The sequence below is a fragment of the Mycobacterium simiae genome (assembly GCF_010727605.1).
Taxonomy (GTDB): domain Bacteria; phylum Actinomycetota; class Actinomycetes; order Mycobacteriales; family Mycobacteriaceae; genus Mycobacterium; species Mycobacterium simiae.
This window is the reverse complement of sequence record NZ_AP022568.1, coordinates 742,080-972,765: the sequence shown is the minus strand read 5'-3', so window position 1 is coordinate 972,765 and position 230,686 is coordinate 742,080. Positions and strand designations below refer to the sequence as shown.

Annotated in this window: 190 protein-coding genes, 2 tRNA genes and 8 pseudogenes (2 of these 200 only partly in view); 126 read left to right on the top strand and 74 right to left on the bottom strand. The window is 67.8% G+C overall.

From position 1 onward, the window contains the following. Positions 1 to 352, bottom strand: partial view of a LysR substrate-binding domain-containing protein gene (locus tag G6N33_RS04400; RefSeq protein ID WP_044510534.1) — the 5' portion only. 548 nt of this gene lie to the left of the window's left edge; 352 of the gene's 900 nt are visible here — the first part of the coding sequence; it begins with the start codon at positions 350 to 352; its stop codon lies beyond the left edge, outside the window. 105 nt (positions 353 to 457) lie between these two features. On the opposite strand from G6N33_RS04400, the gene G6N33_RS04395 reads away from it, so the two are divergent. The 4 genes from G6N33_RS04395 to G6N33_RS04380 all read left to right on the top strand — a co-directional run bounded on the left by G6N33_RS04395 (position 458) and on the right by G6N33_RS04380 (position 3,971). Continuing rightward, positions 458 to 1,507 (top strand): YeiH family protein, encoded by a 1,050-nt coding sequence (locus G6N33_RS04395; RefSeq protein WP_044510537.1) that lies wholly within the window; start codon positions 458 to 460, stop codon positions 1,505 to 1,507. Between the two features lie 169 nt (positions 1,508 to 1,676). After that, complete coding sequence (gene nrdF, locus G6N33_RS04390) at positions 1,677 to 2,651, top strand: class 1b ribonucleoside-diphosphate reductase subunit beta (RefSeq protein ID WP_101528612.1); 975 nt, start codon at positions 1,677 to 1,679, stop codon at positions 2,649 to 2,651. Positions 2,652 to 2,713: 62 nt separating this feature from the next. After that, positions 2,714 to 3,202: a hypothetical protein gene (locus G6N33_RS04385; RefSeq protein ID WP_155945956.1), complete on the top strand. Its 489-nt coding sequence runs from the start codon at positions 2,714 to 2,716 to the stop codon at positions 3,200 to 3,202. 343 nt (positions 3,203 to 3,545) lie between these two features. Then, positions 3,546 to 3,971 (top strand): DUF3349 domain-containing protein, encoded by a 426-nt coding sequence (locus G6N33_RS04380; protein WP_044510542.1) that lies wholly within the window; start codon positions 3,546 to 3,548, stop codon positions 3,969 to 3,971. On the opposite strand, the gene G6N33_RS04375 is transcribed toward G6N33_RS04380, so the two are convergent. Together G6N33_RS04375 and G6N33_RS04370 are read right to left on the bottom strand one after the other, a co-directional pair. Next, the gene (locus G6N33_RS04375) at positions 3,960 to 5,000 is read right to left on the bottom strand and encodes an NAD(P)-dependent alcohol dehydrogenase (protein ID WP_044510544.1); all 1,041 of its coding nucleotides are present in this window, start codon (positions 4,998 to 5,000) and stop codon (positions 3,960 to 3,962) included. The genes G6N33_RS04380 and G6N33_RS04375 overlap by 12 nt on opposite strands. 77 nt (positions 5,001 to 5,077) lie before the next feature. After that, complete coding sequence (locus G6N33_RS04370; RefSeq protein ID WP_101528617.1) at positions 5,078 to 6,148, bottom strand: iron-siderophore ABC transporter substrate-binding protein; 1,071 nt, start codon at positions 6,146 to 6,148, stop codon at positions 5,078 to 5,080. 212 nt (positions 6,149 to 6,360) lie between these two features. On the opposite strand from G6N33_RS04370, the gene ctaD reads away from it, so the two are divergent. From ctaD to G6N33_RS04345, 5 genes and pseudogenes are all read left to right on the top strand, one after another. Further along, positions 6,361 to 8,106, top strand: a complete 1,746-nt coding sequence (gene ctaD, locus G6N33_RS04365; protein ID WP_044513074.1) for an aa3-type cytochrome oxidase subunit I — start codon at positions 6,361 to 6,363, stop codon at positions 8,104 to 8,106. Positions 8,107 to 8,128: 22 nt separating this feature from the next. Then, positions 8,129 to 9,358, top strand: a complete 1,230-nt coding sequence (gene serB, locus G6N33_RS04360) for a phosphoserine phosphatase SerB (protein ID WP_044510546.1) — start codon at positions 8,129 to 8,131, stop codon at positions 9,356 to 9,358. Between the two features lie 30 nt (positions 9,359 to 9,388). Then, positions 9,389 to 10,276, top strand: coding sequence for an ABC transporter ATP-binding protein (locus G6N33_RS04355; RefSeq protein ID WP_101528611.1), 888 nt, complete (start codon positions 9,389 to 9,391; stop codon positions 10,274 to 10,276). Next, a complete protein-coding gene (locus G6N33_RS04350) occupies positions 10,273 to 11,085 on the top strand; it encodes an NUDIX hydrolase (protein ID WP_044510550.1) in 813 nt (270 codons plus the stop codon). Before G6N33_RS04355 ends, G6N33_RS04350 begins: the two co-directional genes overlap by 4 nt. Then, a pseudogene (locus G6N33_RS04345) lies at positions 11,082 to 11,738 on the top strand (enoyl-CoA hydratase); the annotation flags it as partial. The gene G6N33_RS04350 and the pseudogene G6N33_RS04345, both read left to right, overlap by 4 nt. 28 nt (positions 11,739 to 11,766) lie before the next feature. Here G6N33_RS04345 and G6N33_RS04340 read toward each other — a convergent pair. The 3 genes from G6N33_RS04340 to G6N33_RS04330 are packed head-to-tail and all read right to left on the bottom strand — an operon-like array spanning position 11,767 to position 13,646. After that, positions 11,767 to 12,276, bottom strand: a complete 510-nt coding sequence (locus G6N33_RS04340) for a barstar family protein (RefSeq protein WP_049919234.1) — start codon at positions 12,274 to 12,276, stop codon at positions 11,767 to 11,769. 2 nt (positions 12,277 to 12,278) lie between these two features. Next, positions 12,279 to 13,343 carry a ribonuclease domain-containing protein gene (locus G6N33_RS27825; protein ID WP_332107466.1) on the bottom strand — a complete coding sequence of 355 codons (1,065 nt, stop codon included), beginning with the start codon at positions 13,341 to 13,343 and terminating at the stop codon, positions 12,279 to 12,281. A 3-nt stretch (positions 13,344 to 13,346) separates the two neighbouring features. Beyond that, complete coding sequence (locus G6N33_RS04330; RefSeq protein WP_049919237.1) at positions 13,347 to 13,646, bottom strand: hypothetical protein; 300 nt, start codon at positions 13,644 to 13,646, stop codon at positions 13,347 to 13,349. Between the two features lie 81 nt (positions 13,647 to 13,727). Between G6N33_RS04330 and G6N33_RS04325 the strand changes: the two genes are divergently transcribed. The 3 genes from G6N33_RS04325 (at position 13,728) to G6N33_RS04315 (ending at position 16,646) form a co-directional block, all read left to right on the top strand. Continuing rightward, positions 13,728 to 14,690: a class I SAM-dependent methyltransferase gene (locus G6N33_RS04325; protein WP_044510552.1), complete on the top strand. Its 963-nt coding sequence runs from the start codon at positions 13,728 to 13,730 to the stop codon at positions 14,688 to 14,690. Then, a complete protein-coding gene (locus G6N33_RS04320; RefSeq protein ID WP_231382710.1) occupies positions 14,684 to 15,892 on the top strand; it encodes a class I SAM-dependent methyltransferase in 1,209 nt (402 codons plus the stop codon). The genes G6N33_RS04325 and G6N33_RS04320 overlap by 7 nt, the downstream gene beginning before the upstream one ends. 70 nt (positions 15,893 to 15,962) lie before the next feature. After that, positions 15,963 to 16,646 carry an esterase gene (locus tag G6N33_RS04315; RefSeq protein WP_044510556.1) on the top strand — a complete coding sequence of 228 codons (684 nt, stop codon included), beginning with the start codon at positions 15,963 to 15,965 and terminating at the stop codon, positions 16,644 to 16,646. A 13-nt stretch (positions 16,647 to 16,659) separates the two neighbouring features. Here G6N33_RS04315 and G6N33_RS04310 read toward each other — a convergent pair whose 3' ends face one another. After that, positions 16,660 to 17,937: an outer membrane protein assembly factor BamB family protein gene (locus G6N33_RS04310; protein WP_101528610.1), complete on the bottom strand. Its 1,278-nt coding sequence runs from the start codon at positions 17,935 to 17,937 to the stop codon at positions 16,660 to 16,662. A gap of 181 nt (positions 17,938 to 18,118) precedes the next feature. Here G6N33_RS04310 and G6N33_RS04305 point away from each other — a divergent pair, with 181 nt between their 5' ends. Continuing rightward, positions 18,119 to 18,856: an acyltransferase gene (locus tag G6N33_RS04305; protein ID WP_044510561.1), complete on the top strand. Its 738-nt coding sequence runs from the start codon at positions 18,119 to 18,121 to the stop codon at positions 18,854 to 18,856. Here G6N33_RS04305 and G6N33_RS04300 read toward each other — a convergent pair. The 4 genes from G6N33_RS04300 to G6N33_RS04285 form a co-directional block, all read right to left on the bottom strand. Beyond that, positions 18,853 to 19,407 (bottom strand): anti-apoptotic protein, encoded by a 555-nt coding sequence (locus tag G6N33_RS04300; RefSeq protein ID WP_044510563.1) that lies wholly within the window; start codon positions 19,405 to 19,407, stop codon positions 18,853 to 18,855. The genes G6N33_RS04305 and G6N33_RS04300 overlap by 4 nt on opposite strands. Before the next feature lie 111 nt (positions 19,408 to 19,518). Beyond that, positions 19,519 to 20,847 (bottom strand): cryptochrome/photolyase family protein, encoded by a 1,329-nt coding sequence (locus G6N33_RS04295; RefSeq protein WP_044510565.1) that lies wholly within the window; start codon positions 20,845 to 20,847, stop codon positions 19,519 to 19,521. Next, positions 20,847 to 21,335: a TspO/MBR family protein gene (locus G6N33_RS04290; protein ID WP_044510567.1), complete on the bottom strand. Its 489-nt coding sequence runs from the start codon at positions 21,333 to 21,335 to the stop codon at positions 20,847 to 20,849. The genes G6N33_RS04295 and G6N33_RS04290 overlap by 1 nt, the downstream gene beginning before the upstream one ends. After that, entirely contained in the window at positions 21,332 to 23,437 is a 2,106-nt protein-coding gene (locus tag G6N33_RS04285; RefSeq protein WP_101528609.1) for an MMPL family transporter, read from the bottom strand. The genes G6N33_RS04290 and G6N33_RS04285 overlap by 4 nt, the downstream gene beginning before the upstream one ends. 189 nt (positions 23,438 to 23,626) lie before the next feature. Between G6N33_RS04285 and fni the strand changes: the two genes are divergently transcribed. Further along, positions 23,627 to 24,688 carry a type 2 isopentenyl-diphosphate Delta-isomerase gene (fni, locus tag G6N33_RS04280; RefSeq protein ID WP_101528608.1) on the top strand — a complete coding sequence of 354 codons (1,062 nt, stop codon included), beginning with the start codon at positions 23,627 to 23,629 and terminating at the stop codon, positions 24,686 to 24,688. 21 nt (positions 24,689 to 24,709) lie between these two features. Here fni and G6N33_RS04275 read toward each other — a convergent pair whose 3' ends face one another. From G6N33_RS04275 to G6N33_RS04235, 9 genes are read right to left on the bottom strand one after another with little or no spacing between them, the layout of a single operon-like run. After that, positions 24,710 to 25,270 carry a MarR family winged helix-turn-helix transcriptional regulator gene (locus G6N33_RS04275; RefSeq protein ID WP_044510569.1) on the bottom strand — a complete coding sequence of 187 codons (561 nt, stop codon included), beginning with the start codon at positions 25,268 to 25,270 and terminating at the stop codon, positions 24,710 to 24,712. A gap of 52 nt (positions 25,271 to 25,322) precedes the next feature. Then, positions 25,323 to 26,339 (bottom strand): DUF5914 domain-containing protein, encoded by a 1,017-nt coding sequence (locus tag G6N33_RS04270; RefSeq protein ID WP_044510570.1) that lies wholly within the window; start codon positions 26,337 to 26,339, stop codon positions 25,323 to 25,325. Continuing rightward, positions 26,336 to 27,868, bottom strand: a complete 1,533-nt coding sequence (locus G6N33_RS04265) for an FAD-dependent oxidoreductase (protein ID WP_163771464.1) — start codon at positions 27,866 to 27,868, stop codon at positions 26,336 to 26,338. Before G6N33_RS04265 ends, G6N33_RS04270 begins: the two co-directional genes overlap by 4 nt. Further along, positions 27,865 to 28,587, bottom strand: coding sequence for a class I SAM-dependent methyltransferase (locus tag G6N33_RS04260; RefSeq protein ID WP_101528584.1), 723 nt, complete (start codon positions 28,585 to 28,587; stop codon positions 27,865 to 27,867). The genes G6N33_RS04265 and G6N33_RS04260 overlap by 4 nt, the downstream gene beginning before the upstream one ends. Further along, positions 28,574 to 28,885, bottom strand: a complete 312-nt coding sequence (locus G6N33_RS04255; protein WP_044510571.1) for a lycopene cyclase domain-containing protein — start codon at positions 28,883 to 28,885, stop codon at positions 28,574 to 28,576. The genes G6N33_RS04260 and G6N33_RS04255 overlap by 14 nt, the downstream gene beginning before the upstream one ends. After that, complete coding sequence (locus G6N33_RS04250) at positions 28,882 to 29,205, bottom strand: lycopene cyclase domain-containing protein (RefSeq protein ID WP_044510572.1); 324 nt, start codon at positions 29,203 to 29,205, stop codon at positions 28,882 to 28,884. The genes G6N33_RS04255 and G6N33_RS04250 overlap by 4 nt, the downstream gene beginning before the upstream one ends. Further along, positions 29,202 to 30,155: a phytoene/squalene synthase family protein gene (locus G6N33_RS04245; RefSeq protein WP_044510574.1), complete on the bottom strand. Its 954-nt coding sequence runs from the start codon at positions 30,153 to 30,155 to the stop codon at positions 29,202 to 29,204. The genes G6N33_RS04250 and G6N33_RS04245 overlap by 4 nt, the downstream gene beginning before the upstream one ends. Further along, positions 30,152 to 31,675: a phytoene desaturase family protein gene (crtI, locus tag G6N33_RS04240; protein ID WP_101528589.1), complete on the bottom strand. Its 1,524-nt coding sequence runs from the start codon at positions 31,673 to 31,675 to the stop codon at positions 30,152 to 30,154. Before crtI ends, G6N33_RS04245 begins: the two co-directional genes overlap by 4 nt. Continuing rightward, entirely contained in the window at positions 31,672 to 32,763 is a 1,092-nt protein-coding gene (locus G6N33_RS04235) for a polyprenyl synthetase family protein (protein WP_044510576.1), read from the bottom strand. The genes crtI and G6N33_RS04235 overlap by 4 nt, the downstream gene beginning before the upstream one ends. Positions 32,764 to 33,089: 326 nt before the next feature. On the opposite strand from G6N33_RS04235, the gene G6N33_RS04230 reads away from it, so the two are divergent. Next, positions 33,090 to 33,785, top strand: coding sequence for a hypothetical protein (locus tag G6N33_RS04230; RefSeq protein ID WP_044510578.1), 696 nt, complete (start codon positions 33,090 to 33,092; stop codon positions 33,783 to 33,785). Here the strand turns inward: G6N33_RS04230 and G6N33_RS04225 are convergent. From G6N33_RS04225 to G6N33_RS04210, 4 genes are read right to left on the bottom strand one after another with little or no spacing between them, the layout of a single operon-like run. Further along, positions 33,782 to 35,137, bottom strand: coding sequence for a TIGR01777 family oxidoreductase (locus G6N33_RS04225; protein ID WP_101528585.1), 1,356 nt, complete (start codon positions 35,135 to 35,137; stop codon positions 33,782 to 33,784). The genes G6N33_RS04230 and G6N33_RS04225 overlap by 4 nt on opposite strands. Positions 35,138 to 35,190: 53 nt before the next feature. Further along, positions 35,191 to 36,435, bottom strand: coding sequence for a glycosyltransferase family 4 protein (locus G6N33_RS04220; RefSeq protein ID WP_101528586.1), 1,245 nt, complete (start codon positions 36,433 to 36,435; stop codon positions 35,191 to 35,193). Continuing rightward, positions 36,432 to 38,015: a 1,4-alpha-glucan branching protein domain-containing protein gene (locus tag G6N33_RS04215; protein ID WP_101528587.1), complete on the bottom strand. Its 1,584-nt coding sequence runs from the start codon at positions 38,013 to 38,015 to the stop codon at positions 36,432 to 36,434. The genes G6N33_RS04220 and G6N33_RS04215 overlap by 4 nt, the downstream gene beginning before the upstream one ends. After that, on the bottom strand, positions 38,012 to 38,833 hold the full coding sequence (locus G6N33_RS04210) for a class I SAM-dependent methyltransferase (RefSeq protein WP_044510584.1): 822 nt from the start codon (positions 38,831 to 38,833) through the stop codon (positions 38,012 to 38,014). Before G6N33_RS04210 ends, G6N33_RS04215 begins: the two co-directional genes overlap by 4 nt. A gap of 228 nt (positions 38,834 to 39,061) precedes the next feature. Between G6N33_RS04210 and G6N33_RS04205 the strand changes: the two genes are divergently transcribed. From G6N33_RS04205 to G6N33_RS04175, 7 genes are all read left to right on the top strand, one after another. Next, on the top strand, positions 39,062 to 39,853 hold the full coding sequence (locus G6N33_RS04205) for an electron transfer flavoprotein subunit beta/FixA family protein (protein ID WP_044510586.1): 792 nt from the start codon (positions 39,062 to 39,064) through the stop codon (positions 39,851 to 39,853). Positions 39,854 to 39,889: 36 nt separating this feature from the next. Beyond that, positions 39,890 to 40,846 (top strand): electron transfer flavoprotein subunit alpha/FixB family protein, encoded by a 957-nt coding sequence (locus G6N33_RS04200; RefSeq protein WP_044510588.1) that lies wholly within the window; start codon positions 39,890 to 39,892, stop codon positions 40,844 to 40,846. Positions 40,847 to 41,007: 161 nt separating this feature from the next. Further along, positions 41,008 to 41,877, top strand: coding sequence for a GNAT family N-acetyltransferase (locus G6N33_RS04195; RefSeq protein ID WP_044510590.1), 870 nt, complete (start codon positions 41,008 to 41,010; stop codon positions 41,875 to 41,877). Further along, on the top strand, positions 41,874 to 42,713 hold the full coding sequence (locus tag G6N33_RS04190; RefSeq protein ID WP_044510591.1) for a lysophospholipid acyltransferase family protein: 840 nt from the start codon (positions 41,874 to 41,876) through the stop codon (positions 42,711 to 42,713). Before G6N33_RS04195 ends, G6N33_RS04190 begins: the two co-directional genes overlap by 4 nt. Positions 42,714 to 42,776: 63 nt before the next feature. Continuing rightward, a complete protein-coding gene (locus tag G6N33_RS04185; protein ID WP_044510593.1) occupies positions 42,777 to 43,955 on the top strand; it encodes a cysteine desulfurase family protein in 1,179 nt (392 codons plus the stop codon). Then, positions 43,952 to 45,028, top strand: coding sequence for a tRNA 2-thiouridine(34) synthase MnmA (gene mnmA / locus G6N33_RS04180; protein ID WP_081662226.1), 1,077 nt, complete (start codon positions 43,952 to 43,954; stop codon positions 45,026 to 45,028). Before G6N33_RS04185 ends, mnmA begins: the two co-directional genes overlap by 4 nt. Before the next feature lie 109 nt (positions 45,029 to 45,137). Continuing rightward, a complete protein-coding gene (locus G6N33_RS04175; protein WP_155945957.1) occupies positions 45,138 to 45,413 on the top strand; it encodes a DUF4190 domain-containing protein in 276 nt (91 codons plus the stop codon). 32 nt (positions 45,414 to 45,445) lie between these two features. Here G6N33_RS04175 and G6N33_RS04170 read toward each other — a convergent pair whose 3' ends face one another. Then, positions 45,446 to 46,054 (bottom strand): sensor domain-containing protein, encoded by a 609-nt coding sequence (locus tag G6N33_RS04170; RefSeq protein WP_044510596.1) that lies wholly within the window; start codon positions 46,052 to 46,054, stop codon positions 45,446 to 45,448. A gap of 135 nt (positions 46,055 to 46,189) precedes the next feature. Between G6N33_RS04170 and G6N33_RS04165 the strand changes: the two genes are divergently transcribed. The 5 genes from G6N33_RS04165 (at position 46,190) to G6N33_RS04145 (ending at position 53,533) form a co-directional block, all read left to right on the top strand. Beyond that, complete coding sequence (locus tag G6N33_RS04165) at positions 46,190 to 47,218, top strand: uroporphyrinogen decarboxylase/cobalamine-independent methonine synthase family protein (protein WP_044510597.1); 1,029 nt, start codon at positions 46,190 to 46,192, stop codon at positions 47,216 to 47,218. 75 nt (positions 47,219 to 47,293) lie between these two features. Further along, positions 47,294 to 49,378 (top strand): NAD-dependent DNA ligase LigA, encoded by a 2,085-nt coding sequence (gene ligA / locus G6N33_RS04160; protein WP_044510599.1) that lies wholly within the window; start codon positions 47,294 to 47,296, stop codon positions 49,376 to 49,378. Positions 49,379 to 49,414: 36 nt separating this feature from the next. Beyond that, positions 49,415 to 50,023, top strand: a complete 609-nt coding sequence (locus tag G6N33_RS04155; RefSeq protein WP_101528588.1) for a TetR/AcrR family transcriptional regulator — start codon at positions 49,415 to 49,417, stop codon at positions 50,021 to 50,023. Positions 50,024 to 50,195: 172 nt separating this feature from the next. Beyond that, positions 50,196 to 50,627: an MmpS family transport accessory protein gene (locus G6N33_RS04150; RefSeq protein WP_179962662.1), complete on the top strand. Its 432-nt coding sequence runs from the start codon at positions 50,196 to 50,198 to the stop codon at positions 50,625 to 50,627. Next, positions 50,624 to 53,533, top strand: a complete 2,910-nt coding sequence (locus G6N33_RS04145) for an MMPL/RND family transporter (RefSeq protein ID WP_044510602.1) — start codon at positions 50,624 to 50,626, stop codon at positions 53,531 to 53,533. The genes G6N33_RS04150 and G6N33_RS04145 overlap by 4 nt, the downstream gene beginning before the upstream one ends. A 35-nt stretch (positions 53,534 to 53,568) precedes the next feature. On the opposite strand, the gene G6N33_RS04140 is transcribed toward G6N33_RS04145, so the two are convergent. Then, positions 53,569 to 54,225 (bottom strand): ACT domain-containing protein, encoded by a 657-nt coding sequence (locus G6N33_RS04140; RefSeq protein ID WP_044510604.1) that lies wholly within the window; start codon positions 54,223 to 54,225, stop codon positions 53,569 to 53,571. A 60-nt stretch (positions 54,226 to 54,285) separates the two neighbouring features. Between G6N33_RS04140 and gatC the strand changes: the two genes are divergently transcribed. From gatC to gatB, 5 genes are all read left to right on the top strand, one after another. Next, positions 54,286 to 54,585: an Asp-tRNA(Asn)/Glu-tRNA(Gln) amidotransferase subunit GatC gene (gatC, locus tag G6N33_RS04135; protein WP_044510606.1), complete on the top strand. Its 300-nt coding sequence runs from the start codon at positions 54,286 to 54,288 to the stop codon at positions 54,583 to 54,585. After that, complete coding sequence (gene gatA, locus G6N33_RS04130) at positions 54,582 to 56,069, top strand: Asp-tRNA(Asn)/Glu-tRNA(Gln) amidotransferase subunit GatA (RefSeq protein WP_044510608.1); 1,488 nt, start codon at positions 54,582 to 54,584, stop codon at positions 56,067 to 56,069. The genes gatC and gatA overlap by 4 nt, the downstream gene beginning before the upstream one ends. Before the next feature lie 45 nt (positions 56,070 to 56,114). Further along, a complete protein-coding gene (locus G6N33_RS04125; protein ID WP_044510610.1) occupies positions 56,115 to 57,146 on the top strand; it encodes an ATP-dependent 6-phosphofructokinase in 1,032 nt (343 codons plus the stop codon). 121 nt (positions 57,147 to 57,267) lie between these two features. Next, positions 57,268 to 58,404 (top strand): MinD/ParA family ATP-binding protein, encoded by a 1,137-nt coding sequence (locus G6N33_RS04120; protein ID WP_081662227.1) that lies wholly within the window; start codon positions 57,268 to 57,270, stop codon positions 58,402 to 58,404. Positions 58,405 to 58,459: 55 nt separating this feature from the next. Continuing rightward, complete coding sequence (gene gatB / locus G6N33_RS04115) at positions 58,460 to 59,971, top strand: Asp-tRNA(Asn)/Glu-tRNA(Gln) amidotransferase subunit GatB (protein ID WP_044510611.1); 1,512 nt, start codon at positions 58,460 to 58,462, stop codon at positions 59,969 to 59,971. 32 nt (positions 59,972 to 60,003) lie between these two features. Here gatB and G6N33_RS04110 read toward each other — a convergent pair whose 3' ends face one another. Beyond that, the gene (locus tag G6N33_RS04110; protein ID WP_044510613.1) at positions 60,004 to 61,125 is read right to left on the bottom strand and encodes a PQQ-dependent sugar dehydrogenase; all 1,122 of its coding nucleotides are present in this window, start codon (positions 61,123 to 61,125) and stop codon (positions 60,004 to 60,006) included. Positions 61,126 to 61,342: 217 nt separating this feature from the next. Here G6N33_RS04110 and G6N33_RS04105 point away from each other — a divergent pair, with 217 nt between their 5' ends. Then, positions 61,343 to 62,209, top strand: coding sequence for a DoxX family protein (locus G6N33_RS04105; protein ID WP_044513095.1), 867 nt, complete (start codon positions 61,343 to 61,345; stop codon positions 62,207 to 62,209). A gap of 6 nt (positions 62,210 to 62,215) precedes the next feature. Here G6N33_RS04105 and G6N33_RS04100 read toward each other — a convergent pair whose 3' ends face one another. Continuing rightward, positions 62,216 to 62,554 (bottom strand): PH domain-containing protein, encoded by a 339-nt coding sequence (locus tag G6N33_RS04100; protein WP_044510615.1) that lies wholly within the window; start codon positions 62,552 to 62,554, stop codon positions 62,216 to 62,218. A 347-nt stretch (positions 62,555 to 62,901) separates the two neighbouring features. Here G6N33_RS04100 and G6N33_RS04095 point away from each other — a divergent pair, with 347 nt between their 5' ends. The 3 genes from G6N33_RS04095 to ilvC all read left to right on the top strand — a co-directional run bounded on the left by G6N33_RS04095 (position 62,902) and on the right by ilvC (position 66,374). Further along, a complete protein-coding gene (locus tag G6N33_RS04095) occupies positions 62,902 to 64,782 on the top strand; it encodes an acetolactate synthase large subunit (RefSeq protein WP_232069463.1) in 1,881 nt (626 codons plus the stop codon). Next, on the top strand, positions 64,782 to 65,288 hold the full coding sequence (gene ilvN / locus G6N33_RS04090) for an acetolactate synthase small subunit (protein WP_044510618.1): 507 nt from the start codon (positions 64,782 to 64,784) through the stop codon (positions 65,286 to 65,288). Before G6N33_RS04095 ends, ilvN begins: the two co-directional genes overlap by 1 nt. Before the next feature lie 84 nt (positions 65,289 to 65,372). Beyond that, positions 65,373 to 66,374 carry a ketol-acid reductoisomerase gene (gene ilvC / locus G6N33_RS04085; RefSeq protein WP_044510620.1) on the top strand — a complete coding sequence of 334 codons (1,002 nt, stop codon included), beginning with the start codon at positions 65,373 to 65,375 and terminating at the stop codon, positions 66,372 to 66,374. Positions 66,375 to 66,474: 100 nt separating this feature from the next. Here the strand turns inward: ilvC and wrbA are convergent, their stop codons facing one another. Continuing rightward, positions 66,475 to 67,074 (bottom strand): NAD(P)H:quinone oxidoreductase, encoded by a 600-nt coding sequence (wrbA, locus tag G6N33_RS04080; protein ID WP_044510622.1) that lies wholly within the window; start codon positions 67,072 to 67,074, stop codon positions 66,475 to 66,477. Then, a complete protein-coding gene (locus G6N33_RS04075) occupies positions 67,071 to 68,534 on the bottom strand; it encodes a phytoene desaturase family protein (RefSeq protein WP_044510623.1) in 1,464 nt (487 codons plus the stop codon). The genes wrbA and G6N33_RS04075 overlap by 4 nt, the downstream gene beginning before the upstream one ends. A gap of 41 nt (positions 68,535 to 68,575) precedes the next feature. On the opposite strand from G6N33_RS04075, the gene serA reads away from it, so the two are divergent. Together serA and G6N33_RS04065 are read left to right on the top strand one after the other, a co-directional pair. Beyond that, the gene (gene serA / locus G6N33_RS04070) at positions 68,576 to 70,162 is read left to right on the top strand and encodes a phosphoglycerate dehydrogenase (RefSeq protein WP_044510625.1); all 1,587 of its coding nucleotides are present in this window, start codon (positions 68,576 to 68,578) and stop codon (positions 70,160 to 70,162) included. Further along, a complete protein-coding gene (locus tag G6N33_RS04065; protein WP_044510626.1) occupies positions 70,159 to 71,169 on the top strand; it encodes a 3-isopropylmalate dehydrogenase in 1,011 nt (336 codons plus the stop codon). Before serA ends, G6N33_RS04065 begins: the two co-directional genes overlap by 4 nt. Here G6N33_RS04065 and G6N33_RS04060 read toward each other — a convergent pair. After that, on the bottom strand, positions 71,069 to 72,373 hold the full coding sequence (locus G6N33_RS04060; protein ID WP_044510628.1) for an MFS transporter: 1,305 nt from the start codon (positions 72,371 to 72,373) through the stop codon (positions 71,069 to 71,071). The two genes, G6N33_RS04065 and G6N33_RS04060, sit on opposite strands and share 101 nt — an antisense overlap. 546 nt (positions 72,374 to 72,919) lie before the next feature. Between G6N33_RS04060 and G6N33_RS04055 the strand changes: the two genes are divergently transcribed. From G6N33_RS04055 to G6N33_RS04040, 4 genes are all read left to right on the top strand, one after another. Further along, positions 72,920 to 73,729, top strand: coding sequence for a fumarylacetoacetate hydrolase family protein (locus tag G6N33_RS04055; protein WP_044510629.1), 810 nt, complete (start codon positions 72,920 to 72,922; stop codon positions 73,727 to 73,729). 62 nt (positions 73,730 to 73,791) lie between these two features. After that, positions 73,792 to 75,198, top strand: coding sequence for a glutamate--tRNA ligase (gltX, locus tag G6N33_RS04050; RefSeq protein ID WP_044510631.1), 1,407 nt, complete (start codon positions 73,792 to 73,794; stop codon positions 75,196 to 75,198). Between the two features lie 149 nt (positions 75,199 to 75,347). After that, positions 75,348 to 75,422 (top strand) — tRNA-Gln (locus tag G6N33_RS04045). A 102-nt stretch (positions 75,423 to 75,524) separates the two neighbouring features. Beyond that, positions 75,525 to 75,597 (top strand) — tRNA-Glu (locus G6N33_RS04040). A 17-nt stretch (positions 75,598 to 75,614) separates the two neighbouring features. Here the strand turns inward: G6N33_RS04040 and G6N33_RS04035 are convergent. Both G6N33_RS04035 and G6N33_RS04030 read right to left on the bottom strand, forming a co-directional pair. Further along, positions 75,615 to 76,127: a pyridoxamine 5'-phosphate oxidase family protein gene (locus G6N33_RS04035; protein WP_044510632.1), complete on the bottom strand. Its 513-nt coding sequence runs from the start codon at positions 76,125 to 76,127 to the stop codon at positions 75,615 to 75,617. An 85-nt stretch (positions 76,128 to 76,212) separates the two neighbouring features. Next, a complete protein-coding gene (locus tag G6N33_RS04030; protein WP_044510634.1) occupies positions 76,213 to 76,914 on the bottom strand; it encodes an IclR family transcriptional regulator in 702 nt (233 codons plus the stop codon). A gap of 95 nt (positions 76,915 to 77,009) precedes the next feature. Between G6N33_RS04030 and leuC the strand changes: the two genes are divergently transcribed. From leuC to G6N33_RS04015, 3 genes are all read left to right on the top strand, one after another. Next, positions 77,010 to 78,446, top strand: a complete 1,437-nt coding sequence (leuC, locus tag G6N33_RS04025; RefSeq protein WP_044513096.1) for a 3-isopropylmalate dehydratase large subunit — start codon at positions 77,010 to 77,012, stop codon at positions 78,444 to 78,446. Positions 78,447 to 78,466: 20 nt separating this feature from the next. After that, positions 78,467 to 79,063: a 3-isopropylmalate dehydratase small subunit gene (gene leuD, locus G6N33_RS04020; RefSeq protein ID WP_044510635.1), complete on the top strand. Its 597-nt coding sequence runs from the start codon at positions 78,467 to 78,469 to the stop codon at positions 79,061 to 79,063. A 214-nt stretch (positions 79,064 to 79,277) separates the two neighbouring features. Then, on the top strand, positions 79,278 to 79,907 hold the full coding sequence (locus G6N33_RS04015) for an HU family DNA-binding protein (protein ID WP_101528677.1): 630 nt from the start codon (positions 79,278 to 79,280) through the stop codon (positions 79,905 to 79,907). Between the two features lie 61 nt (positions 79,908 to 79,968). On the opposite strand, the gene mutT1 is transcribed toward G6N33_RS04015, so the two are convergent. From mutT1 to cofC, 3 genes are all read right to left on the bottom strand, one after another. Next, a complete protein-coding gene (gene mutT1, locus G6N33_RS04010; RefSeq protein WP_044513098.1) occupies positions 79,969 to 80,916 on the bottom strand; it encodes an 8-oxo-(d)GTP phosphatase MutT1 in 948 nt (315 codons plus the stop codon). 81 nt (positions 80,917 to 80,997) lie between these two features. Then, positions 80,998 to 83,184: an RNA degradosome polyphosphate kinase gene (locus G6N33_RS04005; protein WP_408632762.1), complete on the bottom strand. Its 2,187-nt coding sequence runs from the start codon at positions 83,182 to 83,184 to the stop codon at positions 80,998 to 81,000. Between the two features lie 89 nt (positions 83,185 to 83,273). After that, positions 83,274 to 83,924, bottom strand: coding sequence for a 2-phospho-L-lactate guanylyltransferase (gene cofC / locus G6N33_RS04000; RefSeq protein ID WP_044510639.1), 651 nt, complete (start codon positions 83,922 to 83,924; stop codon positions 83,274 to 83,276). 168 nt (positions 83,925 to 84,092) lie between these two features. Between cofC and G6N33_RS03995 the strand changes: the two genes are divergently transcribed. Further along, positions 84,093 to 85,136 carry an NAD(P)H-dependent glycerol-3-phosphate dehydrogenase gene (locus G6N33_RS03995; protein WP_044510641.1) on the top strand — a complete coding sequence of 348 codons (1,044 nt, stop codon included), beginning with the start codon at positions 84,093 to 84,095 and terminating at the stop codon, positions 85,134 to 85,136. A 127-nt stretch (positions 85,137 to 85,263) separates the two neighbouring features. After that, a complete protein-coding gene (locus tag G6N33_RS03990; RefSeq protein ID WP_231382599.1) occupies positions 85,264 to 86,370 on the top strand; it encodes a D-alanine--D-alanine ligase family protein in 1,107 nt (368 codons plus the stop codon). On the opposite strand, the gene G6N33_RS03985 is transcribed toward G6N33_RS03990, so the two are convergent. Beyond that, a complete protein-coding gene (locus tag G6N33_RS03985; RefSeq protein WP_101528678.1) occupies positions 86,367 to 86,957 on the bottom strand; it encodes a DUF3515 domain-containing protein in 591 nt (196 codons plus the stop codon). The two genes, G6N33_RS03990 and G6N33_RS03985, sit on opposite strands and share 4 nt — an antisense overlap. Before the next feature lie 210 nt (positions 86,958 to 87,167). On the opposite strand from G6N33_RS03985, the gene G6N33_RS03980 reads away from it, so the two are divergent. Further along, complete coding sequence (locus tag G6N33_RS03980; RefSeq protein ID WP_044513100.1) at positions 87,168 to 88,136, top strand: thiamine-phosphate kinase; 969 nt, start codon at positions 87,168 to 87,170, stop codon at positions 88,134 to 88,136. A 39-nt stretch (positions 88,137 to 88,175) separates the two neighbouring features. After that, positions 88,176 to 88,859 carry a uracil-DNA glycosylase gene (locus tag G6N33_RS03975; RefSeq protein ID WP_044510647.1) on the top strand — a complete coding sequence of 228 codons (684 nt, stop codon included), beginning with the start codon at positions 88,176 to 88,178 and terminating at the stop codon, positions 88,857 to 88,859. Between the two features lie 252 nt (positions 88,860 to 89,111). On the opposite strand, the gene G6N33_RS03970 is transcribed toward G6N33_RS03975, so the two are convergent. Then, positions 89,112 to 89,555 (bottom strand): nuclear transport factor 2 family protein, encoded by a 444-nt coding sequence (locus G6N33_RS03970; protein WP_044510649.1) that lies wholly within the window; start codon positions 89,553 to 89,555, stop codon positions 89,112 to 89,114. 97 nt (positions 89,556 to 89,652) lie between these two features. Here G6N33_RS03970 and G6N33_RS27960 point away from each other — a divergent pair. Together G6N33_RS27960 and G6N33_RS03960 are read left to right on the top strand one after the other, a co-directional pair. Next, a pseudogene (locus tag G6N33_RS27960) lies at positions 89,653 to 89,805 on the top strand (SDR family NAD(P)-dependent oxidoreductase); the annotation flags it as partial. Between the two features lie 11 nt (positions 89,806 to 89,816). Beyond that, entirely contained in the window at positions 89,817 to 90,638 is an 822-nt protein-coding gene (locus G6N33_RS03960; RefSeq protein ID WP_044510650.1) for a mycofactocin-coupled SDR family oxidoreductase, read from the top strand. 18 nt (positions 90,639 to 90,656) lie between these two features. Here the strand turns inward: G6N33_RS03960 and rpmB are convergent, their stop codons facing one another. Next, on the bottom strand, positions 90,657 to 90,851 hold the full coding sequence (gene rpmB, locus G6N33_RS03955; RefSeq protein WP_044510652.1) for a 50S ribosomal protein L28: 195 nt from the start codon (positions 90,849 to 90,851) through the stop codon (positions 90,657 to 90,659). Between the two features lie 215 nt (positions 90,852 to 91,066). On the opposite strand from rpmB, the gene G6N33_RS03950 reads away from it, so the two are divergent. Genes G6N33_RS03950 through G6N33_RS03940 form a run of 3 tightly spaced genes read left to right on the top strand, consistent with a single transcriptional unit; the run spans position 91,067 to position 95,728 of the window. Beyond that, the gene (locus G6N33_RS03950) at positions 91,067 to 92,749 is read left to right on the top strand and encodes a DAK2 domain-containing protein (protein WP_101528679.1); all 1,683 of its coding nucleotides are present in this window, start codon (positions 91,067 to 91,069) and stop codon (positions 92,747 to 92,749) included. 2 nt (positions 92,750 to 92,751) lie between these two features. After that, positions 92,752 to 94,971, top strand: a complete 2,220-nt coding sequence (gene recG / locus G6N33_RS03945) for an ATP-dependent DNA helicase RecG (protein ID WP_044510655.1) — start codon at positions 92,752 to 92,754, stop codon at positions 94,969 to 94,971. A gap of 46 nt (positions 94,972 to 95,017) precedes the next feature. Next, positions 95,018 to 95,728, top strand: coding sequence for an HNH endonuclease family protein (locus G6N33_RS03940; protein ID WP_044510657.1), 711 nt, complete (start codon positions 95,018 to 95,020; stop codon positions 95,726 to 95,728). 75 nt (positions 95,729 to 95,803) lie between these two features. Here G6N33_RS03940 and G6N33_RS03935 read toward each other — a convergent pair. From G6N33_RS03935 to G6N33_RS03920, 3 genes and pseudogenes are all read right to left on the bottom strand, one after another. Further along, positions 95,804 to 97,047, bottom strand: a pseudogene (locus G6N33_RS03935) (HNH endonuclease signature motif containing protein). A 94-nt stretch (positions 97,048 to 97,141) separates the two neighbouring features. After that, positions 97,142 to 97,987: an aldo/keto reductase gene (locus tag G6N33_RS03930; protein WP_179962698.1), complete on the bottom strand. Its 846-nt coding sequence runs from the start codon at positions 97,985 to 97,987 to the stop codon at positions 97,142 to 97,144. Positions 97,988 to 97,993: 6 nt separating this feature from the next. Further along, positions 97,994 to 98,875: an aldo/keto reductase gene (locus tag G6N33_RS03920; RefSeq protein WP_081662230.1), complete on the bottom strand. Its 882-nt coding sequence runs from the start codon at positions 98,873 to 98,875 to the stop codon at positions 97,994 to 97,996. On the opposite strand from G6N33_RS03920, the gene G6N33_RS03915 reads away from it, so the two are divergent. The 7 genes from G6N33_RS03915 to G6N33_RS03885 all read left to right on the top strand — a co-directional run bounded on the left by G6N33_RS03915 (position 98,874) and on the right by G6N33_RS03885 (position 107,325). Further along, positions 98,874 to 99,992, top strand: a complete 1,119-nt coding sequence (locus tag G6N33_RS03915) for an alpha/beta hydrolase (protein ID WP_101528590.1) — start codon at positions 98,874 to 98,876, stop codon at positions 99,990 to 99,992. The genes G6N33_RS03920 and G6N33_RS03915 overlap by 2 nt on opposite strands. A 98-nt stretch (positions 99,993 to 100,090) precedes the next feature. Next, positions 100,091 to 100,858, top strand: coding sequence for a DsbA family protein (locus G6N33_RS03910; protein ID WP_044510662.1), 768 nt, complete (start codon positions 100,091 to 100,093; stop codon positions 100,856 to 100,858). 8 nt (positions 100,859 to 100,866) lie between these two features. Beyond that, a complete protein-coding gene (locus G6N33_RS03905) occupies positions 100,867 to 101,496 on the top strand; it encodes a vitamin K epoxide reductase family protein (RefSeq protein WP_044510664.1) in 630 nt (209 codons plus the stop codon). A 10-nt stretch (positions 101,497 to 101,506) separates the two neighbouring features. Continuing rightward, positions 101,507 to 104,902, top strand: a complete 3,396-nt coding sequence (locus G6N33_RS03900; protein WP_044510665.1) for a pyruvate carboxylase — start codon at positions 101,507 to 101,509, stop codon at positions 104,900 to 104,902. A 13-nt stretch (positions 104,903 to 104,915) separates the two neighbouring features. After that, positions 104,916 to 105,488 (top strand): 16S rRNA (guanine(966)-N(2))-methyltransferase RsmD, encoded by a 573-nt coding sequence (gene rsmD, locus G6N33_RS03895; protein WP_044510671.1) that lies wholly within the window; start codon positions 104,916 to 104,918, stop codon positions 105,486 to 105,488. A gap of 6 nt (positions 105,489 to 105,494) precedes the next feature. Then, a complete protein-coding gene (gene coaD, locus G6N33_RS03890) occupies positions 105,495 to 105,977 on the top strand; it encodes a pantetheine-phosphate adenylyltransferase (RefSeq protein ID WP_044510673.1) in 483 nt (160 codons plus the stop codon). Positions 105,978 to 106,095: 118 nt separating this feature from the next. After that, positions 106,096 to 107,325, top strand: coding sequence for a saccharopine dehydrogenase family protein (locus G6N33_RS03885; protein WP_044513104.1), 1,230 nt, complete (start codon positions 106,096 to 106,098; stop codon positions 107,323 to 107,325). Here G6N33_RS03885 and G6N33_RS03880 read toward each other — a convergent pair. Further along, on the bottom strand, positions 107,322 to 107,996 hold the full coding sequence (locus G6N33_RS03880) for a flavodoxin family protein (protein ID WP_044510675.1): 675 nt from the start codon (positions 107,994 to 107,996) through the stop codon (positions 107,322 to 107,324). The two genes, G6N33_RS03885 and G6N33_RS03880, sit on opposite strands and share 4 nt — an antisense overlap. Before the next feature lie 225 nt (positions 107,997 to 108,221). Between G6N33_RS03880 and G6N33_RS03875 the strand changes: the two genes are divergently transcribed. Genes G6N33_RS03875 through G6N33_RS03855 form a run of 5 tightly spaced genes read left to right on the top strand, consistent with a single transcriptional unit; the run spans position 108,222 to position 112,261 of the window. Beyond that, on the top strand, positions 108,222 to 109,136 hold the full coding sequence (locus tag G6N33_RS03875; protein ID WP_231382600.1) for a metal ABC transporter solute-binding protein, Zn/Mn family: 915 nt from the start codon (positions 108,222 to 108,224) through the stop codon (positions 109,134 to 109,136). Beyond that, positions 109,137 to 110,018: a metal ABC transporter ATP-binding protein gene (locus G6N33_RS03870; protein ID WP_081662232.1), complete on the top strand. Its 882-nt coding sequence runs from the start codon at positions 109,137 to 109,139 to the stop codon at positions 110,016 to 110,018. Further along, the gene (locus G6N33_RS03865; RefSeq protein WP_044510678.1) at positions 110,015 to 110,932 is read left to right on the top strand and encodes a metal ABC transporter permease; all 918 of its coding nucleotides are present in this window, start codon (positions 110,015 to 110,017) and stop codon (positions 110,930 to 110,932) included. Before G6N33_RS03870 ends, G6N33_RS03865 begins: the two co-directional genes overlap by 4 nt. Next, positions 110,929 to 111,939 carry a metal ABC transporter permease gene (locus tag G6N33_RS03860; protein WP_081662233.1) on the top strand — a complete coding sequence of 337 codons (1,011 nt, stop codon included), beginning with the start codon at positions 110,929 to 110,931 and terminating at the stop codon, positions 111,937 to 111,939. The genes G6N33_RS03865 and G6N33_RS03860 overlap by 4 nt, the downstream gene beginning before the upstream one ends. After that, a complete protein-coding gene (locus G6N33_RS03855; protein WP_044510680.1) occupies positions 111,881 to 112,261 on the top strand; it encodes a Fur family transcriptional regulator in 381 nt (126 codons plus the stop codon). Before G6N33_RS03860 ends, G6N33_RS03855 begins: the two co-directional genes overlap by 59 nt. A gap of 5 nt (positions 112,262 to 112,266) precedes the next feature. On the opposite strand, the gene G6N33_RS03850 is transcribed toward G6N33_RS03855, so the two are convergent. Then, positions 112,267 to 113,385, bottom strand: coding sequence for a permease (locus G6N33_RS03850; protein ID WP_044513108.1), 1,119 nt, complete (start codon positions 113,383 to 113,385; stop codon positions 112,267 to 112,269). A gap of 329 nt (positions 113,386 to 113,714) precedes the next feature. Here G6N33_RS03850 and pks2 point away from each other — a divergent pair, with 329 nt between their 5' ends. Continuing rightward, positions 113,715 to 120,014 (top strand): sulfolipid-1 biosynthesis phthioceranic/hydroxyphthioceranic acid synthase, encoded by a 6,300-nt coding sequence (gene pks2 / locus G6N33_RS03845; protein WP_101528591.1) that lies wholly within the window; start codon positions 113,715 to 113,717, stop codon positions 120,012 to 120,014. Between the two features lie 31 nt (positions 120,015 to 120,045). On the opposite strand, the gene G6N33_RS03840 is transcribed toward pks2, so the two are convergent. After that, positions 120,046 to 122,373: a transketolase-like TK C-terminal-containing protein gene (locus tag G6N33_RS03840; protein WP_044513109.1), complete on the bottom strand. Its 2,328-nt coding sequence runs from the start codon at positions 122,371 to 122,373 to the stop codon at positions 120,046 to 120,048. A 143-nt stretch (positions 122,374 to 122,516) separates the two neighbouring features. Between G6N33_RS03840 and G6N33_RS03835 the strand changes: the two genes are divergently transcribed. Further along, entirely contained in the window at positions 122,517 to 122,990 is a 474-nt protein-coding gene (locus tag G6N33_RS03835; protein ID WP_044513111.1) for an Lrp/AsnC family transcriptional regulator, read from the top strand. 29 nt (positions 122,991 to 123,019) lie between these two features. Here G6N33_RS03835 and G6N33_RS03830 read toward each other — a convergent pair whose 3' ends face one another. The 11 genes and pseudogenes from G6N33_RS03830 to G6N33_RS03780 form a co-directional block, all read right to left on the bottom strand. Continuing rightward, positions 123,020 to 124,282 carry a phthiocerol/phthiodiolone dimycocerosyl transferase family protein gene (locus tag G6N33_RS03830; RefSeq protein WP_101528592.1) on the bottom strand — a complete coding sequence of 421 codons (1,263 nt, stop codon included), beginning with the start codon at positions 124,280 to 124,282 and terminating at the stop codon, positions 123,020 to 123,022. A 17-nt stretch (positions 124,283 to 124,299) separates the two neighbouring features. Continuing rightward, positions 124,300 to 125,124, bottom strand: a complete 825-nt coding sequence (locus G6N33_RS03825) for an ABC transporter permease (RefSeq protein WP_044510685.1) — start codon at positions 125,122 to 125,124, stop codon at positions 124,300 to 124,302. Continuing rightward, positions 125,121 to 125,936 carry an ABC transporter permease gene (locus G6N33_RS03820; protein ID WP_044510687.1) on the bottom strand — a complete coding sequence of 272 codons (816 nt, stop codon included), beginning with the start codon at positions 125,934 to 125,936 and terminating at the stop codon, positions 125,121 to 125,123. The genes G6N33_RS03825 and G6N33_RS03820 overlap by 4 nt, the downstream gene beginning before the upstream one ends. Continuing rightward, on the bottom strand, positions 125,933 to 126,934 hold the full coding sequence (locus G6N33_RS03815; protein WP_044510688.1) for an ATP-binding cassette domain-containing protein: 1,002 nt from the start codon (positions 126,932 to 126,934) through the stop codon (positions 125,933 to 125,935). The genes G6N33_RS03820 and G6N33_RS03815 overlap by 4 nt, the downstream gene beginning before the upstream one ends. 4 nt (positions 126,935 to 126,938) lie before the next feature. Beyond that, on the bottom strand, positions 126,939 to 131,390 hold the full coding sequence (locus G6N33_RS03810) for a type I polyketide synthase (RefSeq protein WP_101528593.1): 4,452 nt from the start codon (positions 131,388 to 131,390) through the stop codon (positions 126,939 to 126,941). A 2-nt stretch (positions 131,391 to 131,392) separates the two neighbouring features. Next, entirely contained in the window at positions 131,393 to 136,819 is a 5,427-nt protein-coding gene (locus G6N33_RS03805) for a type I polyketide synthase (protein ID WP_101528594.1), read from the bottom strand. After that, a complete protein-coding gene (locus G6N33_RS03800) occupies positions 136,820 to 143,329 on the bottom strand; it encodes a type I polyketide synthase (protein WP_163771462.1) in 6,510 nt (2,169 codons plus the stop codon). After that, a pseudogene (locus tag G6N33_RS03795) lies at positions 143,326 to 147,852 on the bottom strand (type I polyketide synthase). Before G6N33_RS03795 ends, G6N33_RS03800 begins: the two are co-directional and overlap by 4 nt. Continuing rightward, the gene (locus G6N33_RS03790; protein WP_163771460.1) at positions 147,852 to 152,657 is read right to left on the bottom strand and encodes a type I polyketide synthase; all 4,806 of its coding nucleotides are present in this window, start codon (positions 152,655 to 152,657) and stop codon (positions 147,852 to 147,854) included. The pseudogene G6N33_RS03795 and the gene G6N33_RS03790 overlap by 1 nt, the downstream one beginning before the upstream one ends. Continuing rightward, entirely contained in the window at positions 152,654 to 154,405 is a 1,752-nt protein-coding gene (gene fadD26, locus G6N33_RS03785; protein ID WP_044510707.1) for a long-chain-fatty-acid--AMP ligase FAAL26/FadD26, read from the bottom strand. Before fadD26 ends, G6N33_RS03790 begins: the two co-directional genes overlap by 4 nt. Positions 154,406 to 155,067: 662 nt before the next feature. Next, the gene (locus G6N33_RS03780; RefSeq protein ID WP_044510710.1) at positions 155,068 to 155,811 is read right to left on the bottom strand and encodes a thioesterase II family protein; all 744 of its coding nucleotides are present in this window, start codon (positions 155,809 to 155,811) and stop codon (positions 155,068 to 155,070) included. 219 nt (positions 155,812 to 156,030) lie between these two features. Here G6N33_RS03780 and sepIVA point away from each other — a divergent pair, with 219 nt between their 5' ends. From sepIVA to G6N33_RS03710, 14 genes are all read left to right on the top strand, one after another. Next, positions 156,031 to 156,768, top strand: coding sequence for a cell division protein SepIVA (gene sepIVA, locus G6N33_RS03775; RefSeq protein ID WP_044510712.1), 738 nt, complete (start codon positions 156,031 to 156,033; stop codon positions 156,766 to 156,768). 125 nt (positions 156,769 to 156,893) lie between these two features. Next, entirely contained in the window at positions 156,894 to 157,490 is a 597-nt protein-coding gene (locus G6N33_RS03770) for a YceD family protein (RefSeq protein ID WP_179962661.1), read from the top strand. Beyond that, positions 157,487 to 158,200, top strand: a complete 714-nt coding sequence (gene rnc / locus G6N33_RS03765; protein ID WP_044510713.1) for a ribonuclease III — start codon at positions 157,487 to 157,489, stop codon at positions 158,198 to 158,200. Before G6N33_RS03770 ends, rnc begins: the two co-directional genes overlap by 4 nt. Before the next feature lie 3 nt (positions 158,201 to 158,203). Next, positions 158,204 to 159,064 (top strand): DNA-formamidopyrimidine glycosylase, encoded by an 861-nt coding sequence (gene mutM, locus G6N33_RS03760; RefSeq protein ID WP_044510715.1) that lies wholly within the window; start codon positions 158,204 to 158,206, stop codon positions 159,062 to 159,064. 145 nt (positions 159,065 to 159,209) lie between these two features. Next, complete coding sequence (locus G6N33_RS03755; protein ID WP_049919244.1) at positions 159,210 to 159,446, top strand: FeoA family protein; 237 nt, start codon at positions 159,210 to 159,212, stop codon at positions 159,444 to 159,446. After that, complete coding sequence (feoB, locus tag G6N33_RS03750; RefSeq protein ID WP_101528331.1) at positions 159,443 to 161,356, top strand: ferrous iron transporter B; 1,914 nt, start codon at positions 159,443 to 159,445, stop codon at positions 161,354 to 161,356. The genes G6N33_RS03755 and feoB overlap by 4 nt, the downstream gene beginning before the upstream one ends. Beyond that, entirely contained in the window at positions 161,353 to 161,925 is a 573-nt protein-coding gene (locus tag G6N33_RS03745) for a NifU family protein (protein WP_044510718.1), read from the top strand. Before feoB ends, G6N33_RS03745 begins: the two co-directional genes overlap by 4 nt. Before the next feature lie 151 nt (positions 161,926 to 162,076). Further along, positions 162,077 to 162,502, top strand: a complete 426-nt coding sequence (locus G6N33_RS03740) for an OsmC family protein (RefSeq protein WP_044510719.1) — start codon at positions 162,077 to 162,079, stop codon at positions 162,500 to 162,502. After that, positions 162,489 to 162,782, top strand: a complete 294-nt coding sequence (locus tag G6N33_RS03735; RefSeq protein WP_044513118.1) for an acylphosphatase — start codon at positions 162,489 to 162,491, stop codon at positions 162,780 to 162,782. The genes G6N33_RS03740 and G6N33_RS03735 overlap by 14 nt, the downstream gene beginning before the upstream one ends. A gap of 141 nt (positions 162,783 to 162,923) precedes the next feature. Beyond that, positions 162,924 to 166,523: a chromosome segregation protein SMC gene (smc, locus tag G6N33_RS03730; protein ID WP_101528330.1), complete on the top strand. Its 3,600-nt coding sequence runs from the start codon at positions 162,924 to 162,926 to the stop codon at positions 166,521 to 166,523. An 81-nt stretch (positions 166,524 to 166,604) separates the two neighbouring features. Next, a complete protein-coding gene (gene ftsY / locus G6N33_RS03725; protein ID WP_044510725.1) occupies positions 166,605 to 167,972 on the top strand; it encodes a signal recognition particle-docking protein FtsY in 1,368 nt (455 codons plus the stop codon). Positions 167,973 to 168,130: 158 nt separating this feature from the next. Further along, the gene (locus tag G6N33_RS03720; protein ID WP_101528329.1) at positions 168,131 to 169,543 is read left to right on the top strand and encodes an ammonium transporter; all 1,413 of its coding nucleotides are present in this window, start codon (positions 168,131 to 168,133) and stop codon (positions 169,541 to 169,543) included. Beyond that, positions 169,540 to 169,878, top strand: coding sequence for a nitrogen regulatory protein P-II (glnB, locus tag G6N33_RS03715; protein ID WP_044510728.1), 339 nt, complete (start codon positions 169,540 to 169,542; stop codon positions 169,876 to 169,878). Before G6N33_RS03720 ends, glnB begins: the two co-directional genes overlap by 4 nt. A 45-nt stretch (positions 169,879 to 169,923) precedes the next feature. Then, on the top strand, positions 169,924 to 172,383 hold the full coding sequence (locus tag G6N33_RS03710; RefSeq protein ID WP_101528328.1) for a [protein-PII] uridylyltransferase: 2,460 nt from the start codon (positions 169,924 to 169,926) through the stop codon (positions 172,381 to 172,383). A gap of 7 nt (positions 172,384 to 172,390) precedes the next feature. Here G6N33_RS03710 and G6N33_RS03705 read toward each other — a convergent pair whose 3' ends face one another. Together G6N33_RS03705 and G6N33_RS03700 are read right to left on the bottom strand one after the other, a co-directional pair. Continuing rightward, positions 172,391 to 174,118, bottom strand: coding sequence for a DEAD/DEAH box helicase (locus tag G6N33_RS03705; protein WP_044513120.1), 1,728 nt, complete (start codon positions 174,116 to 174,118; stop codon positions 172,391 to 172,393). A gap of 180 nt (positions 174,119 to 174,298) precedes the next feature. Further along, entirely contained in the window at positions 174,299 to 175,105 is an 807-nt protein-coding gene (locus G6N33_RS03700; protein WP_044510730.1) for an alpha/beta hydrolase, read from the bottom strand. Positions 175,106 to 175,276: 171 nt separating this feature from the next. Between G6N33_RS03700 and ffh the strand changes: the two genes are divergently transcribed. From ffh to G6N33_RS03675, 5 genes are all read left to right on the top strand, one after another. Beyond that, entirely contained in the window at positions 175,277 to 176,842 is a 1,566-nt protein-coding gene (ffh, locus tag G6N33_RS03695; RefSeq protein WP_101528327.1) for a signal recognition particle protein, read from the top strand. Between the two features lie 13 nt (positions 176,843 to 176,855). After that, positions 176,856 to 177,926, top strand: coding sequence for an amidohydrolase family protein (locus G6N33_RS03690; protein ID WP_101528338.1), 1,071 nt, complete (start codon positions 176,856 to 176,858; stop codon positions 177,924 to 177,926). Positions 177,927 to 177,980: 54 nt separating this feature from the next. Continuing rightward, positions 177,981 to 179,705, top strand: a complete 1,725-nt coding sequence (locus G6N33_RS03685; RefSeq protein WP_044510733.1) for a serine/threonine-protein kinase — start codon at positions 177,981 to 177,983, stop codon at positions 179,703 to 179,705. 66 nt (positions 179,706 to 179,771) lie between these two features. Further along, positions 179,772 to 181,595 carry an N-acyl-D-amino-acid deacylase family protein gene (locus tag G6N33_RS03680; protein ID WP_044510735.1) on the top strand — a complete coding sequence of 608 codons (1,824 nt, stop codon included), beginning with the start codon at positions 179,772 to 179,774 and terminating at the stop codon, positions 181,593 to 181,595. A 9-nt stretch (positions 181,596 to 181,604) separates the two neighbouring features. Then, positions 181,605 to 182,207: a TetR/AcrR family transcriptional regulator gene (locus G6N33_RS03675; protein ID WP_044510737.1), complete on the top strand. Its 603-nt coding sequence runs from the start codon at positions 181,605 to 181,607 to the stop codon at positions 182,205 to 182,207. A 9-nt stretch (positions 182,208 to 182,216) separates the two neighbouring features. Here G6N33_RS03675 and G6N33_RS03670 read toward each other — a convergent pair whose 3' ends face one another. From G6N33_RS03670 to G6N33_RS03655, 4 genes and pseudogenes are all read right to left on the bottom strand, one after another. After that, the gene (locus tag G6N33_RS03670) at positions 182,217 to 183,101 is read right to left on the bottom strand and encodes a D-alanyl-D-alanine carboxypeptidase family protein (RefSeq protein ID WP_044510738.1); all 885 of its coding nucleotides are present in this window, start codon (positions 183,099 to 183,101) and stop codon (positions 182,217 to 182,219) included. Positions 183,102 to 183,272: 171 nt separating this feature from the next. Further along, positions 183,273 to 183,920: a helix-turn-helix domain-containing protein gene (locus G6N33_RS03665; protein WP_044510740.1), complete on the bottom strand. Its 648-nt coding sequence runs from the start codon at positions 183,918 to 183,920 to the stop codon at positions 183,273 to 183,275. An 11-nt stretch (positions 183,921 to 183,931) separates the two neighbouring features. Continuing rightward, a pseudogene (locus G6N33_RS03660) lies at positions 183,932 to 184,139 on the bottom strand (FAD-dependent oxidoreductase); the annotation flags it as partial. A gap of 69 nt (positions 184,140 to 184,208) precedes the next feature. Then, positions 184,209 to 185,462 (bottom strand): ammonium transporter, encoded by a 1,254-nt coding sequence (locus G6N33_RS03655; protein ID WP_044510743.1) that lies wholly within the window; start codon positions 185,460 to 185,462, stop codon positions 184,209 to 184,211. Between the two features lie 1,048 nt (positions 185,463 to 186,510). Here G6N33_RS03655 and G6N33_RS03650 point away from each other — a divergent pair. From G6N33_RS03650 to trmD, 10 genes are all read left to right on the top strand, one after another. Continuing rightward, positions 186,511 to 187,392, top strand: coding sequence for a fumarylacetoacetate hydrolase family protein (locus G6N33_RS03650; RefSeq protein WP_044513121.1), 882 nt, complete (start codon positions 186,511 to 186,513; stop codon positions 187,390 to 187,392). A 6-nt stretch (positions 187,393 to 187,398) separates the two neighbouring features. After that, positions 187,399 to 188,100: a GntR family transcriptional regulator gene (locus tag G6N33_RS03645; RefSeq protein WP_163771458.1), complete on the top strand. Its 702-nt coding sequence runs from the start codon at positions 187,399 to 187,401 to the stop codon at positions 188,098 to 188,100. A 23-nt stretch (positions 188,101 to 188,123) separates the two neighbouring features. Beyond that, positions 188,124 to 188,516, top strand: a complete 393-nt coding sequence (locus G6N33_RS03640) for a RidA family protein (RefSeq protein ID WP_044510744.1) — start codon at positions 188,124 to 188,126, stop codon at positions 188,514 to 188,516. Next, the gene (locus tag G6N33_RS27955) at positions 188,513 to 188,797 is read left to right on the top strand and encodes an alpha/beta fold hydrolase (protein WP_044510745.1); all 285 of its coding nucleotides are present in this window, start codon (positions 188,513 to 188,515) and stop codon (positions 188,795 to 188,797) included. The genes G6N33_RS03640 and G6N33_RS27955 overlap by 4 nt, the downstream gene beginning before the upstream one ends. Beyond that, positions 188,791 to 189,135, top strand: a complete 345-nt coding sequence (locus tag G6N33_RS03635; RefSeq protein ID WP_044510747.1) for a sugar ABC transporter substrate-binding protein — start codon at positions 188,791 to 188,793, stop codon at positions 189,133 to 189,135. Before G6N33_RS27955 ends, G6N33_RS03635 begins: the two co-directional genes overlap by 7 nt. Positions 189,136 to 189,276: 141 nt before the next feature. After that, a complete protein-coding gene (locus tag G6N33_RS03630; RefSeq protein WP_044510748.1) occupies positions 189,277 to 189,708 on the top strand; it encodes a nuclear transport factor 2 family protein in 432 nt (143 codons plus the stop codon). A 184-nt stretch (positions 189,709 to 189,892) separates the two neighbouring features. Then, positions 189,893 to 190,396 (top strand): 30S ribosomal protein S16, encoded by a 504-nt coding sequence (gene rpsP / locus G6N33_RS03625; RefSeq protein ID WP_044510750.1) that lies wholly within the window; start codon positions 189,893 to 189,895, stop codon positions 190,394 to 190,396. Between the two features lie 8 nt (positions 190,397 to 190,404). Beyond that, complete coding sequence (locus G6N33_RS03620) at positions 190,405 to 190,647, top strand: RNA-binding protein (protein ID WP_036354608.1); 243 nt, start codon at positions 190,405 to 190,407, stop codon at positions 190,645 to 190,647. Positions 190,648 to 190,660: 13 nt separating this feature from the next. After that, positions 190,661 to 191,194 (top strand): ribosome maturation factor RimM, encoded by a 534-nt coding sequence (gene rimM / locus G6N33_RS03615; RefSeq protein WP_044510751.1) that lies wholly within the window; start codon positions 190,661 to 190,663, stop codon positions 191,192 to 191,194. A 17-nt stretch (positions 191,195 to 191,211) separates the two neighbouring features. After that, entirely contained in the window at positions 191,212 to 191,913 is a 702-nt protein-coding gene (trmD, locus tag G6N33_RS03610) for a tRNA (guanosine(37)-N1)-methyltransferase TrmD (RefSeq protein ID WP_044510753.1), read from the top strand. Positions 191,914 to 191,920: 7 nt separating this feature from the next. Here trmD and G6N33_RS03605 read toward each other — a convergent pair whose 3' ends face one another. Next, positions 191,921 to 192,865 (bottom strand): serine hydrolase, encoded by a 945-nt coding sequence (locus tag G6N33_RS03605; protein ID WP_044510754.1) that lies wholly within the window; start codon positions 192,863 to 192,865, stop codon positions 191,921 to 191,923. 348 nt (positions 192,866 to 193,213) lie between these two features. Between G6N33_RS03605 and rplS the strand changes: the two genes are divergently transcribed. The 4 genes from rplS to G6N33_RS03585 all read left to right on the top strand — a co-directional run bounded on the left by rplS (position 193,214) and on the right by G6N33_RS03585 (position 195,703). Next, a complete protein-coding gene (gene rplS, locus G6N33_RS03600; RefSeq protein ID WP_044510756.1) occupies positions 193,214 to 193,555 on the top strand; it encodes a 50S ribosomal protein L19 in 342 nt (113 codons plus the stop codon). Between the two features lie 90 nt (positions 193,556 to 193,645). Continuing rightward, positions 193,646 to 194,554 carry a signal peptidase I gene (gene lepB, locus G6N33_RS03595; RefSeq protein WP_044510758.1) on the top strand — a complete coding sequence of 303 codons (909 nt, stop codon included), beginning with the start codon at positions 193,646 to 193,648 and terminating at the stop codon, positions 194,552 to 194,554. A 2-nt stretch (positions 194,555 to 194,556) separates the two neighbouring features. After that, positions 194,557 to 195,288 carry a ribonuclease HII gene (locus G6N33_RS03590; RefSeq protein ID WP_044510759.1) on the top strand — a complete coding sequence of 244 codons (732 nt, stop codon included), beginning with the start codon at positions 194,557 to 194,559 and terminating at the stop codon, positions 195,286 to 195,288. Between the two features lie 109 nt (positions 195,289 to 195,397). Further along, positions 195,398 to 195,703: a DUF2469 domain-containing protein gene (locus G6N33_RS03585; protein ID WP_007171389.1), complete on the top strand. Its 306-nt coding sequence runs from the start codon at positions 195,398 to 195,400 to the stop codon at positions 195,701 to 195,703. On the opposite strand, the gene G6N33_RS03580 is transcribed toward G6N33_RS03585, so the two are convergent. Further along, positions 195,692 to 196,453 (bottom strand): GAF and ANTAR domain-containing protein, encoded by a 762-nt coding sequence (locus G6N33_RS03580; protein WP_044510763.1) that lies wholly within the window; start codon positions 196,451 to 196,453, stop codon positions 195,692 to 195,694. The two genes, G6N33_RS03585 and G6N33_RS03580, sit on opposite strands and share 12 nt — an antisense overlap. Before the next feature lie 201 nt (positions 196,454 to 196,654). Here G6N33_RS03580 and G6N33_RS03575 point away from each other — a divergent pair, with 201 nt between their 5' ends. The 5 genes and pseudogenes from G6N33_RS03575 to G6N33_RS03555 all read left to right on the top strand — a co-directional run bounded on the left by G6N33_RS03575 (position 196,655) and on the right by G6N33_RS03555 (position 201,863). Beyond that, a complete protein-coding gene (locus tag G6N33_RS03575) occupies positions 196,655 to 197,635 on the top strand; it encodes an NAD-dependent epimerase/dehydratase family protein (protein WP_044510764.1) in 981 nt (326 codons plus the stop codon). Positions 197,636 to 197,673: 38 nt separating this feature from the next. Next, a complete protein-coding gene (gene fdhD, locus G6N33_RS03570) occupies positions 197,674 to 198,495 on the top strand; it encodes a formate dehydrogenase accessory sulfurtransferase FdhD (RefSeq protein WP_044510766.1) in 822 nt (273 codons plus the stop codon). Positions 198,496 to 198,636: 141 nt separating this feature from the next. Then, the gene (locus tag G6N33_RS03565; protein ID WP_044510767.1) at positions 198,637 to 199,014 is read left to right on the top strand and encodes a YraN family protein; all 378 of its coding nucleotides are present in this window, start codon (positions 198,637 to 198,639) and stop codon (positions 199,012 to 199,014) included. Continuing rightward, positions 199,014 to 200,438, top strand: a pseudogene (locus tag G6N33_RS03560) (YifB family Mg chelatase-like AAA ATPase); the annotation flags it as partial. The gene G6N33_RS03565 and the pseudogene G6N33_RS03560, both read left to right, overlap by 1 nt. Before the next feature lie 33 nt (positions 200,439 to 200,471). Beyond that, positions 200,472 to 201,863 carry a recombinase family protein gene (locus G6N33_RS03555; RefSeq protein ID WP_049919250.1) on the top strand — a complete coding sequence of 464 codons (1,392 nt, stop codon included), beginning with the start codon at positions 200,472 to 200,474 and terminating at the stop codon, positions 201,861 to 201,863. A 693-nt stretch (positions 201,864 to 202,556) separates the two neighbouring features. Here the strand turns inward: G6N33_RS03555 and G6N33_RS03550 are convergent. After that, a complete protein-coding gene (locus tag G6N33_RS03550; RefSeq protein ID WP_163771417.1) occupies positions 202,557 to 202,751 on the bottom strand; it encodes a hypothetical protein in 195 nt (64 codons plus the stop codon). Here G6N33_RS03550 and G6N33_RS27820 point away from each other — a divergent pair. The 9 genes from G6N33_RS27820 to G6N33_RS03510 all read left to right on the top strand — a co-directional run bounded on the left by G6N33_RS27820 (position 202,685) and on the right by G6N33_RS03510 (position 212,535). Next, positions 202,685 to 203,098 (top strand): DUF2742 domain-containing protein, encoded by a 414-nt coding sequence (locus G6N33_RS27820; RefSeq protein ID WP_081662240.1) that lies wholly within the window; start codon positions 202,685 to 202,687, stop codon positions 203,096 to 203,098. The two genes, G6N33_RS03550 and G6N33_RS27820, sit on opposite strands and share 67 nt — an antisense overlap. Then, entirely contained in the window at positions 203,095 to 203,703 is a 609-nt protein-coding gene (locus G6N33_RS03540) for a hypothetical protein (RefSeq protein ID WP_049919252.1), read from the top strand. Before G6N33_RS27820 ends, G6N33_RS03540 begins: the two co-directional genes overlap by 4 nt. Further along, a complete protein-coding gene (locus tag G6N33_RS28095; RefSeq protein WP_044510770.1) occupies positions 203,700 to 203,885 on the top strand; it encodes a zinc finger domain-containing protein in 186 nt (61 codons plus the stop codon). The genes G6N33_RS03540 and G6N33_RS28095 overlap by 4 nt, the downstream gene beginning before the upstream one ends. Beyond that, positions 203,882 to 204,154 carry a hypothetical protein gene (locus tag G6N33_RS03535; protein WP_044510772.1) on the top strand — a complete coding sequence of 91 codons (273 nt, stop codon included), beginning with the start codon at positions 203,882 to 203,884 and terminating at the stop codon, positions 204,152 to 204,154. Before G6N33_RS28095 ends, G6N33_RS03535 begins: the two co-directional genes overlap by 4 nt. Positions 204,155 to 204,353: 199 nt before the next feature. After that, positions 204,354 to 204,701 carry a phage terminase small subunit P27 family gene (locus tag G6N33_RS27160; protein ID WP_049919254.1) on the top strand — a complete coding sequence of 116 codons (348 nt, stop codon included), beginning with the start codon at positions 204,354 to 204,356 and terminating at the stop codon, positions 204,699 to 204,701. Between the two features lie 507 nt (positions 204,702 to 205,208). Beyond that, positions 205,209 to 206,420 carry a phage major capsid protein gene (locus G6N33_RS03525; RefSeq protein ID WP_231382604.1) on the top strand — a complete coding sequence of 404 codons (1,212 nt, stop codon included), beginning with the start codon at positions 205,209 to 205,211 and terminating at the stop codon, positions 206,418 to 206,420. Positions 206,421 to 206,531: 111 nt separating this feature from the next. Further along, positions 206,532 to 211,697 (top strand): phage tail tape measure protein, encoded by a 5,166-nt coding sequence (locus G6N33_RS27715; RefSeq protein WP_101528326.1) that lies wholly within the window; start codon positions 206,532 to 206,534, stop codon positions 211,695 to 211,697. Beyond that, positions 211,694 to 212,029 carry a hypothetical protein gene (locus tag G6N33_RS03515; protein WP_044510777.1) on the top strand — a complete coding sequence of 112 codons (336 nt, stop codon included), beginning with the start codon at positions 211,694 to 211,696 and terminating at the stop codon, positions 212,027 to 212,029. The genes G6N33_RS27715 and G6N33_RS03515 overlap by 4 nt, the downstream gene beginning before the upstream one ends. 47 nt (positions 212,030 to 212,076) lie before the next feature. Next, positions 212,077 to 212,535, top strand: coding sequence for a hypothetical protein (locus tag G6N33_RS03510; RefSeq protein WP_044510778.1), 459 nt, complete (start codon positions 212,077 to 212,079; stop codon positions 212,533 to 212,535). Between the two features lie 319 nt (positions 212,536 to 212,854). Here G6N33_RS03510 and G6N33_RS27335 read toward each other — a convergent pair whose 3' ends face one another. The 5 genes from G6N33_RS27335 to G6N33_RS03485 form a co-directional block, all read right to left on the bottom strand. After that, positions 212,855 to 213,628, bottom strand: coding sequence for a DUF2188 domain-containing protein (locus G6N33_RS27335; protein WP_332107473.1), 774 nt, complete (start codon positions 213,626 to 213,628; stop codon positions 212,855 to 212,857). Continuing rightward, positions 213,625 to 213,876, bottom strand: a complete 252-nt coding sequence (locus G6N33_RS27330; protein WP_044510779.1) for a hypothetical protein — start codon at positions 213,874 to 213,876, stop codon at positions 213,625 to 213,627. The genes G6N33_RS27335 and G6N33_RS27330 overlap by 4 nt, the downstream gene beginning before the upstream one ends. A gap of 199 nt (positions 213,877 to 214,075) precedes the next feature. Then, the gene (locus G6N33_RS27950; protein WP_408632783.1) at positions 214,076 to 215,152 is read right to left on the bottom strand and encodes a DUF4189 domain-containing protein; all 1,077 of its coding nucleotides are present in this window, start codon (positions 215,150 to 215,152) and stop codon (positions 214,076 to 214,078) included. A 109-nt stretch (positions 215,153 to 215,261) separates the two neighbouring features. Further along, positions 215,262 to 216,164, bottom strand: a complete 903-nt coding sequence (locus tag G6N33_RS03490) for a tyrosine-type recombinase/integrase (RefSeq protein WP_231382605.1) — start codon at positions 216,162 to 216,164, stop codon at positions 215,262 to 215,264. Next, positions 216,161 to 216,436, bottom strand: a complete 276-nt coding sequence (locus G6N33_RS03485) for a hypothetical protein (protein ID WP_049919258.1) — start codon at positions 216,434 to 216,436, stop codon at positions 216,161 to 216,163. Before G6N33_RS03485 ends, G6N33_RS03490 begins: the two co-directional genes overlap by 4 nt. A 37-nt stretch (positions 216,437 to 216,473) precedes the next feature. Between G6N33_RS03485 and G6N33_RS03480 the strand changes: the two are divergent. Then, positions 216,474 to 216,578: pseudogene (locus tag G6N33_RS03480) on the top strand (hypothetical protein); the annotation flags it as partial. A gap of 8 nt (positions 216,579 to 216,586) precedes the next feature. Next, positions 216,587 to 217,732 carry a DNA-processing protein DprA gene (gene dprA, locus G6N33_RS03475; protein ID WP_101528334.1) on the top strand — a complete coding sequence of 382 codons (1,146 nt, stop codon included), beginning with the start codon at positions 216,587 to 216,589 and terminating at the stop codon, positions 217,730 to 217,732. Here dprA and G6N33_RS03470 read toward each other — a convergent pair. Continuing rightward, complete coding sequence (locus G6N33_RS03470) at positions 217,725 to 218,639, bottom strand: hydroxymethylglutaryl-CoA lyase (protein WP_101528324.1); 915 nt, start codon at positions 218,637 to 218,639, stop codon at positions 217,725 to 217,727. The genes dprA and G6N33_RS03470 overlap by 8 nt on opposite strands. Continuing rightward, positions 218,636 to 219,892, bottom strand: a complete 1,257-nt coding sequence (locus G6N33_RS03465) for a CaiB/BaiF CoA transferase family protein (RefSeq protein ID WP_044510783.1) — start codon at positions 219,890 to 219,892, stop codon at positions 218,636 to 218,638. Before G6N33_RS03465 ends, G6N33_RS03470 begins: the two co-directional genes overlap by 4 nt. A 145-nt stretch (positions 219,893 to 220,037) precedes the next feature. Here G6N33_RS03465 and G6N33_RS03460 point away from each other — a divergent pair, with 145 nt between their 5' ends. The 4 genes from G6N33_RS03460 to G6N33_RS03445 all read left to right on the top strand — a co-directional run bounded on the left by G6N33_RS03460 (position 220,038) and on the right by G6N33_RS03445 (position 224,105). Continuing rightward, on the top strand, positions 220,038 to 221,420 hold the full coding sequence (locus G6N33_RS03460; RefSeq protein WP_197912993.1) for an MFS transporter: 1,383 nt from the start codon (positions 220,038 to 220,040) through the stop codon (positions 221,418 to 221,420). 16 nt (positions 221,421 to 221,436) lie between these two features. Beyond that, positions 221,437 to 222,525 carry a PPE family protein gene (locus G6N33_RS03455; RefSeq protein WP_049919259.1) on the top strand — a complete coding sequence of 363 codons (1,089 nt, stop codon included), beginning with the start codon at positions 221,437 to 221,439 and terminating at the stop codon, positions 222,523 to 222,525. Positions 222,526 to 222,598: 73 nt separating this feature from the next. Then, a complete protein-coding gene (locus G6N33_RS03450; protein ID WP_044510784.1) occupies positions 222,599 to 222,898 on the top strand; it encodes a PE family protein in 300 nt (99 codons plus the stop codon). Between the two features lie 10 nt (positions 222,899 to 222,908). Beyond that, entirely contained in the window at positions 222,909 to 224,105 is a 1,197-nt protein-coding gene (locus G6N33_RS03445) for a PPE family protein (protein ID WP_044510786.1), read from the top strand. A 19-nt stretch (positions 224,106 to 224,124) separates the two neighbouring features. Here G6N33_RS03445 and G6N33_RS03440 read toward each other — a convergent pair whose 3' ends face one another. Then, positions 224,125 to 224,940: an IclR family transcriptional regulator gene (locus tag G6N33_RS03440; protein WP_081662241.1), complete on the bottom strand. Its 816-nt coding sequence runs from the start codon at positions 224,938 to 224,940 to the stop codon at positions 224,125 to 224,127. Positions 224,941 to 225,062: 122 nt separating this feature from the next. Between G6N33_RS03440 and G6N33_RS03435 the strand changes: the two genes are divergently transcribed. The 3 genes from G6N33_RS03435 to G6N33_RS03425 are packed head-to-tail and all read left to right on the top strand — an operon-like array spanning position 225,063 to position 228,045. Beyond that, positions 225,063 to 225,932, top strand: a complete 870-nt coding sequence (locus tag G6N33_RS03435; RefSeq protein ID WP_101528323.1) for a siderophore-interacting protein — start codon at positions 225,063 to 225,065, stop codon at positions 225,930 to 225,932. A 23-nt stretch (positions 225,933 to 225,955) separates the two neighbouring features. After that, entirely contained in the window at positions 225,956 to 227,116 is a 1,161-nt protein-coding gene (locus G6N33_RS03430; protein WP_101528322.1) for a lactate 2-monooxygenase, read from the top strand. A gap of 32 nt (positions 227,117 to 227,148) precedes the next feature. Continuing rightward, positions 227,149 to 228,045 carry a tyrosine recombinase XerC gene (locus G6N33_RS03425; protein WP_101528321.1) on the top strand — a complete coding sequence of 299 codons (897 nt, stop codon included), beginning with the start codon at positions 227,149 to 227,151 and terminating at the stop codon, positions 228,043 to 228,045. Positions 228,046 to 228,270: 225 nt separating this feature from the next. On the opposite strand, the pseudogene G6N33_RS03420 reads toward G6N33_RS03425, so the two are convergent. Then, positions 228,271 to 228,687, bottom strand: a pseudogene (locus tag G6N33_RS03420) (M23 family metallopeptidase); the annotation flags it as partial. Between the two features lie 410 nt (positions 228,688 to 229,097). Here G6N33_RS03420 and rpsB point away from each other — a divergent pair. Both rpsB and tsf read left to right on the top strand, forming a co-directional pair. Then, entirely contained in the window at positions 229,098 to 229,964 is an 867-nt protein-coding gene (gene rpsB, locus G6N33_RS03415) for a 30S ribosomal protein S2 (RefSeq protein WP_044513147.1), read from the top strand. A gap of 10 nt (positions 229,965 to 229,974) precedes the next feature. After that, positions 229,975 to 230,686, top strand: the 5' portion of a protein-coding gene (gene tsf / locus G6N33_RS03410) for a translation elongation factor Ts (RefSeq protein WP_044510794.1). It continues 113 nt past the right edge of the window; the window shows 712 of its 825 coding nt (coding positions 1-712); the start codon lies at positions 229,975 to 229,977; the stop codon falls past the right edge of the window.

Genomic DNA, 230,686 nt, shown 5'->3' with positions numbered 1-230,686 from the left:
ATCTGGCCAGCCACACCGGCATCAGGTGTTCGGCGACGGTGATGCTGGCCGTAACGGTCAACTGTGCGCCGTGTTCGGCCCGCAGCCCGTCGGCGACCATCAGTAGCTTGTCGATGTCGACCAGAATCTGGCGCGCCCAATGCGCCAGCACCGTGCCTTGCGCCGTCAGCGTCGAGCCGTTGGGGCTGCGGTCGACGAGTGGCAGTGCGAAGCGGCGTTCCAGTCCCCTGATGGCCCGGCTGGCATTCGGCTGCGACATCTGGACCGAACGTGCAGCGGCGCTGAGACTTCCGTGATCGTCGACACCGACGAGTAGTTTGAGCGATTCAAAAGGTGGTAGCCGCAGCGACATACCCGAACTATATGACCGGCCTCCCCGTTGGGTATGCACTTTTGATATGACCGGATACCGATTTGGTGGCTACCGTTGCCCCTGGTCGTGGCCCAACGTTGAGGAATGATCAGTTCACTGGGCCAGCAACAGGTGCGCGAGGCGACGGCCACATCGTCGCGGGGGCAGCTCAACCCGGTAGCGGTCGGTCCCGGCGTTGCCCTGTGCGCGCTCGCGACCGCGGGCGCGTTGGCGATCAATCACTGGTTGCCCACGGTGAGTCCACTGTTGATCGCGATCGTGCTCGGAGCAGTGGCAGCCAACGTCGCATCATTGCCGCGGTGGCTGCGACCCGGACTGCAGTTCTCCGCGAAACGACTACTGCGCATCGGGGTCGCGATGCTGGGCCTGCAGCTGGTGCTGGGCGACATCCTGCGCCTGGGCTACGGCGTCATCATCGTCGTCGTGTCCATCGTGGCTCTGGGCATCACCGGCACCATGTTCGCGGGCAAGTTGCTGGGGATGACCTGGACCCAGCGACTGTTGATCGCATGCGGATTCTCAATCTGCGGGGCCGCGGCGGTGGCGGCCGTCGACGGGGTGATCCAGGCCGAGGACGACGAAGACGTCCCCACCGCTGTTGCGTTGGTGGTGATCTGCGGAACGCTGATGATTCCGCTCCTGCCCGCATTCGCGCAGGCGCTACGACTGTCCGACCTCGCTGCCGGCGCCTGGGCGGGCGGGTCGATTCACGAAGTCGCCCAGGTGATTGCTGCGGCCGCCACGATGGGAGGCGGCGCGCTGGGAGTGGCTGTCGTGGTGAAGTTGGCGCGGGTGCTGATGCTTGCGCCCGTGATGGCGGTGCTCAGCGTTCGGCAGCGCAGGATCGCCGGGACCGGAACGGACATCAAGCGTCCGCCCCTGGTGCCGCTATTCGTGCTGGCTTTCATGGTCTGCGTCGCCCTGCGTTCGGCCGACGTCGTTCCTCCACACCTGCTGCAGTACGCCAAGGTCTTTCAGGTCGCCCTACTCACCGCGGCGATGTTCGCGCTCGGCACCGGCGTGCATGCGTCAGTGCTTAAGAAGGTGGGCCCCCGCCCGTTCGTGTTGGCCGTCGTGTCCACCGTGTGGATCGCGACCGTCGCCCTGACCGGGGTCATGCTCGCGTCCCACTAACGAGCGGGAACCGGCGGACCGGCGAACGGTGGGACAATCGACTGACGACACCACCCCGCCACGACACGCAAACACAACTTCTGGTGTTGCCACGGGTTGTCGGATACCAGGGGTAGTGTCTGGAGGCTGAAGCCAATGCAGGCAAATCGGCAGGTGAAGTGGGGTTCTGGTGACCGAGAACATGAAGCTGATCGACCGTGCTTCGGCGATCAACTGGAACCGGCTGCAAGACGACAAGGACGCCGAGGTGTGGGACCGGCTGACCGGTAACTTCTGGTTGCCGGAAAAGGTGCCGGTGTCCAACGACATCCCGTCGTGGGGCACGCTGACCGCCAACGAGAAGCAGCTCACGATGCGCGTCTTCACCGGGCTGACGCTGCTGGACACCATCCAGGGCACGGTCGGTGCGGTCAGCCTGATTCCCGACGCACTGACGCCGCACGAGCAGGCCGTCTACACCAACATCGCGTTCATGGAGTCGGTGCACGCCAAGAGCTACAGCTCGATTTTCTCCACGCTGTGCTCGACCGCCGAGATCGACGACGCGTTCCGCTGGTCGGAGGAGAACCCCAACCTGCAGCGCAAGGCCGAGATCGTCATGGAGTACTACCGGGGCGACGAGCCGCTCAAGCGCAAGGTGGCCTCCACGCTGCTGGAGAGCTTCCTGTTTTACTCGGGTTTCTACCTGCCGATGTACTGGTCGAGCCGGGCCAAGCTGACCAACACCGCCGACATGATCCGGCTGATCATCCGCGACGAGGCCGTGCACGGGTACTACATCGGCTACAAATTCCAGCGCGGCCTGGCGATGGTCGACGAGGCCAAGCGTGCCGAACTCAAGGACTACACCTACGAGTTGCTCTTCGAGCTCTACGACAACGAGGTCGAGTACACCCAGGACCTCTACGACGAGGTTGGGCTGACCGAGGATGTCAAAAAGTTCTTGCGCTACAACGCAAACAAGGCGCTGATGAACCTGGGCTACGAGGCGTTGTTCCCGCGCGACGAGACCGACGTCAACCCCGCGATCCTCTCGGCGCTGTCGCCCAACGCCGACGAGAACCACGACTTCTTCTCCGGTTCGGGGTCGTCGTACGTGATCGGCAAGGCCGTCGTCACCGAAGACGAGGACTGGAACTTCTAACGCCGCCGCGGTCCATCCTCGCCGGCGCGACGTGCCCCCGCGCGGCGGGCAAGATGGGCGGGGTGAGCAATGAGGACCCGGTCGATGCGGCGGACTTCCGTCGCGCGTTGGCACTTATCCAGCACGGCGAGCGCGGCGACGAAGCGGGCATGCGCGTCATCGTCCACGACGAGGTCATTCCCGCGGACCGTCTCGCCCAGCTGATCCGCGCCACGGTGTCGATCCTGTGGCAGCTGGTGGCGCAGCTGTGCGAGCCGTACGAGATCGCTGAAATCGGTGACACGCTGATCTCGGCGTCCGGCGCCGACGAGCTGTATCTGGATCGCGACAACCGGCTGGTGGCCCGGATGGCGATGGCGCAGCATTCGGGAGATGCCAGCGTCGAGTACGAGGTACTCCGCGACGCGGCCGCGGCACCCGACGGTTTAATACGGCTCGCCCTTACCGCGGCCGGTGTCGTCTCGGCGATGCTGCCGCAGCTGCGCACCGACCCCGGCCGGAAACTGCTCAACAACCTGGCGATGCAGGCGCTTCGCGAGGAAAACAGCTAATCCACGCGATCAAGTGATGCTGCACAGGCCGCCGGGCGTGCAGTCGATGGTGCATCCCGCGGCGGTGGCGGCCGCGCACGCGAGCACCAGGGTGACGATGAGTTTGCTCAGGAGACCAGACATGACCACTCCGTTCTTCCGGCGCAGGCCCGGGCCGTTTTGGGCCTGCTCATCGTAAGTCGGCGAGCAGCAAACCGGACCGGTTTAGCCGGGATGGTCGGTCGCGGGCCCGCGCCCGGGACACACCCCGGTTTCGGGTACCAGATGTGGAGGTCGTAAACGGCGCATGAATAGTGGCCATCCCCCGACACGCGGGCCGCGCCGCGGCCGTGAGACTAGGGGAGTGTCCGAACAACACTCGCCCAAGCGCGCCAAATTTCTTCGGTCGGTAATTCGCTGGCTCGACGTCGGCTATCCCCAAGGGGTGCCCGGCCCGGACCAGGTCGCACTGTTCGCCCTGCTGCGCAGCACGCCGCTGACCCAGGATCAACTCGAAGAGGTCGCCCACAAGATCGCGGTCAACGAGTCGCAGCCCGGGGCTGACGGGGTGGTCAGCCGCGATGAGATCGCCGAATTCATCACCAAAGTGACCCGCCACGACCCCGGTCGGGAGAACATTCAGCGGGTGGCCGCCACGCTGGCCGCCGCCGGCTGGCCGCTGGCCGGCATCGACGTCAGCGAGGTGATCCCCGGGGACGAACACGGCGAGGCGGCCGAAGAGATTGCCTGCCGCCGCGACGACGTACCCGAGGGTGCGTCACAGGGTTGAGATGTCGATGACGAAGCGGTACCGCACGTCGCTGGCGAGCACCCGCTCGTACGCCTCGTTGATGTAATCCGCCGCGACGACCTCGATTTCGGGGGCCACGTCCTGCTCGGCGCAGAAGTCGAGCACCTCCTGGGTCTCGGCGATGCTGCCGATGTTCGAGCCGGACAGGCTGCGCCGCATCACCGCCAGCGGGAACGCGGCGAGCTGCATGGGGTGCTCCGGGATACCCAATTCGACGAGCGTGCCGTCGACGTCGAGCAGGTTCACGTAATCGTCGAGCGGCAGGTTCGCCGACACCGTGTTCAGGATCAGGTCGAAGCTGCCACGCAACGTGCGGAAGGTGTCGCGGTCTGAGGTCGCGTAATAGTGCTTGGCGCCCAGCCGCAGCCCGTCTTCCATCTTCTTTAGCGACTGGGACAGCACGGTGACCTCGGCGCCCAGCGCCGCGCCGAGCTTGACGCCCATGTGGCCCAGGCCGCCCAGCCCGATGATCGCCAGGCGGGTGTCCTTGCCGGCCTTCCAATGGCGCAGCGGGGAGTAGAGCGTGACACCCGCGCACAGCAGCGGCGCGGCCTTGTCCAGCGGCAGGGCATCCGGGATGCGCAGTACGTAGTTCTCGTCGACGACAATCGCCTCGCTGTAGCCGCCATGGGTTGGCTGGCCGTATTTGTCGACGGAGTTGTAGGTGAATGTCGCGCCCCGTTGGCAGTACTGACCGTTGCCGGCCTTACAGCTGCTGCACTCACGGCACGAATCAACAAAGCAGCCCACCCCCACGCGGTCGCCCACCTGGTATTTGGTCACTTCCGGGCCGACCTCGCTGACCACCCCGGCGATCTCGTGGCCGACGACCAACGGGTAGTTGGGCTGGCCCCACTCGGCCTTGACGGTGTGGATGTCGGAGTGGCAGATCCCCGCGAACTGGATGTCGATGACGACGTCGTGCGGGCCGGGCTCGCGGCGCTCAATGGTCCCTTTGGTCAGCGGTTCGGTCGCTGACGTCGCGATGTAGGCGGAAACGGTGCTCATTACGATCCCTTTTCGGTGCGGTGCGTCTCAGAAAAGCTTAGCTAAGGTAATGGCTTCGGGCCAATCGGCCGGATCCGTCAATTGATCGGCGCGTTCACCAGGCGCAGGTCATCGACGATGCCGCGGGCGGCGACGACGCCCTCACCGGTCTGCCATACCTCGTCGTTGACGATATAAACCCGGTTGTCCCGATTGGCGGAGAGCTTGCGCCACGGCGCACTGTCCAGCACCGTCGCGGCCCGGTCCGCCGCGGCCTTGGTGGCACATGACATGTAGACCACATCGGCGTCAGCCGCCGAGAAATCCGCTTTGGCCAGGTCGGCGTCGGTGGCGCCGACCTCGATGTAGGGCTTGTCGGTGAAACGCTGGGCGGCCGGCCGGTCCACGCCCACCGCGCCGAGCACACTGGCGGGGAAGTTGTTGGCGCCGTAGATGCGCAGGCTGTTGACGGTCAGCTGGACGATCGACGCCTGGAAGTGCGCGGCGTCATGGCGAGCGCCGATCTGTTCGGCGCGCTGCCGGAAGGCGCCGATCAACCCGTCGACGGCTCCGGTGCGGGCGGTCGCGGCCCCGACGACGCGCATGTTGTCTTCCCAGCCGGCGCCCGGTGCGGCCGTGAACACCGTCGGCGCGATCGCCGCCAGCTTCGCGTACATATGCGGCGTCAGCGCGACCGAGCCCAGGATCAGGTCCGGGTGGGCGGCGGCGATCCCGTGCAGGTCGGGATTATCACGGTTGCCGACGCCGGGCAGTGCGTGCACCGCGTTGCCCAGATACGCCGGCTGACTGGACGAGCCGGTCGGCAAGGCCGCGGCGACCACGCGCGATTGCAGACCCAGCGCGCACAGCGCATCCAGCTGATCCCCGGAAAGCACCACGATTCGCTGGGCTTCGGCAGGCACCTGAACCGTCTCCGGTGTGACGCCGGCGGCGTTGTGCGCCTGCCGGGTCGCCGGACCGGTGTCGGCCGGGGCCGGGTCGTGGGCGCACGACTCGTCGGGCTTGCGGTCGTTACCCAGCACCCCGGCACCCGCGATCTGGGTGGTAGGCGTGACCAACGAGGAGGTGGTCCCGGACTGCTTGGACCCGCACGCACCGCACACCAGTACCGCCGCGACGGCGACGGCGACGATTAGCCGACTCTTGATGGGTCCCGATCCGGGCCGCGCAGCGGGCTGGCGACCGACGAATAGCACCCGTCGACGCTAACATCCGGGCAGCTGAGAACCGTTCCGCGAACGCAGCTCGAAGGCCGCGAACAGCCATTTACGACAGTTTGTAGGACCAGCCCTGTCGCCGGCCTGGTCGGGGGCTAAGATTTGGAGGAACCCCTGTCTGGGACGGATGTTTGGAGGAGCTGTTGACAGCCGAAGCGCCCCCATTGGGAGAACTAGAGGCCATTCGGCCATACCCGGCCCGGACCGGTCCCAAAGGGAACCTGATCTACAAACTGATCACGACCACCGATCACAAGCTGATCGGCATCATGTACTGCGTCACCTGCTTCGTCTTTTTCTTCATCGGCGGGTTGCTGGCGCTGTTGATGCGTACCGAGTTGGCGGCACCCGGCCTGCAGTTCCTGTCGAATGAACAGTTCAACCAACTGTTCACCATGCACGGCACCATCATGCTGCTGTTCTACGCCACGCCGATCGTGTTCGGTTTCGCAAACCTGGTGCTGCCCTTGCAGATTGGCGCACCCGACGTCGCTTTCCCGCGTCTCAACGCATTCTCGTTCTGGCTGTTCCTATTCGGTGCGACGATCGGTATGGCCGGTTTCATCACGCCGGGCGGTGCCGCCGACTTCGGTTGGACCGCATACACCCCGCTGACCGACGCGATCCACTCACCAGGCGCCGGCGGCGACCTGTGGATCATGGGCCTGGCCGTCGCTGGTCTGGGCACCATCCTGGGCGCGGTCAACATGATCACCACCGTGGTCTGCATGCGCGCACCGGGCATGACGATGTTCCGGATGCCGATCTTCACCTGGAACATCCTGGTGACCTCGATCCTGGTGCTGATCGCCTTCCCGCTGCTGACCGCGGCGCTGTTCGGCCTGGCCGCCGACCGCCACCTGGGAGCCCACATCTACGACGCGGCCAACGGTGGAGTGCTGTTGTGGCAGCACCTGTTCTGGTTCTTCGGGCACCCCGAGGTCTACATCATCGCGCTGCCGTTCTTCGGGATCGTCACCGAAATCTTCCCGGTCTTCTCCCGCAAGCCGATCTTCGGCTACACCACGCTGGTCTACGCCACGCTGTCGATCGCCGCGTTGTCGGTCGCGGTGTGGGCACACCACATGTTCGCCACCGGTGCCGTGCTGCTGCCCTTCTTCTCGTTCATGACATACCTGATCGCGGTACCGACCGGCATCAAGTTCTTCAACTGGATCGGCACGATGTGGAAGGGCCAGCTGACGTTCGAGACTCCGATGCTGTTCTCGGTCGGGTTCTTGATCACGTTCCTGCTGGGCGGCCTGACCGGTGTGCTGCTGGCCAGCCCGCCGCTGGACTTCCACGTCACCGACAGCTACTTCGTCGTCGCCCACTTCCACTACGTGCTGTTCGGCACCATCGTGTTCGCCACCTATGCCGGCATCTACTTCTGGTTCCCGAAGATGACCGGACGGCTGCTCGATGAGCGGCTGGGCAAGCTGCACTTCTGGCTGACCTTCATCGGTTTCCACACCACGTTCTTGGTGCAGCACTGGCTGGGCGACGAAGGCATGCCGCGCCGCTACGCCGACTACCTGCCCACCGACGGGTTCCAGGGGCTCAACCTCGTCTCGACGATCGGCGCATTCATCCTGGGTGCCTCGATGTTCCCCTTCGTATGGAACGTCTTCAAGAGCTGGCGCTATGGCGAGGTCGTCACCGTCGACGACCCGTGGGGCTACGGCAACTCGCTGGAGTGGGCGACCAGTTGCCCGCCGCCGCGGCACAATTTCACCGAGCTGCCCCGCATCCGGTCGGAGCGCCCGGCCTTTGAGCTGCACTACCCGCACATGGTCGAACGGATGCGTGCCGAATCGCACGTCGGCCGGGCCCACGGTCACGAAGGCCACGACGTGACCCGGCTCGACGACGTCGACGTCCGCAGCTAATGGCCCGTCGCGGCAATCGCGTGTGAGCACACCACCCAAGGTGTCGGTGCTGATCACCGTCACCGGCGTGGATCAACCCGGTGTGACCTCGGCGCTCTTCGACGCGCTGTCCGGCCACGGCATCGACCTGCTGAACGTTGAGCAGGTCGTCATCCGGGGTCGGCTGACCCTGGGCGTGTTGCTGTGCTGTCCGCCGGATGTCGCCGAAAGCATCGTGCAGGGCGACGACGTCCAGGACGCCATCCATGGATTGGGCCTCGACGTCACCATCGAACGCAGCGACGCCACGCCGGTCATCCGGGAGCCGTCCACGCACACCATCTTCGTGCTGGGCCGGCCGATCACCGCCGGTGCGTTCGGTGCGGTCGCCCGGGAAGTGGCCGAGCTCGGCGTCAACATCGACCTGATCCGCGGTGTGTCCGACTACCCGGTCACCGGGCTGGAGCTGCGAGTCTCGGTGCCACCGGGAGTCGAGGCGCAACTGCGCACCGCCCTGAACAAGGTGTCCTCCGGGCAGGGCGTCGACGTCGCGGTCGAGGACTACAGCCTGGAACGTCGGGCCAAGCGGCTGATCGTGTTCGACGTCGATTCCACGCTGGTCCAGGGCGAGGTCATCGAGATGCTGGCCGCCAGGGCCGGCGCCGAGGGCAAGGTCGCCGCGATCACCGAGGCCGCGATGCGCGGCGAGCTGGATTTCGCGGAATCGCTCGTACAGCGGGTGGCCACCCTGGCTGGCCTGCCCGCCACGGTCATCGACGAGGTCGCCGATCAACTCGAGCTGATGCCCGGCGCCCGGACCACGCTGCGTACCCTGCGGCGGCTCGGCTATCACTGCGGCGTGGTGTCCGGCGGGTTCCGGCGCATCATCGAACCGCTGGCCGAAGAACTGATGCTGGATTTCGTCGCCGCCAACGAGCTCGAGGTCGTCGACGGCAAGCTCACCGGCCGGGTGCTCGGCCAGATCATTGACCGGCCCGGTAAGGCCAAGGCGCTGCGCGACTTCGCTCAGCAGGTCGGGGTGCCGATGGCGCAGACCGTCGCGGTCGGCGACGGCGCCAACGACATCGACATGCTTTCGGCGGCCGGACTCGGCGTGGCGTTCAACGCCAAGCCGGCGTTGCGTGCGGTCGCCGACGCGTCGTTGAGCAGCCCGTACCTGGACACCGTGCTGTTTCTGCTGGGCGTGACCCGCGGCGAAATCGAGGCGGCCGATGCCGTCGACGGCGAGGTGCGTCGCCCCGAGATTCCCTGACATTCCCCCCGATTGGGTGGTTCGCACGGCATGCGGCACGATGGTCGGGTGCCCGAAACCGGCCCCGAAACAGACTCTGTAACAGACGAGCCCGTGGCCGATCCCGATCTTCTGATCGACTTCCGAAACGTCTCGCTGCGCCGCGGCGGTAACGTCCTGGTCGGTCCGTTGGATTGGGCGGTCGAACTCGACGAGCGGTGGGTGATCCTCGGCCCCAACGGCGCGGGAAAAACGTCGCTGCTGCGGATCGCCGCGGCCGGCGAGCATCCGTCCAGCGGCGTCGCATTCGTGCTCGCCGAACGGCTGGGCCGGGTCGATGTGTCTGAGTTGCGGGCCCGGATTGGGCTCAGCTCCTCATCGCTGGCGCAACGCATCCCGAGCGACGAGATTGTTCGCGACCTGGTCGTATCGGCCGGCTACTCGGTGCTGGGCCGGTGGCGGGAGCGCTACGAGGACGTCGACTACCGACGCGCGCTCGACATGCTGGAAAGCCTGGGTGCCGAACACCTGGCCGACCGCACCTACGGCACGCTGTCGGAGGGGGAGCGCAAACGGGTGCTGATCGCCCGCGCGCTGATGACCGATCCAGAACTGCTGCTGCTCGACGAACCCGCCGCGGGCCTGGATTTGGGCGGCCGCGAGGAGTTGGTGGCGCGGCTGGCCGACCTGGCCGCCGACCCCGACGCGCCGGCCCTGGTGCTGGTCACCCATCACGTCGAAGAGGTTCCGCCCGGCTTCAGCCACTGCATGCTGCTGTCGGAGGGGCAGGTCGTGGCGGCCGGATTGCTGTCCGACGTGCTCACCTCGGAGAACCTGTCCGACGCGTTTGGACAGCAGATCGCCCTGGAGGTGATCGACGGGCGGTACTTCGCACGGCGTGTCCGTCCTCGCGCGGCGCACCGCAGGAGGGCGGAATGACCACCCCAGCACCCCTGCCGACCCGCCCGGCGGCGACCGTGATGTTGGTCCGCGACGCGCCCGGCGGGTTGAAGGTCTTCCTGATGCGACGCCACTCGAAAATGGAGTTCGCCCCGGGCGTGATCGTCTTCCCCGGTGGCGGTGTTGACGACCGCGACCGCAACGCCGATATCGCGTGGGCCGGTCCGTCCCCACAATGGTGGGCACAGCGATTCGGTGTCGACCCCGAGCTGGCCGCGGCGCTGGTGTGCGCGGCGGCCCGGGAGACCTTCGAGGAGTCGGGCGTGCTGTTCGCCGGCCCGGCCGACGGCTCGGACAGCATCGTCGGCGACCCGTCGGTCTACGCCGATGCTCGTCACGCGCTGGACGAGCGAACGTTGTCGTTCGCGGACTTCCTGCGTACCGAAAACCTGGTGCTGCGCTCAGACCTATTGCGGCCGTGGGCTAATTGGGTCACACCGGAAGCCGAGCGCACCCGTCGCTACGACACTTACTTCTTCGTCGGGGCCCTGCCCCAGGGTCAGCGAGCCGACGGCCAGAACACCGAATCCGACCATGCCGGCTGGTCGACGCCCCAGGCCGCGATCGACGACTTCGAGGCGGGACGCTGCTTTTTGCTGCCGCCGACCTGGACCCAGCTGGACTCGCTGGCCGGGCACACCGTCACCGAAGTACTGGCCGTCGAACGCCAAATCGTCACGGTGCAACCACATTTGGAGATCCAAGGGGACAACTGGATCTTCGAGTTCTTCGACTCCGACCGCTACCACCAGGCCCGCGAAAAGGGCGGCATGGGGTGGCGGCATTGAGTGAGTTCGTCCATGTCGTGGTCAGTGACGGCTCGCAGGACGCCGGCCTGGCCGTGCTGCTGGTGTCGCGGCCGCCGACCAACGCGATGACCCGCCAGGTCTACCGCGAAATCACCGCGGCAGCAGATGAATTGGGCCAACGCGGCGACGTGGCCGCGGTGATCCTGTTCGGCGGCCACGAGATCTTCTCCGCCGGAGACGACCTGCCCGAGCTGGAGACACTCAGCGCCGCCGAGGCCGACTTCGCGGATCGGGTGCGCGCCCAGGCCGTCGACGCCGTCGCGGCCATCCCGAAGCCGACCGTCGCGGCAGTGACCGGCTACGCCTTGGGTGCTGGGCTGACGCTGGCGTTGGCCGCCGACTGGCGGATCAGCGGCGACAACGTGAAGTTCGGGGCGACCGAGATCCTCTCCGGCCGGGTGCCCGGTGACATCGCGCGCTTGACCCGTGCGGTCGGGGAGAGCAAGGCCAAGGAACTCGTGTTCAGCGGGCGCTTCGTCGACGCCGAGGAGGCCCTGCAGCTGGGCCTCATCGACGAGATGGTGGCCCCCGACGACGTGTATGACGCCGCCGCGGCCTGGGCGCGGCGCTTCCTGGACGGCCCGCGCGAAGCGCTGGCTGCCGCCAAGGCCGGCATCAATGCGGTGTTCGAGGCGGGCACTTAAACTCCGGGCAAAATGCTCATGCCTCCACGTCTGCGACCTCCACGCCGGCCGAAGTCCAGCGTTCCCGGACTCCTCGAAGTTGATCTGTTGGTGCGGAGAGCAATAAGCCGAAGGCCGCTGGCGGATTGAGTTCGTCACGGTAGTAATTGCGGTAAAACGACATTTTGTTGGCGAACCAAGAGAAAATCTCGGGCTCGTCGACCAGTAAGAGATGGGAACGGGCGACCTCGGTCAGATACGCGTGAGCAGGGGGCTTCTCAAGCGTTTTATTGGTTAGGTTGTCGAGATCTCGCATCAAATCATCAAACGCCGCGTAATTGTGGCCGAACCAGGGCGGAAAATCCCAAACCAGAGCGAAGGCGCTGAAGAGGGCATTCAGTGTCTTTGCGTTCGACCCATCGACGGTACGAAACTCGACCCCGGCTGGAGGCGACAGTGGTGACCGAGTTTCCTGACGTACAGCGATGCACGGGCCGCCGTCGATCGCCTGCTGTAGAAACTGGTCGAGGTTCACGGTGTGTGCCATCACTATCGCATCCTGTGAAATGTTCCGTAATGATCCTTGGTATACCAAGCCGAGCCGTCGCTTCCGGTAATGATGCGTTCCTCGTCCCGGTCCCCGCCCCATACCTTGGGATTGACGTCCCACTCCCGGTACGTAATCGGTTTGCCAGATGCATCTGTGGTTGGCAGAAGCGGGGGTCGGCCAGGAGGTGGCGTGTTCTCAAAAGCGCTTCCTCCCTTCGTGCCTGGCGCTTTCGCAGACCCGGGCCATTTGCCGGCATCGATCTGTTCCAATGTGTCTCGCACATTTTTCGGTATCTCGCCTCCATCCTTGCCCACCCGCGGTGGCTCAGCGCCTCCGGTGGCGCCTTTGCCGGCCGCGCCAGCACCGCCTTTCCCGCCGATCGGACCGCCGCCGCCCTGGACCGTTCCGGTTTTTGGATCGAACTGGGTTTGACCCGGCTGGACTGGCTCGAATGGCCCGTGCGCGGGCTGATCGGTGTAGGGATCCCAAGGATGGTCCAGCTTGAAACCGGCGCCGAGCGCCCGAGCCATGGGAGGTGTTTCCGGGAAAGTAACGCCGTTTAGAGGTGCGCTGGCCACGGTGATCTTGGCGGCGAGCGCCGCGTCATGGGCGACCAATTGCGCGGCGCGTTGCTGAATCTCGGCGGCATAGACCTGCGCCTGGGCCGCAGCCGTCACACCGGCTCGCGGTGGTGTTACCGAAAGGTCCTCGCCCACAACGTATCCGGCGTCACTCGCTTCTTCGACCGCGTCGAGCACACTGCGTTTGGCGGCATCGAGAGTCTCAGCTCCTCGGCGCGCTATCGCCGAAGATTCGTGCAGCACATCAGCCAGTCCCCGCACCTGCACCAGATCGGCGAAGGCTCTTTCCTGTGCCGCCTCGGCCCCGACGCCCTCCCACACCGTTCCGCCCGGCGACACGGTAACCCGATGAATAGAGGTGAAGGAGGACTCCCAACGTTCGGCAGTGGCTTTCCAGTCAGTGGCCGCACCTTCTAAATGAGCGACATCCCAGGCTTGGATCTCCGAGAGGGACGGCAATCCCACGCCACCGAGCCCTGCCACCAGTTACACCTGGGGAACGGAGTCACCGATGGCTGCGGCTTGCTGCGCGCCATTGGCGTCCGTCAGTGCGAACTCGGCGCCCGCCGCAGCCGATGTGACTGCGCTTGCCTGCGCTCGTCGGGCTAGGGCGGCGATGGCTCCACCGAGAGCCGCGTGGGCGGCGCCGACGGCGCCGGATGTCGCTTGGATGGGCAACCCAGCCCGGGGCGGCGGAGTCGCCGCCATCAGCTCCGCCGACACCTTCTCGCAGTGCGCTGCCAGCACCTGCAGCCCCTCATCACTGACATGAAGGATGTCGGCCACGTCGATGAGTTTAGGCCGGTACTGCCGATTAGCACTTCACCTCGTTCGAAGGCGGATCGGTCGGCAGTTAGGCTGCCCTCCATGACCGAAGTGACTCCGGCCGCCCATGTCACGGCCGACCAGGTCGAAGCCGCGCGGCACGACACCAAGCTCGCCCAGGTGCTCTACCACGACTGGGAGGCCGAGACCTACGACGAGAAATGGTCGATCTCGTATGACCAGCGTTGCGTGGACTACGCGCGGGGCCGGTTCGACGCCGCCGTGCCCGAGGACGTGCAGCGCGAGCTGCCCTACGACCGTGCCCTCGAATTAGGTTGTGGCACAGGGTTTTTCCTGCTTAACCTGATTCAGGCGGGCGTGGCGCGGCGCGGCTCGGTCACCGACCTGTCACCCGGCATGGTCAAGGTTGCCACTCGCAATGGGCAGTCGCTGGGGCTGGATATCGACGGGCGGGTCGCCGACGCCGAGGGCATCCCGTACGACGACAACACCTTCGACCTGGTGGTCGGGCACGCCGTGCTGCACCACATTCCCGACGTCGAGCTGTCGCTGCGCGAGGTGATCCGAGTCTTGAAGCCCGGCGGCCGATTCGTCTTCGCCGGCGAGCCGACCAACGTCGGCGAGGTCTACGCCCGCTCGCTGTCCACCCTGACCTGGCGGGTCGCCACCAACGTCACCAAGCTGCCCGGTCTGGGCAGCTGGCGGCGCCCGCAGGTCGAGCTCGACGAGTCCTCCCGTGTGGCGGCGCTGGAAGCCATCGTCGACCTGCACACCTTCGCGCCGGAGGACCTGGAGCGGATGGCGACCAACGCCGGCGCCGAGCAAGTCGCGACCGCCAGCGAGGAGTTCACCGCGGCGATGTTCGGCTGGCCGGTGCGCACCTTCGAGGCCTCCGTGCCACCGGGGCGGCTGGGTTGGGGCTGGGCGAAGTTCGCGTTCAACGGCTGGAAGGCGCTGAGCTGGGTGGACGCCAACATTTGGCGGCACGTCGCGCCGAAGGGCTGGTTCTACAACGTGATGGTCACCGGGGTCAAACCCTGCTGAACCCGTCCATTTCGGGCCTGCGCTTCACTCCCGAGGATGTCGGCTACCTGCGGTCGCAATCGGGTGCCGCGGCGCTGGCGGTGGTCGCTGAATATTCGTTGTCCGACGCCACCCGTATCGCCGACATCGCGGCCGTGCGGTCCCGATTCGGTGACCGGGCGCCGGTGCTGGTGGAAACCACGCTGCTGCGCCGGCGGGCCACCGAAAAATTGGGCGACGTGTCGCACTGGCTGTTCACCGACGAGGCGCTCCAGCAAGCCACCGCGGCGCCGGTGGCCCAGCACCGGGCCACACGGGTGAGCGCGGCCGGCGCCGTGGTCCACGATGCGACCTGTTCGATCGGCACCGAAGTGGCGGCGCTGCGCGATGCGGGCGCCGCAGTGGTGGGCAGCGATATCGACCCGGTGCGGCTGGCGATGGCCTCCCACAACCTGGGTCCCGATGCTCAGCTCTGCCGCGCCGACGCCCTGCACCCGGTTACCCGGGATGCGGTCGTCGTCGTGGATCCCGCGCGCCGCCGGGGTGGGCGGCGCCGGTTCGACTTCACCGACTATCAGCCTGCGCTCGACGCAGTCCTGGACTGCTACCGGGGTCGCGATCTCGTCGTAAAGTGTGCTCCCGGAATAAATTTCGATGATTTGCCCCGTCTGGGCTTCGACGGCGAAATCGAGGTGACGTCCTACCGGGGTTCGGTGCGGGAAGCCTGCCTCTGGTCGGCCGGTCTGGCCGAGCCGGGGGTTCGGCGTAGGGCCAGCGTGCTGGATCGGGGCGAACAACTCACCGATGCCGAGCCGGGCGACTGCGACGTCCGGCCGGCCGGGCGGTGGATCGTCGACCCGGACGGTGCCGTCGTCCGGGCCGGCCTGGTGCGTCAGTACGGCGCCCGGCACGGCCTATGGCAACTCGATCCCGACATTGCCTACCTGTCCGGCGATCAACTGCCGCCCGCCCAGCGGGGGTTCGAGGTGCTCGAGCGGCTGGATTTCGACGAGCGCCGGCTTCGGCAGGTGTTGGCCAGGCTGGACTGCGGCGCTGTGGAAATTCTGGTGCGCGGCCTCCAGGTCGACCCCGACGCGTTGCGGCGACGGCTGCGCCTGCGCGGCAGCCAGTCCCTGGCGGTGGTCTTGACCCGCATTGGCTCGATGCGCGCCGGGGGGCCCGCAGCTCGTGCCACGGCCTATGTCTGCCGTCCGTCGCGGTGACGCCCGGTACGCTGTCGGCGGTTCATTCGGGGGGACCTCACCATCGCCGTCGACAAGGACAATTCAAGTTATGCGTTATGTGATCGCGGCTGCGGTGCTCCTCACCGCGGTGGTGCTAGGCGGGCCCGCCGCCGCCGAACCGGCTTCGTGCGCCAGCCTGGCGGGCACCATCGAAGCGGGCGAGCTGTGTCATGTGCGCGCGACCGGGCCGAATTACACGCTCAACCTGATCTTCCCGGCCGATTACCCCGACCAGCAGGCCCTGACCGACTACATCACGCAGAACCGCGACGGATTCCTGGCCGTCGCACAGACCTCGGGGCCCCGCGACCAGCCCTATCAATTGGAGGCCACCACCGAGCAGCACAACGCCGGTCAGCCACCGCATAACACCCGCAGTGTGGTGCTCAAGTTCTTTCAAGACGTCGGCGGCTCCCACACGTCGACCTGGTACAAGTCGTTCAACTACAACCTGGGCACCAAGCAACCCATCACCTTCGACACGCTCTTCGCGCCGAACACCTCGCCGCTGGACGCGATCTTCCCGCTAGTCCAGCGCGACCTGGATCGGCAGAACGCCTTCGGCGCGGCCATCCTGCCCTCGTCGGGGCGCGACCCGTCGCACTACCAGAACTTTGCCATCACCGACGACCAGCTGATCTTCTATTTCGCGCCGGGGGAGCTGCTGCCCGCGTTCGCCGGCGCCAAACAAGCCCAGGTACCGCGCAACGCGATCCCGCCCCTGGCGATCTGAGATGTGAGCGGGCCTAAGCCGGCCCGTAGCTGTAGACCTGCCCGTCGCTGGTGGCAACCACCACCCGGCGATCGGTGCCGATCGCCAGGCCGACGGGATATCCGGTCGCCTCGGGCAACGGGTAGCTGCCGAGCGTGTGGCCGTCGCCGGGATCGAATACCAGCAGCGACATACCCGCGGCGCCGTCGCGGCCCGGGCCGCCGGTCACCACGTAACCCACGGCGCCGCCGGCCAGCGCCGACGAGGACAGCGGGGTGACGTCGTCGCGGCGCCACACCTGATCGGCGTGATCGCCCGCGTCCTTGAACGCCGCCAACCGAGTGTCGGGCCCGCCGCCGGCCACGATCAGGCCCTGCGGGGTGACCGCGGGCGGTGTCTGGGCCAAAAAGCCCAGCGGCACCGACCACTTCGGCTTGCCGTCGGTCGCCGACAGGGCCCACAACCGCTGGTCGCGCCCGTTGACGTAGACGGTCGCGCCGTCCGCCGAGAGCACCGGGCTGGCGATGACGCCGGGGCCGATCGCGCCGCTGGTCCACTCGTGTGTGATCAGGGGAGTCTGGCCGCGGTGGTACTTCAGCCCAACCAGTCCCGCCGCCGGCGCTCCGGGCTGCCAGAGGCCGAGCACGGCGATACCCGACGCCGTCGAATAGGCGGGGGCCGCCGCGACAGGGCAGCCCTGCCGTGCCGGCGCACAATCGGCCAGCCCACGCGTCGCGTCCGTCGGATCGACCCCGTCGACCAGGTCCAGCGGACTGCCCACCACCATGCCGCGGTGCGCGTCGAACACCAGCACCTGTCCCAGGTGCGTCGTGACCAGCAGTTGGCCACCACCCAAAAACCTTGGCGTGGAAGGCATCCCGATCACCGGTTGACGCCACCGGGTCCACTGCGTCACGGGGAACGACAGGAAGGCGCCCGGCTGGCCGATATAGAGGTTGTCGAAGCCGTCGAACAGCGGACCGGCGAAGCCGCCGCCCTGAAACAGCCGCACGCACCAGCGCTGCCGACCCTTGTCGTTGTTCTCCCACTCCATCAGCGAACATCCGGCCGGGGTTTGCGCGTTGAGGGCCACATAACTGTTGCCGCTCAGGGCTGGACCGGCCCCCAGGCTGCCCTTGACCGAGCGGGTCCACTGCAGCGACAGCTTGTCGGCGCCGCCGGTCGCCGTGTAACTGCTGTTGGCCGCGTCGGCGTAGGGCGCCGACCACCCCGGCGGGGGCGCCGCCTCCACCCACGAATCGGTGTTGCCGCAACCGCCGAGCCCCACCGCAAGCGCGGCCGCCAACACCACGCAAGACGGACGCCGAAGCCCACGGACTAGTTGTCGGGCAAGCACGTTCGGTTTCCCAAATCCTTCTTGCGAGGCGGGCCGCTCGTCGGCAGACCCGGTCGTTCGGCGGCGATTGAGTACAGGTGAGGGTAACCCGTGGCGGTTCGCGCGCGGATGATTGCCCGCGTTAGGCTTTCCGGCCATGACGAGCATGTGGGGCGCCCCGGTCCATCGCCGCTGGCGAGGATCACGGTTGCGGGACCCACGCCAGGCCAAGTTCCTGACGCTGGCCTCGCTGAAGTGGGTGCTGCGTAACCGGGCCTATACGCCGTGGTACTTGGTGCGCTATTGGCGGCTGCTGAAGTTCAAGCTGGCCAACCCGCACATCATCACCCGCGGCATGGTGTTCCTCGGCAAGGGCGTGGAGATCCACGCGACACCCGAATTGGCGCAACTCGAGATCGGCCGGTGGGTACACATCGGCGACAAGAACACGATCCGTGCGCACGAGGGCTCACTGCGGTTCGGCGACAAGGTCGTGCTGGGCCGCGACAACGTAATCAACGCCTACCTCGACATCGAGCTCGGCGATTCGGTTCTGATGGCCGACTGGTGCTATGTCTGCGATTTCGATCACCGGATGGACGACATCACCTTGCCCATCAAGGACCAGGGAATCGTCAAGTCCCCGGTCCGGATTGGGCCGGACACCTGGGTCGGGGTGAAGGTGACGGTGCTGCGCGGCACGTCGATTGGGCGCGGCTGTGTGCTCGGCTCCCACGCGGTGGTGCGCGGGGTGGTCCCGGACTACTCGATCGCGGTGGGTGCGCCGGCCAAGGTCGTCAAGAACCGGCAGCTGTCCTGGGAGAGCTCGGCTGCCCAGCGTGCTGAATTGGCTGCCGCACTGGCCGATATCGAGCGTAAGAAGGCGGCCCGCTAGCCCCCTGATGGGCGGTCGTCGACGACGAAGTGGTAGTCGACGGTGCCGCCGTCGACGCCCGTGACCGACACGTTCACCCCGTAGGTCTCACCGTTGGTGACGAGCTTGCAGCGCAACGTTGCGCCCTGCACGCCCTTGAGGTTGTCCGGGCAGGTCACCGATTCGGGTTTGGTTCCGACCTGTTGGGTGATGTTGTCGCTGATGGCGGTGGCCACCTGGTTCTTGTCGACGGTCTCGACCATGTCGAACTTGACGTCGCTGCCGTTGACACTGGTCACCGTCACGTTGACGTTGTAGGCGACGCCCTTCACCTTCATCGTGCAGTTCAGCTGTGCTCCGATCGTGGCGGGCAGGTCGCCCGGACAGTCCACGGACTCGGGCTTATTGCCCTGAGCGTCGGTCAGCTTCTGGGTGATCTGGCTGGCGACGTCGCTCTTGGCTACGGCGTGCGACGACGACGATCCGATCGAGCAGGAGCACGCGTCGACGCCGGCCATCAGGCCGGCGGCGGCACCGCAAATCAGCAATGTCCGAACGAGCGAGCCAGCCATATCGCCTCCCTGGCGCATCAGCAACTGCGAATCGGCTGATAATCGCATGACAGAGCGCCATGTGAGGGCTATTCCGCAAATTTTCTGGGGTCGCTCGCGGGGCCATTTCGGCTAGGAACTCAACACCTGATAGCGGTGCAAAGCCTCCCTGCGCTCGGCGGCGTGGTCCACGATCGGCGCAGGATAGCCGGGCGGGCGATTACCGGTACGCAAGTGCACGTCAACGGCGCCGCGGAGCTCGGGAACCCACTGCCGGATGTAATCCCCGCCAGGATCGAACTTGACGCCCTGCGTGTTCGGGTTGAACACGCGGAAGTAGGGCGCGGCGTCGGTACCGCACCCGGCACACCACTGCCAGCCGTGTTGGTTGTTGGCCAGGTCGCCGTCGACGAGCTGGTCGAGGAACCATGCGGCACCCCACTGCCACGGCAGGTGGAGATCCTTGACGAGAAAAGACGCGACGATCATCCGTACCCGGTTGTGCATGAAGCCGGTCTGGCGCAGCTGGCGCATTCCCGCGTCGACGATCGGAAATCCGGTTTGCCCGACCTTCCACGCCTCGAAGCGGCGCCGGGCGTCGGCGTCGGTGTCGATCTCGATGTCATCGAAGTGGCTGTTCCAGTTACGCCAGACGCTCCCCGGCCAGTGATGCAGAACGTCGGCGTAGAAGTCGCGAAACGCCAACTCGCGCAGATACGCCTGGGCTCCGCGGTCGCGCGGGTCGAGGTCGGCGGCCATGGTGCGGGGGTGGATGGTGCCGAATTTCAGGTGGGCAGACATCCGGCTGGTGCCCGCCATGTCGGGCCTGTCGCGGTCGGTGTCATAGCTTTTCAGCCCGTCACGCACGAAGGACTTCCATCGCTCCTGCGCGGCCCCGGCCGCGATGTCCAAGGGGGCACCGGGGTCGGGGATGGCGCAGGCCCGGATTGGGACGTCGGCCGGATCGATCCAGCGCGCGGACGTGGCATCGGACTTCGCCGGTGCCCGCCATCCGGTCACCCGCCACTGGCGAAGGAACGGTGTGAAGACCTTGTACGCGGTGCCGTCCGACTTTTTCACCCGCCCCGGCGAAACCAGGTAGGGCGACCCCGTCGCCACCAGTGGGATGGAACCGAGTGCTGCGCTGACCTTTTCATCGCGTCGCTTGCCGTAGGGCGCGAAGTCTGCGGAGACGTGGACCGCCGCTGCGTCGATCTTGCTCGCCAGGAGCGCAATCTGGTGCTCGGGGTGCCCGCGCACCACCAGGAGCCGGCCATCGAGGTTGTCGCGCAGCGCCCGCAGCGCGTCGCCCAGAAATTGCAGGCGACGTTGACCCGACGATTTCTCCAATCGCGGGTCGAGCACGAAGCAGGCAAGCACCTCGTCGCTGCCGGCCGCGGCCAGCAGCGCGGGGTGGTCCCAAACCCGCAGATCGCGGCGAAACCACAACAGCGCGGGCATTATCGGCTGCTGCGGTTGAGCCGCCAGACGTGGGTGGACAACACGGTCGCGAATGCGCACCAGGCCGGGTAGGGCGAGAGCGCCAACCCGGCGCGCGGATCCGCGGCGGCGGCGCGGCGGGCCAGGTCGGCGCTGCTGACGGTCAGTGCGGCCGCACCGATCGCGGCCGGGCCGAGCTTGTGAAACCGGAAGAAAAGCCAACTCCACCCGGCATTGAACACCAGATTGGTCGCCAACGCCGTGACATACCGGCGCGCCTCGTCGTGCTGTTCGGCGGCGCGCAACGTGTCCAGCGTTACCGCCGAGGCGGTGGCGATGTCGGCGTACAGGCCGGTCCACACCACCGGGAAGGCCGCGTCGGGCGGCTGATAGCAGGGTTTGCGCAGTCGCGCGAACCACGCCGGCGTCCGTCGCGGGCTGGCGATACTTCCGGTGCCCGCGGCCACGGCAACTGCCAGGGCTGTCGCGGCCAACGTCGAGGGCTTCACCGCCTGCTCCGTTCTTGTTGTAGCCAATTACTGTGCAGCTCAATGGTTTCCGGTGAAGTAGGGGTCGCGGGCCACCAAATCCGATCGCCGATCAGGGCAAAGATCGCCGGGATCACCAGCGTGCGCACCACGAAAGTGTCGAGCAGGATGCCGAGACCGACGATGATGCCGAGCTGTGTCAGCACGATCAGCGGCAACACGGCCAGCGCGCAGAAAACCGCCGCCAAAACGATTCCAGCACTGGTGATTACGCCGCCGGTGGCCGACACGGCGCGAATCATGCCGTCGCGGGTGCCGTGGTGTTCGCTTTCCTCGCGGGCACGGGTGACCAGGAAGATGGTGTAGTCCACGCCAAGGGCGGCCAGGAACAGGAACGCGAAAAGCGGCGTGCTGTCGTCCAGCGCGGGAAAACCGAAGGCGTGCCTGCTCGTCCAACCACCGAGCCCGAGCGCGGCCAGCGCGCCGAGGATGGTCGCGGACAGCAGGTTCGGCGGTGCCAGCGCCGAGCGCAGCAGCACGGACAGGACGACCAGGATCACGGCCAGGATTGCCGGGATCAGCATCAGCCGGTCGTGGACGGCGGCGGCGCGGACGTCGACGGCTTGTGCGTCGGGGCCGCCGACCAACGCCGACGGTGCGACGGACTTCGTTGAATGTCGAAGCGCGACAATCGTTTTGAATGCCTGATCTGATGACGGTGCCGAGTTGGTAACCACCGACCATTTCGTCATACCGGTCACCGATCGGCCCGTTTCGGTTGCCGACACCACCCCGGGGGTGGCGGCGATGGCCGCCTGCAGTTGCGGCGCCCGGGCCGTGGGACCGGCAACGAGCGTGGGGTTGGCCCGACCGGCCGGAAAGTGCGCCGAAACCACGTCGTAGCCGGACACCGAATCCGCTTGCACCCGGAACTGTTGGGTCTGCGACAGGCCGATGCGGGTTCCGAGCAGGCCGGTGGCCAGCACGCCCAGCGCGGTGATCGCGAGCACGGCCACGACGGCCGGTCGGCGGGAGACCCGTTCGGCCACGCGGTGCCAGGGCCCCGCATCGGGGCCGGTGGTTCCGTCGGCCTTGGGGATGAAGGGCCAGAATATCGGCCGGCCGCACACCGCGAGCAACGGCGGCAGTATCACCAGGACCGATGCCGCGGCAATCACCAGTCCGCAGGCTGCGAGCGCGCCCAGGCCGCGGGTACTGGGGGTGGCGGCGAACAGCAAGGTGAGCAGGGCCAGCACCACGGTGGCGTTGCTGGCCAGGATGGCCGGTCCGGCCCTGCCCACCGCCCGCCGCAGAGCGTCGCGATGGTCGACGTGCAACCGGAGTTCTTGTCGGTAGCGGGAAATCAGCAACAGCGCGTAGTTGGTGCCGGCTCCGAAGACCAGCACGCTGGTGATGCCGGAGGTGGAGCCGTCGAAACTCAAGCTGGTCGCGGCCGCAACCGCCGTGCCCATCGCGGCTGCGACACGATCGGCGAACCCGATCACCAGCAGTGGCGCCAGCCACAGCACCGGGGAGCGATAGGTGGCGATCAACAACACGGCCACCACCGACGCCGTCACGGCCAGCAGCGTGATGTTGGCATTGGTGAAGGCGTTGGCGATATCGGCGCCGAACGCGGGGCCGCCCGTCACGTGCGCGACGAGATTGGCCGGCAGGCCGTTGTGGGCAGCGCTGCGCAGCGCGGCCACCCCCTGACTCAGTACCAGGCCGGATAGCTCTGCCCGAATGGTCGCCACGCCAATGGCCGCCTTGCCATCCGTCGACACCGTCGGCGGCAGCGGATGGCTGGATGCGAACGGCGTCACCGCGTCCTGCATCCGGTCGCGGGCGTCCCCGGTGGCCGCGATGTCGGCGGCCGTCAGCGGGGCGCCGTCGACGCGGTTGACGACCAGCAGCACCGGCGCGTGGTCGCCGTCCGGGAACTGGCGTGCCAGGCTGGCGATTTGCGCGGAGTCCGAGTCGACCGGAACCAACTGCGGCGCCTGGGCTGCCGCGGCGTTTTCACCGATCAACACGATGAAGCCGATGCCCAGCAGCACCGCAGCCAGCGCCCACCGCCACGAACGGCGGTCGGTGACCCAGCTGGCGAGAGCGTCGGACATTTGCCCCACTATTTCAGAAAATTAATGTTTAATCAACTTAACGATCGCGCGGAAAAACCAGTATGCTGCGATTCTGAGGTACCCGGACCTGGGCACCACCGAACGTGCGGAGTTGGAAGAACCACACACCATGCGGCAGCTCATCGAACAGACGCGCGTCCGCGCTGCCCGGATGGGTATGACCTGACGATGGACCGTCGCGGCCAGATCAGCACCCGCAAGCGCCGCCACATCGACGTCTGTCTGCACGACGATGTCGGGTACCGGCACGTGACGACGGGCCTTGAGCACTATCGGCTGACGTACAACGCATTGACCCAGACCAACCTCGGCGACATCGATCTGTCCACCGAATTTCTCGGCGTGCGGCTGCGGGCGCCAATCCTGATCGGAGCCATGACCGGTGGCGCCCGCCTCTCCGGGACAATCAACCGCAATCTGGCTGCCGCGGCACAACAATTGGGCATCGGCATGATGCTCGGATCGCAACGCGTCATGCTGCGCGGCCCATCGGGGGAGCGGGCCGCGGCGAGCTTCGCCGTGCGTGACGTGGCGCCCGACGTACTGCTGCTCGGCAACATCGGCCTGTCCCAGTTCACCAAGGACGCGCTGTCCGACATCGCTGCGGCACTCGACCGGGTGGGTGCGAATGCGCTTGCCGTGCATACTAATCCGTTACAAGAAGCCATCCAGCGCGACGGCGACACCGACTTCGCCGGCTCGCTGGACCGGTTGCATGACCTGACCGGCCTGCTGGGTTATCCAGTGCTGCTGAAGGAAGTGGGGCACGGGATCGGCGCTGGTGCCGTCGGTGAACTCCTGCGCTTGACCGGTGAACCCCCGGTGGCCGCGATCGATGTGGCCGGGGCCGGCGGCACGTCGTGGTCGCGGGTCGAGCAACTCGTCCGCTACGGCCAAGTGCGCTACCCCGATCTGGCCGAGTGGGGCATACCGACCGCGCAGGCGGTACGAGAGGTGCGTGCAGCGCTGCCCGGCCTCCCGTTGGTCGCCTCCGGCGGCATCCGGACCGGAACGGATGCCGCCAAGGCGCTGTGCCTAGGTGCCGACGTGGTGGCCGTTGCCCGCCCGCTGCTGTCGGCGGCCATCGAGTCCGCTGCCGCGGTGACGGCTGTGCTGCGCGACATCATCGACGAGATGCGGGTATGCCTGCACGGCTGTGGCGCGTGGAATCTGGAGGCACTGCGCGGCGTCGGATTGACCACCGTCGCGGGCGGGAACGATGGCGGGTAATCGTGGGCAGCGCGGCGGCGTTTACCGCGCAGCGCCCTGACGCTGACCCCCGGCACGCTGATCGGAGTCCTGCGGCGGGCCCGCTGCCGCGCGGAGAACCTCGTCTTCGAACGTCGACATCGCGGTGATCATCGCGGTGAACACCCGGTGCGCGGCCCGCAAGTCGTCGTCGCTCAGATCGGCCATCGCGGTGCTGAAATGGGCGCCGAGCGGTTTGAAGAACGCGTGCGCCATGCTCATTCCGGTGGGCTCATAACGCAACAGCCACTTGCGCCGGTCCTGCGGGTCGGCTTCACGCCGGATGTGGCCGGCCTCAATCATCCGATCGACGAGGTAGGTAATGGCCGCCGGCGACACGTCCATCCGTTGTCGTAACTGCGCCGACGTCAACGGCTCGCCCGCCGTCTCGGCCACCATGATGTGCAGGAGCGCGTGGAAGTCGCTGCTGCTCACCTCGTTCATTCGGGCGAAATGACGGCCGACGCGATCCGACCTCGCAGTGATGGCCCGCAAATCGGCCGACAACGATCGTTCCAACTCAGCCCGGCTGAGTTGCGGGTCAGATGTGCGGCGCTTGGTCACTTCCCGGATCCTTCATCAGACGTCCCAGCGTATCCGCGCGCTCGAGCCTGAACTACACGAGCCGGCGCGTGTCGGAATCGCCGGCGCGGAGCCGGTAGCGGCGTTCGGCGTAGTCGAGATCGTCGCGCCACAGCCGGTTGGCGGCATAGCGCGCCAGCGGGGTGATCAAGGGCGCGGCGCGCCCGGCGTGCCGGAAGCCGGGCCGTTCGGAGTGCGCGACGACGGCTTCGATGACCGCGACGGTGGGGGCGCCGTCCGGCCCCGGGCCCACCGGTGTGGCATGAGTTTCCACCACGCTGCCGGTGCCTTCGCCCTCGACGATGCGCATCACGATGGTGCGTGCCTCGGGGCTGGTGAACTCCGCGAGCACCGGCACTCCGACGGGGCCCATCCGAAACGTGACCGCGACGACGAACCGGTCGTCGCTGTCCGTCGGGACGCTCAACACCTCGAGACGGGTGAACGAGTACGGGTGAAACCAGGCGCCATGCCAGGGATCGAGCCGGTTGGCGATGATGTCGCAGGGCTCGCAGCGGCCGACGCTGCGGGCGACGGCGTGCACTGTCGGGCTCGGCGGTCGGTCTGGCACGACCGGCGCGTCCAGCGGCGTCTCGGCGCCGACGGCGTCCAGGCGCACCCAGGCCAGCACGCCGTCGTCATGGCTGGGCAAGGGCTTCCAGCGCATCTCGCACGTCTGGCCGTCGAACGCCAAACCGTGCCAGCGACAGAACAACACGCCGCCGCGGACGGCACCGGTGGCCAGATCCGCCCCCAGGTGCGGACACGCGGCGGGGCCGACGCACAGATTTGTGTCGCGATCCCGCCAGGCGACAAGCTCGATGCCCGCCACGCGGGCGCCGAACGGCCGGCCGGGCCGAACATCGCGGCTGGCCGCGAAGGCATACCAGTTCCCCGTCGGCCTGCGCTGGGACCGAGTCAACGCGGCCTCGATGATGCTCGGCTTCGCGTCGGCATAGGTCGGCCGTTGCTCAGCCCACGGGTGCTGCGCCAGCACCTCGATCGGCCAGCCTTTCGGCCAGCGGCTGCGGAGTCGATCGCGCACGCTCATCGTGTCCGCCGTTGCCGTTGGGCTAGCGATCGAAGGAGCTTCGAGCGTCCACCCAGGGGAACGGTGCTCAGCTCGTGGCCGGCCAGCCCCCACCCGCTGAGCAGCCGATTGGCGGCGACCCAGCCCGTGGTGGCGGCACGTTCCATCAATGCCACCGGCAGGTCCACCCGAATCCCGTCGCCGGCCAGCATCAGCACGGGATGCGGCGTCGTCACGGTGGGGCGCCGGGCATGCGTGCCGGGGGCGAACAGCGGACAGTCGCTGTGGTGCAGCACGCATTGGTGCAGCACGCGGGCGGTCGCCGTCTCCGGATACATCCGATGCAGCTGTCGGATCCCGTCTTCCGGAGAAGTATCGGAATCGACTGCGTAGTAGTGTAATTCGATGACGGAGCCCCGCGAGCGGCGGGCCCAGGTGGCGGCTTCGCGCTCGTATCGTTCGAGGACGCTGATGTTGTCCAGCGGCGGATGCCCCGAGGTGCCCAGGAACGGTGGCCTACCGGAATCGACCGGCCGGTCCAGCCACAGCCGGTGCACGACAAACGGCGGGGCGGTGCGCAACTCGTGGATCCGGGCGCGCCACCGGTTGTCACCGAGGCCCGGGGATGCAGCCACGACCTGTTGCAGGCCGCGCACGTCGGTTGCCAGCACCACGGCGTCGGCGTTGAGTCGGTCTCCCGAATGCGTTTCGACGTATCCGGACGCCGCGGTGTACAGGTTGATCCGCCGCACCGCGGTGTCGAGGTGCACCCGAACACCCCGGTCCTGCAGGTACTGGTGCAGCGGATTCCACAGGCTCGCGTCGAAATTCGCGTTCGCGACGTCGAAGATGAGGCCCTCGCTGGAGCCGAGGAAGTAGATGTGGAACATCGTCGCCAGTTCGGCGGCCGAGAGCTGCTCCGGTGCGGCGAAGAAGCTGCGGGAGAACACCTCGAACGCGAGATGCCGAGCGGACTGCGGAAAGTTGATGCTCTTCAGGAAGGTCTCGGCGTCGATGTGATCGAGCTGGGAGTAGACGTCCGGCACCGACACGGCGGCCAGCGGGGCGGCGGCGCGGGCGTCCAGGCGCAGTAAATCGCCGAATCGAAATGTGGGGCTGCGCAACGCGAATACAAGTGCGTTCCACGGCGGTGTTCTCGGCAGTCCTCGAAAAGTGTCTCGCCGGCCCGCACCGTCGACCAACGGGTAGTCGTCGACGGGTACCAGCATCCGCAGCTGCGGGTCGACGCGGCGCAGCAGCGACCGCAGGTTGTAGTACTGGCGGAAGAAGGCGTGGAATCCCCGGTTCATCGGGAAGCCGTTGTCCCCGTGTGAGTTTGCGGGCTCGGTCCAGCCGCCCACCCGCCCGCCCAGGTAGGGTTCGCGCTCCACCACGTCGACGGCGACGCCGCGCTCGGCCAGGGCGGTGGCCGCAGTCAGCCCGGCAATGCCGGCGCCGACCACCACGGCCCGGGGGCGGGACGACAGCGCGCTTGCGTCGGGCAGCCCGGGGGGTGCGGGGCGGCGGTGGCGGCGGCCGTCGATCGTCACGGCGCCACCCCCACGAAGGTGTGCACGACATTGCGTTCCCAGCCCGCCACGGTGTCGTGGTGCACCGCGACGAAGCCCGCGTCGCTCATTCGGCTGCGGAATTGCGCGGCCCCGTCGAACGCCAGCACACTGCGCCACAGATGCCGGTACAACACCGTGTCCCGCGTGTGCCACCAGCCGGCCGGAATGATGATGCCCCAACACACCGCATGCCAAATCCACGTCGCCGCAGGGGAATCGCGCACCGAGTATTCGTGCACCGCCAGCGTGCCGCCCGGGCGCAGCAGGTCGCGGAATGCGCGCAGCGCAGCATCCGGGTCGGCCAGGTTGCGCAGCAGGTAGGCGGCCAGGATGCCGTCGAATGGGCCGCTGACGCCGTGCGCGGTGAGCTCCTCGATACGCGCGTGTACGAATCGGACCGACGCGGGCCAACGCTTGGCCCGCGCGGCGGCCAGCATTGCGCCCGCGGCGTCGACCGCGACGATCTGGGCCTCGGGAGCCACCCGAAGCAGCGCCGCCGTGGACGCACCGGTGCCGCAGCCCGCGTCCAGCAGCCGCAGCCCCCGGCCGCGGTCGGGTATTCGCATCCGGCGCGCGCAGAGCTGGAGACCGGCGTGGTAGCCCGGGTTGGCGCCGACCAGCCGGTCATACGCGCGCGCCCCAACGTCGAAGGCGCTCGGCACGTCGCGGCGGGGCAGACCCCGGCTATCGATGCGCACGCTGGTACTCCCACAGCAGCAGGACGGCGGTGACCAGTGCGAAGCCGAACAGGAAGTCCTCGATCGGGATGTCGAGCGGGAACCGCACCCCGCTGGTGTCGCGGCCGTTGTAGATCACCACCGGCGCGCTGGTCTTGGTCAGCCAGCCGTCCACCGGCACCTGGAAACCGAGCACGATCAGCATCGACAACCAGTACCCGAGCCGGCGGAACAACCCGGTATGCAGCAACGTGAATTCCAGCCCGATCACCGCCAACACCGATGCGACGGCGGGCACGGTGTAGCCCAGCCCGGTCATCGGCGTTTGCTCCGCGCCAGGATGGCGGTCACCGCGTTGTAGGTCAGCAAGCCGCACAACGGAATCACCACGAAGAACAGCACTTCCTCGATGGGTATCCCGAACGGAATGTGCAGGCCGCTGATGTAGGCGCCGTTGTAGGTCCACACCTCGGCGGCGATGGCGACGGCGTCCCAGACCAGGAACACGGCGGCCACCGGAAGCACCGCGCGCAGCAGCCGAAGTGGCTGCCGGTAGACCCCCGGGCCGAAGAATTCCAGCGGTGCGGTGATCGCCACGCACAACCCCAACACGATCAGGTATTGCCAACGGTCGGTCACGCCGCACCGCGATTCTGCTGCCCGGCTTCGGCGAGTCGCAGCCGCCACGATCGCAGCAGGCCGCCCGCGGCAACGCGGAGTCGTCGCGACGTTGCGACACTCGCCCGGCCGCTGAATACCGAGAAGTCGCTTGCCGCAATGCGATCGAGGATCTCCGAGTACAGCGTCAACGCGGTGCTGACGCAGGGGCGCGAGCGCGGAGCCAGCGCTGCGATGCCCTCGGCGGCGAACCGGTAGATCTTGCGGGTGATCTCGTGCTGGGCCGCCAGCGCGGCACGCACCCGCGGATCGGTGCGGCGGTGCTCGTGACACCACAGCAGCAATTGGCGGTCGACATCGAAGCTCGCGAGTTCGTCGGCGGGCAGGTAGATCCGGTTGCGTTGCAGGTCCTCGTCGACGTCGCGCAGGAAGTTGGTGAGTTGAAAGGCGCGGCCCAGGGCGGCCGCATGCGGCGCCGCCTCGTCCGGCCCTGCGACGGTTCCCAGGATCGGAAGCATTTGCAAGCCAATCACTTCCGCCGAGCCGCGCATGTAGACGTTGAGGGCGTCGCGGGTGGGATAGTCGGTGACGGTGAGATCCATCTCCATCGAGGTGAGGAAGTCCTCGAACAGGTCGGTGGCGATGCCGTAGCGGCCGATGGTGTCGGTGACCGCCGCGATCACCGGCTCCGCGGGATGCCGCTCGGCGGCGAAGAGGTGATCGGAGAGCCGCTGCAGGCGTCGTGCGCGCGCGGCGGTGTCCAGCGTCGGGTCGAATTCGTCGAGAATGTCATCGGCGTGGCGGGCGAAGCCGTACAGCGCGTGCACGGCCGGACGTTGGTCGGGGGCCAGCAGCCGAGTGGCCAGGAAGTAGGTGCGGCCGTGCTTGGCGGCGATTTGCCGGCAGTGCCGATAGGCCAGGCGAAGCGTCGGGTCGGCGACACCGGCCGCGTCCAGTTCGGTGCGGATCATGGCAGCGGCACCTTCAGATCCAGCACCCTTGCCGCCCCGTGTGTTTGGGAGTCCGACCCGGTGATGCGGTCCGCGGCCAGCCGTCCGGAGATCATCGTCGTCGGTACCCCCACACCCGGCACGGTCGACGACCCGGCCAGCACGGCGTTCGCGATTCCGCGCACGGTGTTGGCCGGCCGGAACGGCCCGGTTTGGGCGAAGGTGTGGGCAAGCGCGAACGGCGTCCCGGCCGCCATGCCCTGGCTGGCCCAATCGGCGGGGGTGGACACGCCCAGCAGTTCGGCGCCCTCGCCCAACTCGGGCAGCAGGCGGTCGCGTACCGCATCCAGCAGGGTGCCGGCGTAGGCCTCGCCGTGCCGCGACCAATCGATGTCACCACGGGACAGGTTCGGCGCCGGGGCCAACACGTAAAGCAGGCCGCGTCCGTCCGGCGCCAGGGTGGGGTCGCTGACGGTGGGGCGGGCCACCAACAGCGACGGGTCCCGCATGGTCCGGCCATGGCGGATGATGTCGGTGAACGTCTGCTCCCACGACTCGCCGAACAGGATGGTGTGATGCGCGTGCGGTGTCGCGTCGGCGGGGCGGAATCCGACGTGCATGACCACCGCCGAGGGCGCGGGGCGTAGCGGTGCCAACCGGCGCGGCCGCCGCCCCAGCAGTGCGTAGGTCTGCGGCAGCTCGGTGGTCAGCACGACGGCATCGCACCGGATGCGCTCGCCGTCGACGGTGCGCACCGCCGTGACCCGGGCCCCCGCCCGCTCCAGCGCAGAAACCGTTGCACCGTACCGGAATTCAACGCCAGCCTCGACCGCTGCGGCCGCGAGGCCATCGGGCAGGGCGCGCACCCCGCCGCGTGGGAAGAAGACCCCGGCGACCGTGTCCATATAGGCGATCACCGCATAGACCGCCAAGGCGTGTTGCGGCGCGACACCGGCATACAGCGACTGGAACGTGAAGATCCGCCGTAGCCGCGGGTCGCCGATATGGCGTTTGACCATGGTGTCCCAGCGCCGGAATCCACCGATCGCCGACAGTTGCACCAGCCGCTTGTTGACCAGCGACAGTGGTGAGTGGAAGTTGGCGCCGATGAATCCATCGAACTCGGTGCAGTACAGCCGTTCCAGCCACGCGCGCAATCGCAGGTACCCTGCGGCTTGTTCCGGGCCGGCGAATTCGCGTACCGCGGCGGTCATCCGGTCGGCGTCGGCGTGCACGTCGATGCTGCTGCCGTCGGCGAACATCGCACGGTAGGCCGGATCCACCGGTTGCAAGTCGACGAACCGGGTGCGGTCTTTACCGGCGGCAGCGAAGGTTTCGTCGATGATGTCGGGCATGGTGAGCACGGTGGGCCCAGTGTCGATGCGATACCCGGCGACGTCGAGCCGTCCCGCTCGGCCGCCGGGCCAGCCCTCGCGCTCGACGACCGTCACCTCCCGTCCCCGGCCGGCCAGGTGCAGCGCCGCGGACAGGCCCGCGAATCCGGCGCCCACGACGACCACCCGGTCTCGTCGGGCGTTCATGCGGCCCGCCGGGTGCACACGTCTGTCATATCGATCAGCGCGGCCAATGCCAGCTCGTCAAACGGTCTGCCGTCCAGTGCCTTTCGTGCGGTGGCTACTCGGTCATCGATCAACTCCTCGATGAATTGCACGGAGCCGGTAGCCAAAATCAGCGTGCGCCAATGCTCGACGGCATCCGCGTCTAGGCGGTCACGGTTGATCAGTTCGCCGAACTGCCGGCGGGTGGAGGCGTCGGCAAGCTGGTAGGCGGCGACCACGACACTGGTGGCCTTGCGCTCGTTCAGGTCACCGCCGTTGGGTTTGCCGGTGGCCGTGGGTGATCCGAAGACGCCGAGAATGTCGTCGCGCAGCTGAAAGGCTTCGCCCAGCGCCGCCCCGTACTCGCTCAGCCCGGCTAGCACCACGTCGTCGCAGTCGGCCATGGCGGCGCCGATCTCCAGCGGCCGGCGCACCGTGTAGTTGCCGGACTTCATCCGGGCCACCGCCAGCACCGATTCCATCGTCGGGAGATCACGCAGATTGGTTGCCACATCGGCGAATTGACCGACCGCGAGTTCGGTGCGCATAGCGTCGTAGCGAGGCCAGGCGCGTCCCAGCGCCCCCTGGTGCACACCGCTGTCGCGCAGCATCTGCTCGGCCCACACCAGGCACAGGTCGCCGAGCAGGATGGCGGCCGATTCGCCGAACTTCTGCGACGACCCGGAACGACCCCGTCGCCGGTGCCACTCGGTGAATTGCACGTGCGCTGACGGACGGCCGCGCCGGGACGGCGATGCGTCCATCACGTCGTCCTGCAGCAGCGCGAACGCCTGCAGCAGTTCCAGGCTGGCGGCCGCCGCGAGCGCCGCGCTGTCCGGCGGTGCGCCGCACAGCCAGCCCAGGTACATGAACGTCGACCGCAGGCATTTGCCGCCCTGGACGAATTCGGTCAATACCTCGGCCGCTACGTCGACCCCGCAGGGGCCCAGGTCTGCGGCGCAACGCGCTGCTACGAACTCCGCCACCTCCGCCAGCACCGCTTGTCGCACCCCTTGACGCCAGGCGCCCAATTGTCCCGGGTCGGCCAGCAGCGCAACGGCATCGGGCATTGGCGCCACGGAACGGAGCTGGGGAAACGAACGCACGGTTGCCACCGAAGCACCCCTCGCACGGTCGGTCGGCCGCCGTTGTGAACGGCTTGGATTCACGCGTTGGTACCCCTTCGGTGCAACAACAAACAGGCCCGGCGCGACGGCGCGTCGAGCGCCCCGGTCACACCAACATGCCACATAATTCAAAATTTTAAACATTAAATAGTTGATATGAAATCGCCCGGGTGGTCGCGCCGCGTGGGGTTTGGCCGGCAGACAGGCGGGTACGCGGGGCGTCACCGGCTGGAGCGCGCCAAACCGACACGACCAAGAGGAGCCCGCCCGTGAGTGTTGCCGACGTGGTTGCTTTGCCGTTCCGCGTGGGATCCGCCGTCCGGGGCCGACGGTTCTTCCATCCGGTCGGGGTGCTGGCACAAGGACGTGCCGAACGCGTGGCACCCGCGCAATGCGGGCTGCCGTTGCCGTCGAGCGATGTCATCGTCCGGGTCTCCAAGGCGCTCGGAACGCCGGGATCGTTGCCCGATCTCATCGGGCTGGCCATCCGGATCGATGCACCGCAGTCATGCGCCGCGCCGTGGGACATACTGCTCGTCTCCGCGGGATCGGGCGTGCTGACTCGGGCCGTGGCGCTGCGCCCGGTCACCTCCTGGACCGGGCAGACCCTGTCCAATTTGATGCCGGTGCGCTACCGCGACAGTCCGTGGTGGTTACGCGCCCGCATCGAGACCGACATCCGCGGCAACGGGCTGTCGCTCGACGACCTCGCACGGCGCATCGACCACGGCGGGATCGACGTGACGCTCGACCAGGCCCGCGGGCGAGGCGATTTCACCCCGTTGGCGCGGCTGCACCTGTCGACTGTGATGGACCCGCAGCAGGCGGACGTGTCGTTCGATCCGGTCCTCAACACCGCGCCCGGGTTGACGTTGTATCCCGGCTGGCTCGCCGACCTGCGCGCCCACGCCTACCGGCGCAGCCGCGAAGGCCGGTTGTTCGGATTGCTACCGGCGCGGCGCTAGCCCGTGCGCCCGAGGAGGTGCCGCAGCGCCTGGCTCAACTCCGGTTGACGAAAGCCGTGTCCGGCTCGGGCGAGCTTTTCCGGACCGACGCGCTGATTGGCCAAGGCGAGTTCGCGCGCCCCCTGCCGGCCGAGCAGGATCCGCGGTCCCAGCGGCGGCACGGGTAACACCGTCGGCCGGTGCAGGACGTCGCCGAGGATCCGGGTGTATTCCGCATTGCGGACAGGTTGGGGGGCAACGGCATTCACCGGTCCCGACAATGTGGCATCCCACAGGACGCGGTGATACACCTCGACCAGATCGTCGATGCCTATCCACGACAACCATTGGTGTCCGTCGCCGAGCCGGCCGCCCAACCCGGCGGTAAACAGCGGTCGCAGCAGCTTCCGCGTGCCCCCGCGCGGGGACTGCACGATGCCGGTGCGAATCTGCGCCACCCGCACGCCGGCTTGGGCAGCGGGGGTCGTCGCCGCCTCCCAGTCGCCGACGACGTCGGCCAGAAAACCGTCGCCGCGTGCACTGGTTTCGGTGAGGATCTCCTCGCCGCGGTCGTATCCGTAATAGCCGATCGCCGAGGCCGAGATCAGGGCCGACGGGCGATCGGGGCCGCGCGCGACCAGCTCGGCTAGTCGACGCGTCGGGCCAATCCTGCTGTCATGCACGGCTTTGCGGTGCTCATCGGTGAACCGCCCGGCGATGGAGGCGCCGGCCAAATGGATGACCGCGTCGACGCCGGCCAGCAGGTCCGGGTGCGGGTCGTCGGGATTCCACTGGCGTTCCCCCCGTCGGCGTGCGGCTCGGCGGACAAGTCGGATGACGCGGTGCCCGCCCGTGCCCAGAAATGCCGATAGCGCCGTACCCACCAGGCCCGACGCTCCGGTGATAGCAATCGTCAACGGGGCCAGGCCGGTTGCGGCGGCACGCCGATGCGCGGCGAGGTCGTCGGCCAGTTGGCGGTGTCGGTACCGGAACATCGGCCGCAACGCCGCGCCGGGCACCGGCGTCTGCACCCGGTCGATCACTCGGGTGCGCTGGTCGCCGAGATCCTCGAACTGGTGCACGTGCTGCCACCGGATCGCGACCCGTGCCGGCAGCGACGCCAGCCCGTCACCGCCGATGCAGTCTACGAATTGGCGCGGCGGGTCGTAGCCGTCGGGCCGGTGCTGGGCCACCCAGCGCAAGCCGCCCGGCAGCGCCAACACGGCCCGCCCGTCTTCGAGTGAAGAAGCCTCGGCGATCAGCCGGATGGGTGCCCACGGCGGCGAGAGACGCTCGAACGCACCCGGTCGTCGATACCAGGCGAACACGGTGTCGCGCGGCGCGTCGATCACGCTGCAGAATTCCAGTCCCATCGTGGCAACAGGGATACCCGCTGGCGCTCAGAGCATGCCTGGGCGCTTGTTGCTCAGCGGTCGGGCAGCGCGTGCTCAACGATGGGCAGGCGGGGAAGTTGCTGACGCTCGCCGCGTTTGGCCGCCAGGTACACCTGTGCGGTCTGGCCGGCCACCGTGTCCCAGTCAAAGTCGGAGGTGAGCCGTTCGCGGGCAGCACGGGCGCGCCGCTGCGCGGCGGCCGGGTCGTCGAGCACGGTGCGCACCGCCGCTGCCAGGGCCGCCACGTCGCGGGGCGGGCACGACACACCGGTCTGGCCGCTGATCACCGCCTCGCCCAGGCCACCGATGTTGGAGGTCACCAGCGGGGTGCCGGCCGCAGCGGCCTCCAACGCGACGAGCCCGAACGGTTCGTAGTGGCTGGGGAAGACAGCGGCGTCGGCCCGATGCAGCGCGGTCAACAATTCGTCATGGTGCAGGTGCCCGACGAAGCGAGTTGCCTTGAGAACTCGGTATTTACGGGCCTGCCCGACGAGCCAGTCCTGCTGGGTTCCATCCCCGGCGATGGTCAGCGTGGTGCCGGGATTGGTGCGCCTGATCCGCGGCAGCGCGGCGATCAGATCGTGCACGCCCTTCTCGTACTCGAGTCGGCCGACATACAGCAGTTCGGCCGGACCGGTGCGCGGACGCCGTGGCGCGAAGGGCCAGCGCGCGGCATCAATACCGTTGCGAATGACCGTCGTCTCGGCCAGCCCCGGGCCGAACAGCTCGGTGATCTCGTCGGTCATCGACGCCGAACATGTGATCAGCGAATCGGATTCGCGCACCAGCCACGACTCGACCGCATGCACCTGTCGGCTGATCGCCCCGGAGACCCAGCCGGAATGCCGACCCGCCTCGGTCGCATGAATCGTGGAAACCATTGGTACGTCGTAGAATTGGGCCAACGCGATAGCGGGGTGGGCGACCAGCCAATCGTGTGCGTGCACCACATCGGGCCGCCAGGGCCGCCCGCTGCCCGGTTTCTTCAGGTTGAGTCCGGCGCGGATCATGGCGTGGCCCATCGCCAGTGTCCACGCCATCATGTCGGTGCCGAAACCGAATTCGTGCGGATCCTGCGCGGCCGCGATCACCCGGACGCCCTCGCGGACCTCGTCGGATGACGGGTGCGTGCTCGGATCGGTGCCAGCTGGGCGCCGCGACAGCACCACCACGTCGTGCCCCGCCGCCGCCAGCGCCGTCGACAGGTGATGCACGTGGCGACCCAGCCCGCCGATCACCACCGGCGGGTACTCCCACGACACCATCAGAATTCTCATCGCGGCAGCCTCCGGGCATCCAGCGCGCCGAAAAGGCCGTCGGCGCGGTTCCAGCCGTCGGCCAGCCGCTGCGCGGTGTCGCGTCGGCCCGAGGCCAGCGCCGCGGCGATCTCGCGGGTGGCATGGGCGTGCAGGTGGGCGCGGTAGCGGGCGTAGTCCGCGGCCGAGTCCTTGCTGACCATGAACGGCCAGTCGCTGGACACGGTCAGCAGCGTCTCGCGCAGGATCTGGTCGGCCACCCGGTCGCGGGGGGTCGGCCCGTCCAGTGCCGCCGAGGTCTGCGCCAGCGCCTTGTCCACGGTGCTCAGCGCGGTGTCCACCACCTCGGTGTTGAGCTGCACCAAGTCGGCGACCTGTTCGCCCGCCCATACCTGCCAGTCCTTGCCCGAACCCCACGAACTCGGCGGCAGCGCCACCGACGGGCCGACGAAGCCGCCGGCCAGCGCCTCACTCAGGGTGCCCACCCGAACGCCGGCGGCAGGCAGCGCACGCAGTACGCGAGCTAGCCACGTCGGCCCTTCGTACCACCAGTGGCCGAATAGCTCGGTGTCGAAAGCCGCGATTACGTGGGCCGGCCGGCCGATGCGCTCGGATTCGCTGTGCAGCCGGTTGCGCACCACGTCGATGAAGTCGGCGACATGGGTGTCGACGGCGTGGTCGGCGCGCTGCGGGTGATAGGGCGCCTTGTCGTGCGACGACACGTTGCGCCCGGTGACCCGTGCCGGCTTGAGCCCGGTCAGGTGGTCGTAGGTGTGGAAGTCGCGGTAGGCGGCGTGCCCCGGATAGCCCGATTTCGGCGACCACACCCGGTAGCTGACCTGCAGGTCGCGTCCGAATGCCACCACATCGCTGTCGCCGACGGGCCGGCCCAGCGCGGTGTCGCCGTGCAGCGACGGGCCGTCGACCATGAAGTGCGTGACGCCCGCGGCGGCGTAGTCGTGTTCCAGGCCGGGCGCGTAGGCGCACTCGGGGGCCCAGATGCCGCGCGGGGTGTGGGCCAGCCGCTGCCGGGCGTCGGCCAGGCCCTCACGCAGCGCGAACTCGCGCAGCCGCGGATTGAGCAGCGGCTGGAACGGGTGGGCCAGCGGACCGCCGAGCAACTCGACCGTGCCGGCGTCGACCAGGCTGCGCAGCAACGGGCTGCCGCCGTGCCGCCACAGCGTGGCGAAGTCGTCCAGTGCCCGGTCGGCCTCGGCGCATTCGCGACTTCCGAACGCCCGCAACGCTTCCGGCGTGCAGGAAAGATAGCCGGCCGACTTCGATTTGGGGATCGACCGCACGCTGGCGGCCTCCGCCGCGCGCAGCCGCCAGTTGGCCAGCCAATGATGCATGCCGTCCAGGCAATACGGGTCGTCGAGCTGGGCATTGACCACCGGGGTGACGCCCAGGGTGAGCAGCCCGCGGCGATCCTCGTCGGCCAGCGTGCGCAGCACCCGCAACAACGGCAGATAGGCCGCCGCCCACGATTGATAGAGCCATTCCTCCCCGACCGGCCAGCGGCCGTGGTGGGCCAGCCACGGCAGGTGGGTGTGCAGCACCAGCGTGAACATGCCGGGCACCGGCGCCGCGGGGGTGGTCACGGACGCACCGCGATTGCGACCAAGTCCAGGCTCTCGTCGATGTTCCGGTCGGAGGCGCGGAGCAGGTCGAAGTCGTCGGTGGTGACCGCGGCGACATCGGCCGCCAACCCCGGCGGCCAGGGCGCGTCGGCAACGGCGCGGGCGATTTGCGCGTCGATGATCGACCCGCCATGCCGGGCATCCATCTCCCGCAGCCGTGCGCCGTGGAACAGGCCGCTGACCGACACGTCGGAAAAGCCGGCGTCGACCAGTAGCTCGGTGAGCTCGTCGGCGTTCAATTCCCGGGTGTGAAACGGGTTGATCGGAGTGTCGCGGCCGGGGGAGAAGGTGATGCGATTTGGTGTGGACATCATCAGCAGCCCCGACGGGCGCAGCACCCGCGCGCATTCCTTGACGAATTGTGGCTGGTCCCACAGGTGTTCGATGACCTGAAAATTCACCACCACGTCCATCGACGCGTCGGGCAGCGGCAGCTCGGCCAGGTTCGCATGCAACACCTCCACCCGCGGATAGCGGGCGCGCACATGGGCCACCGCCGCCTCGTCGTAATCCACCGCGACCACCCGCCGGGCCGACTCGGCGATCAAATCCGCTCCGTAACCTTCGCCACACCCGGCCTCGAGCACGTCGCGGCCCACACAGTGCGTTGCCAGCCGCTGATACACCACTTGATGGCGACGGAACCAGTAGTTCTCGATGTCCAGGTCGGGGATAGTTCGCTCCCCGGTCAGCGTCAACACCGCCGGCGGCGCTGCAGAGACCGCCGGTGAGGTGCCGCCAGGGCAGGCGTGGGGGGCGTCGGGGACGAATGCGCTCATTGCATAGGGAGGCTAACGCGAAGTGTCGGATTCGCGAACCGTCCAGCGGGGTAGATCCCGGTCGCGGGAACAGGCGGCCCGCAAGAACCTGCAGTACGACCCGCTATGGTGTGAGGGCAGGTCGCACAAAGTTACCGAGAAGTAACACAATCGTGCGTGGCAGAACGCGTACTGAACGTCTCGTGGCTCGCCGCTGCGAGGCTCCTTCAAGGAGGACGAACCACACTCATGACGAACATCGTGGTCCTGATCAAGCAGGTCCCAGACACCTGGTCGGAGCGCAAGCTGACGGACGGAGACTGGACGCTTGACCGGGAGGCCGCCGACGCGGTCCTGGACGAGATCAACGAACGCGCGGTCGAGGAGGCCCTGCAGATCCGCGAGCGGGAAGGCGGCGAAGGCACCGTGACCGTGCTGACCGCGGGCCCCGAGCGCGCGACCGAGGCCATCCGCAAGGCCCTGTCGATGGGAGCCGACAAAGCGGTTCACGTCAAGGACGACGGCCTGCACGGCTCCGACGTGATCCAGACCGCGTGGGCGCTGGCCCGTGCGTTGGGCACCATCGAGGGCACTGAGCTGGTCATCGCCGGCAACGAGGCCACCGACGGCACCGGGGGTGCGGTCCCGGCCATCATCGCCGAATACCTGGGCCTGCCGCAGCTGACCCACCTGCGCAAGCTGTCCATCGAAGGCGACAAGGTCACCGGCGAACGCGAGACCGACGACGGTGTGTTCACCCTGGAGGCCGCGCTGCCCGCGGTCGTCAGCGTCACCGAGAAGATCAACGAGCCGCGCTTCCCCTCCTTCAAGGGCATCATGGCCGCCAAGAAGAAAGAGGTCACGGTGCTCAGCCTGGCCGACATCGGTGTCGAGGCCGACGAGGTCGGTTTGGCCAACGCCGGATCGTCCGTGCTGTCTTCGACCCCGAAGCCGCCGAAGACCGCGGGTGAGAAGGTCACCGATGAAGGTGATGGCGGCAACGAGATCGCCAAATACCTGGTGGCCCAAAAGATCATCTGACGCTTACCCCCATACACGAGAAGAGCGAAATAACCCATGGCTGAAGTACTGGTGCTCGTCGAGCACGCTGAAGGCGCGGTGAAGAAGGTCACCGCCGAGTTGCTCACCGCCGCCCGCAAACTGGGCGAGCCGTCCGCCGTCGTGGTCGGCGCCCCGGGCACGGCCGCGCCGCTGACCGACGCGCTCAAGGAGGCCGGCGCCGCCAAGATCTACATCGCCGAATCCGACGACGTCGACAAATACCTCATCACCCCGGTCGTCGACGTGCTGGCCTCGCTGGTCGAATCCGCTTCTCCGGCAGCGGTTTTGCTGGCCGCCAGTGCGGACGGCAAGGAGATCGCCGGCCGGCTCGCCGCCCGCATCGGTTCTGGGCTGCTGGTCGACGTGGTCGAGGTCAAGGAAGGCAACAAGGCCGTCCACTCCATCTTCGGTGGCGCGTTCACCGTCGAGGCGCAGGCCAACGGCGACACCCCGGTGATCACCGTGCGGGCCGGCGCGGTCGACGCGGAGCCGGCAGCCGGCGCGGGTGAACAGGTCACCGTCGAGGTCCCGGCACCCGCCGAGAACGCGACCAAGGTCACCTCCCGCGAGCCCGCGGTCGCCGGTGACCGTCCGGAACTCACCGAGGCCACCGTCGTGGTGTCCGGGGGCCGCGGCGTCGGCAGCGCGGAGAACTTCAAGGTGGTCGAGGAACTCGCCGACTCGCTGGGTGCGGCCGTCGGTGCGTCGCGTGCCGCCGTCGACTCCGGCTACTACCCCGGCCAGTTCCAGGTCGGCCAGACCGGTAAGACGGTGTCCCCGCAGCTCTACATCGCGCTGGGCATCTCCGGGGCGATCCAGCACCGCGCCGGCATGCAGACGTCGAAGACGATCATCGCGGTCAACAAGGACGAAGAGGCACCGATCTTCGAGATCGCCGACTACGGCGTGGTGGGCGACCTGTTCAAGGTGGCTCCCCAACTGACCGAGGCGATCAAGGCCCGCAAGGGCTGATCCGCGCTTCACCCCAAACGCCCCCGGCGCCGCGCGTCGGGGGCGTTTGCTGTGACCGGCCGCGCGCGGCGCTCGTCCGGCACCGTATTCGTCATCTGACGTGCACCGACACGTCATAGCGTCGATGCCGATTCGCTCCTCGATTGCGCGACGTTGTTCCCGTGAGCATTGCTTCTGTTCTGATCCCGAGCGACACACCGGACGGGGCGGCAGCCAGCGCTGGCGCGCCGCGTTATTCGCTGTTGCTGTCCACCGACCCCCGCCTCGTCGAGGCGGCCCAGCGGCTCCGTTACGACGTGTTCGCCAGCACACCCGGCTTCGTGCTGCCGACGACCGGCGCCGATGACCGCGACGCCGATCGCTTCGACGAATTCTGCGATCACTTGCTGGTCCGCGACGACGACAGCGGTGACCTGGTCGGGTGCTACCGCATGCTGGCGCCCGCGGGCGCCATCGCGGCCGGGGGCCTGTACACGGCGACCGAATTCGACCTCGCCGCCCTCGATCCGCTGCGGCCTTCGCTGGTGGAGATGGGACGGGCCGCGGTCCGCGACGGGCACCGCAACGGCGCGGTGGTGTTGCTGATGTGGGCCGGGATCCTGGCCTACCTGGACCGCTACGGCTACGACTACGTGATCGGATGTGTGTCGGTGCCGATCTGCGGGGAATCGGGCGACCGACAAGACCAGGCGCCGGGCAGTCACCTGCGCGGGGTGCGCGATTTCGTGCTGAACCGGCACGCCGCACCGCCGGAATACCGGGTCCGTCCGCATCGGCCGGTGGTGGTGGACGGCAAGACCCTCGACGAGATCGCACCGCCGCCCCGGCCCGCGATACCGGCCCTGATGCGCGGCTACCTGCGGTTGGGCGCCAAGGTTTGCGGCGAGCCCGCCCTGGATCCGGACTTCGGCGTCGGCGACTTCTGCGTCGTGCTCGACAAGAGCCGGGCCGACACCCGATATCTGCGGCGGCTGCGGTCGGTGTCGGCGACGGCCCATATGAGCAGCGAAATGGCGGGCGGCACCCGATGAATGCCCCCCCGAGGAATCCACCCGCCACCACACACGCCTGGCTGCCGCGCTCGACGTGCGACAGCAGCTGTGTGGGTGTGGGCCCCGCGTCGCCGCGGTGGCTGGTGGTGCTGCGGGTGACGCTTCGCCTTATGTTGGCGCTGCTGATGGTGCCGACGCTGCCGCTGGCGCTGGTCCCGATGCCGGGCCAGATGCGACTGCGGCAGTTCCACTGCCGCACGTTGCTGCGCTGTTTCGGGGTGCGCATCAGCGTCTCGGGGGCCCCGATCCGGAACCTGCGCGGCGTCCTGGTGGTCAGCCCGCACATCTCCTGGCTGGATGTCTTTTCCATCGGCGCGGTGTTGCCGGGCTGGTATGTGGCCCGCGCCGACATGTTCGGCGAGCCCTGGGCGCGCGTGCTCAAGATCATTCCCATCGACCGGCGCAGCCTGCGCCGGCTGCCCGGCGTGGTGGACTCCGTGGCGTCGCGGCTGAGCGCGGGTCAGACCGTGGTTGCTTTCCCCGAGGGCACCACCTGGTGCGGTGTGGCTTGCGGGTCGTTCTATCCGGCGATGTTCCAGGCCGCGATCGACGCGGGCCGCCCGGTGCAACCACTGCGGCTGACCTATCACCACGTCGACGGCCTCATCTCGACCGCCCCGGCCTTCGTCGGCGACGACACCCTGGCCGCGGCGCTCGTCCGGCTGATTACCCAGCGACGCACCCTGGCGCACGTGCACGTCGAGTCGCTGCAGCTGCCGGGCCATGATCGGCGGGCGCTGGCCCGTCGCAGCCAACAGGCCGTGGGGGTCGGCGTGACGCGTCGGCCAGGACAACGTCACGCGCTGGTGGCCTAAGAGCAGCCCAAGCCGTTCCGGCCCGCGTCGCCGCCGGGCCGGCCCGGTATCGTGGGGCGCGTCATGGTCTACCTCGATCACGCCGCCACCACCCCGATGCACCCCGCCGTCGTCGAGGCGATGACGGCTGTGTTCGGCACCGTGGGCAACGCCTCCTCGCTGCACAGCAGCGGCCGGGCCGCGCGGCGCCGGATCGAGGAGTCGCGCGAGCTGATCGCGGACCGGTTGGGTGCACGTCCCTCGGAGGTCATCTTCACCACCGGCGGCACCGAGAGCGACAACCTGGCCGTCAAGGGCATCTACCGCGCCCGCCGCGACGCCGACGCCCGTCATCGCCGCCTCGTCACTAGCAAGGTGGAACACCATGCGGTGCTGGACTCGGTGCACTGGCTCGTCGAGCACGAAGGCGCCGAGGTGAGCTGGCTTCCGACCGAGCCGGACGGATCGGTCTGCGCGGCCGCGCTGCGCGAGACGCTGCAGAGCCATGACGACGTTGCGTTGGTCTCGGTGATGTGGGCCAACAACGAGGTGGGCACCGTCATGCCGGTCGCCGATCTTGCCGCCGTTGCCGCCGAATTCGGCGTTCCCATGCACAGTGACGCTGTGCAGGCGGTCGGGCAGCTGCCCGTCGACTTCGCCGCCAGCGGGTTGTCCGCGCTGAGCGTGGCCGCGCACAAGTTCGGCGGGCCGGTGGCAGTGGGCGCGTTGCTGCTGCGCCGCGACGTGGCCTGTGTGCCGCTGCTGCACGGTGGTGGGCAGGAGCGTGACATTCGTTCCGGCACACCGGATGTCGCCGGCGCGGTGGGCATGGCGACCGCAGTGCGGCTTGCGGTGGACGGCCTGGAGGCCAACAGCGCGCGGCTGCGGGCACTGCGTGATCGCTTGGTCGAGGGCGTGCTCGCCGAGATCGACGACGTCCGTGTCAACGGGTCCCGCGAGGCGCGGCTTCCGGGCAACGCACACTTCACCTTCCGCGGCTGTGAGGGCGACTCGCTGTTGATGTTGCTGGATGCCAACGGCATCGAGTGCTCGACCGGTTCGGCGTGCACCGCCGGTGTCCCGCAGGCCTCACACGTACTGATTGCTATGGGCGACGACGCCGCCACCGCGCGCGGATCACTGCGGCTGTCGTTGGGGCACACCACTGTCGACGCCGACATCGACGAGGTACTGCGGGTGCTTCCCGCGGCCGTCGACCGCGCCCGGCGAGCGGCGCTGGCCGCCGCGGGGGCGTCCAGGTGAAAGTGCTCGCCGCGATGAGCGGCGGCGTCGATTCATCGGTAGCCGCCGCTCGCATGGTCGACGCCGGGCACGACGTGGTCGGTGTGCACCTGGCGCTGTCGTCGGCGCCTGGCGCACTGCGCACCGGCTCGCGCGGGTGCTGCTCGAAGGAGGACGCCTCCGATGCGCGCCGCGTCGCCGACGTACTTGGAATCCCGTTCTACATCTGGGATTTCGCGGAGAAATTCGCCGAAGACGTGATCGACGATTTCGTGTCGGCCTACGAGCGTGGCGAGACGCCGAATCCATGCGTGCGCTGTAACCAGCGGATCAAGTTCGCCGCGCTGTCCGCACGTGCCCTGGCCCTCGGTTTCGACACGGTCGTCACCGGCCACTACGCCAGGCTGTCGCAGGGCCGACTGCGGCGCGCCGTCGACCGGGACAAGGACCAGTCCTACGTGCTGGCCGTGCTGACGGCGGAACAGCTACGCCACGCGGCCTTCCCGGTGGGCGACACGCCGAAGCCGCAAATCCGCGCGGAGGCCGCACGGCGCGGCCTCGCGGTGGCGGACAAACCGGACAGCCACGACATCTGCTTCATCCCGTCGGGTGACACCCGCGCGTTCCTGGGCGAGCGCATCGCCGTGCGCCGGGGCAACGTGGTCGGCGCCGACGGCGCGGTGCTGGCCACGCACGACGGCGTGCACGGTTTCACGATCGGACAGCGCAAGGGACTGGGCATCGCCGGTCCCGGACCCGACGGCCTGCCGCGCTACGTGACGGCCATCGACGCCGACACCTCGACCGTGCACGTGGGCAGCGTCGCCGACCTCGAGGTGCGGGCACTGACCGGCCGCGAGGCCGTGTTCACTTCGGGAACCGCACCCACGGGCCCCATCGAGTGCACCGTGCAGGTGCGGGCGCACGGCGAAACCGTCGCCGCGGTCGCCGAATTGGTCGGTGACCAGCTCGACGTGCGGCTGCGCACCCCGCTGCGCGGCGTGGCACGCGGTCAGACGGTGGCGCTGTACCGCCCGGATTCGGCCGGCGACGAGGTGCTGGGCAGCGCGGTCATCGCCGGCACTTCCCGCTGATAGTCGCTCGGCGGCGCACGTTCCAAGAATTTCCCAAGCCGTTGTGGAGACCATTCGTCTCGACACTGTGGCGAACCCGCAGCGGGCCGGAGAGGACGGACGAACAACGATGAGCGACAACCAGGCCACCGCGCACGTGACGCAGACCAACAGCCTGACCGTCGCGGCGTTTGTGCTGAGCATCATGGGCATGTACGCCAGCCCGATCCTGAGCGGCGTTCTGGCCCTCGTTGGCATGCGTCAGGTCAAACGGCATGGGCAGCAAGGATTCGCGTTCGGCCTTGCCGCGCTGGTGGTCTCGGCTGCGGTCACCGCCCTGCACGTCGCGATGTGGATCGAGTGCGGGCATCCGAATTTTGAACTAATGACCACCGCGCACTGGTGAAAGATGTTCGTGTGCAATGCTTTTCACATGTGCTAGTGGGGCATGTTGGCGGTGATGTTGGTCATCACGATGTCGGACACCGATTGCGGAAACCCGCAGAAGGTCACTTCCAGCAAGGCCACCGACAGCTGCCGGTAGTCGCGGCCGCAGCCGCCGGGCCCCAGGTGCAGCGAATCGGTGCCCGCCTTCCACTCGCCCACGAACGCGCGACCGTCGGCGCCGTCGGCGCAGTCGGTCACGGTCGACACCAGCGCGGCGAAGGCCCGTTGCGCGGTGCCGACATCCCGGTAGGCCGCCGCGCCCTCGGAGATCAGTGCGCCGTCGGGCGGATCCTGAAAGGTGATTTTGTGGAATTCTTCGATCTCCGGCCCGAACGTGGCGGTCTCGGCGTAGAGGAAGCGGCAGGCGGCCGGCGCGGCCCCGGCCAGCGCCTCGATGTCGACCGGCGCGCTGCCGTCCATCGAGGGGATGATCGACAGATGCTCACCGGCACCGGTGATCGCACGCATCCGCGACTGGTCCAGCAGGATGGTGTCGACGTTGACGCCGTTGACACCCCGGGCGCCACCGGTATCGCCGGGCACCGCCGAGCCATCGACGACCCGGGTGCACGCCACGGTGAGCGCGACCGCGCCGTACATCAGTAGCGGTCCCGCGAATCTTGCCCTGCGCCACACCGTTTTGCACCCCTCTAAAGCGTCGAGCCTAACCCTGGCGACGGCGGTCACGCACCCCTGGCTCGTGGGCGGTGATGCCACGTCGAATACGGTTGGCCGGTGAGTGTTTTCGCCGACATCGTTCCGAAGGCCACCGGTGTCGGGTCGTGGCCCGGCACCGCGGCCCGGTCGGCGGCGCAGATCGTCGTCGGGGAGTTGGCGGGTGCGCTGGCGCACCTGGTGGAGTTGCCGGCCAGGGGAGTGGGCGCCGACCTGCTGGGGCGCGCCGGCGCGCTGCTGATCGACGTCGCGATCGACACCGTGCCCCGCGGCTACCGGATCACCGCCCGGCCCGGCGCGGTGACCCGTCGGGCCGTCAGTCTTCTCGACGAGGACATGGACGCGCTGGAGGAGGCCTGGGAGACGGCCGGCTTGCGCGGCGGCGGGCACGCGGTCAAGGTGCAAGCCCCCGGCCCGATCACGCTGGCCGCCGGGCTGGAGCTGGCCAACGGTCACCGGGCGATCACCGATGCCGGGGCGGTGCGCGACCTGACGGCGTCCCTGGCCGAAGGCGTCGCCACACACCGCGCGGCGCTGTCACGGCGGTTGGACACGCCGGTCGTGGTGCAGCTCGACGAGCCGTCGTTGCCCGCGGCATTGGGCGGCCGATTGAGCGGGGTGACCGCGCTGAGCCCCGTCGCGGCGCTCGACGAAGCGGTGGCCGAAACGTTGCTCGACACCTGTGCCGCGGCCCTGGGCGACGACGTGCTACTGCACAGTTGTGCGCCCGAACTGCCGTGGGAACTGTTGGGGCGCAGTGGTATTGGTGCGATGTCAGTTGATGCCGCGACGTTGACGGCAGCGGACCTGGACGGAATCGCGGGGTTCGTCGAGTCGGGGCGCACCGTGCTGCTCGGGGTGGTCGCCGCCACTGCCCCGCAGCGCCCACCCTCGGCGGAGCAGGTGGCTACCGCGCTGGTCGCGGTGACCGATCGGCTTGACTTCGCTCGCTCGGCGTTGCGGGATCGCATCGGCGTCACGCCGGCGTGCGGCCTGGCCTCGGCGACGCCGCAGTGGGCCCGCACCGCGATCGAGCTCGCCCGGCAAGCCGCCGAGGCGTTCGCCGAGGACCCCGACGCCATCGGTTAACCGACCACGCGGGACAGCGCCGGGCGCGCGGCGGTGCCAGCAACCGCTGTCGGGGCGCTTCGATAGCCTGCGAGGGTGAGTTCGCCCGAAGCTGATCCCGTCCCACCAGAGATCCGGCGGCAGTGGCGGGAACTCGCCGACGAGGTGCGCGAACACCAGTTCCGCTACTACGTGCGTGATGCACCGGTCATTTCCGACGCCGATTTCGACCAGCTGTTGCGCCGGCTGGCGGCGCTCGAGGAGGAGCATCCCGAGCTGCGCACTCCGGATTCGCCCACCCAGCTGGTCGGCGGTGCCGGCTTTGCCACCGATTTCACCTCCGCCGAGCATCTGGAACGGATGCTGTCGCTGGACAACGTGTTCAGCACCGAGGAATTCGCCCTGTGGGCAGGGCGCGTCCATGCCGAGGTGGGTAACGAGGTGCCCTTTTTGTGCGAGCTCAAGATCGACGGGGTGGCGCTGGCGTTGGTCTACCGCGAGGGCCGGCTGGTGCGGGCGGCGACCCGGGGCGACGGTCGCACCGGCGAGGACGTCACCAACAACGCGCGCACCATCGACGACGTCCCGGAACGGCTGACGCCCAGCGACGGCTACCCGATTCCCGACGTCCTCGAGGTGCGCGGCGAGGTGTTTTTTCGTGTCGCCGACTTCGAGGCGCTCAATGCCGCGCTGGTCGAAGACGGCAAGACACCGTTCGCCAATCCCCGCAACAGCGCCGCCGGGTCGCTGCGCCAGAAGGATCCCGCGGTGACCGCGCGCCGCAAATTGCGAATGATCTGCCACGGAGTGGGATACACCGAGGGATTCCGTCCCGCCACCCTGCACGACGCCTATCTGGCGCTCGGTGCCTGGGGCCTGCCCGTCTCCGAACACACCGCGCGGGTGCCCAACGCCGCCGGCGCGCTGGAGCGGATCGCCTACTGGGGCGAGCACCGCCACGACGTCGCCCACGAAATCGACGGTGTTGTCGTCAAGATCGACGATGTCGCACTCCAACGCCGACTGGGGTCGACGTCGCGCGCACCGCGCTGGGCGATCGCCTACAAGTACCCGCCGCAGGAGGTACAGACCAAGCTGCTCGACATCCGGGTCAACGTCGGCCGGACCGGGCGCGTAACACCGTTCGCATTCATGACGCCGGTCAAGGTCGCCGGCTCGACCGTCGGGTTGGCCACGCTGCACAACGCGGCCGAGGTCAAGCGCAAGGGCGTGCTGATCGGCGACACGGTGGTGATCCGCAAGGCCGGCGATGTGATTCCGGAGGTGCTCGGACCCATCGTCGATCTGCGTGACGGCACCGAACGCGAATTCGTCATGCCCACGCATTGTCCCGAGTGCGGAACCGAACTGGCTCCGGCCAAGGAAGGCGACGCCGACATCCGGTGCCCGAACTCCCGATCCTGCCCAGCGCAGCTGCGGGAGAGGGTGTTTCACGTCGCCGGTCGCGGCGCCTTCGACATCGAAGGCCTGGGCTACGAGGCCGCGATCGCGCTGCTGCAGGCGGGGGTGATCACCGACGAGGGCGACCTGTTCACCCTCGCCGAGGACGACTTGCTGCGCACCGAGCTGTTCACCACCAAGGCCGGCACGCTTTCGGCCAACGGGCAGCGGCTGCTGGCCAACCTGGACAAGGCCAAGGCCCAGCCGCTGTGGCGGGTGCTGGTGGCGCTGTCGATCCGGCATGTCGGCCCGACCGCAGCGCGCGCGCTGGCCACCGAGTTCGGCAGTCTCGACGCCATCACCTCGGCAACCACCGAGCAGCTGGCCGCGGTCGAGGGCGTCGGGCCGACGATCGCCGCCGCGGTCACCGAATGGTTCACCGTCGACTGGCACCGCGCGATCGTCGACAAATGGCGGGCCGCCGGGGTGCGGATGGCCGACGAGCGTGACGTGAGCACCCCACGCACGCTCGAGGGGCTGACCATTGTCGTCACTGGGTCGCTGACCGGCTTTTCCCGCGACGACGCCAAGGAAGCGATCCTGGCGCGCGGCGGCAAGGCCGCGGGTTCGGTGTCGAAGAAGACCGACTACGTTGTCGCCGGCGACGCGCCGGGCTCGAAGTACGACAAGGCGGTGGAGTTGGGCGTGCCGATCCTCGACGAAGATGGGTTTCGGCGGTTACTGGACGCGGGACCGGAGGTGCGCCCGGAATCGCAGTAACCGCGTGATACTGGGCCCGGCACAGGTAGCGGATCTATGGTGGGCGCTATGACCCAGACCGTCGAACCGTACACGGAGGAGTCTCCGTGGTCTGCCCGCGAGGCCGAACTGCTGGCGGTCACCCTACGACTGCTGCAGGAGCACGGATACGACCAGCTGACGGTGGACGCCGTCGCCGCCGCGGGCCGGGCCAGCAAGGCCACGGTGTACCGGCGCTGGCCGTCGAAGGCCGAATTGGTGTTGGCCGCCTTCACCGAGGGGGTGCGCCAGGTGGCGGTCGCGCCCAACACCGGCAGCCTGCGCGGCGATTTGATCAGTCTCGGCGAGATTTGCGGCGAGCATGGCCGGCTGCACGCCAGCACCATTCGTGCCGTGCTGGTCGAGGTGTCGCGGCACCCCGCGCTCAACGACGTCCTGCAGGAGCAATTCCTCAAGCAGCGCAAGGCGCTGATTCGGCATGTGCTGCGCCAAGCCGTCGACCGCGGCGAGATCACCGAAGACGCCATCGATGACGAGCTTTGGGATCTGTTGCCCGGGTACCTGATTTTCCGGTCGATCATCCCGGGCCGGCCGCCCACTCGCCGCACCGTGCAGCTGCTCGTCGACCAGATTCTGCTCCCGGGCCTGACCCGAACCGCCCGGTAAAAGCCATCGCCGGCCGCGCCGCCCGATGTGTACGGGCGCGTCTCTTGTACAGTACGGTCCAGTACCGTACTCTAAGATCCGTCGGTCCCACCTGAGCGCGACACCGGTCGTGGTCACTAGCCGATCGAGCAACGCCCGACCAGCGAAAGGCCAACGGGTGAAGTCGATTTCGATGTCTGCCGTGCTGCGGCAAGGCTGGATGGTGTTGGTCGCGCTGCTGGTAGTCGCGATTGCCGGATTCGGAATCTATCGCCTGCACGGCATTTTCGGCTCGGACCCCACCAATTCGGCCAACAGCGGCCTGGCCAACGAGATCGTTCCGTTCAACCCCAAGCAAGTGGTGCTCGAGGTGTTCGGAGCACCCGGAGCGGTGGCCACCATCAACTACCTTGATGTCAACGCCCAACCGCAGCAGGTCAAGGACGCTACGCTGCCCTGGTCGTTCACCATCACCACGACCGAGCCCGCCGTCGTCGCCAACGTGGTGGCACAGGGCGACGGCGACACGCTGGGGTGCCGCATCACCGTCAACGGCGAAGTCAAAGACCAACGCACCGTCCACAAAGTCGACGCCTACACCTTCTGTCTGGATAAATCGGGATGAGCAATCATGAGCAGTCGCGGCCGTTCGTGCCGCGCACCATCCGCCGGTTCGCGCTGCCGATCCTGCTGTTCTGGGTGGCGCTGGCCGCGCTGACCAACATCGCGGTGCCACAACTGGAAGACGTGGGCAAAACGCACAACGTCGCGTTGAATTCACCGGATGCCCCGTCGCTCAAGGCGATCAAGCGAATCGGGGAGAAGTTCGGCGAGTTCGACACCGACAGCACGGCGATGATCGTCTTGGAAGGTGATAAGCCGCTGGGCGCGGATGCGCACAAGTTCTACGACGAGATGATTCGCAGGCTGGAGCAGGACCGCAAGCACGTCGAGCACGTGCAGGACTACTGGGGCGACACGCTGACCGCGGCGGGATCGCAGAGCAGCGACGGCAAGGCCGCCTATGTTCAGGTGAACCTGGCCGGCAACCAGGGCTCCGCGCTGGCCAACGAGGGCGTGGGCGCCATCCGCGACATCGTCGACCACATGAGGCCGCCGCCCGGCGTCAAGGCGTACGTGACTGGCGCGGCGCCGCTGATCTCCGACCAGTTCGACGTCGGCAGTAAGGGCACCGCGAAGGTCACCGCGATCACCATCGGCGTGATCTTCGTGATGCTGTTCTTCGTCTACCGTTCGGTGCTCACCACACTGCTGGTGCTCGCCACCGTCTTGATCGAAATGTCCGCCGCCCGAGGCCTTGTGGCGTTTCTCGGCAACGCCGGTGTGATCGGTTTGTCGACCTACGCGACGAATCTGCTCACGCTGCTGGTAATCGCCGCGGGAACCGACTACGCGATCTTCTTCGTCGGGCGCTACCAAGAGGCGCGCGGAACCGGCGAGGACCGCGAAACCGCTTTCTACACCATGTATCACGGCACCACCCACATCGTGCTGGGCTCGGGACTCACCGTGGCCGGCGCCGTGGCCTGTCTGAGTTTCACGCGCCTGCCCTATTTCCAAAGTCTGGGCATTCCAGCCGCTTTGGGCATACTGGTGGCGCTGTGCGCCGCGCTGACTCTGGGGCCGGCGATCCTGACCCTGGGCGCCAAGGCGGGCATCTTCGACCCCAAACGCGCAATACGTACCCGCGGCTGGCGCCGGATCGGCACCGCCATTGTGCGCTGGCCCGGGGCGGTGCTCGCGGCCGCCAGTGCGCTGGCGCTGGTGGGACTCATCGCGTTGCCTGGGTACAAGACCAGTTACGACACCCGTCCCTACATGCCGGCCAGCGCCCCGGCCAACGTCGGTTACACCGCCGCCGAGCGGCACTTCTCCCGGGCCCGGCTAGAGCCCGAGTTGATGATGGTCGAAACCGATCACGACATGCGCAACCCGGAGAGCATGCTCATTCTCGACAAAGTCGCCAAGGCAGTGTTCCACGTGCCCGGGGTGGCGCAGGTGCAGACCATTACCCGGCCGTTGGGCACCCCGCTGGTACACAGCTCGCTGGCGTTCGTGGTCAGCAACCAAGCCGCCGGGCAGCAGCAAAACCTGCAGTATCAACGAGATCGGGCCGACGACGCGCTCAAACAGGCCAACGAGCTGTCGAAGACGATCAATATTTTGAAGCAGCAGTACGCGCTGCAGCAGCAGCTCGCCGACGCCACCCACAGCGAGACCCAGAGCTTTCACGACACCATCGCCACGATTCAGGAACTGCGCGACAAACTGGCCAACCTCGACGACTTCCTGCGCCCGATCCGTAGCTACTTCTACTGGGAAAAGCACTGCTACGACATTCCCGCCTGCTTCGCGCTGCGGTCTACCTTCGAGGCGCTCGACACCACCGACCAGCTCACCGAGAAGTTCGAAAACCTCACGGCCACACTGGACAAGCTCGACGCGCTGCAACCGCAGCTGGTCGCGTTGATACCACCACAGATCCAGAGTCAGGAAACCAACCGCGATCTGACGTTGGCGAACTACGCCACCCTGTCGGGCATCTATGCGCAAACCGCCGCCGCGATCGACAACGCGACCGCGCTGGGCCGGGCCTTCGACGCGGCCAAAAACGACGACACGTTCTATCTGCCGCCCGAGGTGTTCGACAACCCTGACTTCAAGCGCGGGCTGAAGCTGTTCCTCTCGCCCGACGGCAAGGCCGTGCGGATGATCATCACGCACGACGGCGATCCCGCCACGCCCCAAGGGATCTCGCACATCGACCCGATAGATCGGGCCGCGCACGAAGCGCTCAAGGGCACACCGATGGCCGACGCGAAGGTCTATCTGGGCGGGACGGCGGCCACATACAAGGACATTCAGGACGGCGCTAAGTACGACCTGATGATCGTGGCGTTCGCCGCCCTGAGTTTGATCTTGCTGATCATGATGATCATCACGCGCAGCCTGATCGCCGCGCTGGTCATCGTCGGCACGGTGGCGCTGTCGCTGGGCGCCTCGTTCGGGCTGTCGGTTCTGGTCTGGCAGTATATGTTTGGCATCCAGTTGTATTGGGTCGTGCTGGCACTGGCCGTGATCCTGTTACTGGCGGTTGGATCCGATTACAACCTGCTGTTGATCTCCCGGTTCAAAGAAGAGATCCACGCCGGCCTCAATACCGGCATCATCCGGGCGATGGCCGGCTCCGGATCGGTGGTCACCTCGGCGGGCATCGTGTTCGCGGTCACCATGTGCGCGTTCGTATTCAGCGGCTTCCAGGTCCTCGGACAGATCGGGACCACGATCGGCCTCGGCTTGTTGTTCGACACTCTGATCGTCCGGTCTTTCATGACGCCTTCGGTCGCAAGGCTGTTGGGCCGCTGGTTCTGGTGGCCGCAGCACGTGCGACCGCGCCCGGCCAGCACAATGCTGCGACCGTACGGTCCGCGGCCCGCGGTGCGTCAGCTGCTGCTGTGGGAGGACGACGACACGGTGCTGGCCGGATCCCCGGCTCCCTCGTCGCGCTGACCGCCCCAGCTCAGTGCAGGTCAGCGCAGCTCAGCTCACTGCAGCATCGTGGCGACGATGCCCGCCAAATAGCCCAGCCGGGCCACCTCCGACGGCCGGAATTCCGGGCCCGGGCGACCCAGGACCACCGCGGTATCCGGGTCGCCGAGCGGGGCGGCCACCATCGTGGTGTCCATGTCGCGCCAGGCCTCCGGCACCCACTCGGCGCTCCCGTCCAGCGTCAGGGCCTCCCGGATCGGCAACCACGGCGCCGAGACCGCGCGCGTCTCGGGGGCGCCCGGGCTGGCGGCGACACGATGCAGTTCACCGTCGACACTGCGCAATACGGTGCACCAGCTCACCCGCAGCACCCGGGGCGCCTCGTCGGCCAGCACCTGCAGCCGCGCCGCCTGGCCGTGCGCCGCGGAGACGTGATCGAGCAGCTCCAGCTCGCGGTGCGCCTCCAGTAGCCCGGTGTGGGGGCGCACGCTATCCACGCGCACACCGTTCAGCGACTCGGCGGCGGTGATCAGCGTGTCGGGCATCGCCCCCGCGGGCAGCTCGATGACCAAGTCGTCGGTGGCATAACCGGCGCTGCGCTCCACAACGTCGAGGGACAGGATGTCCGCGCCCACCGAACCGAGCGCAACGGCCAGCGCGCCCAGGCTTCCCGGGCGATCGAGGAGCTCGATGCGCAACAGATACGACGGCACGCGCCCACTGTTGCACAGTGCCGCGCGCGCGGCATTTCAGCCCGGTTAGGCTTTTCGCTCGTGTCCCAGATCTCCCGCGACGAGGTTGCGCACCTTGCCAAGCTGGCCAGGCTGGCGCTGACCGATACCGAGCTGGACAGCTTCGCCGGCCAACTCGACGCCATCCTGACGCACGTCAGCCAGATCCAGGCGGTCGACGTGACCGGCGTCGAAGCGACCGACAATCCGCTCAAGAGTGTCAACGTCACCCGCCCGGACACGGCCCGGCCGTGTCTAACGCAGCAGGAGGCGCTGGCCGCGGCGCCCGAGGCCGTCGACGGCCGGTTCGCGGTCCCGCAGATCCTGGGGGACAGCCAGTGAACGACATCATCCGCTCGGATGCCGCGTCACTGGCGGCCAAGGTTGTCGCGCGGGAGCTGTCTTCGGTCGAGATCACCCAGGCCTATCTGGACCGGATCGCGGCCACCGACGACCGCTACCATGCCTTCCTGCATGTCGCGGCCGACGAGGCGCTGGCGGCGGCGGCCGCGGTCGACGCGGCGGTGACGGCGGGGGAGCAGCTGCCCTCGGCGCTGGCCGGCGTCCCGTTGGCCCTCAAGGACGTCTTCACCACCGTCGACATGCCGACCACCTGCGGATCCAAAATCCTCGAGGGATGGCGTTCGCCGTACGACGCCACCGTCACCGCCCGGTTACGTGCCGCCGGTATCCCGATTCTGGGCAAGACGAACATGGACGAGTTCGCGATGGGCTCGTCGACGGAGAACTCGGCCTACGGCCCGACCCGCAACCCGTGGGACCTCGACCGGGTGCCCGGCGGCTCGGGCGGTGGCAGCGCGGCGGCGTTGGCCGCCTTCCAGGCGCCGCTGGCCATCGGGACCGACACCGGTGGCTCGATCCGTCAGCCCGCCGCGCTGACGGCGACCGTCGGGGTCAAACCCACCTACGGCACCGTGTCCCGCTACGGCTTGGTGGCATGTGCCTCGTCGCTGGACCAGGGCGGCCCGTGCGCGCGCACCGTCCTGGATACCGCACTACTGCATCAGGTGATCGCCGGGCACGACGCGCTGGATTCCACCTCTGTGGATGTCGCGGTGCCCGACGTGGTCGCCGGCGCACGGGCCGGCGCGGCCGGCGACCTGAAAGGCGTGCGGATCGGTGTGGTCAAGCAGTTGCGCGGCGACGGTTACCAACCGGGCGTGCTGGCGTCGTTCGAGGCCGCGGTGCAGCGGCTGACCGAGCTGGGCGCCGAGGTGAGTGAGGTCGACTGCCCGCACTTCGATCACGCCTTGGCCGCCTACTACCTGATTCTGCCGTCGGAGGTGTCGAGCAACCTGGCGCGATTCGATGCGATGCGCTATGGCCTGCGGGTCGGTGATGACGGCAACCACAGCGCCGAGGAAGTCATGGCGATGACGCGGGCGGCGGGATTCGGCCCGGAAGTCAAGCGCCGCATTATGATTGGCACCTACGCGCTGTCCGCGGGTTACTACGACGCCTACTACAACCAGGCGCAGAAGGTCCGCACCCTGATCGCCCGCGATCTGGATGCGGCCTACCAGTCCGTTGATGTGCTGATCTCGCCGGCGACCCCGACGACGGCGTTCCCGTTGGGGGAGAAGGTCGACGACCCGCTGGCCATGTACCTGTTCGACCTGTGCACGCTGCCGCTGAACCTGGCGGGGCACTGCGGCATGTCGGTGCCGTCGGGGCTGTCCCCGGACGATCAGTTGCCGGTGGGACTGCAGATCATGGCGCCCGCCCTGGCCGACGACCGCCTGTATCGGGTGGGTGCCGCCTACGAGGCCGCACGCGGTCCGTTGCCCGCGGCGCCGACGGTTTAGCCGCAGACTTGCCCGCCGGGCCGTCGGGACGGGCAAGATAAGAACATGCGGATCGGAGTACTGACCGGAGGTGGCGACTGTCCGGGCCTCAACGCTGTGATTCGGGCGGTCGTGCGCACCTGCGATGCCCGGTACGGCTCGTCGGTGGTCGGTTTTCAGGACGGATGGCGCGGTTTGCTGGAAAACCGGCGCATCCAGTTGCAAAACGACGACCGCAACGACCGGCTGCTGGCCAAGGGCGGAACGGTGCTGGGCACCGCCCGGGTGCATCCCGAGAAGCTGCGGGCTGGACTGGACCAGATCAAGCAGACGCTGGACGACAACGGCATCGACGTGCTCATCCCGATCGGTGGCGAGGGCACCTTGACGGCGGCGCATTGGCTGTCCGAGGAAAACGTCCCCGTGGTGGGGGTGCCCAAGACGATCGACAACGACATCGATTGCACTGACGTGACTTTCGGTCACGACACTGCGCTGACGGTGGCGACCGACGCGATCGACCGGCTGCACAGCACGGCCGAATCCCATCAGCGGGTGATGCTGGTCGAGGTGATGGGCCGCCACGCCGGCTGGATCGCGCTCAACGCCGGGCTGGCCTCCGGCGCCCACATGACGCTGATCCCCGAGCAGCCCTTCGACATCGAGGACGTGTGCCGACTCGTCAAACGGCGCTTCCAGCGCGGGGATTCACATTTCATCTGCGTGGTCGCCGAGGGTGCCAAGCCGGTTCCCGGCTCGATCCCGTTGCGCGAGGGCGGGGTCGACGAATTCGGGCACGAGCGTTTCACCGGCGTGGCCCAGCAGCTGGGCGTTGCGGTGGAGCGGCGGATCAACAAGGACGTGCGGGTGACGGTGCTAGGCCACGTCCAGCGGGGCGGCACACCGACGGCCTACGACCGGGTGCTGGCCACCCGGTTCGGGGTCCACGCCGCCGACGCGGCGCATGCCGGCGAGTACGGGCAGATGGTGTCGCTGCGTGGGCAGGACATCGGTCGCGTGTCGCTGGCCGACGCGACCCGGCACCTCAAGCTGGTGCCCGACGGCCGCTACGACGAGGCCGCCGCGTTCTTTGGCTGACCCCGGCCGCAGGCACAGCCACCGGACGTAGCGTCCGCCCGCTTTGCCGGCGGGTGCCGATTTAGTGGGATTCGTCACAGTTTTGCGTTTAATTTGCTGTTCGCCGGGGCTATCCCCGGTTATGAGCAATCGCGGTGGCATTCGCGGAGTCCCTCCGCAATCCGCTGTCCCGGCGGCCCCGCCGGCTGCCGGGAGGCCGACGTCCTCGGTGTCGTGGCGGGGCGGCGACTCGGCGGCCGTCACGGTGCCGGAACCACACCATCGGCTGGCCCGGCCGCGGGGCGTGGCCGCGCCGTATCGCCCCGAGCTGACCTTGGGCGGCACCGCGCTGGATGGGGTTGACCACGGCGATTCGGTCGGCTGGTCCCGATCTGGCTGGCGGCAGGTGATCCAACGGGTCACCGGAATCGATCTGGGACCGGGCAAAGACGCGCGGTTCGAACAGGGTCTGCGGGAGCGGATCGCGACGCCGATGGGTGGGGTGTTCCCGATCGCAGTGCTGAACTTCAAAGGCGGTGTCGGCAAGACCGCAGTGGTCGAGGCGCTCGGGTCGACGTTCGCGGAGGCGCGCGGTGACCGGGTGATCGCCGTCGACATCGACACCGGTGATCTGGCCGAGCGCCACGGCCGCCGTAATCCGCTGAGCCTGGTGGACCTGGTCGCGCGCAACGCGGTCACGCAGTATTCCGAGATTCGGGCGCACACCCACATGAACAGCTTCGGCTTGGAAGTGCTCGGGCTGCCCGATTACGCCCACACCGGCTGGCGGCTGGAGCGCCGCGACTTCGCCAAGGCGTTCTCGATACTGCGGAACCACTATTCGGTGGTGCTGGTGGACTGCGTCAAGGCGATCAACTCCGCGCTGATGGAAGCCGTGCTGCCCGAGGCGCGCGCCCTGGTGGTGGTCACCGGCACCTCCATCGACGCGGTACGCAAAACCGACACCACCCTGGAGTGGTTGTGCAACAACGGATATCGACACCTGATGAGGTCAACCGTGCTCGCGATGAACCACACCGAGCCGGCGAAGGCGGACGGCGTGGTCACCAAGGAGTTCGAGTCGATGGCTGCGCGCGTTGCCACCGCCGTGGTGTTGCCCTTCGATCGGCATGTCCATGCCGGGCGGGAACTCGGGCTGGACCGGTTGAGCAACGAAAGCCGACGCGGCTACCTCGAGCTGGCGGCCGCGCTCGGCGACTTGGCCGCCGGGCGTTCGGTGGGCGACGCCGCGGCACCGCGGCGGGTACGCATGCCCTGATCCCGGCCCTCGCTCCCGGCCCAGTCGCCCCGCGGGCCCCACTAGGATTCTCGTTATGACTGTTGCGTCCGCGGCCGACCTGTTGGATTACGACGAGGTCCTCGCGCGTTACGAGCCGGTGCTCGGCCTCGAGGTGCACGTTGAGCTGTCCACGGTCACCAAGATGTTCTGCGGCTGCTCCACGGCGTTCGGCGCCGAGCCCAACACGCAGGTATGCCCGGTCTGTCTGGGCCTGCCCGGCTCGTTGCCCGTGCTCAACCAGGCTGCAGTGGAGTCGGCGATCCGCATCGGGCTCGCGCTGAACTGCGAGATCGTGCCGTGGTGCCGCTTCGCCCGCAAGAACTACTTCTACCCGGACATGCCGAAGAACTACCAGATCTCCCAGTACGACGAGCCGATCGCCGTGAACGGCTACCTGGACGCACCGCTGGAAGACGGCACCACGTGGCGGGTGGAGATCGAGCGCGCGCACATGGAGGAGGACACCGGCAAGCTGACCCACCTGGGCAGCGAGACGGGCCGCATTCACGGCGCGACGACGTCGCTGATCGACTACAACCGCGCCGGTGTCCCGTTGATCGAAATAGTTACCAAGCCCATCGTGGGCGCCGGGGCGCGCGCCCCGCAGATCGCTCGCGCCTACGTGACGGCGTTGCGAGACCTGTTGCGCGCGTTGGGGGTATCCGACGTCCGGATGGACCAGGGTTCGATGCGTTGTGATTCCAATGTGTCGCTCAAGCCGATCGGCGCCAGCGAGTTCGGCACCCGTACCGAGACCAAAAACGTCAACTCGCTGAAAAGCGTTGAGGTCGCGGTGCGATACGAGATGCAGCGCCAGGCCGCCGTTCTGCTCGGTGGTGGTCGAATCACGCAGGAAACCAGGCACTTTCACGAGGCGGGATACACCAGTCCGGGCCGCACCAAGGAAACCGCCGAGGATTACCGGTATTTCCCCGAGCCCGACCTGGAACCCGTCGCGCCCAGCCGGGAGCTGGTTGAGCAGCTCCGCCACACCATTCCCGAGCTGCCCTGGTTGAGCCGCAAGCGGATTCAGCAGGAGTGGGGAGTTTCCGACGAGGTGATGCGCGACCTCGTCAACGCCGGAGCCGTCGAATTGGTCACCGCGACCGTCAAGCACGGTGCCTCCAGCGAGCAGGCCCGCGCCTGGTGGGGCAACTTCCTGGTGCAGAAGGCCAACGAGGCGGGCGTCGAGCTCGACGAGCTGGCCATCACGCCCGCGCAGGTCGCCGCGGTCATCGCACTGGTCGACGAGGGCAAGCTCTCAAACAAACTGGCCCGGCAGGTCGTTGAGGGCGTGTTGGCCGGTGAAGGTGAACCTGAAGAGGTGATGACCGCTCGCGGTCTGGCGTTGGTGCGCGACGACTCGGTCACCCAGGCCGCCGTCGACGAAGCGCTGGCCGCCAATCCCGATGTGGCGGAGAAGATTCGCGGCGGGAAAGTGCAAGCCGCCGGGGCCATCGTGGGTGCGGTGATGAAGGCCACTCGCGGCCAGGCCGACGCGGCACGGGTGCGCGAACTGGTGCTGGCCGCCTGCGGGCAGGCCTAGCGAGGCCGATTCGGCGGCGGTGCAAGAGGCTGTTAGGCCTTGTCGTCGTTGTTACGTGGGAAGCCACCGCCCTGCGGGAACAGCGGGAACACCACGTCGTCCAACTTCTCGGCGTCGCCGGCGGTCTTGTTGATGGTGGCACCCCAGACGTTGCCGTCCGGCGACAGGCGCAACGCCCACGCGTGCGCATGCGTGTCCTTGCGGACCACCTCGGGCTCGCCGGTGACCGCACCGGTATTCGGCGCAAGCCGCAGCGCCACCGTCATTTTCGTGTTGACCAGGTTGACCATGACGGTCCCGTCCATCGCCGCGCACCCGGCCACGCCCGGCTTGTCCGGCCAGGTCCAGACCGTGGAGACCTCGGAAGTCTTGGTGATGCGCTGCAACCGGTCCGCGGTAGGGGTGCGGTCGGCCACATACAGCGAGCCGTCGACCGGGTCGATGCACATTCCGCCGCCGGAACCGACGCCGGACAGCGCGGTAGTCGGCGGTGCCTGCCCGACGGTGGTTGGCTGCTCGATGCGTAATACCTTGCCGGCCAACGATTTAGGATCAGCGGCCAGCGCCGGGTTGCCGGCATCACCGGTCAGCACCAGCAACGTGGTGGGGCTGCTGAACAGCAGCGCACCGGTGTTCCCGATGGCGCCCTTGGGAATTCCGGTCAGGATGTCCTTGGGGATATCGCCGTCGGCGATCCGGATGACCCGGTTGTCGGTCGGCGTGCTGACGTAGGCGTACATCAGCCGGTCTTGGGTGTAGGTCGGTGACAGCACGATGTCCATCAAGCCGCCGTCGCCGGACGGGTCAACCGGAACGACCAACTTGACCTTCGGCTCGGCGCTGACGGAGATCTCCTTGACCGCACCGGTGGTGCGCTCGGCGACCAGTGCCGTCTTGCTGTCGGGACCCATGATCAGGCCGCTGGTGCTCTCCAGGCAGCCCTGCATCACCCCCGGGGCCGGGCAGGCCTTGGGAAACGGCGTGGGCGGCAGCGGCGGCGGTGGCGGCGGCGTGGAACTCGGCTGCGGCTTGAGCTCCGGGGCGGTGGTGAACGGCTGGGACGCCGCGTCGTTGAACCGGGCGCAGCCTGTCGCCACCAGCAGCACCGCGCACAGCGCAGCGAGCCCGCACCGAACCGGCCACCCCAAACGCATGACCGACAGGCTACGGATAGTGCGGGCACCGGCGCCACAGGCGTCGGGCGGGGCACGCCTGCGCCACCGCCACGAGCCGCCTTGGTTACCGTTTCGAAACACTGTTGAGTCGATTTCGAGCCAATCCGGGCCCAGTTAGCGGTATATGCGTCAATTATCCGGCGAAAGCGCCGCTCAAATCCCCAATTCGGGCGTCGATGCCCTTACCCTGACACCCGTGACCGGTCAATCTAATGACGCACCATGGCAGCGGCCCGGAGACGCACCGGAGCCGGCCCCGGGACGCCCCGCCGCAGCGCGCTTGGTCGACCCCGAAGATGACCTGACCCCCGTCGGGTATCCGGGCGACTTCGGTACCACCACCGTCATCCCCTACCAGGACCCCAACCAGGCTGTGCTACCCGCGGCGCCGACCTACCACGTGCTCGACCAGCAGGAGCCGCTGCCCTACGTGCAGCCGCAACCGCCGGCCCCTCCGGTGTCGGCGTCGGCACCGCGGCATCTGGCCGCCGAGCCCACCGAGATCGACCCGAGCGAGGACTACGAGCGGCAACGCGCCGTCGGCCGGCGCGGCACCCAGCACCTGGGGTTGCTGGTGCTGCGGGTAGGCCTCGGGGTGGTGCTGGGGGCGCACGGTCTACAGAAGTTGTTCGGCTGGTGGGGCGGACAGGGGATGGCCAGCTTCAAAAACTCGCTGTCCGACGTTGGCTACCAGCACGCCGACATCCTGTCCTACGTGAGCGCCGGCGGTGAGATCGTCGCGGCCGCGCTGCTGATGTTGGGGCTGTTCACCCCGGTGGCCGCGGCGGGCGCGCTGGCCTTCCTGATCAACGGCATGCTGGCCACCGTCTCGGCGCGCCCGCACACGTTCGCGTTCTTCTTGCCGCAGGGTCACGAATACCAGATCTCGCTGATCGTGATGGCCGTCGCGGTCATCCTGGCCGGACCGGGCCGCTACAGCCTGGACACCAACCGCGGCTGGGCGCACCGGCCGTTCATCGGGTCGTTTGTGGCCCTGCTGGCCGGTATCGCCGCCGGTATCGCGGTGTGGGTGCTGCTCACTGGCGTCAACCCGGTGGCCTGACCCGCGTCAGCGGTAAGGGTTGGGCACCCGGCCGGAACTGGCGGCCGCCAGCTGCGGCAGCGTCGCGAACGTGACGGCCGGCAGACGCAGCTCCGCTCCGTCCTTGAGCTTGGCGCGCGCCCAGGAGCCGCGGTGGAAGCGCAGCCCGTCGATGTGGTCCCACGCCACGGTCTGGCTGCTCAGCAGGTTCCGGACGGTCACACCGTAGTCGTCTGCCACCGTGCGCAGCCGGACGATCATCGCCGACAACAGCACCGGCAGGCCGAGCAGCGGCGCCGAGGGCGGCCAATACAACACCGGGATCAGCAGCCCGAGGGTCAAAAACCCCACGGCTAAATGCGCCATCGGCGAGATCCGGATGACGACGGGGGTGGGAGTCGGGGCAGCAGAACCGGAGGCCACCCCAGCATCATTTCACCCGGCCCGAGCCGACCATTGCGCGGCGCCGACGGGGACCGGCGGACCCGGATTTGACGGTTGAGCAGTGCGAAGGCTACCGTCGAGGGCTATGGATACCGCCGGACAGCCCGGGATGCTCGTAGTAATTAGTCGGCGCGTTGGTGCCTGACTAGCTCCTTCAGCATGTGAAGCGATCCGGTACCAACGCGCAACCCTCGATCAGCGGGAGCTGACGGGGGTTTTTTCTTGCGTCGACAAAACTTCCACAGCCAGCCCAACAAGATAGGACCAGAGTGAGCGCACCCACCAGGCACCAACGAGCCGGGTCGGCGAACGGCGACTGGGCATCGGACGGCCCGGACGCTACCGCCGCCGCCAACGTCCCGGCCGCGAAAACCAAACACGTTGCACCGCAACAACTTACCGGGGCCCAGTCGGTGATCCGGTCACTCGAGGAACTCGGCGTGGAGGTCATTTTCGGGATCCCGGGTGGCGCGGTGCTTCCCGTCTACGACCCGCTGTTCGACTCGAAGAAGCTGCGGCACGTGCTGGTTCGGCACGAGCAGGGCGCCGGTCACGCGGCGAGCGGTTATGCGCACGCCACCGGCAAGGTCGGCGTCATGATGGCCACCTCGGGTCCGGGGGCCACCAACCTGGTGACCCCGCTGGCGGACGCGCAGATGGACTCGATCCCCGTGGTTGCGGTCACCGGGCAAGTCGGGCGTGGCCTGATCGGCACCGACGCCTTTCAAGAAGCCGACATTTCGGGCATCACCATGCCGATTACCAAGCACAACTTCCTGGTTCGCTCCGGGGACGACATTCCCCGGGTGCTGGCCGAGGCATTTCACATCGCGGCGTCGGGACGGCCGGGCGCAGTGCTCGTCGATATTCCCAAGGACGTGCTGCAGGGCCAGTGCACGTTCAGCTGGCCGCCGCGGATGGACCTGCCGGGCTACAAGCCGAACACCAAGCCGCACAACCGCCAGATCCGGGAGGCGGCCAAGCTGATCGCACGTTCGCGCAAACCTGTGCTGTACGTCGGCGGTGGTGTCATCCGCGGCGAAGCGACCGAGGAGTTGCGGGATCTGGCCGAGCTGACCGGGATTCCGGTCGTCACCACGCTGATGGCGCGGGGCGCGTTCCCGGACAGCCACCGGCAGAACCTGGGCATGCCGGGCATGCACGGCACGGTCGCAGCGGTGGCCGCGCTGCAGCGCAGCGATCTGCTGATCGCGTTGGGCACCCGCTTCGACGATCGCGTAACGGGAAAGCTCGATTCCTTTGCGCCCGAAGCCAAGGTCATCCACGCCGACATCGACCCGGCCGAGATCGGCAAGAACCGGGTGGCCGACGTGCCGATCGTCGGCGACGTCAAGGCTGTCATCACCGACCTGATCGCGATGCTTCGCCAGGATGGGGATGCCGGTACCGCCAAGGTTCCGGAGATGGACGCGTGGTGGGCTTATCTGAACGATGTTCAGTCCACCTATCCGCTCAGCTACGGCCCGCAAAGTGACGGCAGCCTGAGCCCGGAGTACGTGATCGAGCAGCTCGGCAAGATCGCCGGGCCCGAGGCGGTGTACGTTGCCGGCGTCGGTCAGCACCAGATGTGGGCAGCGCAGTTCATCTCCTACGAAAACCCGCGCACCTGGCTGAACTCCGGCGGCCTGGGCACGATGGGCTTCGCGATCCCGGCCGCCATGGGCGCCAAAGTCGCTCGGCCCGAGGCGGAGGTCTGGGCGATCGACGGCGACGGATGCTTCCAGATGACCAACCAGGAGTTGGCCACCTGCGCGGTCGAGGGCATACCCATCAAGGTGGCGCTGATCAACAACGGCAACCTGGGCATGGTGCGGCAGTGGCAGAGCCTGTTCTATGAGGAGCGCTACTCCCAAACCGACCTGGCCACGCATTCGCGCCGCATCCCGGATTTCGTGAAGCTGGCCGAGGCGTTGGGTTGCGTCGGATTGCGTTGCGAGCGTGAGGAAGACGTCGTTGACGTGATCAACCAGGCGCGTGCGATCAACGACTGCCCGGTGGTGATCGACTTCATCGTCGGCGCCGACGCTCAGGTGTGGCCGATGGTGGCCGCCGGCACCAGCAATGACGAGATCCAGCACGCCCGCGGAATCCGCCCGCTGTTCGACGACGAGACCGAGGGGCACGCCTGATGTATACGAAGACGCACACCTTGTCGGTGTTGGTGGAAGACAAACCCGGTGTGCTCGCGCGCGTCGCGGCACTGTTCTCTCGGCGTGGCTTCAACATCGAGTCGCTCGCGGTGGGTGCCACCGAACAGAAGGACATGTCGCGCATGACAATCGTCGTTTCCGCCGAGGAAACACCGCTCGAACAAGTCACCAAGCAGCTAAACAAGTTGATCAACGTCATCAAGATCGTCGAGCAGGACGAGGACAACTCGGTGGCTCGCGAATTGGCGCTCATCAAGGTGCGCGCCGACGCTGCCACCCGGGCACAGGTAGTCGAGGCAGCAAACCTGTTCCGTGCCAAGGTCATCGACGTTTCCCCTGAATCGCTGACCGTAGAGGCCACCGGTACCCGCGGTAAGCTCGAGGCGCTGTTGCGCGTGCTCGAACCGTTCGGTATCCGAGAGATCGTCCAATCGGGTGTGGTTTCGCTATCCCGCGGCCCACGCGGCATCGGCACCGCCAAGTAACGCCGCGCACCCGAAAGGCTGCCCGAGAAGGCCGCCGAGAAGGCAAATGAGAAGGAGAAATTCACCGTGCCAGAGGCATTAGAGATGTTTTATGACGACGACGCGGATCTGTCGATCATCCAGGGTCGCAAGGTCGGCGTCATCGGATACGGCAGTCAGGGCCACGCGCATTCGCTGAGCCTGCGCGACTCCGGTGTGCAGGTGCGCGTCGGCCTCAAGGAAGGCTCGAAGTCGCGGCCCAAGGTCGAGGAGCAGGGTCTCGAGGTCGACACCCCTGCCGAGGTCGCCAAGTGGGCCGACGTCATCATGCTGCTGGCCCCCGACACCGCGCAGGCCGAGATCTTCACCAACGACATCGAGCCCAACCTGAAAGACGGCGATGCGTTGTTCTTCGGCCACGGGCTGAACATTCACTTCGATCTGATCAAGCCGCCGGCGAATGTCACCGTCGCGATGGTCGCGCCGAAGGGGCCTGGCCACCTGGTGCGCCGGCAGTTTGTCGACGGCAAGGGTGTGCCCGCGTTGATCGCGATCGACCAGGACCCGACCGGCAACGGCCAGGCGCTGGCGCTGTCCTACGCCAAGGCCATCGGCGGCACCCGCGCCGGCGTCATCAAGACCACCTTCAAGGACGAGACAGAGACCGACCTGTTCGGTGAGCAGGCCGTATTGTGCGGTGGCACTGAGGAATTGGTGAAGACCGGTTTCGATGTGATGGTCGAGGCGGGCTACCCACCGGAGATGGCCTACTTCGAGGTGCTGCACGAGCTGAAGCTGATCGTGGACCTGATGTACGAGGGTGGCATTGCGCGGATGAACTACTCGGTGTCCGACACCGCGGAGTTCGGCGGCTACCTGTCTGGTCCGCGTGTCATCGACGCCGGCACCAAGGAGCGGATGCGGGAGATCCTGCGCGACATCCAAAGCGGCGAATTCACCAAGAAACTTGTTGCCAACGTCGAAGGTGGCAACAAGCAGCTCGAGCAGTTGCGCAAGGAGAACGCCGAGCACCCGATCGAGGTCACCGGCAAGAAGCTGCGCGATCTGATGAGTTGGGTCGACCGCCCGATCACCGAGACGGCGTAACACCTTTACCGAGCGCTTGGCCGGGCGGCGGGCTTCGATCGCCCGGCCAGCCGGGCGCAAGGTTACGACCGCCCGGCCAGCCGGGCGCAAGCGCGCTGGGCTACGACGAAAGGCGGTCGGCGATCGTCACGACCCGGCGCGCCAGGTGTTCCAACGCGGCGGCCGTGACCTCACCGATGTGCTCGATGTTGTCGTGGGTGCTGACCAGGCTGGCCCCATACGGGTTGCCGTCGACGAACTTGCACGGATCGGTGTAGCCCGGCGGGACGAGGATGCCGCCGAAGTGCATCAGCGTCAAGTAGAGCGAGACCAGCGTCGTCTCCTGACCACCGTGCAGGGTATTCGAGGATGTGAACCCCGCGTACACCTTGTCGGCCAGCTTGCCCTCGGCCCACAGCCCGCCCAGCGAGTCCAGGAAGTCGCGGAGCTGAGCGGCGGGCGAGCCGAAGCGAGTGGGGGAGCCGAAGACAACGGCATCGGCCCAGACGATGTCCTCGCCGGTCGCGGCCGGCAGGTCTTTGGTGGCGTGGTAGTTCGCCGTCCACGCGGGGTTCTGCGCGAAGGACGCTGGGTCGCGCGTCTCGGCAACCGGGCGAATGCGAACCTCGGCGCCGGCGGCCTCGGCCGCAGCGGCGACGCGCTTGGCCATTGTGGTGCCGTGGCCGGTGGCCGAGTAGTAGATGACTGCGAGTTTGGTCACGCGGTCAGCTTAGGCCGCAGCGCCGGCATTTGAGTGATGCCGAACTCGCGGCGCAACAAGCTGCGGGCGGCGTAATACCCGGCCATGCCGTGCACGCCGCCGCCCGGCGGGGTGGCCGCCGAACACAGATATGCCCGCGGAATCGGCGTGCGCCACGGGTCGACGCGCGGTGTGGGCCCGGCGATCGCGCGCCAGGCCGAGTTCGCGCCCATGCCGATGTCACCGCCGACGTAGTTGGCGTTGTGGGCGGCCAACTGCGCGGCGGGGACCGTCCGGGCGGCGACCACGATGTCGCGGAAGCCGGGGGCGAATCGTTCGACGGTCGCGGTGACGGCTTCGGTCGCGTCGAGCGTGGAACCAGCCGGCACGTGGGCGTACGTCCAGAACGGTCGACGGCCCCCGGCGTCGATGCGGCCGGGATCGACGAGGTGCGGCGCGGCGGCCAGCACCATCGGCCACTGCGCGTGCCGTCCGGCTGCGATCTCCTTCTCGGCGAACGCCATCTGTTCGCGGGTGCCGCCCAGATGCAGGGTGGGCGCGGCCCGCAGGCGCGGATCCGACCAGGGAATCTCGCCGTTGAGGACGAAATCGACCTTGGCAACACCGGGCCCAAAGTGGTAGCGGCGCAAAGCTTTTGCGTAGCGCTTTGGCAGCCCTGGAAAACTCCGGCCGTAGATCCGCAGGAGGGCGGTGGGCGCCGTATCGAACGCAACGACACCGCTTGGCGGCTCGGTGATTTCGACACCGGCGGTCACTTCGCCGCCGTGCGCGCGCAGGTCGGCGAGTAACGCGTCGGTGATCGCCTGGCTGCCGCCCACCGGAATCGGCCAGCCCACCGCGTGCGCCAGCACGGCCAGCAGCAACCCGGCTCCGGCCGCGGTGATGGACGGCATGCGCGAAAGCACATGGGCGGCAACGCCGGTGAACAAGGCTCGGTTGTCAGCGCCGCTCAGTAAACCCACCGGCGAGCCCCAGGCCGGCGTGCCCTGGGCCAGCATTCGCATCCCCAGGCGCAGCGCCGCGGGCAGCGACGCCGGCATGGAACGCTTGTCGCCGAGCAGAACGTCCACCACCGCCGCCCAGTCCGTCACCAGTGGGGCGAGCAGTTTCCGCCAGGACGCACCGTCGGACAGCTCGGCGCAGGTGCCTTCGAGGTCGCGGTAGGCGATCGCGGCCGGCCGGCCCGGCAGCGGATTGCCGTAGGCGATGTCGGGCACTTTCAGCTGCACGCCGCGTGCGGCCAGGTCGAACTCGGCGAAAAACGGTGAGGCCAGCGCCAGGGGATGCACGGCCGAGCAGATGTCGTGTTCAACTCCGGCAAATTCTGGGTCGGTCGCGGTGCGGGCCCCGCCACCCAGCGTCTGCTGTGCCTCGATGACCTGCACTTTGAGTCCAGCGCGGGCACATATGACGGCGGTGGCCAAGCCGTTGGGTCCGCTGCCGACGACGGTGACGTCCACCGGTCAATTACAGTCCAGACCCCGGCCTATAGCCTGGTCGGGTGAACTTGCCTGTTGTATTGATCGCCGACAAACTCGCTCAATCGACTGTCGCCGCCTTGGGCGACCAGGTCGAGGTGCGATGGGTAGACGGACCGGACCGAGAGAAGCTGTTGGCGGCGGTGCCCGAGGCCGACGCGCTGCTGGTGCGGTCGGCGACCACCGTCGACGCCGAGGTCCTGGCGGCCGCGCCCAAACTCAAGATCGTGGCCCGCGCCGGCGTCGGCTTGGACAACGTCGACGTCGACGCAGCCACCGAACGCGGTGTGCTGGTCGTCAACGCGCCCACGTCGAACATCCACAGCGCCGCCGAGCACGCGATCGCGTTGCTGCTGGCCGCATCCCGACAGATCGCGGCGGCTGACGCCACATTGCGCCAACACACGTGGAAACGCTCGTCATTTTCGGGCACCGAACTCTTCGACAAGACCGTCGGCATCGTCGGGCTGGGCCGAATCGGCCAATTGGTCGCGGCGCGGCTCGCGGCGTTCGGCACCCACATCGTCGCCTACGATCCCTACGTCTCGCCGGCGCGCGCCGCGCAGCTCGGTATCGAACTGCTGCCGCTGGACGACCTACTGGCGCGCGCCGACTTCATCTCGGTGCATCTGCCGAAGACGCCGGAGACGGCGGGGCTAATCGACAAGGAGGCGCTGGCCAAGACCAAGCCCGGCGTCATCATCGTCAACGCCGCGCGCGGCGGTCTGGTCGACGAGGCGGCGCTGGCCGAGGCGATCACCAGCGGTCATGTCCGCGCCGCCGGGCTCGACGTGTTCGCCAGCGAGCCCTGTACGGACAGCCCGCTTTTCGACTTGCCGCAAGTGGTGGTGACGCCCCACCTGGGTGCATCAACCGCCGAGGCGCAGGACCGTGCGGGCACCGATGTGGCCGAAAGCGTACGGCTCGCGCTGGCCGGCGAGTTCGTACCCGACGCGGTCAATGTCGGCGGCGGCGTGGTCAACGAAGAGGTGGCGCCGTGGCTGGACCTGGCACGCAAACTCGGGGTATTGGCCGCCGCGCTGTCCGACGGTCTGCCGGCCTCGTTGTCAGTCCAGGTACGCGGCGAGCTGGCATCCGAAGATGTTGAGGTGCTGCGACTTTCGGCCTTGCGAGGGCTGTTCTCGGCGGTCATCGAAGATCCCGTCACCTTCGTCAACGCGCCGGCGTTGGCCGCCGAACGCGGAGTGACCGCCGACATCAGCACGGCCACCGAAAGTCCCAACCACCGCAGCGTCTTGGATGCGCGTGCCGTGGCCCACGACGGCTCCACCGTCAACGTGGCCGGCACCTTGTCCGGGCCGCAGCTGGTCGAGAAGATCGTTCAGATCAACGGCCGCAACTTCGACCTGCGCGCGCAGGGCACCAACCTGGTGATCAACTACGCCGATGCGCCCGGGGCGTTGGGGAAGATCGGCACTATCCTCGGTGAAGCCGGCGTGAATATTCAAGCCGCGCAGCTCTCCGAGGATGCCGAGGGGCCGAGCGCGACGATCCTGTTGCGGCTCGATCAGGATGTGCCCACCGATGTCCGATCGGCGATCTCGGCCGCCGTCGGCGCCAACAAACTGGAAGTGGTTGACCTGTCATGAAATTGGCGATCATTGGCGGCGACGGTATCGGTCCGGAGGTGGTCGCCGAGGCGGTCAAGGTCCTCGATGCGGTCAAACCGGGCGTGCAGAAGACCGAGTACGACCTCGGTGCGCGGCGCTATCACGCCACCGGCGAGTTGCTGCCGGAGTCGGCGCTCGCCGAACTGCGACAGCACGACGCGATTCTGCTCGGGGCGATCGGTGACCCCTCGGTGCCCAGCGGCGTGCTGGAGCGAGGCCTGTTGTTGCGGCTGCGCTTTGAGCTCGATCATCACGTCAACCTGCGACCGGCCCGGCTCTACAAGGGTGTGCACAGCCCGCTCGCGGGAAACCCCGACATCGATTTCGTGGTGGTGCGGGAGGGTACCGAGGGACCCTATACGGGTAACGGCGGGGCGATCCGGGCGGGCACCGCGCACGAAGTGGCCACCGAGGTGAGCGTCAACACCGCGTACGGCGTGCGCCGCGTCGTCAAGGACGCATTCGAGCGGGCCCAACAGCGCCGCAACCATGTGACGTTGGTACACAAGAACAATGTGCTGGCGTTCGCCGGGAAACTATGGTCGCGCGTCTTCGCCGACGTCGCTGCGGAGTATCCCGATGTCGAGGTGGCCTATCAACACGTCGACGCCGCCACCATCTTCCTGGTGACCGACCCGGGGCGTTTCGATGTGATCGTCACCGACAACCTATTCGGTGACATCATCACCGACCTGGCCGCTGCGGTGTCGGGCGGAATTGGCTTGGCCGCCAGCGGAAACATCGATGCCACCCGAACCAACCCGTCGATGTTCGAGCCGGTGCACGGCAGCGCGCCCGACATCGCCGGCAAGGGCGTCGCGGATCCGACCGCGGCGATCATCTCGGTAGGGTTGCTGCTCGCCCATCTTGGCGAGGCCGAAGCCGCTAGTCGGGTGGAGCGGGCCGTCGAGACCTATCTGGCGTCGCGGGGAAACGAACAGCTCGCCACCAGCGAAGTCGGCGAACGGATTGCAGCCGCGCTGTAGTTTCCAAACCCGGTGGTAGCAAACGGATCGGCACCACCGGGATCGCCAGTAGCGGAAACAACCCGCACAACGCCCACGCCGGCGGATACCGCGCCGCACTGATGAACGCACCGAAAAGCGGGGGTCCCGCTGCCGCCATCAGCCGCTGGGTGGTGTTCTGGATACCCAGCGCCCGCCCGCTCCAGAACGGGCCGGCGAACTCGGTGATCGCGGTTGCTTCCAATCCGTTGTCGAGCACCGCGATCACCGAGACGAGGATCATCAGCGGCACTTCGTAACGCGAAGTCCGGCCGTCGGCGAACGCCAGCGCAAACAGGGTGAGAGCCGCGGCGGCGGCGATCAGGGCGACGGGGCGCATCCTCGAGCCGATGCGGTCTGACCATCGCCCCACCAGGATGCGGCCCAGCGCGCCAAGCAGTTGCGAGACGGTCATCGCCGCGCCGGCGGACGCGATCGACCAGCCGTCGTTGCGAATCAGCCAGACCAACATGAACGTAACGGTCACCGTTTGCGGCATCATCAGCAATGCCGACGCCGCGTGGATTCGCCACAGCACCCACGAGCCGCGATAGGGGCTCGCCAGTTCCTGGTCGGTGGCCGATGCGCGGGATTTGCGCGGCGGGTCGGTTATGCCCACCAGGCTGATCAGGGCGGCCAGCGTGCACGCGATTGCGGGAAACATCAGGCCCGCGTGCGGGCTGTGCTCACTCAACTCGGGTATTACCAAGGCCCCCAGGGCAATACCCAGCGGTTGGGCGGTCTGGCGAATTCCCATCGCCAGGCCACGTTGCTGCGGCGGGAACCAGCCCGACACGAGTCGGCCACCGGCGGCATTACAACCGCCCGCGGCCATTCCCCCGAGGAACAGGAATAGGCCGACCCGCACCAACGAGTCCGTCGCGGTCGCCGCGTAGGCCGCGCCCGCCGTGAGCGCCGAGCCCACGGTCAAGACCAGTCGCTCGCCGGCGCGATCGAGTACGTAGCCCCACGCGATGAGCGTGACGACCATGCCCCAGCTGGGCATCGAGGACAACAGACCGGCCTGGGCCAGCGAGGTTTTGCGTTCGGCTTCCAGCGCCGGGATCAGGAACGCGACGCCGTTGATGAACAGGAAGGAACTCGACGTCACAACCAGCGCGACGATCATGATCGCCCAGCGTGTGCCGGCGTTCGGTGATTCCGACGCGGTTGGCTCCTTCGTCATTTGTCCATGTTTCCACAAGTAGGTGGCGACTCGGCCGACGGCAATTTGGGACGGTGCATCAGGTTTGGACCGCGGCCGTGCGCCGGTCTGTTGCCGCCCGTGTCGGCCCGCGTCGCCCGGCTGCCGCCGGTCTCGCGACCGACACGGGGTTGATGGTGTCGGCCCGCGTCGCCCGGCTGCCGCCGGTCTCGCGACCGACACGGGTTGATGGTGTCGGCCCGCGTCGCCCGGCTGCCGCCGGTCTCGCGACCGACACGGGTTGATGGTGTCGGCCCGCGTCGCCCGGCTGCCGCCGGTCTCGCGACCGACACGGGTTGATGGTGTCGGCCCGCGTCGCCCGGCTGCCGCCGGTCTCGCGACCGACACGGGTTGATGGTGTCGGCCCGCGTCGCCCGGCTGCCGCCGGTCTCGCGACCGACACGGGGTTGATGGTGTCGGCCCGCGTCGCCCGGCTGCCGCCGGTCTCGCGACCGACACGGGGTTGATGGTGTCGGCCCGCGTCGCCCGGCTGCCGCCGGTCTCGCGACCGACACTAGGCTCGACGGAATGCGCCTTGGTCGAATCGCCAGTCCGGACGGTGTTTCCTTTGTCAGCATTGAGGGTCCGCTGGAGGACCCCAGCGCGATGGTTGCCCGTGAAATTGCCGAACACCCCTTCGGCACCCCGACGTTCACCGGCCGCTCGTGGCCCGTCGCGGACGTTCGGCTGTTAGCGCCGATGCTGGCGGGCAAGGTCGTCTGCATCGGCAAGAACTACGCCGACCACATCGCCGAAATGGCGAAATTCGCCACCGGGCCCGCCGCGGAGGATCCGATCATCTTCCTCAAGCCCAACACCGCCATTATCGGGCCGAACGTGCCGATCCGGTTGCCGGCCAACGCATCACCCGTGCACTTCGAAGGGGAGCTGGCGGTGGTGATCGGCCGCCCATGCAAGGACGTCCCCGCCGCCCAAGCCGCCGACAACATCCTCGGCTACACCATCGCCAACGACGTGTCGGCGCGCGATCAACAAAAGGCGGACGGGCAATGGACTCGCGCCAAGGCGCACGACACTTTTTGCCCGGTCGGACCGTGGGTCGTGACCGACTTGAGCCCGCTAGACCCGTCCGACCTCGCACTGCGCACCGAGGTCAACGGCGAGGTCAAACAGGACAGCCGCACCTCGCTGCTGATTCACGACGTCGGCGCGATCGTGGAGTGGATCTCGGCGGTGATGACGTTGTTGCCCGGCGACCTCATCCTTACCGGGACACCAGCCGGAGTCGGCCCCATTGAGGACGGTGACACCGTCGCGATCACCATCGAGGGCATCGGCACGCTGTCCAATCCCGTGGTCCGAAAAGGAAAGTCGTGACCCCATCGAGCGGGGTTCGAGTCCGGTTCTGTCCATCGCCGACCGGCACTCCGCACGTCGGGATGGTCCGCACCGCGCTGTTCAACTGGGCGTACGCCCGGCACACCGGCGGAACCTTCGTCTTTCGGATCGAGGACACCGACGCGCAGCGCGACAGCGAGGAAAGCTATCTGGCTCTGCTCGACGCGCTGCGCTGGCTCGGTCTGGATTGGGACGAGGGCCCCGAGATCGGCGGCCCCTACGCTCCGTATCGGCAATCGCAGCGCAGTCACCTCTACCGCGACGTGGTGGACAAGCTGCTCGCGGCGGGTGAGGCCTACTACGCGTTTTCCACCCCCGAGGAGGTCGAGGCCCGTCACATTGCCGCCGGCCGCAACCCCAAACTGGGCTACGACAACTTCGACCGGCAACTGACCGACGCCCAGCGCGCCGCGTTCCTGGCCGAGGGCCGGAAGCCGGTGGTGCGCCTGCGGATGCCGGACGAAGACCTGCGCTGGAATGACCTGGTGCGCGGCGCCACCACCTTCGCGGCGGGCTCGGTACCCGATTTCGCGTTGACCCGCGCCAGCGGAGATCCGTTGTACACCTTGGTCAACCCGTGCGACGACGCGCTGATGAAGATCACCCACGTGCTACGCGGCGAGGACCTGCTGCCCTCCACGCCGCGTCAGCTGGCGTTGTACCAGGCGTTGATCCGCATCGGAGTGGCCGAGCGCGTTCCGGAATTCGCCCACCTGCCAACGGTATTGGGCGAGGGCACCAAGAAGCTGTCCAAGCGTGACCCGCAGTCCAACCTATTCGCCCACCGCGACCGGGGCTTCATCCCGGAAGGCCTACTGAATTACCTTGCGCTGCTTGGCTGGGCGATCGCCGACGATCACGATGTGTTCAGCCTGGACGAGATGGTGGCCGCGTTCGACGTGGTCGACGTCAACTCCAACCCGGCCCGCTTCGACCAGAAAAAGGCCGACGCCATCAACGCCGAACACATCCGGATGCTCGATGCCGAGGACTTCACCGCTCGGCTGCGTGACTATTTCGTCGCACACGGGCATCGGCTGCCGCTGGACGCGGCGGCGTTCGCGACCGCGGCCGGGTTGGTGCAGACGCGCATCGTGGTGCTGGCCGATGCCTGGGATCTGCTGAGGTTCCTCAACGACGACGACTACGCGATCGACCCCAGGGCCGCCGCCAAGGAGCTGGGGCCCGACGGGGCAGCGGTGCTGGAGGCCGCCCTGACGGCCCTGGACGGCGCGACGGGCTGGACCGCGTCCCACATCGAGGAGGCGCTGAAATCCGCCTTGATCGAGGGACTGGGCCTCAAACCGCGCAAGGCGTTCGGCCCCATCCGGGTCGCGGTCACCGGGACGACGATCAGCCCGCCACTGTTCGAGTCGTTGGAGCTGCTCGGTTGCGATCGCAGCCTGGCCCGGCTGCGGGCCGCTCGTGCCCAGATCGCCGCGCCGTAGCCCGAAGCCGACGGCGCATTCGGAAGGACCGGTGAGTCTTTGGTAGTCTGCACTGCGGTTTGCAAAGGCCGACGACGGCTGGCAGCGGTGGTTTCCCGGCGGGCACTAGCTCGCAGTAACCGCTCTGACCAGCGGTTATAGGCAGCCGATGGGGTATGGTGTAATTGGCAACACAGCTGATTCTGGTTCAGCCATTCTAGGTTCGAGTCCTGGTACCCCAGCCAAGTCCGTCGAGCTGCACACCGCTGTCGAAGCGATGTCGAGCGATGCCAAGCGATTAGGCCGCCCTCGCCCGGTGAGCTATGCTGGCAGCTCGGATCGGTTCTGGCCCCGTCGTCTAGCGGCCTAGGACGCCGCCCTCTCACGGCGGTAGCGTGGGTTCGAATCCCATCGGGGCTACAACACTGCGATCGCAGTTACCGGCCGGTCCCCAGCACGGCCGGTGCCGTGGAACCTCCCACCGGCATCGGTGCCAAGCCAAGTTTGCGGTGATCCCACGAGCGCGCGCGCCGAGCGACGATGCGTACGCAGACCCGCTTGTTCATCATCTGCTCGACGAACGGCTTCATCTCGTCGGTATAGGGCCCGGTGTAGCGCTCCCACACGCTGACCCCGACCCGGTGTGCGACGTCCGGATCGTCGACGATCTCCGCGACTCCCTCGAAGGAGACACCGCGCAGCGTGTCGTAGGTGTTGCCGTCCTCGATCAGGAAGCTCACTCGCGGGTCCCGGGTCAGGTTCACCGCCTTTTGCGACTTGGCTTTTGTCTCCAGCCAGATTTCGCCGTCGACGACGGCGTACCACATAGCGGTCAGGTGCGGGTGGCCATCGGGACCGACGGTGGCCAGCGTTCCAGTACGGCTTTTTTCGACGAAATCGGCGATCTCCTCGTCCGACATGACGATGCTCGCGCGTTGGTTGGTTCCCATGGCGGTCAGTCTGACAGGCGCCCCGCGGCCAGTCTGCACTGGTTGCTGCGGGCGCACTCCGAAGACACGATCGCCCGACGCCTGGTTACAGAAGGCGGGTCATCGCCTCGGCCGCGGCCAGCAGGTCCGCCGCCCAGCGCGCACCCGGGCGACGTCCGATCCGGTCGATAGGCCCCGAGACCGAGACGGCCGCGACGACGGCACCGCGGCCGTCGCGCACCGGCGCGGAGACGCTTGCCACTCCCGGCTCGCGCTCGGCGACGCTTTGCGCCCAACCGCGCCGGCGTACTTCGGTCAGTGTCCGCTCGGTGAACATCGCGTTTGGCAGGACGGCCTTTTGCGTGACGGCATCGCTGTGCGCCAACAGGACTTTGGCGCCCGAACCCGCCGTCATCGGCAGCCGAGCACCGACGGGGACCGTATCGCGCAGACCCGCAGCTGGTTCCAGGGCCGCCACGCAAACCCGCGAGTTGCCCTCGCGCCGGTACAACTGCACGCTCTCGCCGGTGGTCTCGCGTAATTGGGGCAAAATCGCCGCACCTGCCGCCAGCAACGGATCATCAACGTGCGCCGCAAGTTCGGTCAGCGCGGGGCCAAGCTGCCAACGGCCGTCGTCATCGCGCGCAACCAGGCGATGCACTTCCAGCGCGGCCGCCAACCGGTAGGCGGTGGCCCGCGGAAATCCGGTCCGCTCGCACAGTTCGGCCAACCCGCAGGGGGATTCCGCGATTGTGTGCAGCACCTCCACGGCTTTATCCAGGACGCCGATGCCGCTATGCTGTCTCATACAGAGATACTAGCGTCTCGCATTATGAGACCACAGCCCAGATGGTCGGCGAGCCGCACGAGGCGAATCGAGGCGAGTTCACGGTGGGAACCGAAATGCAGGGGCCCGGCGACAGCCGGCGGCGCACCTTGGCCGAAAAGGTTTGGGAGGACCACGTCGTGGTATCCGGGTCCGCAGCCGAAGGCGCCGGCGCGCCCGACTTGATCTATATCGACCTGCATTTGGTGCACGAGGTCACCAGCCCGCAGGCGTTCGACGGTCTGCGCCTGGCCGGTCGCCGCGTGCGCCGGCCGGATCTGACGTTGGCCACCGAGGACCACAACGTGCCCACCGTCGACATCGACAAGCCGATCGCCGACCCGGTATCGCGCACTCAAGTCGAGACATTGCGGGCAAACTGTGCCGAATTCGGTGTGCGCCTGCATCCCATGGGCGATATCGAGCAGGGCATCGTCCATGTCGTCGGGCCGCAATTAGGACTCACTCAACCGGGAATGACGATCGTGTGTGGGGATAGTCACACGTCCACGCACGGCGCATTCGGCGCATTGGCAATGGGCATCGGTACTTCGGAGGTCGAGCATGTGCTGGCGACTCAGACTTTGCCGCTGCGGCCGTTCAAGACAATGGCGGTGAATGTCGATGGGGAGTTGCCTCCCGGCGTGACGGCCAAGGACATTATTCTCGCGCTGATCGCCAAGATCGGTACCGGCGGCGGGCAGGGCCATGTCATCGAATATCGCGGCAGCGCCATCGAATCGCTATCCATGGAAGGCCGCATGACGGTCTGCAACATGAGCATCGAAGCAGGCGCCCGGGCCGGAATGGTCGCACCGGATCAGATCACGTTCGAATTCCTGCGTGGCCGACCGCACGCGCCGACCGGAGCGCAATGGGATGCCGCCGTGCAGTACTGGCAACGGCTGCGTACCGACGAGGGCGCAGTCTTCGACACCGAGGTTTACCTGGATGCGCAATCGTTGACTCCGTTCGTCACCTGGGGGACCAACCCGGGCCAGGGCGTGCCGCTGGGTGCCACGGTGCCCGATCCGGAGTTGATGACCGACGATGCCGAACGACAGGCGGCCGAGAAAGCATTGGCGTATATGGACCTTCGGCCGGGTATGCCGATGCGGGAAATCGCCGTCGACACGGTGTTCGTCGGCTCTTGTACCAACGGTCGTATCGAAGATTTGCGGGTGGTGGCCGACGTGCTGCGCGGTCGCAAGGTAGCTCCGGGACTGCGGATGCTGGTGGTCCCGGGCTCGATGCGGGTGCGCTCACAGGCCGAAGCCGAAGGGCTGGGCGAGATTTTCACCGCTGCCGGCGCTGAATGGCGCCAGGCGGGCTGCTCGATGTGCCTGGGCATGAACCCCGATCAGCTCGCACCCGGCGAGCGGTGCGCCGCGACCTCCAACCGCAACTTCGAAGGGCGGCAGGGCAAAGGCGGCCGTACACATTTGGTATCGCCGGCGGTCGCGGCGGCAACCGCGATCCGTGGCACGTTGTCCGCTCCGGCCGACTTGAACTGAAAACGAAATCGAGGACGAAGATGGAACCTTTTCAGACCCACACCGGGATTGGCGTGCCGCTACGCCGCTCCAATGTCGACACCGATCAGATCATTCCGGCGGTGTACCTGAAGCGCGTCACCCGAACCGGATTCGAGGACGGCTTGTTCGCGTCGTGGCGGTCGGATCCGTCATTCGTACTCAACCTCAGCCCCTTTGACCGAGGCTCGGTGTTGGTGGCCGGTCCCGACTTCGGCACCGGATCGTCGCGCGAGCATGCGGTGTGGGCACTGATGGACTACGGGTTCCGAGTGGTGATCTCGTCTCGTTTCGGCGACATTTTTCGGGGTAACGCGGGCAAGGCGGGGCTGCTGGCTGCCGAAGTCGACCAGGACGGTGTGGAACTGCTTTGGAAGCTCATCGAGCAGAGCCCGGGGCTGGAAATCACTGCCAATCTTCAAGATCGAAATATCACCGCGGGAACGACGGTGCTGCCGTTCAGGATTGACGACCACACCGCCTGGCGGCTGCTCGAAGGACTCGACGATATAGGCCTTACGCTGCGGAAACTCGGCGAGATCGAGTCTTTCGAGGCGGTCCGTCCGGACTGGAAACCGTGCACTGTGCCGGCCCCGTGAATCGCCGATCGGGGTGAGATTTCGCTCCGATCGCCTTAGCTAGCAAGGCTTATTTTTCGCCGGCGTCACCTTCCAAGGGCGGCAACCGGATTCCCAAATTTCCTGTCGAGTGGCCGTGAAATTGCGCGTGGCGCTTGGCAATTTGCTGGGTCAGGGTTTACCGTGTTCGCTAGTCGGTTGCCAAAAATGGAACCACTGGCTTCGGAGGGTTTGGATGAACAAAGCAGAGCTCATAGATGTGCTCACACAGAAATTGGGCTCGGACCGTCGGCAGGCGACCGCCGCCGTCGAGAACGTTGTCGACACCATTGTGCGTGCGGTGCACAAGGGTGACAGCGTAACGATCACCGGGTTCGGTGTATTTGAACAACGGCGCCGCGCAGCTCGTGTGGCCCGCAACCCGCGTACCGGTGAGACGGTGAAGGTAAAGCCGACGTCTGTCCCGGCGTTCCGACCGGGCGCCCAATTCAAAGCGGTTGTCGCTGGCGCACAGCGCCTCCCGTCGGAAGGACCGGCCGTGAAACGTGGTGTTGTAGGAGGCGCAGCCAAGAAAACTGCTGCCAAGAAGGCTCCCGCCAAGAAGACTGCAGCCAAGAAGGCCGCGACGAAGGCCCCGGTGAAGAAGGCCGCGACCAAGGCCCCGGCCAAGAAGGCCGCGACCAAGGCCCCGGCCAAGAAGGCCGCGACCAAGGCCCCGGCCAAGAAGGCCGCGACCAAGGCCCCGGTGAAGAAGGCCGCGACCAAGGCTCCGGTGCGCAAGGCCGCGACCAAGGCTCCGGCCAAGAAGACCGCGGCCAAGAAGGCTCCGGCCAAGAAGACCGCCGCCAAGCGCGGTCGCAAGTAAACAAGTTCAGAAGCGGATACCCTTCGGGCGGCATCGCTGCCCCCGAAGGGTATTTCGTTTTCTAGGCTCGCACGTTCGCGGCCAGTGCACCGCCGATGTGATCGGCCCCCACCAGTCGGCCGTCGTAGAGCGACAGCACCCAGGTGCTTCCCTTGTGGTTGCGCGAATTGTCGGCGTGCACCCCGTCGCGCTCGCACCACCACTCCACCAGATCCGGAATCACCTTGCCCTGTGAGCAGATCACCGGGGTGCCCTGGCGCTCAGCGATCTGCAGCAGGCGATGCCGGCCGCGTTTGGGATTCTTGGCATACGACTCTTCGGTGAGGGTGGGTTCGTTCTCGATGGTGACGCCGAGTTCCTCGGCGAGTGGTTGCACAGTCTGGTGGCAGCGCAGCCGGTCGGCGGCATGTACGTCGGTGGCGCCGAACGCCAACAGCTGCGGAACGAGCGCCTCCGCCTGCGCGCGGCCCCTCTTGTCCAACGGGCGCTTGGTGTCGTCGCCAGAGAAGCGCGACTTGCGGCCCGCCGTGCCGTGCCGGACCACCAACACCGTATGTGTATCAGCCGGGTATTTTGTGAAGCGCTGCAACACATTTCGGTCTTGGGCGTAGTCGAGTTTCGCCATCGCCTCGGGGACGGGCAACCAGACCAGTTCGTCGACCTCCTTGCCCGGCGTGAATTCGCCACCGGTGCTGCGGGCCACCCAGTAGTACACCTTCTTGACGCCCTGATCGATGGGATAGCTCACCTTGTTGAGTCGCCGACCCAGGATGCAGCGGTGTCCGGTCTCCTCCAGCACCTCGCGTACCGCGGCCACGGGTGCGGTCTCGCCGGGGTCGACCTTGCCCTTGGGCAGCGACCAGTCGTCGTAGCGGGGACGGTGGATGACGGCGATCTCCAGTTCGGGGCTGACCGAATCGGCGCAGCGTTGCCGCCACAACACCGCGCCCGCGGCGTAGACGATCCGCTTGCCCGGTCGGTGGCCTGCTGACGAGTTCTGGTCCGACACCTCACTCCTGCAGGTCAATTCGGCCTTGAAAGGGCCGGCGTCGCCGACCATGGACGTGGCCTGGAAAACTACCACATGACGTCAGGCGCTGCGGTGCCGCTCCATGAGTGACTCCTGGTGATCGCGCACGGTGTGGCCGTCTCGGGGCGCCGCGATCCACTTGCCGCCGGACTCGAGTTCCCAGCACCGCGTCGCCGGATCCAGCGCCGACTCGAACAACTCGTTGAGGTAGGCCGTCAGCTTCGGGTCCTTGACTTGAACCAGCACCTCGACGCGCCGGTCGAGATTGCGGTGCATCATGTCCGCGCTGCCGATCCAGAACTCATTGATGCCACTGAAATGCATGATGCGCGAGTGCTCGAGGAATCGGCCCAGAATCGACCGGACGGAAATGTTTTCCGAGAAACCTTCCACACCCGGCCGCAAGGCGCAGATACCGCGTACCACGACTTCCACCTGCACGCCGGCCCGCGATGCCCGATACAACGCATCGATGACCTGTTCGTCGACCAATGCATTCATCTTCATTCGGATGCGGCCGCCACCGTGTGCACGGTGCGTCTCGATCTCGCGGTTGACGCGCTCGATGATGCCGGTCCGAATGCCGTGCGGGGCAACCAAGAGGTTGCGGTAGGACACCTTGCGTGAATACCCGGTAAGCGAATTGAACAAGTCCGTCAGGTCGGCGCCGATATCCGGTGCGGCGGTGAGCAGACCGACGTCCTCGTAGAGCCGCGCCGTCTTGCCATTGTAATTGCCGGTTCCGATATGGCAGTAGCGCCGGATCGTGGCACCTTCGCGCCGTACCACCAGGCAGGTTTTGCAGTGTGTCTTGAGTCCGACATACCCGTAGACCACATGCACGCCGGCCTGCTCTAGCGTTCGTGCCCAGCGGATGTTGGCCTGCTCGTCGAACCGCGCCTTGATCTCCACGAGCGCCACCACTTGCTTGCCGGCCTCGGCGGCGGCAATGAGTGCGCGCACGATCGGCGAATCACCGGAGGTGCGGTACAGCGTCTGCTTGATGGCGAGGACGTTGGGGTCGGCGGCCGCCTGCTCGATGAATCGCTGCACACTCGTGGAGAACGACTCATACGGATGATGAAGCAGCACATCGCCTTCGCGCAGCGTCGCGAAGATGCTCTTGGGTGTCTCCCGATCCGCGAAGGCGGGGCTGGTGGCCGGAACCCAGGCACGATCTTTCAGTGCCGGCCGGTCGACGCCGTAGATCTGCCATAGCGACGAGAGGTCAAGCAGGCCGGGAACCTCAACGACGTCACCGGGATTCACATCGAGCTCCCGTAGCAGCAGCTCCAGCATGCTCTCGGTCATGTCGTCGGCGATCTCCAGCCGTACCGGCGAACCGAATCGGCGGCGGGCCAGTTCCCGCTCGAGGGCCTGCAGCAAGTCTTCGTCGCGATCCTCTTCAACCTCGTAATCGGCATTGCGGGTGATGCGGAACGCGTGGTGCTCCACGATTTCCATGCCCGGGAAGAGAACCGGAAGAAAGGCGGCGATGAGCTCCTCCATCGGCAGGTAACGAATGGCCGCGTGCCCGTCGGTTCCCTCCGCGTCACTGCGTCTTTCCAGCTCCACGAAACGATCGACGTTGTCGGGAACCTTGACTCGGGCGAAGTGCTGGCCACCGTCGTCCTTGACGGTGACGGCCAGGTTCAGGCTCAACCCGCTCACGAACGGGAACGGGTGTGCCGGATCGACGGCCAGCGGGGTCAGCACCGGGAAGACCTGCTCGTTGAAGTAGATCGAGAGTTGCTCTCGTTCAGCCTGATCCAAATCCGCCCAGGTGACTATGTAGATCCCTTCCTGCGCCAGCGCGGGTCGCACGGCGTCGAGGAACACCCGGGCATGCCGCGTCGCGATGCGCTGCGTCTGCTCGCCGATGCGGGCCAGTTGCTCGCGCGGCGTCAGGCCGTCCGCCGAGCGGACCGACAGTCCCATCTCGTCGCGGCGCTTGAGCCCCGCCACCCGGACCATGTAGAACTCGTCGAGGTTGGACGCGAAGATGGCCAGAAACTTGGCCCTTTCCAGCAACGGCAGCGATGTGTCGGCGGCCAGCGACAGCACGCGTGCGTTGAAGTCCAGCCAGCTCAGTTCGCGGTTGAGGTACCGATCCTCCGGCAGCGCGTCGTCGATGGCGGCCTGGGTCGTCGCCGGTGGTGCTCCGACGGCGCTCTCGGAAGGTTGCCACACAGTTTCGTCGACACGTGCTTGCGCTTCGATTTCGGTCACCCTGGAATCATGGCGCATCACCCGGCGGTGCTGCTAGCGCATGGTAGACATCCATCCGTCGTTGGCGCGGCGTTCATCGAGCGGACAGGTTTGCTACACCGCGGCTCTCAGTGCTGCGCGATGGCGCGTGCGGTTGCCGATCCGACGCCGAGGCGGCGGGCGGCCGCTAGGTCGGCGGGAGTGTCGACGTCGCAGCGCAGGCCCGGCCACGGTCCGGTCAGTTCGATGGCGCCCGAATGACGATGGCGCGCGGCGGAATCCGAACCGAACTGCGGCTCCAGCGCGGCGCCGAAGGCGCACAGCGCGGCGGTGCCCGTCCCCAGCCGGTCGGCGACGAAGCTGCGCCGGTACTGGCGAGCGGCGGCGATCGCGTCAGCCAGCTCCTGAGTCTGCAACGCGGGCAAATCTCCTTGCAGCGCAATGACATTGGAGAATGATCCGGCGACGGAGCGCTCTGCGGTGGCGATCGCGTGGTTGAGCGGATCGGAATGGCCCTGGGGTGTGGGGTCGGCGAGCACGTGCGCGCCGAGCTTTGCCACGGCCGCGGCGGCCGCCTCGTCCGGCGTGATGACCGTGATCGAACCGACCGAGCCGACTCGCCCCGCGGCTGTCACGGTGTCCACCAGCATGGCGAGCACCACGGTCTCGCGAGTCCGCGCCGAGAACACCGGCGCCAGCCTGGTCTTGGCGGCGGTCAGCCGCTTGACGGCGATGATCAACGCGATGTCGCCGGCACCGTCGGCCCGTGTGCCGCTCATGGCGTCAATCCTGCCAGCGCCGCGGTTCACGGCCTCGCGAGCATCCTCGTGAGCATCGTCGCGAACATCGTGGTGACGATGCCGGCTGCCTGTTCTAGGGTGTAGCGGCCACCGATGCGGCGTCCCGGGACAAGTCGGGACAGATCGGGACGGATCAGGATTGGGGACATGGCCAGCACAGCGGGCACCGTGGCGGTGATGGGCGCCGGGGCGTGGGGGACGGCATTGGCAAAGGTGCTTGCCGAGGTCCTAGAAGGGGCCCCCGAAGAAAGCAGGGCGCCGGACGCCGAGATCAGGCTGTGGGCGCGGCGGCCCGACGTGGCCGAGCAGATCAACGCCACCCACTACAACCCGACCTATCTGCCCGGCACCCTGCTGCCGGCGCGCATCCGGGCCACCACCGACGCTGCCGACGCGTTGGACGGCGTCACGACGGTGTTGCTGGGCGTGCCGGCGCAGACACTGCGGGGCAATCTCGAGCAGTGGGCCCCGCTGATCACCGACGGTGCAACGCTGGTGAGCCTGGCCAAGGGCATCGAACTGGAGACGCTAATGCGGATGAGCCAGGTCATCGTCTCGGTGACCGGCGTCGATCCCTCGCAGGTCGCGGTGATTTCCGGGCCGAACCTGGCCAGCGAGATCGCCGATTGCCAGCCGGCCGCCACCGTCGTGGCATGCAGCGACTCCGGCCGCGCCGTCGCCCTGCAGCGGATGCTGAACACCGGCTACTTTCGCCCGTACACCAACAGCGACGTCATCGGCACCGAGATCGGCGGGGCCTGCAAGAACGTCATCGCGCTCGCCTGCGGCATGGCGGTCGGCGTCGGTCTGGGCGAAAACACGGTCGCGGCGATCATCACCCGCGGCCTGGCGGAGATCATGCGGCTGGGCATCGCACTGGGCGCCAAGGGTGCCACGCTGGCCGGCCTGGCCGGGGTGGGTGACCTGGTGGCCACCTGCTCGTCGCCGCATTCGCGCAACCGCTCGATGGGGGAGCAGCTGGGCCGGGGTGCGACGATCCAGTCTGCGCTGGAGGGCAAGGACGGACACGTGGTCGAGGGCGTGACCTCCTGCGAATCCGTGCTCGCACTGGCGTCCAGCTACGACGTCGAAATGCCCCTCACCGACGCGGTGCACCGGGTTTGTCACAAGGGTCTCTCGGTCGACCAGGCGATGGCGCTGCTGCTGGGGCGCAGCACCAAGCCCGAGTGAGGCCGCACCCATAACGGCGGCGGTCCAGCACCAACCCCGCCCGGGGAGCGGCGACCCGGCCTGCCAGCGGCGCAACCGGTAGCCTCTTTAGGTTGTGAACGCCGCTGACCGGACGAGCGGGTCCCCTGTGTCACCCAAGCGGGTGCGCGTGGCGATCGTCTTCGGCGGACGCAGCAACGAGCATGCGATCTCGTGCGTGTCCGCGGGCAGCATCTTGCGCAACCTCGATCCGCAGCGATTCGAGGTCGTCGCGATCGGCATCACGCCCGAAGGCTCATGGGTGCTTACCGACGGCGACCCGGACGCGCTGGCGATCACCAACCGGCGACTGCCCGGGGTGACGGTGGCCTCGGGCACCGAGTTGGCATTGCCGGCCGATCCGCGACGCAGCGGCCAGTTGGTGTCCTTGTCGACCGGGGCCGGTGAAGTTCTGGGGTCGGTCGACGTGGTGTTCCCGGTGCTGCACGGTCCCTACGGCGAAGACGGCACCATCCAAGGACTGCTCGAATTGGCGGGTGTGCCCTATGTCGGTGCCGGGGTGCTGTCCAGCGCGGTCGGGATGGACAAGGAGTTCACCAAGAAGCTGCTTGCCGCCGCGGGACTTCCGGTTGGGGCGCACGCGGTGCTGCGGCCGTCGCAACCGACGCTGCCGCCTCACGAGTGCGAGCGGCTCGGCTTGCCCGTGTTCGTCAAACCCGCTCGCGGTGGTTCCTCGATCGGCGTCAACCGGGTGACGAATTGGGACGAGCTGGCCGCCGCGGTCGCCGACGCCCGGCGCCATGATCCGAAGGTGATCGTGGAGGCCGCGATCAACGGACGCGAGCTGGAATGCGGCGTGCTCGAAATGCCGGACGGCACAATAGAAGCCAGCACGGTCGGCGAGATCCGGGTGGCGGGGGTGCGAGGACGCGAGGACGGCTTCTACGACTTCGCGACCAAATACCTCGACGACGCAGCCGAATTGGATGTTCCCGCCAAGGTCGACGACGACATCGCCGACACCGTACGGCAATTAGCGATCCGGGCCTTCAATGCCATCGATTGCCAGGGCCTGGCCCGGGTCGACTTCTTCCTGACCGACGACGGGCCGGTGATCAACGAGGTCAACACGATGCCCGGGTTCACCACAATCTCGATGTTTCCGAGGATGTGGGCGGCCAGCGGCGTGGACTATCCCACCCTGCTGGCGACGATGGTCGAGACCGCGTTGGCCCGGGGCGTCGGCCTGCGCTAAGGCTGCACCGGGGGAGCGGGATCGATGGGCACGGCCGTGATGGTGCGGGCGATCACCTCGGAAACCTGTTGAATCGGCGTCGGCCCGGACCCCATCGGCAGCGTGAGCGCGAGATAGACCGGCCGGTCGACGGTGTACCAGGTGGATCTGCCTGCGGCACCGGCGGATTGCTGTTCGCCGGCGACCTCGAACCACTGGACCTGATCGACCACCTGGATCGGGGACCCCACCACGAAACCGATGGGACGGTCGAGCCCGCAGCGCAGTACCACCGGTTCGGTGTCCGGTTTGGCGCGCCAGGCAGTGGCGCCCTCGGGTGCCGGCTGGGCCAGTGGTGTCCGCTGGTAGTCGCCGAGCCGGTCCGGCAGCGCCGCTGCCAGCGCCCGGCATGCGGGGCTGCCGGCCTGCGGCGCCTGGACGCCGGGCAGGGCGACCGGTTGCGGCGGTGCCTGACGGGTCGCCGCGATCCCCAGCACGACGCCGACCGCCAGCACCGCGACCACCACCGCGGCGATCAGCAGTCCCCTCGGGGGCCCGCCCAGGTCGTCGGAGTTCGCTACCGGGTCGGTGCCCGAAGTCGCCATCATCGCCCGATCGTCGACGGAGCGCGCCGAATACCGGCACCTCCCCTCGTTACGTTGCATCGCATTCGCGATTTTCCTGGGCCGCACCGGGTCCGCGTCGCCACAGCGCTCTACACTGGCGCGGTCCGCTCGCGCGGGCAGGGACCAAATTTACCGCAGGTCGGACTGCTAGACGAGGGGCTGATGGCACCGAACGCGGCACAGGAGGTGGACATGCCCGACGATCCCGCGGACGCGCCGTCCACGTTGGGGCAGCTCGGCGAGTTCGCCGTGATCGACCGGCTGGTTCGTGGTCGCCGTCAACCCGCAGCGGTGCTGGTGGGACCCGGCGACGACGCGGCGGTGCTGACCTTCGGCGACGGTCGAACGCTGGTGTCGACCGACATGCTGGTCGCCGGCCGGCATTTCCGGCTGGACTGGTCGACCCCGCGTGACGTCGGTCGTAAGGCCATCGCGCAGAACGCCGCCGACATCGAAGCCATGGGCGGCCGGACCACGGCGTTCGTGGTCGGCCTCGGCGCGCCCGCCGAGACGCCGACGGCGGAGGTGGAGGCGCTGGCCGACGGAATGTGGGAAGAGGCAACGCGAATCGGCGCCGGCATCGCCGGCGGTGATCTGGTCAGCTCCCCGCACTGGGTGCTCTCGATTGCGGTGCTGGGCGATCTGAACGGCCGGTCCCCGGTGCTGCGGTCCGGTGCCCAACCGGGGGCCGTGCTTGCCGTCGCCGGCGAGTTGGGGCGTTCAGCGGCAGGATATGCATTGTGGCACAAAGGTATTGGCGGGTTCGAGCAGTTACGGTCCCGTCATCTGGTGCCGGAACCACCCTACGGTCAGGGCGCGGTGGCCGCCGCGCACGGTGCGCAGGCCATGATCGACGTCTCCGACGGCCTGATCGCCGACCTGCAGCACGTCGCGCAGGCGTCGGGTGTGGGTATCGACCTGTCCACCGCGGCACTGGCCCCCGACCGCGACGCGCTCAGCGCGGCCGCGGCCACCGTGGATGAAGATCCTTACTCGTGGGTGCTGGGCGGTGGCGAAGACCACGCTCTGGCTGCGTGTTTCGCGGGTCCGCTGCCACCGGGGTGGCGTGTCATCGGGCGGGTGCTCGACGGCCCGGCCCGGGTGCTGGTCGACGGTGCGCCGTGGCAGGGATACCCGGGCTGGCAGTCGTTCCAGGACTAGCGTGCCGTTTAATGACAATGTGACCGACACGGTGGTGGGATGACTGCGCGTCCGTTACATGAACTCGTGGAGCCGGGCTGGGCTGCGGCGCTGGAGCCGGTCGCCGACCAGGTGACTCGGATGGGGCAGTTCCTGCGAGAGGAAATCGCGGCGGGCCGTCGGTATCTGCCCGCCGGTCCGAACGTGCTGCGCGCCTTCACCTTTCCGTTCGATGAGGTACGGGTGCTGATCGTGGGCCAGGATCCCTACCCGACACCCGGACACGCGGTGGGTTTGAGCTTCTCGGTGGCTCCCGACGTGCGTCCGCTGCCGCGGAGCCTGTCCAACATCTTCGACGAGTACTCGGCCGACCTGGGTCATCCGCGACCTGGCTGCGGCGATCTGACGCCGTGGGCGCAGCGCGGGGTGCTGCTGTTGAACAGGGTCCTGACGGTGCGGCCGAGCAACCCGGCCTCGCATCGCGGCAAGGGCTGGGAACCGGTCACCGAGTGCGCCATCCGCGCCCTGGTGGCCCGGTCGCGACCGCTGGTAGCGATCCTATGGGGCCGCGACGCGTCGACGCTCAAACCGATTCTGGCCGAGGGCAATTGCGTGGCGATCGAGTCGCCGCACCCGTCCCCGCTGTCCGCCTCGCGCGGATTCTTCGGCTCGCGCCCGTTCAGCCGCGCCAACGAGTTGCTCACCGGCATGGGAGCTGAACCGATCGACTGGCGGTTGCCCTAAGCGGTACCCACCGTGGCTGAGCTGGCCGGTGAAGTCGGCGAAGTGTGCCAGCAGTGCCGTCCTGGTCGGTGCCCCAACGTCATCCGGGGAGTTGACGGCCCGCCATCGGATGTGCGAGCCGGATGATGCGGCTCACCGGCGGTGGCCGCGACCGGGTGTTCAGCCAACGGCCGTTCCGCCGACGAACTGGCCAAAGCCCTTGGAGTAAAAGGACATCGACCCGGACCGAACGCGCACGATGTTGCTACTCGATCAGAACTTCAGGTGCTGGCTGACGTCGCCAACCTGGTCGACGAACATGGTGCGGCTGTCGAACCACCAGGCACCGTCGACCCGGTGAAAGGTGTCTCGGTAACGCCCGGTGACGATCACCTGCAGGGGCAGATCCGGGGTTGCTTGCGTGACGCAGTAATACGAGGTGCTCCGCGCGGTGCCCGCGTCCTCGTCGACGAACAACTGCACGTTCGTGGTGTGGTGGCGGGTCTTGGGCGTGCCGTCTTCGTAGAATCGGGTGGCCATCTCGTACATGTGCCGCACCCGGGCCGGCCCTTCGAACACCGTAGCCGGCGGCCCGTCCGCCACGCCGCAGATGCGGCCGTGGGTGAAAAGACCGGCCACCGCGTCCAGATTCCCGCCGTCGAGCAGCTCGGCATAGCTGTAGATCAGGTTGGTGATTTCTCGCGCGCTGTCACTCATGCCAAGCCATCCTCGATGAACTCGTCCACCGGTGTCGCAGACCATGTTGGCAGAACTGACCCGACTTACCTAGAACCGCCCATTACTCTTGATCGCCGTGGCAATACCTTGGACGCCGAGCGGCCTCGGCGACTTGACCGGTAAACGGATCCTCGTGACCGGGGCGACCAGCGGCGTCGGGCTGGGCACCGCCCGGGCGCCGGCCGCCCGTCCGGTGGCCGTCGCCGCAGAACAGACCCGCACGAAGCTGGAGGTGTAGCCATGGGCGAACTCGACAACAGGGTCGCCGTCATTACCGGCGCGGCCCGCGGCCAGGGCCGCAGCCACGCGGTGGCGCTCGCCGAACAGGGCGCCGACATCATCGCGGTGGACATCTGCGCCGACATCGACGCGATTCCCTATCCGCTGGCAACCAAATCGGACCTCGAGGAGACGGTGCGGCTGGTGGAAGCTACCGGCCGCAAGGCGGTGCCCGGGGTCGCCGATGTCCGCGACCCGCAACAGTTGCAGGCCGCGGTGCGCGGCGGGATCGACGAGCTCGGCGAGATCGACATCGTCATCGCCAACGCCGGGGTGGTGGCGATCGGCAACGACGACACGCACGACGAGCCGGTATTCACGTCGATCGTCGACACCAACCTCAAGGGCGTATGGCACACGCTGCTGGCCACGGTGCCGTCGATGGTCCGCAAGGGTCTCGGGGGATCGATCGTGATGGTCAGCTCCTCGCAGGGCCTCACCGGCCGCGGCGGCGATGGCAGCGCCGCGATGTTCGCCTACGCCGCGTCCAAACACGGCGTGGTGGGGTTGATGCGGTCGGCGGCCAATGCGTATGCGCCACACAAGATTCGGGTCAACTCGGTGCATCCGGCCGGCGTCGCGACTCCGATGATCATCAACGAATTCGTGGTCAACCGGATGCTCGAGAAGCCCAATCCGGCGGTGGCTCAGATGCTGCTACCCGATGTGCCGCTGGTCGAGGCGCAGGACGTGACGGAAGCAGTGCTGTGGTTGGTCAGTCCCCGCGCTCGCTATGTGACGGGCGTGTCGATACCCGTGGACGCCGGGCACATCGCGATGTAGGCGCGGTGGCCGGCCGGGCTAGGCCCTGACGACCTTGCCGGCCTTGATGCAGGACGTGCATGCGTTGACGCGCTTCTTGTTGCCGCCCGGGCGAGTCGCCACGTGCACGGTCTGAACATTCGGGTCCCAGCGCCGGCTGGTGCGCCGGTGGGAGTGGGACACCGACTTGCCGAAGCCGGGGCCTTTCCCGCAGATTTCGCACACAGCGGCCATCGTTCTTGCTCCTCAAATGTTCGGGGATCCGGCACGGTCAGCTCGCGAGCCGGAACGGCCCAGGTTACCCGGGCCGGTCCAGGATACCGACAGTGGTGGGCAACCACCAAAACGCTGCACAAGCGACGGTCGGTTGAACACCGACACTGTCGCGGCCGCTGGCTAGGCTCAATAGACCGGTCGGCTGGCTCGAATCGCCCGAGGAGGTGGGTCACGTGGGCAATCCGGATCGTCTGCTCGATGCGCCGGCGCTGCGGGACTGGGCCCACACTGCCGTCAGCGACCTGATCACGCATATCGACGAGATCAACCGCCTCAACGTGTTCCCGGTCGCCGACTCCGACACCGGGGCGAACATGCTGTTCACCATGCGTTCCGCGCTGGCCGAGGCCAACGCGGGCGGCGGCGCCGACGGCGGCTCCGGCTGCGTGGCCCGGACCGCGTCCGCCCTGTCGGTGGGCGCGCTGAACGGCGCCCGCGGCAATTCCGGGGTGATTCTGTCGCAAATCCTGCGCGGCATCGCCGACGTCACCGCGACCGCGGCCGCCGAAGCCGGCGGCGAACTGCCGCACCTGGACGCCCCGTTGCTCGGTGCGGCGTTGCAGCGCGGGGTTGAGTTGGTGATCGCCTCGATGGGGGGTGAGGAGGTTCCCGGCACCATCGTCTCGGTGCTACGGGCCGCCGCCCAGGCCGTCGAGGAGTGCGCCAACGACGGCTTGGCCGCGGCGGTCACCGCTGCCGGCGACGCGGCGGTCGTCGCCCTGGAGAAGACGCCCGAGCAGCTCGAAGTGCTGGCTGACGCCGGTGCCGTGGACGCCGGCGGACGTGGCTTGCTGGTCCTATTGGATGCGTTGCGCTCGACGGTCACCGGGCCGCCGCCCATCCGCACGGTCTATGAACTGTCGCCGCGCGCGCAGCCAGTGCCCGCCGGAGCCGAGCGGCCCGCGCCGCAGTTCGAGGTGATGTACGCGCTGGCCGGTTGTGACGCCCGCACCGCCGACCGGCTGCGGCAGCGGCTCGAAGAACTGGGTGAATCGGTGGCGATCGCGACGGATTCAACGAAGTCCTCGAGCAGCTACTCGGTGCACGTACATACCGACGACGCCGGTGCCGCGGTCGAAGCGGGTTTGGCGGCCGGGCGGCTGAGCCGGATCGTGATTTCCGCGCTGAGTTCCGGCGCGGTCGGACTGCCGGCGGGCAGCTGGACCCGGGAGCGGGCGGTGGTGGCCGTGGTCGACGGGGACGGCGCGGCCGCGCTGTTCGCCGGCGAGGGGGCGCACGTGCTGCGACTGGACCGGCAGGGGAGTGACCAGGCCACGACCGTGAGCGCCCACCAGCTGATGCGGGCCGTCGTCGACACCGGGGCCGCCCAGGTGATGGTGCTGCCCAATGGGTACGTGGCCGCCGAAGAGCTGGTCGCCGGCTGCACCGCGGCGATCGGTTGGGGCATCGACGTGGTGCCGATACCGACGGGGTCGATGGTGCAGGGCCTCGCCGCGTTGGCCGTGCACGAAACGGATCGCCAGGCCGTCGACGACGGCTACACGATGGCCCGCGCCGCCGGCAGTGCCCGCTGCGGCTCGGTGCGCATCGCCGCCGAGAGCGCGCTGACTTGGGCCGGCCGCTGCCAGCCGGGCGACGGCTTGGGCATCGCCGGCGACGAGGTGCTCATCGTCGCCGACGACGTGACCGGGGCGGCGATCGGCCTGCTCGACCTGCTGCTGGCCTCGGGTGGTGATCTGGTGACGGTGCTGGTCGGCGCCGGGGTGCTGACTTCGAGCGGCGCGGCGGTGACCGACGTGCTGCAGCAGCACGTACACGATCACCATCCGGGCACCGAGCTGGTGACCTACCGCACCGGGCATCGGGGGGACGCGCTGTTGATCGGGGTCGAGTAGTCGTGGTGTCGCTGCAAGATCGGTTGGACTACCTGCTGGGTGCCAAGGCCGCGGATCCCCTCGACGAGGTGTTCGGCATCCGCACCGTGGACGATCTGCTGCGCCACTACCCGCGCAGCTACTCCGAGGGCGCCGCCCGCTGGGATAGCGACGACGACCGGCCCGAAACGGGTCAGCACATCACCCTCGTCGACACGATCACCGATACCCACACGTTTCCCATGAAGAAGAACCCGAGGCGTAAATGCCTGCGCATCACCGTCGGCTCCGGGCGCAACAAGGTGACCGCGACGTTCTTCAACGCGGACTACCTGAGCAAGGACCTCACCACGGGGGCCAAGGTGATGCTTTCCGGGGAGGTCGGATATTTCCGAAACGTCATGCAGTTGACGCACCCGGACTTTCTCCTCCTCGACGCGCCCGGACGACGCAACCGCGGCAGTAAGGCGCTCAAGTCCATCGCCGACGCCTCCCGGGCCGTCAGCGGCGAGGTGTTGATGTCGGAGTTCGAGCGCCGCTTCTTCCCGATCTATCCGGCCAGCACCAAACTGCAGAGCTGGGACATCTTCTCCTGCGTGCGTCAAGTCCTCGACGTCCTCGAGCCCGTCGCGGACCCGCTGCCCGCCGAACTGATCGCCGCCCACGGCCTGATCTCCGAAGATGAGGCGCTGCGCGCCATTCATCTGGCCGAGGACGAGGTGGACCGCCGCCGCGCGCGGGAACGGCTGACCTTCGACGAAGCCGTCGGTCTGCAGTGGGCGCTGGTCTCGCGCCGGCATGGCGAGCTGTCGCAATCGGGACCGTCGGCGCCGCCACGCCTCGATGGGTTGGTAGCAGAACTGTTGCGCCGTTTACCGTTTGAGCTGACTGCGGGGCAACGTGAAACGCTCGGGGTGCTGTCCGACGGGCTCGCGGCGACGCGGCCGATGAATCGGCTGCTGCAGGGCGAGGTCGGCTCCGGCAAGACGATCGTTGCGGTGCTGGCGATGCTGCAGATGGTCGACGCGGGCTACCAGTGCGCCCTGCTGGCTCCCACCGAAGTCCTTGCGGCACAACATCTGCGGTCGATCAACGACGTGCTCGGCCCCCTGGCTATGGCCGGCCAGCTGGGCGGGGCAGACAACGCGACCCGGGCCGCGCTGCTGACCGGATCGATGTCCGCCGCGCAGAAGAATCAGGTCCGCGCCGACATCGCGAGCGGGCAGGTCGGCATCGTCATCGGCACGCACGCGCTGCTGCAGGACGCGGTGGAGTTTCACAACCTGGGCATGGTGGTGGTCGACGAGCAACACCGGTTCGGGGTGGAGCAACGGGATCAGTTGCGGGCCAAGGCTCCTGCGGGGATCACGCCACACCTGCTGGTGATGACGGCGACTCCGATCCCGCGCACGGTCGCGCTGACGGTCTACGGCGACCTGGAAACCTCGACGCTGCGCGAACTGCCGCGCGGGCGCCAGCCGATTACCAGCAACGTCATCTTCGTCAAGGAGAAACCCGCCTGGCTGGACCGCGCCTGGCAGCGCATCCGCGAGGAGGTCGCGGCCGGTCGGCAGGCCTACGTGGTGGCGCCGCGCATCGACGAGTCCGACGAGTCGGGGAAGAGCGCCGAGGAGGCGCACCCGACGGAAACCGCCGAGGGTCTGTTCACGCGGCTGCGCTCCGGTGAGCTGGCCACGCTGCGCCTCGGGCTGATGCATGGCCGGTTGCCTGCCGAGGAGAAGGACGCCGCGATGGCGGCCTTTCGGGCCGGCGAGATCGACGTGCTGGTGTGTACCACCGTCATCGAGGTCGGCGTCGACGTTCCCAACGCGACCGTGATGCTGGTGATGGACGCCGACCGGTTCGGGATCAGTCAGTTGCATCAGCTCAGGGGCCGCATCGGCCGCGGTGAGCATCCCAGCCTGTGCCTGCTGGCCACCTGGAGCTCGCCGGCCTCGCCGGCCGGCCGGCGACTGCGCGCCGTCGCCGAGACCATGGACGGTTTCGCCCTCTCCGAATTGGACCTCAAGGAGCGCCGTGAAGGAGATGTGTTGGGCCGCAATCAATCCGGGCGAGCGATCGCGCTGCGCCTGCTGTCGCTGGCCGACCACCTGGCCTACCTCGAAGCCGCGCGCGAGTATTGCACCAAGGCTTACGAAGAGAACAGCAACCGGCCCGGATTGGCTTTGCTGGCAGCGCAATTCACCGACACCGACCGCATCGAATACCTGGACAAGTCATGACCGCCGGCGACTATGCAGAACGAAGCGATGACAAGGAGCGGCGCCGATGAACCGCCGGGCGCTGCTGTGGCTGTCGCTGGCCGCGGTGGTCGCGGTGCTGGTCGCCTATCAAACGCTGGACTCCACGGCGGCCAAGCACACCGAGATCACCGCCCGCGCCGGCGTGCCCACGGTGGCGCCCGGCATCGACGTGTTGGCCGGTGTTGCGGTGCTGCCGCAGCGGGCCCACCGCTACGACTATCGTCGGGCGGCCTTCGGCGACGCCTGGGACGATGACAACGACGCTCCCGGCGGCCACAACGGCTGTGACACCCGCGACGACATTCTGGACCGCGATCTCGTCGACAAGACCTTCGTGTCGATCAAGCGGTGTCCCGCCGCCGTGGCCACCGGCATCCTGCACGACCCGTACACCAACACCACCATCGCCTTCCGGCGCGGCGCCAAGGTCGGCGAATCGGTGCAGATCGACCACATCGTCCCGCTCGCCTACGCCTGGGACATGGGGGCTTTCGGCTGGCCGGACTCGCAGCGACGGCGCTTCGGCAACGACCCAGCCAATCTGCTGGCCGTGCAGGGTCAGGCTAATCAGGACAAGGGCGATCAGCCGCCGGCGCTGTGGATGCCGCCGAACACGGCGTTCGCCTGCCAATACGCGATGCAGTTCGTCGCGGTGCTGCGCGGCTATCAGCTACCCGTGGACCAGCCGTCGGCGGACGTGTTGCGCCGGGCTGCTCAGACGTGCCCCAGGAGTTGACCAGGACATTCGTAGGGCCCGCACAAATTTCTTTATGTCCCAACAAGTTTCAGCATCGGAGGATGCTTCACCGGGCTAGTTGGTTGGTGGTGGTTGGGGTTGGAAGGGTTCGTACCACCACCAGTTGGCGCGTTCGCCGGTGGGCCCGGGACAGGGTGGGACCGCGGGTGGAGGTTGGGTGGGTGGACGCGCGAGGGATCCTGGGCGGAGTGCTCGCCCGGAGTTGTCGGTGATGGTGAGCTTGTCGGCGGGTCCGGTGAGGGTGATCAGGCCGCGGTGGTGTGCCCGGTGGTGATACGGGCAGACCAGGACCAGGTTGGCCAACTCGGTGGGCCCGCCGTCTTCCCAGTGGCGCAGGTGGTGGGCGTGCAGCCCGCGGGTGGCGCCGCAGCCGGGCACCACGCAGGTGCGGTCGCGGTGCTCCAGGGCGCGGCGCAGCCTCGGTTGATCACCCGGGTGCTGCGCCCGGCGCCGATGACCTGCCCGTCGCGTTCCAGCCACACCTCACCGGTGGCATCACAGCTGAGGTATTGGCGTTCGGCCTCAGAGAGCAGTGGACCCAGATGCAACGCCGCCGCACGCTGCGCGGCATTGACGTGGACCACTACCGTGGTGTGCTGTCCATGGGGCCGGCGGGCCGCCTCAACGTCCCACCCGGTTTCGACCAGGCGCATAAACGCCTCGACGGTGCCCGGCAGCGGCGGCACCTGAGCGCAGGAATGCGCGCCATTGTCGTGGTCGTGTTTCCACTCGCCGATCAGCGCATCACGATGCGCCGCCAGTGCCGCCTCGAACGTCGCCGCATCCAGATGCGGCAGGGTGATCCGCCAACAGCTGAACTGTTCGGTGCAGGTGTGGGTAATCGAGGCCTGCGGGCCCGGCCGGGACTCGGGTTCGGGTCGCGGTTCCAGCTTGACCGCCGTCCGCAACTGATTAACCGTCGCGACCGCGGCCAGCTCCGCATAGTGTTCATCGGAACCCGCACCCGCGCGCGCCGCGATCACCCCGACCTGATCCAGCGACAACCGGCCCTCCCGCATCCCCGCCACGCAGCGCGGAAACTCCGCCAGCCGGTGCGCCACCGCGGCGATCGTGTGGGCATTCGCCGACGACGACCCCGTCTTCCAGGCCATCAACGCCGCCACCGACCGCGCCCCGGTCACACCGCACAGCTCGTCGCGCTCGATCTCCGCGGCGATCTCCACCATGCGCCCATCAATCGCATTCCGCTGACCGGTCAACTCCGCCAACTCCTCAAACAACACCTCAAGGCGCCCGGCAGGACCCACCACCACGGGAGGCGACGCGGTCAAAGACATAACCCCATCATCGCAACTAGGTACGACAAATCCGGGCCGTCGATCCGCGCCCGGCAGGGCTCCCTGGAGACGGCCTGCCTGACGGGACCGCCGCTCAGGTGCCGTCGTAGGTTTCCGGATCCGGGCGCAGCCGGGTGCCGTCGTGCAGGGCGTTGATCGCGTCCATGTGTTCGGCGGCCAGCTCGAAGTCGAACACGTCCAGGTTCCCGGCAATGTGCTCGGCGGAGGTCGACCGAAAGACGACCGCGTTCCCCAGTTGTACATTCCACCGCAGCAGCACCTGCGCGGGTGTCTTGCCGTATTCGCCGGCCACCGAGGCCACGGTCGGGTTGTCCATCAGCCTGCCCAGCGCCAGCGGGGTGTAAGACTGCGTCACGACATTGTGCTGAGCGTTTACCTTGCGCATGTCGGCCTGGTTGAGCAGGGGATGCAGCTCGATCTGGTTGACCGCCGGCGTGGTGAAGACCAGGTCGATCACCATCTCCAGGTACTCCTGGGTGAAGTTGGAGACACCGATCGAACGGGTGTGTCCTTTACCGCGGGCCTGCAGCAACCCGCCGAAGGAATCCACGTACTTGCCCAGCGCCGGGGCCGGCCAGTGGATCAGGTAGAGGTCGACGTAGTCCAGGCCCAGCCGCTCCACGCTGGCGACGCAGGCATCCTCGGCGCCCTTGAAGCCCTGATCGGAGGTGGCCAGCTTGCTGGTCACGAAGATCTCCGCGCGGGGGATTCCGGAGGCGGCGATGGCGCGGCCGACGGCGGCCTCGTTGCCGTAGGCCGAGGCGGTGTCGATCAGTCGGCAGCCGACCTCCAGCGCCGCTGTTACGGCGCGCTCGGTCTGCTCTTCTGACAAATCCGCGACGCCGAGGCCCAGCACCGGCATCGTGTTTTCGTCATTGAGAGCAATCGAGGGTACGGCGGCGCTCGAGTCGCCAGTCAAGGTCATTCACCTACCTGTGAAAGTGAAGGTTTTCGGATCCGGGCCAAGCCGAGTTCCGTCGTCGAGCGAGGAGATCGACGCCATTTGATCGGCGCTGAGTTCGAAATCGAACACGTCGAAGTTACTCGCAATCCGTGCAGGGTTCACCGACTTGGGGATCACGATATTACCGAGCTGTATATGCCACCTAATCAACACCTGGGCCGGTGTTCGCCCACATCCTTCGGCGACCGCGATGACGCTGGGGTGCGTCAGCAGCGCGCCTTGGCCCAGTGGCGCCCACGCCTCGGTCGCAATCCCGTGTTGCGCGTGCACTTTCCGCACTTCCGGCTGGGAGAACCGCGGGTGCAACTCAACCTGATTGACCGCCGGCACGATGCCGGTGGCATCGATGAGCACCATCAGGTGCTCGGGCTCGAAATTGCTGACCCCAATCGAGCGGATGCGGCCCTGATCGCGCAGATGCGCGAAAGCCTTGAACGTCTCGACGAACTTTCCGAGCGCGGGAAGCGGCCAATGGATGAGGTACAGATCCAGATAGTCCAGCCCGAGCCGGTCCATGCTGGCCTCAAATGCGGCCAAGGTGCTGTCGTAACCCTGGTCCGCGTTCCACAGTTTGGTCACCACGTAGAGTTGATCGCGCGGCACGCCGGAATTGGCAATCGCACGGCCGGTCTCTCGTTCATTGCGGTAGGCGGCGGCGGTGTCGATATGCCGGTAGCCGACGCGTAGCGCGGCACTCACCGCCTGTTCGGTCTCCGCCGGGGGAACCTGAAAGACTCCGAGCCCTACGGTGGGTATTGCAAGACCGTCATTGAGCGTGACTACGTTCTGGGCAGGGTTTTTCGCAGAGTTTTGTTCAGAGTTTTGTTCGAGGGGACCGGGCATGACACAGAGTCTGCCAGGCGCACCGGAGGTGCGTCTCGGAGCTCGGCGCGGATCGACCCGCTGGGCCGACCGTGTGCAGGACGTCGTGACGACCGTCGGCGTCAAGGCCATTCCGTGGATCCCGAACCCGGCCAAGCGGGTCATGTGCGCCGGCCGGGCGATCATCATCGACGGCAACACACTGGACCCCACCCTGCAGTTGATGCTGTCCGGGCTGCGGCTCGGCGGTATCGACGGATTGGTCGTCCGCGGCGACCCGGCGGCATCTCGGGCGCAGCTGCGCCAGTCGATGCTGGCGCTGCCCGGCCCGCAGATTCACGTCACGGTCGAAGAGCTGACGCTGCCGGGGCCCGCCGGCTCGATTCCGGCGCGGCACTACCGTCCGGCCAGCGGTGCGGCCGCCGACCTGCTGGTCTTCTACCACGGCGGCGGTTGGACGCTGGGCGACCTGGACACCGTCGATGCGCTGTGCCGGCTGACCAGCCGCGACGCCGGTGTGCACGTCCTGTCGGTCGATTACCGGCTGGCTCCCGAGCACCCGGCGCCGGCCGCAATCGACGACGCTTACGCGGCGTATCGGTGGGCGTGCGAACATGCGGCCGAACTCGGTGCGGTCCCAGGGCGGGTCGCGGTCGGTGGTGACAGTGCCGGCGGCAACCTGGCCGCCGTGGTGTGCCAGCTGACGCGCGACGAGGGTGGTCCGGCGCCGCTGCTGCAATGGCTGATCTACCCCCGGACCGACTTCACCGCCCACACCCGGTCGCTGAGCCTGTTCGCGCGTGGCTTCGTGCTGACCAAGCGCGACATCGACTGGTTCACCGAGCAATACCTGACTGGCACCGGCATCGACCTGGCGGACCCGCGCGTGTCGCCGGTGTACGCCGAGTCGCTGTCCGGGCTGGCGCCCGCGCTGATCGCGGTCGCCGGGTTTGACCCGTTGCGCGATGAGGGACAGCGTTACGCGGCGGCCTTACAGGAGGCTGGCACTCCGGTTGACCTGCGCTATCTCGGTTCCCTGACGCACGGCTTCGCCAGTGTGTTTCAGCTCGGCGGCGACAGCGCGGCCGCCACCAGCGATCTGATCTCGGCGCTGCGCGCTCACCTGAGCCGGGCCTGATCCGTGCGGGGCCCCACGCCGGTAACCTAGAAGCGCCGTCGCCGACTGACGGACCCGATCGCAAGCCGACCCCACGCACGCAAAGGATCTCCGGAACCGTGGCCGACAAATCGAAACGTCCCCCCCGATTCGACCTGAAGGCCTCCGACGGTAAGTCCGGCCGGCTCATTCAGATCGGGGGCACCGCGTTCATCGTCATTTTCGCGGTTGCGCTCGTGTTCTACATTGTGACGTCGCATCACGACAAGAAGGGCGGCGTGCCCGGTGAGGGCGACACGGTGCGGGTGACGTCCAGCAAGCTGGTCACCCAGCCCGGTACGAACAACCCCAAGGCCGTGGTCACTTTCTACGAGGACTTCCTGTGCCCGGCCTGCGGTAATTTCGAGCGGACCTTCGGGCCGACGGTATCCAGGCTGATCGACGCCGGCGCCATTGCGGCGGATTACGCGATGGTGGCCATCCTGGACAGCACTAAAACCCAGAACTATTCCTCGCGGGCGGGGGCGGCGGCGCTCTGTGTCGCGGACGAGAACATGGATGCGTTCCGGCGCTTCCACACCGCGCTGTTCTCCAAAGGGATCCAGCCCGACGAGCGGGGCCCGAATTTCCCGGACAACGCAAAGCTGATCGAATACGCCCGTCAGGCCGGTGTCGTCGGCAAGGTGCCGGACTGCATCAACAGCGGAAAGTACCTCGCCAAGGTGGTCGGGGAAGCCTCGGCCGCGAGCATCACCGCCACGCCGACGGTCAAGATCAACGGCGAGAACTACGACCCGTCGACGCCGGACGCGCTGGTCGCCAAGATCAAGAGCATCGTGGGTGACATACCGGGCATCGACACGGCCGTCGCCCCTGCGGCCGCGTAGGCGTTGCGGTGTCGGACGAGCCCGCCGAACCATCAGGAGATCCGGCACCGGCTGCCACGCGTCAGGTACCGGTGCTCAGTGCCTGGTGGGTGCTGATCGCCGGTGCGGTGGGCCTGGCCGCGTCGGCGACGCTGACGGTGGAGAAGATCGACATCCTGCTCAACCCGTCCTACGTGCCGTCCTGCAACCTCAATCCGATCATCTCGTGCGGGTCGGTGATGGTGACACCGCAAGCGTCGCTGCTGGGCTTCCCGAACCCGTTGCTCGGCATCGTGGCCTTCACGGTGGTGCTGGTCGCGGGAGTCTTGGCGGTAGCGAAAGTACCGATTCCGCAATGGTTTTGGCTGGCGCTGACCGCCGGGATCCTGGTCGGTGCGGTGTTCGTGCACTGGCTGATCCTCGAAAGCCTGTACCGGATCGGCGCTCTGTGCCCCTACTGCATGGTGGTCTGGGCGATGACGATTACGCTGCTGGTGGTGGTGGGGTCCATCGCGTTGCGTCCGGTGCTGGAAAGCCGGGACAGCGCCGTGGTGCGGCTGCTCTACCAATGGCGGTGGTCGCTTACCACGCTATGGTTTACCGGGGTGTTTCTGCTGATCATGGTGCGATTCTGGGACTATTGGTCGACGCTGCTGTGAGGAGTCAAAAGTGATCTCCAAGGTGCTGGTAGCCAATCGCGGTGAAATCGCGATTCGTGCTTTCCGCGCGGCCTACGAACTCGGGGTGGGCACCGTTGCGGTGTACGCCTATGAGGACCGCAATTCCCAGCATCGGCTCAAGGCTGACGAGTCCTACCAGATCGGCGAGATCGGTCATCCGGTGCGCGCCTACCTGTCGATCGACGAGATCGTCGAAACCGCCCGCCGGGCCGGCGCCGACGCCGTCTACCCGGGTTACGGTTTCTTGTCGGAAAACCCGGACCTGGCCGCGGCATGCGCGTCGGCCGGAATCACGTTCGTGGGTCCGGGCGCGGAAATTCTTGAGCTGACCGGGAATAAGGCGCGCGCCATCCAGGCTGCCCGCGAAGCCGGGCTGCCGGTCCTGCGCTCGTCGGCGCCGTCGGCGTCGGTCGACGAGCTGGTGGCCGTGGCGGAATCCGAGGCGGACGGCATGCGGTTTCCGCTGTTCGTCAAGGCCGTTGCCGGTGGCGGCGGGCGGGGGATGCGCCGGGTCACCGAGCTGGCCGGGCTGCCCGAGGCGATCGAGGCGGCCAGCCGCGAGGCCGAGTCGGCCTTTGGCGACCCGACCGTCTACCTCGAGCAGGCGGTGATCAAGCCGCGTCACATCGAGGTGCAGATTCTGGCGGACAACGTCGGCAACGTGATCCATCTGTACGAGCGGGATTGCAGCGTGCAGCGTCGCCACCAGAAGGTTGTCGAATTGGCGCCTGCGCCAAACCTTTCCCCCGAACTGCGGGACAAGATCTGCGCCGACGCCGTCGCGTTCGCCCGGCACATCGGTTACAGCTGTGCGGGCACGGTGGAGTTCCTGCTGGACGAGAGCGGGCAGTACGTCTTCATCGAGATGAATCCCCGAATTCAGGTGGAGCACACCGTAACCGAGGAGATCACGGACGTCGACCTGGTATCTAGCCAGCTGCGCATCGCGTCCGGTGAGACGCTCGACGATCTGGGGCTGCGACAGGGGAACATCTCCCCGCACGGCGCCGCGCTGCAATGCCGGATCACGACCGAGGACCCGGCCAACGGGTTCCGGCCCGACACCGGCCGGATCAGCACCTACCGCAGCCCCGGTGGGGCGGGCATCCGCCTGGACGGCAGCACCAACCTGGGCGCGGAGATCGGCGCGCATTTCGACTCCATGCTGGTCAAGTTGACCTGCCGGGGCCGCGACTTCCACTCGGCCGTGGCCCGGGCCCGCCGCGCGATAGCGGAGTTCCGGATCCGCGGCGTGTCGACGAATATTCCGTTCCTGCAGGCAGTTCTGGAGGACCCGGACTTCCAGGCCGGCCGGATCACCACATCCTTCATCGACGAGCGTCCCCAGCTGTTGACCGCACGAGCCTCGGCCGACCGCGGCACCAAGATCCTCAGCTATCTGGCCGATGTCACCGTCAACCAGCCGCACGGGCCGCGGCAGTCGATGGTGTATCCGCACGACAAGCTGCCCGAGATCGACCTCGAGGCCGCCCCGCCCGCGGGGTCCAAGCAGCGCCTCGTCGAGTTGGGACCCGAAGGCTTCGCGCGCTGGTTGCGTGAATCGCCCGCGGTCGGCGTCACCGACACCACCTTCCGCGATGCGCACCAGTCCTTGCTGGCCACCCGGGTACGCACCAGCGGCCTGCTGATGGTGGCGCCGTACCTGGCGCGCACGATGCCGCAGCTGTTGTCGGTGGAGTGCTGGGGCGGCGCGACTTACGATGTGGCACTGCGGTTTTTGAAGGAAGATCCGTGGGAGCGGCTGGCCGCGCTGCGCGAGGAGATCCCGAATATCTGTCTGCAGATGCTGCTGCGGGGTCGCAACACGGTGGGGTACACGCCATACCCGGAGTCGGTCACGTCGGCCTTCGTCGAGGAGGCGACGGCAACCGGGATCGACATCTTCCGCATCTTCGATGCGCTGAACAATCTGGACTCGATGCGGCCGGCGATCGACGCTGTGCGCGAAACAGGTTCGGCGATAGCCGAAGTCGCGATGTGTTACACCGGTGACCTGAGCGATCCGGGCGAACAGCTCTACACGCTGGACTACTACCTCAACCTGGCCGAGCGGATCGTCGATGCCGGTGCGCACGTGCTGGCCATCAAAGACATGGCTGGACTGTTGCGCCCGCAGGCCGCGCACCGGCTGGTCAGCGCGCTGCGCAGCCGCTTCGATCTGCCGATCCACGTACACACGCACGACACCCCGGGCGGGCAGCTGGCCAGTTACCTGGCCGCCTGGCAGGCCGGTGCGGATGCGGTCGACGGCGCCGCCGCGCCGATGGCCGGCACCACCAGCCAGCCCGCCCTGAGCTCGATCGTCGCCGCCGCCACAAATACCGAACACGACACCGGCCTGTCGTTGTCGGCGGTATGCGCGCTGGAGCCCTACTGGGAGGCGCTGCGAAAGGTCTACGCTCCGTTCGAATCCGGTCTGCCCGGACCCACCGGACGGGTGTATCGCCACGAGATTCCGGGCGGGCAGCTGTCGAACCTGCGGCAGCAGGCGATCGCGTTGGGACTGGGCGACCGCTTCGAAGAGGTCGAAGAGGCCTACGCCGGGGCCGACCGGGTGCTGGGCCGACTGATCAAGGTGACCCCATCGTCGAAGGTGGTCGGCGATCTGGCCCTAGCCCTGGTCGGTGCGGGGGCCAGTGCGGACGAATTCGCTTCCGACCCAGGGCGATTCGACATTCCGGAATCGGTGCTGGGATTTTTGCGCGGCGAGCTGGGTGATCCGGTCGGGGGCTGGCCGGAGCCGTTGCGTAGTGCCGCGCTGGCTGGGCGGGCACCCGCCAAGCCGATCGAGCAATTGACCGCCGAGGACGAGGCCGGGTTGGCGTTGACCGGCCCGAAACGCCAAGCCACTCTGAACCGCTTGCTATTCCCCGGCCCCACAAAGGAATTCGAGGAACACCGGGAAATCTTCGGCGATACCTCGCACCTGTCGGCAAACCAGTTCTTCTACGGTCTGCGCCAAGGTGAAGAACATCGGGTGAAGCTCGAGCGCGGGGTCGACCTGTTGATCGGCCTCGAAGCGATCTCCGAACCCGACGAGCGCGGCATGCGCACGGTGATGTGCATTATCAACGGGCAGTTGCGTCCGGTGCTGGTGCGCGATCGCAGCATTGCCAGCACCGTCCCGACCGCGGAGAAGGCCGACCGGGGCAACCCCGATCATGTCGCCGCGCCGTTTGCCGGCGTGGTGAGTGTCTCGGTGGCCGAAGGCGATCGGGTCACTGCCGGCCAGACCATCGCCACGATCGAGGCGATGAAGATGGAGGCTCCGATCACCGCGCCAAAGGACGCCACGGTGGCGCGGGTCGCGGTGTCGAGCACCGAGCAGGTCGAGGGCGGAGACCTGCTGGTGGTGCTCAGCTGACGCGCCGACGGGTGTGACCAGGATCATCGGCGGGGTGGCCGGTGGGCGGCGCATCGCGGTGCCACCACGGGGAACCCGGCCCACCACCGACCGGGTCCGCGAATCGCTGTTCAACATCGTCACCGCGCGGCGGGATCTGGCCGGCCTGGCGGTGCTGGACCTCTACGCCGGCTCGGGTGCGCTGGGTCTCGAGGCGCTCTCCCGCGGCGCGGTGTCGGCGCTGTTCGTCGAGTCGGATCAGCGCGCCGCGGCCGTCATCGCCCGCAATATCGAGGCCCTGGGCCTGCCCGGTGCCACGCTGCGCCGCGGTCTGGTGGCGACCGTGCTGGCCGGGGGCACCGCATCCCCGGCCGATCTGGTCCTGGCCGATCCGCCCTATGAGGTCGACACCGCCGAGGTGCAGTCCGTGGTGGCCGCGCTGGGCCAGTACGGGTGGGTGCATTCGGGGTCGCTGGCGATCGTCGAACGGGCCGCCGCCGGTACGACACTGACCTGGCCGGATGGCTGGACACCATGGCCGCAGCGGGTATACGGCGACACCCGTTTGGAGCTGGCCGAATTTGGCGCAGGCGCCCTGCTACCTTGATCGCTTATGAGCGGCGCCGTATGTCCGGGCTCGTTTGACCCAGTGACGTTGGGTCACATCGACGTCTTCGAACGCGCCGCGGCGCAATTCGACGAGGTGATCGTCGCCATTCTGACCAACCCCGCGAAAAAGGGCATGTTCGACATCGACGAGCGGATCGCGATGATCGAGGAGTCGACCACCCATCTGCCCAATCTGCGCGTCGAGGTCGGTCAAGGTCTGGTGGTGGACTTCGTGACGTCCCACGGGATGACCGCGATCGTCAAGGGCCTGCGCACCGGCACCGATTTCGAATACGAATTGCAGATGGCGCAGATGAACAAGCACGTCGCGAATGTGGACACGTTTTTCGTGGCGACCTCGCCGCAGTATTCGTTCGTGTCGTCGTCGTTGGCCAAGGAGGTCGCGATGCTGGGCGGCGACGTCACTGCGTTGTTGCCGGATCCGGTGAACCGTCGGCTGCGGGAGCGGCGTTCGCGTGAGCACTGAGCGTGGTCCCGCGCCGGTCGCAGTGCTGCCGGGGGATTGACGCGTGAGTTCGGCCGAGCGTGAGTTCGACCGCGAGTTCGACCGCGAGTTCGACCGCGAGTTCGACCGCGAGTTCGACATTGTCGTCTACGGCGCGACGGGCTATTCCGGCCGGCTGGTGGCCGAATACCTGGCCCGGGCCGCGGGCCACGCGCGGGTTGCGCTGGCCGGGCGCTCCCGAGAGCGGCTGCTGGCGGTGCGCGAATCCCTCGGCGCCGGGGCGGGACAGTGGCCGCTGATCGTGGCCGACACCGCGCAGCCCGCCGCCGTGCAGGCGATGGCGGCCCGCACCCGCGTGGTGTTGACCACGGTGGGCCCCTACACCACGCACGGTTTGCCGGTGGTGGCGGCATGCGCCAAGGCAGGCACCGACTACGCCGACCTGACCGGTGAGGTGATGTTCGTGCGCACCGCCATCGATCGCTACCACAAGCAGGCCGCCGACACCGGGGCCCGGATCGTCGTCTCATGTGGATTCGCTTCGTTGCCTTCGGATCTGAACGTCTACCAGCTCTACCGCCGCGCAGTCGACGACGTAACTGGCGAATTGTGCGACACCACCCTGGTGTTCCGGTCCTTCTTCCAGGGTGGCGGATCGGGCGGCACCGTCGCCTCGGAATTCGAGGCGATGCGCACCGCGTCCCGCGATCCCGCGGCGCGTCGGCTGATGGCCGACCCGTACACGCTGACTCCCGACCACGGGGCCGAGCCGGATCTGGGCCGCCAGCCCGACTTCCGGTGGCGGCAGGGCAGCCGGATCGCACCCGAACTCGCCGGTTTCTGGGTGGGCGGTCTGGTGTGGGCGCCGCACAATACCCGAGTCGTCCGGCGCAGCAACGCCTTACAGGACTGGGCCTATGGCCGCCGGTTTCGCTACTCGGAGACCATGAGTCTGGGTAGGTCATTCGCCGCGCCGGCGGCTGCCGCGGCGGTGACGGGAACCCTGGCCGGTGTATTCAGCCTGGGCACCAGGCACTTTCACCGGTTGCCGCGACGATGGCTGCAGCGGTTGACCAAGCCCGGTACCGGTCCGGGCGAAGCGCTACGTCAGCGCGGTCACTACACGGCACAGACCTACACCACCACCACATCCGGGGTCCGCTACCTGGCGACCGTTGGCCAGCAACTCGACGCCTACAGCGGTACCGGGGTGCTGCTTGCGGAATGCGGGCTGGCGCTGGCCTTCGATCGTGACCGGCTCGCCGCTGTGCGCGGCGTGCTCACCCCGGCCGCGGCGATGGGCGAGGCGTTGCTGACGCGGCTGCCCGCCGCCGGGGTGGCAATGAACACGGTGCGGCTGAATCCTTAGCGAATCACCTGCTGCGGCAACCGGTTCGCGAGTTCGGCAGCGAAATGCCGGGTCTGCTCGAGTTGATAGGGTACGACGTTGGTCGGCGGGATGGGCACGCCGAAGTAGCGATCGCGATACCGGCCCGACCGCAGGTAGCTGATCATCGACAGCCCGGAGGCCAACTGCCCGCCGAGGTATTCGAAGTGGATGCCACCCAGATACCGGCCGCCGCGCTGTTCGGCGAGCTTGCGTGTGGCGCGGAAATTTCCGCGCCAGTAGCGACGGCACACGCAGAAGGTGGCGAACGGGGTACCGGCCAGTAGCCGGTCGGCCTCCGGGGACTTCAGGAAGGTGCGCATGGGCAGGTTCGTCGTGAACCACCAGGTCGAGGAGCCGATGCAGACCAGGTCGTAGTCCCCGGCGCGCACCTCGTCGGGGGTGCGGATTTCCCCGCCGGCGCGGCGCACTTGCGCGGGCAACATACTGAGCAGGTCGAGCATCGCGTGCCGCAGCGGGACGCGGGAAAACCGCTGCGCGTAGCGACGATCGGTGAACTCGATGCGGGCCTGACGCACGTCGAAGCCGCGTTCGCCGAAGACCTCGCCGGCGGCCTCGAGTACCCGCAGCGCCTGCCCCGTGAACGTGTAGTACAGGAGCAAAACCCGCGGCCGTTGCTCGTCGGAGGCCATCGGGTCAAGGTAGCAAAGTACGCCATTCACCGGAAGCAATTTGCCCTGTCGTGCAACGCGATTCCGCCCAGTCCCGGCCGGCAGCCGGGGGTGCGGATTTGGTGCGCGCGGTGCTGCAAATGTCGCGGCCGCGTGCTACCGTCGCTGTGTTAATGAAAACCATTTTCAATAGGTCAGGGGAGTGATGTGATGGCAGGTCGGCGGCGGAGAGCGGCATGGCTGGCTGTGAACACGGTCGCGATACTGCTGGGCGCGATCGCGTGCAGCGGTGGCAATCCGCCGCAATCTAGCCCTAGCGGCACGGCCGGCCCCGGCGCGGCGGCCAAGCTGTCGGTGGTCGCCACCATCAATGCGTGGGGCAGCATCGCCGCTCAGCTCGGTGGCGACCGGGTTCAGGAGACCAGCATCATCACCAACCCCAACACCGACCCGCACAGCTACGAGCCGTCGGCCGCCGACGCCCGCACCGTCTCCGACGCGACGGTCGTTGTCGAAAACGGCATCGGCTACGACGCCTGGGCCGACAAAATGCTTGCGTCCCAATCGGGCTCGAAGCACACCGTGGTCAACGTCGGCGACACCGTCGGGGTCCCGGCGGGCGGGAACCCGCACCAGTGGTATTCGCCCGACTCGGTGGCGAAGGTTGCCGGGGCGATCACCGCCGCATACAAGAAGGCAGACCCGAACGATGCGGCATATTTCGATCAACGCAACGCCGAGTTCCTCAACCAAACCCTGGCGACCTACCACAGCCTGATCGCCACCATCAAAGCCAAATACGCCGGGACCCCGGTCGGTGCCAGCGAGTCAATTTTCTCTCCACTCTCGGACGCGTTGGGGCTCAATCTGATTACCCCACCGGAGTTCCTCCAGGCAATCAGTGAAGGCACTGATCCCTCGCCGGCGGACAAGGCCACCATCGACCAGCAGATCGCGAGCAAGGCGGTCAAGGTGTACGTGTTCAATACCCAAAACGCCACACCGGATGTGCAGGCCCAAGTCGACGCGGCGAAGAAACAGGGCATACCCGTCACCACGGTGACCGAGACACTGTCGCCCGAAAACGCGTCGTTTCAAGATTGGCAGTCCAGCCAACTGTCCGCCCTGGCCGACGCCCTGCACAGCACGACGGGGAAGTAGATGACCGTCGGCGTCCCCGGCCGCGCGGGCCACCGGATCGGCGCGGCGGCGGCTCAGCAGACCGTGGTACGGATGCGCGGCGCGTCGGCTGTGGTGGGCGGCAAGACCGTGTGGTCGGGCGTGTCCCTGGACCTCGCTGCCGGAGAATTCGTCGCGGTGCTCGGACCGAATGGCTGCGGGAAATCGACGCTGCTGAAAGCGTTAATCGGCCTGATGCCGACGCGCGGCCTGGTGGAAGTGCTCGACGAGCGGCCAGGGCGGCGCGCGAACCTGATCGGGTATCTGCCGCAACGACGCGCGTTCGACGCCAGCGTGCGAATCCGCGGCGTCGACGTGGTGTCGCTGGGGTTGGACGGCGCGCGCTGGGGCACACCCGTCCCTGGACTGGCCCGCCTGCTGGCTCCGCGACGATCGGCGCGACGGCGAAGAAGGCTCGACTATGTCATCGAAACGGTCGGCGCCAGTGGCTATGCCACGCGTCCGATCGGCTGCTGCTCCGGTGGCGAACAACAGCGGCTGCTGATCGCACAGGCGCTGGTCCGCCAGCCGAAGCTGCTGCTGCTCGACGAACCGCTCGACAGTTTGGACGTCCCCAGCCAGGCGGGGATCTGCGCCTTGGTGGGCGACATCTGCCGCCGCGACGGTGTCACCGTGGTCATGGTCGCCCACGACGTCAACCCGATCCTGCCCTACCTCGACCGCGTCATCTATCTGGCGGCCGGGTCAGCGGTGATCGGTACACCCGATGAAGTGATCACCGCCGATCAACTCAGCGGTCTTTACGGCATGCCGATCGATGTTCTGCACGACCGAGCAGGTCACCTGTTCGTCGTCGGCCAGCCCGGCGCCGTTCGGACTCAAATCGCCGGAGCGCGTGGATGACTGCGCGGCTGAGCTGGAATGTGATCGCCGACGTCGAACAGATGTGGGTCTATCCGTTCATGGTGACCGCCTTCCGGGCCGGCACCGTCGTCGCCGTCCTGGCCGGTGTCGTCGGATGGATCATGGTGCTGCGCAAGGAAAGCTTCGCCGGGCACACCCTAGCCATCGTCGGCTTCCCCGGAGCCGCTGCCGCGGCGTGGCTGGGCATCGCCACCGGGTACGGCTACTTCGCCGCCAGTCTCGGCGCCGCCGCGGTAATTGCGTTGCTGCCCAGGTCAACTCGCGCGGGAACGCTGAACAGCCGCAGCGAGGAATCCGCCGGCATCGGGACGATCCAAGCGCTCGCACTGGCGACCGGGTTCTTGTTCGTCAGCCTGTATCACGGATTCTTGTCGGGGTTGACCAACCTGCTGTTCGGCACCATCGCCGGCGTCACCGCGCAACAGCTCGGCGTGCTGGTGATGGCCGCGCTGGTGTGCCTGGTGCTGCTGGCCGTGGTCGGGCGGCCACTGCTCTGGGCCTCGATCGATCCGGACGCCGCCACCGCCAACGGCGTGCCGACCCGAGCCGTCGCCATGGTCTTTCTGCTGGTGCTCGGTGCCGCCACGGCCGGTGCGAGCCAAATCACCGGCAGTCTACTGGTTTTCGTGTTACTGGTGGCCCCGCCCGCGGCCGCGTTCCAACTCACCGCCCGGCCCGCGACGGGGATCGCGTTGTCCATCGTGCTGGCGGTCACGGTGACATGGCTGGGTATCGGGTGTGCCTTCTATTCGCCGTATCCAATCGGATTCTGGGTCAGCAGTTTCGCATTCGCCGGCTATCTGCTGGCCGTGGGCTATCGGGCGGCCGCCGAACGAGCGTTGTCGCGCAACGATCGGCAGCGCGTCCCGGCGGGTCCGCTGGTGACAGCATGAGCAGGTTCGACGGCTACGTGCGGGCATCGGATCCGCTGACCGGCGCGGCGAACATGCTGTCGCATCCGTTCATCGACCACGCGCTGGTGGCCGGGAGCGCGGTGGCTGCCGTGTGCGGGCTGGCCGGTTACTTCCTGGTGCTGCGCGGCCAGGTCTTCGCCGGGGACGCGCAAGGACACGTCGCCTACTCCGGCGCCATGGCGGCCCTAGTTGCGGGCGTCGACCCACGGGTGGGACTGTTCACCTCAACAATCATCGCGGCCGTCGTGCTGGCCGCGCTGAGCCGAGTCGGTGCCGACGACGTCGCGATCGGGTCGTTCTTCTCCTGGATACTCGGACTGGGTGCGCTGTTTTTGACGTACTACACCAGCCATGGCAGCGGCAACAACGGCACGGCGAACGTGAATGTCTTGTTCGGCAGCATCTTTGGCATCAACGATGACGCGAGGACCTTCGCGTTGGCCGGCGCGGCGACGTTGACCGCGGTGTTGGTCGCCATCGCCCGTCCACTGCTATTCGCCACCATCGATCCGGGCATCGCCCGGGCTGCCGGCGTGCCGACCCGACTGCTCAGCATGATCTTTTTGGTCGTTGTCGGAATCACGGTCGCCGAAGCCACCCAGATCGTCGGCACCCTGGTCGTGCTCGGCCTGCTCGCCGCCCCGGCCGCCGCGGCCGTCCGGCTGACCAGTCAACCCTGGTTGGGGTTCTGGTTGTCCGCGCTCCTGGCCGCCGCCGCGATCTGGATCGGCGTCACCGTCGCATACGCGGTCCCGGCGGCACCGGCGACCTTCACCATCATGAGCGCCGCCGCCGCCGGCTACCTGATCACCGCCGTCATCGGTGCCCGAGACCGCCGGCGCTTGCGCGGCCCGGGGGCCGTTCGACCACCCAACACATCCGAGGAGCACAACAATGCCGTCGCCGCGGCTACTACACCGCTCGCGCATGACCGCCCAGCAGCGAGCCGTGCTGGACCTGCTGCAGCGCAGCGACCGCTTCCGTAGTGCCCAACAACTGCATCTCGAGCTTCGCCAAGACGACGGCGTCCGGGTCGGACTGGTGACCGTGTACCGCATCCTGCACGCGTTCGCCGGCCTGGAGATGGTGGAAACCCAGCGCGCCGAGGACGGCGAGATGCTGTATCGGCTGCGCACCACGTCCGAGCATCGACACTACTTGCTGTGCCGGCAGTGCGGGCTCGCCATCGGGTTCACCGTCGACGACGTCGAATGCCTCACCAGTCAACTCGCCCAGCAACACCGCTTCACCGAGGTCGCCCACCAGATCGACTTCTACGGCACCTGCCCCCAATGCGTCGACACCTGACGTGCTCAGTGGTGGTGGTCGCCGGGTTCTGATTCGGGGGAGCCGCCCATCATCCGCAGCATCGGCAGTCCGCCGGAGGTGACGAACCGGGCGACCAGCACGACCGCGATCGCCAGGAACACGATGTTGAGCCAGGTGGTGTAGTTCCACGACACGGCCGCCTCCATGACGGTGGCATTGCGCTGGTGGGGGATGAGATTCGTTGCGCCGAACAGCAATTCGACAGAGTAGCCGGCGACGACCATGGCGAGGTAGAAGGTTGCCAGGATCGTCAGCATCATCCTGGCGCCGTAATACTTCCGGTAGATGTTCAGGATCGGCAGGATGATCAGGTCGGCGAAGATGAACGCGACGACACCACCGAAGCTGATGCCGCCGTTCCACAGCACCGCGGCCAGCGGCACGTTCCCGATCGAGCACACGAACGACACGATCGCCACGACCGGCCCGACGATCGGGCCCCACAGCGCCGCCGCGCCGGGATGGTTGGCCAAAAAGAAACCCTGCCAGAAGGATTCGGGAACCCACGCCGCGATGGCGCCCGCGATCAACAGACCCAGCACCAGATCGCGCAAGATCGCCAACCACTCCATGACGAACACGTGCGACACCGAGGTGAAACCCTCTGCGGAGCACAACCGTTGCGCAAACGACCCGTCCCGCTTGATCGACATGTCCATCGCGGCGTGGCCTTCCATCGAACCGGCGAGGCCGCGCTCGGCCTGGACGCGGGCCGCGTCGACGAGCCGGGACCGCACGAACAGCCGGAACAGCACCGCCAGCACCACGATCATGATCGGTCCGCCGACGAACTCCGCGGCGGTGAACTGCCAGCCCATCAACAACGCGAGGATGATGCCCAGCTCGACCACGAGATTGGTGGAGCCGATCTCGAACGCCATCGCCGCGGTGAAGTCGGCGCCCTTGCGGAACAGCGACCGGGCCAGCGCCACCGAAGCATACGAACACGACGACGAGGCCGCGCCCAGTCCGGCCGCCACCGCCAGCGTGCGGGGCCGGTCGTCGCCCATCAGGCTCACGATCGTCGACCGGCGCACCACCGCCTGCACCACCGCGGAGAGCAGAAAGCCCAGGATCAGCGCCCAGGTGATCTCCCACGTCATCGATCCCGCCAGCGCGAGGGCGTGGCCCAGGGCCGCTAGTGCTTTGCTGGTCACTTCGGCCTCCGTGGGTGCGTGCTGCGGTGATTATCGCCCAACGGGGTCGCGCGCGCCCTCTTGGTGGCTGCCCCCGTCGGGTGAGTGAACAATTCCTCCATTCCCGCGCCACCGCGGGGACCGGCGTCTAAGCTGGTGCGGTTCGAATATTTCCGTGTCGATACCCGGATTAGTGGTTCTGCGAGCGCTGCTACGGGGGTTCCGTTGCGCGTATCGACATCTGGTGGTGCTGGGGGAGGCGCCGCCGGCAGAGCTGAGACGAGGTACGAACGGCGATGCAGTCGCGTGTTACGCCCATTGCGGTCATCGGGATGGGCTGCCGGCTCCCCGGCGGTATCGACTCACCGGACGGGTTCTGGCAAGCGCTGCTACGTGGCGACGACCTGGTGACCGACATCCCGCCCGAACGGTGGAACGTCGAGGAGCACTACGACCCCGAGCGCGGAGTCCCCGATCGGTCGGTGTCACGCTGGGGCGGCTTCATCGACGACGTCGGGGGCTTCGACGCCGCCTTCTTCGGTTTCGGGGAACGCGAGGCGACTGCCATCGATCCGCAGCACCGATTGCTGCTGGAGACGTCCTGGGAAGCGATCGAGCACGCCGGCATCGTGCCGGCATCGCTGAGCGGCTCGCGCACCGGCGTGTTCGTCGGGCTCTGCCAGCAGGACTACACGCTGATGACCGGCGACGCCGGCGTGCTGGGCGACGCCTACGGCTACACCTGCACCCCGTTCAGCATGGCCTCCGGGCGCATCGCCTACGGGCTGGGGCTGCTGGGCCCGGCCATCACGATGGACACGTCGTGTTCGTCGGGTCTGCTCGCCGTGCACCTGGCTTGCCGGAGTCTCGACAGCGGTGAGAGCGACATGGCCTTGGCCGGGGGCGCGATGCTGGTGCTGGACCCGCGGGTGTCGACGTCGGCGTCGGGCCAGGGCATGCTCTCGCCGACCGGCCGCTGCCACACGTTCGACGTCGCCGCCGACGGATTCGTCCGTTCCGACGGGTGCGCGGTGGTGGTGCTCAAGCGGTTGTCCGACGCTGTGCGCGACGGCGACCGGATCCTTGCGGTGGTGCGCGGCACCGCGGCGAATCAGGACGGCCGGTCCGAGACCATCACCACGCCGTCCTCGGTTGCCCAGGCCGCGGTATACCGGGCGGCATTGGCGGCGGCCGGAGTCGATCCGTCGACGGTAGGCGTGGTGGAAGCGCACGGCACCGGGACACCGAAGGGCGACCCGCTCGAATTCACCAGCCTGGCAGAGGTTTACGGTGCCTCCGGTAACCGGGTCGCGCTTGGCTCGGCCAAGAGCAATGTGGGCCATACCGAGGCGGCCGCCGGCGCCGTCGGATTGGTCAAGGCCGTCCTCGAGTTACACCACGGTGTGGTGCCGCCGATGGCGCACTTCACCCGTCTGCCCGACGAACTCGCCCGCATCGACACCGGACTGTTTGTGCCGCAAGAGGTTACGCCGTGGCCGGACAAACGCGACGCGCAGGGCCCGGTGCCGCGACGGGTCGGAGTGACGTCGTTCGGGATGTCGGGCACCAATGTGCACGCCGTCCTAGAGCAGGCACCCGACGGCCCCGCCGAGCTCTCTGTGCGCCCCGCGCCCGATGCCCTCGTCTTGCCGCTGTCGTCGACGTCGGCCGGCGAGCTGCGCCGCACCGCGGGGCGGCTCGCCGACTGGCTGGCCGCTAATAAGGCCGGCGTGTATGCCGCGGACCTGGCTTACACCCTGGGGCGCCGGCGCGGCCACCGGAGGGTGCGCACCGCGGTGGTCGCGGGGAACAACCTCGACGAGCTGACTGCACGGCTGCGCGAAATCGCCTGCAGTGAAACGCCTTACCCGCCGGCTGCCGGGCGCGACGACCGTGGGCCGGTGTGGACCTTCTCCGGGCAGGGCTCGCAGTGGGCGGCGATGGGGGCCGAGCTGCTGGCCAAGGAGCCGGCGTTCGCGGCGACCGTCGCCCAGGCCGAGCCCCTGATTGCGGCGGAGTCCGGGTTCTCGGTCACCGAAGCGATGTCGGTACCGGAAACGGTGACCGGCATCGGTCGGGTGCAACCCACGCTGTTCGCCTTCCAGGTCGCCATGGCCGAGGCGATGCGGTCCCACGGCGTGCAGCCCGGCGCGGTCATCGGGCATTCGATGGGCGAGATCGCCGCGGCCGTCGTCGCCGGTGCGCTGTCGCTACCCGACGGCGTCAAGGTGATCTGCCGGCGCTCCGAGCTGATGTCGCGGGTGGCGGGCGCCGGGGCGATGGCGACGGTGGAGCTGCCCGCCCAGCAGGTGCGCGACGAGTTGGCGGCCCGCGGCATCGGCGACGTCGTGGTGTCGGTGATCGCCTCGCCGAACTCCGTCGTAATTGGCGGCGCTGCCCAGCGGGTTCGCGATCTGGTCGCCGGGTGGGAGGCCCGCGACGTGATGGCCCGCGAGGTGGCCGTGGACGTCGCGTCGCATTCGTCGCAGGTGGACCCGATCCTGGCCGACCTGGCCGTGCGGCTCGCCGACCTCACGCCGGACGTGCCGAAGGTGCCGTATTACTCTGCGACGCTGGATGATCCGCGTAGCGCACCGGCTTTCGACGCCGGCTACTGGGTGCACAACCTGCGCCAGTCGGTGAAGTTCGCCGCCGCCGTGCACGCCGCCTTGGACGACGGTCACCGGGTGTTCGGGGAGCCGTCGCCGCACCCGCTGCTGACTCGTGCGGTGGAACAGACCGCTGCCGCGGCCGACGTCGTCGTGCACGCGTTGGCCGGCATGCGCCGTGAGCAACCGGCCCCGCACGGCCTGCTCGGTTTTCTGGCAGATCTCTACAGCGCCGGTGCCGCAATCGATTTCGCCGCGCTGTATCCGGCTGGCCGGCTGGTGGATGCGCCGCTGCCGACCTGGACCCGGCAACGGCTGTTGGTCGAGGCCGACGAGTCGGCGAGGCGCGGTGAGTGCACCGTCGCGGTGCACCCACTGCTCGGTGCACACGTCCGGCTGCCTGAGGAGCCGCAGCGGCACGCCTGGCAGGGCGAGATCGGCACCGTGGCGCTGCCGTGGTTGGCCGAGCACCAAGTAAATGGCGTCGCGGTGTTCCCGGGCGCGGGTTTTTGCGAAATGGCGCTGGCCGGGGCGGCCGAGATCTTCGGACCCGATGCCGAGGTGCGCAATGTCCGGTTCGAGCAGATGTTGCTGATGGACGACGAAACCCCGGTCAGCGCAGTGGCTTCGATCAAGGACGCCGGCGTCGCCGAGTTCGCGGTGGACACCGACCGCGACGGCGAACGGTCCCGGACCGCGACCGCACAGTTGTGCCGCACCGGCGACGCGAGCGCCGAGGAAAAACCGCAGCGCCGCGACATCGCGACCCTGCTGGCCACCCACCCGCGGCGCACGGACGGGGTCGCGCTGCGATGCTCGTTCGCCGAGCGTGGCGTCGATTACGGCCCCGCCTTCGCCGGCCTGGTCTCGGCATACAACGCGGAAGGCAAGAGCCGCAGCGTCGTGGCCGAGGTGGAGGTGCCCAGGGTGGTCCGTTCCCAGCAGGGCAGCTATGGCGTTCATCCGGCCCTGCTGGACGCTTGTTTCCAGACGGTGCTGGCCCACCCCGCCATCAAGGACGCGGCGCAAGTCGGCTTGCTGCTGCCGGTGAGCGTGGCGCGGTTGCGTCGGTACGCGCCGGCCCGCGGCACGCGCTACTGCCACGCGCGCATCGTGTCGGCGAGCGAGTCGGCCCTCGAGGTGGACCTGGATTTGCTCGACGAGACCGGCGCCATGGTGCTGGCCGTCGAAGGCCTGCGCATGGCGGCCAGTGGCGGCGGCGCCGAGCAGTTGATGACCGAGCGGCTGTTGACGGTCGAGTGGCAGCGACAGACGTTGCCGGCCGCGCCCGAAAGACCGGTGGGCAATTGGCTGTTGATCACCACCGCCGAGGCGGACCTGCTGGGCTCCCGCCTCGCCGACGCGCTGAAATCGCTTGCTGCCCAACCCTGCCCGCTGACCTGGCCGCAGCAGGCCGACCACTCCGCCAAGATCGCGGAGCTGTCCGCGGCGGTGCGCGGTGGCATCGAGGGTGTGGTGATCGTGTGCCCGCCACCGGCCGGTCCACCCGACGAGCAGGGGTTGCTGCAGGGCCGCGAGCAGGTGCGCCACCTGGTCCGCATGATCCGCGAACTGCCGGAAATGTCGGCCAAGCCGCCGCGGCTCTACGTCCTGACCCGGCGGGCTCAACTCGTGCTGGGCGATGACCAGCCCAACCTGGTGCAGGCTGGGCTGCGTGGCCTGCTGCGCGTGGTGGGCGCGGAGAACCCGCAACTGCACACCACCCAGATCGACCTGGCCGACGACGAGGACATCGAGCTGGTCGCCCAGGAACTCCGGTCCGGTACGGCCGAGGATGAAACCGCCTGGCGTGGCGGCCAGTGGTATACGGCCCGGCTGCGGTGCACTCCGCTGGGGGCCGACGAACGCCGGACGACCACGGTCCACCACGAGACCGAGCAGCTGCGCGCGCTGGTGCGCCACCCCGGCGACCTGCAGACCCTGGAGTTCGTCGCGTTCGACCGCACCGCACCCGGTGTCGGGGAGGTGGAGATCGCGGTCGAGGCGTCCAGCGTCAACTTCGCCGAAGTGCTTGCGGCGCTGGGCCGTTACCCCGATCTGGAGGGTCAGCCGCATCAGTTGGGCTTCGACGTGGGCGGTGTGGTCACTCGGGTCGGCGACGGCGTCACCGGCCTGCGGGTCGGGGACCGGGTGGGCGGCTTCTCCGGATTCGGCAACGGTAGCTGGGGCACGTTCGTTACCTGCGATGCCCGATTGGTGGTCGGTCTGCCGGCCGCTGTGTCCACCGTGCAGGCCGCCGCGGCGGCCACGGCTTACGGCACCGCCTGGTACGGGTTGTCCGAGCTGGCCCGGATCTCGGCCGAGGACAAGGTGCTGATTCACTCCGGCACCGGCGGCGTCGGTCAGGCCGCGATCGCGATCGCGAAGCTAGCCGGCGCCGAGATCTTCGCCACCGCTGGCAGTCCCGAGCGTCGAGAGCTGTTGCGAAGCAAAGGTATTGAGCACGTCTACGACTCGCGCAGCACCGAGTTCGCCGAGCAGATCCGCCGCGATACCGACGGCTACGGGGTCGACATCGTGTTGAACTCGCTGACCGGTGCGGCCCAGCAGGCCGGGATCGAGCTGCTGGCTTACGGCGGGCGGTTCGTCGAGATCGGCAAGCGGGACATCTACGCCGATGCCCGGCTGGGCCTGTTCCCCTTCCGCCGCAACCTGTCGTTCTACGCCGTCGACTTGGCGCTGCTCACGCACACTCACCCGGGCCGGGTGCAACAGCTGCTGCGCACGCTGTATCAGCGGATCGCCGACGGAGACCTGCCGGTGCCGTCTTGCACCGAATATCCGCTGTCGGAGGCGGCGACGGCGATCCGGGTGATGAGCGGCGCCGAGCACACCGGCAAGCTGGTGCTCACCGTGCCCCGGGTCGGACAGACCGAAGCGGTGCTGGCGCCGCAGCGAGCACCGGTGTTCCGCAACGACGGCGCCTACATCGTTACCGGCGGTCTGGGTGGTTTGGGATTGTTCTTGGCCGGCCAGATCGCCAAGGCGGGGTGCGGTCGCATCGTGCTGACGGCTCGCTCGGCTCCGACCCCGAAGGCGCGTCAGGCGATTGAGCGTCTTCGCGCGAACGGGACCGACGTCGTAGTGGAGAGCGGCAATATCGCCGAGGCCGAGACGGCCGCCGCGGTAGTGGCCGCGGCCACCGCGACCGGTCTGTCGTTGCGTGGGGTGTTGCACGCCGCCGCCGTCGTCGAGGACGCCGTGCTGGCCAACATTACCGACGAGCTGATCGACAAGGATTGGGCGCCAAAGGTCAACGGGGTGTGGAACTTGCATCGCGCGACCGCCGGGCAGCCGCTGGACTGGTTCTGCTCCTTCTCCTCGGTGGCCGCGCTGTTCGGGTCGGCCGGGCAGGGTGCCTACGCCGCGGCATCGAGTTGGCTGGACGCGTTCACGCACTGGCGCCGCAGCCAGGGCCTGCCGGCCAACGCGATCGCGTGGGGCGCATGGGGCGAGATCGGCCGCGCCACCTTCCTGGCGGCCGGTGGCCGTACGACGATGATCGCCCCGGAGGAGGGAGCGCGGGCGTTCGAGACGTTGTTGCGTTACGACCGCACCTACACCGGCTACGTGCCGACGACGGGTGCGCCCTGGCTGGCCGCACTGGTGGCGCGCAGCCCGTTCGCCGAAGCCTTCCAGCAGTCCGGGGACCAGCACGGTGCCGAAAGCTCTGCGTTGCGAGCCGAATTGCGGGCCCTGGCGCCCGGCGAGTGGCCGGCCCGGCTGCGCCGTCTCATCGCCGACCAGACCGGCCTGATCCTGCGCCGTGCCATCGATCCCGACCGGCCGTTCGCCGAGCACGGGCTGGACTCGCTGGGCAACCTGGAACTGCGCACCCGCATCGAAGCCGAGACCGGCATCCGCGTCACGCCCAAGACCATCGCCACCTACAATTCGGCGCGCGCGTTGGGGCTGCACCTGTCGGAGACGCTGGCTGCCGAAGAGGCGCCACTGGCGGCGACGTAACGGGGGCAGTCGACACGCGTCTGCTTTCGGGTCAGCCGGCTATGTCGAGTGCGGCGCGCACGATGCTGTCGGTATCGATGCCGTGGTAGCGGTACACGTCGTCGAGGCCACCGGCTTGACCGAACGTGCGCACGCCCAAGGCGGTCAACGGAACTCGCTGAATGTTCGACAGGAAGGCGAGCGTGTGGGGATGTCCGTCCAGGACGGTCACCATGGGGTGCGCCCGGTCGCCGGGGAAGAGCTGATCGAGGATCCAGCTGTCGGCGCTGCCCCGGCCCTGGCGCGCCTGCCAGGCCTGGAACAGCAAGTCCGGACTGGTCACGCAGACGACGTCGGCTGCAACCCCGAGCTGCGCCAGCCGGTCGGCGGCGGCCAGCGCCGCCATGATCATGGTGCCCATCGCCGCGATGGTGACTTTCGCGGAATCGTTGCGCCGCAACGGATAACCGCCGGCCACCACCTGCCGACGGCGCCGTTCCCGAGCCGCGGGGTCTTGCGGCACGGCGGCGGCCGTCTGGTCGACCGGGCGGGTGGACAGTCTCAGGTACGCCGAGGTGCCGTCCGGACGCCCGAGCCGGGCGATGCTGGCCAGCAAGGTCCACTCGACATCGATGGCGAACGCCGGCTCGTAGCTGATGCAGCCGGGCTGCTCGAGCCCGATTGACGGGGTCTTGATGGACTGGTGGGCGCCGCCTTCGGCGGCCAGGCTCACCCCGGACGGCGTGCCGATGAGAATGGATTGGCCGCCGGCGTAAATCCCGAAAGACCATGGCTCCAGCGCACGTTCGACGAACGGGTCGTAGAGCACGCCGATCGGGAACAGTGGCTCACCCCACCGACTCCAGGTGGCGCCCAGTTCGCCGATCAAGCCCACCAGGTTGGTCTCGGCGATACCGAGCTCGATGTGCTGCCCGCTCGGGCGTTCGTTCCAGTGCATCAGGGTCTGTCCGTCGTCGGCGAACCAGTTGCGCCGCTCGCTGGCCGACCAGACTCCGACCTTGTTCACCCATCCGGCCAGGTTGGTGGTGGAACTGACGTCCGGGCTGACCGTGACGACGCGCTTGGCCACGTCGGGCGCCTCGCGGGTCAGGTCCAACAGCAGGCGACCGAGCGCGGCCTGCGTCGTCGACGTGCCCTTCGGGGTGCGGCCGATGTCGGTGGGCACCGCAGGCGCGACCGGTGCCGGGACGGGGTCACGGCGTAACCGTGCCGCGGTCGCGGCGCACAATTTTCCCATCGGGCCCTCCGGGCTGAACCGGTGCCACGGGTTGTCGGTGTCCATGCCGAGTTTCGTTGCCAGTCCTGCGAATTCATCTTCGGTGAGCAGTGCCGAATGGTTCTGCGGGTGTCCCTCGGTGGGCAGTCCGTAGCCCTTGATGGTGTACGCCAGGATCACCGTGGGGCGGGTGTCATCGATCTGCTGGTAAGCCGCGGTGAGGGCCGCGAGGTCGTGGCCTCCCAGGTTGCGGATCGCCGCTCTCAGCGTGGCGTTGTCCAGCGTGGTGATCAAGCCGGCGATCGCGCCGCTGTCGGGACCCGCACCGGGCAGGCGCTGCCGGATCCCGTTCGCGTCGCAGCGCAGCAACCGTTGGTATTCGGGGTTCTCCATGGCGATGATCCGCTGCCGCAGCGCATCTCCGCCGGGCAGAGCGAACACCGACTCGAGCTGGCGGCCGAAGTCGACCGTGATGACCTGCCAGCCCGCCGCGCCGAACATGGCCTCGAGCCGTCGGGCCGCGATGTTGGGCACCACCCGGTCCAGGGACTGACGGTTGAGATCGACGATCCAGACCACCTCGCCCAGTTCGGCGATTGCCGGATCGAGAATGGCCTCCCACACCGCGCCCTCGTCCAGCTCGGCGTCGCCGACCAGCGAGTATTGTCGGCCCTGCCCGCCCGCACCCAGGTGTGCGTTGACGTAGCGGCGAGCCATCGTGCCCCAGATCGGGGCGGTGGCGCCGATGCCGACCGACCCGGTCGAGTAGTCCACCACGTCCGGGTCCTTCCAGCGGCTGGGGTAGGACTGCAGACCGCCGAACTCGCGCAGCGTGGTCAGGTACTTTTCGTCCAGCTCGCCTAGCAGGTAGTTGATGCTGTGCAGCACCGGCGACGCGTGCGGTTTCACCGACACCCGGTCGCCGGGCTGCAGTTGGCTGAACCACAGCGAGGTCATGATGGCGACCATCGAGGCGCTCGAGGCTTGGTGACCGCCCACCTTCAGTCCCGAGGGATTGGGCCGCACCCGGTTGGCGTGATGGACCACCGCCGTGGATAGCCACAGAACGCGCTCGGCGATGGTTTCCAGGGTGTCGAGCTCGCTGATCGCGTGATCGATATCGCCGATGGCGAGGGTGTTCAGGGTGTTCACGGTGTCCTGCCTGTTCGGTTGGGCAGATAGATCACCGAGTCCAGCAGGCAGGCGTAACGTATGGCAAGTGTGTTTGTCGATTTTGGGCAGAATGCACAAACCGGGCGGAGTTCAACTGATCGGCGGTGCGCATCGTGGCCAACTCGCAACGGATTGTCGACGACACGGATGCGCGGATTCTGCGGGCGCTGGTGGCGGCGCCTCGCGCGACCGCGGTGGCCCTAGCGGAGACCACCGGTTTGGCCCGCAACACGGTTCACGCGCGGCTGACCCGATTGGAGTCCGGCGGCGTCTTGCAGTCGTTCGAGCGACGAATCGATCCGGGCGCACTGGGCTATCCGCTGACCGCGTTCATCATGGTCACGGTCACCCAGCGCAAGCTGGACCGGATCGGCGACGCCCTGGCCGGCGTGCCCGAAGTGCTCGAGGTGCATGGGCTCAGCGGTGTCACCGATCTGCTCGTCCACGTCGTGGCCCGCGACGCCGACGATCTCTATCGGCTGGCCGGCCAGATCCTCGACATCGACGGGGTCGAGAAAACTACCACCGGGCTGGTCATGCGTCGTCTCGTCGACTATCGGCTCGGCCCGCTGCTGGGCACGCCGTGACCGCGGCGCTGCCGCGGGAGCATCAGCGGTTATTCGACGACCCAGCTGTCCTCTTCGCTGAGCAATGAGCACAGCAGCGAATGTATTGCCTGTAAAGGCTTTTCTCGCCCGGGCAGGTGCGCGTGATGCTCGATGAACAGCCGGCCGGCGAAGGTCCCGCAGCTGTACAGGTCGACGGGCGCGCGGGTGGGGAACCACAGTTCGCTTTGAAAGTCGTCGAGCTCCATGCCCGGAGGTGTGCGCAGCGGCGGGATCGTCCCGGTGTCCGTGCACAGCACCACCGGCGGTAGCCCGGGCGGGGTGCCCTGGTATTGCAAGTTGAAATGCATAGCGGATTGCTGGATGACGCCTTCGGCGAGGTCGGTCCGGAACGATTCCACGATGCCGCGGGCCAGATCCACCACCTCGGTGTCGGATTTGATTTCCGCCAAATAGGTGGCCACGCCCAGCGGTAACGTGCTGCCGGTCAGGCTGACCGGGGGCGATAACAGGTAACGCAGATCGACCGGGTAGATGTAGGGAATCGGAATGTGCGGGGTATTGCGCAGTTCCCACTCGGCCAGCAGGATGGCCGCGGCCACCACGGAATTGAGGCTGAGCTGATTGGCAAGCCCAAACTCCACCAGCTCCGACGTCTCCTCTTCGGTGAACCGGATGCGCGCGATCGGGATGGGCCGGATGGCATCCGGATCCGCCATCGCGGGCGGCTGCTCGGGTTCCGGTAGGTCGTAGGCGAACATCGCCTTGAAAAGCTTTTCCAGTCCGGACTTTTGCTGCTTGATTACGCCGCGTTGTTCGAGCAACAACTCCAGCGACTCGGGGGCGGGTTGCGGTGTCACCGGCGCCGGTGCGCCGGTGGTGACGACGTCGGTGTAGAGCGAGAAAAGCTCTTCGAGCAGGCCGAACGCATGGTGGGCGTCGGCCAGGCTGTGGTGGGTGTACAGCGTGAGCTCGGTGCGTCCGCCGCTGTCTTTCAGCCGCAGATTGAGCAGGGTCTGGCGCTGATCCAGCCGCATGCCGGCGGTGTCGGGAGTGTCCGGGGCGTCGGAGTTGATCACCCAAATGCCCGGGTGCATAAGGTCTTCGGCGACGATCTGGTAGCGCCCGTCCTCGGTCAGCTCGAGCCGACCGGCGAACACCGGATGGGATTCCAGCAATGCGTCGAACGCGTCGGACATCGCGTCGAGGTCGACCGGACCGTGGACGTGTGCGGTAAAGGCGAAATATGTCTCGTTGACCGCGAACACCTCTTCGCTGCGGGTCAGCTTGCGGATCACGGATCCGGGAAACACGTCTTACCCCCCTTTGTTCAGCTGGTGCTGGCTCGCCGATAACCGATAAACGCCGGAACGATGCACACCGCGGTGATGCCGCCGGCCCACAGCAGCGTGGCGATCATCGGCGCGCGCACCGGGCCGCCCATCGACAACCCGCGCATGGCCTCGATCGCGTAGCTCATCGGCTGATGCGCGACCACCGGCTGTATCCAGCGTGGGAATTGGTCGAGGGGTAAGAAGCCGGTGGAGAACACCACCGCGAGGACGTGCCCCAGGGTGACCGTCTCGAGGAGAAAGTTGTTGGCGGTGTACAGCGCCACCGTTGTGATCAGCGTCGCGAACGCCAACCCGAAGATGAGCGGGACGAGAAACCATAGCAGGGTCGCCGGAATGCCTTGCTGGAAGCGGAATCCCAGAATCATTCCGACGGCCAGCACGACCAGCGTGGTCAGCATGATACGGACGATTTCGGCGGCGATGCGCGACAGCACACCCGACGCCCGGTGCACGGGCACCACCCAGAGCCGGCGCAGCAGGCCGTCGGAGCGTTCGCCGATCAGCCCGATCGCCCCGACCGCCGCACCGTTGATTGTCGCGGCCAGCGCGTTCAACGGGACCGTCCCGAACAGCGCGCTGTGACCGGTGACTTGGGAAATGACATTGCCCAGAATGATGTTCAGGGTCAACAGGAACAGGACCGGCAACACCAACGCCTCGATCACGGTGGTGAGGTCGCGCGCCCAGCGCAGCAGGATGCGCCGGGTCTGCACCTGGGTTTGTGACACCAGCGCTGACGGCGAATTCTCGTGGTATTGCTGGCCGTCCAGTCCGGTGGGCGGCTGGTGTGTCAGGGTCATTGCGCCCGCCTGGACAAGACGACCGCCGATGTCGGGATCAAAAACAGGGTCAGCCCGGTCAGCCACGCCACCGTGGGTGCCAGCACCGACCAGGTCACCGGCCCGCCGTACGGGGCGGCGTCACCGGCCAGGGCACGCAACGCCGTGACGAACTGCGAGACCGGCTGGTTGCGCACGACGGGCTGAATCCACCGTGGAAACTGTTGGGCGGGTTGGACTCCGGTGGACAACAGCCCGAAGATCAGCGGCGGCAGGATCAGCAGCGGTGTCATCGCCTCCGGGTTGCGGCTGCCGGTGCCGACCAGGTCGGCGCCGAACGACAGGATCGACCCGATCGCCACCACCAGCAGCACGAAGGCGGCAATGGAGGCCGCGGAGTGGTGAAACCGGAATCCGATCACGTAGCCGCACACGATCGCCACCGCGACCGAGATCGTGCACCGATACACCGCCGCCGAAATGCGAGCGCCCACCGGAGCGAACGGGGCCAGCGGCATCGACCGGAACCGGCGGTTGATGCCCTGCACCGAATCGGTCGCCGCCCGAAACGCCGTCGACATCGCGGCGAACGTGATCGCCTGCAACGCGATCAATGGCATCACGTATTGCGCGTAACTGCTGGCAAGGGTTTTGGTGGCGGTCCCCATGATCTGGTGCAGTGGGATGTAGAAACCCGCCGTGAAGACCACCGAGGACGCGACCGTGACGACGAGTTCGCCGTTGCGCAGGGTCGGTGCGATGAAACGCTTGGTGAGTACCCACCACTGCGCGATCGGTGACGGGTGTCGCTCGGTGGTGCTCGTCGCGGTCACCCGGCGGCCTGTGTCGCGACGGGGGTGCGGGTGCGCGGGGAATCGTCGGTCAGCGCGAGGAATACGTCGTCGAGGGAAGGGCGCCGCAGGGCGACGTCGGCGACGGCGATATTGGCGGCGGCCAGCCGGCCGACAGCGTCGATCAGCGTGTTGGCACCCTCCGGTGCGGGTATGGCGATCCGGTCCGACTCGGGGGTCAGGGCGGCCCTGACCTTGTCGGGCACCAACGAGCCGAGCGTCTCAGCGATGACCGCCAGATCCCCGAGGTTGCGCGGCACGATCTCGCAGTAACTGCCGCCCGTGCGCTCCTTGAGCTGGTCGGCGGTGCCGGCCGCGATGACCCGCCCGTGGTCGATCACCACGATCCGGTCGGCCAACGCATCGGCCTCTTCGAGATACTGAGTGGTCAGCAACGTCGCAATGCCCAGCTCCTGGAACTTGCCGACCAGGTCCCAAATGCTTTGCCGGCTACGGGGATCCAGGCCGGTGGTGGGTTCGTCTAAAAACACCACCTGGGGGCGCACCACCAGACCGCAGGCGATGTCGATGCGTCGGCGCATGCCGCCCGAGTAGGTCTTTACCCGCCGGTCGGCGGCGTAGGCCAGGTCGAATTCGTCGATAAGTTCCTTGGCGCGGGCGCGCGCCGCCGACTTACCCAATCCGAACAGCCGACCGAACATCACCAGGTTTTCGCTGCCGGTGAGCATGTCGTCGATCGCCACTTGCTGTCCGGTGAGCATGATCGAACGCCGCACTCCGGCCGGTTCGGAAACGACGTCATAACCCGCGACCACCGCCCGGCCGCTGTCCGGCCGGCTCAGCGTGGAGAGGATGTCGACGAGCGTGGTCTTGCCCGCGCCGTTCGGGCCGAGCAGCCCGAGCACCTCGCCGCGGCCGACGTCGAAGCTGACCTCGTGCAGCGCCACGAAATCGCCGAACGTCTTGCGAACCTTGTCGACAATGACGGCCTTATCGAAACCCTTGTGCGCCTTTACCATTGGTTCAACCCGCATCCAGGGCCGAGAGGTCCACCAGCGCCAGCTCGACGGGCTGCGAAGCCGAGTCGTCCTCGGGCCGCGCGGCGAGGGCCTCGGCGATCAGGTCGCGCAGTGCGCTCGGGAACCGCCGGGCCAGTGCGTCGGCCCGCGTGTCGGCCACCCGGCGGGTGTCGTACCACCAATCCAGGTGCAACACCCCGGCATAGCGGTACACCCGGAACTCGACGGCATGGCCCAGTCCCGGGATCGTGTCGCGCACCGGCGCGAGCACCGACGCCGCATCGGAGTCGAACTGCACGGCGGCGTCCATGGCCGGCACGTGCGGGATCGCACCGGCGTAGCGGAAGTGCACATCCGCCGCGCCCGCGGCCGCCAAGAGCCGGGCTGTGGGCGCACAGAGGCGGCGCAGCAACCCGTATCCGACGCCGTAATGTGGCACGGCGCCGAGGACGTCGTGGATGGCTTCCAGCAGTTCGCCGGCCCGGGCCTGTGCACTCGTGGCGCACGGCAGCGCGATCGGATAGATCGTGGTGAACTGCCCGATCGTGCGGCGCAGGTCGACGTCCGGTCGCAGCACCGAGCGGCCTTGCCCTTCCACGTCGACGGCCACCACCCCGGCGCCGACGGTTTCGGCGAGGGTCCGGCCGAGCGCCGCGAGCAGCAGCTCCTCGACCGAGGATCCGAGCACTCGGCGGGCGTCGTCGAGTTCGGAGGTCTGCTCGACGGTCAGCGCCGTCGACACCTTGGTCAGATCGTCGGCGTGGGGCGGGCCGGCGACGTCGGTGGACGCCGGTCGCACGGTCGCCTGCCGTGCGGTCTGCAGCCAGTGGTCGCGGGTGTCCAGGACGGTCGGATGCGCCGCGAGCGCCGCGCAGCGCAGCGACCAGTCCCGCCATGAGGTGGTGCCGGGGGGCAGCGAAATGTCCTCTCCGGCAAGGCGTTGGGTGAATGCGGTGAACAGGTCGGAGATCAGGATCTCCCGCGACGCGGTGTCGGCGACGGCCTCGTGCAGGGACAGCACCAGATAGCGCGCACCGTGCGGGTCCACGACGTAGACCGCGGTCAACGGTGCGGTCAGCTCACCGTGGGCGGTCAGGTCGGCGACGGTGTCGTGGATCGCCGTCCGGTGCGCGTCGGGGTCGCAATTTGAGTCGGGGCCTGAGTCGGGCAGCTCGCGCGACGACAGCGCCGCGAATTCCTGTGCCGGCCCGATCTGCTGCTCCCACACCCCGGCGCGCTCGACGAACGTCAGGCGCAAGGCGTCATGGTGGGTGGTCAGCGCGGTGAGCACACAGCGGACGTCGTCGAGGCCCACCGCCGGGTCGAGGCGCAGGATCAGCGGCAACCGCCAGCGTCCGGTGTCGCGCAGTCCGTCCTCGAGGAAGTGCGCGATGTTCGGCGGAATCGGCGGATGTGCCGTCGGCTCGGGCGGTTTCGCCAAGCCGCCCAAGGCGTACTTCGCATCCACGTGGGCCGCCAGGGCGACCAGGGTCGGGTTCGCGTAGAGGTCCTGCGGGCTGACGTCCAGACCCGCGTTGCTGGCGTTGGTCGCGATCCCGATCGCGATCAGGGAGTCGCCGCCGAGGTCGAAGAAGTTGTCCGTGCGGCCGACGGAGTTCAGGCCCAGGCACTGCATCCAGATCTGGCGCAGCACCGTCTCGGTGTGCGACTGCCCGGAGACCCCGGCATGGCCGTTGCCGTTGCCGTTCCTGGACACATCGGCCACCAACTGCATCTCGGCGGCCCGGCCGGTCCCGTTGACCGGCTGCGGGTCAACCCAATGCCGGTCGCGGGCAAAGGAATAACCGGGTAACGACACGATGTGGCGCTTGGGCCCGGTCGCCGCTGTCCAATCGACCGGCACACCGGCCGCCCACAATTGGCCGAGGCCGAGCAGGAAGGTGTCCCGGTCGTCGACGTTCTGAATCGGGTGCCGCATCAGCCGAACCGCGCGGTGCGTGCTCGACCACTTGGGGTGACGCATCGCCGAACCAGTGAGGCTGCCGCCGGGGCCGACCTCGACCAAGATCCGGTCCGGATCGCGCAGTAGCACGTCGAGTTCGTCGGCGAACCGGATCGTGGAGCTGATCTGGCGCGCCCAGGTGCCGGGATCGCTGACCTGCTCATCGGTCATCCAGGTGCCGGTGAGGTTGGACAGCAGCGGCGTGGTCGGCGGCCGCAGCTCGACGCTGGACAGGAATTGACCGAACTCGGCCGCCATCGCATTCATTGCGCTGGAATGAAATGCGTGCGTCGCGCGCACCCGCCGTGCGGTGATGTTCGCGGCGCGCAGGCGTTGGGTGAACGCGCGGATCGCGTCGTTCGGCCCAGCGACGACGCAGTTGCCCGGGTCGTTCACCGCGGACAATTCGACGCCCTGGGCCGCGAATTCGGACAGGTACGGGGCGATGTCGTCGGGCCCCAGCGCGACGGCGACCATCGAACCGGCCGGGGATTCATGCATCAGACGCGCGCGCAGGCCCACCAGCTTGATCGCGGTCTGCACATCGAAGACGCCGGCCAGGGTGGCGGCAATGTATTCGCCGGTGCTGTACCCGATGTACGCCCCGGCCCGGACGCCGTAGGTCTCGAGCAGCCGGCCCAGCGCGTACTCCACCGTGAACAGCGCGGGCTGGGAACGATCGATGCGTTCCAGATCGGTGCTGGCGTCGCCGAATATCTCCGCATGCAAGTCGATCCCCATCTCGGTGCGGAAGCCCGCGACGCAGGCGTCGAAATGCAGGGCGAAGACCGGCGCGGTGTCGTAGAGGCCGCGTGCCATGCCCAGGTGCTGAGCACCCTGACCGGGGAACATGAAAACCACACGCTCCGAAGCGGATTCATCCTTAAGGTGGCCAGCGCCGCACGATTCCCCGACGAAGACGTTGTCGTGCTCGGCGGCGCGCAGCACGCTCGCGGCATGCTCGCGGTCGTGCACCACGACGGCGGCGGTGACGGGGTGCTTGCGGCGCCCGGCCAGGGTGAAGGCGACGTCGGAAAGCTCCGGTCCATCCGGCGCGGCCAGCACGTCGGCCAGGGCCGTGCGGGATTCGTCCAGCGCCGCACGGGTCCGCGCCGACAACAGCAGCACCTGAGGCCCGCTCGGACCGGTCTGCGCGACAACCCCTGGCGCCTCTTCCAGTACGACGTGCGCGTTGGTGCCGCCCACGCCGAACGAACTGACCCCGGCCCGGCGCACGCCGTCCCACTCCCAGTGGGAGTAGCTGCTCCGCACGGTGAACGGGGTCTCGTCGAGGCGCAGCTCCGGGTTCGGGCTGGTGTAGTGCAGCGTTCCGGGAATCGCCTGGTGTTGCAGGCACAGGATCGTCTTGATCAGGCCCACCACCCCGGCGGCCACCTCCAGGTGGCCGATGTTCGACTTCACCGACCCCAGGACACACGGGCCCGGCCGGACCGTGTCGGAAACGGCGAACGCGTTCTTCAAGCCCTGGACCTCGATGGGATCGCCCAGCGGTGTGCCGGTGCCGTGCGTCTCGACATAGCTCACGGTCGCGGCATCGACACCCGCCACCGCATGTGCCTCGGCGATGACGTCGGCCTGGGCAGCCGGATTCGGCGCCGCGTAGCCCATTTTCGCCGAGCCGTCGTTGTTGATCGCCGATCCGCGGATCACGGCGTGAATGCGGTCCCCGGCGTCCAGCGCGGCCTGCAACGGCCGGAGCACCACGATGCCCACCCCGCTACCGAACACCGTGCCGTCGGCGCGAACGTCGAACGGCCGGCAGTGCCCAACGGCCGACACCATCGATCCCGGTGAGTTCCAATACCCGACCTGGTGTGGAACCGACAGCGACACCCCGCCGGCCAGGGCCATGTCGCATTCCCCGCTCAACAGGCTTTGGCAGGCTAGATGCACCGCGACCAGCGACGACGAGCACGCGGTTTGCACGGTGAGGCTCGGGCCGCGCAGATCGAACTGGTGCGAGACCCGAGTGGCCAGGAAATCCTTGTCGTTCTGCAAAAACAGGTTGAACTGTTCGAAGTTGAGTCCGGTGCCCATGAAGGCGTTGTGTTGTGACGACAGGTTGTGTAGCAGATAGCCGCTGGGGGAGCAGGTTCCGTAGACGCCGATGGCGCCGTCGAACCCGGCCGGATCACAGCCGGCATCCTCGAACGCGTGCCACGCGCACTGCAGGAACAGTCGGTGCTGCGGGTCTAGCATCCGGGCGAACTGTGGTGGGAAGCCGAAGAATTCGGCGTCGAACTCGTCGATGCCGTCCACGAGCGGGGCGCGCGGAACGTAGGCCGGGTTGGCCAGCACCTCGTCGCCGACCCCGGCCGCCCGCAGCTGGTCTTCGGACAGCGTGGCGATCGATTCCTCACCGCGGCGAAGGTTGTCCCAGAACGCCGCGACACTGTTGGCACCGGGGAAGCGGCCGGCCATGCCGATCACCGCAATAGCGGTGTCCGGCAAAGCGTCTGTGGTGCTGCTCATGCCTACTGTCCTCGCTTTCGCCGCATCGCGGCTCCGTGGCGCGCCGCGGCGCGCTGTTGTGCCCGGTCGCGAACCGCGTTACCCCGTTCGGGGCTCTGTTCGGGCTCGGCGAGGCCGAGCTGGCGGATCACCTCGACCGTGAGGTCGTGCAGCGTCGCCCCTTGCAGAATCATCGCCACCGGTGGCTCGATACCGAAATCCGCACGGGTGGTGTTGCGGATGCGCACGGCCATCAAGGAATCCATGCCGAGTTCGGTCAGCGGTGTCCCGGTGTCGATCGCCGACCGATCCGCGTAGCCCATCACCCCCGCGATCCGGCTGCACAGTCGTTCTCGCACCGCGGCCCGGGCCTGTCCCGGCTCGAGTTCGCCGAGCGCGCCCGGTCCGGCCCAGTCGCCGCCATAATCGTCGAGGTCGAGCTCGGCGACCACGTTGGCGAAATAACCGAGGTGGCGGATCTCCGGGAAGGCCACCATCGCCCGGTCGGCGCGCAGCCGCGTGACGCCGGTGCGGCACCGATCGGTGGCCAGCAGCGCCTCCATGGCCGCGATGCCCTCCGCCGGACTGATCGGGTCCAGCGGGCTGCCGACCAACGACTGCGCCACACCCACCTCCGACCACGGGCCCCAATTGATCACCGCCGCAGGCATTCCGGCGGCGCAGCGCCAGCCCACCAGCGCGTCCAGCCAGGCGCTCGCGCACGCGTAGGCGCCCTGCCCGGCCGACCCGAGCAGCGAGGCGGTGGTGGAGAATCCGACCCACCAGTCCAGCTCCCGGCCGGTGCTCGCCTGGTGCAACCGCAGCGCACCGGCGGCCTTGGGACTCCATACCCGCTCGAAACTCTCCCTGCTCATCGACAGCACCAGGCTGTCGTCGATCACGGCGGCGCCGTGCACGATGCCCCGCAGCCGGCGATCCCCGTCTTCGGCCGCCGTGACGAGCCGCTCGGCCACGCCCGCGGCCGCGATGTCGCCGCAGACCATCGCGATCTCGGCGCGGTTCTCCAGCTCCGCCAGCACCGTGCGCTGCTCGTCGGAGGGCTCGCCGCGTCCGTTGAGCACGACGCGGCCGGCGCCGGCGTCGACGAGCCACCGGGCGAACACCAGGCCGAGGCCGCCAAGACCACCGGTGACGATGTAGGACCCGCCCGGCGCGACGACGGTGTCGCGAACCGGTTCGCCGAGCGCGGCGCGGCGCAGCCGTTCGGCGTACCGTCGCCCCTCGCGCCAGGCGATGATGTCGTCGAAAGCGGTTGCTACATCCGCTGATTGGAGTTCGGCGGCCAGGGCTGCGGTCGGATCCCCGGCGGTATCGAGGTCGACGAGGGTGGTGCGCAGGTCGGGGTGCTCGTAGGCCAGGACGCGGACCAGGCCGCGCAGGGCGCCGATCGCGGGCCGTCCGGGTTCATCGTGTACGGCGAGACCGCCCGGGGTGGCCAGCCACAGCCGCGGGGAGCGGCCGTGCCAGCCGCCGAGGATGGCCCGGGCGACCGTCGAGACCGCCCACACCGAATCCCGGGCCCGGGCCAGACCGGCGTCGGTGAGCGACGGGGTGTCGGCGGGTCCGTCGTCGACGAAGGCGACGACGCCGACGGGCGGGCGTTCGGGATCACCCGAGGTTTCGGCGAATGCGGCCAGCACGGCGGCCTCGTCGTAGAGGTCGGCGGTGAGCACCCGGCGCGCCGGGGAACGCCACCGCTGCGCGAATACCTCGGCGTCGGCGCCGGCGCCGGTGAGCACCAGCCAGCTGCCCGGGGCCTCGGACACCGCCGGGGTAACCGGTGCCTCGACCCAGCTGGTGTCGAAGACCTTCTGCGCCAACGGTACCGGCGCGCTGCGTCGTTCCACCCGCCGCAAGTACAGGTCGTTGATCTCGGCGGTGACGTTTCCGGCGTCGTCGGTCAGGGTGAGCTTGCCGAGCTTGCCGGCACCGCCCTCGTCGAGATTCATCAGCCGGGCCCGGCAGTGGGCGCGCCGGCCGGGATCCCCGTATACCCGGATTGACTCGAATGATACTGGAAGATAACTGATCTCGGCTGCAGCGCCGGTCACCCCGATCTCGTCCTGGGAGTCCGGCATCGCCGCGACCAGACTCTGTAGGGCGGCGTCGAGCAGTACGGGGTGGATGCGGTAGCCGGGATGCCGGGGCGCCCCGTCGGGCAGGACGATCTCGACGTCCACCGAACTGTCGGGCTGCCGATGGATTTGGGTCAGCGCGGCGAAGGCCGGGCCGTGATGCTGGCCGGTCGAGCGGAGCGCGGCGTACAGGTCGGCCGGGGACACGGGGTGGTCGCGGGTGCCGGGCGGCTCCTGGTGCGCTGCGCGATCCGGCTGAGACACCGCGGCTTTGGCCGTCGCGTGTCGGGTAAAGCCGGCCGGGGTGCGGGAATACACCTCGATGCGGGTCTTGTCGTCGGCGCCGCGGGTCAGCTGCGTTGTCAGCCGGGTGTGCGCGTCGAGCGGGAGCATCTGCTCGACCTCGAGCTGATTGATCACCACCGCATCGACCGGCTTTCCCAACGCCTCACTGGCCGCGGCCAAGGCGATCTCGGCGAACCCGGCGGCCGGCATGATGGCCTGACCGAACACCCTGTGGTCGGCCAGCCACGGGCACACGTCGGTGCCGACATCGGCCTGCCACACGTGGTCGTGGCTGGAGGGAACCTCGACGTGCGTGCCCAGCAGCGGGTGCGTGTCCACCGAGTCCGAGCTCGCCGACCGGTCCGCCACCCAGAACTGGGTGTGCTGCCACGGGGTCAGCGGGAGGTCGGCCAGCGGGCGCCCGGCGTCGGCCGCGGGCAGTTTGCCGACCGTGGCGAGTTGGGTGTGGAAGACGATCGTGTCGTCGGTGTCGCGCTGCAGCGTGCCGATGGTCCGGCACCGGGCCCGGATCGGCATGTCGGCGAGGGTGTCGTCGATGGCGTGGGTCAGCACCGGGTGCGAGCTGATCTCGATGAAGGTGTGATACCGCGCAGCCGCGGTCGTGATGGCCTGGTGGAAGCGCACCGGGTTGCGCAGGTTGTCGGCCCAATAGTCGGCGTCCACGGTGCGCTGAGGTTGCTCATCGGTGGTGCTGATCATCGGAATGGCCATCGGCAGCGGGGTCAGATCGGCGAGCGCGGAACGCAATTGCGGCAGCACCGGGTCGATGATGGGGTGATGGGAGGCGACGTCCACCTCGATGCGGCGGGCCAACCGGTTTTGCGCGGCCACTTGCGCGATCACCGCATCCACCGCGTCCGGCGGGCCGGCGACCACGGATTGGCGCGGGGAGGCATGCACGGCCAGCGTCACCTGCGGGTAGTCGGCGATCAGCACGGTGGCGGCCTCGGCGTCGAGTTCCAGCAGCGCCATTGCGCCCTGCCCGGCCAGTTGGGCCATCAATCGGGAGCGGGTGGCGATCACCCGCAGGCCGTCGGCGGGAGTCAGCGCGCCGGCCACCACGGCGGCCGAGACTTCGCCCATCGAATGACCCACTACCGCGTCGGGCGTCACGCCGTACCCGCGCCACAGCGCGGTGAGCGCGAGCTGCACGCCGACCAGCACCGGCTGAACGCGGTCGATGCCGGTTATTTCGGCGCCATCGGTGAGGGTTTGCCGTAGCGAAAAACCGGTGTGGGCAACGAAATCGGGCTCGAGTTCGTCGACGGCCGTGGCAAAGGCCGGCTCATCGGCCAACAACCGCCGACCCATGCCGGCCCACTGCGAGCCCTGCCCGGAGTAGACGAACACCGTTCCCGGCCCGGTGAAGCCGTCCCGGTACGCCGAGACCGCCGGGCCGGGCCGGCCGGCGGCCAGCGCCCGCAGGCCCGCGACCGCGTCCGCGTGATCCCGCGCGACCACCGCCGCGGTCTTGGCGTGGCGGGGCCGACGATGATTCAGCGTCTGGGCCGCATCGGCCAATGACGTGGTGGCGCCCGGCCCTTCCAGCCACTCGGCCAGGTGGGTCGCCAGCGCGCCGGCCCGCTGCGGTGTCTTGCCGGACACCACCAGCGTGGACACTCGACTCTCGGATGTGTTGGCCGACAACGACTCCGGTGTGGGCTCCGGTGCCTGCTCCAATACCACGTGCGCGTTGGTGCCGCTGAGACCGAACGACGACACGGCCGCGCGCCGCACGCCCGCGGGCCAGCGGGTGGCCTCGGTGGGGACGAACAGCCGGGTCGACGCCGGGTCGATGGCCGGATTCCACCGAGTGAAGTGCAGGTTCGGCGGAATCTGCCCGCGGCTGACGGCCAGCGTCGCCTTGATGAACCCGGTGATCCCGGCCGCGGCCTCCAGGTGGCCGATGTTGGTCTTCACCGATCCCAGCGCGCACCTGACATCGCCGGACCCGTGCGCCGATCCGTAGGTCGCGGCCAGCGCTTCGAATTCGATCGGGTCGCCCAAGATCGTTCCGGTGCCGTGGGTTTCGACGTAGTTCACGCTGTCGGCGGTGGTGCCGGCCAGGCGCAGCGCGGTGCTGATCACGTCGCGCTGCGCGGCGGCGTTCGGGGCGGTCATGCCGTTGGATCGGCCGTCCTGGTTGATCGCCGAACCGCGGATCACCGACAGCACCCGATCGCCGTCGCGGATGGCCTCGGCCAGGCGCTTGAGCACCACAACGCCGCAGCCCTCGCTGCGCACGAACCCGTCGGCCAGGGCGTCAAACGTCTTGCAGCGCCCCGTCGGTGACAGCGCCGACCATTTGGACAGCGCGATGCTGGTGAACGGCGACAGCATCAACTGCACCCCGCCGGCCAGCGCCACGTCGCTTTCGCGCAGACGCAGGTTCTGACATGCCAGGTGTAGCGCCACCAACGACGACGAGCACGCGGTGTCGACGGCGACCGCCGGCCCGCGCAGCCCGAGCAGATACGAGATCCGTCCCACCGCGGCGCTGTGCGGGTTGCCGGTGGACATGTACGCGTCGATGTCGGCGCGACGCTCCAGGTTGACGATCGTGTAGTCCCACGCCGACAGGCCCATGATCGCCGCGGTGCGGGTGCCGTTCAGCGAATCGGGCGGCAGCCCGGCGTGTTCGAGTGCCTCCCAGGCGACTTCGAGCAGGATCCGCTGCTGGGGGTCCATCGCCTCGGCTTCCCGCGGGGTGATGCCGAAGAAGTCGGCGTCGAACCCGGCGACGTCGTCGACGAAGCCCCCCCATTTGGTGGTCATCCGCCCCGGCGCCTGCGGGTCGGGGTCGTAGAACGCGTCGGCGTCCCACCGTTGGGCCGGCACCACGTCGACGGCGTCGCGGCCGTCCATCAACAACTGCCAAAAGCTGTCCGGCCCAACCACACTGCCCGGTAACCGGCAGCCGATGCCGACCACCGCGATCGGTTCGGCAACGTCGGTGGGAAACGCCGTCCCCGCCCGTACCAATTCGCGTGCCAGGACCTCGCGCGCCTTGGGTGACATCTGCGCCGCGCGCTCGGCAAGACTCGTCATCTACTCACTGCCCCCGGTTGCCGTCTCCAGCTCGCTGGCCGCCACGAGGTCGGACAGCAATTCCATCTCTTCATCCGATAGCTCGGATTCGCCCTCCGGTGCCGGTGGGTCCGCGGTCATCGCGGCGTAGCCGAGCCGCTCGCACAGCGCGCCGGCCAGATCGGTGATGGTGGGGTAGGCCCAGACCAGGGCGGCGGGCAACATGGTGCCCAAGCTCGCTTCGAGCCGGTTGCGCAACTCGAGCGCCATCAACGAGTCCAGCCCCAACGACTCCATCGGCCGGTCCGGGTCGATCGGGTCGGTCGAGCGCAGCACCGCGCGGATTTCGCCGGCGATCGCGGCGGCCAAACGCCGTGGCCGCTCGACGGGTTCGCAGCCATCCAGCTCCGCGCGGATCGCACCGCCGCCGCGCCGCTCGGCGGTGCTCGCCTCCTGCAGCTTGGCGAACAGTGCCGAACCCGCCGCGGAGGGAAAGGACTGGAACCACTGCCGGGCGTCGAGGCTGAACACGCCGGTGCGGGCCCGGTCGGCCGCCAGCACCCGCTGCATCGCGGCCAGGCCCTGCTCGACGGTGATCATGGCGACGCCGAGGTCGGCGAAGAACTGGGCGCGACCCACCTGAGCCCAAGGCCCCCAGTTGATTCCGACGGCCGGCAGGCCCAGCGAGCGTCGATACGCGACGAGGCCGTCGACCCACGAGTTCGCGGCGGCGTAGCTGCCCTGGCCCGGGGCGCCCAGCAGGGAAGCCACCGAGGAGAACGTCAGCCACCAATCAACGTCGAGATGGGCGGTGGCCCGATGAAGGTGCCAGCTGCCGTCGACCTTCGGCGTGAACACCCGCCGCGCGGCCGCGTCGGTGATGTTCAGCACGGTCTCGTCGTCGAGAACCATGGCGCTGTGCAGAACTCCGGCCACCCGGAAACCGGCGTCGTGGACCGCCTCGACCAGCCGGCCGGCCGTGTCGGCGGCGGCGATATCGCCGGTGATCACCTCGACGCGGGTCCCGGTGTCGTTCAGGTCGGCGATCGCCGACCGGATGTCCTCGTCGGGTTCCGAACGGCCGTTGAGCACAACCATTCCCGCGCCTTGGGCGGCCAGCCACTGCGCGACGACGAAACCGAGACCGCCCATGCCGCCGACGATCAGATACCCGCCGTCGGGGCGCACCAGGGGTTGGGGGGGCGGTGCCGCGATCGCCTCGAGGTCCCCGCCCGCCGGTATCGACACGACGATCTTGCCGGTGTGCCGTCCGCCGGCCATCAGCCGGAACGCGTCGGCCGCGTCGGTGAGGGGGAATTCGGTGACCGGAAGCACTCGCAGGCGCCCGTCGGCCACGTGGGCCAGGATGCGGCCGAGCATCTCCCGATACCGCCCCGGGTGCAGTTTCAGGTTCAGGTCGAGGTCGACGACGGCGAACGACGCGCTCTTGGCCAGCGCCGCCAATCCCAGGCTGGCGTCGGCGTGCACGTCCTTCTTGCCCAGCTCGATGAACCGGCCGCCGGGAGCAAGAATTTGCACACCGCGCTGAATGGCTTCGCCGGGAAGCGAGTTCAGGATGACGTCGACACCGTAGCCGTCGGTGAGCTCGAGGATTTCGTCGGCGAAGTCCGCGCTGCGGGAGTTGCCGACGTACTCGACACCCAGCCCGGCGAGCATCTCGCGCTTGGTGTCCGATCCGGCCGTCGTATAGATGCGGGCGCCGATCATCCTGGCGATGGACACGGCGGCCAATCCGACGCCGCCGGTGGCGGAATGGATCAGCACGCGTTCCCCGGCGGTCAACCGGCCGACGTCGCACAACGAATGCCAGGCGGTCAGGTAGGCGATGCCGAAGGCGGCGGCCTCGCCGTCGGGCAGCGCGTCCGGGACGGGGGCGACCAGGTCGGCAAGTGTGGTCATGTGGGAGGCGAAAGTGCCAGGGCCGAATGCGATCACGCGCTGCCCAACCGCGACCGTGTCGACATCTGGGCCGACGGCGGTCACGAAGCCGACACATTCGCCGCCGATCACCGGCGGGCCGTCCAGCCCGGGATATACGCCCATCGCCTTGAGCACGTCGGAAAAGTTCAGGCCCGCGGCGACAATGCGCACTTCCACCTGTCCGGCTGACGGCGAAATGCGCTGCACCGCATGGAGTTTGAGCTCGTCGAGTCGTCCCGGCTGGTCGATCTGCAGCCGGACGGCGGCACCGCCGGCCAGGTTGACCACAGTGCGGCGGGGTTCGGCGGCAAGCGCACCGGTCGGGTCGACGGGTGCCGGCGTCAGCCGGTTGACATAGCGCCCTCCGTCGCGCAACGCGATCTCGTCGTGGTCCGCGCCGGCGAGTAATTCTTCGGTGAGGGCGGCGACCGGGCCGCAACCGTCGGCGTCGATGTCGACGATGGTGGTTCTCAGCTCCGGGTGCTCGAAGGTCAGCACCCGCGCGATTCCGCGAAGTGTGGTCTGCGCCAGGGTGATTCGATCGTCGGTCTCGACCTGCTGGGCGCCGCGGGTGACGATCCACAGCCGGGGACTGTTCCTGGCGCCCAGTCGCGTCACCGTCTTGGCGATGTCGGCGATCAGTAGGGTGCGCGACCGCGCGAGATCCAGCTGCGCCACGTCGTCGAGCGCCTCGTCGGCGCAACGAGGCGGGCAGAGCACCACAATGCTGTCCCGCGGGGTGCGGGTGATCGCCTCGCGCAGGCCGGCGACGTCGGCGGGGGAGACCACGTCGATCTCGGTGGCGCCGTCTCGCAGCGACGACCGCAGTGCCGGCAGAAACTCGTCGCCGCCGTGCTGTTGATCGGCGGGATCGCCGATGAGCAGCACGGCCCCGAGCGTTCCGACGGCCTTGTCTCGGGGTGTGGCTTCCCATTGCACCGTGAACAGCTGGCCGCCGTCTTCGGTGGCGCCGCTGTGTGATCCGAGTACAGCCATCTCGACCTCGTCGATGACGAGCAGCGCCCGCCCGTCCGAATCGGTCAACGTGACCTGGCCGCAGAGCCGGTCCGCGGTGTCGGTGGCGGCCAGGGATCCGATCGAGTGGACGCCGTCGGTGATGTCGCCGTAGACGTGCACACCGGCGAAACGGATGGGCAGCACCAGGGTTTGGCGGGCGGTCTGCCCGCCGGCCAGATCGGTCGCCACCCGGGTGGCGCCCAGGGTCTGCACGGCGATGTCCATCATCACCGGGTGCAGCGCGAAGCTGCGGGATCCGGTTCGGGCCGCGGCGGGCAACCGCACGTCGGCGCGGGCAGCACCGGACTGCGCGACGGCGAGTCCGACGATGCCGCGGAAGGCCGGGCCGTGTTGTTGTCCCGCGCCGCGCAGCCGCTCGTAGAGGTCGTCGGGGTTGAGGTCGTCGGTCACCTCGTCGAACACCGGTGCCGGCGGCCGGTCGTCGATGGCCCGCGCGACGGTGGCCGTGGCGTGCTTGACCCATCCTGAAGTGGCCGCGCGCGTGCGTATTTCGACGCGGCAGGCCTGCTCGTCACCGGTGAGGGTGGTGACCAGCACGGTGTCGTCGGCGACGGGCAGCATCTGGTGCAGGCTCAGGTCGCGGATCATCCACCCCGAAGTGTCGCCGAAGGTGTCCGTCACCGCGGCCAGCGCCACTTCGGCGTAGGCCGACCCCGGCAGCACGCACAGGTCGTCGATCACGTGATCGCCGAGCCACAGCAGGTCCGGCCGCAGATCGCATTCCCAGATCCGGGTTCCGGTGGTCGGGTCGGTGACGCCGATGCCGAGCAACGGGTGGGTGTCCGCGGTGTGGTGCGCAGGGACGGTCGGCTCGATCCAGTGCCGAGTGTGCTGCCAGGGCGTGGTGGGCAGGACCGGATGCGGCTCGGCGGGGTGCGGGGTCTGCGGCGGGTGAGTGGTGTGGGTGGTGTTCAGGTTGGTGTGGAAGGTCAGCGTGTCGTGCGCGTCGCGCAGCAGGGTGCCCAGGCTCAGGTAACCCCCTCCGCCATATCCGTTGCCGTCGGCGTCACGCGCGGCCAGGGTTTCGTCGATGGCGTGCGTCAACAGCGGGTGTGCGCTGATTTCGATGAAGGTGTGGTGGGTGGCTGCCGCTGTGGTGATGGCGTGCTGGAAGTGGACTGGGTTGCGCATGTTGGTGGCCCAGTGTTCGGCGTCGAAAGGCGGGGTGGTGGTGGGGTTTTGGTAGGTGGTGGAGATGATCGGGATGGTGGGGGGTTTGGGGGTGAGGTCGGCCAGCTCGGTGCGCATCGCCGGTTGCAGGGCGTCCATGGCCGGGTTGTGGGGGGCGACTTCGATGTTGACTGGGCTGGCGAACTGGCCCTGGGTTCGGACCGTGTTGATCAGGGCGTTGATCTGGGTGGTGGGTCCGGAGATCACGGTTTGGCGTGGGGAGGCGTAGATCCCGACTGTGACCTGGGGGTGGTTGGCGATGAGGGCCTCGGTGGCGGTGGCGTCGAGTTCGAGCAGTGCCATGGTGCCTTGTCCGGAGAGCGGGGCCATCAGCCGGGAGCGGGTTGCGGTGACCCGCAATCCTTGGGCGGGGGTGAGGGCGCCGGCGACGACGGCGGCGGCGACCTCGCCCATGGAGTGGCCGATGACTAGGTCTGGGGTGATGTCGTGGGAGCGCCACAGCGCGGTCAGTGCCAGTTGCATGCCGATCAGACCGAGCTGGATCTGCTCGATGCCGTCGAGGGGTTTGCCGGTGGCGATCATCTCGTGTAGTGAGAAGCCGGCCTCGGTGAGGAAGGTGGGTTCTAGTTCGGCGATCGCGGCGGCGAAGGCGGGTTCGTCGGCCAGGAGTTGGCGGCCCATGCCGGGCCATTGCGAGCCACGTCCGGAGTAGACGAACACCACACCCGGGCCGACCGGCACCTCGGCCGGGGTCACGACGCCCGGGGCGGGTTCGCCAGCGCCGAGCGCGCGCAGCCCGGCGACAGCCTGCGCACGATCGGCGGCCACCACCGTGGCGAACTTGGGCAGCCGGGCCCGGTGATGATTGAGGGTGTGTGCGATGTCGGGCAACGCCACATCGGCGCCGGGGCCGTCCATCCAGTCGGCCAACGCCGCCGCCGACGCCGCCACCCGCTGCCGCGTCTTGCCCGACACCACCAACGTCGACACCGTCGGGCCGGTTCCTTGCGGCGGCAACGTAACCGGCGTCGGGGCCTGCTCGAGCACGACGTGCGCATTCGTGCCACTGACGCCGAACGAGGACACCCCCGCCCGGCGCGGTTGCCCGGTGCTAGGCCAGGGCGTGTCCTCGGTGGCGATGGCCAGCCGGGACGCCACCTCGCCGGCGTGCGGCGTGAGTTGCCGGAAGTTCAGGTTGCGGGGGATGCGGCCGTGCCCCACGGCCAGCACGGTCTTCATGAATCCGGCGATGCCGGCCGCTGCCTCCAGATGACCGAGGTTGGTCTTGACCGCGCCCAGTACCAGTGGTGGGCGATCGGCGCGGTCAGCGAAAACCTTGCCCAGCGAATCTAATTCGATCGGATCACCCAGCGGTGTACCGGTGCCGTGTGCCTCGATGTAGTCGATGTCGGCCGGTGTCAGCTTGGCCGACGCCAGCGCCTGGCGCAGCAGCGCCTGTTGTGCCGGGCCGTTGGGGACGGTCACCCCGCTGCTGGCGCCGTCCTGGTTGACCGCCGAACCACGCACCAGCGCGAGGACGCGGTTGCCGTCGCGCTGGGCGTCGACGAGCCGCTTGAGGACCACGACTCCGGCGCCCTCGCTGCGGACGTACCCGTCGGCGCCCGCGTCGAAGGTCTTGCACTGGCCCGCCGGCGACAGCATGCCCCAGCGCGAGCAGGCGATGCTGGTGCCCGGCGTGAGCAGCAGATTGGTCCCACCCACCAGCGCGGCATCACTTTCCCGCCAGCGCAGGCTTTGGCAGGCGAGGTGGATGGCCACCAGCGACGACGAGCACGCCGTGTCCAGCACCATCGCGGGGCCGCGGACGCCGAGCAGGTAGGCCAACCGCCCGGCGGCGAAGTTCGCCGAGTTCCCGGTCAGCACATAGGCGTCGAGATCTTCGGGCCGTACCGTGCCGGACATCCTGAGCATGTAGTCATAGGCGGTGACACCGACGAATACCGAGGTTTGGCTGCCGCGGATGGTATGCGGCGCAATGCCGGCGTTCTCCAACGCTTCCCACGCCACCTCGAGGAACAACCGCTGCTGCGGGTCCATGGCCGCCGCCTCGCGCGGGGTGATGGAGAAGAATTCCGCATCGAACTCGTCGGGCTCCCAGTCGGACAGGAACCCGCCCTCGCGGTTGCAGATGGTGCCCGGCACGGTGTGGTCTTCGGTGTAGAGGGCGTCGGCGTCCCAGCGTCCGGCCGGGACCTTGACGATGCCGCTGCGCCCGTCGCGCAACAGGTCCCAGAACTGATCGGGACTGTTGACGCCGCCGGGGAAGCGGCAACCCATGCCGACCACCGCGATCGGTTCGGTGCCCGCCTTCTCGGCGATCTCCAGGCGCGCGGACAGATCGTCGATCTTGTGCAGCGCTTCGGCGATGATCGCCCGGCGATCCGGTGTCGGGGTGGTCATGACGACCCTCTGAGTCTTTCCGAAAGTTGTTCCAACAACTCGGCTTCGCTGAATTCGTCGTAGGCATCCGCATCCGGCCGCTCGCTGTCATCGGTGAGCTCGGGCAGCGTGGTGGCCAGGTGATCGGTGAGGCTGTAGACGCTCGGGTAGTCGAAAACGACGGATGCGGGCAGGAATTCACCGAGCACATCGGATAATGACCGTTGCAGCGTCACGCTCATCAGTGAGTCCATGCCGAGTTGGAAAAATCCGGTGGCGGGATCGAGTGATTCGCTGGGTGGCAGTCCCATCACCTTGGCGGCCAGCCGGGCGACCTGGTCGAGCAGCATCTGGTGACGTCGTTCCGGCGGGCAGGTGCGCAGGGCTTTACGGAATGCGCTTTCCGGCATGGCCGTATCCTGCGGATCCGGCAGTAGCTCGTCGAGGATGCGCAGCGAGCCGCGGGTGCGGTAGGCGGCGGCCAGCAGCGGCCAGTCCGCGTCGACGACGACGGAATGCATGCCCGCGCCGGGACTCATTGCTCGCGCCAGGGCGCCGATGGCGGTTTCGTCGTCCATCGGCCGTAAACCCGATCCCATGCTGACTTGGCTGAAGTCGTGTTCGGCGTCGGCCAGTGATTGCCACAGTCCCCAGTTGACGGTGGTGGCGGGCAGGCCCATGACGCGCCGCGCGTAGGCGAGTGCGTCGAGGTAGCCGCTGGTGGCGGTGTAGTGGGCCAGCCAGCGCGACCCGGTCAACCCCGAGATGGAGGAGAACAGCACGAAATGGTGCACCGGCTTCTCCAGCGTCAACCGGTGCAGCACAGCTGCGGCATCCAGCTTGGGTGCGAACATCGCCGTGACATCGTCGTTCGTCATCTCGCTGAGCAGCACCGGCTGACCGGCGAACGCGGCCAGGTAAATCCCGTCCAGCGGGGGCAGGTCGGCGCCGAACCGGTCGAACAGGGTGCGCATCGCGGTTTCGTCGGTGGCGTCGGTGGCTTCGGTGATGAGGGTAACTCCCTGTGTCGCAAGGGTTTCGGTGAGTTCCCGTAGCCGCTGTCCCGGGTTGCGGGAGACCGCGACGATGGTGGTGGCTCCCATCCGGGCCAGCTGCCGGATCAGGTGCGGGCCGATATTGCCGGTCGCGCCGATCACCAGCTGGCATGCTCCGACATCGAGCGTCACCTCGTCGGCGGGCAGCGGGCGTTTCCGCAGCCGCGGCACATGGCGACGCCCGGACCGGTACACCACCTGGTCCTCGCCGTCACGGGCGGCGGCCTCGTCGAGCACCTGCCGTGCCACCAGCTGGACCGGTACCGAGGCGTCCAGATCGATGATGCCGCCCCAGATTTCGGGGTGCTCGAGGGCGAGCGTGCGTCCTAGGCCCCACAGCGCGCCATGGGCGGGGCTGGCGTGCTCGCCTTCGGCAATGGGCTGCGCATTGCGGGTGACGATGAACAGCCTGACCGGCGAGTTACTGGCGGCCATTGCCGCGGCGAGCCGGCGTACCTGATGGAACAACTGGTAAGCCGTCCCGACGTCAAGCGGGTCGACCGGGGCGATCGGCGCATACAGGACATGGTCGACGCCGGGCAGCGCCTCGCCGAGCGCGGCCGGCTCCACATCGCAGTTCCGCACATCGGCGAGACAGCCCAGCTCGGCGGCCAGGGCGGCGTCGCCGACCACCAGCCACCGGCCGGCGGCCGCGCCGCCGCCCTCGGGAAGGGATGTCGGCTCCCATGCTAGGCGCAGCGACCAGTCGTCGAGCGGCCCGCCGCGGGCTGGAAACGCCTGCCGCACAACGCTATTGCGCTGTTGTTTCGGTGCGTCGGCGGCCAGGTCGGCGGCGAACCAGTGGTGGGTGTGGTGCCAGGGGGTGGTGGGGAGATGGGGGTGCGGTTCGGGGGATGCGGGGTCTGTGGTGGATGGGCGGTGTGCACCCTGTTGCGGTTGGTCCGGAACGTCACGGTGTCATCGGTGTCGCGGTGCAGGGTTCCCACGCAGGTGTACTTGGTTCCGTGTTGGGCGTTGTGCAAGGTCTCCAGCACCGCTTGGGTGAGTAGGGGGTGTGCGCTGATTTCGATGAAGGTGTGGTGGGTGGCTGCCGCTGTGGTGATGGCGTGCTGGAAGTGGACTGGGTTGCGCATGTTGGTGGCCCAGTGTTCGGCGTCGAAAGGCGGGGTGGTGGTGGGGTTTTGGTAGGTGGTGGAGATGATCGGGATGGTGGGGGGTTTGGGGGTGAGGTCGGCCAGCTCGGTGCGCATCGCCGGTTGCAGGGCGTCCATGGCCGGGTTGTGGGGGGCGACTTCGATGTTGACTGGGCTGGCGAAGCGGTTCTGGGCGCACCCGGTGGATCAACGTCTCGATCTGCTCGGTGGGCCCGGAGATCACGGTTTGGCGCGGCGAGTTGTAGATGGCCAGGGTGACCTGGGGGTGGTTGGCGATGAGGGCCTCGGTGGCGGTGGCGTCGAGCTCGAGCAGTGCCATGGTGCCTTGTCCGGAGAGCGGGGCCATCAGCCGGGAGCGGGTTGCGGTGACCCGCAATCCTTGGGCGGGGGTGAGGGCGCCGGCGACGACGGCGGCGGCGACCTCGCCCATGGAGTGGCCGATGACTAGGTCTGGGGTGATGTCGTGGGAGCGCCACAGCGCGGTCAGTGCCAGTTGCATGCCGATCAGACCGAGCTGGATCTGCTCGATGCCGTCGAGGGGTTTGCCGGTGGCGATCATCTCGTGTAGTGAGAAGCCGGCCTCGGTGAGGAAGGTGGGTTCTAGTTCGGCGATCGCGGCGGCGAAGGCGGGTTCGTCGGCCAGTAGTTGGCGGCCCATGCCGGGCCATTGCGAGCCACGTCCGGAGTAGACGAACACCACACCCGGGCCCGCGGGGCCTGGGTGTGGGCCGACCACGCCGGGGGCGTGTGCACCGGCGGCGAGCGCGCGTAGGCCGTGTACCGCGTCAGCGCGGTCGCGGGCCACCACGGTGGCGAACGTGGCCTGCCGGGCCCGGTGATGATTGAGGGTGTGTGCGATGTCGGGCAACGCCACATCGGCGCCGGGGCCGTCCATCCAGTCGGCCAACGCCGCCGCCGACGCCGCCACCCGCCCCGCCGACTTCCCCGACACCACCAACGTCGACACTTCGGTATCCGAGCCGGCTGCGGCGACGGGCGCTGGGTCCGGGCCCTCCTCGATCACCACATGCGCATTCGTGCCGCCGAGCCCGAACGAGGAGACCGCGGCGCGGCGGGGGCCGGAGTCCGACGGCCACGGGGTGTTCTCGACCGGTACGAACAGCCGGGTCGGTGCCGCGTCAATAGCCGGATTCCATTGGGAAAAATGCAGATTCGGCGGTATCTGGCCACGCTGCACGGCCAGTACCGCCTTGATGAAGCCGGCCACGCCGGACGCGGCCTCGAGATGGCCGATGTTGGTTTTCACCGCGCCCAGCGCGCAACGGCCCTCGCCGCGCCCATAGGTGGCGGCCAACGCCTCGAACTCGATTGGGTCACCGAGAGCCGTTCCGGTGCCGTGGCTTTCGACGTAATGCACGCTGTCCGGGGCGACGTCGGCCGAGCGCAGCGCGTCGGCGATCACGTCGCATTGCGCGGCAGTGTTGGGCGCGGTGATGCCGTTGGAGCGGCCGTCCTGGTTGACCGCCGAACCGCGTACCACCGCAAGCACCGGATCGCCGTCGCGCACCGCGTCGGTCAGCCGCTTGAGCACCACCACGCCCGCACCCTCACCCCGCACGAAACCGTCCGCCGCCGCGTCGAAGGTGGCGCAGCGACCATGCGGCGAGAGCAATCCCCAGGCGGAGATGGCGATCTGGGTCTCCGGGCGCAGGGTCACGCTGACCCCACCGGCCAGCGCCAAATCGCTTTCGCGGGACCGCAGGCTCTGGCAGGCCAGGTGGATCGCGGACAGCGACGACGAGCAGGCCGTGTCGACGGCCACGGCTGGGCCCCGCAATCCCAACAGGTAGGAGATGCGGCCCGCGGTGATGCTGTGCGAGTTCCCGGTTCCGGTGTAGGCGTCCACGCTGTCCGGGCTGCCCGCGATCATGGACTGGTATTCGTTGAAGTAGGCGCCCATCATCACGGCAGTCCGAGTGCCGCTGAGGGAATCCGTGGGGATCCCGGCATGTTCGAGGGCTTCCCAGGCGACCTCGAGCAGCATCCGCTGCTGCGGATCCATCGATGCCGCCTCCCGGGGAGTGATGCCGAAGAACTCGGCGTCGAAGCCCGCGATGTCGGGGATAAAGCCGCCCCACTTCGTCGTCATATGGCCGGGGGTCAATGGATCGGCGTCATAGAAGGCCTCGGCATCCCAGCGGTCGGCCGGGATGTCGGAGATGGCGTTGCGCCCTTCGACCATCAGCTCCCAAAAGGTTTCCGGGCCGGTCACGTTGCCGGGGAATCGGCAGCCCATGCCGACGACCGCGACCGGTTCGGTCATGGCGGTTCGCGCGGCCCGGGCGAACTCGTCGGACAAGGCCGCGCGCTGTTGCGCTGTCAGTGCGAGGATGCGGCTGGACACACTTCGCATTAGCCGCGCTCCTCGGCGGCTACCGGGGACGACTCGATGCGGTCGAACAAACTGTCCAGGGTGCTGCCTGCCGACGCGGACAGTTGCGCAATCCGATCGGTACCCGAGTCCGATTGCGGAGCAATCAGGTTGGTGAGGTAGTCGGCCAAGGCAGCGACAGTGGGATGGTTGAACAGCATGGTTGCTGACAGCTCGACGCCGGCAAAGATCTCGGCCTCGCGTCGAATCGCCATGGCCATCAACGAATTCAGGCCCAATTCGGCCAGCGGCCGGTCACCGTCCAGGTCGGATTCGCCGATCCGCAGTTCGCGGGCCACGATGGTGCGCAGGCCGGTTTCCAGTTCGGCATGGATCTGGGCCGGGGACAGCTGCGACCAATCCCGGGCCGGGACGAGCGTCGCGGGCGGGGCGTCCGCCAGTAGCTCGTCGAGGATGCGCAGCGAGCCGCGGGTGCGGTAGGCGGCGGCCAGTAGCGCCCAATCCGCATCGACGACAACCGTTTGCACCCCGGCGTCAGCGCTCATCACGACCGGCAGTGCTTTGCTGGCACGGTCGTCCGGCATGGGGAGCAGACCGGTACCGACGCTGACCTGACCGACTTTGTCGTCGCCATCGGCCAGTGATTGCCACAGTCCCCAGTTGACGGTGGTGGCGGGCAGGCCCATGACGCGCCGCGCGTAGGCGAGTGCGTCGAGGTAGCCGCTGGTGGCGGTGTAGTGGGCCAGCCAGCGCGACCCGGTCAACCCCGAGATGGAGGAGAACAGCACGAAATGCCGCACCGATGTTTTCAGCGACAGGCGGTGCAGCACAGCTGCGGCGCCCAGCTTGGGTGCGAACATCGCCGTGACATCGTCGTTCGTCATCTCGCTGAGCAGCACCGGCTGACCGGCGAAGGCGGCCAGGTAGATGCCCTCCAGCGGGGGCAGGTCGGCGCCGAACCGGTCGAACAGGGTGCGCATCGCGGTCTCGTCGGTGGCGTCGGTGGCTTCGGTGATGAGGGTAACTCCCTGTGTCGCAAGGGTTTCGGTGAGTGCCCGTAGCCGCTGTCCCGGGTTGCGGGAGACCGCGACGATGGTGGTGGCTCCCATCCGGGCCAGCTGCCGGATCAGGTGCGGGCCGATGTTGCCGGTCGCGCCGATGACCAGCTGGCAGGCGCCGGCGTCCAGCGTGACCGGCGACTGCGCGGGCACCGCGTGGCGTTGCAACCGGGGGACGCGCCGCGCACCCCCGCGGTAGACGACCTGATCTTCGCCCGGGTCTAAGCCCTCGTCGCCACCGACCTCGCGCAGCAGCCAAGGCGCGGCCACTTCGCCCGGTACCGAGGCGTCGAGATCGACGATGCCACCCCAGATTTCGGGGTGCTCGAGGGCCAGTGTGCGCCCTAGGCCCCACAGCGCGCCGTGGGCGGGGCTGGCGTGCTCGCCTTCGGCAATGGGCTGCGCATTGCGGGTAACGATGAACAGCCTGGCCGGCGCGGCGCCGGCGGTCATCGCGGTCACCAGACGGCGTATCTGGCCGAACAGCTCATACGCTCGCGCCGGGTCGACGGCCGCGTCCGCGGCGGGCGCGTAGACGACATGGTCGACACCGCTCAGTGCGGAGCGCAGCGCGGGCTCGACGTCGAGCAGCGCGGTCCCCGCCACGTCGATGTGGGATTGCCCACCCGCGATCCCGGCGAGTTCCCGGCCCAACTCGGCGTCGCCGATCACCAGCCACCGGCCGGTGCGGACCACCCCCGCCCGCGGCTCCGGCAAAGGCTGCACCGTCCACTGCACCCGGTAGTACCACGCTTCCAGTGCACCGTCCTGGTGGTCCGACGTCGTGCCGGTCGCCGCTGGTGATCCGTTCTGGGACAACGGCTTCGGTGCCGATGTGACCAAGCTTGCGGGGGGCAGCCAGTGGTGGGTGTGGTGCCAGGGGGTGGTGGGGAGATGGGGGTGCGGTTCGGGGGGATGCGGGGTCTGTGGTGGATGGGCGGTGTGCACCCTGTTGCGGTTGGTCCGGAACGTCACGGTGTCATCGGTGTCGCGGTGCAGGGTTCCCACGCAGGTGTACTTGGTTCCGTGTTGGGCGTTGTGCAAGGTCTCCAGCACCGCTTGGGTGAGTAGGGGGTGTGCGCTGATTTCGATGAAGGTGTGGTGGGTGGCTGCCGCTGTGGTGATGGCGTGCTGGAAGTGGACTGGGTTGCGCATGTTGGTGGCCCAGTGTTCGGCGTCGAAAGGCGGGGTGGTGGTGGGGTTTTGGTAGGTGGTGGAGATGATCGGGATGGTGGGGGGTTTGGGGGTGAGGTCGGCCAGCTCGGTGCGCATCGCCGGTTGCAGGGCGTCCATGGCCGGGTTGTGGGGGGCGACTTCGATGTTGACTGGGCTGGCGAAGCGGTTCTGGGCGCGCACCCGGTGGATCAACGTCTCGATCTGCTCGGTGGGCCCGGAGATCACGGTTTGGCGCGGCGAGTTGTAGATGGCCAGGGTGACCTGGGGGTGGTTGGCGATGAGGGCCTCGGTGGCGGTGGCGTCGAGCTCGAGCAGTGCCATGGTGCCTTGTCCGGAGAGCGGGGCCATCAGCCGGGAGCGGGTTGCGGTGACCCGCAATCCTTGGGCGGGGGTGAGGGCGCCGGCGACGACGGCGGCGGCGACCTCGCCCATGGAGTGGCCGATGACTAGGTCTGGGGTGATGTCGTGGGAGCGCCACAGCGCGGTCAGTGCCAGTTGCATGCCGATCAGACCGAGCTGGATCTGCTCGATGCCGTCGAGGGGTTTGCCGGTGGCGATCATCTCGTGTAGTGAGAAGCCGGCCTCGGTGAGGAAGGTGGGTTCTAGTTCGGCGATCGCGGCGGCGAAGGCGGGTTCGTCGGCCAGTAGTTGGCGGCCCATGCCGGGCCATTGCGAGCCACGTCCGGAGTAGACGAACACCACACCCGGGCCCGCGGGGCCTGGGTGTGGGCCGACCACGCCGGGGGCGTGTGCACCGGCGGCGAGCGCGCGTAGGCCGTGTACCGCGTCAGCGCGGTCGCGGGCCACCACGGTGGCGAACGTGGCCTGCCGGGCCCGGTGATGATTGAGGGTGTGTGCGATGTCGGGCAACGCCACATCGGCGCCGGGGCCGTCCATCCAGTCGGCCAACGCCGCCGCCGACGCCGCCACCCGCCCCGCCGACTTCCCCGACACCACCAACGTCGACACACCAGGGCGGGGCGGCCGGCGACGCGGCGCGACCTCCTGGCCCTGCTCGATCACCACATGCGCGTTGGTGCCGCCGAAGCCGAACGACGACACCCCCGCCCGCCGCGGCCGGCCCGTGTCGGGCCAGGGTGTCTGTGCATCAACAACTTTCATCCGCAGGCTGTCGAAGGGGATGTGCGGGTTCGGTCTTTCGAAGCGCTGGTTGGGTGGAATCTCACTGCGCTGCACGGCCAGCACCGCCTTGATGAAGCCCGCGATCCCGGCCGCCGCCTCGGTGTGACCGAGATTGGTCTTCACCGCGCCGATCAGCAGCGGAGAATCCTCGGGACGGCCGCGACCCAGCACCGTGCCGAGTGCGCGGGCCTCGATCGGGTCACCCAAAAGCGTTCCGGTGCCGTGGGTTTCGACGTAATCAACCATGCCGGGCTGCATGCCGGCGTTGGCGTACGCCGCTCGCAGTACCGCCATCTGGGCGGCCGGATTGGGGGCCATCAAACCGTTGGAGCGGCCGTCCTGGTTGACCGCCGACCCGCAGATCACCGCCAGCACCCGATCGCCGTCGCGCTGCGCGTCGGTCAGCCGCTTGAGCACCACCACGCCCGCACCCTCACCCCGCACGAAACCGTCCGCCGCCGCGTCGAACGCGCGGCACCGACCCGTCGGCGACAACGCCCCGACCTGATCGAAGCCTCGAAACACCGCCGGGGACAACAGCAAATTCACGCCCGCGGCGATGGCCAGATTGCAGTCCTGGGTGCGCAGGCCCTGGCACGCCAGGTGGATGGCCACCAACGACGACGAGCAGGCGGTGTCCACCGTGACCGACGGGCCACGCAGGTCAAGGAAGTAGGAGAGCCGGTTGGCGATGATGCTCATCGCACCGCCGGTGTTGTTCCAGCCGTCGACCCGGCATAGGTCGTTGGACGCGATCACGCCATATTCACTCAGGCAGGCCCCGGCGAACACACCCGTCTGCGAGCGGCGCAGCGAACTGGGCGGTATTCCGGCGTGCTCCAACGCTTCCCACGCCACCTCCAGCAGCAGCCGCTGCTGCGGATCCATCTTGTCCGCCTCGCTGGGCGAGATCTCGAAGAATTCGGCGTCGAAGGCGTCGATGTCGGGCAGGAAGGAGCCCCACCGCGTCGTGCGAGCCAGCGCCGCCGCGACCTCTGGAGTGCCGGTGTCAAACGGCTGCCACCGCTGCGCCGGCACTTCTCCGATCGTGCAACCCCGCTCGAGCAGGAATTGCCAGTAGGTTTCCGGGCCCGTGATCCCGCCGGGGAAGCGGCACCCCATCCCGACGACGGCGATCGGTTCGTCGAGCGAATTGCGGGCCGGGCGCTTGGCCGCGGTCTCGGAGTCGGGGTCGGGCTCGGGTGCGGTGAGATAGGCGGCCAGCGCGTTGATCGTTGGGTGTTCCCAGAACTCGATCGGGGACACGGGTTTCCCCAACAACTCCGACAACTCGCCGGACAGCACGACCGACTCGCGGGAGCTGACCCCGAGGTCGGCCAGCGACAGATCGGGATCGACCTCGTCCGGCGTGCAACCGATGTTGGTCACCAGGTAGTCGACGAGCCAGTGGCGGAGGTCGGCCTCGCCATTGATGCTCGACGAGGTCATACCGTCACATCCAGCCGTTGGAATCCGTCGGTCTGGTAACGCTCGACGCAGGCCGAGCGGCGGATCTTGCCGCTGGTGGTGATCGGGATCGAGCCGGGCGACACCAGCACGAGATCGGCGACGCGCAGGCTGTGTGACTTCGAAATCGCCGAGGTGACTTTGCGCTTCACCGAACGTAGCCGTACCAGTCCTTCTTCGGACGCCGGCTGGCCCTTGAGTTCGATGATGGCCACCAGTTGCTCGGTGATGTCGTCGGGTACCGAGATCGCCGCGACCCGGCCGCCGGTGATCTCGGTGATCGTCGCCTCGATGTCGTCCGGGTAGTGATTGCGGCCGTCGACGATGAGCAGATCTTTGATGCGGCCCATGATGAATAGCTCATCCTCGGAGATGACGCCCAAGTCACCGGTGCGCAGCCAAGGCCCCTCGGCGACACCAGGCGCGGGATGGACGAGTTTGGCGTTGAAGACGCGTTCCGTTTGTTCCGGCTTGCGCCAGTAGCCCATCGTCACGTGGTCACCCCGCACCCAGATCTCGCCGACGGTGCCTGCGGGACTTTCGATCATGTTCTCCGGATCGACAATTCGCACCGAGGCGGGGTCGGGGGAGCCGTAGCCGATGAGTTCGGTCCCGAGGGTGCCCTCGGTGCCGCACGGCACGGCCTGCCCAGCCGTCAAGTGCTCGTAGTCGAAGCGAACCGTCTTGGGCGCCGCGCCGGGCGCCGGCGCGGCCACATACAGCGTGGCCTCGGCGAGCCCGTAGGACGGCCGAATCGCCTTGGGGCTCAGGTGGTATGGAGCGAAGCGACCGTTGAATCGCTTGACGGTGGCGACGTGGATGCGCTCGCTGCCGCTGACGATGCACTGCACGTTGCCCAGGTCAAGTCCCGCCATGTCGTCGTCGGAGGTGCGCCGCACGGCCAGCTCGAACGCGAAGTTCGGGGCCGCCGAAATGCACGGGCCGTTCGTGGCCAGCATGCTGATCCAGCGCGCGGGGCGGACCAAAAACGACATCGGGCTCATCAACACCGCGCTGCGCTGGCCCACCAACGGCGCACACAGCCCCAGAATCAGGCCCATGTCGTGGTACAACGGCAGCCAGGACGTCACGGTCAAGTCGCTTGGCAGCTGTGCCGGATCCCCGAAGTAGGTGTACATGCTTTGGGTCACGTTGGCGATCACGTTGGTGTGGGACACCACGACGCCGGCCGGGGTGCGGGTCGATCCCGACGTGTACTGCAGATAGGCCGGGCCGCCGGAGTGCTGCGGGATGGGCGGCAGCGCGCGCGGGGAGTCCAGATCGAGCAGGTCGACCTCGACGACGAACGGGGCGGGCTGCCCGTCGTGCCCCGTGGCGTACTTCGAGACGTCGCCGACCACTGCGGAGGTGGTGAGGACGGCGACCGGGGCGCAGTCCCGCAGCACCGAAAAGATGCGCTCGTCGTGCACACCGTATTGCGGCGTGGACAGCGGCACCGCGATGAAGCCCGCTTCGAGCGCGCCGAAGAACGCCGCGATGTATTCCAGCCCCTGCGGAGCCAGAATCGCCACCCGGTCACCGGGTGAGCCGCACAACGCGAGTTCCTCCGCGACGACGCGCGCGCGTTGCGAAATCTGCGCCCACGTCACGGTCTCAGCAAATCCCGCCGGGTCGTCGTCGTAATCGATGTAGGTGAATGCCGACGCGTCGGGTTGTTGCTCAGCCCGCTCCTGCAGCAAAGCAGGTATGGACGCATTGGTTACCGGCATGTCGTACCTTCCAGCTCGCTGTCGGCGTACTAACGGCACGCACCCTGTGTGTTGCCGGTAAGCGGCTTTGTGGCTCCTGAACGGAGCCCCCCTAGCACACAGCAGCTGCTGGCGATATTTCTTGGCGCGTCAAGACTGCATGGGCGGAGTCCCCGGTTTCCCTCCCCGCCCACAGCCTTCGTCAGTAAGGTAAGCAATCTAACACGGGGAGCGGACCCGTTTCGGAAAATCCACAGACTTCATACACAGGCATGGGCGAGGACTGTTGATCGATCCCGAAGATCATCCCCGGAAGCCTGTTCGCGCAGGTTAACGCGGTGCGCCCGGCAAGTGGCCGGTGGTGCAATTGATGCCTAAGTGCTTTATGAGCGCTGTGATGTGACCAGCCACACGTTGCGGCCGCCGTTCGGGTCGCTTGGTTTTGGGACCAGCGCACCGTTTTGGGCGGGGGCGCGGGCGGTCCGGTGCGCAATGGCGTCCTACGGTGCCCGACCGTGCCCGGCGGCCGGGCGGCCGCATCCCGCCCCGGTCCGGTACCCGGACCCCACGGTCGCGATCGTGAAGGCGGCCCCGAGGCGTCTCGGCCCGCGGCACGTGTTTGCCGCGGTGGCATGCCGGCCGCGCGCCGGCCCGGGCCGACGCTTCGCGGCGGCACCAGCCAGCTAATTCACGCCGCGGCGATCGAGGAGTTTTTCCTCGACGTCTTTCGCCAGCTCCGATAGATGTTCGGTGAGATAAAAATGGTCTCCAGCAAACTTCTTCAAGGAGAATTCCGTCGTCGTCCGATCGGCCCACGGGGTCATGTTCCCTTCGGCGACGATGAGGTCGTTGTTGGCGACGAAGGCATGGATCGGGCACGACACCCGCACCTCGGGCGCGCGGTCGTAGCCGGCAATTGCCCGCACGCTCTGCAGCGTGGGCAGGATCCTCGAGGCGAAGTCGTCGTTGGCAAGCACGTCGGGGTCGGTGCCGGTGACCCGCGCGACCACGTTCAGGATGTCCAGGTCGGAACCCTGCAGTTCCGGGTAGCGGATGTGGCCGGGGGCCGCGCAGGCCGACAGGAAAAGGGCTTCGATCGGATGCCCGGCGGACTGGAAGCGCAGCGCCACCTCGAAGGCCAACAGGCCGCCCATGCTGTGACCGAAGAACGCCACCGGACGGTCGGTGGGCGCGCTGGGTGCCATCAGGGTGAAGATTTCGTCGGCGAATTCGGGAACGCTGGGCAACTCGGTGAGTCCACGGTCGCTGCGTGCCGGGTATTGCACGGCGACCCGTTGGATGTTCGCCGAGAACGTCTTGGCCAGCGGAACATAGAACGTCGCCGAGCCGCCGGCGTGCGGAAATATGTACAGCGTTGCCAGGGCCGGCTTGGTGCCGGTGCCGGTTGGGGTTGCGGGCCCGTCCACTGACCCAGCCTAACGTGGCGTGTTCGCTCGCCCGGCCGCTTCGGGGCCACCCGTTGCAGGTCGGTGCACGGGGGCCCGCGTCCGGCTGAGCAGCCACCCAGAAGTCCTGGAAGAATGTGCTTTCGTGAGGTCAATGCCCGACACACCGGCGTTGCCACCGCCGTCACAGACGTAACACCAGGCACACTGGTAACAACAACAAGCCAGGAGGGTACGGCCGTGTATCGAGTCTTTGAAGCGCTGGATGAACTGGGCGCCATTGTCGAAGAAGCCCGCGGCGTGCCGATGACGGCCGGTTGCGTGGTACCCCGCGGTGACGTGCTCGAACTCATCGACGACATCAAGGACGCGATCCCCGGCGAGCTCGACGACGCCCAGGACGTGCTCGACGCTCGCGATTCGATGCTGCACGACGCCAAGACGCACGCCGAATCCATGGTGGCCTCCGCGACCACCGAGTCCGAGTCGATGCTCAACCACGCTCGCGCCGAGGCCGACCGTTTGCTGTCCGACGCCAAGGCGCAGGCCGACCGGATGGTCGGCGAGGCGCGTCAGCACAGCGAGCGGATGGTGGGAGAGGCCCGCGAGGAGGCAATGCGCATCGCTACCGCTGCCAAGCGGGAGTACGAGGCCAGCGTCGGCCGCGCCCAGGCTGAGGCCGACCGGCTGATCGAGAACGGCAACATCTCCTACGAGAAGGCCGTCCAGGAGGGCATCAAGGAGCAGCAGCGGCTGGTCTCGCAGAACGAGGTGGTGCAGGCGGCCAACGCCGAGGCCACGCGGCTGATCGACACCGCGCACGCCGAGGCCGACCGGCTGCGCGGCGAGTGCGACATCTACGTCGACAACAAGCTCGCCGAGTTCGAGGAGTTCCTCAACGGCACACTGCGGTCGGTGGGCCGCGGCCGTCACCAACTGCGGACGGCGGCCGGCACCCACGACTACGCGACTCGATAGCCGACTCACTAGGCCATTCGCTGGCCAGCCGTCGACCTCGCCGCCCCACCCGCCACCTGGGTGGACGGGCCGCGCACGGCAGAAGTGCCGCCCCCGGCGTCTGGGCCCCGCCGTAAGATTTTTCTATGGTGCGCGAAAAGAGAACCACCGCGCAGCACCATCCGGCCTCGCCGATGACGGTCGACGTCACGCGGCTCGGACGGCGCCCGGGAGCGATGGTTACCCTGCGTAACACCGTGCCCAGCCCGCTGCGCATCGGTTTGGACATGATCGCTATCGAGCAGGGCGCTCCGCTCGACATGGATCTGCGGGTCGAGTCCGTGTCGGAAGGCGTGCTGGTCACCGGGACGGTATCCGGACCCACCGTCGGCGAATGCTCCCGATGCCTGACCGCGGTCAACGGCCACGTACAGGTCGGATTGACCGAGTTGTTCGCCTACCCGGCCAGTACAACCGAAGCGACCACCGAGGAAGACGAGGTCGGCCGCGTCGTCGACGACCGCATCGACCTCGAGCAGGCCATCATCGACGCCGTCGGGCTCGACCTGCCCTTCGCGCCGGTCTGCCGGCCGGACTGCCCGGGACTATGCCCGCGATGCGGTGTGCCATTGGCCGACGATCCCAGCCACCACCATGACAACATCGATCCGCGATGGGCCAAGCTGGTGGACATGTTCTCCGACGATTCCGCCGACCCCGACGCCGCGGGAGGTGAACGGTGACCTCGCGGCAAATTCTGCTCGACGCGCTCGGGGTTGATCTTCCCGACGAACTGCTCTGTCTGGCATTGACCCACCGCAGCTACGCCTACGAACACGGCGGATTACCGACCAACGAGCGACTGGAGTTCCTCGGCGACGCCGTGCTGGGCCTGACCGTCACCGACGAGCTCTACCACCGGCATCCGGACCGTTCCGAGGGGGACCTGGCCAAGCTGCGGGCCAGCGTCGTCAACACCCAAGCGCTGGCAGATGTAGCACGCAAGCTTTCCGACGAGGGTCTGGGCGTGCACCTGCTGTTGGGGCGCGGCGAGGCGAACACCGGCGGGGCGGACAAGTCGAGCATCCTGGCCGACGGCATGGAATCGCTGCTGGGCGCGATCTACCTGGAGCACGGCATCGAGACGGCGCGCGAGGTGATTCTGCGGCTGTTCGGTGGGCTGCTGGACGCCGCGCCCACGCTGGGGGCAGGGCTGGACTGGAAGACCAGCCTGCAGGAACTCACCGCGGCGCGGGGCCTGGGGGCGCCGTCCTACGTGGTCACCGCGACCGGTCCCGACCACGACAAGGAGTTCACCGCGGTCGTCGTGGTGATGGAGACCGAGTACGGGACCGGAGTGGGCCGCTCGAAGAAGGAAGCCGAGCAGAAGGCGGCCGCGTCGACCTGGAAGACGCTGGAAGCGTTGGACCCCGCCGGGACCACTCCCGCCTAGTCGATGCCCGAACTGCCCGAAGTCGAGGTGGTGCGCCGCGGCTTGCAGGCTCACATCGTCGGCAAAACCATCACCGCCGTCCGGGTGCACCATCCCCGCGCGGTACGCCGGCACGAGGCCGGGTCCACCGACCTGACCGCCCGACTGCTCGACGCGCGGATCGAGGGAACCGATCGGCGCGGCAAATACCTGTGGCTGCTGCTGGACGGCCCAGCCGGCCCGGACAGCGCGCTGGTCGTTCATCTCGGCATGAGCGGGCAGATGCTGCTGGGCACGGTGCCGCGGGCGGATCATGTGCGGATCTCGGCGCTGCTCGACGACGGAACCGTACTCAGCTTCGCCGACCAGCGCACCTTCGGCGGCTGGCTGCTGGCCGATCTGGTCGAGGTGGACGGCAGCGTGCTGCCTGCGCCGGTCGCGCACCTGGCGCGTGACCCGCTGGATCCCCGCTTCGACCCGGATGCCGTGGTAAAGGTGTTGCGCCGCAAGCATTCCGAGATCAAGCGCCAGCTGCTCGATCAGCAGGTGGTGTCGGGTATCGGCAACATCTACGCCGACGAGGCGTTGTGGCGGGCCAAGGTCAACGGCGCCCGGGTGGCCGCCACGCTGACCCGCCGCCAGCTGATCGCCGTGCTCGACGCCGCCGCCGAGGTGATGCGCGAGGCGCTGGCACAGGGCGGCACCTCGTTCGACTCGCTGTACGTCAATGTCAACGGCGAGTCGGGCTACTTCGACCGATCGCTGGATGCCTATGGGCGCGAAGGAGACAGCTGCCGCCGGTGCGGCGCGGTGATACGCCGGGAGAAATTCATGAACCGCTCGTCGTTCTATTGCCCGCGTTGTCAGCCCCGACCGCGACACTGAGGACTCCCGCGGACTTCTGCCAAAGAACTGAGGCTATCCTCAGCATCGTGAGGTTATCCTTACCAGGATGATCAACCTCTGGCGCCGGGGCGGTTAGATGCGCAATTCCGCGCGAAGCGCAGATCGCTGTCCTGGCTCTCCGGCCGTGCTGTCCCAGCTGTGCCCGGGCGAGCGCGCCACCATTGTGGGGGTCGCGTCGGCGGCGTCGGCGGCGGTCGCAGGACGACTGCGGCAGTTGGGTTTTCGGCCGTCGTCCGACGTCGAGGTCATCCGCCGGGCCCCGATGGGCGACCCCACGATCTACCGGGTGCAAGACACCGAACTGTGCTTGCGACGGCGCGAGGCACGGCTAATCGAAGTGAGCCCGGAGACCAACGCATGACCTCCTGCCATGACGACGGCGGCGGCGCGGTCGCCGTAGCCGGGATGGCGCGGATCGCCCTGGTAGGCAGTCCCAATGCGGGTAAAACCTCTGTTTTCAACCACCTGACCGGATTGCGAGCCAAGACCGGTAACTACCCGGGCGTCACCGTGGGACGCAGCGTCGGCACCACCAAGGTGGACGGCGTCGAAATCGCCATCGAGGATCTGCCCGGCACCTACAGCCTGGACCCGATCAGCCCGGACGAGCAGGTGGTAGCGGATCTGTTGGGTGGCGAGGTCTACGGCGACGGCCGGCCCGACGGGATCGTCATCGTGGCCGACGCCACCACGTTGCACCGCTCCATCATTTTGGTGGCCCAGGTGCTGCGGCAGGACCTGCCCTGCCTGCTGGTGCTGAGCATGACCGACGAGTTGACCGCGCGCGGCGGCGGCGTCAACATCGATGCCCTGTCCACCGGGCTGGGTGTCCCGGTCCTGGCCGTCATCGCCAACCGCGGCGTCGGCATCGACGCCCTGCGTGCCCAACTGGTCGCCTTCCACCGGTGGCAACGGCCACCGGTCCTGCCGCCCGCCGACGACGTCGCCATCGACGCCTGGGGCAGATCGGTGCTACAGGCGGCCGATTACGTTGCGCCGAAACCGGATCGGCGGACGGCGCGGATCGACGCGGTCGTGCTGCACCCGCTGTGGGGCACCGTCATCTTCTTCGCGGTGATGTTTTGCTTCTTTCAGGTCGTCTTCACCGTCGCCGCGCCACTGCAGGATCAGGTGGGAGATTGGCTCGGTCAGCTCGGTGGGCTGGTCAGCAACCACGTGGGCAATTACGTGGTGCGCGGACTGCTCAGCCAGGGACTGATCGGCGGCGTGGGAACGGTGCTGCAGTTCATTCCGCAGATCGTGCTGTTATTCCTGCTGATCGCGCTGCTGGAGAACATCGGCTACATGGCGCGCGCGGCCTTCCTGATGGACCGGGTGATGGCCGCGACCGGCCTCGAGGGGCGCGCCTTCGTCGCGATGCTGTCGTCGTTTGCCTGCGCCATCCCAGGAATCATGGCCACCCGGACGCTGCCGTCCGCGCGCGACCGGATCGCGACCATCATCACCGCCCCGTTGATGACCTGCTCGGCCCGGCTTCCGGTGTTCACCCTGCTGGTCGGGCTGCTGGTGTCGCCGAGCACGCAGTGGGGCCGTTTCAGCGCGCAGGGTATCGCGATGTTCGCGCTGTACGTGTGCGGCGGCACCTCGGCGCTGATCGCCGCGTCGGTGTTCAAGTCGACGATCCTGCGCAGCGATCTGCTGCCGTTCACGATGGAGCTTCCGCCGTACCGCTTCCCGTCGCCCAAGAACGTGCTGATCACAATGTGGGACTCGGCGAAGATGTTCCTACGCAAGGCCGGAACGATCATCCTGGCCACCTCCGTGGTGCTGTGGGTGCTGCTCAACCTGCCGGCGCGCCCGTCGGAGACGGCCAACATGTCCGCGACCGACGCCACCGCCTACGTGATGGAGCACAGCTTCGCCGCCGACATCGGACGGGCCGTCGGGCCGGTGTTCACGCCGCTCGGATTCGATTGGCACATCAACGTTTCCCTGCTCGGGTCGTTCTCGGCACGCGAGGTTTTCGTGTCGACCCTGGGCCAGGTGTCGGCGGCGACCAGCCCCGACGATCCGCGCGAAGCGCTGGTCAACATGACTGACAGTCAGGGCCGCAAGGTGTTCACCGCGCCCACGGTGATCGCGCTGATGGCGTATTTCGTGTACGCGTTGCAATGCATGTCGACCGTCGCGGTGATGCGCCGCGAAACCAACTCCTGGCGCTGGCCCGCGGTCGCCTGGTGCTACATGTTCGTGCTGGCGTGGACGATGGCGTTCCTCGCCCGTTCGGTCGCGATCGGGCTGGGCGGATGATTCCGCTGCACGCCACCGCCACCGCCGACGCGCGGCAGTTGCGCTGGGTGGTCAGCCCGGATCGGCTGCCGCCTGCCGGCGCCGTGCGCGCCGCGCCGGGCACGCTGGGTGCCTTGCTGGATGCTGGCGCGCTCGACGAGTTGGTGGTGGAGCCCGGCGGCATCCTGATCAGGATCGGCGCGGGCCACACCTGGCGCGAGCTGGGTGACGACGTCCGCGCCGCGCTCAGTGCGGCGCTGCTGCAGCCCGAGGCCTGGGCCATCGACGAATCCCGCGGTGCGGCAAGCGGACTGGAGGCTATCGCGGCCGAATTGCTGGCCGGGCAGGTGGGGGCGCTGGCCGCATCGCACGGCGGGTCGATCGAGCTGGTCTCGGTGGACGGCCACCAGGTGACGGTGCGGATGTCAGGCGCCTGTGACGGCTGTCCCGGCGCGTCGGCCACGCTGCGCGACGTGCTGGAGCGCGAACTGCGCCGTCGGGTCGATCCGCAGGCCGTGGTCGTTGCAGCCGAAAGCGATTCGGGCACACTGTCGTTCGGTAAGAAGCTGCTGTCGCTGATCGTCCGCTGAGGCCCGCCCGTCGGCGGGCGTGCCGCCGTGGCGTTGCGGGCGCGACTAGGGCGGCGACACGCCGGTCAAGCACGCCCGGGACGCACATTCGACAACCAGGCGAGGGGCGCGCGGTAGTTGGCGCCCGGTAGAAACCCGGTAGAAATGAGCCATGACCGACCTATGGGTGCAGCGCACCGGGACTCGCCGCTATACCGGCCGCAGCTCGCGGGGCGCGCAGGTGCTGATCGGCTCCGAGGATGTCGAAGGCGTGTTCACCCCCGGCGAGTTGATGAAGATCGCGCTCGCCGCGTGCAGCGGGATGTCCAGCGATCAGCCGCTGGCGCGTCGGCTCGGCGATGACTATCAGGCGGTGGTCCGGGTGTCGGGCGCCGCCGACCGCGAACGCGAGGTGTATCCGCTCCTGCAGGAGACGCTCGAGCTCGACCTGTCCGCTCTGAGCGCCCAGGAGAGGGAGCGGCTGCTGGTGGTGGTCGACCGGGCGATCGAGATGGTCTGCACCGTCGGGCGCACGCTCAAGGCCGGCACGAAAGTCGACTTCAAGATTGCTTCCAAGGGTGGCGATGCCGGAACCTGACATCCGGCTCACCGCCTGGGTGCACGGCGCCGTCCAGGGCGTCGGTTTCCGCTGGTGGACGCGCAGCCGGGCGCTGGAGCTCGGCCTCACCGGCTACGCGGCCAACCAGGCCGACGGCCGCGTCCTGGTCGTTGCGCACGGCCCTCGGGAAGCGGCCGAAAAACTACTCAAGCTACTGGAAGGCGGCCACGCGTGGCCCCCGCGGCCGGGCCGGGTCGACAAGGTCGTCGCCGACTGGTCCACGCCGACCGAACAGTTCGAGGGCTTCGTCGAACGCTGACAGCATCGCGGCCCCGGTTCAGTGACGCAAGGGACTGCTGTGACCAGTGCGTCAAGGTGTGGGCGCGAGGCGCAGTTCGCGCGGTGCGACACCCCGTGGTGAGGCTGGCGCGGGCCATATTCAGCGGTAGTCTGGCTGGCCGTGTACCTCAAGAGTCTGACGCTGAAGGGCTTCAAGTCCTTTGCCTCGCCGACGACTCTGCGCTTTGAACCGGGCATCACCGCCGTCGTCGGGCCCAACGGCTCCGGCAAGTCCAACGTGGTCGACGCGCTGGCGTGGGTGATGGGCGAGCAGGGCGCCAAGACGTTGCGCGGCGGCAAGATGGAAGACGTCATCTTCGCCGGCACGTCGTCGCGCGCCCCCCTGGGCCGCGCCGAGGTCACCGTGACGATCGACAACTCCGACAATGCGTTGCCGATCGAGTACTCGGAGGTGTCGATCACCCGCCGGATGTTCCGCGACGGCGCGAGTGAGTACGAAATCAACGGCGCCAGTTGCCGTTTGATGGACGTCCAGGAACTGCTCAGCGACTCCGGCATCGGCCGTGAGATGCACGTCATCGTGGGGCAGGGCAAGCTCGACGAGATCTTGCAGTCCCGGCCCGAGGATCGGCGCGCGTTCATCGAAGAAGCCGCCGGCGTGCTCAAACACCGCAAACGCAAGGAGAAAGCGCTCCGCAAGCTCGACGCCATGCAGGCCAATCTGGCCCGGCTCACCGACCTGACCACCGAATTGCGGCGCCAGCTCAAACCGTTGGGCCGGCAAGCCGAAGTCGCCCGCCGCGCCCAGACCATCCAGGCCGACCTGCGGGACGCGCGGTTACGGCTGGCCGCCGACGACCTGGTCAGCCGGCAGGGACAGCGCGACGCGATCCTCGAGGCCGAGGCCACCATGCGCCGCGAGCACGACCAGGCCGCCGCCCGACTGGCGGTCGCCTCCGAGGAGCTGACCGCGCACGAAACCGCACTGGCCGAGCTCTCGGTGCGGGCCGAATCGGTCCAACACACCTGGTTCGGGCTGTCCGCGCTGGCCGAACGGGTGGGCGCCACGGTGCGCATTGCCAGCGAACGCGCCCAGCATCTCGACGTCGAGCCGGCGGCAACCGGTGACACCGATCCGGACGCGCTGGACGCCGAGGCCGACCGGGTCGCAGCCGCCGAGCAGCAACTGCTGGCAGAACTGGCCGCGGCGCGGACCCGGCTCGAGACGGCCCGCGCCGAGCTGACCGAACGGGAACGACAAGCCGCCGAGGCCGACCGGGCGCATCTGGCCGCGGTGCGCGCCGAGGCGGACCGCCGCGAGGGCCTGGCCCGGCTGGCCGGTCAGGTCGAGACCATGCGGGCCCGGGTCGAATCGATCGACGACAGCGTCGCCCGGCTGTCCGAGCGCATCGAACACGGTGCCGCCCGCGCCCAGCAGACCCGGGCGGAATTCGAGACCGTGCAGGCCCGCGTCGGTGAACTCGATCAGGGCGAGGTCGGCCTGGACGAACACCACGAGCGGACGGTGGCCGCGCTGCGGCTGGCCGACGAGCGGGTCGTCGAACTGCAGGCCGCGGAGCGGGAGGCCGAGCGCCGGGTGGCCTCGCTGCGGGCCCGCATCGACGCGCTGTCGGTGGGCCTCGAACGCAAGGACGGCGCGGCGTGGCTCACCCAAAATCACACTGGCGCAGGTCTTTTCGGGCCGATCGCAAAGTTGGTGAAGGTTCGGCCGGGATACGAGGCGGCGCTGGCCGCGGTGCTCGGATCGGCGGCCGACGCGCTGGCCGCCGAAAGTTTCGGCGCGGCCCGTTCGGCGGTCGCGGCACTCAAGCAGGCCGACGGCGGCCGCGCGGCCCTCGTGTTGGGGGACTGGCCGGTCGATCAGCCCCCGTCGGCCGCACCTCTGCCCGACGCTGCGCTGTGGGCCCTCGACCTGGTCGAGGCCCCGCCGCGGCTGCGCGGCGCGATGGTCGCGATGCTCTCCGGCGTCGCGGTGGTGCCCGACCTGGGCGCGGCGCTGGACCTGGTCACAAGCCGTCCGCAACTGCGGGCGGTCACCCTCGACGGTGACCTGGTCGGCCGCGGCTGGGTCAGTGGCGGTTCAGACCGCAAACCGTCCACGCTGGAGTTGACCTCGGAGATCGACAAGGCCAGCAGCGAACTGGCCGCCGCCGAGACGCAGGTCGCCCAACTCAGCGCCGCGCTGTCAGGTGCACTGACCGAGCAGCGCGGCCGTCAGGACTCCGCCGAGCAGGCGCTGGCCGCGCTCAACGAATCCGACACGGCCATCTCGGCCATGTACGAGCAGCTGGGCCGGCTCGGGCAGGACGCCCGGACCGCCGAGGCCGAATGGAATCGGCTGCTGCGCCAACGCGAGGAACTCGAGGCCAATCGGGCGCAGACCGTCGCCGAGGTCACCGAACTCGAGACGCGCCTGCGTAACGCGCAGCAGAGCCAGGTCGCACCGGCCGAAGAGCCCGTCGATCGTCAGCGCATCGCCGCCGCGGCCGAGGCCGCCCGCGGCATCGAAGTGGAGGCCCGCCTGGCGGTGCGCACCGCCGAGGAACGGGCCAACGCGGTGCGCGGACGGGCGGACTCGCTGCGCCGCGCGGCCGCCGCCGAACGCGAGGCACGCATCCGCTCCCAGCAGGCCCATGCCGCGCGACTGCGCGCGGCCGCGGTCGCAGCGGCCGTCGCGGACTCGGGCCGGCTGCTGGCGGCGCGGCTCAACCGGGTCGTCGACGCGGTGTCGCAGATCCGCGACGCCCTGGTAGCCGAACGCGAAGCACGGTCGACGGCGATGACGGCGGTGCGCGACGAGGTGCACACGCTGGGCGCCACGGTGGCCAAGCTGACCGACTCGCTGCACCGCGACGAGGTGGCCAACGCCCAGGCGGCGCTGCGCATCGAGCAGCTCGAACAGATGGTGCTCGAGCAGTTCGGGCTGGCGCCGGCGGACCTGATCGCCGAATACGGCCCGCAGGTCGCGCTGCCGCCGTCCGAGCTGGAGATGGCCGAGTTCGAGCTGGCCCGCGAGCGCGGTGAACAGGTGACGGCGCCCGCCCCGGTGCCCTACGACCGGCCCACCCAGGAGCGGCGGGCCAAGCGGGCCGAGCGGGAGCTGGCCGAGCTGGGCCGGGTCAACCCGCTGGCGCTGGAGGAGTTCGCCGCGCTGGAAGAGCGCTACAACTTCCTGTCCACTCAGCTCGAGGACGTCAAGTCGGCGCGCAAGGACCTGCTCGACGTGGTCGCCGAGGTCGATGCCCGCATTCTGCAGGTGTTCAGCGACGCGTTCGTCGACGTGGAACGCGAATTCCAAGAAGTCTTTACCGTGTTGTTCCCGGGCGGCGAGGGGCGACTGCGGCTGACGAATCCGGACGACATGCTGACCACCGGCATCGAGGTGGAGGCGCGGCCGCCCGGCAAGAAGGTGACGCGGCTGTCGTTGTTGTCCGGCGGCGAGAAGGCGCTGACGGCGGTGGCGATGCTGGTGGCGATTTTCCGAGCCCGCCCGTCGCCGTTCTACATCATGGACGAGGTCGAGGCCGCGCTCGACGACACCAACCTGCGCCGGCTGATCTCGCTGTTCGAGCTGTTGCGGGCGCGCTCGCAGCTGCTGATCATCACCCACCAGAAGCCGACGATGGAGGTCGCCGACGCGCTGTACGGCGTGACCATGCAGGGCGACGGCATCACCGCGGTGATCTCGCAACGCATGCGCGGGCAACAGGTGCAGCAGCTCGCCGCCACTTCTTCCTGAGGCCGCAGCACGCAGGGGTGAGCGGCGCCGCCGCGATGAGTCGCTGTCGGATCGCGGGTGCGGCCCTGAAACAATGTCAGCGTGTCACAAGGCCTTTGGATCGCGATCGCTGTTGTTGCCGCCCTGGTGCTCGTCGCCGCGCTGGTCCTGGGCCTGATCCGGTACCGTCGCCGGCGCATCACCCTGACCCGGCCCGACCCGACCGCGCTTGACCGGGGGCGCTACACGGCGTCGTCGGGCATCACCTTCAGTCAGGGCGCACCGACGCTCGACACCACCGGGCTGCCCGCCGTCGGGGACGACGCCACCATCCCACGCGACGCGCCGCGGCGCACGATCTCCGAGGTTCAGCTGCCAGCGCCGGAGACCGAGACCAAGACCCAGGCGCCGGTTCACCGGGCTCCTGAGGCCCCAGCTCCCGAGGCTCCCCAGGCGCCTGAGGCTGCCCAGGCTCCTGCGGCGCCTGAGGTGCCAGCTGCCGGGGCGCCCGAGGTTGCTCAGGTCCCGCAGGCCGAGATCGAGGAGATCGAGCCGACCGCAGGCCGGCTGGAACGACTGCGCGGTCGGCTGGCCCGGTCGCAGAACGCGCTGGGACGCAGCATGCTGGGCCTGATCGGCGGCGGCGACCTGGATGAAGACTCCTGGCAAGACGTCGAGGACACCCTGCTGGTCGCCGACCTGGGGCCGGTCGTCACCGAATCCGTGGTCGCGCAGCTGCGGTCCCGACTGGCCAGCAGCAGCGTGCGGACCGAGGCCGATGCCCGCGCGGTGCTGCGTGACGTGCTGATCAAAGAACTACATCCGGAGATGGATCGCTCGATCCGCGCCCTGCCGCACGACGACCACCCGTCGGTGCTGCTGGTCGTCGGCGTCAACGGCACGGGCAAAACCACCACCGTCGGCAAGCTGGCGCGGGTACTGGTTGCCGACGGCCGCCGCGTTGTGCTGGGAGCTGCCGACACCTTCCGGGCCGCAGCCGCCGACCAGCTGCAGACCTGGGCCGCTCGGGTGGGCGCTGAGGTGGTGCGCGGACCGGAGGGGGCCGACCCGGCGTCGGTGGCCTTCGACGCCGTCGACAAGGGCATCGAGGCGGGCGCGGACGTCGTGCTGATCGACACGGCGGGGCGATTGCACACCAAAGTGGGCCTCATGGACGAGCTCGGCAAGGTCAAGCGCGTGGTGACTCGGCGGGCCGCCGTCGACGAAGTGCTGCTGGTTCTCGACGCCACGATCGGGCAAAACGGACTGGCTCAGGCGAAGGTGTTTGCCGAGGTCGTCGACATCACCGGCGCCGTACTGACGAAATTGGACGGAACGGCCAAGGGCGGCATCGTTTTCCGGGTGCAGCAAGAATTGGGCGTGCCGGTGAAACTTGTTGGCCTGGGGGAGGGACCCGACGATTTGGCGCCCTTCGAGGCAACCGCGTTCGTCGACGCCCTGCTCGGCTAAAACCCCTTACACGAGGGGCGTTTCGTTAATAACGCTGAAACACAGCGGCCCCATCTCGGAAACAACCATTGCGCAAGGTTCTGGATCAGGCCATCAGGCACATGTCTGATGACCAGTTCAGGGCCGACCGGAGGTGATACCGAGTGAGTTTCCCAGTAATGGGCCAGCCCAATACCGGCGATACGGCATGGATGCTGGCGAGTTCCGCGCTGGTGTTGTTGATGACGCCAGGCCTGGCGTTCTTCTACGGCGGGATGGTGCGCGCCAGAAGCGTGCTCAACATGCTGATGATGAGCATTAGCGCCATGGGCGTGGTCACGGTGTTGTGGGTGCTATATGGATATTCGGTTGCCTTCGGTACCGACGTGGGCAACGTGATGGGCAGCCCGACCGAGTACTTCGGGTTGAAAGGCCTGATCGGCGGCAACGCGGTGGCGGCTGACCCGACCAAGGGAGTGGCGGCGACGGATATCCCGCTGGCCGGCACGCTGCCCGCGACCGTATTCGTGGCGTTCCAGCTGATGTTCGCGATTATCACGGTGGCGCTGATCTCGGGAGCGGTCTCCGACCGGCTGAAGTTCAGCGCTTGGCTGGTGTTCGCCGGACTGTGGGCCACGTTGGTCTACTTCCCGGTCGCGCACTGGGTGTTCGCGTTCGACGGCTTCGCCGCCGAGAAGGGCGGCTGGATCGCCAACAAGCTGCACGCCATCGACTTCGCCGGTGGGACAGCGGTCCATATCAACTCTGGTGCGGCGGGTCTAGCGCTGGCGCTGGTGCTCGGCAAGCGCAAGGGCTGGCCGACGACGCTGTTCCGCCCGCACAACCTGCCGTTCGTCATGCTCGGCGCGGGTCTGCTGTGGTTCGGCTGGTACGGATTCAACGCCGGGTCGGCCACCAGCTCCAACGGTGCCGCCGGATCCACCTTCATGACCACCACTATCGCGACGGCCGCGGCGATGCTGGCCTGGCTGCTCACCGAGCGCATCCGCGACGGTCACGCCACGACGCTGGGAGCGGCGTCGGGCATCGTCGCCGGCTTGGTCGCCATCACCCCGTCCTGCTCGTCAGTCAATGCGCTGGGCGCGCTGATCGTCGGCCTGGTGGCCGGTGTGGTGTGCGCGCTAGCGGTCGGGCTGAAGTTCAAGCTCGGCTTCGACGACTCACTCGATGTGGTCGGGGTGCACCTGGTCGGCGGGTTGGCGGGCACGTTGTTGGTGGGCCTGCTGGCCGCGCCGGAAAGCGTGGCCATCAACGGCGTCACCGGCGTCTCCAAGGGATTGTTCTACGGGGGCGGCTGGGAGCAGCTGGAAAAGCAGGCGGTCGGCGCGTTCAGCGTGTTGGGCTACTCCTTCACCGTGACGATTATCCTGGCGTTGATCCTGAAGTACACGATTGGGTTGCGGCTGAACGCCGAGGCGGAAGCGTCCGGCATCGACGAGGCCGAGCACGCGGAGAGCGGATACGATTTCGCGGTGGCCACGTCGTCGGTCCTTCCCCGTGCCAGCCTGCCGGACAGCTCTAATGGACTGGACGTAGCAGTGGCCGAGAAAGTGGAGGCAGAGCAATCATGAAGCTGGTCACCGCGATCGTGAAGCCGTTCACGCTCGATGACGTCAAGACCAGTCTGGAGGACGCGGGCGTCCTCGGGCTGACGGTCAGCGAAGTCCAGGGCTACGGCCGGCAGAAGGGCCACACCGAGGTCTACCGCGGTGCGGAGTACTCGGTCGATTTCGTGCCGAAGGTCCGCATCGAAGTGGTCGTGGACGACTCCATCGTCGACAAGGTGGTGGACAGCATCGTCCGGGCGGCGCGCACCGGCAAGATCGGTGACGGCAAGGTCTGGGTCAGCCCCGTGGAAACCATCGTGCGAGTGCGCACCGGTGAGCGCGGGACCGATGCGATATGACGGTAGCCGTTCGTTGAGGGTCCAGCCCGGGCGGGCCGGGAGGTTATGAAACCGAACGAGCCCGACCCGGAGTCTGGAGCGGACGCCGCGCAGCCCGAGATCGCTTCTGGTGCAAGCGATCTGGCCGCTGCGCGGCGTGCGTTATTGTCCGACGGAAGTGCTCTGCATGCGGCCGAGCTGCGACATGCATGGCTGGATCTGCACGAGTCGTGGCTGGCGGACAAGGCGACTGAGCTCGGCATCACCGAAACGAGTCCGTTCGCGATCGTCGGGGTGGGCGGCCTGGGTCGCCGCGAGCTGCTGCCGTACTCCGACCTGGACCTGATGTTGTTGCACGACAACGTTGCCGACGACGTGCTGCGACGAGTGGCCGACGGGCTGTGGTATCCGTTGTGGGACGCCAACGTTCGGCTCGACCACAGCGTGCGCACCGTGACCGGAACGCTGGGTGTCGCCAACGGCGACATGATCGCCGCGCTGGGCATGCTGGACGCCCGCCACATCGCGGGCAACGCCGAGCTGGCCGGCGAACTGATCGGGGGCGCAAGAAGGCAGTGGCGCACCGCAATTCGTTCCCGAATGGACGAGCTGGTGGAAATGACGCACGCGCGCTGGCTGCGCTGCGGGCGCATCGCGCACCGCGCCGAACCCGACCTCAAATCAGGTCGCGGCGGCCTGCGTGACGTCCAACTGCTCGACGCGCTGGGGCTAGCCCAGCTCATCGACCGGCACGGGATGGGCCGTCCGGAAAGCCCGGGCGGCTCCCTCGACGACGCCTACCTGACCCTGCTGGACGTGCGCACCGAACTGCATCGGGTATCCGGCCGCGGCCGCGACCAGTTGCTCGCCCAGTTCGCCGACGAGATCAGCGCCGCCCTGCATATCGGCGATCGATTCGATTTGGCGCGCAGGATTTCCGACGCCGGGCGCACCATCGCCTTTCACTCCGAGACCGGATTGCGCACCGCGGTCAACGCGGTGCCCAAACGCGGCATCTCGGTGTTGATGCGCCGTCCCAAGCGCCGGCCGCTGGCCGACGGCGTGGTGGAGTACGCGGGCGAAATCGTGCTTGCCCGGGAGGCGCAACCACAGCACGACGCCGGCCTGGTGCTGCGGCTGGCCGCCGCGGCCGCCGAGAACGGGTTGCCGATGGGCGCCGCCACGCTGAGCCGGTTGGCCACCACCGCCCCGGACCTGCCCAGCCCGTGGCCGCGGGAGGCGTTGGACGACCTGGTGCGGGTGCTCAGTGCCGGCCCCACCGCGGTGGGGACGATCGAAGCGCTCGACCGCACCGGGCTGTGGGGCAAGCTGCTGCCGGAGTGGGACGTGATCCGCGACCTGCCGCCCCGCGACGTCGCCCACAAGTGGACGGTGGACCGGCACACCGTCGAGGTCGCCGTCAACGCCGCACCGCTGGCCACCCGGGTGGCGCGGCCCGACCTGCTGGCGCTGGGCGCGCTGTTCCACGACATCGGCAAGGGCCGCGGGGTCGACCACTGCGTGCTGGGGGCCGAGATGACCCTCGAGATCGGCCCCAGGATGGGGATCGCGCCCGCCGACGTCGAGTTCCTGTCCAAGCTGGTGCGCCATCACCTGCTGCTGCCGGTGGTGGCCACCCGCAGCGATCTCAACGACCCGAGGACCATCACCGAAGTGTCGGAGGCCCTCGGCGGGGACCCGCGGCTGCTGGAGGTGTTGCACGCGTTGACCGAGGCCGACTCCAAGGGGACCGGCCCGGGCGTGTGGAGCGACTGGAAGGCCTCGCTGATCGACGATCTGGTCCGGCGGTGCCGGCTGGTGATGGCCGGTGAGCCGTTGCCGCGGTCGGAACCCGTTGCGTCCCAGTATATTGCGCTTGCCGCCGATCACGGGGTACATGTCGAGATCACGCCCGGCGACAGCGCGCGCACCTACCAGGTGGTGATGGTCGGTCCGGACGCGCGGGGATTCACGTCCAAGGCCGCCGCGGTGCTGTCGCTCAATTCGTTCGGGGTGCACTCGGCGACGGTGAGCAGTCATGCGGGCGTGGCCATCACCGAGTTCGTGGTGTCCCCGCACTTCGGTTCGCCGGCCGCGGCCGAATTGCTGCGCCAGCAGTTCGTCGGCGCGCTGGCCGGCGACATCGACGTGCTGACGATGGTGGAGCAGCGCGACAGCAAGGCCGCCAGCTCGGCGTCCGCCCGGGCGGGGGAGGTGCAGGTCGGCGTGCCCGTCACCCGCTCCACCGCGCCACCACACATCCTGTGGCTGGACAGCGGCACCGACGGTCAGCAGGCCCTCGAAGTCCGCGCCATGGACCGGCCCGGCCTGCTTGCTCTGCTCACCCGCGCGCTGGAGCGGGCCGGCGCCGATATCGTCTGGGCGAAGGTCAACACCTTCGGGTCGACGGCGGCCGACGTGTTCGCCGTCGTGCTGCCCGACATCGGCGACGAGGCCGCGCGGGCCGACGTCGAGAAGCACCTGCTGACCGTGCTGGGCGCGCCCGGCGAGGCCGCCCTGGGCTGACCGGCTGCTAGCTCAGCTCCGAATTCAATTGCCGCAGCGCGGCAATGCGGTCCTGCAGCTGGTCGCGGGTGGCGGCGGCGATCGGCGGACCGCCGCAGCGGCGACGCAGTTCGTTGTGAATCCAGCCGTGCGGCTTACCGGTGCGGTGGTGGGCCACCGACACCAGCGCGTTGAGCTCGCGGCGCAGCTCGCGCAACTGACCGTGCATGCTGCCCGTCGCCGCCGGTGCCGGTACCGATTGCCCGCCTTCTTTCTGCAGGTGGGCCCGCTTCTGCAGCTGCTCGTCCTGGCGGCGGTGCAGCAGGGCCCGCATCTGGGCCGCGTCGAGCAGCCCCGGGATGCCGAGGTAGTCGGCCTCCTCGTCGCTACCCGCCGGCGCGGCGGTGCCGAACGACGCGCCGTCGAAGATCACCTGGTCCAGTTCGGCGTCGGCGCCCAGTGACGTGAATCCCTTGTCCAGTTCTGTCTTCTCGGTCTGCGTCCGGAGTGCGGGGTCGCCGTCGAGGGATTCGCGGTGGGGTTCACCGAGGACGTGGTTGCGCTCGGCCTCCAGCTCACTGGCCAGCATCAGCAGGTTCGGTACCGACGGCACGAAGATGCTCGCGCTCTCGCCGGGCCGCCGCGAGCGCACGAACCGTCCGATCGCCTGGGCGAAGAACAACGGTGTCGAGGCGCTGGTGGCGTAGATGCCGACCGACAGTCGCGGGACGTCGACACCCTCGGAGACCATGCGCACCGCGACCAGCCAGCGGCTGTTGCTGTCGGCGAATTCGCTGATCCGCGCCGACGATCCAGGGTCGTCGGAGAGCACCAGTGTGGGCGCCTCGCCGGTCAGCTTGGTCAGCAAGGCGGCATAGGCGCGGGCGGCGGTCTGGTCCGACGCGATGATCATGCCGCCGGCGTCGGGGACATGCGAGCGCAGTTGGCGCAGCCGCTGATCCGCGGCGGCGATCACCGCGGGCATCCATTCGCCGGCCGGGTCCAACGCGGTGCGCCAGGCCCGCGCCGTCTGCTCAGCCGACAGCGGCTCGCCGAGGCGGGCCTCGTGTTCTTCGCCGGCACTGTCGCGCCAGCGGGCCTGTCCGGAGTAGGCGAGGAAGACCACTGGCCGCACCACCCCGTCGGCCAGCGCTTCGGCGTAGCCATAGGTGTGGTCGGCCTGCGAACGGCGCACCCCGTCGGCGCCCAGCTCGTAGGTGACGAACGGGATGGGACTGTCGTCGCTGCGAAAGGGGGTGCCGGTCAAGGCAAGTCGGCGGGTGGCGTCGCTGAACGCTTCGCGGATGGCCTCGCCCCAGCTCTTCGCGTCGCCGCCGTGGTGAATTTCGTCGAAGACAACCAGTGTCTTGCGTTGCTCGGTGCGCACCCGGTGCAGCGTCGGATGCGCCGCAACCTGGGCGTAGGTGACCATCACGCCGTGGTAGTCGGGCGAGGTCTGCGGGTTGGTGTTGGCGAACCTCGGGTCCAGGAAAATGCCGTACCGTTGCGCGGCCTGTGCCCACTGCATCTTGAGATGTTCGGTGGGTACCACGACGGTGATTTGCTCGACGGTGCGACTGCGCAAGAGTTCGGCGACCACCCGCAGTGCGAACGTCGTCTTGCCGGATCCCGGGGTGGCCACCGCCAGGAAGTCGCGCGGCTCGGCGGAGAGGTATTTGACCAGGGCCCGGCGCTGCCAACCCCGCAGCGGTCGGCTGTCAGCTTCAGCAGTCGCTGTGTCGCTGACCGGCTGCATCGACACAGGCTCCCCTCCGGCGCGCCGTTTCGCAGGTCGCGCCCATCCAAGTCGTTGGCCCCGGCCGCACGATGTCATCCGGCATGGTCATCCGGCATGGCGGCGGGTGTGAAATGTAGCATGGCAACGCTTTTCGGCGTCGCAACGACGCCGCGCCGATGCCGTGGTGCCGCGGACAGGTTATCCCGAAAGCCGCGTGGGGCGGGCCAGACCGCGGGCTTGCAACCAGGTGTCGATCCGTTCGGCGACGTCGGGCCAGCCCGGTTCGAGCATCATGTTGTGACCCATCGCAAAGAACTCCGGCTGCGTCCGGTAAGCCCGCGCGGTGGCGCGCACCGCGCGGGTGCTGACGAAACCGTCGTATAGGGCGCCGAGCACCAGGATCGGCGTGCGCACCCGCCGGGTCCGGACGCGGCGAACCGTCGGGTCGATCATCGTCGCGCGGATGCTTTCGGCACCGGCGCGCCGGCGGCAGGATTCGACAACGTCGTCGGGCGTGTTGGGACAGAACAGGTATTCGCGGGCCAGCGCCGGGGTGGCGAGGAACTTCAGCAAGGTGGGGTCGTTCCAGGATTCCATCGTCATCGACGGGCGGCGGCGCCACACCCGCAGCGCGGTGCCCAGCACACCCTGCGGCGGCAACGATCCGAGCAGCACCGCGGCCGGCGCGCTGCGCTCCTCGAGGTAGCGCTGGGTCACGAAGCCGCCCACGGAATGCCCGACCAGGACCGGGCCGCCGCCAAGCTGGTCGGCGACCGACGCGACGTCGTCGATGTAGTCGGCGATGCAGACCTTGGGCAACGGTTTCGCGGAGGGGCTCAAACCGTGCCCGCGCAGGCTGAGCGAGACGGCGCGGTAGCCGGCGTCGGCGAAGTAGTCCAAGAATCCGTCGTCCCAGCACCACGCCCCGTGCCAGCCGCCGTGCACGAAGAGCAGGGGTACGGGGTGCGCGTCGGTGCAGCGCCCCTTGTCGATCACCTCGAGCATGAGCTGACATTTGCTGGCCGGGGCCGGGTCGTCAAGAGCGCGGCGGGAGCTGGCGGGATAATAGCCCCACCGACGAAGGTGAAGTTGGCTTCACGTTGGGTAGCGAACGTGAAGTTAGTTTCACGCTCGCGCTGGTGCGGCGGCCCGCCGGCACTCCAGTAACCTGTTGGGGTGTTTGAATCGCTGTCCGACCGGTTGACCGGTGCCCTGGCGGGGCTGCGCGGCAAAGGTCGATTGACCGACGCCGACATCGATGCCACCACCAGGGAAATCCGGCTCGCGCTGCTGGAGGCCGACGTCTCGCTGCCCGTCGTGCGGGCGTTCGTCGGCCGCATCAAGGAGCGCGCCCGCGGCGCCGAGGTATCCGGCGCCCTGAACCCGGCGCAACAAGTCGTCAAGATCGTCAACGACGAACTGGTCGGCATTCTCGGCGGCCAGACCCGCCAGCTGGCGTTCGCGAAGACGCCGCCGACCGTGATCATGCTGGCCGGCCTGCAGGGTTCCGGCAAGACGACGTTGGCCGGAAAACTGGCGGCCTGGCTGCGCGGTCAGGGCCACACGCCGCTGCTGGTGGCCTGCGACCTGCAGCGCCCCGCCGCGGTGAACCAGCTGGTGGTCACCGGTGAACGGGCCGGCGTACCGGTGTTCGCGCCGCACCCCGGCGCGTCACCGGAGTCCGGACCGGGCGATCCCGTCGCCGTCGCCGCGGCCGGCCTGGCCGAGGCCCGCGCCAAGCACCACGACGTCGTCATCGTCGACACCGCCGGCCGGCTGGGCATCGACGACGAGCTGATGAGCCAGGCCGCGGCCATCCGCGACGCGGTCAACCCGGACGAAGTGATCTTCGTCCTCGACGCGATGATCGGTCAGGACGCGGTCACCACCGCCGAGGCGTTCCGCGAGGGTGTCGGCTTCACCGGCGTGGTGTTGACCAAACTGGACGGCGACGCCCGCGGTGGTGCCGCGTTGTCGGTCCGCGAGGTCACCGGCGTCCCAATCCTTTTCGCGTCCACCGGGGAGAAGCTGGAAGACTTCGACGTCTTCCATCCTGACCGGATGGCCGGCCGCATCCTGGGCATGGGCGACGTGCTCAGCCTGATCGAGCAGGCCGAGCAGGTCTTCGACGCCGAGCAGGCCGAGGCCGCCGCCGCCAAGATCGGCACCGGCGAGCTCACCCTGGAGGACTTCCTCGAGCAGATGCTGGCCATCCGCAAGATGGGACCGATCGGCAACCTGCTGGGCATGCTGCCCGGCGCGGGTCAAATGAAGGACGCACTGGCCGAGGTCGACGACCGCCAACTGGACCGGCTGCAGGCCATCATCCGCGGCATGACCCCGCAGGAACGCGCCGACCCGAAAATCATCAACGCCTCGCGACGGCTGCGCATCGCTAACGGCTCGGGCGTGACCGTCTCCGAGGTCAATCAGCTGGTCGACCGGTTCTTCGAGGCGCGCAAGATGATGTCGTCGATGCTCGGCGGCATGGGAATTCCGGGCTTGGGCCGCAAGTCGGCGACCCGAAAAAGCAAGGCCGCCAAGGGCAAAAAAGGCAAAAAGGGCGGACGGGGGCCGACACCGCCCAAGGTCAAGAGCCCGTTCGGGCCCGGCGCGCCCGGCATGCCCGCCGGGTTCCCCGACCTGTCCCAGCTGCCCGAGGGGCTCAACGAGCTGCCGCCGGGGCTGGCGGACTTCGATCTGTCCAAGCTCAAGTTCCCAGGCAACCCGGGAAGGAAGTAGCCGCCCGGTGGCCATGCACGTGCGAGGTCTGCGGTTACCCGACGAGACCGAGATCGACTTGTGGATTGTCGACGGCCGCATCAGCACCGAACCGGCGGCCGGCGCCGACACCGTCTTTGACGGCGGGTGGATCCTGCCCGGCCTGGTGGACGCGCACTGCCACGTCGGGCTCGGCAAGCAGGGTGAAATTCCGCTCGACGAGGCCGTCGCTCAAGCCGAGGCCGAACGCGATGTCGGCGCGCTGCTGTTGCGTGACTGCGGGTCGCCGACCGACACCCGCAGCCTCGACGACCGCGACGATCTGCCTCGCCTGATCCGGGCCGGCAAGCACCTGGCCAGGCCTAAGCGGTACTCGGCCGGCTTCGCCAACGAACTCGAAGACGAATCACAGCTGCCGGCCGCGGTGGCCGTGGAGGCGCAGCGCGGTGACGGCTGGGTCAAACTCGTCGGCGACTGGATCGACCGCAGCATCGGCGACCTGGCGCCGCTGTGGTCCGACGCGGTGCTCAAGGAGGCGATCGACGCCGCGCACGCGCACGGTGCCCGGGTGACCGCGCACGTGTTCAGCGACGCGGCCATGTCCGGCCTGATCACGGCCGGGATCGACTGCATCGAACACGGCACCGGACTCACCGACGACACCATCGCACTGATGGTCGAGCACAAAACGGTGTTGGTGCCCACGCTGATCAACATTGTCGACAACTTCCCGGGCATCGCCGACGCCGCGACGCGCTACCCGACCTATGCCGCCCACATGCGCGAGCTGTATGCGCGCTGCCCGGGGCGAATCGCGGCCGCCGCGGAGGCGGGCGTGCCGATCTACGCCGGAAGTGACGCCGGCCCGATGATTGCGCACGGACGCATCGTCGACGAGGTCGAGGCGCTCAAGGGCATCGGGATGAGCCCCACCGCCGCGTTGGGCGCCGCGTGCTGGGATGCCCGTGACTGGCTGGGCCGTCCCGGCCTGGACCACGGTGCATCGGCCGATCTGGTGTGCTACGCCGAGGACCCCCGAAAAGGCCCATCCGTGTTGAGCCAACCCGACCTGGTACTCCTGCGCGGCAACGCGTTTCGGCCCTAGCGCGGCACCGGCTCCAAGCAGGCGAGGTGCCGTGGCTGCAGATAGAATCTGCGGATGGCACTGGCCAGCGGCGCGGTTTTCGCCGAGTACACCGTCGCGCGAAAGCTGGGATCCGGGGTGACCGGCGAGGTCTACCTTGTTCAGGATCCGCGTTCGGCGCGCTGGCAGGCGTTGAAGATACTGTCGCTCCCGCTGTCGTCGGACAGTCAATTCCGTCGCCGTTTTCTCGCGGAGACCCCGGCGGTGACGAGTCTGCATCACCCGCACATCGTGGAGGTGCACGACCGCGGCGACTTCGACGGACTGCTGTGGGTCGCCATGGATTATGTCGAGGGCAGCAGCGCCGCGCAGCTGTTACGGGATCGGTTCCCGGCAGTGTGGCCGACCGGCGAGGTTTTGGCGATCGTCGACGCCGTCGCCGGCGCGCTGGACTACGCCCATCAGCTCGGGTTGCTGCACCGCGACGTCAAGCCGGCCAACATCTTGCTGACCGGCAGGCAAGCGGGTGAGCAACGGATCCTGTTGGGCGACTTCGGAATAGCCCGTCAGCTCGGTGAGCACGCGGGCGTGGTGGGGTCGTCGCACGTTCCGGCCGGAACGGTGGGCTACGCCGCGCCCGAACAGTTGATGGGAGCCGACATCGACGGACGCGCGGATCAGTACGCGCTGGCGGCCAGCGCATTTCACCTGCTGACCGGTGCGCCCCCGACCGAATACCGCAACGCGGCCACCACCCTGCGCGAGGTGTTGCGTGGCGCGCCACCGAAACTCAGCGATCAGCGCCCCGAGCTGGCACACCTGGACGAGGTGTTCGTGCAGGCGCTGGCCGCGCGGCCGGCGGACCGGTTCATCAGCTGCCGCGCGTTCGCCGACGCGCTCAACGACGCGGCCGGTGATGTGACCGGCAGCCACGGTCCGTACGCCGTGCTCGCCGTCGACTACCCGGAATACCACTGGCCCGAGGACCACGTCGCGCCGGGTGACGCAGCGGCCGGCGCGGCCGCCCCCGACGCCGAGCCCGTCGTCAACCGGCCGACCAGGCGCCGGCCGCGCAAGATCGTGATGGGGGCCGCCGCGATCGCGCTGCTGCTCGGACTGTTCGCCTTCGGCATCCTCACCGGACGCAAGATCGAGTCCACGGCCGAACGGGGGACGAGCGGCCCGCTGAGCACTCCCGCCGCGGCGGTCGCGCTGCCGCCGACCACCGCCGCGTCGACCCCGCCCGCCGCCCTGGAAGGCACCTATCGCCTCGAGGTCGAACGCTCCAAGGAGACTTTCGATTACACCCCGAGCCCGCAGCCCCCGGATGTGACCAGCTGGTGGGCGTTCCGCTCGTCGTGCACACCGTCATACTGCTCGGCCGCGGCGATACCGCTCGACGACAAGGATCACACCCAGTTGGCCTCGACGGGAGGTCGGCCGGTGGTCTTCCGGTTCGAAGAGGGTCAGTGGCAGTCACGTCCGGAGACGGTGCCGTTCGCGTGCGTAGCGACCAGCGGGGCGGCCAAGTCGCAGACCACCGTGCAGACGCTGGTGCTGCGGCCCAACCCGCAGGGTGATCTGGTCGGCGAGATGGAGCTCGTCGTACAAACCAACGAGTGCGGGCAGCGTGCCTCGGTCGTGCGGATTCCCGCCAAGCTGAGCCGGGTGGCCGACACCCCGTCCGGCGTCTACGTGCCGGACCCGGTGGCCGTCCCGGAGCCCAGCAGTCCGCCGGTGTCCGTCCTGCCCTCGCACACCCCGAAGCCGCCCGCGGTGTCCAGCCGACCGGGCCGCTAACCGTCGTGACCAGCAAGTTCATCGAGGCCGCCGATTCCCCAGAAAGATTGCGAGCGCTCACTATCTATGGTAGCGTCGCCGCAACCAGCAAGCCGGGAGGCAACAGTGACCTACGACGTGATCATCCGTGACGGATTGTGGTTCGACGGGACCGGCAGCGCGCCGCACACGCGCACGCTGGGCATCCGTGACGGCGTGGTGGCCACCGTGTCCTCCGAGCCGCTCGACGAGACCGGATGTCCGGAGGTGATCGACGCGGCCGGCAAGTGGGTCGTGCCCGGCTTCATCGACGTGCACACCCACTACGACGCCGAAGTGCTGCTGGATCCCGGCCTGCGCGAGTCGGTGCGCCACGGCGTCACCACCGTGTTGCTGGGCATGTGCTCGCTGTCGACGGTCTATGCCGACTCCGAGGACGCCGCCGACCTGTTCAGCCGGGTCGAGGCGGTGCCGCGCCCGTTCGTGCTCGGCGCGCTGGAAAACAACCGGACCTGGACCACCGCCAAGGAATACATCGACGCCATCGATTCGCTTCCACTCGGGCCGAATGTCGGTTCGCTGCTTGGTCATTCGGATCTGCGCAGCACGGTCCTCGGGCTGGACCGCGCCACCGACGCGGCCGTCAAGCCCACCGACGCCGAACTGAACAAGATGGCGGCGCTGCTCGACGAGGCGCTCGATGCCGGGATGCTAGGCATGTCCGGCATGGATGCGGCGATCGACAAGCTGGACGGCGACCGGTTCCGGTCCCGGGCGCTGCCGTCGACCTTCGCGAGCTGGCGGGAACGGCGCAAGCTGATCAAGGTGCTGCGTAAACGCGGCCGGATCCTGCAGAGCGCGCCCAACGTCGACCGGCCGTCGTCCGCGCTGATGTTCTTCCTGGCCAGTAGCCGGATCTTCAACCGCGGCAAGGGTGTCCGGATGAGTCTGCTGGTCTCGGCCGACGCCAAGTCGATGCCGTTGGCCGTGTACGTGTTCGGCCCGGCCACCCGGCTGGCCAACAAGCTGCTGCGCTCCAGCGTGCGGTTCCAACACTTGCCGGTGCCGTTCGAGTTGTACTCCGACGGAATCGATCTGCCGGTCTTCGAGGAGTTCGGCGCCGGCACCGCCGCCCTGCACCTGCGCGACCAGTTGCAGCGCAACGAGCTACTGGCCGACCAGGCTTACCGCCGGGAGTTCCGTAAAGAGTTCGATCGCATCAAGCTCGGGCCGTCGCTGTGGCACCGGGACTTCCACGACGCCGTGATCGTCGAGTGCCCCGACGAGTCGCTGATCGGCAAGAGTTTCGGCGCGATCGCCGACGAGCGCGGGCTGCACCCCCTCGACGCCTTCCTGGACGTGCTCGTCGAAAACGGCGAACGCAACGTCCGGTGGACCACCATCGTGGCCAACCACCGGCCCAAGCTGCTCGACGCATTGGCCAACGAGGGCAGCGTGCACATGGGCTTCTCGGACGCCGGTGCGCACCTACGCAACATGGCCTTCTACAACTTCGGAATCAAGCTGCTCAAGCGGACCCGGGACGCCTACCGCGCCGGTAAGCCGTTCATGACCACCGAGCGGGCCGTGCACCGGCTGACCGGGGAACTAGCCGAGTGGTTCGGCATCGACGCCGGCACCCTGCGCCAGGGCGACCGGGCGGACTTCGTGATCATCGACCCGCACGGCTTGAACGACGAGGTCGAGAGCTACCACGAGGAAGCGGTCCCGTTCTACGGCGGGTTGCGGCGCATGGTCAACCGCAACGACCAGGCCGTGGTCGCCACCGGCGTCGGCGGGTCCGTGGTGTTCCGGGCCGGGAAGTTCCGCGAGGGCTACGGGCAGACGGTGAAGTCCGGCCGCTACCTGCGGGCAGGTCAGCGGACGCGGCGCGCGGCCGCATTGGTCTGAGTTGCCGCGATGGCCCGGACCCAGCAGCAGCGCCGCGAAGAGACCGTCGGCCGTCTCCTCGATGCCTCCATCGCCAGCATCATCGAGGTCGGCTACGCGCGGGCATCCGCGGCCGTCATCACCAAGCGGGCCGGGGTGTCGGTGGGCGCGCTGTTCCGCCACTTCGAGACGATGAGCGACTTCATGGCGGCGACGGCCTCGGAGGTGTTGCGCCGCCAGGTGGAGTCGTTCACCAAGCAGGTCGCCCAAATCCCCGCCGACCGCCCGGCACTCGACGCGGCGCTGACAATTCTGCGCGACATCACCGCCAGCCCCACCAACGCGGTGCTCTACGAATTGATGGTCGCCGCGCGTACCGACGCGAAGCTGGGCGCCCATCTGCGCGATGTCATGGCGCCGTACACCGCGAAGATTCTTGACGCCGCGCGGGCGCTGCCGGGCGTCGAGGTGGTCGGCGAGGAGACGTTCCCGGTACTGGTGGCGTTGCTGACCAACGTCTTCGACGGCGCGGCGATGGTGCGCGGCATTTTCCCGGAGCCCGATATCGAGGAGCAGCGAATCGCGTTGCTATCCAAGCTGATAACCGGACTCGTCCCCGATGAAAGTGCCTAGCGACGGGCTTTACAGCGAGCCGATGCTGGACGACGGGTTCAGCGCGAAACCCCAGTCGAACAGGCTGCCCGCCTGGTCCCAGTAGGTCGGGCCACCAGGTTTCACCAGCCCGTACATCATCGCGACCACCAGTCGGCGTCCGCCGCGGGTCGCGGCGCCGACGAACGTCTTTCGCGCGGCGTCGGTGAATCCGGTCTTGCCGCCGATGGCACCTGGGTAGCGGGTGAGCAGCTCGTCCTGGTTGGCGATCGGCTGATAGCCGGTATCGCTGGGGAACATCGCCGATGGTTCGGCGGTGATGTGGGCGAACGTCGGGTTGGCCATGGCGGCCCGGAAGATCACGGCCAGGTCGTGCGCCGTCGAGGCGCCAGAGCCGCCAGGCCCGTCGAGGCCGGACGGGGTGGACGCGTGCGTGGCGGTCGCCCCGAGGGACGCTGCCTTCGCGTTCATCTTGGCCACCGTGGCGTCGGCGCCGCCCAGAAGATGCGCCAACGTGTTGGCGGCATCGTTGCCCGACACCAGCAGCAGGCCGTCGAGCAGCTGGCGCGCGGTGTAGCTGCGGCCGGGCTTGACGCCGACACAGTTGCACTCCACCTGGGTGTCGGCGACGTCGGCGACCACGGTGGAATCCAGCGGCACCTCATCGAGAACCACCAACGCCAACAGCACCTTGATGGTGCTGGCGGGCGGATGCTGCACGTACTGGTCGCGGGCGGCCAGCACCTGACCGCTGTCCAGGTCGGCCAGGATCCAGGTTTGGGCGGGGCCGTCGGGGATCGGCACGGAGCCGATCGGCTGCATGTCGTCGGCGCGGGCCTGCGGCGTTGCGGCCGTACCGAGGGCGAGGCAGGCGGCCGTGAGCAGCGCAGCGAGTGCGGCGATGAGTTTCCGCATGGGCGCAAAGTGTAACGTCCTGGCCCCGCAGCCGCCCATGGGCGCCCACGGAGCCGCTACCTCAGGGACACCAGGGCGGAATCGGGCAGACGGGAAGCGGCTCACCTGCGATCCTGCCGGCGGCCTCGCGGTGAATATCACCGAACGCCGGTCGCGGGATTTCAGCTGCCCTCAGATCTGGGAGTCGGGGAAGGCGATGACCGACAAGAACCGAATCGGCAACTTCACCAGATCTACCGGCCCATGTGCCCCCTCGCCGTCGATCTGCAGTGTGTCACCCGGATGCAGTCGATACACCGACCGGCTGTGGCTGTAATCCATCACGCCGTCGAGCATGAAGATGAACTCGGTGCCGGAGTGTTGGAAGAGCGGGTGGGTCGTGCTCTTCTTCGACAGCGTGACGAGTAGGCACTCCAGTCGCTTGTGCTCGCCGCGCAGCGATCCCAAGAGCTGGTACTCGTGGCCCTGGGTGGTGCCGTTGCGCGCCACGCGGGCACCGGTCCCGGCCTTGACGAACACGGCCTGGCGCTCGACATCCGCGCCACGAAATAGGCTGGTGACCGGCACGTCCAAGCCCTTCGCCAGCAGCGCGAGCGTGCTGAGGCTACAGGAGGTCTGCGCGTTCTCGATCTTGGACAGCATCGCCTTGGAGATGCCTACCCGGGTGGCCATGTCGGCCACCGTCAATCCTTGCGCCAGACGCAGTTTCCGAACATTGCGACCGATGGCGGCCTCGAACTCGAGTTCCTCGACCGGTTGGTGCGGATCACGGTCGCGGGCAATGCCTGACTTGTTGCGCAGCAGAGGGACGTTGCTCATCAGTCCACTGTCTAGCGCATCTGGCCTGCCGCGGCACCGGGATACCGCGACTTCAACAGAGCGTTTTCGGTACATCGCGACAGCCGGAAGTCGCTGGCCGGGATGCGCGGGTCGCCGCTGTGGCCATCAACGGCCATCAACGACGAGATCGGCGACGAGTTCGCCCACGGCGGATGCGCTCTTGAATCCATGCCCGCTCAAGCCCGCGGCGACGATCGGCTCCTCCAATTCCGTCTTGCTCAGTAGGGCCGGCCGGCGCGGGCGAGTGATCCGCGCCGGCCGGAGTCACTAGGCGGGCAATAACTCGTACGCCGCGTCGCGGTGGTATTTGGCGTCGATGCCCATTTCCTCTTCATCGGAGGAGATCCGAATGCCCATCGTCTTCTTGATGATCAGTGCGATGACGTATGCGATCACGAACGAGTACGCCATGACCGCAGCGACGGCGATCGCCTGCTTCCACAGTTGGTCGGCCCCGCCGCCGTAGAACAGCCCATCAGTCTGGTTGGGCATGCTCGCGCTGGCGAAGAACCCGATCAGCAAGGTGCCGATCACGCCGCCCACCAGGTGAACCCCGACCACGTCAAGCGAGTCGTCGTAACCGAATCTGGATTTGAGCCCTACCGCCAGCGGGCATATCGCACCGGCGATCAAGCCGAGCAGAATCGAGCCGATCGGCGTGACTGCCCCGCAGGCCGGGGTTATGGCGACCAGCCCGGTCACGCCACCCGAGGCGGCGCCGACACCGGTTACATGCCCGTCCTTGATTTTCTCGACGACCAGCCATGCCAGTGTCGCCGCACAAGTTGCGGTGAACGTCGTGACCATGACGATCGCCGCCGATGTTCCGGCGGCGAGTGCCGACCCGCCGTTGAACGCGTACCAACCCGCCCACAGCAAGCCGGCGCCGAGCAATGTCAGGGGCACGTTGTGGGGCTTACGGAACTTGCCGAAGCCAAGGGACTTGCCCAGCACGATGGCAACTGCGAGCGCCGCGGCGCCGGAATTGATGTGCACCGCCGTTCCGCCGGCGAAGTCAATGGCCTTGAGTTTATTGGCGATCCAGCCACCCTTGGCGTCCGGCGTGACGACACCGTCGACGGCGAACACCCAGTGCGCCACCGGAAAGTAGACGAGGACCGCCCACGCGGCCGCAAAGACCATCCAGGCGCTGAACTTCATTCGGTCTGCCGCCGCGCCGGATACCAGCGCGACTGTGATTGCGGCGAACAGCGCTTGGAAAAGGGCGAACAGGCTGACCGGCAAGCCGTTGATCGTCGTCATCGGCTTGGTCAGGTTCTTCATGCCCAGGAATTCGGTGAAACTTCCGACGAAGCCGCCGTAGGACGTTCCGAACGTCATCGAGAACCCGAATAACACCCACAGCACACCGACGACGGCCACGGCACCGAACGTCATCATCATCATGTTCGTTGAGCTTTTGACCGACACCATGCCGCCATAGAACAACGCGAGACCGGGAATCATCACCGTGAGTCCGATGATGCAGCACAACATGAATGCCGTGGTTCCGGTGTCCATAGATACCTCCTGGAGCGGGGCCTGGAGCGGGGCAGAGCCCCTCACGGGCTGTCTACTGATAGTGGACAATGTTTCTGTTACATAGACCGAGGTGTGCTGTTGCGGCCGTGTTACGGCAACGTTGGTTGTCCGCCAGGGATCCGATCTTCGCGGATCGACGAAACGTGTTGCCACAATAGCTTGCTGCGGAGATCGAATTGCCGGACTCGCACGGGAATTCGCCGCCTCACGCGGCCGCACTGATCTGTGGGTCCCGCGGTCCTAACCTCGATTGAATTCGCGCCACGCTGTGCTACCGGCACCCGGAATCGTCTTTGCCCGACAGTGTTTCAAGTAGTGCTGTGTGAAAATCGTTGTTTGCGTGCATATCTCGCGGCTTCCGAGGCAGGCGCTGTTCCGGTTGTCAGGTGCTGGCCCGATTGGGTAGCTTTGGATCCTGCATACAGGATCCAATCTGGCCGAGTGGCGCCGATGCCGACAAGGGGGATCAGCTTGCCTAGAACCGCTGAGGTCGCCGGCGCAGGTCTGTCTGGCCTGTTGTTGGCCACATCTTCCTAAGCGCGCCGGTGTCCGATGAGCGCGCGAACAAGATGCCGGTTGACCGGGACCTTTGGCGGACAGCATTTCCCGAAGCGGCGCATCTTGTGGACCGGTTCGCCGAAGCGAGCCGGTGGGATCGACTCGTGAACGTGCGGTGTCGGTATTGGTCTCGAGGCCATGCGGCGGTGATCGGCGATCCTCGAGCGCGAACAAGAAATCCCGCGTGCGCTCTCGGGGTGGGAGAGGGAATGCCGGCCACTGACCAACCACGTTCAACGGTGGTCCTACCTATCCGGTTTCGCGCGTGCTCGGGTCTCGGAACGCGTCGACGGATTGCGGGCGTGCCTGCTCCGCTCCGTTTCCCACACCCGGCCGTTCCAGAACGGGTTGAACAAAGGTGCCCGCACGGTCCCGGCTGGCGCCCGGGACACCGTCGTCTGATCTTGGAGTGTCGAAACTTTCCGTGTCGTTCAAGCAGTGCGGTTCAAGCAATGAGGAGGCGTCACTCGTGAAATATGTGTCGTTCACCGGCCCGACCGGCGTCGTTGCCGGAGTGGTGCGAGGATCCTACGTGATCCCGTTGCCAGGCGGTGACGCCGTTGACTGGACCGGCGACCCAGTTGGGCTGCTCGCACGAATCACGACGCAGGAACCCTTGGGGGAGCTCGACGAACAGACTGCGGTGCCGCTCGACGACGTCGTTCTGGTCGCTCCGATCCCAGCCCCCCGGCGCAACATCTTCTGCGTCGGCCTCAACTATGTCGAGCACTCCAACGAGTTCGACGTATCCGGGTTCAACGCGGCGGGGGGGATCGGAGTTCCGGACCGGCCGGTGGTGTTCACCAAGGCTCCGACTACGGTCATCGGAACCGGCGAACATATCCCGGCGCACGGTCGGCTAACCCAATCCTTGGACTACGAAGCAGAACTCGCGGTAATCATTGGGACGGGCGGCGCAAACATCCGTGCGCAGGACGCAATGTCTCACGTGTGGGGCTACACCATCGTGAATGACGTGACAGCGCGTGAGCGGCAGCGCGAACATCAGCAGTGGTTCCTGGGCAAGTCACTGGATGGCCTGTGTCCGATGGGCCCGTTCGCGGTGACAGCCGACGAGATCGACCACCGAGAGCTCCTTGTCGAGACTCGTGTGAACGGTGAACTACGACAGAGCGCCAAGACGGCCGATCTGATCTTCGATGTGCCCGAACTCATCGCCACTATCAGCGCCGGGATGACGCTGCTGCCGGGTGACATCATCGCGACCGGTACACCTCCCGGTGTTGGCATTGGATTCGACCCACCGCGATTCCTGCGTCCTGGCGACGTGATCGAGATATCCATCACCGGCCTGGGGACCCTGGTCAACACCGTGGCAGCGGATCAGTAGGTGTCGGTGGCTACTAGTCTCGCCTCAGGCCGCGGGATCGACATCGTGCCGATAAGCCGTGGCACCACCGTGCGCGATGTGGTACGCGACGCGTTGCGTGATCTGATCATCAGCGGCGACCTCCTCCCCGATGTCCCGCTGCGCCAGGACGAGCTTGCGACTCGACTGAACGTAAGTCGGACACCGCTGCGGGAAGCGTTGCATGCCTTGGCAAGTGAGGGTCTGGTGACCATCGACCCGCGGCGCGGGGCGATGGTGACGAAGCCCACGGTCCAGCAGTTGCTGGACCTCTACGAGATCCGTGAGCAACTCGAGGTGCTCGCTGGGCGCCTTGCCGTTGCCGCGGCGGGCACCGATCACGTCGATGACATCACCACCCTCAACCGCCAGATGGCCGAAGTCACCGATCCTGTGGCATGGGCTCAGCTGAACCAACAGTTTCACGTCCGGTTGTACGGTCCGTGTCCAAACAAAGAGCTACTCAACATGATCAGCTCGCTGGCGGAGCGATCGAAGTTCTATGTGCGCATCCTGGTATCGAGCAGGCCGCCCGCCGACAGCGCGTTGCGCGGGCACCAGGAGATGTTGAATGCGTTACGAGCCCGCGATGGCGACGCCATGGAGATAGCGGTACGACGTCACCTCCGGTCAACAGTCAAGCAAGTATCACCGGTGCTACCCGAGCGATCATCGGAATTTCGAAAATAACTGGGAACAGGAGCATTAGGCCAATGGCAGTCAGTTACATCCCCACGGTCGACGGTCTGGGTAAGTATGGCGACTACTCACCAGTGTCCGTCGCCAATAACCTGGTGGCGGTGGCGGGCCAGTTCGGCGGCGACGCAGACAGCCCGGAAGAGCAAGTACGTGGCGCATTCGGCAACGTAGGTAAGGCTCTGGCCGCCGCCGGGCTCGACTTCTGCGACGTCATCAAGTTCACCACGTACGTCGTCGGCAGGGAGACGATCCCAGCGTTTATGGCAATTCGCAAAGAGGTGTTCAAGAAGATCTATTCGGCCGGGGTGTACCCACCCAACACGCTTTTGGTGGTTGCCGGTCTGGTCGAAGAGAGATTTGTAGTCGAGATCGAGGCACTGGCGTGCGCCCGGAACGGGTTTCTATGACCGTTCGTGCGCGGGGACTTCCGTTCACGCATGGTCGCGACCAGGTGATCTCGTATCCGGTGACCGCACTCGGGGTCCGATCGCGGGTTGTCGAGTCACTCTCCGGCACAACATCTTTGGTATGTCTGCACGGTGTGGGGTCGCGTGCTGACCGCTTCATCGCGGTGATACCGGGACTGGTAGATGCCGGATTCCATACTTACGCGATCGACTTTCCCGGGCACGGCTTCGCCGACAAGGCACCTGAGATGCAGGCCTGCGGGCCACGGAGAACGTGCTGACGGCCACCCCGGCCATCGACGCGCTCTACTTCGACAACGATGACATCGCTTTGGGCGGTATCCTGGCCGTCCAGCAGCGCGGACGGCCGATAGACAGCATTGTCATCATTGGTTCCGACGGAGGCGAGCCGGCGCTGAATGCCATAGCTGCGGGGACGCTCGACATGACGATCAGCTTGCGCGGCTACGCGTCCGGCCGCGTCGCTGCCACCAAGCGGATCGACAACCTACGCAATGGCACCAAGCCCAACGACCGTTTCGTCCCGGTCGAGGCGCTGATGATCACCAAGTCCAACCTTGCCGATGCCCGGGCGAAGATTTCCGCGGGCAATTGCTGACATGCATTCGGGGATCAGCTGCTGTCCTCCGCCGCCCGCGGTGGCGGCGAAACATGCTGGATCCCAAGCGAGTTGACAGGAGCGGGAAAGCACCGACGAGTCGCGTCGGCGTCGGGTCCGGCCCGGGTGTTGAATCTAGGCATGTTGAGTCTGGCCGAAATTTCCGACCGTCTGGAGATCCAGCAGCTGATGGTGGACTATTCCACCGCGATTGACCAGCGGCGGTTCGACGATTTGGACAAGGTGTTCACCGAAGACGCATACATCGATTACACCGCCCTGGGTGGAATCGAAGGCCGATTTCCCGAGGTCAAGAAGTGGCTGTCGGAGGTGCTGCCGACCTTTCCGGTTTACGCGCACATGCTCGGGAACTTTTCGGTGCAGATCGACGGGGATAAGGCCTCGTCACGGGTGATCTGCTTCAACCCGATGGTCTTTCCCGGCGATTCGGGTAAACCGGGAGACCAGGTGATGTTCTGCGGCCTCTGGTACGACGACGAGTTCGTGCGTACGCCGCAGGGTTGGCGGATGACCCGCCGGGTCGAGACGAAGGTCTTCCAGAAGGTGATGTGACGCCGCCGCGGCGACGCCGCTGGGCGAATTTCTGTCGAAGCCCCTCGTTCTGGCACAATAAGCGGCTGTCCGCCCCGCGACTACGGTTGCGCAGCGGTCACACACGCGAGGCAAAACCGGACCCGGGCATCCCGCCCGGATCGCTGAATTGCAGCGTGACACACACAGGAGAAATCGCTTACCCATGGCTGTCAAGATCAAGCTCACCCGGCTTGGGAAGATCCGCAATCCCCAGTACCGCGTCGCCGTGGCCGACGCACGCACCCGCCGTGACGGCCGCTCGATCGAGGTGATCGGCCGGTACCACCCCAAGGAAGAGCCCAGCCTGATCGAGATCAACTCGGAGCGGGCCCAGTACTGGCTGTCTGTTGGCGCGCAACCGACCGAGCCGGTCCTCAAACTGCTGAAGATCACCGGTGACTGGCAGAAGTTCAAGGGTCTGCCCGGCGCGGAAGGCACCTTGCAGGTCGCCGCGGCGAAGCCGAGCAAGCTGGAGCTGTTCAACGCCGCGCTCGCCGAGGCCGAGGGCGGCCCGACCGCCGAGGCCACCAAGCCGAAGAAAAAGGCCCCCGCCAAGAAGGCCGCCAAGGGCGCAGAGAAGGGCGACAAGGCCGACGAGGTCCAGGAGACCGCCGAAACCGCCCCGGCCGCGCAGGCCGAATCGACCGAGTCCGCTACCGAAAGCTGACTGTGGCCATGAGTACGGTCGTCGTCGACGCTGTTGAGCATCTGGTCCGCGGCATCGTGGACAACCCGGACGATGTCCGGGTTGACCTCGTGACGAGCCGGCGCGGGCGAACGGTCGAGGTTCACGTCCACCCCGACGACCTGGGCAAGGTGATCGGTCGCGGCGGACGCACGGCGACCGCGCTGCGCACGCTGGTCGCCGGCATCGGTGGCCGCGGTATCCGCGTCGACGTGGTGGACACCGACCAGTAGGTCTTTCGCACTCATGGAGTTGCTCGTCGGGCGCGTCGTGAAAGCGCACGGCATCACCGGCGAGGTGGTGGTCGAAGTTCACACCGACGACCCCACCATCCGCTTCGCCCCGGGTAATACGCTGCGCGCCAAGCCCTCTCGCGGCAACGCAGCGCCGCGTAGCTTCGTCGTCGACACCGTGCGTGACCACGGCGGTCGGCTGCTGGTGCGGTTGGCCGGAGTGCACGACCGCGACGCCGCGGATGCGTTGCGCGGCAACCTGTTCGTGGTGGACTCCGATGACCTGCCGCCGATCGACGAGCCGGACACCTACTACGACCACCAGCTCGAAGGCCTGCAGGTACGCACCACCGCCGGGCACGACGTCGGTGTCGTCGCCGAAGTGCTGCACACCGCGGCCGGCGAGTTGCTGGCGGTGCGCCGAAGGGAAGGCGGCGAGACCCGAGAAGTGTTGGTGCCGTTCGTGACTGCGATCGTCACGTCGGTGTCGCTGGACGACCAGACGGTCGAAATCGATCCGCCCGAGGGTCTGCTGGATTTGGCGTAGATGGGGCGCGTATCGGCATGAAGATCGATGTGATCACGATTTTTCCGGCCTACCTGGATCCGCTGCGGCAATCGTTGCCGGGCAAGGCGATCGAGTCGGGTCTGGTCGACATCGGAGTGCACGACTTGCGTCGGTGGACGCACGACGTGCACCGCTCCGTCGATGACGCACCCTACGGCGGCGGCCCCGGCATGGTGATGAAGGCACCCGTCTGGGGCGAGGCGCTCGACGAAATCTGCTCCAGCGAAACACTATTGGTGGTTCCAACGCCGGCGGGCGAGATGTTCAAGCAGGCCACCGCGCAGCGCTGGAGCCGGGAGCGGCATCTGGTGTTCGCCTGCGGCCGCTACGAAGGCATCGACCAGCGCGTCGTCGAAGACGCCGGCCGCCGGATGCGGGTCGAAGAAGTCTCGATCGGTGACTACGTGTTGCCAGGTGGGGAATCGGCGGCCGTGGTGATGATCGAAGCGGTGCTGCGGCTGCTGACCGGCGTGCTGGGCAATCCGGCGTCACACCGCGAAGATTCGCACTCACCGACGCTGGGCGGGCTGCTCGAGGGGCCCAGCTACACCCGGCCGCCGACCTGGCGGGGCCTCGACGTTCCCGAGGTGCTGCTGTCCGGCGACCATGCGCGGGTCGCCGCCTGGCGCCGCGAGGTGTCGCTGCAGCGCACCCGTGAGCGCCGCCCCGATCTCGATCCGGGCGAGCCCGGCGCCTGACCCGACGCTAGAAAGCCGTGGAGCCGATCCGGCCGTTGGGGAACATCGTCTTGACGGCCTGGGTGATCGTGTCGCGCGCCGTCGCGTCGTCGGAGGACTGCAGCGACTCGACCACCACGATGTAGCGACGGTCCGCGCCCACCACGCCCGTCGACAAGTGCATCCACTCGGTGCCGATGCAGCACATCCAGCCCTGCTTGACCGCCACGGGCTCCGCGAACAGGCCGTCGGGGATGCCGAACCGCTGCGGGTAGCCGTCAATGCCGTTCGGGGTCGACTGGGCCAGGTCGTTGACGATGATCTTGGCCCGCTCCGCGGGCAGCCCACCGGTGCCGTCGAGCAGCTCGTCGTAGTAGTGGATCAGGTCGGTCAGCGAGCTCATCGTGTTCCACCACCGGCCGTCCGAGGGCGGGGTGGTGGACGACAGGCCGTAGCGGCTCGCGACCTGACTGATGATGCTGCTGCCGCCGCCCTGATCCCAGAACCGTTCGGCGGCGCCGTCGTCGGACGACTGCAACATGACATCCAGTGCCTGACGGTCCTGCGGGGACAACCGAATCCTGCCCTGGGCCTCCTGCAGCAGCAGGTCGTCGGCGATGAACAGCTTGGCCACCGACGCGGTGCCCACGATCAGCGGGTTGCCGTTGGAGACCAGCTCGTGCGTCCTGCGGTCGAGGATGCCCACCGACAGCGTGGCCCCGCTCGCGGCGGCCTGCTCGGTGGCCTGCTGGATGCGCGCCTGTAGCCCGTTGAATCCGGCCATCGGCGCCCCGGCCAGCTGGCCGCTGTCCGGGTTGGTGTCCAGCAGCAGCTGCACGAGTTGCGAGGAGCCAGCGGCGGGCTTGCCGGATGCTTTCTGGGCCCGCGCGCCCAGCTGCGCCTCGTCACATCCGGCCAACACCAGCGTCACCGCCGCAATCACGGCGAGCGCGGTGAGCGGACGGACACGCATCGCTGTTCTCCCTGTTCTCCGACATCGGCTATTAGTGGGCGGTCTACCTGCAATCTGCCCAGGCATCCTTGGGTCCGGGTTGGCTCCGGGTTGAATTTTGGTTAACAAGCGCGGATGACCCCAGTCATATGTACCACTCACCAGCGGCTTCGGCGCACCGCAAACCGCAGCGTTTACCTGTGATTTTCAATGCACGCGGGGTGTCTGGCACAATTGACCAGTTGTCTTTCGCGGCTGGGCGGTTTTGCGCTCGCCGCGGGATGCGCCCCCGAAGCCCCAATGGCTTGCCGACCACCCCTGCGTGCGGGCAGCTGCCGCACGCCGTGACCGCAAGGAAGTGTCTCTCACATGAACAGGCTGGACTTTGTTGACCAGGCGTCGCTGCGCGACGACATCCCGGCCTTCAACCCGGGCGACACCATCAACGTGCACGTCAAGGTCATCGAGGGTGCCAAAGAGCGCATCCAGGTGTTCAAGGGTGTAGTGATCCGTCGGCAGGGCGGCGGCATCCGTGAGACCTTCACCGTGCGCAAGGAAAGCTACGGCGTCGGCGTCGAGCGGACCTTCCCGGTGCACTCGCCGAACATCGACCACATCGAGGTCGTAACGCGCGGTGATGTGCGTCGGGCCAAGCTGTACTACCTGCGCGAACTGCGCGGCAAAAAGGCGAAGATCAAGGAAAAGCGCTGACCGCGCCCGTCGCGGCGATGCCGGCGGTACGCCCGGCCGGTCGCGACGACGCCTTACCGGCCGGCACACCGTGCTGACTACGCTGATCTCGTGACGGATTCCACGGACTCACCCGAGCCCCAGTCCGACCCTGCTCAGTCGGAGCCGAAGGTCTCCACGCGCACCCCCGAGACGCCGTTGGGTGACGTCGACGACACGACCGTCGAGCCGGACTCTGCCGGCGTTGAGGCCCACGCGGGGGACGAAGCGGAAACGCCGGAGCCCAAGAAGAAGTCGGCGCTGCGCGAGCTGGCGGTGCTGGCCGCCACGGCGATCCTGCTCTACTACGTGATGCTGACGTTCGTGGCGCGCCCGTACCTGATTCCGTCGGAGTCGATGGAGCCCACTCTGCACGGGTGCACCGGCTGCGTCGGCGACCGGATCATGGTCGACAAGCTCAGCTATCGCTTCGGGTCTCCGCACCCCGGGGACGTCATCGTCTTCAAGGGGCCGCCGTCCTGGAACGTCGGCTACAAGTCGATCCGGTCGAGCAACACCGCGCTGCGCTGGGTACAGAACGCGTTGTCGTTCATCGGGTTTGTGCCGCCCGATGAGAACGATTTGGTCAAGCGGGTCATCGCCGTCGGGGGACAGACGGTGCAGTGCCGGGCCGACACCGGACTGACGGTCGACGGCAAGCCACTCAAGGAGCCGTATCTGAACCCGGGCACGATGATGGCCGATCCGACCGTATATCCCTGTCTGGGAAGCGAATTCGGCCCGGTGACGGTGCCGGCAGGCCGGCTGTGGGTGATGGGGGACAATCGCACCCACTCCGCCGATTCGCGGGCCCATTGCACCAGTGTTCCGGCCGACGCACTCAAAGGCGTGCTGTGTACCGGTGATCCGATGTCGGGGACGGTGCCGGTGGCCAATGTTATCGGCAAGGCCAGGTTCATCGTCTGGCCGCCGACACGATGGGGTGGCGTGGGTTCGACGAACCCCCAGCAAGGTCAGTAGCCGTGGCCACCACGTGGCCGCCGCGGACGGTCATCCGGAAAGCGTCAGGGCTACGCACCCTGGAATCCGCGCTGCACCGCAATGGTCTGGGCCCGGTGGCGGGAGTGGACGAGGTGGGTCGCGGCGCCTGCGCCGGCCCGCTGGTGGTGGCGGCGTGCGTGCTCAGTCCTAATCGACTGGAAAGCCTTGCTGCTCTTGATGATTCGAAGAAGCTGACCGAGAAGATGCGGGAGAAGCTGTTCCCGTTGATTCGCCGCTACGCGCTGGCCTATCACGTCGTGTTCATCCCCTCGACCGAAGTCGACCGACGCGGCGTGCACGTCGCCAATATCGAGGGCATGCGGCGTGCGGTAGCCGGGCTGTCGGTGCGGCCCGGTTACGTGCTCAGCGACGGCTTTCGAGTGCCCGGGCTGCCGATGCCGTCGCTGCCGGTCGTCGGTGGCGACGCGGCGGCCGCCTGCATCGCGGCGGCCAGCGTGCTGGCGAAGGTGAGCCGCGACCGGCTGATGGTGAAAATGGATGCCGAGCATCCCGGCTACGGCTTCGCCGAGCACAAGGGCTACAGCACCCCCGCGCACAGCCGCGCGCTGAACAGCCTGGGCCCCTGTCCCGAGCACCGCTTTTCGTTCATCAACGTCCGCCGGGTGGCCTCGCCGTCCGGGGATGGATCGTGCACCCGGGTGGTCGCCGAATGCAAACCGGACCTACCGGCCGAGCGGGCCGAGTACCTGTGAGGAAAGATGGACACAGACTCCTGACGGGGCGGTCATGCTGGCAGCAGCGGCCGTGGACCGGAGTCGGGATACTGGCAGGGAAAAGGACGTCTGAGCAGGTGAGTGGCAGATGAGCGCGGAGGATCTCGAAAAGTACGAAACCGAGATGGAGCTCTCGCTCTACCGCGAATACAAGGACATCGTCGGCCAGTTCAGCTACGTGGTGGAGACCGAGCGCCGCTTCTACCTGGCCAACAGCGTCGAGATGGTGCCCCGCAACGCCGACGGCGAGGTTTACTTCGAGCTGCGCCTGTCCGACGCCTGGGTGTGGGACATGTACCGGCCGGCGCGGTTCGTCAAGCAGGTGCGGGTGGTCACCTTCAAAGACGTCAACATCGAAGAGGTCGAGAAGCCCGAGCTGCGGCTACCCGAGTAGTTGCTCGCCGTTGGACGGCAGGCTTCCGCGCCGCTCGATGACCTCGCGCGCCACGTCGGCCAGCTTGATGTTCAGGGCCTGCGAGTGCCGGCGCAGCAGGTCGAATGCCTGCTCCTCGGTCATGTCGTGCAGCAGCATCAGCATGCCGACGGCCTTGCCGATTTCCCGGTTGCTGAGTAGGCCCCGCCGCAGGCTGGCGGCGTCTTCTCCCTTGGCTACCGCGTTGATGGCCACGCTGGCGAAGGAAGCCAGCACCGCCGCCCGCCCGGCGGACTCGTTGTCGAACATGTTGGGGGTGTCGCTGAACAGGTTGAGCGCCGCGCCTTTGCGCTTGTTGACCAGTAGCCGAAACCCCATCGCACCGCGCACCGGCGTCTCGGCGACCAGCCGGGCCGCCAGCTTCGGCCAGTGCGACGGCGTGGTCAGGTCGGTGTCGATCTGTGGGGTTTCCTCCTCGATCGCGTCCAGGCACGGGCCGTCGCCGGCTTCCAGCTCCATCTGATCGATCTTCTTGGCGAGTTCGTCGCTGGCGCCGACGGTGATGTAGCGGTCGTTTTCCAGCAGCAGCAGGCTGGCGTGATCACAGCCGCGGACGGTCAGGGTCGCGGCGACGCAGATGGCCGCGTACATCTCCTTGGCCTCCGAGCCCTGATAGAAGATCTCGGCCAGCGCCGCGAAGACCGTCGCGGGGTCGGCCTTCTCCCCGCCCGGTGTCGCGGTGCGTGGGCCGCCCTTCGCTTCTTCTGCCATGTCGTGCCTCCCCGGCGATGTCGCCGTCTCGCCCACGGTAAGCCGCCGGCAATCGCTGCGCGCCAACCAGGCCGTACCCACTGTGTAATCCGCACTCGCCGCCAACCGGCAAGTCAAGTCGACCCTAGAGCAAGCGGCCCGCTCACCACCGACTTTCGGCGATGGTGGTTGGTCCGAAGCGTCACCGGGAAGCATCTGAGGGTGGGGCTTACCGTTGCTGTGACCGGGCCGACCGGAGAGATCGGTATCTCCGCGGTAACCGCGCTGGAGCGCGAACCCGCTGTCGACACGATCATCGGGATGGCCCGGCGGCCGTTCGACCCCGCGTCGCGCGGCTGGCAGAAGACCAGCTACCGGCAGGGCGACATCCTGGACCGCACGGCCGTGGACGCACTGGTGGCGCAGGCCGACGTGGTGATCCACCTGGCGTTCATCGTGATGGGTTCGCGGCAGGAGAGCGAGCGTATCAACCTGCAGGGCACGCGGAACGTGTTCGAGGCGACGGTGACTCAGTCCCGCCCACGGCGCCTGGTGTACTGCTCGTCGGTGGCGGCCTATGGCTATCACGCCGACAACCCGGTGCCGCTGACCGAGGATGTGCCGACCCGAGGGTCACCGGAGCACTACTACTCCGCGCAGAAGGCGGCCTGCGAGGCGATGCTCGGCGACATCGTCGCGGATTCCGCGCTGGAGGTGTTCGTGCTGCGGCCCTGCGTCGTCGCCGGCCCGAACGCTCCGGCGCTGGCCGACGCGATGCCGTGGAATCAGCTCCCGGGCCCGGTGCGTGCCGTGGTCAAGGCGGTGCCGGCGCTCAAGCCGGTCGTGCCGGATCCGGGTTTCGCGCTGCAGCTGGTGCACCACGACGACGTCTCCGCCGCGATCGCGCTGGCCGCGACCGCCCCGGTACCGCCGGGGGCCTACAACATTGCCGGTGACGGCTTGGTGACGATCGCCGAGGTGGCCAGGGCGCTAGGCGGCCGGCCGCTCCGCGTTCCCGGTGCGGCGGCGACGGCCGCGTCGGCGGCGCTGGCCAGGGTGCCGTTCGTCCCGTCGGCCTTGGAATGGCTGCACGCCACCCGGACATCGGTCGTGATGGACACCACCAAGGCGCGGACGCGGCTGGGCTGGCGGCCGCTGTACTCCTCGGCGCAGGCGCTGGCGGCGCTGGCCTCGGCGGTGTGATCGCCCGCCGGGTAGTTTGACCTGGTGAGGTCAATGCCGTGGGGAATGTGACCGCGCGCCGGCGCGCCCTGCATCTGAACGCCGGTCAGGCCGTCAACCGTCCGGAAACCTTGGCGGTGGAGGAGCCGCTGGAACTGCGTGTCAACGGCACGCCGGTAACCGTGACCATGCGGACGCCCGGATCGGACTTCGAACTCGCCCAAGGCTTTCTGCTCACCGAAGGCGTGATCGCCCGGCGCGGCGACGTACAGACCATTCGCTACTGCGGCGGTCGCGGACCCGATGGCGCCAACACCTACAACGTGGTGGACGTGACGCTCGCGCCGGGCGTGCAGCCGCCCGGTCTCGACGTGACCCGTAACTTCTACACCACCTCCTCGTGCGGAGTGTGCGGCAAGGCGTCCCTGGACGCGGTGCGGTTGATCAGCCGCTTTCCGCCGGGGGATGACCCCGTCCTGGTCGGCGCCGACATCCTCAAGGCGCTGCCCGGCCAGTTGCGCGGTGCGCAAAAGGTTTTCGATAGCACCGGCGGCTTGCACGCCGCCGCGCTGTTCGACGCGGCCGGGTCGATGCTGGTGGTCCGCGAAGACATCGGCCGGCACAACGCCGTCGACAAGGTGATCGGTTGGGCGCTGGAACAGCAGCGGATACCGTTGCGCGGTTCGGTGCTGCTGGTCAGTGGCCGGGCGTCGTTCGAGCTCACGCAGAAGGCCGTGCTGGCCGGGATTCCGGTGCTGGCCGCGGTGTCCGCGCCGTCGTCGCTGGCGGTATCGCTGGCCGAGGACTCCGGGCTCACGCTGGTGGCATTCCTGCGCCAGGATTCGATGAACGTCTACACCCGCCCCGACCGGATCGCCTGACCGCATGCGGCGCCGTCCCCGGCTTTCTGCGCCGGAGCGGCTGTGGATAGACGCCCGGCTGGGGATGACGGGTCGTCACCGGGGGGCCTGACCGCTCGACGCGACCCGCGATGTCGGGACCGCCCGGCAGCGTTTGGCCGCATGACGACTGCGAAGACACCGACCCGGATCGAGCTGGGGGCGATGGGAGAGTCCCTGGCCGTGGACTTTCTGACCCGGACCGGGTTGCGGATCCTGGACCGCAACTGGCGATCCCGCTACGGCGAGCTGGACGTGATCGCCGCCGACGACGCCACCCGGACGGTGGTGTTCGTCGAGGTCAAGACCCGCACGGGCGACGGATACGGGGGGCTGGCGCATGCGGTCACGCCCCGCAAAGTCCGGCGGCTGCGCCGACTGGCCGGCCTGTGGCTGGCCGCGCAGGACGAACGCTGGGCGGCGGTGCGCATCGACGTGATCGGTGTTCGGGTCGGCCGCCGCCGCGTCCCGGAGATCTCCCACTTGCAGGGAATCGGCTGATGTCGCTGGGACGGGCATTCTCGGTGGCCGTGCGCGGGCTGGATGGGCAGATCGTGGAGATCGAGGCCGACATCACCTCGGGGCTGCCGGGTGTCCACCTCGTCGGCCTGCCTGACGCCGCGTTGCAGGAGTCGCGGGACCGGGTCCGCGCCGCAGTCACCAACTGCGGGAACAGCTGGCCCATGGCCCGGCTAACGCTCGCCTTGTCCCCGGCGACGCTGCCGAAGATGGGCTCTGTCTACGACGTCGCCCTGGCGGCGGCCGTGCTCTCGGCGCAGCGCAAAAACCCCTGGGAACGCCTGGAGAAGACGGTGCTGCTGGGCGAGCTGTCGCTGGACGGCCGGATCCGGCCGGTGCGCGGGGTGCTGCCCGCGGTGTTGGCCGCCAAACGCGACGGATGGCCCACCGTCGTCGTCCCGGTGGACAACCTCGCCGAGGCCAGCCTGGTCGACGGCATTGACGTCTGGGGGGTGCGCACGCTGCGCCAATTGCGGGGCTGGCTGACCGGGTCGGTGCGGTTGGACGCCCGGATCACCGCGTCCGCCGCGGGTCCGGAGCCGGCGGAAGATCTGACCGATGTGGTGGGGCAGGCCCAGGCGCGTTTCGCGGTCGAGGTGGCGGCCGCCGGTGCGCACCACCTGATGTTGACCGGGCCGCCGGGCGTGGGTAAAACGATGTTGGCCCAACGTCTTCCGGGACTGTTACCCCGGCTGACCGACAGTGAGGCCCTCGAGGTCACCGCGATCCATTCGGTGGCGGGGCTGTTGTCCGGGGACACGCCGCTGATCACCCGGCCGCCGTTCGTGGCGCCACACCACAGTTCGAGCGTCGCGGCCCTTGTCGGCGGGGGTTCGGGGATGGCCCGCCCTGGCGCGGTGAGCCGCGCCCACCGCGGTGTGCTGTTTCTCGATGAATGCGCCGAAATCGGCGTCAGCGCCTTGGAAGCGCTGCGAACGCCCTTGGAAGACGGGGCCATTCGGCTGGCCCGCCGCGACGGCGTGGCGTGCTACCCGGCCCGGTTCCAGCTGGTGCTGGCCGCGAATCCGTGTCCATGCGCGCCGGCCGATCCGCAGGATTGCATTTGTCCGGCGTTGACCAAACGCCGCTACCTGGGCAAGCTTTCGGGCCCGCTGCTGGACCGGGTGGACCTGCGGGTGCAGATGAATCCGGTACGGGCGGAGGCGTTCGCGGCGGCTGACGGCGAATCGTCTGCCCGGGTGCGCCACCGGGTGGCGCAGGCTCGAGAGACGGCCGCCGCGCGATGGCGACCACACGGCTTTCGGACGAACGCCGAAGTGAGCGGGACGCTGTTGCGCCGAAAGTTCCGGCCCAGCAGCCAGGCCATGGATCCGCTGCGCCGGGCGGTCGATCGCGGGCTGCTCAGCATCCGGGGGCTCGATCGCACATTGCGCGTCGCGTGGAATCGAAACTAGCAGAACTAGTGCTACAGTCAAGCGGTGCGCGCCGCTGTCTACCTACGTCAGTCGCAAGACCGCTCGGGCGAGGCGCTCGGTATTGACCGTCAACGCGAAGACGTGCGTCGTCTCGTCGAAGCGCGGGGCTGGACTGTCGTGGCTGAGTTTGTCGACAATGATGTATCCGCGCTGAGTCGCAAACCGCGACCGCAGTTTTCGGCGATGATGACCAGGGTCGACGCGGGCGAGTTCGACGTCATCGTTGCCCGCCACATGGACCGACTGCTGCGCCGGCTTTCCGAGCTTGAGAGCACACTCGAGCGATGTCAGCGGGCAGGTGTCGCAATCGTCACGGCGTCAGATGGTGTCGACACCTCCACCGACGGAGGGCGTCTGGTCGCCCGGATCCTCTCGTCGGTCGCACAAGGCGAAGTAGAGCGGAAGGGTTCCCGCCAACGGTCCGCGGCAGCCCAAGCTGCCAAGCAGGGGCGCTGGGTCGGCGGACGCCGCCCGTTCGGCTACGAGAAGGACGGCATCACCATCTGCGAGCCAGAAGCGGCCATGATTAAGCAGGCGTATGTCGATGTGCTCGCGGGTGAAACGGTGAGCGAGATCGCACGACGGTGGAATGCTTCGGGTGTCACGCCCGCTCAGAGTGAAAAGCGTTGGTACCGCGGAACAGTCAAGGACGTCCTGACGAATCCGCGACATGCGGGTCTGCGTCGATACCGGACGCCCGAGGAGCGGGCGAAGATCCGCCAAAACCCCGAGCTCGGCATCGTAGGCAAAGCGGAATGGCCGGCCATAGTCGACGAGACGACCTGGCGCGCCGCCGTGCGGATCCTCACCGACCCGGCCAGACTTACTGGCCGCGCCGGCGCGAAGGGCTTGCTGACCGGTGTGGCGCTGTGCGGTGTTTGCGGCCAAACGGTGCATCGCGGAGGAGCTGTTGGTCGGTACCCAATGTATCGATGCATCAGCGGACGCCACGTGTCGCGACGGGCTGAGCCTGTCGATGAGTATGTGATGGCCGTCGTGGTCGAGCGGCTGCAGCAGCCAGACGCGGCGAGTCTCTGGGCGCCTGAGCTGCCGGACGCCGACGAGCTGATGGCCGAGGCTGACAAGCTGCGTCGCGAGCGTGACGGAATCGACGATGACCGCGCCGAGGGGCTCATTGACCGGGTCCGGTGGCGAACCATGAACGAGCGAATCGCTTGCCGTCTGGGCGAGATTGAGGCGAAGCTCGCATCGGCCGGTTCGTCGTCGCCACTATCGATCGTCGCAAGCGGCCATGTCGAGGAGACATGGGCGGCGCTGTCAATTGCGCAGCGGCGCAACATCATCGCCGCGCTCGTCGTACCCGTAATCCATCCACCCGGACCCGGGACTCGTACGTTCCGACCCGAAACAGTCGAAATCCGTTGGAAGGCATAGGAATGGGACGAGGACGTGGCCGCTTCTACAGTTGGACGGAGGACGGTGGTGTCGAGCCGAACCACTCGCGGCCACCCATCGTCGTCTGGTGCAGCCACGGCATCGTAAATGGCAACAGCGCCTTCGTGCAACGATATCGGTTCGACATCAGCATGGGGAGGTGGAATCCCACTGACTACACCGCCGAAGGTGCGACGCACGCGCCGAACGTCTCGGGCGCTGCTCCGCATGGGCCGATACCGCCAATGTTCGATGATGAGGATAACCCAGTCGCTCTCAGCGGCGAGCATTTCACGGCGCGGTGCAAGCGCTGCAGTCGACTAGTGGCAATGAACGCGTATCGGGCACAGGTGGCGCTGACGCGTCTCTCAGACGCAGGACTTACCGACATCCCGCTCGCCGCACTGCAACGCGCCTACGACGAAGCTCCCCGGCAGCGCCGCCACTAGCTGCTAAAGTCCAAAGCAGCGGTTGTGACCGAAACAGAGCCAGATAAAGTTGTGGCGCACAAGCAGACGAAATCGAGCTGCGGGAATACTCAGTAGGGCACGTGGACCAGCGCAATGATCCGCCCGGAGTGATCTGGGCGGGTTGCTTGTGCCCGGAGGTCCCCAAATGTCCGCCATCCACATTGGCAGAGCCCGAGTAGCCGCACTCAGCCGATCCCGCACTGCCGACGATCCCGAACTCATCTCAGCCAAGCGCAACCTCGCAGCGCTCAACCTTGAGCAGTACGTGACGCGAGTAGTCGCCGAAGCGCCACCACTTACCGTTGAGCAGCGCGACCGCATCGCCGCAATACTCCGAGGCGGTGGTGCGGCGTGAACGGGCCACCTCAGGAACGAGAAAGCCGCCCGGGCTACCAGGCGGCTCCTCTGAACCCAACATCCAACTCCGATCTTACTGCACCAAGCAGCGTTTCGAGGTCACAACAGGCCAGCTGGTGGAGTGTTCACGAGTTTGTCACTGCGGTGCTGGATCAAGTCAATGACTGGCCGATGGCCGGGACACCGGCCTGGTGTTCACTAGCGCATGACGACCCACGGAAATGGGCCGCATTGCTCGACGCAGCCCAGCATTTTGCGCTGCGTGTCGAGACATGCCAAGTGGCCGAATGCTTGGCGTCGCGTGCTGTTTCAGCTGCGGCGTCCTGGGCTGATGTTGCCCACGAGCAACACCAGCGGCAGAGCGCCATCGCCGTCGGCACCCGCATTGACAGGCGGCCGCCGGCATGACGTGGACCAAGTTGTCTGATGACTTCGCCGACGACTGCTGGGAGCTGAGCGACGCCGCTGTGAGATTGCATGTCGAGGGCCTGAACTGGACGATGCGAAAACTCACCCGCGGTGTACTCATCAAAGGCGAAATGCCTAGGTGGGCCAAGCGACCCGAAGCAGCGGTCGAGCTCGCCGACCGTGGTTACTGGCGCGATGAGGGCGATCGCTACGTCATCGTCCACCACATGGGCTACCAGCGTGAGCCCGACAAGATCCTCGCGCAGCAAGAAGTCAACCGCCGCAACGGCGCAAAGGGAGGACGTCCACGAGGGACCGACATCCGTCCACCTGAAACCAAATCGGTTACCGACTCGGTTAGCGATTTGGTTAACGAATCGCTTTCTGCTCCAACGCATGCCATCACAGATAAAACCGAATCGGTTAGCCAATCGAAAACCGAAAGGGACTGGTCTGGTCTGGTCTGGACAGGCATGAAACGTAATCAGCAAGGAGAAGGTGAGTTACGCGCGCGCGAGGGATCCAACGGCACAATGCCGTACACCCCAACCGCTGAACAGCTGGCTCGTATCGATCGCAATGTCGCACTCGGGTACGAGTCATGAGCCGCGGACCGATCGGCCGCGCCTATCGCCTCGCCGCCATGGACTCCAAATGCCCGACATGCCATGCCGGCCCGCACATGTGGTGCCGCCGCGACGACGGCCAAGTTCGCCGCACCCCTTGCATCGAGCGCCTGCGCCTCAACACCACCGACACCAAAACCGAAAGGACCACAACCCCATGAGTGACATCCCCATCATCGGCATCTCCGATATGGCCCGTGCAAGCAGACTTGTCCTCGCCGCGTTCGACGACGACCCGGCCAGATACAACGCCGTCATTGCCGAGGCGGCGAACCATCTACCCGAGCTCCTGTATGCGCTGGCCGGCTATGTAATTCGATCGCTCATCGAACACGAAGGCGCCGACCGAGCAAGGACTCGCATCGAGAGCCACCTCATTAGCGTCACCGAGTATTACGAGCGTGAGCTCATGCCGCCTGGACAACGATGACAGGGGTTACTCATCCAGTGAGTACCCCTGGCGGATCCCAGGACATGGCTGTGATTACCGAGGCCGAAGCTTGCACTGGTCGGATGAGATGCATCTCCGCAGGTGGGGGGGCGGTCCAACATCACGGGGCGTCGGCCGCTACTGACCGCGTTCGTGGTGTCGCTTTTCTCTGCACAAGTTCGTCACATGGGGGGGTCTGATGGCGGGGGGTGCTCGGCAGCCGGCGAAGCTGCTGCTGCTCAACGGCCGCGGTGACGGTAAGGACAGCGCCGGGCGTGTGGTGCCGACGCCCCCGAACTTCAAGCGGGTAGGGCCGAACCCGCCGACGTGGCTGACCCGTGAGGCCAAGGCCGAGTGGCGACGGATCGCGCCCGGGCTCGAGCGGCTGGATCTGATCAAGGCTGAGGACCGCGCGGCGCTGGCCGCGTATTGCGAGCTCTGGTCCCGCTGGTATCAGGCGCAAAAGGACATTCAGAAGAACGGCCTGGTCGCAAAGTCACAGCTGGATACACGCCCGGAACAGAAAGGGGTCCGAAGAGATGACTAGGAAGTCGTACGGCCGTATGCGGGCGGCGTTCCTTGAGCGCCAAGGGATCGAGCGGCGGCGGGTCATTCCGCAACCCGGGTCCTTGACGAGTCTGCCAAGCCGTTCGGGGGCTGGCGTCTCGGAGATGGCGTCGTCCCGCGGCGGCGGCGCTGGCGGTTTGGCGTTCCTGAACTCCAAAGAGCGGCAGGTATTCACGGCGTTTTGCGACGCATGGTACGAGGCCACCAGGTGCTATCCTATTAGCAGGATTCAACAGCCCGGGATTCTGCTTTACGCCACCAATCCGAAATCCCGAAGGCTCCCGCTGTGAAACTCTCGTATCGTGAGGCGCTCGCCCGTGAGGCAGGAATTGAGGGAGCGCTTGAGCTGCTCCGCGCCAAGAAGCCACGAACGGCGGCGGACGCGAACCTGGTTCCTTTCTTACTCAATGAGTTCCGCGATGTGCACCGGCGGCGGTTGGACATCGAGCACGACGTGAAAATCAGTCAAATTCGACGAGGAGCTGCAATGACAGAAGTTGCTGACCGCAACATGAGCGCGGAGTTCATCGCGGGCAAGTACCGCGACCCGTGGAACACCTCCGAGATGCGCATGGGTCTCGAGCCGGAATCGTTTGCGGCGGAGCTGCGTTCCCGTGCCTGCGATGCGATCGAGCGGATGGAGTTCGCCGACGACAAGGTCCGCGAGGCGGCGACTCGCTTCGTGGAGCGCGATGGCGAAGACGACGCCCCGATCTCGAGGCTGGTGTTGGCCACCACGTCGCCGGCGTACGGTCGGGCGTTCATCAAGCTGGTCAAGGCCCGCGGTAATCCTGCGGTCTTGGCCGGGGACGAGGCCCAAGCGTTCCAGCGCGCGATGTCGTTGACTGACAACCAGGGCGGGTTCCTGGTACCGATGCAGTTGGACCCGACGGTGATTCTGACCGCGAATGGGTCGTTCAACCAGGTCCGCCAGCTTGCCCGCGTTGTCACCGCCACTGGTGACAAGTGGAGCGGGATCTCCTCGACGGGTGTGTCGGGTTCGTGGGATGGTGAAGCGGTTGAGGTTTCCGATGATTCGCCGTCGCTGGGTCAGCCGGAGATTCCGGTGTACAAGCTGCAGATTTTCGTGGAGTTGTCGCACGAGGTGCAGATGGACGCGGCCGGTCTGGCGAACGACATCGCGACCATGGTGGCGTTCGAGAAGGACGTCAAGGAGTCGATCGCGTTCGTGACAGGTTCCGGTACCGGGCAGCCGACGGGCATCATCACCGCGCTCACCGGCGGCTCTTCGGTGGTGCCTTCGGCGACGACGGACACGCTGGCTGTGGCCGACGTGTACAACGTCGACGGGGATCTGCCGCAGCGGTTCGCGTTCAACGCGTCGTGGTTGGCGCACCGCAAGATCTACAACAAGCTGCGCCAGCTCGACACCGCCGGCGGTAACGCGTTGTGGGGTCAGCTCGCGGATGCCCGCAAGTCGGAGCTGCTGGGCCGCCCGGACTACGTCTCGGAGGCGATGGACAGCTCGATCACCGCGCTGTCGGACAACCTGGTGCTGCTGTACGGCGACTTCAAGAACTACGTCATCGCCGATCGCCTGGGCACCACGATGTCCTACATCCCGCACCTGTTCGGCCCCAACGGCCGCCCGACCGGACAGGCCGGGTGGCACGCCTGGATCCGTACCGGCGCTGACTCGGTCAATGACTCAGCTTTTAGACTGCTGAATTGCACGTAGTCCCAACAGCTTCCGCGCGGGCGGGTAGGGGCCATCTTTCACACTCCTTTCAGTGGCCCCGCCTCGGATTGGCCCGCCCGCGCGGAACCCATGAGCGAAAGGTGGTGAGCCGTGGCGATTCCGTTGCTAGTTGAGGCACGGCCCGACCAGGGATCGTTCAAACGGACTGCGGCTTTCACGGAGAAGACGTTCGCCACGGCCGGCCGTGAGGCGGCAGCGTCGTTTAGTAAGGGATTCGCCACGGGGGCGCGGGATATCGAGCAGGCGGCGTCTCAGTATGCGAAGGCCTACGACAAGGTCGCTGACACCACCGGCAAAGTGAAGACCGCCGAGGCGGATCTGCAGCGGCTGCGGGATAAGGCGAAGAGTCAGGCCTCAGAGATTGAGGCCGCGGAGCGGCGTGTCGAGTCGGCCCGTGAGCGCGCCGAGACGCAGGCCCGTGCAGTGTCGGACGCTGAGCGGCGGCTGGGGCAGGTCCGGGAAACGTTGGGCCGCGACTCCCGCGAGGCCGCGCAGGCTGAGCAGGCGTTGGAGAAGGCGTGGCTGGCGCAGTCCCGCGCCGCCGGCGAGGCACTCAAGGCTGAGCGGGATTTGCAACGCGCCCGCGACGCTGCCGCGCAGAACGACACGAAACTCGTTCGCACGTCGGAGAGCATCGCGAAGAGCAGCCGCGATCAGGCGCGGCAGGTCCGGGAAGCCGCTCAGGCGTATCGGGAACTGGAAGCGGCGCAGCGGCGCGCGCAGGCCGGCCCTCCGGGCTTCTTCCGGTCGTTGTTCGGCGGCGGCGGGAAGCTGGCCTCCGGTTTGATCTCCCAGCAGGGCGGCATCATCGGCCAGTTCTCGAGCCTGGGCCGGGGTGCTGGTGGTGCGTTCATCGCCGGGGCGGCGGCGGCGATCGTGGCCGGCAGCCTTGTCAGCGCCGCGCAGACGGCGGCGCGGACCGCGGTCGGCGCGATGAAAGACGTCTTCGACAACGGCCTGAACTTTGAGCGGACCTTCAACAAGCTGCAGGGCGTCACTCGCGCCAACGCTTCAGAGATGGCCCAATTCCGGGCGCAGGCCCAAGCTTTGGGTAACGACCTCACCCTTCCCGGGGTGTCGCCGAAGGACGCACTCGACGCGATGCTCGAACTGTCCAAGGGCGGCCTCGAACTGGCCGACATCCAGAGGTCGGTGCGCGGCACCCTACTGTTGTCGACCGCGGCGCAAATCAGCCCCGAGCAGGCCGCCGCGTCGCAAGCATCGGTCCTGCAGTCGTTCGAGCTGGACCCGTCTAAGGCCGGTCACGTCGCGGACCTACTCACGGCGACGCAGCAGGTCGCCCCCGGCGACATCCCGGACTTCGCACTGGCTTTGCAGCAGGCCGGCACCGTGGCGCACGGCTTCGGCATCTCGGTCGAGGAGACCCTGGCCACGTTGGGGACGTTCGCGAAGGCAGGAATCGTGGGCTCCGACGCCGGCACTTCGCTGAAGACGCTGCTCACTCACCTGGCGAACCCGAGCAACCCAGCGCAGGGCGCGATGGATGAACTCGGTCTGCAGATCCATGACCAGGCAGGCAATTTCGTGGGGATGCGGTCGCTGTTCCAGCAGCTCGGCGCCGCGCGGACGCGGATGCGACCCGACGACTACCAGCGGAATGTCGCCGAGCTGTTCGGTACAGACGCGATCCGCGGCGCCATGATCGCCGGGAACAACGGCACGAAGATGTTCGACCAGGTGATGACTGAGTTCCAGCACGGCGGCCAAGCCCAGCAGATGGGCGCCGCGATGATGCAGGGCTGGCCCGGCGTAGTCGAGAAAGTCAAAAACGGCATCGACAGCATCAAACTGTCACTGTTCGACCTGTTCAAAACCCAAGGCGCGCAACAGCTCGGTGACCGCATTGTCGAGGGAATCAGCAAGGTCGGCACGTGGGTGAACACCCACAAATCGGAGATCGCCGAATGGTTCGGCGGTTTCGTGTCCGGCAGCCTCCGCGCCCTGGACGGGATCGGCGCATTCGCATCCGGATCGATCCGGCTGCTCGCGGGTGTCACCCAAATCCTTGGCCGCGCATCCGGCACCTGGGTCCACTTGTTCTCCGACATGGCCAACGTCGTCGGCGGAATCGTCAAGCACATCCCCGGCATGCAGGGCTTCGGGAAAGACCTGCAAGACGCGGCGAAGGCTGGACACTCGTTCGCGAACATGTCGTTCCACATGGGCGACACCATGAACGACTTCGCAGAGGGCATCGACAAAGCCCGAAGCCATCTGCCCAGCCTCGCGGAGACGGTCGACAAGTACACCAAGGCCGCGTCGGATGCCTTCAAGCTGACTGACGCTGTCGGACAAGAGATTACGCAGTTACCCGACGGCAAAACGATCACGATCAAAGAGAACACCCCTGAGGTTCAGCAGAGACTCAAAGCCCTGGGGTTCGAGGTGCAGAAGCTGCCAGACGGCAGTTTCAGCGTGATCGCGAAAACCGATGATGCGCAACGACTTCTAGCTGCCTGGCGTGCGCAGGAGAACAACACGCCTGTCACACCTCCGGTGCAGCCAGACCTCAGCAGCGCAACGGGCACGATGCAGCGGTTCTTCGACCAGTACCGCAACATGCTGATCACCCCGAACGTTGCGCCCCGCACGCCGGTCCTTCCGCTCCCAGGTACAGTCGGCCCCGGGCTGCCCACACCGCCGCGCGCACACGGCGGCATCTTCCGCGGCCTCGCATCATTCGCCTCAGGCGGATACCGCAACCTACCGACCTCGGCGACGATCCAACGCCCGTCGGGTCGGGCGGGTTTGGTGCAGTGGGCTGAGGACTCCACTGGCGGTGAGGCTTTCATCCCGCTACGCGGGGGTCGGCGCTCATTGGACATCTGGGCGCGGACCGGGCGACTCCTCGGCGCGTTCGACCGCGGCGGGTTCCGGCTCGCCGACATCATCGGCAGCGGTCAACCCCCCGGCGGGCCCGACCAGGGCTCACTGATGACCCCACCGGTGCCCGGTAACTGGGGGCCCGGAGTGCACTGGGGTCCGTACGGCAAGCCTGGGGACGACCCAGGCTGGACCACCGATTTCCCGTGGCCGGGTTGGCCGTTCCTGCCCTATTCGCCGCTGGACCCGTGGCGCCAACACCGCCGCGGGATCAAGAGTTTCGAGGTCGGCGGCATCCGCGACAGCAACGGTGGCGATGCGTCCGGATACGGCAACCTCTACCAGGTCGCCGCCGGGTTGTCGGGCGGCGCCTACCAGTGGGGCGACACCGACTGTTCCGGCGCTGTCTCCCGCCTGGTGAACGCGGCAGTCGGCGGTGGTGGCCGCATGGACACCGGCTCAGCCGCGGCGTGGCTGACCGCGCGGGGATTCATCCTCGGTCAGGGTCCGCCCGGCACGTTCCGGATCGGCTGGCATCAAGGCGGCCCGGGCGGCGGGCACATGGCGGCCACGCTGCCGGATGGGACGCATTTCGAGTCGGGCGGATCCCACGGGAACATCCTGCTGGGCGGCTCCGCGAAGGGCGCCGAGGACGCTCAGTTCGATCAACACGCCTATCTGCCGATGCAGGCGCTATACCCCGACGGCCGCGGTGCCGGCGGCGCCGGTGGTGGCGGATTCAGCGCACTGGGCTCAGGATCCGGTGCAGGCAGCGGCGGCGGGGGTTTCGGCGGTGGCGCCGGTGGTGGTGGTTTCGGCGGTGGCGGAGGCGCCGGTGGCGGCGGTTACTTCACGCCGGCCGACCCGTCCCGGGTGCGTGACGCCGAACAACGCGTCGCGCGCGCCGACCAGCGCGTCGCAGTCCTCGAGCAGCGCCAACACGAACTCAAGAGCACCGCGAAGGAATCCGAGCGGATGCGGCTCGAGAACGAGCTCCGCGCGGCCCGCGAGGACGCCCAGGACGCCCGCGCCGACTTGGACAAGATCAAGCAGGGCACGTTCCACCGCGGCCGCGGCGGTATGGGCGGCATGGGTGGCGGCGGCTACGGCGGGCAACTCGGTGCCCCGCTCGACGGCGACTTCGGGGCATCGCAGGGCCTGCCCGGGCTGGCGAAGAACCTGACCATGTTCCTCGGGAACCTGGCGTTCGCACCCGTGTTGGGCGCGTTGGGTGCGGTCACGCAGTGGGGCGGCAACAACGGCGGCAAAGGCCTGCTGGGCATGATCGCCACGGCAGCCGGCGGCGGCCAAGACAGCTACGGCGGCTACGGCGGCGGATACGGGCCCAGCTACGGCTACCCCGGCTACGGAACCGACGCGGCCCTGAACCAATACGGGCTAGGCCCTGACGCTGCCGCGGCGATGGCGGCGCGCGGAGCATCCCCGTTCGGCTCCCCGGGCGGGCCCAGCGCTATCCGTAGCGGCATCAGCGGTCTCGGTCACGGCGGCGGCCAACCCGCCTCCGGCGGCCCCGGCACCCCCGCCGGCGGCCCCGGCGCGGGCGCCGCCCGCGGCCCGAGCTGGGCCCGCGACGGGCAAGGCGGTGGTGGTTGGGCGCCCGGAGCTTTGGGAGGTGCACCGGGCGCCCCAGGTTTCAGGCCGGGTGGTTACGGGGCTCCCGGCGGCGGCATGGCCCCTGGCGTACCCGGCATGGGGGCGGGTAGGTTCGGCGGCCGACCATCCTCAGTCATCGGCGGCCGACAGATGGACGGATCGCCCAGCGACGGCATCCAGATCGGCGTCGGCGGCCTGATCGGTATGGCCGAATCGATGCCGGGGATGGCCATGCAGATGGCTGGCGGCGCGGGCGCGATGACCGGCGTCGGCGCTGGCGCCGCACCCGCAATGGCCCTCGCGTCACAGGCCGCGCAAATCGGCATCGACGAGATCAACCGCGGCATCCAGTTCGCAGGCGAAGTCGCCGGTATCGGCGCGTCCGGTCTCCTGCAGACGTTCATGCTCAACGACAGCCCACTGGCCGACCCCAGCAAGTCGTGGGGCGGCCGCATCTTGTCCGCCGCGGCCGGCGCGAAAGCAGCGCTGCCGAACATGGCCGGCATGGCCAACCCCGGCCAAGACCCGAACGGCAACACCCCGAACCAGCCCAAAGGTGCTGGCCAGCCTGACGATCCGAACGACCCGAACAGCCCCAACGGTGACGGCTACGGCGGGAAGAGCAAAGACGAAGGGCCGCAGGTGCAGTTCCACTACAACAACTACGCTCCGGGCAACCCCGACGACGCCCAGCAGCGCGATATCACGCGACAATGGCAGGGGATGCTCAACGCGCAGCAATCGCAGTCCAGTACTCCGCAATTCCGCAGCAGCACAACGCAGGCAGGTTCCGGATGACCGAGCCCATGACGAGTCCAGCACCTGGTTGCCAGCGCTGCGATGCGTTACGCATCGGCGACCTCAAGCAAACTGGCCGTATCGACAACGAACGCGCATGGGGCCTAGTCATCGCGAACCTGGCGGACAACCGCTACGAAGAATCCTTGGCCCAAATCACGCAGTTCGGCCACTGCACCGGCTGCCTCACATCCCTGCTCGCGGTTCTGGGCGGCACGCTCGCGAATTTCATGGAACACCACTACGGCACCACCCGTGCCCTCGCGATGGCCGGAACCCAGTTCGAATTCGGTGCCGACTTCATCGATTGGACGCATCGGCTGGATGGCTAGTTACCGCGATAGGCGAGTCCGTCGGTTGTAATCGGCATACCATTCTGATGGTCGACATACTCACCGCAGCCCCACCGATCGGAAAGAGAGAAATGTCGGAACCCAACCTGGACGCTCCCGCCGAGGAACTGAAACTCGTTGGGAATCCTATTGTCGAGCAAACCGATGCCCACACATACGATGTGTTGTTGCCGTTCTCTCGCGGTCTCGCACCTGGCGAGATTGACTTCATCAAAGGGCTAGGTAGGCCCATGGCAAGCGCGGCTGGCGCCGTCACTGTCAGCTCAGACGCCACGTCCTTGGTCGTCTTGCAAACGACTATTGAGCTAGTCCGTGAACACCTCGACTCGCTCAAGGACGTAGTCGTCAGGATCGCCGCCGGGGGTGAGGAATACCGGAAGCGCGCTGTAGAGGCGGCAAACCGGAAAGCCGAGGATTACGCCGCGCGTGTGGCGGAGCAGGATCGGCGACAGAGGCTGGCCGACGGAATCAACCTCGACGGCTAGCGGGGCGCGCTGTACACCTCCGCACCCCGACGACGGGTGATTGAAAGATTGGTGCTGTGGCCACCCAAACGAAACGCGTACCGATAGACGACGTCCTTGACGGCATCCACGCGGCGGGCAGAACGATCGCGCTTGCAGTGATCACCGTAAGCAGAGAGAACATTGTCGGCTCCGACACAACCTGGTACATCGGTGTGGGGCGCTGCGCAGCATGCGGTGACCAAACATGCACGCCACCGAACGACTCGGCTTCCGTCGAAGCACAGATCGTGCTGTGGCGCGCCGACCACCCGGCGGTCTGCCGATTGACCGCTCTAACTTAGCCCTTCGGCGGATACGGGTCGTTGCCAGGGGCGATGGTGTCGGAGGCGCGAATTTTGCCATCTTGGCCATGGATCCGCAGCTCACCGCCGCCGTCGTTGCCCAGGATTTGCCGTGCTCGGTCGACAGCGTCGGATTGCCTGTCGTAGTGAGCGCTAGCGCGGCTCGCCCCGGGCTTCTTCACATCCCAACCGCCGTCGGGATTCGGAACAACCTCTCGACTGTTCGGCCCTGCCATCGTTACCTCCTTGAGTGCAGTCGCCAGGTCTACGCGGCGAATTGCTGCAAGACGGTGGCCGGTGTTCTCGCTCCGCGGGCGTCCCGGTCGCCGCACCCACGATTTGTGGAACTGCCGCACAGCTGCCGCATCCCAGACCGCGCCACCACGCAGGTCCGCCAACGGCGCTGGGAAACCCGCCATGCCGCGGAGTTGATGCACTCGTTGGCGGGAAACGTCCAACTCGTCGGCGATCTCAGCGGCTGACATCAACTCAGGCATGGTCGGCGCCTCAGCTGCCTGCTGGTAATCAGCTTCTGTCATGACCTGCAAACCGATCAGCGGAGCATGCACCACTGAAACCACCTCAGCCTGCAGCTTGTACATCGCCTCGAGCATGTCCAGTCCGTCCGGCGCGTACATCGTGACAGCGACACCGCGCCCAGGCACACGCGCAACGGAGGCGTCGAACGGCTCGAGTTCTGCTTCCCACGCGTCCATCGATTCCATCGACGGGTCGTCGTCAAAAGTAAAAGTGATCACCCAACCCATCATTTCGGTCCCCCTTTCTGGCGTCCGGATCGTTGTTCTTTCTTGCTTGGGGCGGGCCACGGCAGCCCCGCTCTCTTCAAGCCCACGAGGAGGTCACGGCGGCGGCGGTAGGGATTGCTCGGTGTTGCCGGATAGCTGGCGATGTAGTTCCCGTTCCGATCGTAGAAACGCGTGTAACCCTTCGAGTCGTCCTCGACCCGCCATGCTTGCGACTTCGCCCACTTCGCGATGTCGGTGATGTCGCTGTTCATGATCCCCGTTTCTCTTGCGGATTGTCAAGAGTAACAATTAATGCTAGACGTAGTCAAGGGTTTTGGCGTTCCGCATGTTGGTGTCGCGTGCACTTGCAATCCAAAGTCAGCCCAAGTTCCGGAAGATCGAGGGCGTGGCAGCCGTCCTTGTCGTGTTCGTTTTCGGGGCAGCCGCATTCCGGGCAGTAATCGTCGTCACTCATGGCCCGGGCTGCCACGAGTTCATCCCCGAGCGCGTAGAGGTTACGCACACGAGGCCGAGTCCACTGGGGGATACCGCCGAGCCCGCACCACCGGGACACGGCGCGCCGATTTCCTGTACACCGGACCATCCGATGGTTTGCGCCCACCTACCGAACGAGGGGCACACGAGCACTGACCCGTCGGTCGCGTAGCCGAACTCAGGCCCTGTGGGGTCACACGACTCACCGATGGACACTCCGTGGGCCATCGGCGGTGCAGACGATGTTTTCGGTTCCGGCGCTGTCGGGGCGGTGGTTGGTACCCGAATGATGCCGGGAGGGTCCGAGCATTGGGAGTACACGAAGTTCGCTGAACCACCTAGTCGGCTAACTGCAGCTGCGCGCGCGGTGTCGCTGTCAACGCCGGAGCCCGACGCCCAGGCGTGTGCGTTGTTACCGAAACCGACTGCGACGCCGATGCAGCCATGGAACATGCCGACTCCAACCAGCATGCAATCGTCGTATCCTGTGCCGGCGCGGCACTCGCCAAGTGCGATCTGGTTGGCGTGGTCCTGCGTGCCGGAAGTCCCGAAGGCGACACCGCCTTGGGAGGTGCCGAGTGAGCGGGGTGAAATGGCAATCGCCACGAACTCGTCGTCGTCGGGGCTCGCCGCCCGCGGGTTGGGTGGAGACGCGGGCGGCGGCGCCGCGGCTTGAGCCACCTGCGGTGCCGGGATCGTTGGTCCGCTGCCGTGGTTTCCACGGACTATCGCGACCGCACCAAAGATGGCGAACGCGACGACAACAGCACTTAGCAGTCCGGCGCCCGCGTACACCCACGCTGAACGCCAGGGCCGCGGCAATGTTTCGCTGACGGGTTCTTCTTCCGACCAAGCGTGCTCAGGCGCGGGGGCGGGCGCGGGCGGCACGAATTCGGTCTGTGCGTCTCCCGCGCCGTGTGATGTCCCCGCGGCTGTCGCGGTCGTCTCGGGACGATGTTTAGCGGTTATCGGCGCGTAGGTGGCGTCGGGCGCGACTGCGTCATCAGCATCGGAAGTCACACGCACCTCCTGGTCGGCACTGGCATTGTGCATCCGATGGGGAGTGTGTGTCTGGCAGTCGGCGAAAAGGGTGTGCGTCTGGCGCACCCCCTCGACGGTGCAAAGGGTGTCCACGGCCGTCGACACCCTTTCGCAGGGCTGGTTAGCCGTGTTCATCGGAGCCGCCCACTTCACCGAACGGGTCGAGTCGACCGATCGCTTCGGCGTGCTTGGGGTTGGAGACCTGAACGTAGATCGCCGTTGTATTCAGCTGGGCGTGGCGCATCAGGGTCTGGGTCGTTCGCAGGTCGGTCCCGCGGTTGACTAGCGCTGTGCCGTACCAGTGGCGTAACCGGTGTGCGGTGCCTCCCGGTATGCCGGCGCGATCCATGGCGTTGCCGATGATGTCGGCTACGCTCCGCGACCGGATCGGCTGTCCAAGGCGCCGCGAGTTCGCCGGAAACCACCAACCCCGCCGCGGCATCCCCTTGGCGGCCTCTACGAGCAACGGGTGCAGCGGTAGTTGCGCGGTGACGTTGCCTTTGCCGGTGACGCGGATGGTGCGGGCGATGGGGTCGACGTCCTCACCGCGGACCTTGGCGATTTCGTGGACTCTCAGCCCGGCGAATGCCGCGAGCAGGATCATCACCCGCGTGCGCCGGTGCATCCTCACCGTGAGTAGCTTCTGCAGCTGCTCGTCGGTGATGGGACGGGGCACACCTTTTGGGGCCTTGGGGCGCTTTAGGTTGGCAGCGGTGTTCGCCCCGCCGTTTTCGCCCCACCAGCGGTAGAAGCTGTGGATGTACCCGAAATAGGCTGCGCGGCTGTTTTGCTTGAGCCTTGACCTGCCTAAAAACCGTGCGATGTCGAGGGGCCCGACCGCTTCCAGGCGGCAACCCGCGTACTTCTCTAGCCGGCGCAGAACGCCGATCGTCTCGGTGATCGTGCGGTTCGAGCGGCCGGCTCCCCGCATGTACAGCTCCCACTGCTCCAGTGCAGACAGGCCGCGGCCATCGTCTCCGACGCCGACGTCAGGCACCAAGGCTAGGTGTTTAACCGCGCTCATATCGCCACCACCGTGACCGCCGCGTCGAGGCTCTCGAACACCCGACCACAGTGTGTGCAGCGAGGCTGACCTGCCTGCTCGTCGGCCCGGCGGGCGCCTATCCAGGTGTTTTTGTGCTGCGTGCACATGAGCACCTGCTCGCAGCCGTGCAGGTCCACGCGCCAGCGCGCGGGCCGCCGGCAGGTGTCCCCAGCAGCGCCGGGCATCTCGCAAGGCGGATGTTGATGGAAGGCGGCAACGATGTCATCGAAGGCTGTACTAGGAGTCGTCATGGGGCTGAGTCCTTTCGACATATGCGACTTTGTTGGGCTTGTTGTCGCGTGGAGCCTGGCCGACTTGGCGGGCCGGACCTCGCCCGGCCCCGACGAGGTCGCCGCGGCGTTGAGCTTTCGGCAGTTCGGAGCGCACCGATGAGCGCGGCCATCGACGATCCGACGGCCCGGGCCTGGGCATACCTTTCGCGCGTCGCCGAACCGCCGTGCCCGCCACTCGCCGTGCTGGTGCAATGCGTCGGCCCGGTGGAAGCGGCCGAGCGGGTGCGGCGCGGACTGGTCAGCGACGAGCTCGGCCGGCGTACCGCGGCCAGGCGGGACATCGACCGCGCCGCAGCCGATCTCGAGGTGCTCGCCCGGCGCGGCGGCCGGTTGCTTACCCCCGATTGCCCGGAGTGGCCCACCACCGCCTTTTCGGCGTTCGCCGGTGTCGGGGGCAGGCCGCAGGGCGCGCCGCCGCTGGTGCTGTGGGCGCTAGGCCCGGCGGGCCTCGACGAGGTGACACCGCGCGCGGCCGCGCTGGTCGGTACCCGGGCGGCCACCACCTACGGCGAGCACGTCGCCGGGGATCTGGCGGCCGGATTGGTGGAGCGCGACGTTGCGGTGGTTTCCGGCGGCGCCTACGGTATCGACGGTGCCGCACATCGCGCGGCGCTGCAGTGCGAGGGCATCACCGTGGCAGTGCTAGCGGGCGGCATCGACATCCCTTATCCGGCAGGCCATTCGGCGCTGCTGCACCGCATCGGCCAGCACGGATTGCTGTTCAGCGAGTATCCGCCCGGAACCCGTCCGGCCCGGTACCGGTTTCTGACCCGCAATCGCCTGGTCGCCGCCGTCGCCGGGGCCGCCGTGGTGGTGGAAGCGGGCCTACGCAGCGGCGCGGCGAATACCGCGGCCTGGGCCCGTGCGCTCGGTCGGGTGGTGGCCGCGGTGCCCGGGCCCATCACCTCGTCGGCGTCGGCGGGATGCCATGCGCTGCTGCGCGACGGCGCCGAGTTGATTACCCGCGCCGACGACATCGTCGAGCTGGTCGGGCGCATCGGTGAGCTCGCCGGCGAGGAGGAGCGCCCCGTCACGGAGCTGGACAAGCTGGGCGAGTCCGAGCGCCTGGTCTACGAGGCGCTCCCTGGTCGCGGCGCGGTCTCGGTCGACGAGGTCGCCGTCGCCGCGGGCCTGATGCCCGAGCAGGTGCTCGGCCCGTTGGCGATCCTCGAGCTGAGCGGGCTGACCGAACGCGACGGCGGGCGATGGCGCATCGTGCGGGCCCGTGGTGCTCCGGCGGGACGGCCTAGGTGACCCAGGGAAACACGTCCGTCGTCGACCGTGCACCCTCGGCGGCCCGGGACCGGTTCGGCTCGCCGAGCCGGGCGAGGATCTGCCCGCCGGCCGTGACGATGTCGGAGAACACCGCGGGTGTGAGCCACGAAGGTTGCAGGGCAAACAGGAGGTCTTCGGTCGAGGTGTTACCGCTGGCTCCCGGAGCGAACGGACAACCGCCCAGGCCGCCGAGCGCGCCGTCGACCATGGCGGCCCCGGCCTGGATCGCCGCCATGGTGTTGGCCACCCCCAACCCCCAGGTGTCGTGCCCGTGGAAGACGATCTCGTGCTCGGGCGCCACCTCGCGTACCCGCGAAATCAGTTGTCGCACTTGGTCGGGCGTGGCTTGGCCCAGGGTGTCACACAGCGCCACACTGGTGATGCCCGCCGTGTGGCTATCGCCGACCAAGTCGACGACGCGCTGCGGGTCGACTGCGCCGCGATACGGACAAGTGAAGGCGGTCGCCAGGGTGAGCTGCAGTCGCGCGCCGCCCAGCGCCGCGATGTCGACGGCCTCGGGCAGTACCGCCATGCTCTGCGCGGTAGTACGCCCCACATTGGCGCGGTTGTGCGCATCGCTGACCGACAGGCAGTACTCCAAGTTCTGCGCACCGGCCTCGACCGCCCGGGCGATGCCGCGTGGGGTAGCCGTCCACACCCAACAGCGTTGCCGCTCTTCGGGTGTCAGCGCCGTGATGACCTCGATGGTATTGGCCATCGGCGGCACTAGGTCGGGACGGGCCATGGCCCCGATCTCCAGCTCGTCGATACCGGCATCGAGCAGGACGCGTGCCAGCCTCACCTTTGTGTCCGTGTCGAGCAGTTTGCCGGTGAGTTGCAAACCGTCACGCAGGGTCACATCGCGTAACCGCACCGGGGTCGTCATCGGACCACCTCCTTGATGTCGAACGTGCGAAGGTCGTGCGGCAGCGCGCCGAGGATCTCTTCGGTGTGCTCGCCGAGGTCCGGTCCCAGGCTGCGGATCGCCGCCGCGCCGTCGCCGATGCGGGGCACGATGCCCGGGAACGCCACGTCGGGCAACACCTCGGTGCCGGTCGACACGGGCAGGTGCTGGATCATGCCGCGGGCCAGGAACTGTTCGTCGGTCTTGATGTCGGCGGCGGTGTTGATCGGCCCGGCCGGCACCCCGGCGGCTTCCAGCGCCGAAAGTGCTTCGTGCGCGGCCCTGGTGGTGGTCCACGCGCTGATCGCCTCGTCGAGCTCGTCGCGGGCCTGCCAGCGCTGGGCGTTGTTGGTCAGGCGCGGGCTATCGGCCAAGTCCGGCCGGCCGATCAGGTTCATGAACCGGCGGTAGATACTGTCGCCGTTGCCGGCAATCACCACCCAGCGGTCGTCGGCGCACCGGTAGGCATTCGAGGGTGCGATCCCCTCCATGCGGCCGCCGGTACGAGTCCGGGTGAGCTGATACGCGTCGTACTCGGGCAGCAGGGATTCCATCACCGAGAAGATCGCCTCGGTCAGCGCGACGTCCACGGTGCGGTCGGCAATCGGCGTCAATCGCCCTGCCACCCGGTCTCTTTGGCGTCGGTGCAAGGCGACGAGCGCCCCGAAGGCGGCATAGATGCCGGCGATGGAGTCGCCGATGGACACGCCCGTGCGTGCCGGCGGACGGTCCGGTTCCCCGGTGAGCGCACGCAGACCTGCCATTGCTTCGGCCACCGCGGCGAAACCCGGTTCGTGCCGGCGCGGTCCGGTCTGCCCGTAGGCCGAGACCCGGACGAAGATCAGGTCGGGATTCTCCGCGCAGAGCTCGGCCGGGCCAATGCCCCAGCGCTCTAGGGTGCCCGGCCGGAAGTTCTCCAGCACGATGTCGCAGCCACGGGACAACTCGCGGACCCTCGACTGCCCGTATTCGCTCTTCAGGTCGACCACCACGGACTTCTTGTTGCGGTTGATGGTGCGGAACAGCATCGAGGTCGTGCCCGAGTAGAGCCGCCACGTCCGCAGCTCGTCGCCGGTGACCGGCCGCTCGACCTTGATCACCTCGGCACCGAAATCGGCCAGCAACCGTCCCGCGGTGGGCGCCGCAATGTAATTGCCCAGCTCGAGGACGCGTATCCGGTCGAGCGGTCCCTTGGCTTCGTTCACTAAACGCCTCCTATAAACCACATCGTGCATTCAGACCCACAATATGGCAAATGACTCTTCCATCCCGTGATGTGACCCGCTACAGTCGGGTCTTGTCGTCTTGCTCACAATGCGGATGACAACCCACTTTGTAGACCCGCCCCGCACGGCGGGCTCTCGACGACGAGAGGGCGGCATGACCACAGCACCGACTAGGACCGGGAGCGAAAGCTCCGTGGGCGCCCAACTGGACCGTCTGCCGGTGGGCGCGGTGCACCGCAAGGTGGTCGCCGCGGTCGGGCTCGGACTGTTCTTCGAGATTTACGAAATCTTCTTGTCCAGCACCATGAGTGCCACGCTCAGCCACGACTTCGGGGTGCGGGGCACCGCGCTCAAGCTGGTACTGGCGTCATCGTTCGTCGGAATGTTCTTCGGCGCAGCGTTTTTCGGCCGCCTCGCCGATCGGATGGGTCGCCGCAAGGCATTCCTGGTCGGCCTCAGCTGGTTTTCGGCGTGCTCACTGGCCGGCGCGTTCGCGCCGTCTCCAGCGCTGCTGGTGCTCGCGCGATTCCTGGCCGGGGTGGGCATCGGCGCCGTCTATCCGGTCGCCGACTCCTACCTTGCCGACGTCTTGCCCAAGGAACACCGGGGCAGGCTGGCCTCCTACGCCTACACGTGTTCGTTTCTCGCCGTACCCTTCGTCGCTTTTCTGGCGTGGTGGTTGACCCAGCACTCGCCGCTCGGCGTGGCGGGGTGGCGCTGGCTGCTGGCACTGGGCGCGGGCGGCGCGGTCATCGTGTTCGCCCTCAATCGCTGGCTCGTGGAGTCGCCCCGCTGGCTGGCCGATGCCGGACGCCTCGAGGAGGCGCAGCACGCCTTGAATACGTTCGCCGCCGGGTCTCATGTGCCCGCGGCGCGAATCGCTGCTGCGCCCGACGACTCCCACGCCGGCATCGGCAGGCCAACCCAACGGGGAGCGGCGCTGCTGCGCCGTGCCCCATACAACCGCCGGGTGGCGATGCTGACGGTCTTCCACCTGTTTCAGACGTACGGCTACTACGGGTTCGGCACCCTGGCCGCGCTGGTTCTCGTCAATCGCGGCTACACCGTCACCTCGTCGATGTTGTTCAGCGCGCTGTCGTTCCTCGGCTATCCCATCGGCTCGCTGATGGCCATTCCGCTGCTGGCCAGATTCGAGCGCAAGTTCCTGCTCGTCGGCTCGGTTGTCGCCATCGCCGGGTTCGGCCTGCTGTTCGCGACGCAGTCGTCGGTCGTGGCGATCGTGTTCTTCGGCTTCTTGACCACCGCCACCAGCAACGTCTTCTCCAATGTCTACCACGTGTACCAGGCGGAGATCTTCCCCACGAGTGTGCGCGCCACCGCGGTGGGCTGGACCTACTCGTTATCCCGATTATCCAGTGCCGCAGCGCCTTTCGTTCTCATCCCGATCCTCGACCGTCACGGTGCGGGTGCGATGTTCACCGTGGTGGCAACCGCGATGGCCGTTGTCATCGCCGCCGTCCTGACGTTGGGTCCGCGGACCTCGCGCCGCAGTCTCGAAGAAATCAACCCGGTATGACGGCCCAGGAGCAACGGTGATCGATTTCGGGGCACTGCCGCCGGAGATCAACTCGGGCCGGATGTACGCCGGTGCCGGGCCGGGACCCATGATGGCCGCGGCCGCCGCCTGGGATTACCTGGCGGCCGAGTTGTCCTCGAGCGCGGCCGACTATGCGTCGGTGACAGCCGAGCTGACCAGCTCGTCCTGGTTCGGCCCGGCATCGCGATCCATGCTGGCCGCCGCCACGCCCTACATCTCCTGGCTCAGCGCCGCCGCGGCGTTGGCCGAACAGACCAGCGCGCAAGCCAAAGCCGTTGCGTCGGCCTTCGATACGGCCTTTACGATGACCATCCCCCCTCCGGTAGTCGCCGAGAACCGCGCCCAGCTGTTGATGCTCATCGCGACCAACTTTTTCGGTCAGAACACCGCGGCCATCGCGGCCACCGAGGCCGCCTATGCCGAGATGTGGGCCCAGGACGCCGCCGCCATGAACGGTTATGCCGGCTTGGCGACGACGGCCGCACAGCTCGTCCCGTTCGTCGAGCCACAGCGCAACACCGACCAAGCCGGACTGGCCCAACAGCAAGCTGCGGTCGCCAAGGCCGTCGCCGCAGCGGAGGGGACCGGCGCACCGCCGGCGACGCAGTCATCGCTCAACGACATCGTCAACAGCCTGTCCAGTCAGGTAAAAGGACTGCTATTCGGTCCGCTGGACGTCATCTACTGGCCGATGATCTACGTGGGGTCGCTGATTTTCTCGCAGATCGGGGTGCTGTGGCCCGAGCATCTGGCCGCCGGGGCCGCGGTGGGCTTATCCGCAACGCCTGCCCTCGCGGCGCCGATCAGCCTCGGTGGCGGGCTGATCTCGGCAAACTTGGCTTCGTCGACCAAGGTCGGTTCGCTATCGGTTCCGCCGACCTGGTCCGCGACAGCGCCCAAGGCAGCAGAGCAGTCCCTCGTCCAGGCGATCAGCGCCGAGGGTGCTGGCGGTCCGTCGAACGGACCGGAGGCGCTGCTGCGCCAGCTAGCGCCGGCTCGCGGCAGACGTGACCGCGGCGGCTTGCCGCCCCGCGAGTACGGGTTTCGCCCCCGATTCATTGCTCGTCCACCATCGGCCGGGTAACGACACGGGTCGAAACACCATTCGAACACCAAAGCGCTTAGTGAACCCGAAAGTTATCGAGTAAGGAGATCAAATGTCCTTTGTTACTGCGCAACCCGAAGCGTTGACGGCAGCGGCTGGCGCATTGCGGACCATCGGCTCTGCACTTGCGGCTCAGAATGCGGCGGCCGCGGCACCGACCACGGGGGTGATTCCCGCTGCCGCAGACCACGTGTCGATACTGACCGCGGCGCAGTTTGCCGCCCATGCACAGCTGTATCAGCAGATCAGTGCACAAGCGATGGCAATTCACGAGATGTTTGTCAACGCTTTGGATTTCAGCTCGGGATCATATGCGGCCACTGAGGCGGCCAACGCGATCGCAGCTGGTTAAGGGGATCACGATGCTCGACTTTGGGTCGTTGACGCCGGAGGTCAACTCGGGGCTGATGTACGCCGGTCCCGGCTCGGCGTCGATGACGGCGGCGGCTTCTGCATGGAATACCCTTGCCGCTGAGCTCAATTCGGCTGCCCTGGGCTACGACAGGGTGGTGAACACCTTGTCTAGCGAGGAGTGGTTAGGGCAGGCCTCGGCGTCGATGGTCCAGGCCGTCGCCCCGTACGTGCAATGGATGAGAACCACTGCCGCGGTGGCTGAGCACGCGGCCAGCCAGGCCATGTCCGCTGCGACGGCCTTCGAAACGGCGCATGCCACGATCGTGCCGCCACCCATGATTGCGGCCAACCGCCTCAAGCTGACGCAATTGCTGTCCACCAACATGCTGGGCCAAAACACCGCGGCCATCGCAGCTTTGGAGGCTCAGTACGGGGAGATGTGGGCAACCGACTCGGCCACGATGTACAACTACGCGGGGCGATCGGCGAACAGCGCAGCCGTCAAACCGTTTACCTCGGCACCCCATACGACCAACCCGGCCGGTACGGCCCATCAAAGCGCAGCGGTCACCGCAGCCACTGGCGCCTCGGCGGGGACGGCACAAAACACGTTGCACAGCAAGATGAGCACGATCATGTCGACATTGGGAAAGCTGGCCAGCGGTACGCAGGCTGCCGCACCGGCAGATCCGGTGAAAGACGCGCTGACGTCGGGTCCGCTGGGATGGCTCGGTGATCTGTTCACCTTCTACGCGCCGTTTTCCACCACGTTCTACAACACCGAGGGCCTGCCCTTCTTCTCCGCCGGCATCGCGAACACCTTCGCATCGATCGCGAAAACCACCGGGGCACTTGGCGGCGCGGCGAGCGCGGCCGCGGCGGCCCCGGCGCTGGTGGGCCCACCGGCACTCGGGCTGGGGCTGACCGGTGGCACGGCTCCGGTCGCCGGAGCCTTGGGCCACGCGGCCACCGTCGGTCGGTTATCGGTTCCGGCGGTTTGGGGCGAGAACACGCTGGCGCAGCCGTCCCACGGGGCGGTGCTGCCGGCGGTCAGCAATATCAGGGAAGCCCCGGACGCACCTGGCGGGGATGTCTTCGGCGGCATGCCGCTCGCCGGGGCCGGGGCAGGCTCCGGAGGCCCCGGTAGGACACCCCGATACGGCGTGCGTCCTACCGTCATCCCCCGCCCACCCGCCGCCGGGTAGCGCCGGCAAGCGCCCGCCCTCAATAGGGCAGCCGGCCGCCCAGAGTCCGCGTCACCTGGTCGGCGGCCCCCACGACGTTGTCGGCCCACCGTTCGGCGAGTTCGGGGGAGAACCGGAAGCTGGGCCCGCTGATCATCAGCGCGCCCAGCACATGGCCATGCGAGTCGAACACCGGGGCCGCCACACCCGTCGCGCCCTCGTCGCGTTCGCCGCTGGTGATCGCGAAACCCATCCGCCGTGTCTCGTCGACCTTGCTGCGTAACAGATCTGGATCGACGACCGTCGCATCGGTGAATTCGGCCAGCGCCGAGCCCAGCACCTCGTTGAGGGCGTCGTCGTCCCAGGCCATCAGGACCCGGCCCGCCGATCCGACATGCAGCGGAATGATCTTGCCGATATGCATCTCACGGCGAATCCCGTGCCGCGTCTCGGCGAGTGCGACACACACCCGGAACCGTCCCTCACGACGGAAGAAGCACGCCGTCTCACCGCTGGCGTCGCGCAGCGATTCCAGCGCCGGTGTCACCGCATCGAGCAATCCCATGCTGCTGGCGACCGGCGCCGCCCAGTAGGCGACCCGCGCACCGATCCGGAACCGATCACCCACCCGATCGAGGAACTCCTCGGCCACCAGGTTGGCCACCAGCCGCTGCACCGTCGACGTCGGGTACCCGGTTCGGGTGCGGATTTCGCTGAGCGTCAATTCGGGTTCGGACAGCGTGAAGGCGTCCATGATGCCGCGAATCTTCGCCAAGACCAGCAACGGTTTCATCCCCGCGGACAGGGTCCGCGACGGCGCCAGCGGTGGAATCTCCAAGCTCTCGGCCTCGCTCATCCCTCCATTGTCCCGGTTTGTCCCCATCGCACGGCGCATTTGCGCACCCACGGTGGCGGCCGACCTGCGGCGACGGCCCGGCTCGTATAGTCGGCTGGGGCCGGGTCTGGACAGGAGGACACGTGGCAGGTCGACCCCTTCAACGTTTCGAAGTCGTCGGTACCCAGCACATCGCACCGCACATGGTTCGCGTGACGCTGGGCAGCGACCAGTTCGACACCTTTGTTCCGAGCAATTTCACCGATTCCTACGTCAAGCTGGTCTTCGTCGCCGACGACATCGACGTTGCCGCGCTGCCGCAGCCGTTGACCCAGGACAGTTTCTCCATGCTGGCGCCCGAGAAGCGGCCACCGGTGCGGACCATCACCGTCCGCAAGGTCGACGCCGCCGCTCGCCAAATCTCGCTGGACATCGTCGTGCACGGCGAGCACGGCGTGGCCGGCGTCTGGGCGGCGTCGGCTCAGCCCGGTCAGGTGATCTACCTGATGGGGCCCGGCGGCGCCTACACGCCCGACCCGGCGGCGGACTGGCATCTGCTGGCCGGCGACGAGTCGGCGCTACCGGCCATCGCCACCGCGCTGGAGGCGTTGCCGCCCAACGCAATCGGCAAGACGTTCATCGAAGTGGCCAGTCCCGAGGACGAGATCCCGTTGACCGCGCCGGACGGCATGCAGGTGAACTGGGTGTACCGCGGCGGCCGGGCCGACCTTGTGACCGAGGACCGCGCCGGCGACTTCGCGCCACTGATCGAGGCGGTCACCACGACGCTGTGGCTGCCCGGGCAGGTGCATGTGTTCATCCATGGTGAAGCGCAAACCGTCATGCACAATCTGCGTCCGTTCATCCGCAAGGAGCGCGGTATCGACGTGAAGTGGTCGTCGTCGATCTCCGGCTACTGGCGACGCGGCCGCACCGAAGAAACCTTCCGGCAGTGGAAGAAGGAGCTGGCCCAGTTGGAATCCGGGGCGCAGTCGGCGAGTTCGTCGGCCTGAGCCTCGACTGGCATCCTCTACGCATGGCATACGGCGACTACCAGAACGAGATCTATTTCAAGGGCTTGGGTGGGGTGGCGCCCGCGCTGCCGATGGCGTTCGCGGAGTTGGAAGCCCGGGCCGAGCGGGCGATGCCGCCGTCGCTGTGGTCCTACGTCACCGGCGGGGCCGGTGATGAGCGTACGCAACGGGCCAACCGCGAGGCGTTCGATCGCTGGGGCCTGATGCCGCGGATGTTCGTCGGTGCCGCCGAGCGCGACCTGTCCGTGGAGTTGTTCGGCCTGACCTTGCCGTCGCCGCTGTTCATGGCGCCGATCGGCGTCATCGGCATCTGCGCGCAGGACGGCCACGGCGACCTGGCCACCGCGCGCGCGGCCGCGGCCACCGGTGTCCCGATGGTCGTTTCCACCCTGACCGCCGACCCGATGGAGCAGGTCGCCGCCGAGTTCGGCGACACCCCCGGCTTCTTTCAGCTGTACACACCGAAGGATCGGGAGTTGGCCGCCAGCCTCGTGCAGCGCGCCGAGGCCGCCGGCTTCAAAGCCATCATCGTCACCCTGGACACCTGGATTCCCGGGTGGCGTCCGCGCGACCTGAGCACGGCAAACTTTCCCCAGCTGCGGGGGCACTGTCTGAGCAACTACACCAGCGATCCGGTCTTCCGCGCCGGCCTGGCGCGCCCGCCCGAGGAGGATCCGCAGGGCACCGTCGTGCAGTGGATTACGACGTTCGGAAATCCGTTGACCTGGGACGACCTGGCCTGGCTGCGATCGCTGACCGACCTGCCTCTGATCATCAAGGGCATCTGCCATCCCGACGACGCCCGCCGCGCCAGGGACGGCGGTGTCGACGGCATCTACTGCTCGACCCACGGCGGTCGGCAGGCCAACGGCGGCTTGCCCGCACTGGACTGCCTGCCGGGCGTGGTGGAAGCGGCCGACGGGCTGCCGGTGCTGTTCGACTCGGGGATTCGCAGCGGCGCCGACGTCGTCAAGGCGCTGGCGTTGGGGGCAACCGCGGTGGGCGTCGGCCGGCCATACGCCTACGGGCTGGCGCTCGGCGGCGTCGACGGCATCGTGCACGTGCTGCGCAGCCTGCTCGCCGAGGCGGACCTCATCATGGCCGTCGACGGTTACCCGACGCTGAAAGATCTCACCCCGGACACACTTCGGCGCGTCGGCTGACCAGCAGCGGGTCGCGCTGCCACCGTGGTCGAGTGCAGGCGATCCTCGACGAGTTCGACGAATACCTGAATTTGCAGTGCGGCCGGTCCGCGCACACCCGCCGCGCTTACCTGGGCGACCTGCGCTCGTTGTTCGCCTATCTGGAGCGCCACGGCGCGGGTCTCGACGCGATCAGCCTGCCGCTGCTGCGGTCCTGGTTGTCCAGCGGGGCGGTGGCCGGGGCCGCTCGCACCACGCTGGCCCGCCGCACCTCGGCGGTCAAGGCGTTCACCGCGTGGGCGCTGCGGCGCGGGTTGCTGGCGACGGATCCCGCCGCGCGCCTGCAGGTCCCCAAGGCGCACCGCACCCTGCCGGCGGTGCTGCGCCAGGATCAGGCTCTCGACGCCATGGCGGCCGCGAAATCCGGCGCCCAGCAAGGAGATCCGCTGGCGCTGCGGGACCGGCTGATCGTCGAGATGCTCTACGCCACCGGCATCCGAGTCAGCGAGCTGTGCGGCCTGGACGTCGACGATGTCGACACCGGACAGCGGGTGGTGCGGGTGCTCGGCAAGGGCAACAAGCAGCGCACCGCACCGTTCGGGGTGCCGGCCGCTGACGCGTTGCACGCCTGGCTGGCCGGCGGGCGTCCCGCGCTGGTGACCGCGGAGTCCGGCCGGGCGCTGCTGCTCGGCGCACGGGGTCGCCGGCTCGACGTGCGGCAGGCCCGAACCGTCGTGCACCAGACGATCGCGGCGGTGGACGGCGCTCCGGATATGGGTCCGCACGGGCTGCGGCACAGCGCCGCCACGCATCTGCTCGAGGGCGGGGCCGACCTGCGGGTGGTTCAGGAGTTGCTGGGCCATTCGAGCTTGGCCACCACCCAGCTCTACACCCATGTCGCGGTGTCGCGGTTGCGGGCCGTGCATGATCAGGCCCACCCACGGGCCTGACGCCTGCGTGTGCATCACCGGCGTTGGGTGTGCGTCCAGCGTGCCGACACGCCGAGGCGGGCCGCCGCCAGCGCACTCTCAACGCCGCGACTGCACACCCAACCCCGCGACTGCACTCTCAACGCCGCGACTGCACACCCAACGCCGCGACTGCGCTCTCAACGCCGCGACTGCACACCCAACGCCGCGATTGCACGGTCAATGCGGTAGCAAGGCCGGTCAGCCGTTCAGCGGTTTGAGCCGGACCGGCGTGGCCGCCAGCAGGCCCAGCGGATCGACGTAATCCGCGCCCGACGCCGGACCCCACATCGCGCCCCAGTGCAGACATGCCCCGGCAGGGCAGCCGGCGTGCCCGGCCATCAATTCGCCCAGCATCGTCTGCGCCGTGACTTGCTGCCCAACCCGCACGACCGGCCGGACCGGCTCGTAGCTGGTGCGCAGGCCGCCCGGATGGGCCAGCGACACCACCGGACGCCCCGCCAGCAGTCCGGCGAACACGACGGTCGCACGGCCCGCGGCGTACACCGGCTCACCGGCCCGCCCGGCCAGGTCCACGCCGCGATGCCCGGGCTGCCAGTTCGGCGACGGCGCGTCGAACGTCCGCACGACTGCCGGGGCCGGGCGCAGCGGCCACTGAAGCCGGGCCTGCACACCGTCCGGGTCCGCCGTCGCCCAAAACCTGCTGGTCAGCGCGGGGACGAGGGCCAAGCCCAGGATCAGCGCCGCCCGCCGCACCCGCCCAGTTCACCCCGGTGCCGGCGACTCGACCACTCGGGTACGCCCGATCTGTGCACGGACGCGCCGGTGTGCACACCGACCGGGATACCGGCGTGCAAAACCACCAGCTGAATCGGTGTAAACTGCTCCACGCAGCTCGTTCGCGGGCTGACTTCGCGCGTCTGCCCCGCGTCTCCCAGTTCGACCAGGAGAACGCAATCGCATGCCGGGAGGTCCCGGCCGGGTTTCCCGGTCGGGTCCGGCATCGCAGCAGGCGCCAGGGCCCGGCTTCACCCGACGCCGGGCGGCAACCGAAACAAAGGAATGGCATCACCATGGCCGTCGTGACCATGAAACAGCTGCTGGATAGCGGCACCCACTTCGGGCACCAGACCCGGCGCTGGAACCCCAAGATGAAGCGGTTCATCTTCACCGACCGCAACGGCATCTACATCATCGACCTGCAGCAGACGCTGACGTTCATCGACAAGGCGTACGAGTTCGTCAAGGAGACCGTCGCCCACGGCGGCACCGTGCTGTTCGTCGGCACCAAGAAGCAGGCGCAGGAGTCCGTCGCGGCCGAGGCCACCCGCGTCGGCATGCCGTACGTGAACCAGCGTTGGCTGGGTGGCATGCTCACCAACTTCTCCACCGTGCACAAGCGGCTGCAGCGCCTCAAGGAACTCGAGGCGATGGAGCAGACCGGCGGCTTCGAGGGCCGCACCAAGAAAGAGATCCTGGGCCTGACCCGCGAGAAGAACAAGCTGGAGCGCAGCCTCGGCGGTATCCGCGACATGGCCAAGGTGCCCTCGGCGGTGTGGGTCGTCGACACCAACAAGGAGCACATCGCGGTCGGCGAGGCCCGCAAGCTGGGCATCCCGGTCATCGCGATCCTCGACACCAACTGCGACCCCGACGAGGTCGACTACCCGATCCCGGGCAACGACGACGCCATCCGCTCGGCCGCGCTGCTGACCAAGGTGATCGCCTCCGCGGTCGCCGAGGGGCTGCAGGCCCGCGCCGGTGTGGGGCGCGGCGACGGCAAGCCCGAGGCTGGGGATTCTCTGACCGCCGAACCGCTCGCCGAGTGGGAGCAGGAGCTGCTGGCTTCCGCTACTGCCGGGGCGAGCACCACGGCGACAACCACAGCCACCACCGACGCCGCTGGAGGCGCACCCGAAACAACCCCTGAATCCTCTTAGGAAGGCTGAAATGGCGAACTTCACCGCTGCCGACGTCAAGCGTCTGCGCGAGCTCACCGGTGCCGGCATGCTCGACTGCAAGAACGCACTGGCTGAAAGCGACGGCGACTTCGACAAGGCGGTCGAGGCCCTGCGGATCAAGGGCGCCAAGGACGTCGGCAAGCGTGCCGAGCGTGCCACCGCCGAAGGTCTGGTCGCGGCCAAGGACGGCGCGCTGATCGAGCTCAACTGTGAGACCGACTTCGTCGCCAAGAACGCCGAGTTCCAACAGGTGGCCGACGAAATCGTCTCGGCTGCAGCGGCTTCCAAGGCCAAGGACGTCGACGCGCTCAAGGCCGCCAAGACGGCCAACGGTACCGTCGAGGAGACGGTTGCCGCGCTATCGGCCAAGATCGGCGAGAAGCTCGAGCTGCGCCGCGTCGCCTACTTCGACGGCACCGTCGAGACCTACCTGCACAAGCGGTCTGCGGACCTGCCGCCCGCGGTTGGCGTGCTCGTCGAATACACCGGCGGCGGGCCCGCTCAAGCCGAGGCCGCCCATGCGGTGGCGTTGCAGATCGCGGCGCTCAAGGCGCGTTACCTCTCGCGGGAGGACGTGCCTGAGGACGTCGTGGCCAGCGAGCGGCGCATCGCCGAGGAAACGGCGAAGGCGGAAGGCAAGCCGGAGCAGGCGCTGCCCAAGATTGTCGAGGGCCGGCTCAACGGCTTCTTCAAGGACGCCG

Excerpts from the sequence above, each read along its gene's own strand:
- ilvN (WP_044510618.1), top strand. The coding sequence starts at position 64,782 with ATGTATACGAAGACGCACACCTTGTCGGTGTTGGTGGAAGACAAACCC.
- G6N33_RS03440 (WP_081662241.1), bottom strand. The coding sequence starts at position 224,940 with ATGAGCGAGGCCGAGAGCTTGGAGATTCCACCGCTGGCGCCGTCGCGG.
- G6N33_RS03620 (WP_036354608.1), top strand. The coding sequence starts at position 190,405 with ATGAGTACGGTCGTCGTCGACGCTGTTGAGCATCTGGTCCGCGGCATC.
- gltX (WP_044510631.1), top strand. The coding sequence starts at position 73,792 with ATGGTCCGCACCGCGCTGTTCAACTGGGCGTACGCCCGGCACACCGGC.
- G6N33_RS03470 (WP_101528324.1), bottom strand. The coding sequence starts at position 218,639 with ATGACGACCCCGGTGCGGTTACGCGATGTGACCCTGCGTGACGGTTTG.
- gatB (WP_044510611.1), top strand. The coding sequence starts at position 58,460 with ATGACTGTTGCGTCCGCGGCCGACCTGTTGGATTACGACGAGGTCCTC.
- trmD (WP_044510753.1), top strand. The coding sequence starts at position 191,212 with ATGAAGATCGATGTGATCACGATTTTTCCGGCCTACCTGGATCCGCTG.
- G6N33_RS04315 (WP_044510556.1), top strand. The coding sequence starts at position 15,963 with ATGCGTTATGTGATCGCGGCTGCGGTGCTCCTCACCGCGGTGGTGCTA.
- mutM (WP_044510715.1), top strand. The coding sequence starts at position 158,204 with ATGCCCGAACTGCCCGAAGTCGAGGTGGTGCGCCGCGGCTTGCAGGCT.
- G6N33_RS03670 (WP_044510738.1), bottom strand. The coding sequence starts at position 183,101 with ATGCGGAAACTCATCGCCGCACTCGCTGCGCTGCTCACGGCCGCCTGC.
- G6N33_RS03490 (WP_231382605.1), bottom strand. The coding sequence starts at position 216,164 with ATGAGCGCGGTTAAACACCTAGCCTTGGTGCCTGACGTCGGCGTCGGA.
- G6N33_RS03445 (WP_044510786.1), top strand. The coding sequence starts at position 222,909 with ATGCTCGACTTTGGGTCGTTGACGCCGGAGGTCAACTCGGGGCTGATG.
- G6N33_RS04200 (WP_044510588.1), top strand. The coding sequence starts at position 39,890 with ATGGCTGAAGTACTGGTGCTCGTCGAGCACGCTGAAGGCGCGGTGAAG.
- G6N33_RS04325 (WP_044510552.1), top strand. The coding sequence starts at position 13,728 with ATGACCGAAGTGACTCCGGCCGCCCATGTCACGGCCGACCAGGTCGAA.
- pks2 (WP_101528591.1), top strand. The coding sequence starts at position 113,715 with ATGCAGTCGCGTGTTACGCCCATTGCGGTCATCGGGATGGGCTGCCGG.
- G6N33_RS04170 (WP_044510596.1), bottom strand. The coding sequence starts at position 46,054 with ATGTACGGCGCGGTCGCGCTCACCGTGGCGTGCACCCGGGTCGTCGAT.
- G6N33_RS04120 (WP_081662227.1), top strand. The coding sequence starts at position 57,268 with ATGAGCAATCGCGGTGGCATTCGCGGAGTCCCTCCGCAATCCGCTGTC.
- fni (WP_101528608.1), top strand. The coding sequence starts at position 23,627 with ATGGACCGTCGCGGCCAGATCAGCACCCGCAAGCGCCGCCACATCGAC.
- G6N33_RS03565 (WP_044510767.1), top strand. The coding sequence starts at position 198,637 with ATGACGACTGCGAAGACACCGACCCGGATCGAGCTGGGGGCGATGGGA.
- G6N33_RS04065 (WP_044510626.1), top strand. The coding sequence starts at position 70,159 with ATGAAATTGGCGATCATTGGCGGCGACGGTATCGGTCCGGAGGTGGTC.
- G6N33_RS28095 (WP_044510770.1), top strand. The coding sequence starts at position 203,700 with ATGAGCCGCGGACCGATCGGCCGCGCCTATCGCCTCGCCGCCATGGAC.
- G6N33_RS03485 (WP_049919258.1), bottom strand. The coding sequence starts at position 216,436 with ATGACGACTCCTAGTACAGCCTTCGATGACATCGTTGCCGCCTTCCAT.
- G6N33_RS04210 (WP_044510584.1), bottom strand. The coding sequence starts at position 38,833 with ATGAGCGCATTCGTCCCCGACGCCCCCCACGCCTGCCCTGGCGGCACC.
- G6N33_RS03535 (WP_044510772.1), top strand. The coding sequence starts at position 203,882 with ATGAGTGACATCCCCATCATCGGCATCTCCGATATGGCCCGTGCAAGC.
- G6N33_RS03720 (WP_101528329.1), top strand. The coding sequence starts at position 168,131 with ATGGGCCAGCCCAATACCGGCGATACGGCATGGATGCTGGCGAGTTCC.
- G6N33_RS04155 (WP_101528588.1), top strand. The coding sequence starts at position 49,415 with ATGGTGGGCGCTATGACCCAGACCGTCGAACCGTACACGGAGGAGTCT.
- G6N33_RS03815 (WP_044510688.1), bottom strand. The coding sequence starts at position 126,934 with ATGGTAAAGGCGCACAAGGGTTTCGATAAGGCCGTCATTGTCGACAAG.
- G6N33_RS27335 (WP_332107473.1), bottom strand. The coding sequence starts at position 213,628 with ATGATGGGTTGGGTGATCACTTTTACTTTTGACGACGACCCGTCGATG.
- G6N33_RS04355 (WP_101528611.1), top strand. The coding sequence starts at position 9,389 with ATGCGGCACGATGGTCGGGTGCCCGAAACCGGCCCCGAAACAGACTCT.
- G6N33_RS04205 (WP_044510586.1), top strand. The coding sequence starts at position 39,062 with ATGACGAACATCGTGGTCCTGATCAAGCAGGTCCCAGACACCTGGTCG.
- G6N33_RS03825 (WP_044510685.1), bottom strand. The coding sequence starts at position 125,124 with ATGACCCTGACACACCAGCCGCCCACCGGACTGGACGGCCAGCAATAC.
- G6N33_RS03675 (WP_044510737.1), top strand. The coding sequence starts at position 181,605 with ATGGCCCGGACCCAGCAGCAGCGCCGCGAAGAGACCGTCGGCCGTCTC.
- rpmB (WP_044510652.1), bottom strand. The coding sequence starts at position 90,851 with ATGGCCGCTGTGTGCGAAATCTGCGGGAAAGGCCCCGGCTTCGGCAAG.
- G6N33_RS04035 (WP_044510632.1), bottom strand. The coding sequence starts at position 76,127 with ATGGGAACCAACCAACGCGCGAGCATCGTCATGTCGGACGAGGAGATC.
- G6N33_RS03510 (WP_044510778.1), top strand. The coding sequence starts at position 212,077 with ATGGTCGACATACTCACCGCAGCCCCACCGATCGGAAAGAGAGAAATG.
- rplS (WP_044510756.1), top strand. The coding sequence starts at position 193,214 with ATGAACAGGCTGGACTTTGTTGACCAGGCGTCGCTGCGCGACGACATC.
- rpsB (WP_044513147.1), top strand. The coding sequence starts at position 229,098 with ATGGCCGTCGTGACCATGAAACAGCTGCTGGATAGCGGCACCCACTTC.
- G6N33_RS03995 (WP_044510641.1), top strand. The coding sequence starts at position 84,093 with ATGGCCAGCACAGCGGGCACCGTGGCGGTGATGGGCGCCGGGGCGTGG.
- G6N33_RS04295 (WP_044510565.1), bottom strand. The coding sequence starts at position 20,847 with ATGCCCGCGCTGTTGTGGTTTCGCCGCGATCTGCGGGTTTGGGACCAC.
- glnB (WP_044510728.1), top strand. The coding sequence starts at position 169,540 with ATGAAGCTGGTCACCGCGATCGTGAAGCCGTTCACGCTCGATGACGTC.
- G6N33_RS04395 (WP_044510537.1), top strand. The coding sequence starts at position 458 with ATGATCAGTTCACTGGGCCAGCAACAGGTGCGCGAGGCGACGGCCACA.
- G6N33_RS03920 (WP_081662230.1), bottom strand. The coding sequence starts at position 98,875 with ATGCCCGGTCCCCTCGAACAAAACTCTGAACAAAACTCTGCGAAAAAC.
- G6N33_RS03745 (WP_044510718.1), top strand. The coding sequence starts at position 161,353 with ATGATTCCGCTGCACGCCACCGCCACCGCCGACGCGCGGCAGTTGCGC.
- G6N33_RS03800 (WP_163771462.1), bottom strand. The coding sequence starts at position 143,329 with ATGACCACCCCGACACCGGATCGCCGGGCGATCATCGCCGAAGCGCTG.
- G6N33_RS03860 (WP_081662233.1), top strand. The coding sequence starts at position 110,929 with ATGAGCAGGTTCGACGGCTACGTGCGGGCATCGGATCCGCTGACCGGC.
- G6N33_RS03855 (WP_044510680.1), top strand. The coding sequence starts at position 111,881 with ATGACCGCCCAGCAGCGAGCCGTGCTGGACCTGCTGCAGCGCAGCGAC.
- G6N33_RS04300 (WP_044510563.1), bottom strand. The coding sequence starts at position 19,407 with ATGGCTGGCTCGCTCGTTCGGACATTGCTGATTTGCGGTGCCGCCGCC.
- G6N33_RS03700 (WP_044510730.1), bottom strand. The coding sequence starts at position 175,105 with ATGCTCGAGGTGATCGACAAGGGGCGCTGCACCGACGCGCACCCCGTA.
- G6N33_RS03805 (WP_101528594.1), bottom strand. The coding sequence starts at position 136,819 with ATGACGAGTCTTGCCGAGCGCGCGGCGCAGATGTCACCCAAGGCGCGC.
- G6N33_RS03640 (WP_044510744.1), top strand. The coding sequence starts at position 188,124 with ATGGCAGTCAGTTACATCCCCACGGTCGACGGTCTGGGTAAGTATGGC.
- G6N33_RS04350 (WP_044510550.1), top strand. The coding sequence starts at position 10,273 with ATGACCACCCCAGCACCCCTGCCGACCCGCCCGGCGGCGACCGTGATG.
- G6N33_RS04185 (WP_044510593.1), top strand. The coding sequence starts at position 42,777 with ATGGTCTACCTCGATCACGCCGCCACCACCCCGATGCACCCCGCCGTC.
- G6N33_RS27950 (WP_408632783.1), bottom strand. The coding sequence starts at position 215,152 with ATGCACAATGCCAGTGCCGACCAGGAGGTGCGTGTGACTTCCGATGCT.
- G6N33_RS03430 (WP_101528322.1), top strand. The coding sequence starts at position 225,956 with ATGGCATACGGCGACTACCAGAACGAGATCTATTTCAAGGGCTTGGGT.
- G6N33_RS04150 (WP_179962662.1), top strand. The coding sequence starts at position 50,196 with ATGTCTGCCGTGCTGCGGCAAGGCTGGATGGTGTTGGTCGCGCTGCTG.
- crtI (WP_101528589.1), bottom strand. The coding sequence starts at position 31,675 with ATGAACGCCCGACGAGACCGGGTGGTCGTCGTGGGCGCCGGATTCGCG.
- G6N33_RS04305 (WP_044510561.1), top strand. The coding sequence starts at position 18,119 with ATGACGAGCATGTGGGGCGCCCCGGTCCATCGCCGCTGGCGAGGATCA.
- G6N33_RS04235 (WP_044510576.1), bottom strand. The coding sequence starts at position 32,763 with ATGCCCGATGCCGTTGCGCTGCTGGCCGACCCGGGACAATTGGGCGCC.
- G6N33_RS03810 (WP_101528593.1), bottom strand. The coding sequence starts at position 131,390 with ATGAGCAGCACCACAGACGCTTTGCCGGACACCGCTATTGCGGTGATC.
- G6N33_RS04125 (WP_044510610.1), top strand. The coding sequence starts at position 56,115 with ATGCGGATCGGAGTACTGACCGGAGGTGGCGACTGTCCGGGCCTCAAC.
- leuD (WP_044510635.1), top strand. The coding sequence starts at position 78,467 with ATGGAACCTTTTCAGACCCACACCGGGATTGGCGTGCCGCTACGCCGC.
- G6N33_RS04005 (WP_408632762.1), bottom strand. The coding sequence starts at position 83,184 with ATGCGCCATGATTCCAGGGTGACCGAAATCGAAGCGCAAGCACGTGTC.
- G6N33_RS04285 (WP_101528609.1), bottom strand. The coding sequence starts at position 23,437 with ATGTCCGACGCTCTCGCCAGCTGGGTCACCGACCGCCGTTCGTGGCGG.
- G6N33_RS04060 (WP_044510628.1), bottom strand. The coding sequence starts at position 72,373 with ATGACGAAGGAGCCAACCGCGTCGGAATCACCGAACGCCGGCACACGC.
- rpsP (WP_044510750.1), top strand. The coding sequence starts at position 189,893 with ATGGCTGTCAAGATCAAGCTCACCCGGCTTGGGAAGATCCGCAATCCC.
- G6N33_RS03665 (WP_044510740.1), bottom strand. The coding sequence starts at position 183,920 with ATGAGCAACGTCCCTCTGCTGCGCAACAAGTCAGGCATTGCCCGCGAC.
- G6N33_RS03915 (WP_101528590.1), top strand. The coding sequence starts at position 98,874 with ATGACACAGAGTCTGCCAGGCGCACCGGAGGTGCGTCTCGGAGCTCGG.
- G6N33_RS27160 (WP_049919254.1), top strand. The coding sequence starts at position 204,354 with ATGGCGGGGGGTGCTCGGCAGCCGGCGAAGCTGCTGCTGCTCAACGGC.
- G6N33_RS03515 (WP_044510777.1), top strand. The coding sequence starts at position 211,694 with ATGACCGAGCCCATGACGAGTCCAGCACCTGGTTGCCAGCGCTGCGAT.
- cofC (WP_044510639.1), bottom strand. The coding sequence starts at position 83,924 with ATGAGCGGCACACGGGCCGACGGTGCCGGCGACATCGCGTTGATCATC.
- G6N33_RS04055 (WP_044510629.1), top strand. The coding sequence starts at position 72,920 with ATGCGCCTTGGTCGAATCGCCAGTCCGGACGGTGTTTCCTTTGTCAGC.
- G6N33_RS03735 (WP_044513118.1), top strand. The coding sequence starts at position 162,489 with ATGCCGGAACCTGACATCCGGCTCACCGCCTGGGTGCACGGCGCCGTC.
- G6N33_RS04110 (WP_044510613.1), bottom strand. The coding sequence starts at position 61,125 with ATGCGTTTGGGGTGGCCGGTTCGGTGCGGGCTCGCTGCGCTGTGCGCG.
- G6N33_RS27330 (WP_044510779.1), bottom strand. The coding sequence starts at position 213,876 with ATGAACAGCGACATCACCGACATCGCGAAGTGGGCGAAGTCGCAAGCA.
- fadD26 (WP_044510707.1), bottom strand. The coding sequence starts at position 154,405 with ATGCCGGTAACCAATGCGTCCATACCTGCTTTGCTGCAGGAGCGGGCT.
- G6N33_RS03850 (WP_044513108.1), bottom strand. The coding sequence starts at position 113,385 with ATGACGTGGGAGATCACCTGGGCGCTGATCCTGGGCTTTCTGCTCTCC.
- G6N33_RS04015 (WP_101528677.1), top strand. The coding sequence starts at position 79,278 with ATGAACAAAGCAGAGCTCATAGATGTGCTCACACAGAAATTGGGCTCG.
- G6N33_RS04270 (WP_044510570.1), bottom strand. The coding sequence starts at position 26,339 with ATGAGCGTGCGCGATCGACTCCGCAGCCGCTGGCCGAAAGGCTGGCCG.
- G6N33_RS03710 (WP_101528328.1), top strand. The coding sequence starts at position 169,924 with ATGAAACCGAACGAGCCCGACCCGGAGTCTGGAGCGGACGCCGCGCAG.
- G6N33_RS03790 (WP_163771460.1), bottom strand. The coding sequence starts at position 152,657 with ATGACCTCGTCGAGCATCAATGGCGAGGCCGACCTCCGCCACTGGCTC.
- G6N33_RS03960 (WP_044510650.1), top strand. The coding sequence starts at position 89,817 with ATGGGCGAACTCGACAACAGGGTCGCCGTCATTACCGGCGCGGCCCGC.
- G6N33_RS04190 (WP_044510591.1), top strand. The coding sequence starts at position 41,874 with ATGAATGCCCCCCCGAGGAATCCACCCGCCACCACACACGCCTGGCTG.
- G6N33_RS03605 (WP_044510754.1), bottom strand. The coding sequence starts at position 192,865 with ATGCGTGTCCGTCCGCTCACCGCGCTCGCCGTGATTGCGGCGGTGACG.
- G6N33_RS03655 (WP_044510743.1), bottom strand. The coding sequence starts at position 185,462 with ATGGACACCGGAACCACGGCATTCATGTTGTGCTGCATCATCGGACTC.
- G6N33_RS03865 (WP_044510678.1), top strand. The coding sequence starts at position 110,015 with ATGACTGCGCGGCTGAGCTGGAATGTGATCGCCGACGTCGAACAGATG.
- G6N33_RS03465 (WP_044510783.1), bottom strand. The coding sequence starts at position 219,892 with ATGCACGATGTGGTTTATAGGAGGCGTTTAGTGAACGAAGCCAAGGGA.
- G6N33_RS04145 (WP_044510602.1), top strand. The coding sequence starts at position 50,624 with ATGAGCAATCATGAGCAGTCGCGGCCGTTCGTGCCGCGCACCATCCGC.
- G6N33_RS03705 (WP_044513120.1), bottom strand. The coding sequence starts at position 174,118 with ATGCAGCCGGTCAGCGACACAGCGACTGCTGAAGCTGACAGCCGACCG.
- G6N33_RS03880 (WP_044510675.1), bottom strand. The coding sequence starts at position 107,996 with ATGGCCTCCGACGAGCAACGGCCGCGGGTTTTGCTCCTGTACTACACG.
- coaD (WP_044510673.1), top strand. The coding sequence starts at position 105,495 with ATGAGCGGCGCCGTATGTCCGGGCTCGTTTGACCCAGTGACGTTGGGT.
- G6N33_RS27955 (WP_044510745.1), top strand. The coding sequence starts at position 188,513 with ATGACCGTTCGTGCGCGGGGACTTCCGTTCACGCATGGTCGCGACCAG.
- leuC (WP_044513096.1), top strand. The coding sequence starts at position 77,010 with ATGCAGGGGCCCGGCGACAGCCGGCGGCGCACCTTGGCCGAAAAGGTT.
- G6N33_RS03975 (WP_044510647.1), top strand. The coding sequence starts at position 88,176 with ATGACTGCGCGTCCGTTACATGAACTCGTGGAGCCGGGCTGGGCTGCG.
- G6N33_RS03585 (WP_007171389.1), top strand. The coding sequence starts at position 195,398 with ATGAGCGCGGAGGATCTCGAAAAGTACGAAACCGAGATGGAGCTCTCG.
- G6N33_RS03970 (WP_044510649.1), bottom strand. The coding sequence starts at position 89,555 with ATGAGTGACAGCGCGCGAGAAATCACCAACCTGATCTACAGCTATGCC.
- G6N33_RS03770 (WP_179962661.1), top strand. The coding sequence starts at position 156,894 with ATGGTGCGCGAAAAGAGAACCACCGCGCAGCACCATCCGGCCTCGCCG.
- ilvC (WP_044510620.1), top strand. The coding sequence starts at position 65,373 with ATGTTTTATGACGACGACGCGGATCTGTCGATCATCCAGGGTCGCAAG.
- G6N33_RS03630 (WP_044510748.1), top strand. The coding sequence starts at position 189,277 with ATGTTGAGTCTGGCCGAAATTTCCGACCGTCTGGAGATCCAGCAGCTG.
- rimM (WP_044510751.1), top strand. The coding sequence starts at position 190,661 with ATGGAGTTGCTCGTCGGGCGCGTCGTGAAAGCGCACGGCATCACCGGC.
- G6N33_RS04175 (WP_155945957.1), top strand. The coding sequence starts at position 45,138 with ATGAGCGACAACCAGGCCACCGCGCACGTGACGCAGACCAACAGCCTG.
- G6N33_RS04100 (WP_044510615.1), bottom strand. The coding sequence starts at position 62,554 with ATGGCGCATTTAGCCGTGGGGTTTTTGACCCTCGGGCTGCTGATCCCG.
- feoB (WP_101528331.1), top strand. The coding sequence starts at position 159,443 with ATGACCTCCTGCCATGACGACGGCGGCGGCGCGGTCGCCGTAGCCGGG.
- G6N33_RS03550 (WP_163771417.1), bottom strand. The coding sequence starts at position 202,751 with ATGTTGGGTTCAGAGGAGCCGCCTGGTAGCCCGGGCGGCTTTCTCGTT.
- G6N33_RS03940 (WP_044510657.1), top strand. The coding sequence starts at position 95,018 with ATGAACCGCCGGGCGCTGCTGTGGCTGTCGCTGGCCGCGGTGGTCGCG.
- G6N33_RS04375 (WP_044510544.1), bottom strand. The coding sequence starts at position 5,000 with ATGAGCACCGTTTCCGCCTACATCGCGACGTCAGCGACCGAACCGCTG.
- G6N33_RS03450 (WP_044510784.1), top strand. The coding sequence starts at position 222,599 with ATGTCCTTTGTTACTGCGCAACCCGAAGCGTTGACGGCAGCGGCTGGC.
- G6N33_RS03740 (WP_044510719.1), top strand. The coding sequence starts at position 162,077 with ATGACCGACCTATGGGTGCAGCGCACCGGGACTCGCCGCTATACCGGC.
- G6N33_RS03980 (WP_044513100.1), top strand. The coding sequence starts at position 87,168 with ATGCCCGACGATCCCGCGGACGCGCCGTCCACGTTGGGGCAGCTCGGC.
- G6N33_RS04225 (WP_101528585.1), bottom strand. The coding sequence starts at position 35,137 with ATGGGACTGGAATTCTGCAGCGTGATCGACGCGCCGCGCGACACCGTG.
- G6N33_RS04220 (WP_101528586.1), bottom strand. The coding sequence starts at position 36,435 with ATGAGAATTCTGATGGTGTCGTGGGAGTACCCGCCGGTGGTGATCGGC.
- G6N33_RS03525 (WP_231382604.1), top strand. The coding sequence starts at position 205,209 with ATGACAGAAGTTGCTGACCGCAACATGAGCGCGGAGTTCATCGCGGGC.
- G6N33_RS03460 (WP_197912993.1), top strand. The coding sequence starts at position 220,038 with ATGACCACAGCACCGACTAGGACCGGGAGCGAAAGCTCCGTGGGCGCC.
- G6N33_RS03985 (WP_101528678.1), bottom strand. The coding sequence starts at position 86,957 with ATGATGGCGACTTCGGGCACCGACCCGGTAGCGAACTCCGACGACCTG.
- G6N33_RS03690 (WP_101528338.1), top strand. The coding sequence starts at position 176,856 with ATGCACGTGCGAGGTCTGCGGTTACCCGACGAGACCGAGATCGACTTG.
- G6N33_RS04255 (WP_044510571.1), bottom strand. The coding sequence starts at position 28,885 with ATGACCGGGCTGGGCTACACCGTGCCCGCCGTCGCATCGGTGTTGGCG.
- G6N33_RS04030 (WP_044510634.1), bottom strand. The coding sequence starts at position 76,914 with ATGAGACAGCATAGCGGCATCGGCGTCCTGGATAAAGCCGTGGAGGTG.
- G6N33_RS03540 (WP_049919252.1), top strand. The coding sequence starts at position 203,095 with ATGACGTGGACCAAGTTGTCTGATGACTTCGCCGACGACTGCTGGGAG.
- G6N33_RS04340 (WP_049919234.1), bottom strand. The coding sequence starts at position 12,276 with ATGGCACACACCGTGAACCTCGACCAGTTTCTACAGCAGGCGATCGAC.
- G6N33_RS03870 (WP_081662232.1), top strand. The coding sequence starts at position 109,137 with ATGACCGTCGGCGTCCCCGGCCGCGCGGGCCACCGGATCGGCGCGGCG.
- G6N33_RS03580 (WP_044510763.1), bottom strand. The coding sequence starts at position 196,453 with ATGGCAGAAGAAGCGAAGGGCGGCCCACGCACCGCGACACCGGGCGGG.
- G6N33_RS03685 (WP_044510733.1), top strand. The coding sequence starts at position 177,981 with ATGGCACTGGCCAGCGGCGCGGTTTTCGCCGAGTACACCGTCGCGCGA.
- G6N33_RS04245 (WP_044510574.1), bottom strand. The coding sequence starts at position 30,155 with ATGATCCGCACCGAACTGGACGCGGCCGGTGTCGCCGACCCGACGCTT.
- G6N33_RS03680 (WP_044510735.1), top strand. The coding sequence starts at position 179,772 with ATGGTAGCGTCGCCGCAACCAGCAAGCCGGGAGGCAACAGTGACCTAC.